Origin of the sequence: Hyphomicrobium sp. GJ21, from assembly GCF_001006785.1 — a bacterium.
Classification (GTDB): domain Bacteria; phylum Pseudomonadota; class Alphaproteobacteria; order Rhizobiales; family Hyphomicrobiaceae; genus Hyphomicrobium_B.
The window spans coordinates 279,288-500,000 of record NZ_CDHO01000001.1; the positions used below are offsets into that span (position 1 = coordinate 279,288).

Genomic DNA, 220,713 nt, shown 5'->3' on the forward strand with positions numbered 1-220,713 from the left:
AGACGCAGAGCCGGATTTTTCGCGAAGCCGACGATGGCGATGACCAACGCGATCGAGCCGAGCGCGGCGCTGATGGCGGCAAGGCCGGACATGAGAAAACTCGCATCCACCGCATAGGCATATTGAAACGCGGTCAAACCAGCCGCGAAGGGTAAGGCGTAGATCGCGAGGTTATAGGCGAGCACGCAAAACGCGATCGTCAGGGAGATGGCGAGCAGGATCAGCGTCATGAAAACCTCCGTGCAAACGGTTGAGGATCACGACAGGCTGCCGGGAGACACGCTCCGCCTGCGACTATGCTGCTTCGCCGGTTCTACAAGAATGCTAGTGTATTCTGAACGAGAGCATTTTTCTCGTAAAGACAATTATAGCTGCCGCGATGCGGCGGCGCGTTATGCGCCGCCGTCGAACTTCATGACAGGGATGCCGAGTTTCCGGGCCTTGTCGGCGAGGTTGTCCTGAATCCCGGTGCCGGGGAAATGGATAACGCCGATCGGCATGGTGTCCAGCATCGCGTCGTTGCGTTTGAAGGGCGCCGCCTTGGCGTGCTTGGTCCAGTCGGGCTTGAAGGGAACCTCCACGACCTTGCGATGGGCGGCCCATTTCGCGGCGATGAGTTCGGCGCCCTTTGGGCTTCCACCGTGCAGCAGCACCATGTCGGGGTGCTTGGCGAGAACCTGATCGAGCTTGGCCCAGATCAGGCGGTGATCGTTGAAATCGAGACCGCCGGTGAAGGCAACCTTCGGACCGGGAGGCAGGAGCACCTCGCTTTCAGCGCGACGCTTCGCGGCGAGGAAATCCCGGCTGTCGATCAGCGCGGCGGTGAGGTTGCGATGGTTGACCATCGAGCCCGTGCGCGGGCGCCAGATCGAGTGGGTGTTGCGCTCGAAGTGCTCGGCGGCCTGGTCGCGCATCAGTTCGAAGGCGTTGCGCCGTTCGAGAAGGGTTTGACCCTGTGCCGTCAGGCGTTCGAGTTCGACGGACTTCACCTCGGAGCCATCCTGTTCCCTCTGGAGGCGGCGCTGGGCGATCTCGTTGTCATCGAGTTCGCGTTCGATCCGGTCGGTGGCGCGATGGAAGAGGTTGACCGTGCCCCAGAGCAATTCTTCCAGATCGGGTTCGAGGCGGGTGTCGGAGAGCGCCACCACGAGGGCATCGAAGATGTCGGCGATGCTGCCGGCGATGACGCGGCCTTCCGGAAGCGGTCGCGGATCGGGGTCGTCTTCGAAGGGACGGTAGCCGTAGAGTTGAAGTTCCTGAAGCAGGTGATCGGTCGGAGAGGAGTCGTGGTGCGGCTCGTATGCGGGGTCGCGTTCTTCGGTCATGGCGGCTTTCCTTCGCGGTGTGGCCGCGCCCATCGCGGCCTTCATGGCGACGAAGGCGGCGGGCGGGCCGGACCTGCACCCGCAGCGAAGCGAAGGGCCGGAACACCGTGGAGGATGCTGGAGGCCGGCGATTTTGCCTCGCGATGCAAAGCGTCCGTAGGACGCGGCGGAAAATCGTCGGCCGCAGGCATTGCCTGTCCGGCCCGACTGACGCCCGATCGCCCTCTCAGAAGGCCGTGGGTGTGGCCCTCGACCCCGAAGATCTCGCGCCATGTTCGCAGCCTCTCACGCACCGCCCTGCCGCACCATTCCTTGCAGTCGATCAGGCCGCCAGGGACATGAAGCGGGCGATGTCGCTCGAGGCAACCTGAAGACGCAGATGGGCCGCAAGGACGTCGAAGCCGAGCAGCCGGAGATCCTCGTTGAAGTCCCCGAGCCGTGGCGTGAGCACGATCGTCTCGATCCCGACGGCGCTGGCGCGCTCGATCAGCACGGTCATCGCCTTGTCGCCAGCCGGATCGTTGTCGCGCGCGATGTAGAGTCGTCGCAGCATCCGCGGGAACAGGATGGCCGAGAGATGCGCGGCCGAGAGCGCCGCCATCGACGGCATCTGCGTCAGGACCGATCGGACCGACAATGTCGTCTCGATGCCTTCGCCGGCCGCCATCACCTCGCAGCCCACGCCGAAGCGCACGGCATGACCGAGGAGGTTGCCTATCGCACGCCGCGGCGTCTCGATCGGGGCACGGCCGAGATTGACCTCGCTGAAGCCATGGGGATCGAGCCAGGTGCGATGCGCGCCTGTCAACTTGCCGGATAGGTCGGTGACGGCTGCGATCATCGCGGGCCAGGTTTCGGTCGGGCTATGCTCGTCCGACCGATAGTAGCAGCGCGGATGGAAGCGGAGCGCGCCGGTTTCGTGCAAAGCCGTAATGCCGCGTCTGCGCAAAACCGCTTCGACGAGGGTTCCGCCGATCGGCTGCGACATGGCGAAGAGCCGCCGCGCCGCTTCGGGCGAACCGGCGCTGGTGGACGTTCTGTCGGCCGGCATCCTGGTCCTTTCCGGTTCGGGGTGCGGAAGCGCGAGGAATCGGCGCGCTTCCTCGGCCACATCCTTGAAGTCGACAAGGCCACAACTTTCGCGGATCACGTCGAGCAGATCGCCATGCTCGCCAGCTGCCGCGGCATCGGACCATTTGCCGGCCGGACCTTTCGGCGAATCCTTCAACCGCACGAACATCGAGCGGCCCGGCGTGTTGCGCACGTCACCGACCTGCCAGTAATTGCCTTGACGACGTCCGGCAGACAGATAGTGACGGCACACCGCCTCGGCCTGCCGGCCAAGACGGTGTGCAAGTTCTGCGGCATCGTGATGGGCCATCACGCCGCCTCCCGCTCGCCGACGCGCTCGACCGGCCAGCGGCCCAGCACGCGCTCGAGCACCGCCGGGCCGGCTGTGTCGGTCGGCACGAACATGCGCAGCTTCCAGGAGATGATCTCGTGGAAGAGGCCATAGGCCGAGAGCCGTTCGCGCATCGTGTCGGTGAAGCCGGACAGCTCGATGCGGTTGGCGCCCATGACACGGCAGCGGCGAAGCTGGAGGCCTCCGGCGAGATCGAGGATCGCGCGGCCATCCATCAGCGCCATGAACGCGGCATCCGGCGTCAGCGAAGATGCGCCGGTCGTTGTCGCGTTGGCCGCCCAGGCCGGCGAGACCTTGCGGCCGACGATCCGCTCGCCCTCGTCAGTCTGAAGCCGATAGACGCGGGTGGACTCGTTCGGCAGCCGCTTCCAGATCGGAAGCAGGAGGCCGGTGACGACGTGGATGGTGCTGTCGGAAAATTCCGGCACCTCGCTGATCTCGGCGTTCCAGGCTGTGGAGAAGGCATTCCGATCGGCGTCGACCCAATGGGTCTCGCCCATCATCCTCACCGCGACGTTGTGCGCCTCCATCGGCCGGATCAGCCTGACGCGCCGCTCGATCTCGCCATCGTCGAGCATGATGCTCGTCGTCGGGATCTGCACAGCGGCGCGACCCGACCGCTCGTTAAGCAGCAGCTTGGCGCGCGGATCGTCGAGATGACCGAGCGCATCATCGAGCGTGACCGGACGATTGCGCTCGCGCTTCGTGATCGTCAGCAGCCGGGTTTCCGCGCCGGTGCCCGGATGGGTGTAGATGGTCTGCCGGTTGATGACGGTGAAGCGTTCCGCCGTCAGCGTCTCCAGCCCGACATCATAGGCGCCGCTGGCGATGGCGCCCTCGATCTTCGCGTTCAGCAATTGCTCGAACGCGGTGAACAGAACACCCTGAAGTTCGATGGTGAGCGCGAGCAGCCGGTTGAGAAACGTGGTGATTGGCGGCAGCTCGTCCTTGATGCCGGTCGAATCCATCAACCTCAGGCCGGTGGCCGACTCGAAACGATCGAGCGAGCAGCCCTCGACCTTGCCGCGCACCAGCAGAAGATAGAGCTGGCGCAGCGCATCGCGGGCATAGGCGCTTTCCAGATTATCCTCGGGCCGGAACAGGCCCTGGCCGCCAGTCTGGCGTTGCCCGCGCGTGATCGCGCCTAGCGTATCGAGGCGACGGGCGATGGTTGAAAGGAATCGCTTTTCGGCCTTCACGTCGGTCGCGATCGGTCGGAACAGCGGCGGCTGCGCCTGATTGGTGCGGTGGGTGCGTCCGAGGCCCTGGATGGCAGCGTCGGCCTTCCAGCCCGGTTCGAGCAGATAGTGGACGCGCAGCCGGGTATTCCGCGCTGACAACTCGGCGTGATAGCTGCGGCCGGTCCCGCCCGCGTCCGAGAAGATCAGGACGCGCTTCCCGTCGTCCATGAACGCCTGCGTCTCCGCGAGATTGGCCGAGGCAGCGCGATTTTCGACGGCGAGACGGTCGCCCCCCGGGCTCTGGCCTCCGGCCAGCCCCGAGGGCAGGCTCTTGCGGACGATGCGCCGCGAGCGGCCCGTCACCTCGGCCACCATGTCGGTCCCGAAGTGCTGGACGATCTGGTCGAGCGCACCGGGGACAGGCGGGAGGCTCGCGAGCTTGGCGATCAACTCGTCGCGACGTGCGACAGCTTCGCGGCTCTCCACGGGTTGGCCATCACGGGTGACGGGCCGTGATGACAGATTACCCTCGCTGTCCGTGAACGGCTCGTAGAGCTGCACCGGAAAGCTCGTCTCCAAATACGATAAAACATACTCGCGCGGCGTGATGTCCATGCGAACGTCGTTCCATTCCTCGGTAGGCAGGTCGGCCAGGCGGCGTTCCATCAGCGCCTCGCCGGTCGAGACGATCTGGATGACGGCGGAATGGCCTTCATCGAGATCGCGGCTGATCGAGCGGATCAGCGTCGGCGTTTTCATGCTCGTGAGCAGGTGGCCGAAGAAGCGTTGCTTGGCGCTCTCGAAGGCCGAACGCGCGGCGGATTTGGCCTGCCGGTTCAAGGTGCCGGACGCGCCGGTGATGTTGGCCGCCTCCATCGCCGCGTCGAGATTGTTATGGATGATGGCGAACGCGCCGGCATACGCGTCATAGATGCGCGTCTGCTCCGGCGTCAGCGCATGCTCGACCAGCTCATATTCCACACCGTCGAAGGAGAGCGAGCGGGCGGTGTAGAGACCGAGCGCGCGCAGGTCGCGGGCAAGCACCTCCATCGCCGCGACGCCGCCGGCTTCGATCGCCTCCACGAACTCGGCGCGGGTGCCGAATGGAAAATCCTCGCCGCCCCAGAGTCCGAGCCGCTGGGCGTAGGCGAGATTGTGGACCGTGGTGGCGCCGGTCGCGGACACATAGACGATGCGGGCGTTCGACAGGGCATGCTGGAGGCGCAGACCCGCGCGTCCCTGCTGCGAGGCAACGACATCGCCGCGTTCTCCCTTGCCGCCACCGGCATTCTGCATCGCGTGCGCCTCGTCGAAAATAATCGCTCCATCGAAGTCGGAGCCCAACCATTCGACGATTTGTTTGACGCGCGAAAGCTTCTCGCCGCGGTCGTCGGACCGTAGCGTGGCATAGGTTGTAAATAGGACGCCTTCCGGCAGCGTGATGGGACGCCCTTGCGGGAAACGCGAGAGCGGTGTGACCAGTAGACGCTCTATGCCCAGCGCCGACCAGTCGCGTTGCGCGTCCTCGATCAGCTTGTCCGACTTGCTGATCCACACCGCCTTGCGGCGGCCCTGCAGCCAGTTGTCGAGGATGATCGCGGCCGACTGGCGGCCCTTGCCGACGCCGGTGCCATCGCCGATCATGAAGCCGCGCCGGAAGCGCACGGCATTCGCCGTATCATCGCGCGCGGCGCTGACGACATCGAAGGTCGCATCCACCGTCCATGATCCGGCCAGGTAATCGGCGTGCGCCTCGCCGGCATAGATCACGGTCTCTAACTGTGCGTCGGAGAGCAGGTCGTAGACGTTGGCCGGGAGGTGCGGCCGATAGGCCGGCTTCGGCGGCGCGACGCTCGCCATCGCCGCCGACTGCACGAGTTTCGTGGGATGCGCCCGAGACTCGGAAATGCGGATCGCCTGCAATCTGTATTCTTCATAGATGGCGTCGGAGAGGCGGCCCGCTTCGCCGGCCTGCCAGTCGAGCGTCTCATAGACGAGCGGCAAGCCCTCCGGTTCGGCCATCGGCGCGGCCGGGGCGGTGCTGACTGCGCGATTGAGATAGCCGCGCACACTGCGGGGCGCGGGCGTGACGATCACAGGAACGGCGATGGAGGGATCGACGGGGAACCGCGCGGGCATATGCTCGCCGAGCCACCCCATCAGCGTGGCGACGTCCGGCGCGACGCCCAGAGGATGCGGGAACACGGCCGGATCTTCGGCGGGCAGCTTGTCGATGACGGTCAGCCGCGTGTCGATGGTCGCGCCGTGCTTGGCATAGACCGCTCCGTCGATGGCGGCGGAGAAGACCACGCGGCCACGCTCCTGCAGGCGGGTGAACGCAGAAGCCCAGGCCGGATTGTCGGGCGCGAAGCTGGCGCCGGTGATTGCGACCAGGCGGCCGCCGGGCGCGAGGCGCGCGAGCGCCGAGGCGACATGGCGGAACGCAGCATCGGCGACGCGGCCCTCGACATGCGCCATGACCGAGAACGGCGGATTCATCAGCACGACGCTCGGCACGGTGGCGGGATCGAGATGATCGTCGATCTGGGCCGCGTCGAAGCGGGTGACGGGATCGGCCGAAAAGAGGGAGGAAAGCAGGTCGGCGCGCAGCTCCGCCAGCTCGTTCAGAACGAGCCTGCCGCCCGCGATCTCGGCGAGGATGGCGAGAAGTCCGGTGCCTGCCGAAGGCTCCAGCACGCGGTCAGCCGGCGTGATGGCGGCGGCATGGGCCGCGGCCAGGCCAAGCGGGATCGGGGTTGAGAATTGCTGGAAGGTCTGGCTTTCGGAAGAGCGCCGCGTATGAGTCGGCAGTAGGCTGGCGATCTTGGTCAGCGGGATGAGGCGTGCTGCCGGAGAACCAGCTTTGCGGAAAAGCGCCTTTCCGTATTTACGCAGGAACAGGACGGTCGCCGCCTCGCAGGCGTCATAGGCTGACTTCCAGTCCCAGGCGCCGCTCGCGTCGGACGCGCCGAACGCAGTTTCCATCGCCGCGCGCAGGGTCGCAGCGTCAACGCGCTCGCCTTGTTCAAGATGGGGCAGCAGCAGGCTCGCCGCCGCGAAGATCGCTGCGGACGACTCCCGATCAGAGCTGGGCGGAAGGAGTGCGGCAGCCGGTGCCGCCGATGTGGACGTCATGTTCACGGGAAAAGCCTCGGGAGAGCGGGACAGGATCGAGCCCGCGCAGCGCTCTCTCTCGACCGCACCGGCTCAAATCCGTCCCGGCCTCCCTCTGCCTCTCATTCGGCAGGCCATGGCCAACACGACAAAAGCGCCCCGGCCATATGGCGGGGCGCTTCAAGTGGTCAGATCCAGCCTCGATCAGCAATCAGGATGGATGAAGCCATCCGGATTGTCGGGATTGGGCGGCAGATAGGCATCGTAGGGATTGCCGTCGGCGAGATGGCCGAAGGGCGTGAAGACATAATCGCCGTTGTCGCGCCCCACGGCGCAGATGACATAGCGTGGCGTTCCCGTCTCGGCGTCGAGGCACTCCATGAGCGCGAAACTGCCGTCCGCTGCCGCGCGCAGCAGCGTCTGGAAATTGGTGCTGGCGTGTGCGGGAATGCTCATATCAGCTCTCCTTCGTCGGAGAGCGTCTCGGCGAGCCAGCCATCGGTGTAGGTCCAACCGATCGTCTCGCCGGTCGCGAGGTCGAGGACGTGCGCGCCGCCGCCGAACCCATCGAGCCGAGGGCGCGAGCAGGTGTTGGCGTATTGGAAACCCCATCGGCCCGTCAGCCCGAACTCGGCGGCGCAGATCTTCACGAACGGAATCAGCCGTTCGGGATCGCCGGTGACATCATCGCGCATCCAGAGCTGGGCGCCGCCATGTTCGGGCTGGATCGACAGAAGGAAGCCTTCCGAAGGCGGCTCCTCCGACGCGCCGTCCTCAGACAGCTTGTTGTAGAGGTCGAGCGCGCGGGCGGCGTTGTCGGGCGTGTCGACGTCGAGCAGGCACGAGAAATGAGTGAAATAGCCAGCCATGACGGCCTCCTGAAACGAAAACGCCCGGCGCGATGGCCGGGCTGAGGAACGGATTGGGAAGGACGGCGCGGGACGACTGAAGCCGCCCCGAGCCGGTGTGCTATTCGGCGGCGACGGCGTGCAGGACTTCGTCCTCTTCGTCGGAGGGTTCGTCATCGTCGGCGAGGAAGGCCGGCAGCGCCTCGTCGCCTTCGTCGCTCGTCGCGGGCTCGTCATGCTCGACCATGCGTAGCGGTTCGGGCAGCCAGCCGCTGTCGGCGAGCAGGCGTTCAGCCTCCTTCGCCATGTCGCCCTTCTTCAGATGATCGATGAGCTGGGCAGCGCGTTCGCCCGCGCCTTCGCGCACCGCGGCGAGGATGCGCGGCTTCGTCACGCGGCCGAGATAGTTTTCGACGGTCGGACGGAAGCCCACCTCCACCATGTCGAGGCCGGTCGCGCGCGCCAGCCGATCCGCCTCGGCCATGCGTCGGTCGAGGCCCGACTGCGAGACGCCGCTGCCACTGAACGGATTGGGTCGCTCGTAGAGGGCGTTGACGCCGTAGCTGACGCAATGGGCGAGGAGCGCCAGACGGCTGGCGTCGTCAAGCGCGGCGAGCCAGTCCCACAACGCATCCTCATCCGCAGGCAGGTCCGCCTTCCAGTCCTCATGCCGCTGGGTGATCGCCTTGGCATAGGACGTCTCGGCAAGATCCTTGCCCTGTTCGCGGAAGAAGACGTGATTGATCGACGCCTGCAGGCTTGCGCCGGCGGTGCCGGTGCGCTGGAAGGTGTCGCGCACCAGCTTGTGCAGCAGGGCCGTGAGCGCGATCTGCGGATTGGCCCCGACCGCATCCCGCAGCGCGAGCGTGCGGTGCGCGGTCAGCTCTGTGACGAGCCGTTCGGGCAGTGGCTTGATGACGTCTTCTTCGTCATCCTCTTCCGGCTCGGCCGACTGGCCGCCGATGGTGATGACGGCGCGCTGAACACTGCTCGCGATCCCTGCGTCGGTCCCGGCCGGATCGGTTACGCCATCGGTCTCATGGCCCTTCGCGTCGATCGGCGCCTCGTCCTCCGGACGGACATAGCCGCGATGGACGATGAGCGCGCCATCGCGATCGACGCTGACGAACACGCCGCCGCGCGCGATCTCTGTGGGATCGTAGATGACCGGCCGCTGCTCGAACGCCTCGAGCGCCGCTTCGATCTCGCCGAGGCGCTGGTCGATCTCGTCGGGCAGTTCGTCGGCTTCCGCATATTCCGCTTCGAGCCGGTCATACTCCTCGCGCAGCGCCGCGCGAGCGGCGCGCTCGTCGTCGGTGAGATCGATGGGAGTGCCGGCCAGAATGCGAAGACCCTGATCGTGGCTATAGGGCAGATCGGTGTCGACGCTGATCCACTTCCAGCCTTCGGCCGCGATCTCGTCGGCGATCGCCTTCAGCTTGTCGGAGACCAGGTGGTCGAGCAGCGCCGGTTCCTGAAGCCAGCCACCATCGTCGGTCTCGAACAGGTCGCGAAGGATTTCGCCGCCCGCCGCCTGATAGGCGTCGACGCCGACGAACTGCGCCCGCTTGTCGGAAGCGGGGACGGAGGTTTCGGTGAGAAGCTGGCGGATATGCCAGGGCTGGCGATTATAGGAATGCTGGACCGCCTCCCAGACCTGTTCCTGCCGGGCATGGTCGGGGTTGACGGTGAACGCCATCAGCATCTCCAGCGTCATGCCGTCCTCGGCGTAGATGCCGCAAAGCGTCGGCGAGACGGCCGCCAGGCGTAGGCGCTGCTTCACGATCTGGACCGTGGTGAAGAAGGCGGTGGCGATTTCCTCCTCGGTCATGCCCTTGGTCCGCATGTCGAGGAAGGCGCGGAACTGGTCGAGCGGATGGAGCGCGACGCGCTGCGTGTTCTCGGCCAGGCTGTCATCCTCCGCGAGAATGGGCGTCGAGGGATCGCGCACGACGCAGGGCACCGGGGAGGTCTTGGTCAGGCGCTTCTGCTTCACCAGCAGCGCGAGCGCCTGGTAGCGCCGGCCACCGGCGGGCACCTCGAACATGCCGGTTTCGCCGCCATCGGTATTAAGGACCGGGCGGACATTGAGGCTCTGGAGGAGCGTGCCGCGGCGGGCGATGTCCTCGGCCAGTTCCTCGACCGAAACGCCGGACTTCACGCGCCGGACGTTGGACTGGCTGAGGACCAGCTTGTTGAAGGGAATGTCGCGCGAGGGCGAGAGGGTGAGTTTCTGAACGGCAGTAGCCATCGTGGTAGTCTCCGCGACGGGCGCCGAGAGCCTCTCTCTCGATCCTAAACCCGTCACGAAGCGAAGCGCCGCCCTCTTCCTCTAAAGAGAGCAGCGCCACGGATACGGAACAGAGGAAAGCCGGAAACCCGTATCTCCGCATTTCTGGATTTCAGGGGATCACGCCGCCTGCCGTTCGTCATCGGCCGTGCCGAAATCGGTGTCGGAGGCGAAGCTGAGCAGCCAGTCGGCCGCCTTGCTTGCCTGGGAGGCGGCGCGGACGATGGCGCGATTGTCCTCGCGCAGCACCTCCAGCCAGGAGCCGATGTAGTCGGCGTGGCGGACGGTGGGCACGATGCCGAGCGAGGCGCAGCAGAAGGCGGCGTTGATCTCGGCCACCAGCTCCTCGAATGCGTACTTCTTGGTGCCAAAGGCGCCGGAGAGGTCGCGGTTCAAGCGATGAGCTGCACCGCTGGCGTGCCCCAGCTCGTGCAGGGCCGTCCGGTGCCAGTTGATCGGCTCGAAGTACGCTTGGGGTGGCGGAACCTGCACATAGTCTGGACCTGGCGCATAGAAGGCGCGATCGCCGCCGATGCGGAAGTCGATGCCCGTCGCCCGGATCAGCGCTTCGACCTTCGGCTCGATCAGGCCGGGTGGAGGCGGTGGAACGATCGCGGCGATATCGTCCGGAAGGCCATCGCATTGCGCGGTGTTGAACACCGTGAATCGCTTGAGGAACGGGATCGCGGCAGCTTCCTCACCGGCCTCGCGGGCGCGGCGCTTTTCGTCCTCCGGGGTGAAGCGATCGGCATAGACGACGGTCGTGCCACGCTCGCCTTTGCGGACGTTGCCTCCAAGCGAGAGCGCCTGGCGGAACGTGAGCCAACTCTGACCGGGAAAGCCGTGCTGGATGACGGCGCCCCATAGAATCAGAACATTGATACCCGAGTAATGCCGGCCGGTTGCGCCATTGCTCGGCATGGCGAGCGGCGCTCTGGTCGAGGCCGATCCCCAAGGCTGGACCCAGGGCACGCGCCCGGTTTCCAGTTCTGCGATGATCTTGCCGGTGATTTCGTCATAGAGGCTCGTCCGGTCCTGGCCGGCGCGCGCTTTACCATCTTTCCTGAACATCGCGATTCTCCGCGACGGGCGCCGGAGACCTCTTCCCCAGCCCTTAACCCGTCACGGAAAACCCGTCCGAACTCTCACTCTCAGGGGGCGTTGCGGGGCAGGCTGTGCAGAAACTCAGCGAGGACTCGATGCGGCCGCGATGACGCAAACCGAATAGAGCGGGGTTCTCAGCCCCGCGACATCAGCGCTCCGGTTCCGAAGGCGTTCGAAGCGCGGATAATGTTGAATGCCAGGACCGAGAGGGCAGCTTCGGCTTTCACCCGCCGCAAACCGCGGGTCAGGAAGCGACCTCCGCCAGACATTCGCTTGATGGTGCCGAAGGGATGCTCGACCGTGCAGCGCCGGATCGTCATAAGATCAGGTTTCTCCTGAACCCGACGTTCCATCCGATCGAGCGCGCCCTGATCCACGAGCCTGTGAATGGTGCGCTGATATCCCGGCGTACACTGCTGTTTGATCTGGCAAGTCTGGCAGGCGGGCGTTCTGTAACGGATCGCCCGATTTCGGGTATGCTTGCCCTTGGGATACATGGTTTCACCAGCAGGGCAGCGGATCGTGTCGGTCTGCTCGTCATGGACGAATTGCACGGGGCGGAAGTATTGCGCGCTCATGGCCCCGCGCTTGATCGGCGCTGCCACGCGGACGCCGTCCTGTTCGCAACGCGCGACTTCCTGCGCGTTCGAGTAGCCTCCGTCCGCCAGCACTTCGAGCTGGTCGACGTCGAGCACTTCTTTTGCCGCTATCGCCATTGGATGCAGCAACTGGCTGTCGTTGGCTTCGTTGGCGACATCGTTGTGAATGATCAGCCCGCTTTCGATATCGACGACACTCTGGAGATTATAGGCCGGGAACTTCGGCGCCCGGCCATATCCCATTGGTCGTGCATCCGGCTCTCCGAAGACCACGACGTTGGTATCATGCTCAGCAAGTTCGGCCTGCCGCTTTTCCAAGCGCTGCTTACGGCGTTCGAGTGACGCGATCGCGCTGGCAAACGCCGCGCGATTGACCGTCTGATCGCGCGCGCGCTCCGAGTGTTGATCTGCTATGTTGAGGCGGTCGAGATAGTAGGCGATTTCTGTTTCGGTATGAGCGATGTCGCGTGCCAGACGATCCGCTCCTGCAATATTCTTCGCGCTGGCAACCGCCCGCATCTTTGTTCCGTCCAGCGCCACCTTGCCAGGAGTGACCAAGCCGTTCTCGCGACAGAAGCTGATGAATGCGGCTCCCGTGCGGATGATCGCTTCGGGGTTGTCGTGCCGGAACGCCGCAATGGTCCGATAGTCCGGGGTCATGCGCCGCATCAGCCAGATGGCCTCCAGATCGCGCTGGCAGGCGCGCTCCAATTGTCGCGATGAACGCAACTGGTTCAGGTAGCCCCAGATGTAGAGCCGCAGCATGTCGCCGGGGTGATAGCCAGGTCGTCCTGTCGGGGCAGAGACGGTGCGCTCGAAGCCGAGCGCCGTGAGATCGAGGGTTTCGACGAAGGCATCAATGACGCGGACGAGAGAGTCCTGCGACACGTAATCTTCAACACAGGCGGGCAGCAGTAACGGCTGGCTCCGGTCATATCCCTCAATAAAGCGTCCCATCGTGCCCCCGTCCCGCAAATAATTAAGTGTACCATCCGCAGGTGAATAACCCCAGTAAATGCTTGGCAATACGAGCAATATCTACTGAGCGCGCTTGGGCTTCCCGTCCTCACTGTTCGGCGGCGCTGTCCAGCTACCCGACCAGGTGGAAACTTCGGATCGTCCCTGTCTAGACTCTCGCCAATATGTCGATTATTCTCGACATATGGAATCAGATAATGCCATCCTCGCTTTCGCCGCGCTCGCGCAACCGACCCGACTCGACGTGTTCCGTCTACTGATGGAGCATGAGCCGGACGGGTTGCCCGCAGGCGAGATCGCCCGCAGGTTAGATGTCCCCCACAATACGATGTCCACACATCTGGCGACGCTGACGCGCGCCAGCCTGATAGAGGCGGAGCGGCATAGCCGGTCGATCATTTATCGGGCAAGGCTCGACGCCGTTCGCGCGCTTGCCAGCTTTCTCGTCAAGGATTGCTGCGGCGGCCGACCCGAGATCTGCGCGCCGCTGATCGCCGATTTTTCCCCTTGCTGCTCACCGCAAACCCTCACCGCAAAGGAGGCCACTCATGACTGACCGCATCTTCAACGTCCTGTTCCTCTGCACCGGCAATTCGGCGCGCTCAATCCTCGCGGAAAGCATCCTGGACAAGGATGGCGAAGGCCGATTTCGTGCATTCTCTGCCGGGTCGCAACCCAAGGGCGCGGTCAATCCCTTCGCGCTGAAGGTGCTGAAGAGCTTCGACTACCCCTCTGAAGGCTTCCGCTCGAAGGGTTGGGAAGAGTTTGCTGGGCCTGATGCGCCTGTTATGGATTTCGTGTTCACCGTCTGCGACAACGCCGCCGGCGAAACCTGCCCTGTCTGGCCTGGCCAGCCGATGACAGCTCATTGGGGCATCGAAGACCCTGCCGCCGTCGATGGGCCGGATATCCAGAAGGAAGTCTCCTTCGCTGCGGCCTTCCGCTACATGAAGAACCGCATCTCGGCGTTCACGTCCCTGCCGGTTGCTAGTCTCGACAAGGCGTCGCTGCGCACGAAGCTGACCGAGATCGGCCAATCAGATGGCGCGTCGTCTCCCAGAAACAGCGCGGCGTGAGGCAAGCCATGGATGTCATCATCTATCACAACCCGGATTGCGGGACTTCGCGCAATACCTTGGCGATGATCCGCAATGCGGGCGTCGAGCCGCATGTCATCGAATATCTGAAGACGCCGCCATCTCGGGACATGCTGACTCGGCTTATCGCGCGCATGGGTATATCTGCGCGAGAGCTGCTCCGTGAGAAAGGCACGCCTTATGCCGAACGTGGCCTTGGCGACCCGGCTCTGAGCGAGGCGCAATTGCTCGATGCCATGATGGCGCATCCTATCCTGATCAACCGACCCATCGTCGTCAGCCCTAAGGGCGTCCGGCTCTGCCGACCGTCCGAGGACGTGCTCGACCTGCTGCCGCCGCAACGCGGCGCGTTCGTCAAGGAAGACGGCGAGCGCGTGGTGGACGAACACGGCCGTCGCGTCGCAAGGGCCTGAGAGAATTGCATGTCCACCTTTGAACGCTACCTGACCCTCTGGGTCGCGCTGTGCATTGTCGTCGGCATCGCGCTCGGCCATTTTCTGCCGGGCGCATTTCATGCCATCGGCACGATGGAAATTGCCAAGGTCAACCTGCCGGTGGCGGTACTGATCTGGCTGATGGTCATCCCTATGCTGCTCAAGATCGACTTCGCTGCGCTTGGTGAGGTCGGCCGCCACTGGCGCGGCATCGGCGTAACGCTGTTCATCAACTGGGCGGTAAAACCGTTCTCGATGGCGCTACTGGGCTGGTTGTTCATCGGCTGGCTGTTCCGGCCCTATCTACCTGCCGACCAGATCGACAGTTACATTGCCGGCCTCATCATCCTTGCAGCCGCGCCATGCACGGCCATGGTGTTTGTCTGGTCGAACCTGACCAAGGGTGAACCGCATTTCACATTGAGCCAGGTCGCCCTCAACGACGCGATCATGGTCGTCGCCTTTGCGCCGATTGTCGGCCTGCTGCTGGGCCTGTCAGCCATCACCGTGCCGTGGGGCACGCTGGTCCTGTCGGTCATCCTTTATATCGTCATTCCCGTCATCATCGCGCAGATCATCCGTCGCCGGATGCTGACAAGTGGCGGGCAGGCAGCGCTTGACCGGCTGCTTTCAAAGCTCGGCCCGGCTTCTCTCGTCGCTTTGCTGGCGACGCTTGTTTTGCTGTTCGGATTTCAGGGCGAGCAGATCATCGCGCAGCCGGCCATCATCGGCCTGCTGGCAGTGCCGATCCTGATTCAGGTCTATTTCAACTCCGGCCTTGCCTATCTGCTCAACCGGCTTGCCGGCGAACAACATTGCGTTGCCGGTCCCTCGGCGCTGATCGGCGCGTCAAATTTCTTCGAACTGGCGGTTGCCGCCGCCATCAGCCTGTTCGGTTTTCACTCGGGTGCGGCGCTCGCCACCGTTGTCGGGGTGCTGATCGAAGTGCCGGTGATGCTCTCGGTCGTCTGGATCGTGAACCGCTCCAAAGGCTGGTATGAGCGTGGCGGCAAGGTGTCCGAACTCGCGAAAGAGCAGCGTTGATGCCGGACGATCTTCCCAATCTTGATGCCGGCTGCGTTGATACTCCCAGCCTTGATCGGCTGCGCGTAACCGACCCTTCTACCCATCCGCCGCGTATCCTGCTGCTTTATGGCTCGCTCCGCGAGCGATCCTACAGCCGTTTCCTGACATTCGAGGCCGAGCGTCTGCTGAAACACTTTGGCGCGGAAACACGCATCTTCGATCCGCATGGCCTGCCATTGCCGGACGGCGCCGAGGTCAGGCATCCGAAAGTGCAGGAACTGCGAGAGCTCTCGCTCTGGTCGGAAGGCCAGGTCTGGACCAGCCCGGAGCGGCACGGCGCAATGAGCGCGGTGATGAAGGCGCAGATCGACTGGATTCCCCTTTCGGTCGGCGCGGTAAGGCCAACGCAGGGCCGGACACTCGCGGTGATGCAGGTCTCCGGCGGCTCGCAGAGCTTCAACGCCGTCAACCAGATGCGTGTGCTCGGCCGCTGGATGCGCATGGTGACGATCCCCAACCAGTCCTCCGTCGCCAAGGCCTTTCAGGAGTTCGACGATGCGGGCCGGATGAAACCGTCCTCCTATTATGATCGAGTGGTCGACGTAATGGAGGAACTGATGAAGTTTACGCTTCTGACGCGCGACGTCTCACCCTACCTGACCGACCGCTATTCCGAGCGCAAGGAGAGCGGCGAGGCCCTGATGCAGCGGGTCAATCTGACGGCTGCAACCTGAGATTCTATTCCGCGCCGATCGCACGTCATCGCTCGCAAGAATGCCCCAACCAACGAGGTCCCTTGAATGGATCATAGCCCGCAACAGTCGCAAGGAAGCGTCTCCGAGGTATTCCGCGCATTCCTGAAGCTAGGGCTCACCTCCTTCGGTGGACCGATCGCACATCTGGGCTATTTCCGGGACGAGCTGGTGACGCGGCGAAAATGGATGAGCGAAAGCGCATATGCCGATTTGGTGGCACTGTGCCAGTTCCTGCCCGGTCCGGCTTCCAGCCAGGTCGGCTTTGCTCTTGGTCTGACGCGGGCGGGATGGCTCGGCGCGTTCGCAGCTTTCCTCGCCTTCACCCTGCCATCGGCCATGATCCTTCTTGCGCTTGCCATGACGGCTACGCGGCTGGAAAGCCCGTTAGCGCTTGGCGTCCTACATGGTCTCAAGATCGTCGCCGTCGCCATCGTGGCGCAAGCCGTGTGGGGCATGGCAAAAAACCTGTGCCCCGATAAGGAGCGCGCCACGATCGCGGTCGTGGCCGTGCTTCTGCTTGCCTGGGCGCCGGGAGCGATCGGGATGATGGCGGCCATACTGCTGGGCGCACTTGCCGGGCTGGCTCTTGGCAAAGGACAGGTCACGATTGGCGAGCATCCGCCTGTGCCGGTTTCACGCAAAGCCGGACTGATGGCCTTCGCGCTGTTCGTCGCCCTACTGATTGGCCTGCCGGTCCTAGCGGGGCAAGCGCAAGGATGGGCGCTGGCGGACAGCTTCTTTCGTGCCGGCTCGCTTGTCTTTGGTGGCGGACATGTCGTGTTGCCGCTGTTACAGGCTGAAACTGTCACGCCAGGATGGGTGTCCGATGATGCCTTCCTTGCGGGTTATGGCGCAGCGCAGGCGGTCCCCGGACCGCTCTTTACCTTTGCCGCCTGGCTCGGAGCGGTCATGGGACCGGCGCCGAACGGCGTGGCCGGCGCGACGATCGCTCTTGTCGCACTTTTCCTGCCGGGCTTCCTGATCCTGATCGGGGCGTTGCCCTTCTGGGATCAACTGCGCCGTAAGACGTGGGCGCAGTCGGCCATGCAGGGCGCCAATGCCGCAGTCGTCGGAATCCTCGGCGCTGCGCTTTATTCGCCTGTCTTCACCAGCGCGATCGGAGGCATGCCGGATTTCGCACTGGCCTTGATTTGTTTCGTGGCGCTGATGGCCTGGAAAGCTCCGCCATGGGTCGTCGTGTTGCTGGCGGCCGTGGGTGGAGCTGCGCTTAGCCTGTTGATGTAAGGCGGTTTCGAAAGCTATCGGGCTCACTCTGTCAAACCCGAGGTAGCACGATGCTGAATTGTGTCGCGCCACGCCAACGCTAGCCGGCGAGATCCAAGCCCAGCGACATCAGGGAGAGTTTCTGCACAGCCTGGGGGTGTCCCCGCAGAAGGGGTCGGCCGAGACCGTGGGCTCGGCCGCAGGGGAAGGCTTTCCCCTCCCGGGCTCCCAGATTGCGGCCACATTTCCCATTAGCGGGCCATTCACTTCCAAACGGCGGGGATTCGGAGCTGGAGGCAGTTCGGCGACGCCGGTCTTCGAGTCTTGTCGTCAGCCACGGAACCGGAGGGTCTCGACGAACAGCGTGAACGCAGCGGACGCGAAGGGCTTCATCATTCGCCCTCCTACACATTCCAAAGGTCATCCGGGCCGAGATAGACGAGATCGAGTTGTCCACCTTGTGCCGCGACTGTGGCCCGTAGAAGCCCACGGCGACCTGCGTTCAATGTGTAAGGGAGGACGCCATGTGACAATCCTTCGGGGGACAGGACGAGAGGCTGGCCATTCCAGTGATACAGGGAAACCGGTGATCCTGGAGGCGGCGGCAACGTGGTCCAGTCTACATTCGCCAAGTAGGTTCGCTCCGACCAAGTCTGGCTGGCGCCTGGAGCGAACTCCTGCTCGAAATCGAGCCAAAGGCTTCGTGTTTCGGGCGTTGGCCAGTCCGGCTGGTCGACAAAAGCGGCCACTTCAGGCGAGCGGAGCCAAATTCTCAAGTCGTGCCCGGTCTCGAATGTCGCCCCGGTGTCATTTACGGCTTTGATAGCGGCGAGGCGCGAGTTGAATCCAGCTTGTATCAGGATCGAGGCCGACCGGTTCATGGTGCCGGTTTCGACCGCCGAAAGTGCTAGACCAAGCTCATGATCTTCTAACGTGGCAACCGCGCCGAGACCGCCAACGACATCGCCATTTGCGGCCGCTCGAACGCGTAGCGCCTCCATGGCCCACGGCAGCCGGTAAACAAGGCCATCTTCGATGAACCGCAAGCCGTCACCATCGCCATTGGCGACCAAGGCAGCCAGAGGCTCTCCGCGAAGCCAAAAGCGCAGAATGTCCCGCCAATTGCCGGGTAGCGGATCCGGCGAGAAGGGATGGAAAGGGAATACACGCTCGGCAATGCCGGTGATCGCAGCGATCGCCACATCGCTATCCCCAATGAGCAAAGCGCCGTTCGCCTCAACAAGCAACTGATTGGCCTCCGGTGCCACGGCATCCAGAGCTTGGCCTGCTGCCAAGCCAAGGCCCGCAAGGAAGTAGCCCTTGCGCTTCGCTGGGGTGGAGTTGGCCCAGATATACCGACTTCGGGTCAGCAGCGTGGACTTAAAAGCGGTGCGAGCTTCGTTCGATGTTCGCAGAAGCCGTCGCTGCCATAAAGATGATTGTAGGATCGCGTCGAGCGTCGCCTCGATGTCGGCATCCGGCACATCTTCTTCGCCAATGAGGCTGAGGATTGCGGTGTCGAGCGTCGCGAGGTGCGTTTCCCATTGCTTCCGCGCGTCATCCCGGTCTTTAGGCTTTTCCCCCGGCACCTCTGGAAAGTTCCAAGCAGCCGCGTTGTTGACGACGTACTCCGTCAGATGATTGAGGTCGCCGCCGACGATTTTGTGCATGCGCAGGAGAAGGGCCGCGAGCAATTGGATCAGGCCGCTTTCCATCTCTCGCGCGCCCGGGTCTCCAATTAGCTGGACCCATTCGTTATGTTTTTTGCTCCGTCGATCCTCGAAGATCGGGAAAAGGACAAGGCCTTCGACGTCGATATAGGCTCGGCCGGCGCGCCCAACGACATTCTTGAACTCCGAGACCTTGATCATCTCGCCGTTGCGATAAAGCGAGTGCATGACGACAGCGGTGGCCGACAGGTTCAGCCCTTGGGCAAGGGTCGGCGACGAGATCGTGACTTTGAGGATGCCGTCGCGAAGGAGACGCTCGACTTCCTTCCGGTAGGCGGTGGGCAGAGCGCCGTGATGGAGCGCAACGCCGAGCCGGAGGCATTTCAAAATATCGCTATTTGGGCCTAGCCATTCCTCTCCCAAAGCGATGGCCGTCTGGAGCACCGCAGGGTCCACTTCTAGGAGCGACGGCAGCGCGCCGCGTTCGTGCAAATCGACGATGACCTCGGCGTATGGCTCCACGCTCCGGCGTTGCGGGCAATAGATGAGAACCGTTTGCCGGTCTTCGACCAGGCGCCAAGCCGTGGCGAGGCAAAGCTCTCGTTGGTCGCAGGGGAATATCTTCGTTCGCTTCCTTTTTGGTTTGACGAAAAGCTGCGGAATGAAGCCAGTAAAGAACCGAGGCACGAACGGGCGTTCGCCGTCGACACGGAGGTTCAGGCGTGCATTCGGGCTATTCCAACTGACTTCTCCGAAACGGAGACGCGTTGGGCGCCAATCGTTTTTGACAGGCCCGCCAGCCTGATCGCGGCGCAGCCATGCGGAGAAATCCTCCAGCTGATCTCCATCTGGGAGGATTGCCGAGAGGCACACGATCCGACGCTGATCGGCGTCAGGTCGGCGAAGCAAGCGCTGAATTTGGACTTCGTAACGAACTTCACGTTCGCCTGGGCCGATCATATGGCCCTCGTCGAAAATCAGAAGACCGACATCGTCGAGCAGTGAAGGATCATTGCGAAGCGCGAAATCGATCTTCTCCGGTGTGGCGACCACGATGTCGCGTTCCCGAATAGCGTCTTCATCGAAGCCGGAGACGCCGATGCTCCCATAAAGGGCCGAAATTGTCTTACCGAGTGGCTCAAAGGTACGTTGGAGGTTCGCTTCCGTCTGGGCTGAGAGAGCCCTTAGCGGTGTCACAAACATGACCCTCCGGCCCCCTGCAAGGCACCGAAGAATGCATAGCTCCGCGACACGTGTTTTGCCGGCGCTGGTCGGCAGTGAGACGACGAGATTATCGGACTGATTGACGGCGCGAGCCGCCGCCTCGATCTGCGATGGCCAGAGGTCGATTTCAGCCTTTGGCCGGGCGCCAAGAGAGGCGATGAAAAGTGATCGCAAGCCGAGCCAGTCGGCAGCGGCACCGCCTGTGGGAATCAAGGGGATCTTTTCATGAAACGTATTGGACCAGAGATCGGACAGAAGATGGATCGCGATGCGATGAGCCCACCATTGCGGAAGCAGGTTGAGCTCTGCACAGATGGCGAGGCTTTCCCGTAGGCGTCCGATCGCCTGATCGACCAAGGCACGTTCGCCCCGGTCGAGCGCCAAAAGGAAGATCGAGATAGCGCCGAAGAAGTTGTCGGTGAGGGCGATGTCTAGGCCTTCCCAAAGGAAGTCATGACCATTGCGTTCAGGAGCTTCTTGGTCAGCCGGTTCATTGTTTTCTTCAGCGATCCGCGCCTGAAACAAGCCGGTGATCCGTGCGTCAGATCCTTCGCCGTTCAGACGATAATCATGCACAAGTGTACGCAAGGTGGTGATGTTCCTGCGCATCAGCAGCGCCAGAGTCCTTTCAAGCGGCGAGAAGTTCTCCTCGTTTACGACGATTGCGAGGAGCGAATAGGCCCGCGCCGAAAGCTGAGCGAGATGGTAGCTGGCGGCTGCCATCACGAAATGGAAGTCCCGATCCGACTCGCCGCGATTACCTTTGGCCATGACGGACTCTAGGGCGGTTGCCGCCTGTACAAAGGCGACCCGGGCCTGGGCGGGATCGCCATTCATCTCCAGCATTCGCAGGCCAAGGCCAAGTAGTCCGTAGGCGTAGCTGTGAAGATCGTAGCTGAGTTGCGGCGAGAATTGCGGCGCGTCGGGTGGAAGGACGCCGCCTCGCCAAATCATGGCGCGGGCTTGGCCTTGCGCGATGAGCCTGCCTCGAAAACCGGCTGCGGCCGCCTCGGTAATGGCCGCTGAAATGGCGTCAGGGTTGGTTGGCATTCGCGATCACACGATCATAGACAGCGCCGACGAAGGCCGCATGGCCGTCGACGTGGAGACCAACGCCCCACTGGTTGATCTGCCCGGGATAGGCTTGAAGCGACTGCGTCAGCAACGCCTGCGGCGAGTTGCCCGAGAACGTGAACAATAGATGCTGGACACTCGCCAACGGGATGCCGTGACGCACCAGTGCGTCGTCGATTGCGTCTGCCAGGGGCTCGTTCGCGAGTTCAAGCAGGCGCGCTGATATGAATGACAGCGCGTGCGATGAAGGCCGTCCATTGTCTTTGTCCAGACCAGCGCGCGCCTCCGTAAGGGTCTGCGCGCGGAGACAGGCACGGCTCTTGGCCTCAGTCTTGAGAAAACGGAGCCGTTGAGTGGCCTGGTCAAGGATCATGCCGATGACATCGTCTCCTCGCATTGCCATGTTGCGATGATCTTTCCACCGCAGACGTTTGATCGGCACGCGATAGCCGCTATGTGCGTCGATCCATTCGGTCGCGTAGATTTCACCGAGATCGCCGGAACGGATCTGCTTTGTCTGAGGCAACAACCCTGTGACTAGGTCGGCAGCCCCCGGCCTGCCGAGGCGACGTAATGCGCGGGCGACTCGCTCTTCGGCCGCATAGTGACCAGGCACCGCTGTGGCGGTCAGCTGGACGCCTGTCGGGCGATCGACGGCGCGGCCGGTCTTGATGTGGAGGTGGTGGTTGCCGAGTGGAGTATCGGCTCCGTCACACCAGTCGTTGAATTGCACCATGCGCTCATACCTTCTCGATTAAGCGCGGCGCAGCATTCGCGGGATGTGGACGCGGTGAAAACCGTGGGTCTGCACTTGTCGGCGAAGCTTGGGGGTATCATTGACGCCGAACGCGATAGCCGCCTTCAGGGGGCTCGCAAAGGTAGCGTAGAAGGTCCAGCGAGCGTCCTTCGGCAGTGGCGCGTTCTGGCGTCGGTCGGTGATGACAACATCGCGGTGGTCCTTCCTATTGCGAAAGGCATGGAAGGTGATCCAGTCGGGCCGCCTGTACCGTGCCGCCTTGCTGAAGGGCACCGACTGAACCTTCACGTCGCTTTGGTCGAGAACCCAATCGCGCTGCTCTAATATCTGCCTGACCATGTGGCCGACCATCTGCTTAACGCGGTCAATCAGGACGTCTTCGCGGAACTCCTCCAGAAGTTGTTCTTCAATGCCTTCGACGGCGGGCTTTCCGAGCTCTGAGGCTGTCTCAAGGCGAGCGATAATGGCAGGCCGCGTGAGAAACGACCAAATGCGCTGACCGATGTCGGACTCCGACAGCGAAGCGAATTTCTCCGGATTGTAGCGAAGCATGATAGGCCTCCTTGACCGGGCATAAATGGCCGGTCATAAATGCCTAGTCAAGGGCACCGCACGTTGAATCGCTTAGTCTGCCGGTTCGCCGCTCGTGTGCCGCTCCGATTCCGGTCGGCTGCCTCACGCTGCGTGGCGTCTCCGTGTAGATTTGGATCATCGAAAACGCGGAATGAGGCTGAGATGAAGAAGGTCGTGCCGAACGGGAAGGTTGTGAAAGCCTTGAGGGAGCAACTTGAGAGACTGTCGACCCAAAAGGAAATGGCGAATGAAATCGGGGTCAGCGTTCGAATGCTTCGCATGATCGAAAATGAGAATGCGCCGATTGCAGTAACAACGGCCGATCGGCTGGCAAAAGCGCTGCAAGTTCACCGCGAGCGGGTCATCCTCGTCTCGGAGCCTTTGGAGACGGCGCCGACGGGAAGTGCGCCGGATGTCTTCTCCGCGCTGATGGAGGATGAAGACCGGCTCATAGCCCGCAACGACTATGATATCGCCCGAGCGACCACGGATGAAGGCGCGCTCTATACCGAGGCAGCTCGCTCACACGACGTGGCCTGCATCATCGAGACGACGCTTGATGAGGAAACGGGTGCCTATGCGCAGGAACTGTTCGATATCCTCGTCGGCTTGTCCTGGTCGCAACGCGATATTCTCGTGGACATTCCCCCAGCTACGGAGATCGCGGTTCGCCGGCGTATCCGACAGCTCATCGTTCTTCTCAAGGGCAACGACATCTGGATCTATCAGACCTCTGTCTTGAGGAGATTGCCGGAGCGCTACACGGTCGCGCCGGCAGACGAGCCTTGCTCGTATCAAAGCCGTCAGGTCGTGGCGCTGGGTCCGCCGGGTGAGTATGGCGAGACCACCATGCGTGTGCCGATCGATCACGGCCAGCCGTTCATCCTTCCGGCGTGGCGCAAGCTTCGCAAGGGCGACAATGAGGGGGTGGCGACGCCTCCATAATGGGAAGCAATCGTTTGATCATCAAGCTGTTGGGCGCGCGCTGAAATCGAATAAATGTGCATTTGGCGGAAGCCGGGGGGCATATGAAGTTTAAGCTGGAAAATACTTTCGAGGAAAATCTGGCCTTGTTTCAGGCTGAGGCCGAGCAAATCGATCCTGACTGCGCGAAGATCCTCTTAGACAATATGCATCTCCTGGATTCGGGAGGTGACACCGCGCCAAGCCGAGCAACGATCGGCGAGTTTCACAAGGCGGTACTGGCTGCACTTAATGGTCTGTCCAACCCAACAGGCGAGGACAAGGCATGACGCGGTATTTCCTAGGCAGCTTATCGATCGAGGGCTTTCGCGGGATCAACAATGACGGCGACCCGCTCGTCCTCAAATTCAAATCCGACGCCGTCAACTCGGTCCATGCGCCGAACGGGGTCGGTAAAAGTTCAATATTCGAAGCCGTCTGTTTCGCGATCCACGGCATCGTTCCGCGCCTGAAGGCGCTCCAGGAAGCCGAGCAGGGCGACAGCTATATCGTCAATCGCTTCCATCCCGGGCAGCAGGCGACGGTCGACCTGATATTCGCCAGCGATGACGGGTCGCCGGATGTGGCGATCAAGGTGGTGCGGTCCGCCAACGGCGCGCGCCTTGTGACTTCTCCCAGCGGTCATGCTGATCCGCAGCAATTTCTGGCAAGTCTGCAGGAGGATTTTGTCCTCGTTGACTATAATCGGTTCGCGAAGCTGATCGACATCTCCGCCTTGGAGCGCGGGCGATCTTTCGCATCGCTCGTGGGACTGAGCCGATATTCGCGCCTGCGCCAGGCCTTCGACGGCGCCAAGCGAACGCAAAACATCAACGGTGATCTGGGGCTCTCCGCGCTCGATGCTGAGGTGACCACAGGGGCGCGCGCGTTGAGCGCGATCGAGCGGCGTGTCATCGCCGCCCACGACGAGGTCGCCGGGGCGGGAGGCGCCGCCGTCGATAAACTTTCCGATTTGAAGGCGGCGGTGACAACCGCCTTGTCCGCCATCGCCTTGCTCAAGCCATTGATCGGCGAGGCCTCGGTCATGGACCTCGATTTCGACGCCGCGGAGCTGGCGATCGAGAAGGAGGAAGGCGGGGAAGCGCGCAAAACGCTGGATGCGCTGACCACCTCGGTCACGTCGTTATCGGGGCTAGAAGTCACGGTGGAGGAACTGGCTGACCTTGATCGGCTGCTTGAGCTGGCCGGAAGGAGAGACGAAGCGGTGCGCAGCGTCGGCGCGGAAGCATTGCATGCCCTTTTGCGCGATGCGCTGGCTGTGGTGTCCGGCGCCGATTGGCACGACCCGAATCAATGTCCAGTTTGCGAGGCGAAAGGCAGTGCCCCCCTAAAGCCGCGGCTGGAAGGCAAGATCGCTAAATACGATGCCGCCGCCCAGCTAGGCGCCGAACTTGTCAAGGATGTCGCCACGGCGCCTGGGATCGCGAAGCTCCGCCAGGTTGAAGAGGCGGCGGCCATGGCGATCGCAACGGGCGATCGACTGCACGTCGCGTTCGATTTGGCGGCCAAGAAGGGCGATGTGGCGACCTCCGACCTGGAGGGCATCAAGGCGCGTCTCGGGGTTCTTGAAACGCAGCGCGGCGAGACTCTTGCTCGGGTGCAGGGAGAGGCTGACGCATTGCAGGCGCGGTTGCCGCCGTCATTGGTGCAGGTGACCCGCATCCTCAGTTTCGCAAAGCAGTTCCGCGATGCCGTGCTGGAATACGAGAGCGGTGCCCCAGCGCTCAAGGCGAAACAGGACAAGCTCAAAGTTCTGAATCGTTGGAAGACGTTCATCACGCGTGCCGGGCGGAGCTTCGCCGACGCCGAGGCCGCGCTGGCTAACGAGCGGATTGCCGAGATTCAGACCGCTTGCCAGGATCTGTTTGGTCGGTTCGTGCGCGGCGGGCCTGATGTGAAGCCGACCCTGAGCCGGGCGCAGAACAGCGAGAACGTTGATCTGAAGCTCGCGGACTTCTTCGGCCTTCAGGACCTCAGCGCCCGGGCTCTCCTCTCGGAAAGCTATCGGAATGCCGTGGCAGCCGCGATTTTCCTGGCGGCTGCGACCAAGCACAGCGGCGTTCCGCGCTTCATGGTACTTGACGACGTGACGTCCAGCTTTGACGCGGGTCACCAGTTCGCGTTGATGGACGCGGTGCGGACGTTGCTACGCTATGGCGCAGTGCCGGACGGGCTGCAGTTCATTTTCTTGAGCCATGACACCAGCCTGGAGAAATACTTCGACAAGCTGAACGGCACCGCGGATTGGCATCACCAGAAGTTGCAGGGCATGCCTCCGAAGGGGCGGCTCATGGTATCGGCTCAAGAGGCTGATCGTCTCAAGGCGCAGGCGTTGCAGCATCTGAATGCTGGCCAGATCGATATTGGTGCGCCGTTTCTGCGGCAGTATCTCGAATACAAGCTGGGACAGATCATCGCCAAGCTGGAGGTCCCGGTTCCACCGGACTATGCCACCCGTGGCGACAAGCGGACGCTCTCGACCTACATCGACGCGATCGGCGAGGCAGTGAAGCTTTATCATGCGGCCAATCGGTGTGTGCTGACGCCTCAGCAGATCACCGATCTCCAAAACCATCATGTGCCATCGATCGTTGGCAATTTCGTCAGCCACTACGAGACCGGCGCAGGTACTCCCTTCAACGCTTATGCCTTGCTGGGTGTGCTGCAGAGCATCGATGCGCTGGCAGACTGCTTCACATATGTTGATCCAGCCAACAACCAGAAGCGCTTTTACCGCCGGTTGGAACGGCGCTAGTCTGCATTTCGCGGAGGGAGGGATCGACGAGTTCGAGCATTCCCTCCGCGACCATCAGATCAATAGCGAGGCCGAGGGCCTCGGTTTCGTTCTCGGTGAAGCGCGCGTTGTCATATCGGGTAGCGAGGTCGATGCTGAGCTCTTCGATCAGGCGCACGACCATGTAGATGTGCAGCGCGTAGGACCGTCGGGCGAGACCTTCATCGGTCTCCGGAAAGTAGCGCGTCAGGTTCGTTGGCCCGGGGAGGCCATCCATCTCGCCGTCCCATTCTGTCGCGCTCTGCACGACGTCATGTTGGGAAACGTGGGCGGCGGCCGACAGCCCGCCGTAGAGTCGGGCGAGTGATTGTTCCAGGGCGGCGATATTGGGGGCGCCATTGAGTTTTCGCCGGTTTGCACGAACTGCCTTGAGCTGAGCGAGTATCTCAAGTTCCTGGCGCAGCATCGCGTGCGCTTGCAGGTAGCGGGCCTCTGCGAGCGCTGTCTCACAAGGGGCCATCCCGATCACGAAGGCGGCGAACAGGGCGTCACGCTCGAAAGCGGTCCGGTCACCTTCGACAACGGTGCCGTTGATACGCAACAGGCCGCTGGCGAGGACGCCCGTCACGAGCAAATGGGCATCGATCAGCCGCCCGTAGACGGCCATCGATTTGGCCTTGGCTTGGTCGCCATAAACCTTCTGGACGGCATAGAGGGTCGCGGCTTGCTCGATCAGTTCCCGTTTGTGACGCTCAATCGCCTCCTCGTTCAGGGCATCAGTCATCAGTGTCTATTGCCCTGAGCTCGGCCAAGAAGACCGTGCCGATCTCCACCGCCCGCTTCGCTACGTCGGTGTCGACGTCCACGCCGTGTGAGGCTTCGTTCATCACGCGCAAGGAGCCAAGCATCTGCTCGGTGCTGGCCGGCGCCAGCCCCTGCCGCTCGAGGTCACGCAGCATGTTCATGATGCCGACTGGGCGATTGACGACGACACCTCTCGCTGCGGCGAGGTCGCGGAGGGCGCGCTCGATCTCGATGCGGAGCTTGACCACTGACATCAGCGGGAATTCGCGTGCGAATTCTTCGACGGTCGGCAATTCATGCTGGAGCTGAGGCGGTAGCGCGGGTGACAGACGGTACTGGGCCACGCCCATCGGCTTGCTGCCGTCGCGCAGGGCGTATTCGACGATCACTTCGTTGCGGCCTTTGCACAGAATGATGCCGATGGTCGGCTGATCGTCCCTATGCCGAAGCTGGTCGTCGACGGCAGAGAGGTAAAAGTTCATCTTGCCCGCGAATTCAGGCTTGAAGTCCTCGATCTTCAGCTCGATCACGACGAAGCACCGCAGCCGAAGGTGATAGAAAAGCAGGTCGAGATAGTAATCCTGCCCGCCGATCTCGAGATGGTATTGGCTGCCGACGAAGGCGAAGCCCTTGCCGAGTTCGAGGATGAGCGAGCGCAGATGCTCGATCAGCCCGCGTTCGAGGTCGCGTTCCAACATGTCGGGGCCGAGCGCGAGGAAGTCGAATGTGTAAGGGTCTTTGAGGAGCTGCTGGGCAAGCTCGGACTGTTGGGCAGGAAGGGTTCGCGAGAAGTTGGTGAGCGCGCTGCCTTGGCGGGCGAACAGATTGCTCTCGATCTGGTGGACGAGGACCGGACGGCTCCAGCCATGTTCAATGGCCTGTCGAGCGTACCATGCGCGTTCCTCGGTCGCCTTGACGCTATCGAGCAGGCTGATGTTATGGCCCCAGGGTAATTGTGCAATGACCCGTTGCACAAATTCGCTGTCCGGCCAGGCGTCGGCCAAAGCGCGCATATATTTCAGGTTTCGAGCCGAGAGGCCGGTCATTTCAGGGAAAGCCCGGCGGAGATCCTCAGCCAAGCGGTCGATGACCTTGGCGCCCCAACCCTCACGCTCCTGCCGGGCCAGGATATCACGGCCGATGCCCCAGTAGAGCAGAATCAGTTCACGATTGACCGATAGGCTGGCGCGATAGCGCGCCTCGGTGATCTTCTGCTTCAAGTCACCGACGAAGGCAGTATAGCTTTGCGCGTCGATCTCGGCGGCCGTTTTCGCGGCCTTGGCGCGGTGGGGCGTCGGTTTGGCTGGAGGGCGGCTCATGCGGCCGCCTTCAGACGCTTCTTCGCCAGCATGGCGCGAACGAATTTGTCCCATTTCGCCATGCCGGCGCGCTTCTCGACCATGTAGTGCCAGCGATCGTAGTGCTTGGAGCTGACGTCCTGTAGCGCATGGTTCTGGAGGCGATCGCGGATTTCCTTCGGCACGCCCGCCTTGCCGGCCAGCGTTTTGAAGGTGCGGCGGAGATCGCGGTTCGTCGCATAAGGGATCACGCCGCGGTCCCGCTGGCGCCAGACGAAGCTATAGAGCGTGCCGTGGCTGACGGGCTGCTTCGGGTCTTTGGCCGAGGGGAAGAACCAGCCGTATTCGTTCGGCTTGATCGACTCGATCAACTCGGCGGCGAGCAGAGGCACGGGGACGGCGTGAGGCTGCTCGTTCTTGGTCTTGGACCAGTCGATGATACGCTCTTTGGCGTCCCACTGATCGACATGGAGCCGCGCGATCTCCTCGACGCGCTGGCCGGTCAGCAAAATAAGCTGCACAGCGCGCGGATAGGAGGGGTGAACCGGCGTGTCGGGGCACTCTAGCCAGCGATAGAGCTGCACGAACTCGTCTTCGTCGAGCCAGCGAGTGCCTTTGACCTTGGGTTCAGTCGGGATGCCCGTCGCCGGATTGAAAGGAAGCCGGAAGCGACGAGAGGATTGCTGCCGATAGTCGTTGTCGGACTTCATGCCCCAACTAAAGGCCGCATGGAGGTATGAGCGCACATGGTCGGCCATCGACTTTGCGCCGCGCTCGTAGATCGGACGGATCAGCTCGATAATTTCCTCGGCCTCGATCTCGCGGGCGAGGCGGTTACGTCCGAGCGTGTCGGCGATCTTGTTGAGGCCTTTTTCCGTTTCCTTCCAGGATGGCTTGCCCGCATCCTTGAGCGCGGCGACATAGCCCTCGAGCAGATCGGCGACGGTGCCGGGGCGAGTGTCGGTGGCGATCTTGATGCTACGCCTCTTCTGGATGACGTCTGCGAAGTCGCGCTTGTAGATTTCGCGGGCTTGCGCGAGCGACATTGAGGGATAGGCGCCGATCTTCTTCTTGGTGCGTTTGCCGTCCCGCCATTGCTGAGCCATCCAGTCAGCGGTGACACGTTTCGGCATGGGCTTGAGAACAAGGACGAGACGGCCCGTACCGCGCCCTTCGCCATCGGCGAGGTTCTCCTGCTTGCGACTGATCTCGACGCGCTTCAGCGCATGTCGGATCGCGGTATCGGTTAGGGCGGGCATAGCGTTTTCCTCCTTTCCGGAACTGGGAGCGGTCGAGGAGAAGCAGGGATCGCTAGCTGGGAGCGGAAGGCCGTTTTCTACCCCTTTTACAGCCCCCAATTTGCCAAAACCGCCCCCACTACGCAATACCCAGAAATCGCTATTTCGTCAGTGTTTCAATGTGCTTGTGCGTGATCCAGCGTGATCAAAGAGGGGGTAGTGGGATGGTTGTGGACAAGGATGATCGCGGTCGCGGACAGTTCAAGCGCCCGCTTCACGACTTCGCGGACATAGACGGGCGTGTGGTCGACGGTTCCGCGCCCCTGGACTTCGTCGGCGATCAGCGCGTTCTTCTTGTCGAGGAAGAGAATGCGAAAATACTCGCGGTCTTCGAAGCCCTGCGCGAGGCGGAGATAATCGAGGACGCCGCTCCAGGATGACAGCGCCGGGCGCGATTTGATCTCGCCTCTGGTCAGGCGTTCCGCCGCCGTCTTGATCAGCTTCAGTTCCTGGACGGCGCGGTCGCCGACGCCTTCGATCTCTTTCAGGCGGTCCGGCGGGGCGGAGACGACCTCCGCAAACGACCCAAAGCGGGCGAGCAGGCGTTTCGCGATCGGCTTCGTGTCGATACGCGGGAACGCCCGAAACAAGATCATCTCGAGCAGCTCATAGTCGGGCACCGCATCGGCGCCGCCGTTCGTGAAACGCTCGCGCAAGCGCCCGCGATGTCCGGCCTTGTCGTCGACGGCTTTCTTCGGTTTGAGCGCGGCGGCGAACAGCGCGCCCTGCTCCGCGGCACTTGCCTTATCGTCGCCGGACCCGTTGGAGTGCGACATCGGCTCTGTCCGTCAGGCGGCGGCGGGCAACTTGTAAGGCGGCAGGTCGTAACCGGCGGGCGACGCGGTGAAGATTTCGCAGCCCGTTTCGGTGACGCCGACCGTGTGCTCGAACTGTGCGGACAACTCGCGATCCCGCGTGACCGCGGTCCAGCCGTCGGCGAGAATTTTGACGTGCGGCTTGCCGAGATTGATCATCGGCTCGATCGTGAACAGCATGCCCGGCTCCAGGATCACGCCTTCGCCCGGTTCGCCGTAGTGCAGGATATTCGGGCGATCGTGGAAGACGCGCCCAAGTCCGTGGCCGCAGAAGTCGCGAACGACGCTGCAGCGCTCGGCTTCGGCGAAGGTCTGGATGGCTGCGCCGATGTCGCCGGTCGTGTTGCCGGGCTTCACCGCCGCGATGCCGCGCACCAGAGATTCATACGTCACGTCCATCAAGCGTTGGGCACGGCGCGAGACTTCACCAACGGAATACATCCGGCTGGTGTCGCCGTGCCAGCCGTCGACGATCAACGTGACGTCGATGTTGATGATGTCGCCGATGCGCAGCGGCTTGTCGTTAGGCATGCCGTGGCAGACGACGTGATTGATCGAGGTGCAGGTCGCGTAGCGATATCCACGATAGTTGAGTGTCGCCGGCAGCGCGCCATGATCGAGGGCGAAGGCGAGCACCAGATCGTCGATCTCAGCCGTCGTGACGCCCGGCTGCACGACGGGGACGAGCATATCCAACGCTTCAGCGGCAAGGCGTCCGGCTTTGCGCATTGCAGCAAAAGCTTCCGCATCGTGCAGCGGGATTTTGCCGTCGCGCGTCGCGCTTCTGTTTACTTCAACGTTCGACATGTTGCTCCGGACTGGAACTTATATGGCTGTGACTGCAATTTAGTGCCAAACTATCCCGCTATAAAAGAGCGCCTTTGCCAAGGGCGCCGCAAGCACAGGAGGAAAACCCATGTTGCAATTCCGTGCGCCTCTCCTTGGAGGGGTCTCTTGCGTCGGGCTGATGTTTCAATTCGCGAGCGTAAATATAGGGCATGCGACGACGACGGTCGAGATGCTGAGCGCTCGTGACGCTACCCGCGTGCATTCCGCTCCGAGTTCATTGCCGCAGCTGATGCGGGACGGCGCTGTTCAGTTCAGTTCGGGCTCGACCCGCGCGACGATCACGCTTGCGCAGGACGACTCCGCGCCGCCGGCGACCGGTGGTCAGGCAACGACCGATTTCTACGGCGACAGCGCGGCGCCTGAAAACCCGGCGTGGGCGGCTGAAGCGACGTTCAATCCCGACTACTCGGCGAACGCATCGGAGGCGCCCGCCGCGTCGGATGACGCTGCTCAGTCAGCGCCATCGGAAAGCGAAGCATCCGGCGAACCGGCTGCAACGCAGACGGCCGAGGATACGTCTCCGCCGCCGACGGGCGGGACAGCGACAACGGATTATTACGGCGGCTCGCCATCACCGCAGGATCCGGCGTGGGCCGCTCCGGCCAAGATGAACCCGGACTATTCGAGCGAGCCAGCGGCGCCTGCGGAAGCGGCTCAGCCAGCGGCAACGGAAGCTCCTGCTGCTGCTGCATCTCCGGCCGAGGAAGACGCCGCACCGCCTCCGACCGGTGGCAAGGCCACGACAGACTATTACGGAGGCAGCGCAGCTCCGAGCAATCCGGCCTGGGCGGAACCTGCGAAAATGAATCCCGACTACAACGCCGCCGCTGCGCCGGCTGCATCTGAAGCAGCAGCACCCGCAGGGGAAGCATGCCGCGAAACGGTTGCAACGAATGCCAAGGCCGCGACGCTGCGCTTCAACGAGGACAGTGCTGCCATCGCTCCGGCGAGCCGCACCGCGTTGTCGGCCCTCGCCACGGCGCTGAAGGCTTGTGCCGGCGTCGTCGTCGAGGTTCGCGGATTTACGGACAGCGTCGGCTCATCGGAGGGCAATCAGATGCTGTCCGAGCTTCGCGCGAAGAAGATCGTCGATTTCCTGACGGACGCCGGTGTCGAAGCGTCGAAGCTGACGGCTGTCGGCAAGGGTGAGGACGATCCGGTCGCCAACAATGAAACGGCGGAAGGCCGCCGTCTCAACCGGCGTGTCGAGTTCGTGCTTTCGGGTCAGTAATGGCCGCTATGAAAGACTGAGACGCGGCGGCTTCATCGGCCGCCGCTTTTCTTTTGGCTATCGCAGTCCTGCGTTGCCCAAGCGCGCAAAAAGAAAACGCCGGATACGAGATCCGGCGCTTTATCCTTGGACGTCGATTTCAGATCCGTCGACTTATTCCTTGGCTTCCTCAGCCGGAACTTCAGCGGCCGTGAGTTCAGCGACGAGGCGCTGCGCCTGGCCGATCCAATCCTGCTTCTCGATGGCGCCCTTGAGGTTCAGCGTCTCATCGATGTTGGCGATGTCTTCGTCCGACAGGTTGGCGATCTGTTCGATCTTGTAGCAGTTGAGATGCTTCAGGCGGTTCTGCAGGTCGACGTCGATGCCGTTGATGCGGGTCAGATCATCGGCCTCGCCCTTCGGCTTCTTGAAGCCCTTCCAAGCCGCGTTGAGGCGGCGTGCGCGCGCGTCCGTGCGCTCGAAGATGCGGGCGGCTTTGCCGCGGCGGCCGCGGAGATAATAGAGCTTCGCGCGGCGGACCTTGCCGCGGCGGAGGACTTCGATCTCGGCGATGTAGGGCGAGTAGACCGGGAAAACGCGCTCGACGCCTTCGCCGTAAGAAATCTTGCGAACCGTGAAGTTCTCGTTGAGGCCGGCACCCGAGCGGGCGATCACGACGCCTTCATACGCCTGGAAGCGGACGGTCGGCTCTTTCTCGACCTTTTTCTTCTTGTCTTTCGGGTCGGTTTCGGCGGATTCGATGACCTTGACCAACACCTTAACGGTGTCGCCGGGGCCGAATTCAGGGATGCCACGCTTGGAAAGGACGGCGTCCATCTGCTCGCGTTCGAGCTGTTGGATAATATTCATCTTGTTGATTCCGTTTCGTTTTTTGATGACGCAGAGGATCGGCTGGCGGTATTTCGACCGAGCCGGTCATGCAAGCCCCTGATGGGCCACCCGTTTGAGGGGAAGTCTTGTTGGCCCGCTGATACTCGAAGAGTGCCCCGTTGTCGAGCGGAAAGGGGCGCTCCGATGGTTTGTCGCGCAAGACTTAACGCGACGTTTCCAGCCTCAGCCTCAGAGCCCGAAGGCGCTGCCGATGATGTCACCGAGTGTTGCGTTCGATTGCGCGGAACGCCGGGTGGCGCTGTCGCGGCCGCGAGACTTGGAGGCGACTGCTCCCGGATTGAAGCTCGGCTCGACCGGCGCGAGGTGATTGCGGCCCTTCTTGATTTTCGACCATTGTCCGTCGAGCGCCAGCGTCACGCGCTTTTCGTGGCCGTAGACGTCGTTGAAGGTTTTCAGTTTGCCGTCGTCCGTGACCCAGGCGGTGAAATAGACGAGGTGGATCGGGATTTCCTTCGAGATCGGAACCTCGTTGTTGAGGGGACCCGAGCGATCGAGCTCGGCGATCTTGGCGGCATCCCAGCCCTTGTCTTCCTTCAAGACCATTTCGGCGAGCTGCATAGGGTTTTGCACGCGCAGGCAACCGTGGCTCAGCGTGCGCTGGGCGGGACGGAACATCCATTTGTCGGGCGTGTCGTGCATGAAGATCGTGTGCTGGCTCGGGAACGAAAACTTCACGCGGCCGAGGACGCTTTTCGGGCCGGGCGGCTGGAGCACGATGAAATTGCGAATGTCGGTCGACGACCAATCGTACTGGCGCCAGTCGACGCGGCGTCCGTCCTTGGTCTGGAGCTGAAGGCCATACTGGCGCATGAGCCCGCCGCCGCGAATGAGGCTCGGCCACAGCTCGTTGACCATGATGCTTTCCGGCACGCGCCATGCCGGGCGCAGTACGACGTATTTCAAAGGCCGCGAGAAAATCGTCGACTTCTTGTCGACTTCGCCCGCAACGATTTTGGCGGAGCGAATGATTTCGCCGTCCTTGTAAACGTACTGCATGAACTCCGGGATGTTGTTCAGCACGTAGAAGTCGCCCATGTCGGGCCACATCCAGCGCCACATCTCCATGTTGGCGCGAAGACGCTTGGCGGCGGGGCTGAGCTTGGCGAGGTTGCCGTCGGCGGGCAGCATCGTCACGTAGAGCTGGCGCAGCTTTTCGAACTGCGGCTGTTGCGGATGCAGGCTGCGGAGGTAAGCATCGGGTTCGTGCGAGTCCGCCAGAGCCTTGATCACGGTTGCGGGGTCGATCCACTGCGGACGGCGGTCGAATTCGGTGGTCAGCATTTCGGCGGGGTCGGGAATGCGTCCGCCACGCGCGAAGCGTGCGTATTGCAGGGCTGCTGTCGAGTACTGGATTTCGGCATCGGCCAGCGTGTCGGTGTCGGTCGCGGTCAGCGCGCCGTTTTCGAGCATCGGAAGTTTGAAAGCGCTGGCGTCGAGACCGTAGGCGTTGGCGTTTTCGATTTCGGTGATGAGGGCTTTGGTTTCGGGCTTCAGGCCGGATGCGGTCACCCAAAGGCCGTCGCCGTGGCGCGCCGCGTAAAATTCGGTAAGCGCCGTCTGATCCATTTTCTCGCGCTCTTCGTCGGACGCCTTCGCAGCGGCGAGCTTCGAGCGCGCGACGCCGAGGACCGGATCGTCGGCGGCTGCCGCCGGCGCGACGGCATCGGGGGGTGAAGTGGCTTCGGGCGTCGCTTGCGTTTGGGGCGTTGCTTCGGACTGTGCAGATGCAGGCGCTGTCTGTGCCGGAGTTTCGCTCGGCGCTGGCTCCGCAAAAGCCGGCTGGATCATCACCAAAGCCGCAACCGTGCCGAACAGAATGCTCTTGAAGTTCCCCATTGCCCCGTCCCGATCGGTCACGCACGCACCGGCGTTTAGCTCTTTGTTTTGTCGTGCTTCTTATCGGAAAACCGGTTCCCACTTTTCCGGAAGCACTTTCGCGCGACCCGCCGCATATGCCGCGACGGGCGCCCCGAATCTTTCCCCTGGACGCATTTGTCCAGGAAAATCCTGACCATGCAAAGGCGAAGGTTTGATGGCGTGCTTTAGGAGCGCTTTTGGTGCGGTGGGTGTAGCAGATCGGGCCGCCGGTCGGCCGTCAATTTCTCGGATTGTTCCCGCCGCCACGCCTCGATTTTCTTGTGATCGCCGGAAAGCAGAATGTCCGGGATGGCACGGCCCTGCCAGTCGCGCGGCTTCGTGAACTGGGGATATTCGAGCAGGCCGGTCTCGAAGCTTTCGCTGGCGAGGCTTTCGCTGGCGCCGAGAACGCCCGGCAGCAGGCGGACGCAGGCTTCGATCAGGACCATGGCCGCGACCTCGCCGCCCGCGAGCACGTAGTCGCCGATCGAGACTTCCTTCAGCCCCTTGGCGGCGATGACGCGCTCGTCGATGCCTTCGAAGCGTCCAGCGAGCAGTGTCACGCCTGGACCGTCGGCCAGACTGCGGGCCAGGCTCTGTGTCAGTGGCGTGCCGCGCGGCGACAGATAAATCAGCGGCGCATCGGGCGAGAGCGTTGACGCGTGATCGAGCGCCGGGCCGAGAACGTCGGCGCGCAGCACCATTCCGGCCCCGCCGCCTGCGGGCGTATCGTCAACCTGACGATGCTTGCCGAGGCCGAAATCGCGGATCTGGAGTGTGTCGAGCGACCAGATGCCGGCGTCGCGCGCCTGGCCCGCGAGCGAAACTCCGAGCGGGCCCGGGAACGCGTCCGGGAACAGCGTCAGCACGAGCGCGCGCCACGGCGGACGGCCATCGCCCGAAGGAAAGTGCGGCATCGCAGGAGCCTCGCGTGAAGTGGTCATCCGATGCGATCGGCTTCGGATGACCGGAAAAGATCAGACGCCTTCGACGACGGTGATGTCGAGCGTGCCGGCGCCCTGGCGGAGCGCTTTGGCTTCGGCGTATTCCGGTGACGTCGCGTAGCCGTGGGCGTGCTCGTAGCTCGGGAATTCGAGGACGACGTTGCGTGCGGTGCCGTTGCCTTCGACGATCTCGTGGCGGCCGCCGCGCACGATCGGCTTGCCCTCGTACTTGTCGAGCGCGATTTTCGATTTCGCGACGTAAGCCGCCCACTTTTCAGGGTCGGTTACGGTGGCGTGGGCGATGACGTATCCCTTCGGCATTGCGGTCTTCCTGCTGTGATGTTCGAACGCCGTGGCATAGCCGGTGCGAGGCGGCTTCGGCAACCCGTGAGCAGAAAGACGGAAAACCGCAGCGGCTCAAGGATTGAGGAGCGGCTGCACGGCGCCGAGGCTGGCGTCGCTGCTCTGGCGGGGCGGGCGGCTGATGGTTGCCGTCGTCGAGCCCCAGCTCAAGCTCGTGAAAAAGCCGCCGATGCTCGATGAAGCCTCGGCCGATTTCATTTTCTTGCCCTGGGCTTCGAGGCTCGGATCGTTCTTGGCGAGGCGCTTGGACATGCGCGGCGACAACGGCGCGAGGCGCTTGCCGATCAAGGTCGGGCAGGCGGCGTTCGGGTCCATGCCGACCGGCGTCAGCGAATTGACGACATAGCGCTTGGAGCACATGCCTACCTTCGGCGGTTCCCGAGTCTCGGCAAAATCGTCGTAGGCCTGCTTCAGTGGAGCCCAGGTCGTGCGTGCGGGATTGTCGGCATGGCGCTTGATGTTCGAAGCGGTCATGCGGAACGGGAACACGTGGACTGGAACGGATGGTTCGCCAGCCGCCAACGCATCGCGCACGAACGCGTAGATTTCTTCGATCAGCTTGTCCGACATGGCGAAGCAGCCGACGCTGCGGCAGTCGCCGTGCACCATAATGTAAGCGCCGGTTCGTCCGAGCGCGCGGTCGAGCGCATTCGGATAGCCGATGTTGAAAGCGAGATGGTATTTGCTGTCGGGCTTCATGCCGCCGGGTGTTGCCGCGTAAAAACCTTCAGGCGACATGCGGTCGCCCTGCGTCTGCTTCGGGCCAAGCGTTCCGCCCCAGTTGCAGATCGGGAATGTTTTCACGAGCGCGTAGCGGCCGTTCGGACGCGCCTTCCAGACTTCAAGTTCCGACTCTTCCTTGAAGACGCGGATGTAGACCGGGGCTTCCGGCACGATGTCTTTCATCAGGAGCGCGGCTTCGGTCGTGGCGGGAAGCGGTTTGGCGGCGGCTTGTTCCTCGGCGCGCGCGGCGTGAAACGCAGGGAGCGCACCCAGCAAAAACAAAACTGCAGCGAGCCAGTTTGCCCGCTTCATCGTACGCCACAACATCTGCCGTGAACCCCGCGTGACCTGTTCCCCGGACTAGCGCTTAGCCTAGCCCCACAGACGGTTAATGCTTGGTAAATCGCGACTGTGCGCAGGGCGTGGTGAGAGCTTGGCGAGGATGTGGCGAGGTGCGTGCTATGCGCGCGCGATCAGGCGCTTGCGATGCGAGCCAGGAAGGCTTCAGCGGCAGCCTTGGGATCTTTCGCGGCGTTGATCGGGCGGCCGACGACGATGTGGTTGGCGCCGTCGCGGATCGCCTCGTCCGGCGTCGTGATGCGCGCCTGATCGCCAGTCTCGCCACCGGGGAGGCGAATGCCGGGCGTGACGATGAGGAAGCTCGGCGAGGTCTTGGCGCGGACGGCGGCGGCTTCCTGTCCGGACGCGATGACGCCATCGACGCCGGCGTTGTGGGCGATGCGGGCACGGCTCAGCACGAGGGCTCCTGGCGTTAGCGGAATGCCCTGTTCGTCGAGGTCGGTTTGATCGAGGCTCGTCAGCACAGTCACGGCGAGAATTTTCAGCTGAGAGTCGCCGCGTCCGCGCACGGCGGCTTTCAGCGTTTTCGTATCGGGACCGTGAACGGTGATGAAGTCGACGCCGAGTGCCGCGGCTGAAGAGACGGCGCGCTCGACGGTGTTGCCAATGTCGAGAAATTTCAGATCCAGGAAGACGCGCTTGCCTTCCTGCTTCAGCTCACTCGCGAGCGACAGGCCATCGGAAAACAGAAGCTCGAGCCCGATCTTGTAGAACGACACCGTGTCGCCAAGACGATTTACCAGCGCACGCGCCTCGTCGTAGGAGGGCAGGTCGAGGGCGACGATGAGTTTGTCTTTGGCGTCCGTCATCGGCTTATCCGTGCAAAACGCGGGCGGCGCGAGCGAGCTTCTGAATGACCGTCTTCAGTTGCTCCTGCTGGTCCTTGTTTTTCAAGTGTCCGTGCTCGTCATAGGCGTCGACGGCGCGCGGGAGCAAGAACTGATCGGGCAGCACCAGCGCACCGATGCCAGTTTCCAAAACCAGACGAAGCTGCGAGAGGCCGCGCAAGCCGCCCATGCCGCCGGGCGACGCCGAGCCGATCGCGAACACCCGCGTGCGATAGACTTCCATCGGGGCTTCGCCTTCGTCGCGAATGTGGCTGATCCAGTCGATGGCGTTTTTCAGCAGCGGCGTGAAGGAAGCGTTGTACTCGGGGCTGAGGATGAAGATGCCCGTGTGGGCTTTCATCAGATTTTTCAGCTTATGGGCGTTCTCGGGCTGACCCGAGGTCACTTCGAAATCGCCGTCGTAGAGCGGCATCGGATAATCGGCGAGGTCGGCGAACGTCGACGGAATGCTGTTTGCTTCAGCGATTTGAGCAGCGAGACGCGCCAGGCGTTTGTTGTGCGAATTCTTGCGAGCGCTGCCCGCGAAGAAGAGCAAGCGAGGGTCCGACTTCGTCGATGCTGTCATGGAGAAAGAACTGTCCGTGTGGGATTGGCGGCGGATTGCGCCGGACCGTACCGATGGATTGTGGATTAGGGAATAGGACCGGGCGCGCGGCTGAAGAGCGTGCCGCTAAGATCAACCGCTCTTGCCCTCGAAAAATTCCTTAACGCGGGAGAAGAAACCGGCGCTTTCGGGGCTCGTTTCCTTGTGGCTCGCGCGTTCGAATTCTTCGAGCAGCTCGCGCTGCCGGCGCGTCAGGTTTTTCGGCGTCTCGACATCGACCTCGATGTACATGTCGCCGGTAACCTTGGCGCGAAGCACCGGCATACCCTTGCCGCGCAGACGGAATTGCTTGCGGCTTTCGGTGCCTTCCGGAATTTTGACCCGCGTCGTCGTGCCTTCAAGCGTCGGGACTTCGATCTGTCCGCCGAGCGCCGCCGTCGTCATCGAGATCGGCACCTTGCAGAAGATGTCGGCGCCGTCGCGCTGGAAGAACTCGTGCGGCTTGATGGACAGGAAAATGTAGAGATCGCCGGGCGTGCCGCCGCGAAGTCCGGCTTCGCCTTCGCCCGCCAAACGGATGCGGGTGCCGTCCTCGACGCCCGCCGGAATGTTGACGGAAAGCGTGCGCTCTTTCTGTACGCGACCGGCGCCACCGCAATCCGCACACGGATCGTCGATCGTTTCACCGCGGCCCTGACAGGCCGGGCAGGTGCGCTCGATCGTGAAGAAGCCCTGGCTTGCGCGGACTTTTCCCATGCCGCCGCAGGTCGTGCACGTGCGCGGCTTGGTACCGGGTTTCGCGCCGCTGCCGGAGCAGGTCTCGCATTTGACGCTGGCCGGGACGCGGATCTGCGCGGTCTTGCCGCCAAAGGCTTCGCTGAGGGTGATTTCGAGATTGTAGCGGAGATCGGCGCCGGCTTCGCGGCCGGAGCGCCCGCCACGGCCTTGGCCGCCGCCACCGCGCCGTCCGCCCATGAACTCGCCGAAGAGGTCATCGAAAATGTCGGACATCGAGGAGGCGAAGTCGGGTCCAAATCCGCCCGGTCCGCCGCGACCGCCCATTCCGCCTTCAAACGCCGCATGGCCGAACTGGTCGTAGGCGGCGCGCTTTTGCGGATCCTTCAACGCCTCGTAGGCTTCGTTGACTTCCTTGAAACGGCGCTCGGCTTCCTTGTCGCCGGCGTTGCGGTCGGGATGGAATTCCTTCGCGAGACTACGATACGCGGATTTAACCTCTTGTTCCGTGGCGCCGCGTTTGACGCCCAGAACCTCATAGTAGTCCCGCTTGGCCATGGTTTTGTTGTTCTGTGACCTGTTTGCAAAAAGGGGCCGGCTGTACGCCCGTCAGAATATCCGCGTTATATTCTTTCGCCCTCGACCCATCAGCGGCACCCTATGCAGGGATTTCCGCAGCGTGTCGAGGGCGATGAGACGTCGATCGGCCGTTAAGCCGATTTCTTCTTATCGTCTTTGACTTCTTCGAAATCCGCGTCGACGACATCTTCGCCGCCGGCGGCCTTCTCAGCAGACGGCTCCTCGCCTTCGACGCCGGCCGCGCCGCCCTTGGCGGTGTAGACGGCTTCGCCGATCTTCATCGCAACCTGCGTCAGAGCCGTGGTTGCGGAGCGGATCGCCTCGGCGTCTTCGCCAGCAATCGCGGTCTTGGTGGCAGCGATGGCGCTTTCGACGTCACCCTTGATCGCAGCGACAGCCGGGATCGACTCGTTTTCGCTGAGCGACTTTTCGGTGCCGTGGACGAGCGCTTCGGCCTGGTTGCGAAGCTCGACGAGCTCGCGCCGCTGCTTGTCTTCGGCTGCGTGGGCTTCCGCGTCCTTGACCATCTTGTCGATGTCGGCGTCGGACAGACCGCCCGATGCCTGGATGCGGATCGACTGCTCTTTGCCGGTCGCCTTGTCCTTCGCAGACACATGGACGATGCCGTTGGCGTCGATGTCGAACGTCACTTCAATCTGCGGTACGCCGCGCGGAGCGGGCGGGATGCCGAGAAGATCGAACTGGCCGAGCATCTTGTTGTCGGCAGCCATCTCGCGTTCGCCCTGGAACACGCGGATCGTCACGGCGTTCTGGCCGTCTTCCGCCGTCGAGAACGTCTGACCCTTCTTGGTCGGGATCGTCGTGTTGCGGTCGATCAGGCGCGTGAACACGCCGCCAAGCGTCTCGATGCCGAGCGACAGCGGGGTCACGTCGAGCAGCAGCACGTCCTTGACTTCGCCCTTCAGGACGCCGCCCTGGATCGCGGCGCCGACGGCCACGACTTCATCGGGGTTGACGCCCTTGTGCGGCTCCTTGCCGAACAGCTGCTTCACGACTTCCTGGACCTTGGGCATGCGCGTCATGCCGCCGACGAGAACGACTTCGTCGATCTCGGCAGCCTTCAGGCCAGCGTCCTTCAGGGCCTTTTCGCAAGGACCTTTCGTACGATTGATCAGCGTTTCGACGAGGCTTTCGAGCTTGGCGCGCGTCAGCTTCATCGTCAGATGCTTCGGACCCGACGCGTCGGCCGTGATGAACGGCAGGTTGATCTCGGTCTGCGGAGCGCTCGACAGTTCGATCTTGGCCTTTTCAGCGGCTTCCTTCAGACGCTGCAGAGCCAGCTTGTCGGAGCGGAGATCGATGCCCTGCTCCTTCTTGAACTCGTCAGCGAGGTAGCTGACCAGAACCATGTCGAAGTCTTCGCCGCCGAGATGCGTGTCGCCGTTCGTCGACTTCACTTCGAAGACGCCGTCGCCGATTTCGAGGATCGACACGTCGAACGTGCCGCCGCCGAGGTCGTAGACCGCGATCGTCTTGGCTTCTTTCTTCTTGTCGAGACCGTAAGCGAGCGCGGCTGCCGTCGGCTCGTTGATGATGCGCAGCACTTCAAGACCGGCGATCTTGCCAGCGTCCTTGGTCGCCTGGCGCTGAGCGTCGTTGAAGTATGCCGGAACGGTGATGACGGCCTGCGTGACTTTCTCGCCGAGCTTGGCTTCGGCGGTTTCCTTCATCTTCTGAAGGATGAACGCAGAGATCTGCTGCGGGGAATACTGCTTGCCGTGGCTTTCGACCCAGGCGTCGCCGTTCGTGCCTTTAACGATATTGAACGGGACCAGCTTAACGTCCTTCTGGACCTCCGGGTCGTCGAAGCGGCGGCCGATCAAACGCTTGATGGCGAAGAAGGTGTTGGTGGGGTTCGTCACAGCCTGGCGCTTGGCCGGCAAGCCGACGAGACGTTCGTCGTCGGACGTAAATGCAACGATGGACGGCGTCGTGTTCGCGCCCTCGGAATTCTCCAGAACCTTCGGCTTTCCGCCCTCCATGACCGCGACGCACGAGTTGGTCGTGCCGAGGTCAATACCGATTACTTTAGACATTCTCGTCAATCCTTCTGAGTTGCGGCAGACCGGGTGGACCCTTGTTTGGCATCCAACGTGCCCGCCCACGAGGGGCTCAAAGCACCGGTCCCCAGGATTTCAATGGTGTGACCGACGGTTATATAAGGTGCTGTTTTTCGCGTGCAACGGTTCACCCGCGCAACCGCACATCAACTTTAAAGCCACCGGGTCGCGGATTACCAGCACAAACCTTTTTCCTCAAACACGTTCGATTTTGGGCCATTTCGTCAGGAATAATTTGATCCGAAACGGCGCTTCAAGAGTACGAATTCCCTCGAACTTCGTCTGACGGCGGCTCTGCGCAACGTCGTCACAGCAGCGGTCAAGCCGCAGGAGGTGGTTCGTTGACGTCCTGTTTTGCGACCTTCGGACCGCCCTTGGAGACGACGACCATCGCCGGGCGGAGGCAGCGGTCTTCGATCAGGTAGCCGACCTGGAAAACCTGCAGCACGGTGCCGCTCGGGACGTCAGGGTTCTCCTGCTCCATCACCGCCTGATGATGATGGGGATTGAACGGCTGGCCGACGGGATCGTCGACGACGATGCCGTGGCGTTCGAGGGCGCTGCGATAGTCGCGTTCGGCGAGAACGACGCCGTCGAGCAGCGCCGATAGCGCCGGATCGCCTTCGAGGGCGTCCTTCGGCACAGCGGCGATGGCGCGCTGGAAGTTGTCGCCGACCGTCAGAATATCTTTCGCGAACTTCGAGATCGCGTATTTCGCCGTTTCCTCTTTTTCCTTTTCGAGGCGGCGGCGCACGTTCTCGGTTTCGGCGACGGCGCGCAGATAGGCGTCCTGCTTGGCCGCGACTTCAGCAGTCTTGTTGTCGATCTCGCCCTGCAAAGCGGCGACCATCGCCTTGAGCTGTTCCGGCGTCACGTCGCCGTGCTCGGATGCTGCGTCCTCGATGGGCTCGTCACCCGGCTTGTTCTCGTCGCTCATGATACTCTTCGCTTGGGATTGATGGGAGCCCGATGCGCACACGAACGGGTCCCGGGATATCGGCTGCAATGGCCGAAAAATCAAGGCGGTCGTGAACCGCAGTAGACGTTGGCGCTCAACGAACCCTTAAGGAATGAGACGGCTGACCAGCTTCGCCGTGTAATCGACCATCGGAATAATGCGGGCGTAATTCAGCCGCGTCGGGCCGATCACGCCCAGGACGCCCACCACGTGACGTGTCTGATCGCGGAACGGTGCGACGATCAGAGACGATCCGGATAGTGAAAAGAGCTTGTTCTCGGAACCGATGAAAATGCGTACGCCTTCCGCCCTGTCGGAGGCGCCGAGCAGCTCGACGATGTCCTGCTTCGCCTCGAACGCGTCGAACAGCTGGCGGATGCGTTCGAGATCCTCGGCGGCGGTCACGTCTTTCAAGAGATTGCTCTGGCCGCGAACGATGAGGCTCTTGCGGTCGTCGGAAACTCCGGACCATTCGGCCAGGCCCGCGGTGATGACCTTTTGCGCGAGCTGATCGAGCTCGGCCTTGGCGACGTGCAGCGATTTCTCGAGCTCGACCTTGGCCTCGGCGAGCGTCATGCCGCGGACGTGCGTGTTGAGATAGTTGGAGGCTTCCTGCAACGCGGACGGCGGCAGCCCCTCGGGGAGCGCGATGATGCGGTTTTCGACATTCTGGTCTTCGTCGACGAGAACGGCGAGACCGCGCCCAGGTTCGAGCGGCACGAATTCGATGTGGCGCAGGCGCGCGACCTGCTTTTCGGCGAGCACGATGCCGGCGCAGTGCGAAAGACCCGAAATCAATTCGCCGGCTTCGCTCAGCAACTGATCGACGGATTTGTCGCGGCGGTAGGCGATCTGCGTCTCGATCTGGCGGCGTTCTTCCGGCGTCACGTCGCCGACCTCGAGCAGGCCGTCGACGAACAAACGCAATCCGAGCTGCGTCGGCAGACGTCCGGCGGAGGTGTGCGGCGAAACGATCAGGCCAAGCTGCTCGAGGTCCGACATCACGTTGCGGATGGACGCGGGGGAGAGGGCGATCGGCAAAGCGCGCGACAGGTTACGCGAGCCGACGGGTTCGCCTGTCGCCAGATAGCTCTCGACGATGCGCCGCAGGATCGTGCGCGAGCGCTCGTTAAGCTTCTGAAGCGGGCTTTTGCCGTCAAGCAAGGCTGCGGTCACGGCCTGTTCGTCGATTTTCATGACCTGAGAGTCTAGGAAGGCCAATGCCTTCCGTCAAATCGGCTTGCAGGGTTTCGGGCTTTAGGGTTGAAGGGCGGGGACGACTTCTTTAGCCTCCAGCGAAATATCAAGGTTTTCAGGAACAATATGCGACCCTCCAAACGCAAGCCCGATGAGCTGCGCCGCGTTTCGATTGAACGTGCCGTGTCCAAGCATGCCGAAGGCTCTTGCCTGATCAAATTCGGGGATACGCACGTCCTCTGCACGGCAAGCCTCGAAGAGCGCCTGCCGCAGTGGCTCAAGGGTCAAGGCCGGGGTTGGGTCACGGCCGAATATTCGATGCTGCCGCGCTCCACGCACGAGCGGACACGGCGCGAGGTGACGAGCGGGCATCCGTCGGGACGGACACAGGAAATCCAGCGGCTCATCGGTCGCGCGTTGCGTGCCGTCGTCGATCTGCCGAAGCTCGGCGAACGCCAGATCACGGTCGACTGCGACGTCATTCAGGCCGATGGCGGAACGCGGACGGCGTCGATCACCGGCGCCTGGGTGGCTCTGCACGATTGCATCCAGTGGATGAAAATGCGCGACATGGTGAAGGATGGCGTTTTGCGCGACCATGTCGCCGCCGTGTCATGCGGAATTTATAAAGGCGATCCGGTTCTCGATCTCGACTATGCCGAGGACAGCAACGCCGACGCGGATTCCAACTTCGTCATGACGGGCACGGGTGGGATCGTCGAAATCCAGGGAACGGCGGAAACGACGCCGTTTACCGAGGAGCGGTTCGGCGATCTGCTGACTCTGGCAAAAAAGGGTATCGGCGAACTCGTGCAACTGCAGAAGCTGACGGTCGCGTAAACAGACGCTCGGATGGAACGAGCATGTTCGGAAACTTCGCACTCGTCGCTGCGTGCCTGTTCGCCGGAGCGGCGCTTTACATCAGCGTTGCCGAGCATCCGGCCCGCATGGAGCTGGACGATGGTCCGGCTCTGGCGCACTGGCACGTCGCTTACCCGCGCGGCGCGATGATGCAGGCGACGCTGGCGTTGCTCGGGTCCGTGCTCGGTGTTCTCGAATGGCTCGTCACCGGCAATTGGCTTTGGTTGCTCGGAGCGCTCGTGCTGTTCGCCAACTGGCCCTATACGTTCATTTCGATCATGCCGACGAACCGGGTGCTCGAGGCGACCGTCGTCGATCAGGCCGGTCCAGCGTCGCGGGCGTTACTCGAGAAATGGGGACGACTGCATGCCGTGCGGACAGGGCTCGGCTTGGTAAGTGCTGGGATATTCTTATGGGTGCTGATCTGAGCGTTGCCTCCCCCTTACTCTCAATTCTCGAAACGGTGCTTTATGCACGCGATCTGGTCGCGACCGAGGAGTTTTACCGGCGCGTGCTCGGACTGCAGCCGATCGCGGTGGTTCCCGGCCGGCATGTCTTCTTTCGTTGTGGAGAGCAGATGCTTTTGATCTTCAATCCGGAGGCAACGCGCCATCCGCCGAAGCCGGGTGCGCTGCCGGTGCCGCCGCACGGCATGGAAGGCGAGGGGCATGTGTGCTTCCGCGTGACAGCCGACGATCTCGATGTCTGGCGGTCGAAGCTTCCCGAATTGGGCGTCGAAATCGAAGCCGACTTCGAATGGCCGAAGGGCGGGCATTCGATCTACTTCCGCGATCCGGCTGGCAACTGCCTTGAATTGGCCGAGGCGCGCATCTGGGGGATTTCCTGATGCGGCGCTTGACGCACGGATCGAAGCTTGTCGTCGCGAGCCACAACCCGGGCAAGGTCTGGGAGATCAATCAGCTTCTCGCGCCTTATGGCCTCAACGCCATTTCAGCGGGCGATCTCAATCTGTCGGAGCCCGAAGAAACGGAGACGACGTTCGCTGGCAATGCGCGGCTCAAAGCCTTGGCCGCAGCCGAAGGTTCGGGATTGCCGTCCCTCGCCGATGACTCCGGTCTCGAAGTCGATTGTCTCGATGGAGCACCGGGAATCTATTCGGCGCGCTGGGCGGGTCCGGGCAAAGACTTCGGCATCGCGATGGCGAAGGTCGCCGCCGAAATCATCGTGCGGAACGGCTGGGGTCCGCCTCTTCCGAAGGCGAATTTCATTTCCGTTCTGTGCCTCGCATGGCCCGACGGCGAGACGCAAATTTTCGAAGGCAAAGTCTTCGGTCATCTCGTCTGGCCGGCGCGCGGCGGCAACGGTTTCGGATACGATCCGATGTTCGTTGCGGACGGCGAGCGCAAGACGTTCGGAGAAATGGAGCCTGCCGAGAAGTACGCGATCTCGCACCGGACGCGCGCGTTTGCGGTTTTCCAGGCGGCGATGCTGGATCATTTAAAGCGCGACAATGCGGGTGATGGTTCGGGCGCCGGTCGTGATCTTGCAGCGTTCTCGGCGGCGGCTGCCAGTCTTTCGACGCGCGTTGAAGTGGCGTCGTTTGTCGAGCGTCTGAAGGCCGATCTCGAAGTCAACGAGAGCCAGTGGGTAAACACGACGCTCGCAGATTATCTCGATGCGCTTGCGGCGCGGCTCAAAGATGCACCGGCGACGGATGAACCGGCATGGCGGCAACTCGCAAAGGCGATGCTCGCGGCAAGTCAGAACGGTCGATGACGGACGCGCTGACATCTCCTGCCACAACCTCCACCCCCGACGCCTCCCCGCAGGAGAGAGGGGAGAAGTCGGAGCGGCGAGTGTCATCCTTTCTCACGCGGAGCAAGGGTGACGCGCAGTCGTCTGGGCTGCGAGATGATGCTCCGCCGTTCGGGGTTTATGTGCATTGGCCGTTCTGCGCGCAGAAATGTCCGTATTGCGATTTCAATAGCCACGTTCGTTTCGGCGGTTGGGACGAGGCGCGATTTCTCGCTGCCTATATTCGCGAGATCGACGCGACGGCGGATCTGATCGGCGCGCGGAAGGTTTCGAGCATTTTTTTCGGGGGCGGTACGCCGTCGCTCATGCAGCCCGCGACGACGGCCGCCATTCTCGATCATATCGGGAAGCGCTGGACTATTGCGCCCGATGCCGAGATCACGCTCGAAGCCAATCCGAACAGTGTCGAGGCGGCGCGGTTTCGCGGTTTTCGCGAAGCGGGCGTCAATCGCGTCTCAATCGGCGTGCAATCGCTGCGCGACGATGAGCTGCGCAAGCTCGGACGCATTCACAGCGTTGCGGAAGCGAAGGCGGCGCTCGATGTCGCGCGCTCGACGTTCGATCGATTTTCCTTCGACCTGATTTATGCGCGGCCCAATCAAACGCCTGACGCGTGGCGTGCGGAACTTTCGGAAGCGTTGGATCTGGCGGGCGACCACCTGTCGCTCTATCAGCTGACGATCGAGCCTGACACGGCGTACGCGGCGCTGCATGCGAAAGGCAAGCTCGTCATTCCCGACGACGACGCGGCGCGTGCGCTTTACGAAATCACGGACGAGCTGACGGCGGCGCGCGGACTCGCGGCGTATGAGGTTTCGAATTATGCGCGGCTTGGCTCCGAGAGCCGGCACAATCTGCTCTACTGGCGTTACGGCGAATATGCCGGGATCGGCGCCGGCGCGCACGGGCGCATCATCGTCACGGGTCGCCGGTCCGCTACGGTCACAGAACGCAATCCGGAAGCGTGGGCGGAGCGAGTAGAGGCCTCGGGAACCGGCGTCGTCGAGAGCACGGCGTTGACGCTCGAAGAACAGGCCGACGAAATGCTGCTGATGGGATTGCGGCTGAGCGAGGGCGTCGATCTCGATCAGCTCGCGGCGCTGGGCGGTGTTCGTCCTGCCGAACAGGTTGTTAGCGGTCTCATCGCGATGGGACTTCTGGAAGCCGTCGAGACATCCGGTGCGGCGCGGTCTGGCGTTGATTTCGCGCTAGACGACGACAGAGACATCATTCGCGGTTGCGCCGGACCGGGGCTTGCGCCGGAGACATTCGCTGCCCACGTGACTTCGCCGTCCCGCATTCGCGTCACACGCGCCGGACGGCTGGTTCTTAACGCGGTCGTGGCGGAGCTTTCCAAAGGCTTCGTCCCGGCTGCCGCATAGACAATTCACTGGACGCCATTTAAGCACGCGGCATGCTTCGGGGACTCTACGACTGGACAATGCGAAAGGCGGCGAGCGACAAGGCTCCGGCCGCGCTCGCTGGCGTATCGTTCGTCGAAAGCTCGTTTTTCCCGATCCCGCCCGACGTGATGCTGATCCCGATGATCCTCAGCCGGCGCGAGAAGGCCTGGTGGTACGCGACCATTGCGACCGTCGCCTCCGTGCTCGGCGGGCTTCTGGGCTATGCGATCGGTTACTTCCTGTATGACGCGGTCGGGCTGCCGATCCTGAAATTCTATGGGCGCGAGCATGCGCTCGACAGCTTCATGGCGTTCGTCCGCGACTACGGCGTGCCAGCTGTCATCATCAAGGGCATGACGCCCATCCCGTACAAGGTCGTGACGATTGCGGCAGGGGTCGGGCATATGGATCTGCTGGCGTTCATCGGCGCGAGCATCGTGGCTCGCGCGATGCGCTTTTTCATGGTGGCCGCACTGCTATACTACGCTGGCGAGCCGATCCGCGACTTCGTCGAGAAGCGTCTCAGTCTGGTGATGACGGTCTTTCTCGTTCTGCTGATCGGCGGGTTTGTCGCGGTCAAGTATATCTTCTAGAGCCTTCCGCAGAGGCTCGGAAACGCTCTAGTTTTCAGTCTGATCGTGCTTCTGACCGGAAAACGGTTTCCACTTTTCCGGAAGCACTAGCGGAGACCATCTTATGGCGCTTGCTGCACATGCCGAACGCGGAGCCGACTATCGCTACGGCGCCGTGGCCCTGTTCATGACCACGGGCGCCATTCTCGCGGCTCTCGGGTTCCAATACATCGGCGGCTACGTGCCGTGCATGCTCTGCCTGATCGAGCGCTACGCCTACTATGCCGCGGTGCCGGTTCTTTTCGTTGCACTCGCGCTGACCTCGGGCAGCTACCGCGGGCTCGCCGCGATCCTGTTCTTTCTCGTAGCGCTAACGTTTCTCGCCAATGCCGGTCTCGGCGTCTATCACGCTGGCGCGGAATGGAAATTTTGGCCCGGCCCGGAGACGTGCGGGGGCGGGGAGTCGCTCAGCACGACGGCGGGCGGCCTGCTCAACGACATCCAGGGCATCAAGGTGATGCGCTGCGATGAGGCGTCGTTCCGGTTTCTCGGAATTTCGTTCGCCGGCTGGAACGTGGTGTCGTCCCTGCTGATCATGGCGCTAGCGCTGCGCGCCGGGCTTGCCGCCTCTGCTGGACGCCGATAGCGCGCGTCCCGCCTTCCCGCGTCTCTTGGACTTTGTCCACAATTCTCGCAACGCGCGAAAACCTTGATTTCGTTGCGGGCTCGATACTGTCAATCGAATATCATCGCACTGACAGAATCGCGCCTTCGCGTTGCCTGAATGTGACGGCTATTCTCTCTTCGTTCGCGGAACACACAGCCGAGTTGGTGACGTTCCAAGCGTCGAGGGAGTTTCAAGTGGCGTTCGAGTTGCGTCTTTCGGGATCGGTTCCCGAGCTGCCTGCCCTCGGTGGTCCTTGCGAGCGTGTTCGCGTCCCGTCTTTGAGTGCGCGTTGCGTTGTTGCGTATCGTAAGCGTTTGTTGCGTAGCGTTGTGTCTGAGTGTGGACGGACGCCAAAAGAAGTTCTGTCCGGAACCTTCAAAAAACTAAGGCGAACCGCTTCGACAAACTCGTCGATGCGTATGTCCCGGCGGTTCGCCCGCACGCTGCCTCACGGACCTTTGTTGGGTGCTGGGCTTCATGCGGGATCTGATGACTGGGATTGGCGTCCGGTTGGAGATGTTGCGCGCGACGTTCTGATGGCGGCTCGAAAGCCATCGGGAGATCAGTCAGCGCGTTGAGTTTGGTAGTCGCGTTCCCGTGTCGGTATTGCGTGTCGCTGTTTGCGTTCGTCGAAACGAGATTTGGAAGGCAGCCGGCTTTCCCAATGAGCTGGCAGACACACGGAGCGTGATCGAGTTAGCCCTCAATCGAGACATCACGTGACAAGGTTTTGCGTAGTGGTGTCACAGCGCTCTGTGTGTCTGCCGCCTGCCGGGAACACGGAAGGCACCTTTCAAGTTCCCTTTAGCGTGAAGTTTTATGCGGAGCTGCAACATGACCCACTCGGTTCCTGATTATCTCAATCCCATCCAGTGGCATCAGGCCGTCGCCGTCAGCCGTCAGGAATGCGCGCGCATTTTCCGCGATGGCGGTGCGCCGCAGGATGCGCTCAAGGCGTTCGGATTGAATGCGGGCGATGTCGCAACGTGGGAGCGGGCCGTCGATCTCATCGCGACAGAAATCTGCGCTCATCCGATGCAGCGTGCGGCGTAGGGAGTTACGCCTACGGTTCGAGTTCGGTATCCCAGTAGAGATAATCGAGCCAGCTTTCATGCAAATAATTGGGCGGAAAAAGCCGCCCATTTCTATGCAGATCGAACACTGTCGGCCGCGTCGGCTCATGCGCCGGAAACATTCCGGCGACCTTCGGCATCATCCCGCCCTTCTTGAGATTGCATGGCGCACAGGCGGTGACGACGTTGTCCCAACGCGTCTGCCCGCCGCGCGAGCGGGGAATAAGATGATCAAACGTCAGATCGCTCTTGTCGCCACAATACTGGCAGGTGAAGCGATCGCGCAGGAACACGTTGAAGCGCGTGAACGCAGGATAGAGCGCCGGCTTTACATACGTTTTGAGTGAAACGACGCTCGGCAGCTTCAGCTCGAACGACGGACTTCTGACATAGCGTTCGTATTCGGAAACGATGTTGACCCGATCCAGGAATACGGCTTTGACCGCGTCCTGCCAGCTCCACAGCGACAACGGATAGTAGCTGAGCGGCCGGAAGTCGGCGTTCAGGACCAGAGCCGGACAATTATCCGGGATTGTCGCGTGAGCATTCACGGTAGCCATCAACCTCGCGGTTTTTGTTCCGTCGAATCGCGTCTGCCTCGTCAGGGCGCCGGGATACTAGCCGCGCATATCAATTCTGTGAAGCATCCGCTCTAATGTGGGCTCTCGCCGAGATTTTTGCCGTATTTGAGCGGCTTGCGCGGTCATATGACGCGCGGATTGGCGATTGTTCCCCAGCATCGATGGCGCCGATGCGCCTGCGCAATCCTCGAAACAGTTTTTAGCGGCTGCCGACGCCGAGGTCACCAAGTCGTCACTGTTGGGCGACACTTTTATCGCCGTCCGCGCGCGCGTAATTTGCGATTTCGAGCGGGCGGTAACTTGCGTAGAGGGATCTTGCGCGTGGATGTGTTTTGGAAGCTGGCGCCCGCGGCGCTGGCGATAGGCTTATTGTTTGCCTTTATGATCGTGCAACGGCGGCGCGAGATCGCGAAGGTCTCGCTCAATGCGTGCCGTTCCTCGGGCCGGACGGTTGGCCAATGAGTTCGATCACACGATTTGCACCCTCGCCGAACGGTCTGCTGCATGTCGGGCACGCGCTGTCCGCGATCATCGCGCACGATACGGCGCAGTTGAACGGCGGTCGTTTTCTGCTGCGGATCGAGGATATCGATCTCGAGCGCAGGCGGCCGGAATTCGTCGCTGCCATTTTCGAAGATCTGCGTTGGCTCGGCCTCGCATGGGAAGAGCCCGTGCTCGTCCAGTCGGAGCATTTCAACGAATATCTCGCGGCGGCGGACAAGCTGATCGGAATGGGGCTTCTCTATCCGTGTTTCGCGACGCGCAGCGAAATCGCAGCCGCCGCCGATCCGGAAAAGGCGGACCCTGATGGCGCACCGCGTTATCCGGGACTTTGGAAAGGCGCGTCGGCCGAACAGATCGGCGAGCGCATGGCAACTGGCGATACGCCGGCGCTGCGGCTCAACATGGATGCGGCGTTGGATGTGTTGCGCGCCAAGCTTGGCGACAAACCTCTGACGTTCACCGAGATCGGTGAAGACGGGACAGCGCAGACCATTACCGCCGAGCCGCATCGCTGGGGCGACGCCATCATCGTCCGCAAGGATGTTCCGGCGAGCTATCATCTTTCGGTGGTGGTGGACGATGCGCGCCAGGGCGTCACGCACGTCACGCGCGGCCGCGATCTTTTTGCAGCGACCGATTTGCAGCGGTTATTGCAAGAGCTTCTGGATTTGCCGGAGCCGCTCTATTCGCATCACCGCGTGATCTGTTGGGCGGATGGGCGAAAGCTTTCGAAATCAAATCAGGATATGGGATTGCGCGCATTGCGGGACGAGGGCGCGACGCCCGCCGATATCCGAAAGGTCATAGGATTGGCGTGACCGGAATTGATTCCGGCGCGCATATGCTCGATTTGACTCTTTAATTATTCTCCGCAGCTCTTCTGGCCGCCAGCGAACACGTAGACAAAGCCCTTAGCTTCTCCCTCGCGCACTGGAGTCGGATATTCCCAATCGGGTCCTATTTGCGATTCCGGGCATTGGTGTGATTCCAGAGATTCACGGCCATTAGAAATAAATTGAAATAATCGCGGCGCCTCTACTTGTGTATTTTGACAAATCACCTCAAATTTTAACGGCCCGCTTATATTTTCCCTACATCCTTGGGAATCATGCTCTATACATCGACAAATAGGCTTGTCGGGGATTCGGCCCTTTTATCGCGGATTTCGGCCTGGATTCGCCACGCGCGCCAGATATGGCCGGTCGCGAAACCGAAAAAGACCGAGATTGCCCGGTACGTCGAGCCGCGCCGTCTGACATTCGTCGAGCAATGGGCCCGTCTCTCAGACACGGTCAAAGGCGCGCTTTCGCGTGCCGAAGAGGCGACGCGCTGCCATACGTCGGCGGCTCTACAACTCGATCTGGCCCAATATGCCCTGACGTCGCTGGTCGATGAGCTTTCGGCGGTGATGGATATGGGCGGCCGCCGCCGGCCTGCCAGCGTTCACATGCTCGATCTGCAGCCGCCGCCGTTCGCACCGCGTCCGTTCGGCGACGCAATCGCGGCTTAAGGGCAGCCCGACGATTTTTGCCGCCAGTCGAATGCGGGTCACGCGAGAGCTTTCGCGCCTCAGACTATTTTTGCTATCGTTGCGCTCTTCGCGGCGGCAAAGGCATGCTTGTGTCCAGAGATCCAAAACCGGCAGACAGGCAGCAAAACCCGGCGCAGACGTCAAAGGTCGCGGATCGCGCGCGCGAGGCGCTTGAGGACCTCGCCGGGGCGCCGCTTGCATCGGGGATTTATCTCGTCGCAACGCCGATTGGGAATCTCGCCGACATCACGCTTAGAGCGCTGGCCGTTTTATCGCGCGCCGATATTGTCTACTGCGAGGACACGCGCCATTCGGCGAAGCTGCTTCAGCATTACAGCATCGCGGCGAAGACGCTGCCGCTGCACGAACACAACGAAGATCGTGAGATCGAACGCGTCTTAAGCGAGGCGGAGGCCGGCAAGCGCATCGCGATCATTTCCGATGCCGGAACGCCGTTGCTTTCTGACCCTGGCTTCCGGCTTGTCCGGACGGCCGCGTCGCGTGGAATTCCTGTTACCTCGATACCTGGCGCATCGGCCGTGCTCGCGGCGCTGACGACGAGCGGGTTGCCGACGGATGCGTTCTTCTTCGCAGGCTTTCTGCCGCCGAAGCAGGCGGCGCGGCGCACGCGGCTGGTTGAAATCGCAAATATTCCCGGTTCTCTCGTGATTTTCGAAGCTCCGCATCGCGTCCAGGAAGCGCTTGCCGACATGGCAGACGTGCTGGGCAATCGCGCCTCGGTCGTCGCCCGCGAACTGACGAAGCTGCACGAAACGATCGCGCGTGGGACGCTCAGCGCGCTTGCGGATGACTTCGCGGGCTCGGCCCTGAAGGGCGAGATCGTCATCGTCGTTGGACCGGCGGAACCGCAGGTTGTCAGCGACGATGCAATCAGCACGCGGCTCGATGAAGTTCTCGGCGCGATGAGTCTCAAGGATGCCGCGAAAACGATCGCCGGCGAACTTGGCGTGCCGAAGTCGCGTGTCTATGCATTGGGCGTCAAGGCGAAGGATGAAAGTCCGTGAGTTCGAATGCCAATGACGATCAAGCCCGGCAGCTCTCCGACGTCCGGCGGCGGCGCTATCGCAGCGGGCTCAATGCGGAGATGGTCGTCGCGGCCGTCTATATGGCGCTCGGGCATCGCATTCTCGGGCGCCGTTTCAAGACGCCGGTCGGAGAGATCGATCTCATTGCGATCAAAGGCCGGCGCGTGGCGTTTGTCGAGGTGAAGCGGCGGGCATCGTCCGAGGAGGCTGAGGACGCCATCACGCTCACCATGCGACGCCGGGTGCGGCGCGCCGCGGACCTATGGCTGGCGCGCAATCCGCAATACCAAAGTCATGACGTTGGATTTGACCTCGTCTTCGTCCTGCCGTGGCGGTTCCCGATCGTGATGCGGGATGCGCTCTGAGACGGGCAAGAAGAGACTGGGCAAAAAAATTGGGCCCGTTGAAGCGGGCCCAAGTCCAGAGAGGCGAGTGCAAAGACGTAAAATTGCAAACCGATCGGAAACGACCGATCGAATTTATGTTTAAACTCTAGCGGCTGAACGCGATTTGAACGGGCCTTGCAGCTAACGTTCATCTTTCGAGGCAGCGCCCTGGAGGGCGGGAATGCCAACGCCGGTTTTGCCGCGCCGATATTCACGCTTCGGCGTCCAGCGTTATGCGGCAACGCGCCCCTAAAACGGCCGGTTGAAGGTGGCCTGAGTGCATGTTAAGGGAACCGCGGCTTTCGAAGGGCGGCTGGTGGTTTCTAGCCCCTTGCGCCTTTATTTTATCGAAGGCTTTTCCTTGAAGCGGGCGTAGTCTCGGGCTTTTTGTGCCCAGCCCCTTATGCGCCCAGGCGCGACGGTGTGAGCGACGTGGCTACTGACGATACCATCGTTGAAGGCGTGGCCGGGCGCTATGCCTCGGCTCTTTTTGATCTCGCGAGCGAAAGCTCCAAGGTTGCCGATGTCGAAGGCGACCTTAGAAAGTTTCAAAGTCTCTTGGACGAAAGTCCAGATCTCGTTCGGCTCGTCCGGAGCCCCGTGATCGCAGCGGACGATCAGAGCCGCGCCATCTCCGCGCTTCTCGAGAAAGTCGGAATCAGCGGTCTTGCCGCGAACTTCCTGAAGCTCGTTGCTAGCAATCGCCGTCTGTTCGTCGTTCAGGACATCATCAAGGCCTATCGCGCGCTCGCCGCCAAGGCGCGTGGCGAAGTCTCGGCCGAGGTCACGAGCGCCGTTGCGCTCAATGACGAACAGATCGCAGCGCTTAAAGAAACGCTGAAAGCATCGGTCGGCAAGGACGTGACGCTGCAGTCGCGCGTCGATCCGAGCCTGCTTGGTGGTCTTATCGTGAAGCTCGGCAGCCGCATGATCGATTCGTCGCTCAAAACCAAGCTGCAGAACATCAAACTGGCTTTGACCGAAGCCAGCACCTGACGCATCAGAATTCAAAATGCCGTGCGGGCGAACCGGGCGGCATTTTCGTTGACATAGCCGAGAATTGAACAGGGAGCCGCTTCGAGGCTCCGCCAACGAAACGACCAGGGAAGAGGGTCTTACGTCTATGGAAATCCGGGCCGCAGAAATATCGTCGATCCTCAAGGATCAGATCAAGAACTTCGGTAAGGAAGCCGAGGTCTCCGAAATCGGCCAAGTGCTCTCGGTCGGTGACGGCATTGCCCGCGTCTACGGGCTCGACAACGTCCAGGCGGGCGAGATGGTCGAGTTTCCGGGCGGCATCCGTGGCATGGCGCTGAACCTCGAAGCCGACAACGTCGGCGTCGTTATTTTCGGCGACGACCGCACCATCAAGGAAGGCGACACCGTCAAGCGGACCGGCGCCATCGTGGAAGTCCCGGTCGGCAAGGGCCTGCTCGGCCGCGTCGTTGACGGCCTCGGCAACCCGATCGACGGCAAAGGCCCGATCAAGGCCGACAAGAAGATGCGCGTCGACGTCAAGGCGCCTGGCATTCTGCCCCGCAAGTCGGTGCATGAGCCGATGGCGACGGGCCTCAAGGCCATCGACTCGCTGATCCCGATCGGCCGCGGCCAGCGCGAGCTCGTCATCGGCGACCGTCAGACCGGCAAGACGGCGGTCATTCTCGACACCTTCCTCAACCAGAAATCGCTGAACGCCGGAAACGACGAGAGCGCCAAGCTCTATTGCGTGTACGTCGCGGTCGGTCAGAAGCGCTCGACGGTGGCGCAGTTCGTCAAGGTTCTCGAAGAGCGCGGCGCGCTTGAATATTCGATCGTCGTCGCGGCAACCGCGTCCGACCCGGCGCCGATGCAGTACCTCGCGCCGTTCACCGGCTGCACGATGGGCGAATACTTCCGCGACAACGGCATGCATGCCGTGATCGCGTATGACGATCTTTCCAAGCAGGCCGTTGCGTATCGTCAGATGTCGCTGCTGCTTCGCCGTCCGCCGGGCCGCGAAGCCTATCCGGGCGACGTGTTCTATCTCCACTCTCGCTTGCTCGAGCGCGCCGCGAAGCTCGGCGACGCATCCGGCAACGGTTCGCTGACGGCGCTGCCGGTCATCGAAACGCAGGCGAACGACGTTTCGGCCTACATTCCGACGAACGTGATTTCGATCACCGACGGCCAGATCTTCCTTGAATCGGATCTCTTCTATCAGGGCATCCGCCCGGCCGTGAACGTCGGTCTTTCGGTGTCGCGCGTCGGATCGTCGGCTCAGACGAAAGCCATGAAGCAGGTCGCCGGCAAGATCAAAGGCGAGCTGGCCCAGTATCGTGAAATGGCGGCCTTCGCTCAGTTCGGCTCGGACCTCGACGCTGCGACGCAGAAGCTGCTCGCACGCGGCGCGCGTCTGACGGAGCTTTTGAAGCAGCCGCAGTTCTCGCCGCTCAAGATGGAAGAGCAGGTTGCGGTCATCTTCGCGGGTACGCGCGGCTACCTCGACGCGATCCCGGTTGCGGCGGTCGGCAAGTTCGAGCAGGGCGTTCTTTCCGGACTGCGTTCGGAAAAGTCGATCTTCGAAGCGATCGCGAAAGAAAAGGCGCTGTCGGCCGATACCGAGAAGAAGCTCGTCGAATTCCTCGACAAGTTTTCGAAGAGCTTCACGGCTTAATCGGGACCTCTTGAGGAGAGCGCCCGATGGCGAGCTTAAAAGATATGCGCAACCGCATCGCCTCAGTTAAGGCGACGCGGAAAATTACCAAGGCGATGCAGATGGTGGCGGCGGCGAAACTGCGCCGCGCCCAGGAAGCCGCTCAGGCTGCGCGTCCCTATGCGGAACGCATGGCGACCGTGCTCGGAAGCCTCGCTTCCAAGGTCGCCGACAAGAACGGCGCTTCGCCGCTGCTCGTCGGCAATGGCAAAGACCAGGTTCACCTGCTGATCGTCATGACGGCGGAGCGCGGTCTCTGCGGCGGCTTCAACTCGAATATCTCGAAGCTTGCACGTGCCGATGCACAGCGGCTGATTGCCAGCGGCAAGACCGTCAAGATCATGACGGTTGGACGCAAGGGCGCCGACAACCTGCGCCGCGACCTCGGCAAGAACATCATTGAGCGCAAGGATTTCCAGGGCGTGCGTCAGCTCAACTTCGGTCATGCCGAAGGTGTCGCGAACCGCGTGCTCGAAATGTTCGAGGCTGGCGAATTCGACGTCGCGACGCTCTATTTCTCGGAATTCAAATCGGTCATCGCGCAGAAGCCGACGGCGCTGCAGCTCATCCCCGCCAAGGTGGACGAAGCAAGCAGTGAAGCTGCGAAGAGCAGCGCTGCAACCGCGATCCACGAATATGAGCCGGGCGAAGAGGAAGTTCTTGGCTTCCTGCTGTCGCGCAATATCTCGACGCAGATCTTCCGGGGTCTTCTCGAGAACGCGGCGTCCGAGCAGGGCGCGCGCATGTCGGCAATGGACAACGCAACGCGCAACGCCGGCGACATGATCAACAAGCTGACGATCAAGTACAACCGCCAGCGTCAGGCGAACATCACGAAGGAACTGATCGAGATCATTTCGGGCGCGGAAGCGCTCTGATCTGGAGGCTAGTCTCATGGCATATGTTACGCATGCGACGACAAAAGGCGGCCGTGACGGCCGTGCCGTTCTCGATGACGGAAAGCTGGCGCTTGCGATGGCGCTGCCGAAAGACTTGGGCGGCTCGGGCGAGGGACACAATCCCGAGCAGCTTTTTGCCCTCGGCTGGTCGTCCTGCTTCGGTCAGGCCGTCCTGCTTCTGGCAAAGAAGCACGGGCTCGACGGTCAGGCTGCACGAGTCGGCTGCAAGGTCGAACTCGACAAGGACGAAACGAGCTTTGCCCTGAAGGCCGAGCTCACTCTGTCAATTCCCGGCGCCGACAAGACCAAGCTTCAGGCGCTGATCGAAGAAGCCCATCAGATTTGTCCGTATTCCAAGGCGACGCGCAACAACATCCCCGTGACGCTGACCGTCGCCTGATCACATTCCGCTGGAGATTAAAATGGCTAAGAACGTAGGGAAGATTCAACAGGTCACGGGTGCCGTCATCGACGTGCATTTCGAGGGTCAGTTGCCGGAAATTCTGAACGCTCTCGAGACGAAGAACCACGGCAATCGCCTGGTGCTCGAAGTTGCGCAGCATCTCGGCGAGAACACGGTTCGCACGATTGCCATGGACTCGACGGAAGGTCTCGTTCGCGGGCAGGAAGTCGTCGACACGGGCGCACCGATTTCGGTGCCTGTCGGCGATGAAACGCTCGGCCGCATCATGAACGTCATCGGCGAGCCGGTCGATGAAGCCGGCCCGATCAAAACTCCCAGCGTCCGCGCCATCCATCAGCCGTCGCCGACGTTCGCCGATCAGGCCACGGAAGCGCAGATCCTCGTTACGGGCATCAAGGTCGTCGACCTGCTGGCGCCTTATGCGAAAGGCGGCAAGATCGGCCTGTTCGGCGGCGCAGGCGTCGGCAAGACCGTTCTGATCATGGAACTCATCAACAACGTCGCGAAGGCTCACGGCGGCTACTCGGTGTTCGCCGGCGTCGGCGAGCGTACGCGTGAGGGCAACGACCTCTATTACGAAATGATCGAGTCGAAGGTGAACCTCGACCCGAAGAAGAACAACGGTTCGGCGAAGGGCTCGAAGTGCGCCCTCGTGTACGGCCAGATGAACGAGCCGCCGGGCGCACGTGCGCGCGTCGCGCTTTCGGGTCTGACGGTCGCCGAGCACTTCCGCGACCAGGGTCAGGACGTGCTGTTCTTCGTCGACAACATCTTCCGCTTCACGCAGGCGGGTTCGGAAGTGTCGGCGCTTCTCGGCCGTATTCCTTCGGCGGTCGGTTATCAGCCGACGCTCGCGACCGACATGGGCGCGCTGCAGGAACGCATCACCACGACGCAGAAGGGTTCGATCACCTCGGTGCAGGCCATTTACGTGCCGGCCGACGACTTGACCGACCCTGCTCCCGCCGCTTCGTTCGCTCACTTGGACGCAACGACCGTTCTTTCGCGTTCGATCGCAGAAAAGGGCATCTACCCGGCCGTCGACCCGCTCGACTCCACGTCGCGCATGCTCGACCCGCGCATCGTTGGCGAAGAGCACTATCAGGTCGCTCGTAAGGTTCAGGCGATCCTCCAGAAGTACAAGTCGCTGCAGGACATCATCGCGATCCTTGGCATGGACGAGCTCAGCGAAGAAGATAAGCTGACGGTCGCCCGCGCACGTAAGATCGAGCGTTTCATGTCGCAGCCGTTCCACGTGGCCGAAGTCTTCACCGGTTCGCCGGGCAAGCTCGTCTCGCTGCCGGATACGATCAAGGCGTTCAAGGGTCTTTGCGACGGCGAATTCGATCACCTTCCGGAACCGGCCTTCTACATGGTTGGTACTATCGACGAGGCGATCGCGAAGGCCGAGAAGCTCGCAGAAGCCGCTTAAAACCGGCAAGCGCTGCGGGCGAACAGCCCGCATCGTCGCGGGCCCAGGAGATTGAATACATGGCGGATGCCGCGACATCGTTCGGAAGCTGCTGCGAGGAGCTGAAAGAAGCTCTCGAAGGCGGCGATTTCGAACCCCTGATTACGGTTGGTCCCGACAGCGTGATCTACATGACTGTCGGGCTGGTCGACCTCGAGGAAGAAGAGCCCGGTCTCGTCGACCATCCGCTTTTCTTCTGCCCGTTCTGCGGAACCAAGCTGCAGACGCCGGAAGAGGTTCGCGCCAAGGCCGGAGCGGAAGGCGACGACGACGAGGAGACGAAGAGCGCTTAAGCCGCTCCTCGTCTCGAGAAATGAATTAGGGTTCCGGGAACAACGGACACGACATGGCAGGTACATTCAAATTCGAACTCGTCTCGCCAGAGCGAGTGCTGCTTTCGATCGACGCCGATCAAGTCGTCGTGCCGGGCTCCGATGGGGAGTTTGCCGTTCTCGCCGGTCATGCGCCGGTGATCGCGACGCTCCGTCCGGGCGTTCTCGACGTGACGGCTGGCGGCACCAAGCGCCGGCTGTTCGTGAAGTCGGGCTTCGCGGAGGTCGATCCGTCTCGCCTGACGGTTCTGGCCGAAAAAGCTTATGACGTCGAAGAGCTTTCGGCTTCGGCCATCGCGGAAGAGCTGAAGTCGGCAGAAGCCGAATTGGCCGCTGCGAAAGACGACAATGCCAAGCGCATGGCGGATACGCTCGTCAACGAACTGAAGCGTTTGTCGGCGAAGGCCGCCTAAGCTTTCGCTCGGGAATTCTGGATTAAACAAAAGCCGGACGCAATGTCCGGCTTTTTTGTTTGGCTGCAGTGTGCTGCAGAGCGTCAGCCCGTGAGATGTCCGAATGCAGACGTGACGCGTTCGTAGACGTCGCGTTTGAACGGGATGATCAGTTTCGGCACGCTGTCGATCGGTGCCCATCGCCAGGCGTTGAACTCGGCTTTCGTCGCGCCTTTCGGTGCAATGTCGATCTCGCTGTCGTCGCCCAGAAAGCGCATCGCGAACCACTTCTGCCGTTGTCCGCGGTAGCGGCCTTTGAGGGCGATGCCGAGCAGGTTCTCGGGAAGCTCGTAGGTCAGCCAATCGGCGTGCTCGCCGATGACCTCGACGCTGGTGACGCCTGTTTCCTCGCGCAGCTCGCGGAGTGCTGCGATGCGCGGGGGTTCATATTTTTCGATCCCACCCTGCGGCATCTGCCAGATGTGGGCCATGTGATCGCTCGCCCATTTTGGACGGCGGCGCCCGACCCAGACCAGTCCATCTCGATTGAGCAGCATGATGCCGACGCACGACCGGAAGGGCAGTACGGCGCGCGATAGTTCCGACGGGTTGGGCAGCAACGTCATATGGACAATCCGTGCATAACCTGTGGATAGAGGGATGGCACGATTCGCCATTGTCCAGAAAAAGATAGCAGCCGTATGACATTACGCTGTCACATTTGGAACGGCGCAGACAATTCACAGGCGCCGTCGCGCGTTGCTGCACGCGAGCGTCCGGCACGATCCGGAATGTGAGTTTTGAGGAGCCCTATCGCGCCAGCGGCTGAGCCAGCGGCACGAACGCGGCGAGCACGTCGCGATAGACGTCGCGTTTGAAAGGCACAATCAGATCAAGGAGTTCGGTTGCTGGAGTCCAGCGCCATTCGATGAACTCAGCGTCGTGTCCTGGCGGCGGCGTGATGTTGATTTCGCTATCGTCGCCGAGGAAGCGATACGCGAACCAGCGCTGCTTCTGTCCGCGATAGCGGCCACCCCAGGCCTTGCCGATCAATTCGGGCGGGAGATCGTAGGTTAGCCAGCGTGGAAGCTCGGCGATCGGGTCCACCGAGCGGATCGCTGTTTCCTCGAAGAGTTCGCGTCGCGCGGCGGCGGCGGGCTCTTCGCCGGGATCGATGCCGCCCTGCGGCATCTGCCACCATGTGCCTTTGCCTTCCGAGTCGTTCTGCGAGCCGGCGCGGCGGCCGATCCAGACATGCCCGTTCCAGTTGATCACCATCTGCCCGACGCAGGGGCGATACGGCAGGCTATTGGGATCTACCGGTTTCTCAGAGTTCTCGGTCATCGGTTCGGGCCTTCCTGGCAAGTTCTGCGCAAACGAAGGGCGCCGCGAGGGCGCCCTTCAAAGCTTAGGTGTTCGACGGCGGGATGTCAGTTCGGCGTCGTCTTCTTCTCTTCGGGCGGCGTCGGCGTGGTGGTGCCGCTGCTGTTTGCCGCCGGAGGGGTCGCGGGCGTTGCCGGAGTGGTAGAGGCGTTGTTCGCCGCTTCCGGACCCTTGGCGGTGCCGTGCAGGAAGCTCAGTGCATACTGAAGCTGCGTATCCTTGTCGGCATCCTTGGCAACGTATGACGACGAGTCGGATTCTTCATCCTTGCCTTCCTTGGCGCTGCCGTCGGGGTTTTTCAGGTGGCCGCGAAGGCTCGCCTCGCCACGCGGCTTGTCGGCGCCGATCTTGTCCTTCAGATCGTCCGGGATCGCCTCGTCGACGACGATATCCGGCTCGATGCCCTTGGCTTGGATCGAACGGTTCGACGGCGTGTAGTAGCGCGCCGTGGTCAGGCGGATCGCGCCATTGGCGCCGAGCGGAATGATCGTCTGGACCGAGCCTTTGCCGAACGAACGCGTACCGATGATCGTTGCGCGTTTCTGGTCTTGAAGCGCGCCGGCGACGATCTCGGATGCCGAGGCCGAGCCGCCGTTGATCAGCACGACGATCTTCTTGCCATCCGAAATGTCGCCCGGACGGGCGTTGGCGCGCTGAGTTTCCTCGTTGTTGCGGCCTTTGGTCAGAACGATCGCGCCCTGCTCGAGGAAGTCGTCGGAAACGGCGATGGCCTGGTCGAGGAGACCGCCGGGGTTGTTGCGCAGATCGATCACCCAGCCTTTGAGGTTCGGGCCGATCTGCTTGTCGAGCGTTTCCACGGCCTTCACGAGATTGGCGTGTGTCTGCTCGTTGAAGGTCGAGACCTTGATGTAGCCGATATCGCCTTCGGCGCGCGACTTCACCGGATTGATGCGAATGACGTCGCGCACGACCTTGACGTCGAACGGATCGTCCTTGCCCTTGCGCACGACGGTCAACATGATCGGCGTGTTGACGGGGCCGCGCATTTTCTCAACGGCCTGCTCAAGCGTCAGGCCGGAAATCGCTTCGTTATCGAGATGCGTGATCAAGTCGTTCGCCATCAGGCCGGCTTTTGCAGCCGGTGTGTCGTCGATCGGAGAGACGACCTTGATGACGCCGTTCTCCATCGTGACTTCGATGCCGAGACCGCCGAACTCACCGCGCGTCTGCACCTGCATGTCGCGGAAGTTTTTCGGGCTCATGTACGACGAGTGCGGATCGAGCGACGACAGCATGCCGTTGATCGCCGACTCGATGAGCTGCGTGTCGTCGGGCTTCTCCACGTAATCGGAGCGCACGCGTTCAAGGACGTCGCCGAAGAGATCGAGCTGCTTATAGAGCTCGGAATTTTGCGATGACGTCGCGGAGTATGTCTGCGTGACGTTGAGGAGTGTCGTCGCCCCGGCCAAGCCTGTCATCAGCAGGAATGTCCAGAAAGCATAATCAGTCTTGCGCATTAGCCTTGTACCTTCTGCTGACCTGATGCCCACCAGGGACCGGGGTCGATGGGACGCCCGTCCTTACGAAATTCAACGTATAAAACGGGTCCGCTTATTTGCGCCGAAGACGGCGTATTCTTTTGACCGCCACTCATTGTACCGACAGGCTCTGCGGCCAATACGAACTGGCCTGACCGGACGTCGATCTGCGAGAGGCCGGCGAGCAGGACATGATAGCCGCCGCCCGCGTTGATGATCAAGAGTTGCCCGTAGCTGCGGAACTCACCTGCGTAAACGACCCAACCGTCACAGGGTGACGTAATCTGCGCCGCGTAACGCGTTTCGATAACAGTGCCTTTCGACTGGCCGCCGTATTGCGTGCGATCGCCGAACGACAAAGCGCGGCGGCCTTGCGCCGGCAGTGGCAGCTTGCCTTGCGCCGATGCGAAGGGGATCGCGGGTTTGATCCGGCCGGCATTGCCCGGAATGAGAGACGTGCCGGACGGCGCCAGCTCGACCATCGCCTGCTTGGGTGAAGGCGGTGGCGTCAATATGGCGACCTTGGCCGGAGGCGCGACCGCTTCCGCCGCTGCGCCGGATGCTGCTGCGACAGGGGCGGCTGCGGCAGGCGTCGCGGAGGGTGGCGTTTTCGCGGCAGCCGCATCAGCCGCAGCGCTCGCAATTTCGGGCGTTTCCGGCGGCGGCGTGATGATCTGCGGTCCGGACGATGCCGGTGTTTGTGGCGCGGCGGCGCGCTGCTCGTTTTTCAGCTGGCTGTTGTAGGCGCCGAGGCCGGTCTTTTCGGTGACGGTCTGATCGAGGCGCGTGATGAGTTCTGTCAGGTTGCCGACGTTTTTCGTGATTTCGCCCGCCGCGACGCGCACCTCGGCCAACTCGGTCTGGCGGTCGGCCAGCGACAGCTTTTTGGCTTCCATCAGGCTTGCGAGGCGCGTGCGTGTCTCGTTCAGGCGATCGGTTTCGGCGCGAAGGTGCGCGCCTTCGGTGCGGATGCTCGCCATTACGTTCTGCAGCTCGCTAAGTCTCGCCGAGAGGGTGACGGCCTGATCTTTCAATTCCGGAAAGGCCGAGGAGAGCAGCATCGCGCTGCGCACCATCTTGAGCGCGTCTTCGCGACGAGTGACGAGAACCGGCGGCGGATTACGTCCGATCCGCTGCAAGGCCGCCAGGAGCGATGCGATCTGGCCGTGCCGCTGCTCGAGCGAACCGCGAACCATTTTTTCCTGCTCGCCAAGTTCCGAGAGGCGGCCTTCGATTGACGTCATCTTCGCTTCGCCGCGCTGGATCAGGTGCGCCGTTTCGATGAGGCGCGAGTTCAGCCGTTCGCGCTCGGCATCGAGTTCGGCGACGTCGGAACGGATCGTAAGTTCCTTGGCGGCGTTTTCATTGAGTTGCTGGCGCTTCTGATCGAGGACCTTGCGGGCCGTGTCGGCATCGGTCGGAAGAGTGTCCTGTGCCGCGAGCGGTGCGGACGCGGCCATCGACAGCGCTGCAGCTGCAAGAATCCGGAGGCTAGGGCCAGCGCCGGGGCGCCGCCGCCAAGTGTTCCGACATGCCGACAACTGGTTGTTCACTGGGCCTCAGGTCGAAAAGCGCATGGGGCCGGGGTGTGAGGAGATATCCGCCTCGGGGCCGGAGCCAAATATGATGCGTCGCAAGGATTAAGACATTTGCCGAAGAGCGCAAATTTCAAATGCGTAATGCGAGCCCTTTCCGGGGCGAATCCACCGGCGAACGTCGCGTGCCGCGTCGTTTCCGCGTAGTCTTGGCAATTGCCGCCGCGGGTCCATAGGCTTAAGCCAATCTGGAATACTGGAGGCGGATAAGCCGGATGCAAACGTTTCTCTACCATGCCACGACCGTCGCGACGCTCGCTGTACTCGCCGTACTGCTCTACGGCCTGCGCACGTTGATGAAAGGCGGAAATTCGAACCTCAGCCAAAAGCTGATGCGCTGGCGTATCGCGCTGCAGTTCCTCGCCATTCTGATCATTCTTGCCTATGCATTTGTGTCCCGCTAAAGGCCGCGGCGGCTCAAAGCGGCGCGCGGCCCGAAACTTCGTCCCGAATATCAATGCCAGGAGCCTTTGACCGATGGTGGTCCTCAACAAGATCTATACGAAAACCGGAGACGCGGGGACGACTGCGCTCGGCTCAGGCGAACGGGTGCCGAAAACATCGCCGCGCATCGCCGCTTACGGCACCGTCGATGAAACGAACGCCCACATCGGCGTGGCGCGCGTTCACTTGGCAAACGCCGATCCAGACGTCGATGCGATGCTGCTGCGCGTTCAGAACGATCTCTTCGATCTCGGCGCCGATCTCTGCGTGCCGGATCGCGGCGAAAAGCTGCCCTATGAGCCGCTGCGGGTCGCGGACGCGCAGGTCAAGCGGCTCGAGGAGGAAATCGACCTGATGAATGGGTCGCTGACGCCGCTGCGCTCGTTCATTCTGCCGGGCGGCAGCGCAACGGCGGCAGCCCTGCATGTGGCGCGGACCGTTTCGCGGCGTGCCGAACGCATGATCGTCGAACTGGCGGCCATTCCGGGAGAACCGGTCAGCGCGCCGGTGCTCAAGTACATCAACCGTCTCTCGGATTTCCTGTTCGTCGCCAGCCGCTACGTCAACGAGCGGGGCAAGGGCGACATCCTGTGGGTGCCGGGCAAGAACCGGTAGGCAGACCACGCCTTCCGGGTCCCATTTACCCTGGGCCCGGCAGGGTGTGCGCCGCGACGAGGCGGCGATTGACTTGCACGGAAGCGGCCCCTAATTTTCGGTCTTCGCAGTTGCGAGAACCGATGCTGCCGAGAGGCTTTAGGTCTGTCGGGCAGGTAAAGTTCAGCAGTCCGAACATCTGTTCGCGGCGTGTGGCGCCGCAAAAGCCGGCGGCAGTCCAAACGCCGGTAACAACAATATTGGGAGCGCCAGTGAGCTGGCGGATGGCATGAAAATCGTTGTGCCGGTCAAGCGCGTCGTCGATTACAACGTCAAAATTCGCGTCAAACCGGATGGTTCTGGGATCGACTTGGCGAACGTCAAGATGTCGATGAACCCCTTTGACGAAATCGCCGTCGAAGAAGCGGTTCGGTTGAAAGAGAAAAGCGGCGCTCAGGAAGTCGTCGTTGTTTCCATCGGCCCGGCGAAGGCGCAGGAAACGCTGCGCACGGCCCTCGCGATCGGCGCCGATCGCGCCATCCTCATCGAAACGGCGGACGGCACGAACGTCGAGCCGCTGGCGGTCGCCAAACTTCTGAAGGCCGTGGTTGAAGCCGAAAAGCCCGATCTCGTCATTCTCGGCAAGCAGGCGATCGACGACGACAGCAACCAGACGGGCCAGATGCTCGCGAGCCTCCTCGACTGGCCGCAGGGCACGTTCGCGTCGAAGGTCGTCACGGACGCGGGAAGCGTCACGGTCACGCGCGAAGTCGACGGCGGTCTCGAGACGATCAAGCTCAAGCTGCCCGCAGTCGTCACGACGGACCTGCGCTTGAACGAACCGCGCTATCCTTCGCTGCCCAACATCATGAAGGCGAAGAAAAAGCCGCTCGACGTCAAGAAGCCGGAAGATTTCGGCGTCGATATCAGTCCACGCCTCAAAGTTCTCAAGACAACTGAACCCCCGACGCGCAAGGCCGGCGTCAAGGTCGGCAGCGTTGCCGAGCTTGTTCAGAAGCTCAAAACCGAAGCGGGGATTCTGTAATGTCGACACTTCTTCTTGCCGAAGTCGCAAACGGCGCGCTGGCGCCTGCCACGGCGAAAGCCCTGACTGCCGCCAAGCAACTCGGCGGCGACGTTCATGTTCTCGTTGCGGGAGCGGACGCCAAAGCCGCGGCCGAGTCGGCTGCCAAGCTCGATGGCGTCGCCAAGGTTCTGCTCGCGGATGCGCCGCAGCTTGCAAACGGCCTCGCCGAGGAAGTCGCGGCGCTGATCGTATCGATCGCTGGAAATTATTCCGCGATCGTCGCGGCGGCGACGGCTTATGGCAAAAACATTCTGCCGCGCGTCGCAGCCAAGCTCGACGTGATGCAGATTTCCGACATCATCAAGGTCGTGTCGCCCGATACGTTTGAGCGGCCGATCTATGCGGGTAACGCCATCCAGACTGTGCAGTCGTCGGAGAAGACGAAAATCATCACGGTTCGCACGGCTGCCTTCCAGGCTGTCGGCGAGGGCGGCTCGGCTGCGATCGAAACCGTCGCGGCACCGTCGGCTGTCGGTGTCTCGACGTTCGAGCACGCGGAACTCACGAAGTCGGACCGGCCCGAACTCACGTCGGCGCGGATCATTATTTCCGGCGGCCGCGGTATGGCAAACGGCGAAAACTTCACCAAATATATCGAGCCTGTCGCGGATCGGCTCGGTGCTGCGATGGGTGCCTCGCGCGCGGCGGTCGATGCGGGCTTCGTCCCGAACGACTGGCAGGTGGGTCAGACCGGCAAGGTCGTCGCCCCTGATCTTTACGTTGCGGTGGGCATCTCCGGCGCGATCCAGCATCTCGCGGGCATGAAAGATTCGAAGGTGATCGTCGCGATCAACAAGGATCCGGAAGCGCCTATTTTCCAGGTTGCGGATTACGGCCTGGTCGCGGATCTCTTTCAAGCTTTGCCCGAACTCGATGCGGAGCTGCAGAAAGCCGGCCGTTGAACGCAGCGCCTTGGGACCTCTAGAGGATATCCATTCATGGTGCAGACCCAGAAGCTGATGGAAAAAAGCAAAGCCGGCATCCGGCCTGCGCGGGTCATCAGCAAGGTCGGGATCATCGGCGCGGGCCAGATGGGCAGCGGTATCGCTCACGTCGTGGCGCTATCGGGCTACAACGTGGCGATCAACGACCTCAAGAAAGAGGCGTTCGACAAAGGTCTCGAAGCGGTCAGCAAGAACCTCGCGCGGCAGATCGCCAAAGGTTCTATCCAGGAGAGCGAGCGCGATCAGGCGCTAGAGCGCATCAGCTACGCGCCGAACCTCGAAGCGTTCGGCGATTGCGATCTCGTCATCGAAGCGGCGACCGAAGACGAGGCACTGAAGCACAAGATCTTCGCCGCGCTCTGTCCGCATCTCAAACCGACGGCGATGCTCGCGTCCAATACGTCGTCGATTTCGATCACGCGGCTGGCGGCGACGACCGACCGGCCGGAAGACTTCATCGGCATGCACTTCATGAATCCTGTGCCGCTGATGGAGCTCGTCGAACTCATTCGCGGGATCGCGACCGAAGACGAGACGTTCTCGACGGCGAAGGCATTTGTCGAAAGCCTCGGAAAGAAAACGGCGGTCGCGGAAGATTTTCCGGCTTTCATCGTCAATCGCATTCTGCTGCCGATGATCAACGAGGCCGTCTATACACTTTATGAGGGCGTTGGCACGGTTGAAGCCATCGACAAGGCGATGCGGCTCGGCGCTCACCATCCGATGGGACCGCTGGAGCTTGCCGATTTCATCGGGCTCGATACCTGCCTCAGCGTCATGCAGGTGCTTTACGAAGGGCTGTCGGATTCGAAATACCGGCCGTGCCCGCTTCTGGTTAAATACGTTGAAGCCGGTTGGCTCGGCCGCAAGACGAAGCGCGGTTTCTACGACTATCGTGGCGAGAAGCCCGTTCCGACGCGCTAGACGGGTTCAACTCGTCAGGCTCGTCAGCGTTTTTCCGATATTTGCTTTTTCCAGCAGCGACGTCAGTCCGGGGTAAACGACCACCCACGACATGATGGCGATCGCAATCGTCACGCCCGTCGCGCGCACCCACGACAGCCCCCAGAACCGGCGGTGCGTGAGCGTTACGAACACCAGGATCGCAGCCATGTTGGCGACGGTCAGCGCCTGCCAGACTTCGCCGAGATCGAGAACCGAGCCGGCTTTGGCGTCGGCCAAGACAATCCCGAAGTAGGTGAAAGCCGTGATGATGCCGAGCAGCGTGCAATAGCTGACGCTCAGCACGCAAAGCTTGATGTAGGACATTGGCGATCGAGGGATCGATCCAAGCGCGCGGCACAGGTAGTACTGGATTGGCGTCATGATCGCCATGCCGACGTATTGCACGATCTCATTCGTAATGACCGCGGAGCTGTCGGCGGCGTTGGGCGCATTGAACAGCGCGGAATAAACGCGCGGAAGAATGACGTAGACGAGCGTCAGCTGGGCGCCGACGCAGGCGGTCAGAAAGCTCCAGTGCGAACGGTACGTGGGATCGTCGGTCAGGCGCAGGATGGTGCGGACCGGATGCGCGAGGAACGATAACGCGACCGCGTGCATTCCGACCTGTTTCGGGCCGTTCATGAATTCGCTGGTGAGCGCGCTCCAGCCTTCGGGTCGTGGCTTAGCGGATGACGTCGACGGCTTTCCGCAGCCGCCGCAGAACGGTCCGACCAGGGCGGTTCCGCAGTTCGTACAGAACCCTGCTTGAGCTTCTTCCGCGTTCCCCACGTTCGCGAGCCTCCCTCGTGAAGCGGTTCGGCATAGCATGGCGGCGTGGCCGCAGAAACTGGCGCGCGCCGATGTTCCGCGTTATCCCAATCGTTGTGGTGAGATTGCAAGGGATAGGTCATGAGCGGACAGCGGCGCGTCGCGTTGATCACGGGTGCGGGATCGGGGATCGGGCGCGCGGTCGCGTTGAAGCTTCAGGGTGCCGGTTACGACGTCGTGCTCGTCGGCCGTCGCGAGGCGGAGCTTGAGAAGACGGCGGCTGAAGGCAGCTCTGGCGGCGGCAGCTTTCTCGTGCTTCCGGCGGACGTGACCGACGAAGCTGCGGTGAAAGCCGTGTTTGACCAGACGCTTGCGCGCTTCGGGCGGCTCGATCTCCTGTTCAATAATGCCGGGACGTTCGCCAAGGGTGTTCCGCTCGATGAGCTTTCGCTCGAAGAATGGCAGCGGGTTGTTGGTGTCAATCTCACCGGGCCGTTTCTGTGCGCGCGTGAAGCCATTCGCATCATGAAAACGCAAACGCCGAAGGGCGGCCGGATCATCAACAACGGGTCGATCTCGGCGCAGGCGCCGCGTCCGTTTTCAGCGCCCTATACGGCGACGAAACATGCGCTGACGGGGCTGACGAAAAGCATCTCGCTCGACGGACGCGCGCATAACATCGCGTGCTCGCAGATCGATATCGGGAATGCGGCGACCGACTTCACGAAGAAGATGGCGGTTGGTGTTCCGCAAGCTGACGGAAGCGTCCGGAGCGAGCCGCGCATCGATGTCGCGCACGTCGCCGATGCGGTGCTTTATATCGCCAATCTGCCGCTCGAAGCCAACGTGCAGTTCATGAATGTGATGGCGACGGCAATGCCGTTTATCGGACGCGGGTGATCGGCAGGTCTTTCGGAGCGGCGTCGGTTTTGAGAAAGCCGGTCAGGTCGCGCGTCAGATAATGGATGTGGCCGGGCAACTCGCGCCAGTCGCGGATTTTCAGTTGCGCCGGATGGTCGATGTAATCGGAATGGACGAGTACGGTCGTCATGCCGATGTCGGAGGCGACTTCGAGGTTGTGCGGCATGTCTTCGAACATTGCCGATTGCGATGGCGCGACGCCGTGCAGCTTCAGCATCTGGTCGAATGCGGCGCGCTCCGGTTTCGGCACGTATTCGAGCGCGGCAATGTCGCAAATGTCCTCGAAGAGATGTAGCACGCCGAGGCGGCTCGCGACGTTCTCCGCGTGGCGGCGTGAGCCGTTCGTAAAGATGAGGCGGCGGCCGGGAAGGGCGGCGATGGCTGCGGCAAGCTCCGGCAACTCGGGCACGACGGAAACGTCGATATCGTGCACGTAGTCGAGGAACGGTCCCGGCTGCAGTTTGTGCACCTGCATCAGGCCTGCGAGTGTCGTTCCGAACTGGCGATAATAGGCTTTCTGCAAATGCCGGGCGTGCTCGCGCGGAACGCCAATGGCCTTGGCGATATATTCGCTCATGCGCCGGTCGACCTGCGCGAAGAGATTGCAGGAGGCCGGATAGAGCGTGTTATCGAGATCGAAGATCCAGGTATCGACGTGGTCGAAACCACGTCGCGTCGTGGTTGCGGCGGCCGTGGCGGAGATTGAGGCCGTCGCTGCCATCAGCCTTTGCTCTTCTTGCGTTCGGCGCGACGCACGAGCGTGCCGACGCCGTGCTCGGTAAAGAGTTCGAGCAGGACGCAGTGCGGCACGCGGCCATCGATGATGACGACGCCTTCGACGCCGGCCTCGACGACTTCGATGCAGCCTTCGATCTTGGGGATCATGCCGCCGGAGATTGCGCCGCTCTTGATCATGGCGTGTGCGTCATCGATCGTCAGCTCGGGCACGAGCTTCTTGTCGTTGTCGAGCACGCCCGCGACGTCGGTCAGGAGCAGCAGGCGTTTTGCCTGCATGCGCGCCGCCAGCGCGGAGGCGAAGGTGTCGGCGTTGATGTTCAGCGTCTCGCCGTCGCGGCTGATGCCGACCGGCGCGATGACGGGGATCAGATCCGACTTGGAAATGACTTCGACGATATGCGGATTGACCTCGAGAGGATCGCCGACGAAGCCGATGTCGACGGCCTTCATCAGGTTCGACTGCGGGTCGGCCATCTCCGTGATTTTCTTGGCGATCATCAGATTGGCATCTTTGCCCGAGATGCCGACCGCCTTGCCGCCCTGACGGTTGATCGCCGAGACGATCTCCTTGTTGATCTTGCCGGCGAGCACCATCTCGACGACTTCGACCGTCGGCTTGTCGGTGACCCGTAGCCCGTTGACGAAGTCGGATTTGATCTCGAGCTTTTTCAGCATGCTCGCGATCTGCGGGCCGCCGCCGTGAACCACGATCGGATTGATGCCGGACTGCTTGAGATAGACGATGTCCTGCGCGAAGGCGTTCGAGAGCTGCTCGTCGCCCATGGCGTGGCCGCCGAACTTCACGACGACGGTCTGTTCGTCGTAGCGGATGAGATGCGGGATGGCCTCGGCCAGAATGCGCGCTTGCAGATGGGCGCTTGGCCGGTCTTCCACGACGCCGGCGCTTTTTTCGTGAGGTTTGTTCGTTGACGTCACGGGATTCCCCAAAATGCCATAGGACAGTGGGATAATTGCGCTTTAGGTGCTTCGGGCGCTCTCGTGGCGGTCTTATAGCGCGGCGGCCCGCAGCCTCAACGGATTTCCGGCATCGACAGGGGCTTGGGGCGGTCCTGACGCACCGCGGACACGGGTTGGGGACGAAAACCATTCCCGTCTGCCAACCGTCGCGGCAATGCTGTAGCGTTGCCACGCGAGCTTGTTTAGACGCTGTTTTTGACTTCTGGCCTGGAGATCTCGTGGGCGTAACTGCCGCTGACCTTGCTCAAATCCCGATGTCGCCGGATCTTGGCGCGACGCTGTCGCGCGGGGCCGAATTCGCGGCTGGCTCGGGTGCGCCCGAGGTCGCGCTTGAGCATTTGCTGGCGGCGCTGTGCGACGATTCGGACGCCTGCGCGGTGCTCGACGCGAGCAACGTTAATATCGCGGCGCTCAAATCCGATGTGGTGGGACAGTTTACTCAGCCGGGCTTCGATCCGGAGCAGGCGCCGACGAGCCTTGGCGTGTCAGCGGACGTGCGGCGCATCCTTGAAGCGGCTGCCGCGGCGGCGCGTGGCAGTCGAAGGCGCGATATTAACGGGGCCATCGTTCTCGCTGCGATCGTCGGCGATGGGCGCAGTCTCGCCGCGGATATTTTGCAGGCGCATGGACTGACGTTCGACAGCGCGATTCGCGCGCTCCAGCAGGCGCTGGCGTCTGCACCTGCGCCACAGCGCGCGCCCGCCGCTCAGCCTCCGGTCGCCGATGACGTTCTGGCGCGGGCGCGGGAACGCGTACAGTCGCGATCGACGCCATCGTTGCGCGATCTCATGAAGGATATGCCGCAACCGGCGCCGCCGCCTCCTGCGCCACCGGGCGCAAACGTTCAGGCACATCCTAAGCCGGAAGCGCCCGCGGCATCCGTGGCGCCCGCCACTCCGGAACCGACACTTGAACCGAGTCCGACGCCGGCACCGCGTTTCGAACCGCAGCCGACGGATGCAAACTCGGCAGTTCCGCAGCGGCCCGCTCCTGCGCAGGAGGGCAGGCCGAGCCCGCAATTCGGAGCGCAGACTCAGCGCGGCCGCGATGCTGACAACGCTGCGCAGGGTGCGCCCGGCGGAGGCCCGCAGGATCGGGCATACCCGGCGCCGCCACCGCCGTTCGAGCCGTCGTTGGATCTTCCAGAGCGAACAGTCGCTCAGCCATCGGTGCGGGCGACGTTGCCGGGGCAGCCTCATGTCCCGGCTCCGCCGATGCGCGGGCCGCAGCCGCCGCAGTCGCCGCCGGGGCAGGGTTATCCCGGCGAACTTCCGCGTCCGCGCCCGACGGGTGGACCGCCGCCGCCCATTCCCGAGCCGATCGCGCCGGGATCACCGGGGATGCGTATTCCTTTCCCTGGGCCAATCTTGCCGGCTCCCGCGCCGGGCGCGCCGCCGAGCCCTATGCCGACCGATTCCGGTCTCAGAGCCGAGGTGCGTGGAGACCAGCTTCCGGTCGGGCCGCCTGCCTCTGCGCAATCCGTCCCATCGAAAGAGAAAAGCGCGGGCCGCAAACGCGGCAGAAACGCGAAAGCGGAGACCGGCCAGCTTGCCGAGAATATTCCCCGCACCATGCGCGTCGGCAAAACCGAGCGTGTGGAAGTGCGCATCGCCAAGGCGTCGATCAAGTCGCTGGCGGAGAACCTCGATGGCGGCGGAGCCGCCTGGCAGCATCAGATTACGGTGACGAAGGCGATGGCGGTGCGCATGCGTGCGCCGGACGGCGGCTTTTTCATCGAGACGGCGTCGCCGGAAACGCAATGGGTCGAGAACAATCTCGGATATGGCGCGGAAGACTTCGCGAGCTGGCGGTTTCTGATCACGCCGCAGTCGCGAGGCTGGTCGCAATTGCAGATCGTTGTTTCAGCGCGGACGATCGGCGCCGATGGCGTCGCCGCCGAGACGGCGCTTCCCGATCAGGTCATCGAGGTCAAGGTTCGTCGCAACCTCAAGCGCACGTTCGCGCGATTGTTCGGCTGGACGATTGCAGCGATCGTCGGCGGTGCGCTCTCGACGTTCGGTGAATCCGGGATGACGACCGCGAAGGCGCTGATCGAACGGCTGATCCACTAGCTTTTGCAAGAGCGGTGGATCGCTTCGTTTGTTATCCGCCGTGCGCGGCGATGAGCTTGGCGACGACGGCGCGCAAATCCTCAAAGCCCATGCCTGTTTCGGACGACGTCGCGATGACGCGCGGATAGGCGGCCGGATGCTTCGCGAGCGATTTCGTCGTGTTCGCGGTGACACGTTCGAGATCGGTGAGGCTGATCTTGTCGGCTTTCGTCAGCAGCACCTGGTAAGAGACTGCCGCGCCGTCGAGCAGCGCCATGATCTCGTCGTCGACCGGTTTCAATCCGTGTCGCGCATCGACGAGTACGAAGACGCGGAGCAGCGTGCGCCGGCCAGCGAGGAAGCTGCGCAAGGTTTTATTCCAGGCAGCGACTTTATCCTTCGGCGCTTCGGCAAAGCCGTAGCCGGGCATGTCGACGAGATAGAGGTCGGCGTTCGGATCGGTGAAGAAGTTGAGTTCCTGCGTCCGGCCCGGCGTGTTCGACGCGCGAGCCAATGTGCGCTGACCGACGAGCGCGTTGATCAGGCTCGACTTGCCGACGTTCGAGCGGCCCGCGAACGCGATTTCCGGGCGGTCGTCCGGCGGCAGATGATCGAGGCCGGGCGAGCCGCGCGAAAACGTCCAGGCGCGCGTGAACAGCAGGCGGCCCGCTTCGATGTCTTCCGCCGAGTGCTCATCCGCGTCGGGCATGGCGCTCATCCGGTGGGCCGCTCCTGCGCGTTCCTGCGATCCATTATTTTCCAGGTCCGCTGCCGGCGCCGAAGAGTCTCAGAAGTGGCCGGAACGTTCGCTTGATGTTGTCGAAGAGATGAACCTCGGCGCCGTTCTTCTTGTTGATGCGGACCTGCTGCAGGATCGAGAGCGTGTTGCTCCATGCCCAGTAGATCACGAGGCCAGCAGGGAAGCTCGCCAGCATGAACGTGAACACGACCGGCATCCACTGGAAGACCTGCTGCTGGATGGGGTCGGGCTGCGGCGGGTTGAGCTGCATTTGCATCCACATCGTGATGCCCATGATCAGCGGCCAGACGCCGATGTGCAGGAACGTCGGCGCGTCGAACGGCAGAAGCCCGAACAGGTTGAACAGCGATGTCGGGTCCGGCGCCGACAGGTCGTGAATCCAACCGAAGAACGGTGCGTGCCGCATGTCGATGGTCACGAACAGCACTTTATAGAGCGCGAAGAAGACCGGGATCTGCAGCAGAATGGGCCAACAGCCCGCAAGTGGATTGATCTTCTGCGTGCGATAAAGCTCGAAGATTTCCTTTTGCTGGCGCTGGGTGTCGTCCTTGTACTGCTCCTTGATGCGCTGCATCTCGGGCTGCAGCTTCTTCATCCGCGCCATGCTCTCGTATTGCTTGTTGGCGAGCGGATAGAACGCCGCCTTCACGAGCACGGTCAGGATCAGAATGGTGATGCCGAAGTTGTGCACGAGGCCGTTGATGAATTCCATCAAGCGGAACAGCGGGCGGGTGATGAAGTAGAACCAGCCCCAGTCGATCATGCGGTCGAAGCGCAGAATTCCGAGCGCGTTTTCGTAGCCGTCGATCAGCGACGCCTGCTTGGCGCCCGCGAAGAGATGGCCTTCGACGCCTTTGCGCAGGCCCGCCGGAACGCTCAGCGCGCCGCGCAGATAGTCGGTCTGGAAGGCGTCCTTGCCTGCCGGATCGCGTGCCTTCAGCGCCGAATACATCGCACGATAAGGTTCGCTCTGCTCGGGAACGAGCGCGGTCGCCCAATACTTGTCGGTGATGCCCAGCCAGCCGCCCGTGACGTTGTCGAACGTCGTCGGCACGCCGCTCTTCAAAGCGTCGGCGAAAGTGAACTCCTGAAGCCCATGATCGCCTGAGACGCCGACGAGGCCCTCATGCAGAACGTAGAAAGCCTGCGACGGCGGGTGGCCGCTGCGATGAACGCGTGCGTACGGAAGAAGCGTTACCTCGGCTTGGGTTTTGTTCTCGATCTCATCCTTGATCTTGAACATGTAGTCGTTGTCGACGGAGACCGTGCGGTGGAAGACGAGGCCGCCGCCGTTGTCCCACATCAGCGTGACAGGCGTTTCGGGCGTCAGCCGCGTGCCGCTTTCAACGGTCCAGAGCGTGTCGCGGGTCGGAACCTTGATGGCGCTGCCGCTTTGCGGAACCCAGCCGTATTCGGCGAAATAAGGTTCGGGCGATCCCGAAGGCGAAAGCAGAATGACGCGCGCGCTATTCGGATCGACGGTCTCGCGATACTTCATCAGCACGAGATCGTCGAGGCGGCCGCCTTTCAGATCGATGGAGCCTTCAAGAGACGGTGTTTCGATTTTGAGGCGCGGCGAACCCTGGAGAGCGACTTCGCGGGAGACGGGAGCGGCCGTTGGCGCCTGGGCACCAGTTGGCGCGTCGGTCGACGGTGGCGCGACGGGCGTGCTCGCGACGTTCGGCGGCGTCTCGGACGAGCCATCCTTATTCTGCGCATCGATCTTTTTATTGAACTCCTGGCGCGCCTGCTCCTTCTGGAGCTCCGGGCGCGCGAAGAAGTACTGCCAGCCCATGAGGACAAGAATGGACAGCGCAACCGCGAACATCAGGTTGTTTTGATCTTTAGGTTCTCTCGGGGAAGTCATTAAGTCCTCGGGTCAGCGCCGGCATTGGCGAGACTGTCTCAGCCGGAAATAGGAATGTTGCGAACTGCTCATAAACGGAAGGGGGCACCCCGTCACGTCGAACCTTTCCTGGCCACGGTTTTTCCGGGTCTCGGACGGGCTTCGCCGGAACGGCTTCGCTTAGCATTGTCATGCAATGCTGCGAAAGCGCGTGCGACGTCTTCGAGCAGCGCCGCAAACGGGCGGTCGAGCGCGGCGCGGCGGGCGACGATGACGTAATCGCAGGATGGGCGCGCATGGCCTTCAGCCGTTGCCGCGAACGCGGCCTTCAACCGGCGGCGAATCCTGTTGCGGGTGACGGCGTTGCCGATCTTCTTCGTAATTGTGAAGCCAAAGCGCGCCGTGCCGCCGTTTTCGGTTGGCGGGCGCTCGCGCACTTCGATCAGAAACGCGGGCGTCGAGGAGCGGCGGCCTCCGCGGACAGCGAGGAATTCCGGGCGCGATTTGAGAGTTTGCAGGGTCGGAATTCGAGCCTCCAGAACTGACGGCTGCGCAAAGGCCGCCGGGAGCCGCGACAAAATGCGCGAACAGCGCCGACTATATCATGGACGCTTTCGGCGCGCGGCAAGCGGCTTCGTCGGTATGCAGGACGTTGCGATTGCGCATGCAAATGTACGCGCCGGGAACAGTCTCCAGCGCGTACATAATGATCAATGTCTGCAAGTTCGCGCCGAAACTAGGCGGACAGGCGCTTGCGGCCCTTCGCGCGACGGCGGGCGAGAACTTTCTGGCCACCAGCCGTCAGCATGCGCTTACGGAAGCCGTGGCGCCGCTTGCGAACGATGCGGCTCGGTTGATACGTGCGCTTCACGGAACTCTCCGTCCAAATAGGTTTCGCTTCCGCCGCGGGTAACGCGCGAAGCGAATAATGTTGCTTTTTCCGATGTTTAGAAAGTCCGCATCGCCTGGCAAAAAGCCAGGACGGGACGCGATTTCTCCGGAATTCGGGCTCTTATAAGTTGGGCACGTGAGCAAGTCAACGCGTTGAAGGGCCTGTCTTGCCAGGTCCGGAGCGCGTGGCGAGGCGGTCAAGCCCAGCTTCGCGCACAACTTCCCCGGGACCTGCTCTCGATTGTTTCGGCGATCGGCTTTAGCGTCAACCCTATTGATGCCGCGCCGCGTTGCGCAACTTTTACTTGCAACCTTGGAAACCGTTGATGCCGAAGGACAACCCGGAAAGCGGAGCCGAAGCCCAGACCATCGAAACCGATTTCTGCATCATCGGCGCGGGATCGGGCGGCTTAGCCCTCGCGGCGGCGGCGGCGGCCTTTGGCCAGCGCGTCGTCCTGATCGAAAAACACAAAATGGGCGGCGACACGCTGAACTACGGAAGCGTGCCGTCGAAGGCTTTGCTGGCTTCGGCAAAGCGCGCCAACGCCATGCGCACGGCCTCGCCATTCGGCATTCGCGGTGTCGAGCCGCTGATCGATTTTGCGGGCGTGCGCGAACACATCAAACGCACGATCGCGAATGCATCGCCCAATACATCGCCCGAGCGTTTCGCCGGGCTCGGTGTTCGCGTCATCGCAGCGGCGGGCAAGTTCGTCGACAAGTCGACGGTCGTTGCGGGTGACTTTCGCATCACGGCGCGCAGGTTCGTTATTGCGACGGGTTCGGCGCCGGTTATTCCGGCGATATCGGGACTCCAGGATGTCCCGTATTTCACCAACGAAACGATTTTCGAGAATGCGAAGCCGTTACCGCATCTGATCGTGATCGGCGCTGGCGCGACCGGACTTGAACTTGCTCAGGCCTATCGCGGGCTCGGATCGCAGGTGACGGTGCTCGATGCGGCGCAGGCGCTTGGCGACGAAGATCCCGAGCTTGCCGCCGTTCTGCTGACCAAGCTCTCCGGCGAAGGAATCGCAATTCGCGAAGGCGTGCGCATCACGCGCGTATCCGGCGAGCCAGGGCGCGTCATCGTGGAATTCGAGACGGCTCGCGGTGCGGAGCGCGTGGAGGGCAGCGACCTGCTGGTCATCGCCGGGCGAACGGCCAACGTCGCTGCGCTCGGCCTCGAGGCTGCGGGCATCAGGACGAGTGACGACGGCATCAAAGTGAATGCCGGGCTTCGAACGCGTAACCACCGCGTTTATGCGATCGGCGATGTGATCGGCGGTCCGCTGTCTTCGCACACGGCTGCGGAGCATGCCGAGGTCGTTCTTTGGCGAACGCTCTTTCGTTCGCATGCAAAAGCTGCGGGCCGGGCAGCTCCGCGCGTCGTGTTTACCGAACCGGAATTCGCTCATGTCGGACTGTCGGAATCGGAAGCGCGCGCGAAGCACGGAAAAATTCACGTTTTGCGCTGGCCCTATCATGAAAATCACCGGGCGCAGGCCGAGGGCACCACGGATGGGCACATCAAGGTCGTGACATCGAAGCGCGGCGAAATTCTCGGTGCCGGAATCGTCGGCGCAGAGGCAGGCGAGCTTATTCAGATGTGGTCGCTCGCCATTTCCCAGGGCTTGAAAATCAAAGCCATGACGCAATGGATTTCGCCCTATCCGACGTTGTCCGAAATTAACAAACGCGCCGCTTTCCGTTACTTTGCAACATCTCCCAGCAACCCTTATGTACGTAAAGTCATCGCTTTGCTGGCGAAGCTCGGCTAATCAACTCGGGTGATGGCAGTTCTCAAATCGGTGCAGCGCGCGATTTCCAACGGTGACGGACCACACGGGAGCGACGAGGCGGGACCGTCGTCGGCTTCCGCAGGACCGTGGCGCGCTTTGAAGCGATTTTGGGAGAGCCGCGGCCTGCCTTCGAAGCTGATCGCGCTGACCGCGGTTTTCGTGCTCGCCGCCGAAGCGCTGATCTTTTTGCCGTCGATTGCGAACTATCGCGTGACGTGGCTGCAGGAGCGCCTGACCGCGGCGCAGCTCGCGGCGCTCGCCTCCGATGCGTTTCCGGGCGGACAGATTCCCTCAGCCTTGCGCGCCGATCTTCTTCGAACCGCCGAAGTGCGCGCGATTGCATCGCGCCGGCAGGGCGAGCGGCGCCTGGTGCTCGCTCCGCAAGCCGATATGACGATCGACTACGTTTACTATCTGCAGCGCGAACCCGCCTCGTTCTGGGAAGGGGTCGGACTCAAATTCCAGCAGATGAAGGATGCGATCACCACCATGTTCGGCGATGGCGGGCGGACCATTCGCGTCGTCGGACACGCCGGACCGGATAACGCCGATCTGATCGAGATCGTCATTCCGGAAGCGCCGCTGCGCGCGGCGATGATGCGCTATGGCCTCAACATTCTTTGGCTGTCGATCATCCTGTCGGTGATGACGGCGGCCGTCGTCTATTTCGCTCTCAGCCGTCTGTTCGTGAAGCCGTTGACGCGCCTGACGAGGAATATGCTGCACTTCGCCGAAAATCCCGATGATGCGAGTCGCATCATGCCGGAGACCGGACGCCTCGACGAGATCGGCGTCGCCGAACGCGAGCTTGCAAGCATGCAGCGTCAGCTTTCGGGATTGCTGGCGCAGAAGAACAGGCTGGCGCAGTTGGGCCTCGCGGTTTCCAAAATCAATCACGACCTGCGCAACATGCTCGCCAATGCGCAGCTCATTTCGGACCGTCTGGTGGATATTCCCGATCCCACCGTGCAACGCTTTGTGCCGAAGCTCATCGCATCGCTCGATCGCGCCATTCATTTCTGCAATTCGTCGCTGCAATTCGGCGGCGTTTCGGAAGCCGCGCCGCGCCGCGAGCTGATGCCCTTGAAGCCGCTCGTCGAAGAAGTGGCGGACAGTCAGGGTCTGCCGCGCGAGGGTGCCATTGCCTTCGTCGATGACATCGATGCTTCGCTGTTGATCGATGCCGATCACGAGCACCTGTTCCGCGTGCTGAGCAATCTCGTGCGCAACGCGATGCAGGCGATCGAGAGCGTCGAGGGTAAAACAGACGGCGAGATCCGCGTCGTCGCGCGGCGCGAGGGGCGCAAGGTGATCGTCGACGTGACCGACAATGGCGCCGGCGTGCCGCAGAAGGCGCGCGAAAATCTGTTCAAGGCTTTCCAGGGATCGACAAAAAAGGGGGGCACGGGCCTGGGGCTGGTGATCGCAGCCGAGCTCGTGCAGGCTCACGGCGGCACGCTGACGCTTGTCGACAGCGCCAAAGGAGCGCGCTTTCGCATCGAGCTGCCGGACCGAACCGGCGATTGACGCAGCCACCGGTGATGCCGGGATTCGCGTTAGGGTAAGGGCCGCGAGAATTTGACCGATCCGGACATGGCGGAGAGGTCTTGCGCTCTCGTTCGCGACCCACTAGAGAGGGGGCTTCGCCGCCCGGTTTTGCCGGGAGCGGGCCGATCGGCCCCGATGCAGCGAAATGCGCCCGTAGCTCAGCTGGATAGAGCACCAGACTACGAATCTGGGGGTCAGAGGTTCGAATCCTTTCGGGCGCGCCATTCTTGAACAAAAGATAGAACTCCGAGCGTGCCAACCTGCCTGCTGGCGGTTGCGCCGGATACCGGCTAGGCAAGCTGGATAACGACATTCTTGACGACGTGCACCGCCACCCGGCTAGAGCCTGGCGGGCTTCCTCCATTCGAAAAGTCTTTACAACCATGACCTTTCCGTCGGCTCATCCCGCGCTCGGGCGCGCTCTTTCGGCGCGCGGTTACTCGGCGCCAACCGCCGTGCAACTCGCGGTTCTCGAAGCCAACACGGCCGGGCGCGATTTGCTGGTCTCGGCGCAGACCGGCTCCGGGAAAACGGTCGCCTTCGGACTTGCAATAGCGCCGACGCTGCTTGGAGAAGCGGAACGTCTGCCGCAAGCCGCCGAGCCGCTGGCGCTGATCATCGCCCCGACGCGCGAACTGGCCATGCAGGTGCAGCGCGAACTCGACTGGCTTTACGCTGACACCGGCGCTCGTGTTGTCACCTGCGTTGGCGGCATGGACGCGCGCGCGGAAGCCCGCCAACTCGGCTTCGGCGCCCATATCGTGGTCGGAACGCCCGGACGTCTGCGCGATCATCTGGAACGACGGCGGCTCGACCTGACAAAACTCGCAGCCGTTGTGCTCGACGAAGCCGATGAGATGCTCGATCTCGGATTCCGCGAGGATCTGGAATTCATTCTCGACGCAACCCCTGAAGGCCGCCAGACGCTCCTGTTCTCGGCCACCATGCCGCGCGAGATCGAAGCACTGGCGCGCCGCTATCAGCGCGACGCTGTTCGCATCGAAACGCTCAAGCGCAACGAGCAGCACGCCGACATCGACTATCGCGCCATTCGCGTCGTTCCGAGCGATACTGAAAATGCCATCGTCAACGTGCTGCGGTTTCACGAGGCCGACGCCGCGCTGGTGTTCTGCTCGACGCGGGAAGCCGTGAAGCGGACGCACGCGCGCCTGTTGGAACGCGGTTTTTCTGCCGTGGCGCTATCCGGAGAGTTGACGCAGAACGAGCGTACCCATGCGCTGCAAGCGCTCCGTGATGGACGCGCGCGGGTTCTCGTCGCAACGGACGTAGCGGCGCGCGGGCTCGATCTGCCTGCGCTCGCTCTCGTCATTCACGCCGATCTTCCGAACAATGCCGAAACGCTCCTTCACCGTTCGGGTCGCACGGGCCGGGCCGGCAACAAGGGCCTGTCGGTTCTGATTGTGCCGTTCAACCGGCGGCGCAAGGCCGATGCGCTACTGGCCGCCGCCAAACTCAAGGTCACGTGGGGTTCGGCGCCGACCTCCGAGGAAATCCGCGCCCGCGATCAGGAACGGTTTCTGGCCAGTTCCATCTTCACCGGTCCCGCTATCAACGACGATTTGAGTCTTGCTCAATCCCTCCAGGCCAATCGTAGCGCAGACGAGATTGCTCTGGCGCTGGTTCGCATGCACCGCGCGCAGCTTCCAGCGCCCGAAGACCTGAGCGATGATCCCGGCCCTCCGCAGCGGCGCGACGACCGTGCACGAGCGCCGCGCGAGCGGGATGAACGCGCAGGCCTGCGCCCGAAAGATCATCGCTCAATGCGTCCCGTGCGGGATCATGGCCGCGAGATGGTGTGGTTCCGGGTCGACATCGGCCGCGAGCGCAATGCGGAGCCGCGCTGGTTGCTGCCGCTTCTCTGCCGTGCCGGCAACGTGACGAAAGCTGAGATCGGTTCCATCAAGATCTTCGATCGCGACACGCGGTTTCAGGTCGCCGCCGAATTCGCTGACACGTTCGCGGATGCCGCGCGCGCGATGAAACCGAACGAAGGGCGGATCTCGCGCATCGGCGCCTCCATGGGTGACGACGCTGGAGCGCCCGGCAATCCGGCGTTCGCTGCCCGGCAGCAGAAAGGCGACGAAGACAAAGCCGCAACCTTGTCTGATCCTCAAACGGATCGGCACGCGAAGACGCCATGGCGGGATCGAAACAAAGAGAAAGCTGGCGCGCATTTTCATCGAAAGCGTGACGCGCAGAAAACTCATGCCAAGGGCACCGGGCCTCACCCAGGTTCATCAAAATCAAACGGCGAATATAAGCCTGTGTCGAAATACGCTCACAAGAAGAAGCACCAGAAGAAGCATCGCCCAGCCTCGTAGCCTTAGAAAAGGCGAGCGACTTCCGCGTTTGGTATGGCGGCGCATTGGGCCAGCGGGCGCTTAGAGGTCGAGTTGATCCGATAGCCTCCGTCGGCTGACGGGCGCTACGGGCCGGAAGTGTCGGCTGTCGCTCCGAGGCCGCGTTAGAATAGTTTGTGCTCGGGGTCATCGAGTGATTGTTGGTAGCGACGCGCGAATGCGGTCGGAGAAATCTGGCGCGCCATCGGCCGCTTGAGCGGCCGCGTTGATCAGAGATCGTCGCCGCAATTCGTCAAACGGCAGCGTCGTGTCGATTCTGCCCGAGTGGTAGAGATAGCTATCGATCAGTCCATTTAAGAGATGGCGGATGTCGAAGCGTCCTTTCCGGCCCGCAGCATTCGCGTATCGTATGATGTTAATCGTGCAACTATTGCTCAACAGGTGATAGAACTCCGGCCGATCGGCCAGCTCGTTGATACGCTTCAAGTATATTTTCAGCAGCCGCCGCGCATCGTCAGCGCTGGTGTTAAGGCGGTAGAGATAGACCGTCTCCTGACGGTGATTGGCGCGCAGGCCAACGAGATCATGCTCGTCGGCGACCACATAAATCAATTCGAATTGCTTGAAGAGAGAGGCAATCGGGTCAAAGCCCTCGCCCACCTCCGGACGCGTTTCAATGGAGATGCTCAGCGGTGGCGCGTTGTCGAAGATGAAGCTCAGGAAGGTGTGTCCGACCCACCCTTCGGCCCAATAGGATACGTAGAAATCGATGCCAGTGAGGTGCGATAGAAGCACCTCGCGCTCCTCATAGCGCACTGTGAATTCGTCCCGGCTGCGGTAGTCGAAGTTTCGCACTCCAGTGATACGCACGCGATCGCCGTCGATGGTTGCTCGCGGCATCACCCCGACTTCCGGTCGCCAATTGCGATCGTGCGACGGAGAAATAGAAACCCACCACGCAACCACGCCGAGGAACAGCACTGCGAAAAGGATCGTGCGCCTCGGACGCGACAGCCAGAGAGCCCAAATCGCAAACGCCGCGAAGGCTATCGCCAGCGCCGTGCGCAGCCACGCCGTGGGCAGATTGGAAAAGTGGATGGCCAGCGTGCCCCACACGCACAGCAGGGCTAGGCACAAGTGCTGGAGGCCGGCGATCAGGCGTCCGAGGCCTGAGGACATCACTCCGAGAAGGGCGCGCAATTGTTCCTCACTGGCTCAACGTGGCCCTGTAAATGCGGCCGTTTTTGATGATGATTTTGAAGTTGTCGGCGGGATCAGTTAACTAGGTCGATATTGTCCAGCGGATTGCGTTTTCACAAGCAATAAGTCCGCGAGTGTGCCGCGTTCTACGACTGCGAGAACTACATTTCTCGTCTTCCAGGCGCTACAAAACGGATTAAACTCAAATTCTAATGCGGAATTCTCCCAACAAGGGAGAGCCGTTCGCTGACTTGCCGGAAGGCAGCCGAGAAGGCGCGGCAACGTTTTCGATTGCGCTTCAGAACCGCGGCATAGCCAAAAGCGTCTGGAAGCTAAGCTGCGTTAGACGCGAGCGGCTTTGGAAATGTGATTACGACGATCAAACCTGGATTGTTGTCGGCGAGCAGAATTTTAGCTCCGTGCAAATCCGCAATGGATGCCACGAGGCTGAGGCCAAGGCCGTTTCCTTTTGTCGAACGACTTTTCTCCAAACGATAGAGGCGCCTGAAAACTTTTTCGCGCTCTGCAGCCGGGATTCCAGGCCCGGTGTCTTTGATCGTCACTTTCGGTCGTCCGTCTTCCTCGCTCAGCTCGACGCCAATTCCCGATCCCGACGGGCAATGAACGATCGCGTTTTCGATCAGATTGATAAAGAGTTGATTGAGAAGTTTCCGATCGCCGTGGACGAACATGCGCGGTGAATCGCCGATCAATCCGGAAAGTTCGTGGCTCCGTTCCTCGGCGACGGCTTCCAGCGCATCGAGGATGTTGGCAAGCAAAGCGTTGAGTTCGACGTCAACGAAACTTGTCTTTCGCGCTCCGGATTCGATTTCCGAAATCCTCAACAGGGCGTCAAACGTTTCCGAAATCTCGTCGATTTCCTGAACCGCTGCACCCACGACTTCTTGATATCCCGCAAGATCGTGTGGGCTCCATTGTGCGATTTCGAGCTTTTGGCGCATGCGCGCGATGGGCGTGCGCAGGTCATGGGCGATATCCATCGACACTTGTTTCAGATTATCGATGAGAGCCTGCAATCTGTTCAGTGTCGCGTTGACCAACGCTGAAACTTGGTCGAGATCGTCTCCGGCGCGACTCAGAGGGATGCGTTCTTTCAGGTGGCCCGAGGCGACGGCGTTCAGCACGGCATCCATCTTTGCAATACGCCGTTGAGCGCTCATGCCAGAGACGTAGCCGCCGATCATGGCTGAGAAGACCGACAGCCCAATACCCCACAAGAGGCCTGTCAAAAGTACCCGTTGCGCGTCCTTGATGTCTCCATTTCCATCGCCGACGAACAACGCGCCATTTTTCACCGGCGTCCATCGCCCGAGAACTGCCGTGCTCGTACGCGGCGTCGTCCATGCTCCGACCAACGGTAGCTCATCCCAGGGAATCGTCTTCCAACCAGAGAAGCGAGGAATGACCCGGATGTTGCCAGCAACGTACTCGCCCTTGCTATCGACGAGGAGGTAAATGTCTTCATTTGACTGGGCGACCGCGGCATGACGACTGACCATTGCGGCGACACCATCGAAACCGCCGTTGACCTGCAGGTCAGATAACGTTCTTTGCACCTCGTCGACGTGAGCTTTGAGATTATCGACAAGCTGCGCGCTGATCACAAAGTACAGAACCGAAAAGATCGCGAGATTTGTCAGCGAAACGATTGCCGCGACCAATGCCGCCAAGCGAATAGCCGCGCGTTGGGTCAGTCTAGTCTTTGTCATCGATGCGATAGCCAAGACCTCTTACGGTGCGGATCAATGGAATGTCGCCGGGCCGATCGATTTTTAATCGCAAGCGGCTGACATTCGTTTGCACGATAGAAGTTTTGGGATCGAGTTCCAAATCCCAAACTTGTTCGAGCAGCATTGAGCGTGTGACGACGCGCCCGCGGTTGCGCACTAGAATTTCCAGCATGCGGAACTCACGGGGCTGCAGACGGATGATCTCTCCACCGCGCTTGATCTCGCGCTTGATCAAATCGACTTCGAGATCGGCAATCCTATAATAGAAATCTTCATGTGCTATCGGAGGCCGCCGGCCGAGAGCCGCGACCCTCGCGACGAGTTCGCCGAGCGCAAATGGTTTCACAAGGTAGTCGTCGGCTCCGCTTTCAAAGCCTTCAATTCGGTCTTCGATGCCGCCAACGGCGGTCAAAAACAGGATGGGCGAACTCACGCGGGCCGCGCGAAGACGTTGAACGATGGATAGTCCATCCAATCCGGGCAGCATCCGGTCGATGACCAAGACGTCGAACCCGCCCACAATGGCGTGCTTAAAGCCGGTCTGGCCGTCGTTCGAGACGTCAACATCGTAGCCATTTTTGACGAGACTTTGTTTGACGAGTTTTGCCGTTTGGTCGTCGTCTTCGATAAGAAGAATTCGCATCAGAGATCATCGGTTGAGAACATATTGTCGGGATCGCCGTTCGATCGTCGGGTTGGGGAACAAGGAGTTCCAGGCGTTATTCATTTTAAGATCATATGGAGTGAAGTTGCTCAATTGTTGTGAGGTGGAAGGCTCCGAACCGGCCATCATGACCTGCGAAACGCAACGTGATCGGATTGAGGCGGAAACCTTAGAAATTTGTATGGTTCCCGGACGCCGACGCGGCCTGAAGGCAGGCAATCATACAAGTCGGCGATGCTGCCGCCTCAATGACGGCGGACATCGCTTAGAATTTCGAAGCCGGATGGGGGGATGCCTAGATGTTTCATCCGGCAGGACATGTTTGCCGCAACCGCAGAATTGCGCTCGTTGCGGGCGCGCTGCTTGTGAATTCGCAAGCGGGCGCGGGAACGGCCTGCATAACCTGCGCTCAGCCAAGTTTGAATGTTCGCTGTGAGATTCGAAAGTCGGAAGCGGTCGAAGGATTGCCGTTCGGAGAGGAACTTCTGAATAAGGCGTGCGCGAAGGTCGTTAAGTGGTCCTATAGCGCCCACCGATGTCATGCGGTGAGAGACACGACGTGTCTCGATTGGCCGGAAAAAAGCTTTTCGCTCAAGGAAGCCAAGCGTGCGCTTCTTGGGGAAGCTCCGCCCTTGCCGGCATCGGAGCCGCAAAATCCGGCATCGCAATTGCCGCCGGATGGTTCCGTCCAGGCGCCGCAAAATGCCTTCACGACCGCGTGGCACAAGTTCATCGCCTTTTTTACGTGGCACTAGCTGAATGACGCCCCGTGCGATCCGAAACACGCTTCGAATTAGACGCCTGACTTTGCTGATCGTCATCGGCATTCTTTGCGGTGTGGCAGGTTGCGACAAGCCGGATTCCTCCGGCAATGAGGGAATAGATCGGCAGACTTGCCTGGGGTCGGAGCTTGGGCCGGTCGAGGCTCTTGCGGCGTGTTCGCGTTTCATTGCGGCAGCGAACAACCGAACGCTTAGCCGCTCGGATGCTTATTACAATCGTGGCGTTGCGTTTGCGGATTTGGGTGAATGGCATCATGCCAAGCTTGATCTTGAAGATGCGCTTAAGCTCGATCCGAAAAACCGCTGGGCCAGCCAGCGGCTCGAAAATGTGATTCAAGCTTTGTCGAAAGCGGGAGGCTGAATGTGAATCGCCTCATCTGGGATTTCTTACCGCCATGCCACGAGGACGGCTCCGGAAGCCATCATTGTTATGCCAATCCAGTTGATGAGCGAAAGCGACTCTCCGAGAATCGTTACGCCAAATATCGCGACCAGAACGACGCCAAGCTTATCAATCGGTGCAACGAGGGCCGCGTCGCCGATCTGCAAAGCCCGGAAGTAGCAGAGCCAAGAGGCTCCCGTGGCTAAGCCTGAAAGCGTGAGAAACAGATACGTATGAGCCGAGATGTCGTTCACTTGTTGGAAAAGGCCGCGCGCAAGAAGAATGGCGCCCAGTGCCACCATAACCACCACCGTGCGAATGAACGTCGCGAGATCCGAGTTGATGTTGGCTACGCCGATTTTTGCGAAGATTGCTGTCAACGCCGCGAAGGTCGCCGATAGAAGAGCCCATGCGAGCCAGCCGAATTTTAATTCCACTGTATCAGCTCCTGTGTGTGCGGACTTTTGAGCATCAGATTTTTACGACATCTCCACGGCAGCTCATACTGCCAACGGCGAAGGACATGCAATCATGACTGAGGAAGAGGGCGTGCATCCGGCGACGGCGTCGAAGGTGGCTGAAATTACGCTTGCATTCTGGATCCTGAAAATCCTTGCGACGACGCTCGGAGAGACCGCCGGCGATTATCTCTCGATGTCGCTGGATCTTGGATACTACGCAGGACTTGCGATTACGCTTGCCGTTCTTGTTGTCGTTCTCGCGGCCCAGATAAAGTCGCGTGCCTTGCATCCGCTGCTGTTCTGGCTCGCGATTATCGCCACGACGACGGCTGGAACCGAAGTTTCGGATTTTATGGATCGCTCCCTTGGTTTGGGCTATGCGCTCGGTTCCGCGCTTTTGGTTGCCGGTCTGCTTCTGACGCTTGCATGCTGGTACATGCGCGCTGGCGATCTGACCGTGTATCCGCTGTACCGTAAGGACAGCGAAATCTACTTTTGGCTCGCGGTGCTATTCTCAAATAGTCTCGGCACAGCCTTTGGCGATTTCCTCACTGACAATATCGGTCTCACGTTCCTGCAGGGCGCGGCAGTGACGGCAACGATCATTCTGATCGTCGGCGTTCTGCACTATTCAAAGTCTCTGCCCGATGTTCTGCTGTTTTGGATCGCCTTCGTATTTACACGTCCTTTTGGTGCGACGTTCGGCGACTTCCTCACCAAGCCGGTGGAGGCCGGCGGTTTGAATTTGCCCCGCGATTATGCGTCTTTGACGACGTTGGTTCTGCTTCTCGCAATTCTCTTTATTTCCACTCGTAGGACAGACAAGAGATACGAAAAGCGATGAGCTGGAAGCAAATGATCCCTGCGTAGCACGCGCGAGTTCGGGCGCTCGTCTGCTCACGCAGGGCTTGTGACTCCGATCTGCGTATGTAGCTGCGTCTTGGAGGGAAGGCGCCAGCCTTTCACCAGGCCATAGATGGCCGGGATCACGATGAGTGTCAGCAGTGTGGACGAAACCATGCCGCCGATCATCGGCACGGCTATGCGCTGCATCACCTCAGAGCCGGTCCCGGTGCTCCAGAGAATAGGCAACAGCCCGGCCATGATCGCTACCACCGTCATCATCTTCGGCCGTACGCGCTCGACGGCGCCGACCATGATCGAATCGTAGAGGTCTTCGCGGGTGAAGGGCCGTTTATGCAGCAGGCACTCGGCCTGAACCTCGCGCATGGCGTTGTCGAGATAGATGAGCATGATGACGCCGGTTTCGGCGGCAACGCCGGCCAGCGCGATGAAACCGACGGCCACGGCGACGGAGAGGTTGAAGCCCAGCCACCACATCAGCCAGAAACCGCCGACGAGAGCAAACGGCAACGACAGCATCACGATCATGGTCTCGGTCAGTCGCTGGAAGTTGAGGTAGAGCAGCAGGAAGATGATCATCAGCGTTACCGGCACAACCATTTGCAGACGGGCTTCGGCGCGTTCCATGTATTCGAACTGGCCACTCCAAACGAGATAGACGCCTGGAGGCATCTTCACCTGCGCCTCCACCGCCGTCTTGGCATCGGCGATGTAGCCGCCGAGGTCGCGGTCGCGGATGTCGACGTAAACGTAGGTCGCGAGCTTGGCGTTCTCGGTGCGGATGGCGGTCGGCCCTTGGGTCAGTTTGATGTCCGCCACTTCGCCCAGCGGCACAGTGCCGATGCCGCCCGGAAGCGATACCACGACGTCCTTGGCGATGGCCTGCGGGTCGGAACGAAGGTCGCGCGGGTAGCGCACCGTGACCGTATAGCGTTCCCGCCCTTCGACCGTGGTCGTGATCGGCTCGGCGCCGAGCGCCATCGAGATCACCTCCTGCACGTCCGCGACCGCCAGGCCGTAGCGAGCCAATCGCTCGCGGTTCGGGACGATCTCAAGATAGTAGCCGCCGAGCACGCGCTCGGCGTAGGCGCTGGAGGTTCCGGGCACACCCTTGAGCACGGATTCCACCTGGCGCGCGACGCCATCGATCTCGGTGAGCTCGTTACCGATGATCTTGATTCCGACCGGCGTGCGGATGCCGGTCGAGAGCATGTCGATGCGCGCCTTGATCGGCATGGTCCAGGCGTTGGAGACGCCGGGAAACTGCAACGCCTTGTCCATCTCCGCCACCAGGCTGTCGGTGGTGACGCCGGGACGCCATTCCTCCTTCGGCTTGAGATTGATGATGGTCTCGAACATTTCGGTCGGCGCGGGGTCGGTGGCTGTCTGCGCCCGCCCCGATTTGCCGTAGACCGAATCCACCTCAGGAAACGACTTGATGATGCGGTCCTGCGTTTGCAGCAGCTCCGCCGACTTGGTGATGGAAAGCCCCGGCAAGGTCGTGGGCATGTAGAGCAGCGTGCCTTCGTTGAGGTTCGGCATGAACTCGCTGCCGAGCTTGGTCACCGGCCATATGGAAACGGCGAGGATGATGACGGCGATTCCAATGGTCAGCGTCTTCGCCTTGAGCACGGTTTTGATCACCGGGCGGTAGATCGCGATCAGTGCGCGGTTGATGGGATTCCTCTCCTCGGGGATGATGTGTCCGCGCACAAAAATCACCATCAACGCCGGCACCAGCGTCACTGAGAGCAGCGCGGCTGCGGCCATGGCGAAAGTCTTGGTGAAGGCCAGCGGCCCGAACAGCCGCCCTTCCTGCGATTCCAGCGTGAAGATCGGCAAGAACGACACGGTGATAATCAGCAGCGACAGGAACAGCGCGGGGCCGACCTCCGCCGCTGCGCCGATGAGAATCTGGATGCGCGGTTTGTCCTTCGGCGCCCGCTCCAGATGCTTGTGGGCGTTCTCGATCATCACGATGGCTGCGTCGATCATCGCGCCGATGGCGATGGCGATACCGCCGAGGCTCATGATGTTGGAGCCTATGCCGAGCGCGCGCATGGCGGTGAAGGCGATCAGGATGCCGACCGGCAGCATCAGGATGGCGACCAGCGCGCTCCTGAAGTGCAGTAGGAAGATGATGCACACCGCTGCCACGACGAGGCTTTCCTCGATCAGCGTGTGCTTCAAGGTTTCGATGGCACGGTGGATGAGCTGCGAGCGGTCGTAGACCGGCACGACGTCAACTCCGGGCGGCAAAGAGGGCGCAATCTCCTTGAGGCGCTGCTTGACGTTGTCGATGACGGTCAGCGCGTTGGCGCCGAAGCGTTGCAGGACGATGCCGCTCGCGACTTCGCCTTCGCCGTTCAACTCGGCGATGCCGCGGCGCTCGTCGCCAGCGATCTCCACATTGGCCACGTCCTTCAAGAGAACAGGCGTTCCGGCGTTGGCCTTGAGCACGATCGCCTTGAGGTCGCTCTCCCCTTTGAGATAGCCGCGCCCGCGCACCATGAACTCGTGCTCCGCCAGCTCCAGCGTGCGGCCGCCGACGTCCATGTTATTGTTGCGGATCGCCTCTCTGACCGTGTTGAGGGAGATGTTGAAGCTACGGAGGCGGCTCGGGTCGACCACCACGCTGTACTGCTTGACGAAGCCGCCGACGCTGGCCACTTCCGCAACGCCGCCTGCCTTGGAGAGTCCGAAGCGCAGGTTCCAATCCTGTATCGAACGCAAGTCGGCAAGCGACTTGTCCTTGGATTGCAGAGCATATTGATAGACCCAGCCGACGCCGCTGGCGTCAGGACCCAGCGTTGGGGTGACGCCGGCGGGCAAGCGCTTGGCGGCGGCGTTGAGGTATTCGAGTACGCGCGAGCGCGCCCAATAGATGTCGGTTGCGTCCTCGAAGATGACGTAGAGAAACGAAACGCCGAAGAACGAGAAGCCGCGCACGACCTTCGAGCGCGGCACGGTCAGCATCGCGGTGGCGAGCGGATAGGTGACCTGATCCTCCACCACTTGCGGCGCTTGCCCCGGGAATTCCGTGTAGACGATGACCTGCGTGTCCGACAGGTCGGGGATGGCATCAAGCGGCAGAGTTTTCACGGCCCATACGCCCGCCGCCAATGCGAAGGCGGTGGCGATAAACACCAGCGTCAGGTTCCTCGCTGACCAGGAGATCAGACGCGCAATCATCGGCTGGCCCCCGTGGTCGAGGTCGCCTGGAAGGTCTTTAAGGCGGATTGCAGGTTGCTTTCAGCGTCGATGAGGAAGTTGCCGTTGGAAACGACCTTGTCGCCTTCCGCAACGCCGCCAGCCACTTCGACGTATCCGTCGCCGCGGCGGCCGAGCTTGACCTTGCGCGGCTCGTAGCGACCGTTGCCGAGGTCGACCAGCACCACCTGCCGGTTACCGCTGTCGATCACCGCGCTGGACGGCACGGTGAGTGCCGTGGCATTGCCGGTTGCGATCTCCACATCACCGTACATATCGGGCAGCAGCGCCATGTCCGGATTTGGCATCTCGATGCGGACCGGGATGGTGCGCGTCTCCTTCGTCAAGTGCGGGTAGATGACCGTGACCTTGCCCATAAATGTGCGGCCGGGATGCGCGCGCGTCGTGACCTTCACGGATTCTCCCGGCTTCACCGCGTCGATGTCGCCCTCGGCGACGTTGGCCATCATCCACACCACGGAATGGTCAGCGATGCGGAAGCCGACGTCGCCGGCCTTGAAGCCTTGGCCGTCGCTCCAATTCCTTTCGATGATGTCGCCGTCGATGGGTGCGCGGTAGACGAAGGTGTCGGGCACCTGCCGGTCCTGCTTCACCTGCTCCATGAATTCATGCGGCACGCCGAGGTTTTCGAGCCGCCGCGTGGCGCCGATGACGCCAGCGGGTCCCTTGAGGCTTGAAGGTGAGGCGGCTCCGTCGCTGCGGGTCGAGCCGGAGTTCTGCTCGATCAGCAGACGCGCGGCTTCGTTGAGCACCTCCTGGCCGAACACGCGGGCCAGCATTTCACCCTTCATCACGTGGGTGCCGGTGGTGACCGGCCCGATCGATTGGACGTAGCCGTCGAAGCGCGGCGCCACGACCACGATGCGACTTTCATCGAGTTGCACCACGCCCGGAGCCTGGATCGTCCGCACCAGCGGCCGCTTGCTGACGGCGATGGTCTCGACGCCGGTGTGCTGGATCTTCCCCCGCGAAACCTTGATGGAACTGTCGTCGCTGTCCTCGCCCTCGTAAACGGGAATGTAGTCCATCCCCATCGAGTCCTTCTTCGGCACCGGCGAGGTGTCGGGCAGGCCCATCGGGTTGCGGTAAAATTTGATTTTCTTCGCGCTACTGTTGCTGGACGTATCCGCCGTCCGCGTCTCCGCCGCCTTGGGCTTCGGCTCGAGTGATATGTCCTCGCTCGCGTGGACGGTTATGTAGGCCTTGCCGTTATCAGCCGTCTTGGGCTCGAGCGAATAGAACGGTTTGCCGTCTGGATCGCGGTAGTAGATCACCGGTCCAGTCGCTTCGGGTTTGTTTTCGGTGATCCCCGTGGCAGGGGTGAGCGGCAGCTTGAGCAAACCTGTCTGGCCCGCCCACAGCCCGGCACCCACCGCAGCCATGATGGCTGCAGCGGCGACCGTTCCCTTGATCAAGGGGCTCATTGGACGGCCTTGAGCACGAGCTTGTTCTCGACCGTGCCGGTCTCGCCCTGGACCTTGGCGCCAAGAGACAAGGCCCATTCCCCGGCCATGCCGAGGTAGGTCTTGAACTGGTAGACACCAGGTTCCGTCGATGAGGCCGCCTCGATGGGCGCGGTCATCATCTCCATCCCGGCAGGCCCCATGTCCATGCGCGTGGCGAAGATCACGGCATCCGAGATGGCGCGGCCAGACGGCTTGTGGACCAGTTTCACTGATAAGACCGCAGCGCCCTGCTTCACTTCCTTGTCGAGAAGCTGGAACTCGTAGTCCTTGCTGTCGGCCCGGACCGAACCGGCCATGGCTACGAGAAGCGCGACGCCGGCGGCGGCCGCGCGCAATGAATGACGTTGCATGTTGAATGTCTCCGATTGTGCTTGAATCCGCGCAGGCCACGATGGTCATGCGCACAGCGGCCACGACACGGGGTCGCGACCGAAGTCACGCCATTTGGCGCGGGCTCAGGCGCTCGGAGGTCGGAGTAAGGGCGGGATCAGTGACCCGGCGGTCACAAGCGCGGGCGTTGGTGCAACCCGGTCAACCACCGCATCACGATAAAGCACCGTTCCAACGATCGGCGCCGACATCGGCTGGAAGCATTTGACCAGGCAGTTGCCCATATCCGGACAGGATTTCTGCGGGCAATCCGGGTGCGATTTGTCGGTCTTGTGGCAGGGCATTTCGTCGGCTGTGCCGGACATCGCCATCGTGGCAAAAGCGCCGGCGTGGCCTGACATGGGGGAGGCGTAGGCGGCGGTCAACGGCATGACCATGACCGCGCTCAGCATGGCGACCATGCCAAGAACTGCAAGCCAGCGCTGGAACAACCGCTTCGTCATGGACGCAAAGTGGCACACCTCATCATGCATCGCAATATGGGCGGGCGTCGCCTGGGTCGCCAGTGAATTGCTTGTAACATGTCCTTAGTCGCCCCTGCCAACAGCGCGAGTGAGGTTGACGCGGTGGATTGGCGGTATTTGGTATACCAGCTTGTCGCGAAGGCTTGGCGCTTTCGGGTTGTCGGGGTCGATCAGTGTCAATAACCTTGGCCGTCGATCGAGCGCGAACGCAGAGATCGATGTCAGAAGGAGCCGCCTGTGAAACGCCTAGCCTTAGCCATTCTCGTGTTGACGTCGATGTCGGGGCTGGCGGCTGCGGACGGCAAAATCGCTGCGACGCTGTATAAGCAGCCGGGCTGCACGTGCTGTGATGCATACGCGGATTATCTTCGTGAAAACGGTTTCGATGTCACGGTGCATGAACGTGCTGAGATGCGGGATGCTCCGCCGCGATCATCCGTGCGTAAAGAGCTTCAGGGGTGTCACTCGACGTCGATCGACAAGTATGTGATCGAGGGGCATGTTCCCGTTGGTCCGATTAAGCGCCTGCTCGCCGAAAAGCCCGACATCAAGGGCCTGTCGCTTCCGAACATGCCGCAAGGCTCTCCCGGCATGCCGGGGGCTAAACAAGCGCCTTTCGAAATTCTTTCGATCACTGATGGCGCCGGTCCGGCGCCGGTCTACATGAAGGAATGATCGGACGCTTGCGCGCACACGCTCGCGTTTCCGCCGCTTCGAGCTAACCGCATAAAATCGACCATTGCGTCTCGATAGCGCATGTGCGTCTCTCATTATATCGCATTACGATGTATAAAATTGAATTGCGGGCTGCGAACCGCCGATGTTTCCGAAAACCTAAAGCACTGGTTTGCTGATCTGAGCGAAAAGCCGAGAAATTTTTTCAAGCTGCGATCGGCGGGTGGCAAGGATCTGCAATCCATAGACCGAGCTCAGAATATCTTCGTCGGACATGCGGTCATATCGGGACGATTTGCAAATCCGCACTTTAAAACGAAAGGGAGATTTCCGATGGTAGAGGCAGGCGCAAGTCCTCTCGTTACGGCTGATTGGGTCAAAGATAATCTGAACAATCCGACCGTCAGGATATTCGAGGTCAGCGTCGATCCCGACGTTTATAAGCGCGCTCATATTCCAGGTGCGGTCAATCTCGATTGGCATGTCGATCTAGTCGATACCGTGAACCGGGATATCGCGTCGCGGGACAAACTTCAGACGTGTCTGCGTAAAGCCGGCGTCACGCCAGATACGACGATCGTGATCTACGGCGACCATAACAACTGGTTCGCGGCGTGGGGTGCGTGGATTCTGGAGATCTATGGTCTCGGCGAGAATGTGCGGCTGCTCGATGGCGGCCGAAAGCTCTGGGAGGCGCGTGCGCTTCCGGTTACCGCGGACGTGCCGAGCTTTTCCGAAACGGCGATTGCCCTGCCGGGACGCGATGACCGCTTGCGGGCGCGCCTCGTCGATGTTCTTGCGATCGCGGAGGGGCGGACCGCCGGGCAGCTCATCGATATCAGATCGCCTGACGAATATAGCGGAAAGATTTTCGCGCCGGAGGGCGTGAAGGAGCTTTCGATTCGAGCTGGACATATTCCTGGCGCCGAGAATGTGCCCTGGGGGACGATCGTGAACGACGACGGCACGTTTAAGCCGGTCGATGAAATCCGCGCCATCTATGCCGCGAAAGGCGTCGACGGATCACAACCGGTCGTCACCTATTGCCGGATCGGAGAACGCTCGAGCCATTCGTGGTTCGCGTTGAAGCGTATCCTCGGATACGACGTTCGCAACTACGATGGATCTTGGACGGAATATGGAAATGCCGTCGGTGTTCCTGTGACAAACAAAAGCGGGACGATCTGGCTCGGCAAGTAAACGGGTGAGCGTTCCGACCGTAATTCACCCAGATTGACGCCGAGGTTGCCGGCGGCATAGTCATCTCCTGTTCTTATCTCTGATAGGTAAAAGGGGCGCGCTTCGTGGCTTATGCCGACACTCTCATTCATGCCGTCGGCAATACGCCGTTGATCAAGCTTCGTCGCGCCTCCGAAGAAACGGGGTGCACGATCCTCGGCAAAGCCGAGTTCATGAATCCCGCGCAGTCGGTGAAAGATAGAGCGGCGCTGTTCCTGATCGAGGATGCGTTGTCACGTGGTGCGATCAAGCGCGGCGGGGTGATCGTCGAAGGCACGGCCGGAAACACCGGGATCGGTTTGGCGGCACTCGGTTCGGCGTTCGGATTGCGCACGGTCATCGTGATGCCGGAAACGCAATCGATCGAGAAGAAGGATGCTGTTCGCGCGCTCGGCGCGAAGCTCGTCGAAGTGCCGGCGGTGCCTTACGCAAATCCCAACAACTACGTGCATTATTCGCGACGTCTTGCCGAGGCGCTTGCGAAAACGGAACCAGAAGGCGCGGTCTGGGCGAACCAGTTCGATAACGTCGCCAATCGCGACGGACACGCGCGGACGACGGCGGAAGAAATCTGGCGGCAGACCGACGGCGAGGTCGATGGCTTCGTCGCGGCCGTCGGGACAGGGGGAACGCTGGCGGGAATTGCGCTCGGACTCAGGGCGCGGAGCAAATCCGTGAAGATCGCTCTTGCGGATCCGCCCGGTGCATCGCTCTATTCCTTCTATACGCGCGGCGTTCTCGAAGCGCACGGCGGGTCGGTGACGGAAGGCATCGGCCAGGGTCGCATTACGAAAAACCTCGAAGGTTTTGCGCCGGACTTTTCATTCGAGATTCCCGATACGCGGTCGATTCCCCTCGTGCATCAGCTGGTGGTGGAGGAGGGGCTCTGCGTCGGCGGGTCCAGCGGCGTGAACATTGCGGGCGCCGTAGCGCTCGCGCGTGAGCTTGGGCCGGGCCATGTCATCGTGACCATGCTCTGCGATTCTGGGACGCGCTATCAATCGAAGCTGTTCAACCCGGCGTTTCTGGCGTCCAAGAACCTGCCGGTACCTGCCTGGCTGGCGCCTGAAAACGCGATCGCACCGCCGCCGGTGTTCGTATAGGCCGCATGTCGCGTCGATGACGGTCCGCTCGGCTGGCGCGAGGGTGGATCGTTCCGCTATGGGGCGAAAATTTCGCGATCGGAAACCTCAGCTTGGAATTGGGCCACCCGTATACCAGACCGCAATCATTTACGCTGACGCTCGCTCGGGAGAAATTTTCCGGTATCGCCAGCGGAGAGAGCGGCCATGAAAGTCTTCGGGTATGTCGTCATCGCAGCGGTGGCAATGACCGGCTCGGCCATCGCGGGTGAAGGTCCCGGACGCGGGCATGGTCCTGGCGGTCCTGGCTGGGGATGGAATCCCGGACTCAACGTATTCGTCGATGTGCCGATGACAGGCGCTGCGGCGGCGGGCGCTCAGGACAACCCGCAGCAGGATCGTTGCCGCGAAGCCCGGCACAGCTGCTTCGGGCAGTGGGGAGTCGAAGAGCCGGGCTACGGGCGCTGCATGCAAAGCCGCGGATGCTGATCTTATCCCATCGTTCTGATGATCATGCGTTGAAGGCCGGAAGCTGAACACTTCCGGCCTTCGTTTTTGTTCGGCGGATAAGACGGCTCAGATCACTGATCGGCCTTCTTGCCCGTGATCTCGTTCCATTTCGTGCCAAGCTGCTTCTTCAAATCCTCGACCTTTTTGGAAGCCTCATCGGTCTTCGCCGTGAAGGCCGAGCGCGCCGAGGTATAATCTGCGTCGGACAGCTCGAACTCGGTCATGAACGGACAGCCGCCATGGCTGAGCTGAGGCGCGAGATAACGAACGCGGACGGTGTTTGCTGTCGCACCCGGCCCGACCTTCATGATGACGGAGTCTTTATCCATCCGGCATTTTTCGCCTTTGGCGATTTTCTTCATGTCGACGGTGACGAACTTGCCGTTTTCGTTCAGCAGCGTGACGTCCATCGTGCTCGGAACAAACGCCATCTCGACGTTGCCGCTCGGCTCGGCGTGTGCCGCGAGGGGAACGGCGAACAAGGCGAGTGCGATCAGCGTGTTTGTGGATTTCATCTCAGTGGTCCTGGTGGCTGCGTTGAAAACAAAGGAGTGCTTAGTTAGTCGCTCGGCGAATTTCTGCAATCGGGTCGTGGGCGCCAAGAAGCGAAATATTGGGATAATCTCGTGACGGCTTCATGCCGTCCGCTCGGGGACGACGGCGTTGGCGTGTCAAATTCACAAGGCGGGCGTTCGGTTGCCCCGATGCTGCCCAGATTTGCGAAGTATTACGTGCGCCGCATGCGGTTTTTTCCTAGGTTTCGGCTGCCGCGGCTGGGTGGGCGCGACATGTGCGGCGCTGGGGATACTTCACGAGACGTTCGTGTCGTGATTTCGAAAACCATCAAATTCGTTATAAATTGATTGCGGGCACATCTACGGGGACATTCGCAATGATCGAATGGGCAAACAGAGAGCTGTCGACACTCGAAGGCCAACTTGCATTCTGGAAGTCGGGCGTGGCGCGGCTGGTGAACGGGCCGTACGAAGACGACACCATTACCCGGTCTGTTATCGATACGCTCGAAAAGCACGTTGCCGACTGGCGCGATTTGATGGCCCGGCACGACATTCCCGTGCAGCAGAATTTGTCGTCGGATAAAGAGCACTGAGCAGCGCACCGCGCTTCGGTGTTTGAGTGCGCGTGTTCGCCTACGACATAAGAAGAGGCCCAGCGGGGGAAGCTGGACCTCTATCGAAGTGGCGCGCTTGGGGGTGAAGGGCGCGCGTCTTCGAGGACTGGTTCTCGGGGACGAGATGGCGCGAGTGAGAGCTTTAGGGCTTCAATCGCGCTAACTCAGACAAGCGTGTGCTGTTCAGGATTTCGATCTGGAACGCGCCGCGCAGCCGGATGACCTTCTGGCGTATCAACTCACTGAAGCATTGTTCGAGAGCCGTCATCGAGATGCCGAGATGGAAGGCGATCTCTGCATCTGAGCGTCTGACTTCTATGATGTTGGCTTCGGCTCGCGCGTGGCTGTTCAGGTGCTCATGATGTTGGAGGAATGCGGCGAGCCTGCCGATATGCGGCGCGAACTTGAGCTGCTGCGGGGGCTCTTTGCTTTTCAGGGGTATCAGCTTGGCGACATTCTGGGGGGTTTGCATCGGTAACTCCTGCTAAGCTTGCGCACGAGGTGCCTGGCATCAAGTTCAAGCATGCGCGCACCAGCTAACTGCGCCCGATACGTTTCAGAAACCATTCAGCGGTGCGGTCTAAGACAAGCAATTTGCCAATTAGGCCGGACGGTCTACCCGGCCCGCGCTTTCGGCGTCTCTGCGACGAGGCGGTCAGAGCATCGAGCGGCCAGCATACCGAGATTTAATGCAAACCGGCTTGATATCGGACCCGATTGGGTTTCAGGCTGCCGCCGGTCCTGTGGAAGACGGACACCTGATGCGACGCGTTTCCTTGAAAGTGCTGATCGCGGCCGCGATTTCGGTCGTCTCGCTTCTGCTGACCGCAGCGGTTTCCTACGTCATTGCGCACGATGCCGTGAAGCGTCTGGAACTGCAGATCGGCCGATCTCTGGCGCTGCTCGCGGATGAAATGCAGGACAAGCTCGACCGTGCGATGTTCGAGCGTCTGCAATCTCTCGAAGACATGACGGAGATTGCGAAGATACCTTCTAAAACCGAAACACCGGCTTCCTTGCGCGCGGCACTGGAACGCTTCCAGACGGCATATGCCGACTATTCCTGGATCGGGTTCGTGAACAGCGACGGCCGGATCGAAAGCTCGACCGGCGGCGTGCGCGAAGGCCAGAACGTCAGAGATCAGGAGTGGTATAAAAAGGGTATCGATGAACCCTACGTCGGAGATGTGAAAGTTGGTGAAAGCGGTCCTGAGAAATCGCCCTCTGGTCGCGTGACCGATTTCATCGACCTCGCTGTTCCCGTGTTCAACGACGATGAGACGCTCGGCGTGCTCGGCGCGACACTCAGTGCGGACTGGGCCGAAGAGGTGAAGGACACGCTGCTTGGAAGCATGAAGAATTCGATCCATGCGGACGTGATCGTTTTGAACGACAAGAAGCAGATTCTATTCGGTCCAGACGATATCCCCGGCCAAAAGCTGGATCTTCCGAGCATCAATGATGCGCGCGCGGGGGTCGCGAGTTTCACGGTCGAACAATGGCCAGACGGGCAATCGTACGTCACCGGATTTTCCAAGAGCGACGGCTACCGGTCGTATCCGGGCCTGCATTGGATCGTGCTGATCCGGGAAAGCCAGACGCTGGCGTTCGAACCGGTCAGAAGCCTGCAGCGGAACATTGTTCTCTGGGGTATCGCGTTTTCCGCGCTGGCCGCCATTCTCGCATGGATGCTCGCGGGAAAGCTCTCGCGGCCTTTGCTCCAACTCGCGGATGCGGCGGAGGGCTTGCGCCGTGGACGCCAGGTCGATTTTCCGGCCGTCGATGGCTACGACGAGGCGCGCGTGCTGGCGCAATCGCTTCGCTCGATGGTCGCGGAACTCGGAGCGCAACGGGCTTCTCTCGCAGCGGCAAATCAGACGCTCGAAAGCCAGGTGCGGGAACGCACGCAACGTCTCGCCGAGCAGAATATCGGGCTCGAGCGCGCTAAAGCCGAGGCCGAGCAGGCGACCGAAGCCAAGTCTCGCTTCCTCGCGGCGGCAAGCCACGATCTCAGGCAACCTCTGCACGCGCTCACGCTGTTCGCGAGAGCGCTGTCGCGGCGTGTGCAGAGCGGCGAAGCGACCACTCTGGTCGCACAGATGGAAGAAGGGTTGCACGGCCTCAAAGGCATGTTCGACGCATTGCTCAATGTCTCGCGCCTCGATGCGAAGCTGATTGAGCCGACAAAAGTTGCTGTGTCGGTGGCGGATGTCATCGAACGCGTGTCGGTCGGCTTCAAGGTCGAGGCCGAACAGAACGGGCTGAAATTCTTGAGCCGCTCTCAGAATTGGACGCTGGAGACTGATCCGGCGCTGCTCGAGACGATCATTCGAAATCTGGTTTCGAACGCGCTGAAGTTCACGCATGAGGGCGGCGTAATTCTGGCTGCGCGGCGCAGGAATGGTCAGCGCATGATCGACGTCTACGACAGTGGTCCAGGCCTGTCGGCGGAGCAACACGAGAAGATCTTCGAAGAGTTTTCTCGTACCGACCAACGTGCACGCGGCGCCAACGATGGGCTTGGTCTCGGGTTGTCGATCGCGCGGCGCTATGCCGACTTATTGGGCATGCGGATTGTCGTGTGCTCGCGGTGGCAGAAGGGTTCGCGCTTTACCATCGTTCTGCCGCCGCAGCGCGTGATCGAGGCCATGCCGCTAGCTGTCGGTGCCGCCAAGGACGAAGCCGACATTCACGGCTTCCGTATTCTCGTTCTGGATGACGAAGAACTGATTGTGGCGGCGCTGAGCCGCGATCTTAGAGACCGCGGCAACGTCGTGTATGGTTATCAGCGGGCCGCAGACGCGGAGGCGGCTTTCGCGGATGGCCTCACAATCGACGTTGCGATACTCGATTTCGATTTACGCGATCGAGAAACGGGTCTTGAATTCATCAGCCGGATGTCTCACGAAACCGGCCGTTTTATTCCGGCGCTCGTGCTGTCGGGCGGAACGGATTCGGTGACGCTGGCGACACTTGCCAAATCTGGGAGGCCGTGGTTGACGAAGCCTGCCGATCCAGAGCTGATTGTTGCAACGCTTCATGCGGTCATAAAGGCGGGCAGAGCTGCAGCGCGCCAACGCGCTGCCGAAGAGCATGTTGGTTCCGATTGAAAACGCAGAGTCGCCCCATGATGAATGCTAAACGAGATGCGGTGCTTGTGGCCGACGATCACAGTCTTTATCGCACGGGCCTGAGCTATCTGTTGAAAGACCGGCTTGGATTCAACACCGTCGTCGAGGTGGCGACCTTCGATGCGGCGCTGGATCGTTTGTCGGAGCTTGATGGGATCGGGCTTGCGCTGTTCGATTTGGCGATGCCCGGCGTTTCCGGTCCTGAAAGTCTTGGTGTCATCAAAGAGACGTACCCGGACGTTCGCGTGGCGATCGTCTCAGGCTCGGAAGAGCGCAGCGATGTCCTAAAAGCTGTCGCGACCGGGCTTGGCGGCTATGTACCGAAGTCGTTGCAGGATGATGAAATCGTTGCGGCGCTGCGGGACATCCTCGATGGGCGTATCTATGTCCCGAGATTCATGACGTCTCACGGCTCGACGGTGGCGGCTCGATCACCGCTACCGGAGTTGACCGAGAAGGCAAGCGCCAGCAGCGCAACGGCCTCGAAGCCGATTTCGCCGCGCCAGCGCGATGTCCTCGAATGCGTTCGGCGCGGTCTTTCGAATAAGGAAATCGCGCGCGAACTCGAGATCGCGGAAGGCACGGTGAAGATTCACCTTGCGGCGCTCTTTTCGCATTTCGGCGCCCGAAACCGCACCGAACTAGCGACGCGGCGCTGACTGCAGATCCGTTCGTGCAAGCGCGACCGGAGATCGGGCTCAGCGATATCCGAGCTTCTGAGCAAGCCAAGCGTGCAGGATATCGGGATCGAACGGTTTGCGAATGACGGGAAACGGTTTGCAATCCGCGACGTAATCTCCGTGGCCCGTGGTCACGATCGTTGGAATGGAACGGCCTAAAGTGGATGCAATGGCGAGCGCGTCGACGACGCCGCGCATCTGACCGTCGATCTCGATATCCGTGACGATCGCCGCGATCTGATCCATACGTACGCCGAGCGTGCGAATGGCTTCCCGAGAGCTTCGGGCGGCAATGCAGGCATAGCCCCAGTCGTCGATGAGCATCGTGAGTGCGAGTGACGACCTGTAATCGTCTTCGATGACGGCAACCAGTGGCCGTGTCTCCGCGGACAAAGGCAATCGTTTGGTATCGGATGCGAGCGCAGGTCCCATGGTAAGTGGCTCCTGACCTTTCGGGGTGCGTCGTGCTGAGGAGACATCTTTATCGACGTGGTTCGCTATTCAGCGGGAGGCCATAGGCCACAAGACCTATCCTCACAGAACTGACGTTTATTGCCCGAATCGCTCGAATGAATTTGGTTCTGTTAAAGGGGGCGACCGCCGAACTTGTGGCTTGCAGACGCGTTTGGGCGTGTGTCTATTCAGAGTTCTCCACCGGCAGGATACGTGTAACCCCATGGACAGCTCAGCGACGGTTCGCAAGCGTGCGGCGTGGTACAGTCCGCATTCGGTCTGGCGTTCACTCGCCCTGCGGCCGCGCGCCTTCGCTGCCGCGATTGCCGGCTTAGCCGTACTCATGCTGCTGCCGAACTCTTTTCGCGGCCCGGTTCGCGAAGCGATGGCGTGGTGCGCCGGCGGCGGGGTTTATCTCATCATGGCTTTTCGCGTGATGTCGAGTTGCTCGGGACAAGCGCTGAAGCGGCGAGCGGCACGCCAGGACGACAGCGCCATCGTCATTCTCGTGGTGGTGCTACTCGCAATTTTCTCAAGCTTTGCCGCGATTTTTGGCATCATCGGCGAAGCCAAGGGCGCCACGACCGACGGCAAGCTCTTTTTCGTCGGGCTTGCCGCAGCGACGATCGTCATATCGTGGCTCGTGACGCAGGTGGTGTTCACGCTGCACTATGCTCACGAGTTCTATGCGCCGCGCCGGACGGCCGACAAAGATGCGCCGCAAGCTCTTAATTTTCCTGAAGATAAAGAGCCCGACTATTGGGACTTCTTCTATTTTTCGACCTCGTTCGGAGCCGCGTCGCAGACGTCTGACGTGATGATTAATTCAAAGTCGATGCGAAGGCTGACGACCTTGCACGCCATTGTTTCATTTTTTTTCAACACCATGGTCTTGGCGCTGACGATCAACCTCGCAGCCAGCCTTGCGTGATCTCGGTTGAAATGGAACCAATTCCAGGCGTTGAATGTTTCATTGAGCTTGGATGGGCCGTCTGTCTGTCGGACAGGTTCAGCGCGCAGGGGCAGTTATAAGTGCTATGAAGGACGACCCCGTTTCAGAGGGAATTTCTCATCCCGATCAAAGTTCTGACGCGATAGAGGGATGCCGTTTCGAGAACGATCGGCAGTTGCTCGAGGCTATTTTTGAGGCCAGTCCGGAGTGCATCAAGATCGTGGCGCCTGACGGACGTCTCGTTCGGATGAACCCGTCCGGCTTGGGAATGGTCGAAGCCGAGCCGGGCGCCGAGGTCGAAGGGACGATGGTTCTTTCCCTTATTGCGCCGGAGTTCCGCGACGCTTGGCAGGCCAATCACGAGCGTGTCTGCAAGGGCGAGCGGCTGATGTGGACGTTCGACATTATCGGGCTCCGCGGAACGCGCCGGCGGATGGAAACGCATGCCGTCCCTATCCGCTTGCTCGATGGGCAAACCGGTCAGCTCTCAATCACCCGCGATATCACCGTCCCGCGCGAGAACGAACTGAAGGCCGCGCGGCTTGCGGCAATCATTGCGTCATCCGACGACGCGATCGTCAGCAAGACACTCGACGGCATCGTCACAACCTGGAACGCGGGTGCTGAAAAGATCTTCGGATATACGGCCGACGAAATCATAGGCCAGCCGATCACGCGCATCATTCCATCGGAACTGCATTACGAAGAAGAAGAGATCCTCGCGCGCATCCGCCGAGGTCTGCACATCGATCATTTCGAGACCGTACGTCTCGCAAAAGACGGCCGGCGCATCGACGTTTCCGTGACCATATCGCCCATGCGCGATAAGTCCGGTAATCTGATCGGCGCCTCCAAAGTCGGCAGAGACATCACGGAACGCAAGCACGCCGAGGGCTTGCAGCAGTTACTCATCGGCGAACTCAATCATCGCGTAAAGAATACGCTGGCGACGGTTCAGTCGATTGCCAATCAAACGGTTCATCGGGCGAAAAGCCCTAGTGATTTCGCAGCGAGCTTCGGCGGCAGGCTGCAATCGCTGGCGAAGACGCACAGTCTTCTCACTCAGTCGACGTGGCAGGGCGCAGAGCTTTCCGAGCTCATCCGCGATCAGCTGCCGTTCGGCGATAGCGAAGACGAGCGGATCACGTGTTCCGGTCCGCTGGTGATGCTCAATGCACAAGCTGCGCTGCATTTGAGCCTTGTCCTGCATGAGCTTGCGACGAACGCCATCAAGCACGGCGCGCTCTCCGATCGACGCGGACGGCTTTCCATCCGCTGGATGGTTCGCACCGAAACCGAGCGTAAGCTCGTTCTGCAATGGCAGGAACGCGGGGGCCCGACCGTCACGGTTCCGCAGTCACGCGGCTTTGGGACGACTCTCATCGAAAAAAGCCTCGAAGCGCACGGCGGCGTGACGTCGATCCGTTACGAGGCCGAAGGTGTTACCTGCGAGGTCATCCTGCCGCTTCCGGAGACGGAAACAAGCATCGGCGGTTCGTATCACAGGCCGCCGACCGAGGGACCCCAGGGCGTGAAAGGACTGAAGTCGTCGCAGCAACCGAATACCGTTGCGGGCAAGCGCATCCTCGTCGTCGACGACGAGCCGTTGATTGCGATGGATATGGTCGCAAGCCTGGAGGACGAAGGTTGCGAGATCGTCGGTCCGGCGACCACGCTGCGTAGGGCGTTGACGCTGGTCGAAACCGAGGACATCGACGCCGCGTTGCTGGACGCCAATCTCGCCGGTGATCCCGTCGACGAGCTGGCCGCCGTTCTTGTCCGGCGAGGAATTCCGTTCGCGTTCGTCAGCGGCTACGGGCGGGAGGGACTTCCGCAAGCTTATCAGCAGATGCCGCTGATCAGGAAACCGTTCCCGCGGCAACGGCTGATCGACGTCGTTCGTGAGATGGTCATCCAAGATAGTATCGTCGTACCGTTCCGGAAAACGACGTAGCCGCGTTCGCGGCGGTCAAATCTTTTCGACAAATACGGTGCCTGCGGAATAACCCGCGCCGAAACTGCAGATGAGGCCCCGCTCTCCGGCGGAAAAATCCTCATTCGCGGTATGGAATGCGATGATCGAACCGGCTGATGACGTGTTCGCAAACGTATCGAGAATGATGACGTTCTCGTCAGCGCGCGGCTCGCGCCCGAGTACCTTGCGGCCGATCATTTCATTCATATTGATGTTGGCCTGATGCAGCCAGAGGCGCTTCAAGCTGCGCGGATCGACGCCGATGTCGCGCGCGTGCGACAGGATCATTTCCGACACCATCGGCACGACTTCCTTGAAGACCTTGCGTCCTTCCTGAACGAACAGCTTGTCGGGTTTTCCGATACCTTCAGGTGCCGCGCGGTTGAGAAATCCGAAGTTGTTGCGGATGTTGTTCGAGAATTGCGTCTTGAGACGGGTGCCGAGAATGCGCCACGCACCGGCCGTTTCAGATCCGGATACGACGACGGCAGTTGCAACGTCTCCGAAGATGAAGTGGCTGTCGCGATCTCTAAAGTTCAGGTGCCCGGAGCAGATTTCCGGATTGACCATCAGCACGGCTTTCGTCGAGCCGCTGGCGATGAAATCGGCAGCCGTTTTCAAGCCGAATGTCGCTGACGAGCAGGCGACGTTCATATCGAACGCGAATCCGCTCAGCCCGAGTGCATCTTGGACTTCGACGGCCATCGCGGGGTAGGGGCGCTGCATGTTGGATGCCGCGCAGATGACGGCGCCGATGTTGCTTTTGTCTCCTCCCCAACGGCCCAACGCATCGTTGGCGGCTGCGACGGCCATTTCGGCGAGGACCGAAATCTGGTCGTTCGGGCGTTCTGGCAGGATTGGCCGCATGACGGCGGGGTCGAGAATGCCCGTCTTGTCCATCACGTGGCGCGATTTGATGCCGGATGCTTTCTCGATGAACTCGGCGGACGAGGGCTGCAGCGGCGCGACCGTTCCGTCGGCGATGGCGGCCGCATTCTCGATGTTGAACGATGCGACGAACGCGTTGAAGGCGTCGACCAGTTCCTGATTGCTGATGCTATGAGGCGGAACGTAAAGCCCGGTTGCGGCAATTACGGGTTGTGGCACGGCGGGTGTTTCCAGGATCCGGCGAGGCCGGTTCGAGCGACCCCTTGTTTTGTCGAGCGGCTACATAGCACGCCGGCGGCGCACTGTCCCGAGGGCAAAGGTTCTGACGCGGTCGCTGGCTGACCCGATCAGGGCAGCGGCTGGGCGAGATATTGTTTGAGATGCTGGAGAAATGGGGCGCGGCCACGCTGCATTTACCGAGCCCTTAAGAGCCCGCAGAGCGTGGCCGCGAGGAGTACCCGGATACGCGATACCTCACTCCAGGTTTCCTGCTACATAAACCGAAATTGGTTGCGATAAAGCAAACGGGAACCCAACGGATGCTTAACGCTGGAAGAAATCCCGTTTCAGCAGCATGCGCATGATCGGCACCGTTACGATGTGTGGAAGAACCTTTAACGCGCCGACGAATGCGAGGTTGGATACGCCCGGCGCGATGACGCGCTGACCGAACATGAAGCCGCGATACGCACTCTTCGCGACGCGGTCGGCAGTCATGGACGGAACGATCATGCGATAGAGGGAATTTTCCGCGCCCATGTCGTGATGAAATCCGGTTTCGACCGGACCCGGCGCCAATGCCGAGACGCGAACACCGTGGCCGGCGACTTCGCTGGCGATCGCTTCGGTCAGCGAGAGAACGTAAGCTTTGCTGGCGTAGTAGGCCGCCTGATTGGGACCGGGCACGTAGGCGCCGACAGACGTGACATTCAATACACCTCCCTGACGGCGCGCAATCATGTCGGGTAGCGCTGCACGTGTGAGCCGCGTCACGCTTTCGACATTCAGTGCAACGAGGCGTGATATTTCCTGCGGCGTCTGTTCAAGGAACGGTCCGGCGAGGCCCATCGCGGCATTGTTGACCAGCACGTCGAGATACAAATTCGCGCCAGCCAGCGCGGATGAAATGACGTCCGCGGCGTTGGGCTCGGTGACGTCGCATAGGATCGAAATCGGCTCGACGCCGGTTGCAGCCTTCAATGCGGCGACGGCCTCGGTGAGGTTCAGCGAATTGCGCGCAACGATGACGGTCGGGTGGCCCGCTTCGATGAAGCGCTTCGCAAGCGCCAGTCCTATGCCGCGCGATCCGCCCGTGACGACAACCGCCGGCTTCAGGTGCGCCACCGCAGCCCGTGCGGACTGAACGGCATTTTCGTCGATCGGCGCTCGCCACGGCATCAATCGGGAGGTCCAGTGGGCAGATTGGGACGGCATGCGGTCTCCAAAGGGGCAGGCGAGCCGGACGAAACGTAGGCGGAGGCCCTAGCGCCAGCAAGAGTGGCGCGCCTTAAGGCCGAAAGGATCGCGATGCCGGGCCGGATATTCATTTCCGGCGGGCCGCGCGTGCGCGGTTTTTGGCGGGGCCCAGGCAGAAACCTAATTTCTCCATTCTTTAAAGGCACGGCTTTGCTAAAAGGAGCGCGGCGGGCCGAGGGGTAGGCCGGCTCTCGGCTTTTTCGGGCACGGAAGCAATCGTCGGGTGGGATCAGGTGGATCGTGAGTTGTTCAAGGACCGCATGCGCGGCACGGCGTCCATTTTGCTGCGGCGGGCGACCGCGATTCTGATCGCCATATTCACGGTCATCGTCAGTGCCAGCATGCCGGTCAGCGTCGACTCCGTCGATGACGTCGAAGCAGCGCAACGGCCGCCGCTGAGCGTTCCCATCTTCATATCGTCGCGCGACGACCTTTGTTACGACAACGGGCAGGTGGCCGCCATCAGGCGACTTGCCGTGCAAGAGCAGCGCCGCATCAATCGCCATGGCGGCGTTGCGGGTCGCCGATTGCAACTGACGTTCCTCGACGATCAGCGCGATGAAAAGAAAGCGGCGGCCAATATGGGCCTCGCGCTGTCCGATCCCCAAACGCTGGCGATGATCGGCATGTCGAATGCGACGCGCGCGAAGGCTGCGTTCGACGCGTCGGGCAAGGATATCAAAAAGACGGGCATTCCATTCGTTTCCGATATTTCGGTAGCCGCGCTCATCGCCGATTATCCGAATGTCTTCACGACCCGGCCTTCCGAAGACGAAGAGCGCATGCCGGTCATCGCGGAATTCGTGAAGCAGATGAAGATTGCGCGGCCCGCGTTCATTGGTCTCGACGGGCAGCTGGCGAGCAGCAATTTCGGCGATGCGCTGACGAAGCTGTTCGGGCCGGGCGTCATGGCCGCCGATCACCGTTTGCATATGGTCGGCGACGATCTCCTCGATCCGGGTGAACTCGCTTCGGCGATTGCCGATCTCAAGAGCAAAAATATCGATTTCGTGTTTCTCAGCGTCGGCGGGAGCCGTACGGCCGACGTCCTGAAAAAGTTCAAGACCGAAGGTCTGACCCCACCGGCATTCGTCACCGGCCGGATAACTTCGCTCGGACTCGATGGCGATGCCGCTTATCCCAACGACATCTTTCAGCTCGCGTGGGATGGATTTCCTGACGTCTACAACGATCGGCTGCGCAAGCTTGTCTCGGAATCCCCCGACCCGGACGCCTGGATTTTCCAGGGTGCGAAGAACAACGCCGCGCCGGGATGGAAAAGTGGCAAATGCAAAGCGCGCGACGAGGATGTTCCTCTGAGCGTCGTAGATGACGACAACATGCGGGCGTTGTCGGTTGGGACGCAATATGCCGACATGGTCGGGCTTATCGCGGAAGCGGCGCGAGGAAAGGACGCGACGACCAGCCTGCCGGATCTTCGCAGCCTGATCGTTCAACGGCTGCAATCTGCTTATGTGCAAGGGCGGGGGACGTTCCAGGGTCGGTTCGATAACTGGTCGTTCCAACAAGCGTCGCGCGCTGCGGCGCGAACGCCGATGATCCTCATGCTGCCGCGCGGTCTCGGACATGCTCAGCTTGCACCGTTGCAATTCGTGCATCTGCGCAACAACAGCATGCAGCGGATCGATACGCTCTACGCCGATATCGATCTCATTCGGGCCGAGCACATCGACGACAACGAGAAGACGTTTCTCGCCGACTTCTATCTGTCGATGAACGATCGTGGCGGTGCGTCGATCGAGCAGATCGAATTCTCGAACGCGTACCTGGAGCCGGGGTCAAACGACCGGCAGATCACCGTCCGGCAGATTCATGACGGCGGCAAAAGCGAAGCATTCCCGGACCACATGAAGATCTATCGTGTGTCCGGCAAGTTCCTGTTCGAGCCGCAGCTGCTCGACTATCCCTTCGATACGCAGAGATTTTCGATCGATATCCAGCCCAAGAGCAACAACGCGCCGTTCATCGTGCAGCCGCCGCCGGACACTTTGCGCGACAGGCTCGTCAACGTCGATGGCTGGCTGCCGAAGGATCAGTATGTCGGATACGACGAAGACTTCGTGCGGACTGTCGATGCGCAGACGCTCCAGCCGAGCGTCGTGCCGTTCTACAAAGCGAATTTCGTCTGGCTGATGAAGCGGCAGACGACAGATTATTTCCTGCGCGTTGTCGTGCCGCTCGGCTTCATTCTGATGATCGCCTATCTGTCGATATTCATTTCGACCCATCACTTCGAGGCGATCGTCACGATCCAGGTGACGGCGCTGCTTTCGGCGGTGGCGCTCTATCTGGCGCTGCCGAAGCTCGATGCCAACGTCGAGACGCTGTCGGACCGGATGTTCCTATTCAGCTATCTGATGCTGAGCATCATCATCGCCATTACGATCGCGCGCGTGAACAAGTGGATCGAGCCGGTCGGCTGGCTGCGGAAATCCCTGAGCGTCCTGCACATTGCCGGGGTGCCGCTCGCAACGGCGGCGCTCGCGTTCTACGTCTATGAGCTGAGCCTGCTCTAGTCTTCGGAGGCCGCTTGTCCGGCGAAGCGCGCATGACATCCATGATGCCAGCGCGGAGTTAACTCAATTTAACGACTGCTCTTCGTCATCGTAATTGGTTATGCAGCATGGCGATGCGAGCGGCTCCCGTAGGAGCGCGCTCCCCGCCGGCGATTTTGTCGCTGGCAAATTGCGGCTGGACTGAGACGGATCGAGGCTTGCCTGCCGTTAAGCGGCGAGGGCTCCGTGGTTGAACGACCTTCGAGCGGGCGGAGAAATTTTTACTCATGGCTGCACTTGTACGCATCGCGCTCCGGTTGCCGTACACGTTCATCGTTCTCGCGCTTCTGATTTTGATCGCTGGTGGGCTAGCCGCGATCAGGACACCGATCGATATTTTCCCGGAAATTCGTATTCCCGTCATTGCCACGGTTTGGCAATACAAGGGCCTGCCGCCGGATGACATGGCGGGCCGGATGGTGACGCCGTTCCAACGCGCGCTGACGACGACCGTCAACGACATCGAACATATCGAAGCCAATTCCTACAGCGGCATCGGCGTCGTCAAAATTTTCTTCCATCCGAAGGTCAACATCAGTGTTGCGAATGCGCAGGTGACCGCCATCGCGCAAACGATGTTGAAGCAGCTTCCGCCGGGATCGACGGCGCCACTAATTCTTAATTACAGTGCATCGACCGTACCCATTCTGCAGTTGGCGCTCGCCGGCGAAGGTTTGAACGAGCAAAACCTGGCTGACCTCGGAATGAACCAGGTCCGCATCCGGCTGGTCACCGTTCCCGGCGCTGCCATTCCCTATCCGTACGGCGGCAAGCAGAGACAGATCCAAATCGATCTCGACACGGCCGCGCTGCACGCGAAAGGCCTTTCGGCGCAGGACGTGGCGAGCGCCTTCGACGCGCAAAATCTGATCAATCCGGTCGGCACGCAAAAGATCGGCGCGACCGAGTACACGATGGAATTAAACAGCGCTCCGTCGGATCTCGCGGCGCTGGGAGATCTGCCGATCAAGGCGGTCAACGGCGGCATGGTCTACGTCAAAGACGTGGGCCGCGTGCGCGACGGTAGTCCGCCACAGCAGAACGTCGTGCATGTCAACGGTGCGCGCTCGGTGCTTCTTTCGGTGCTGAAGAGCGGCGCAATCTCGACGCCTGAAATCATTCAAGGCATCAAGGACAAGGTCCAGGAAATCAAGCCGGGTCTGCCGGATGCTTTGACGATTTCGTACCTCGGCGATCAGTCGTTGTTCGTGCGCGGTGCGGTGAATAACGTCATCCATGAAGGCGTTCTTGCGGCGGCCCTGACGAGCTTGATGATCCTGTTATTCCTTGGAAGCGTCAGGTCTACGATCATCATTGCGACGTCGATCCCGCTTGCGGTGCTGGCATCGATTGCGACGCTTTCGGCGCTGGGTGAGACGCTCAACATCATGACGCTGGGCGGGTTGGCGCTTGCCGTCGGTATTCTCGTCGACGAAGCCACGGTGACGATCGAGAACATCAATTATCATCTGGAGCAGGGCAAGGACGTCGAAACGGCGATCCTTGACGGCGCCGATCAGATTGCGACGCCTGCGTTTGTATCGATGCTCTGCATCTGCATCGTTTTCGTGCCGATGTTTTTTCTGGAAGGCGTTGCGAGGTTTCTGTTCGTGCCGATGGCGGAGGCCGTCGTATTCGCGATGGTCGCGTCATTCATCTTGTCGCGAACGCTCGTGCCGACAATGGCGAAGTTTCTGTTGAAGCCGCATGATCCGAATGCGCACGACACGCCGACCCGCAACCCGTTCATGCGTTTCCAGCGAAAGTTCGAGCATGGCTTTGAAGCTCTGCGTTTGAGCTATCGCGGGCTTCTGGATCGTGCGCTGTCGCGGCGCGCGCTGTTTCTTTTGTTCTCGTTCGGCTTCATCGGATTGTCGTTCTATCTGGTCCCGTATCTGGGGCGGAATTTCTTCCCGGCCGTCGATTCAGGGCAGATCCTGATGCATGCGCGGCTCGAAGTCGGAACGCGCGTCGAGGAGAGTTCACGCAAGTTCGCCGAAATCCAGGACGTCATTCGCGCAATCATTCCGCCGGAAGAAATCGATGCGATTGTCGACAACATCGGCATGCCGATCAGCGGCATCAACGTCTCCTACAACAACACCGGCATGATCGGCCCGCAGGACGGAGATATCCAGATCGCTCTCAAGGAGGGGCATCGGCCGACGGCGGAGTATGTCAGACTTTTGCGCGATGAACTTCCGCAGCGCTTTCCGGGAACGACCTTTTCGTTCCTGCCCGCGGATATCGTCAGCCAAATCCTGAACTTCGGTGCTCCGACGCCGATCGATCTGCAAATCCGTGGTGCAAACCTCACCGAAAACTTCAACTACGCGAATAAACTTCTCCGAAAGATCCGGATGGTTCCCGGCGTCGCCGATGCGCGTATCCAGCAATCGCGCGATAATCCGGGGTTCAAAATAGATGTCGACCGGTCGCGTGCAAAATACGTTGGTGTCACGGCGCGCGACGTCACGAGCAGTCTTGGAACGAGCCTTTCCGGTTCGGGGCAAGTTTCGCCCGTCTTCTGGCTGAACCCGAAAAACGGCGTGTCGTATCCGATCGTCATGCAGACGCCGCAGTATTCGCTGGACAGTCTGGCATCGCTCCAGAATTTGCCGATCACAGCCGCGGATGCGACGGCGCCACAGGTTCTCGGCAGCGTCATCAATCTCGGCCGCAAGACGTCTAATGCGGTCGTTTCGCAATATGACATCCAATCGATGGTGCAAATTCTGACGACCACCGAGGGACGCGATCTCGGCGCCGTCGCGGCCGATATTCAAAAGATCGTCGACGAAGCCAAAGGCGATCTGCCGAAGGGAGCGACGGCGGTTCTGCTGGGGCAGGTCCGAACGATGAACAGCGCATACTCGGGGATGCTGTTCGGACTTCTCGGCGCAATCGTGCTTATATACCTGCTGATCGTCGTCAACTTCCAATCGTGGACGGATCCGCTGGTCATCATCATGGCTCTTCCGGCTGCTCTCGCGGGCATCATCTGGATGCTGTTCACGACGGGTACGACGCTGTCGGTTCCGGCGTTGACCGGTGCGATCATGTGCATGGGCGTCGCGACGGCGAACGCCGTTCTGGTCGTCAGCTTCGCACGCGAGCGGCTTGCTGAGCATGGTGATCCGATCATGGCGGCGCTCGAGTCCGGCTATGTGCGTATCCGGCCGGTTCTGATGACGGCGCTGGCGATGATCATTGGCATGGCGCCGATGGCCCTTGGTCTCGGCGAAGGCGGCGAGCAGAACGCGCCGCTCGGCCGGGCCGTCATCGGCGGCCTCATTTTTGCGACCGCTGCGACACTGTTTATTGTTCCCGTTGTTTTCAGTTTGATGCACCGGCGCAAGGCAACGGCCGCGCCGACCGATTTTATTCCGGGAGAATTCAATGCCGCCTGAGTTGCCCAAGGAAACAGGGGCGCGCTCGCGCTGGAAGATGCCGATGGCTGCGCTGGTGTTCATCGGCGCGACGTCGTTCATCGGCTTTACCGGCATTCAATGCAGAGAGCAGACGCTGGCCGGCCTCCGGGTCAAATCGGCCGAGCGATCGGTGCCGACGGTCGCCGTGTCGACGCCCAGCGTGCAGAAGAGTGTCGGAGTTATCGAACTTCCTGGACGGCTTGACGCCTATTCGCAGGCTGCGATTTTCGCACGCGTGAGCGGCTACGTGGCAAACCGGAAGGCGGACATCGGCACACACGTAAAGGCCGGCGACCTGCTTGCCGAGATCGACGCGCCCGACCTCGATCAACAGCTGTTTCAAGCGCAGTCCGAACTCAACAACGCCAAAGCGACTGCAGCTTTGGCGAAGGTCACGAACGAACGCTATCAGGCGCTGCTGCCGAAGGATTACGTGACGCGGCAGGGCGCAGACGAGAAGGCCGCAGATTTCGAAGCGAAGACGGCGCTCGTGACGTCGGCGCAGGCTAACGTCGATCGTCTGAAGGCGCTGTCGGAATACAAGCGCATCGTGGCGCCGTTCGAGGGCATCGTGACGGTGCGCAACACCGACGTCGGCAATCTCATCAATACGGGAAGCGCTACCGGCTCGGAGATGTTTGTCGTCGCTGACATTCACAAGCTCCGGCTTTATGTGAACGTGCCTCAGTCATATGTGCCGATGGTCACGAACGGAACGACGGCGGTTCTGACAGTGCCTGAGCGTCCCGGCAAATCGTACGAAGCCAAGGTCGAAGCGTCCGCCGGTGCCGTCGATGTCGCTTCGGGCACGACGCGGATGCAGCTCGTCGTCGACAACGCCGCCGGGGAGCTGATGCCGGGCGCATATGCGAACGTGCGGTTGAAGGTCGGCGATCAGAAGGATGTTCTGGTCGTTCCGGCGAGCGCCGTCATTTTCGACAAGGATGGCTTGCGCGTCGCGATCCTCAATTCCGAGGATCGGGTCGTCATGAAGCCGATCACGATCGGGCGTGATCTTGGCAGCAAAGTCGAGATCGCATCCGGTCTGGCGCCGGAGGATCGTGTGATCGAAAGCGCGCCTGACGACATCGTCGACGGCGACAAGGTCAATGTCAAAGAGCAGCCGACGCCTGCGACGGCACCGTCGTCATCGACGAATGCGGTGCATCCAAACAACAAAGGCTGACATCTTTTCTTTGCTCGGAACGCCGGAAGCTATGCCCGCGTTCTCTCTTCGCAACTGAAGAGGAGCGTGCATCGAATGCGTGGCGTTCTGCTAGCTGGCGCCGGTGCTTGGCTGATCATAGCACCGATGTCCATTGCGTTTGCCGAGCCGTCCGGCAACGAACCCGCGCAGCAACATCGGCAAACTCCCGATCAGACTATTCCCACGAAGGATGCCGACCACGTCGAGCCGGGAAAGGTTGGACCCGGAAGCGAAAAGAATTCGCAAGTCTCTCCGACGTCACCGGATATTCCCGCGCACAAGCAGCCGCCGCCGGAGATCAATTTACCTGCTGACACTGAGCAGCCGAAGAGTGGCGCACGCGAGTCCCATGACTCGCAAGGTTCGCCCGGCGCAACCACTCAGCCACCTGCGCCACCTGCGACTTCGCAATAACGGCGCTCTGTTTTCAAAGCGTCGCGAAACAAATTTTCCAACGGTCGGAAGCGTGCGAAAATTCTGAGAACAATCAGTGTGCCTTGCTTCACTTCATCTTTGTTGCGTTCAGTTACATCCATTGTGACTTGTTCATGACGATCGCATTGGTTACGCCTCGCGATATCGGGAGCGCGCCGCTGCTTGTCAGGTCGGACGAGCGGGATCGAAACCGGCAAGCGTGAGGGTGGTGCGAGCCTGTGAGCCCTGCCGATCAAACGGCAGGGCTTCTTGTTATCGCGCGCGATCGATGCGACCACGTCACGGCTCGCCATGCGCGCAAGACGCCGACGCCGATATGACGCTGGCTCCAGACTCATCTCGTATGCTGATTTCGAAGAGGATGTGGTGGTGCCGCTTGCGTGACTCGAACACGCGACCCCGTCATTACGAATGACGTGCTCTACCGGCTGAGCTAAAGCGGCAAACCGCCCGCTGGATTGGACCAAGCGGGAAGGCGCGAGGGATACCCTCACCGGTTCAGAATTGCAAGCCTCCAGCGTGCGTCCGTTTCGAACGAGTTTTCGAACCAATCGGGTCCGGAAGCCTGCATGTGCGACTTATCGCAACGGGCCTTAGCTGACCGCCCTGAAACTGCGCCGGGCAATCGGCTGTTCGGGCTCGGGTGCGGGCGGTTCCGTTCCCGGATCGTCGGGTGCGCGCGGCGCGACATAGAGCTTCGAGGTGTCCTTGTGCACGGGCTGAGCGGGACGGACTTCGCGTGCCGCAGCCGTCGCGGGCACATCGGCCGTAGCGGTTAGCTCGGGCGTGGCGGCAGGTTTCGGCGCAACAGCCGGCGCGGCCTGCTCGGCCGGCTTCTCGGGGGCGGTTGCGGTTGGCGCCGCCGGTTTCTTTTCGGGGAGAGGGGCTGGTTTGGCGGTTGCCGTCACGGGCTCGGCGTCGATGACGTCAGCACCCGCTTCAGTGGCGGCCTCGCGGCTCGGGGCTTCGGGGGCCACGGTCGGGGCTTCGATGGCGATCAGTTCTTCGATGCGGCGCGCCAGGATTTCATTTCGCGTCGCGTCGCGCGTCTCGACGGGAACGCGCCACTGGAACGCATCAAGTCTGCCGTCGACCGGCGATGTTGGCTCCCAGTGATCCGAGATGACGCCGTCGGCGATCCATGCCGGATCGCGCGCAGCGTTCATCGCACGCGCCAGCCATTCACGGACGCGGCCCTTATCGCCGTTATCGCCAGCTTCGATGCGGGCCATCAACGTTGCGACGCGCTGCGTCAGACGCTCAGGAAGCAACGGCTCGAGCACGCGGCGGGCTTCGTCGTACATGCGTGCTTCGATCGCGGCGGTCGCCACGGCGATCGGGCTTTCGATGGAATGCGGATTGAGCGCTGCAAGCTGGCGTTCGCGATCGAAGCGGTCGCGCGTGCTGTCGCCAACGCGGGCGTAAGCATAGGCGGACGCGAGATCTGGATGCGGAGATTTTGTCCAGGTCTTCTGCAGGACTTTCGCGGCTTTGGCGGTATTTCCGCGCGACGCCAGGATGCGTCCGGCAATCGCGGCCGCGGGCACGAGATCGGGTGCCAGGGCGTGCGCTTCCATCGCCAGCGTCAGCGCCCGGTCGGGAGAATCCTCTTCGACGTTCTGCGCCTTGGCGGTGAGAAGGACGGCGCGCTTGCGGTCGGCATCGGCTTTGGCGATGTGTCCGTTTTTGCGCGCGTGCTGAAGCGTTTCGAGAGCGCCGGTCCAATCCTTCTGCTTGCACTGCTGTTCGAAGAGCGCCGTCGCCGACCAGCCGAGCTTCGGATTGGCTTTCAGCGCACGGTCGGCGAACTGACGGGCGGCTTCATCGGCACCCTGGTGTTGGGCTTCGAGGAAGAGGCCGCGCAAACCCAGCAGCTCGGTTTCCGGCGACGCCAGCATCGCTTCGTAGATGCGCCGCGCGGTGGCGCGATCGCCGGAGAGTTCCGCCGATTGTGCGCGTAGAAGATGCGTGAGCGGTTCATGTGGCAGCGATTTGCGGGCCTGCAATGCGTAGCGCGATGCGAGGGTGCTGTCGCCGGCGCCGATCGCGATCAGGCCGCTCGAAACGGCATCGAGACCTTTGCGCTGACGCCGCTGTACCAGCCGGCCGCCGATGGCAGCCGGGCTGTTCCAGAGCGCACGAAACACCGACCAGAGAAAGACGATCGAGGCGACGGCCGCCGCGAGAAGCACGACGGCGCGGAACACCGACGTTTCGATGTCGTATCCCTGCCAGGCGATCTGCAGCGTTCCAGGGCGATCGGCGAGCCAGGCCAAGCCTGACGCAATCAATGCGATTGTGACGAGATAGACGACGAGGCGCACCATGACGCAAACCCTTCGCTGGACTAAGGCGCTGACTTGGCTGCGGGCGCGGAGCCCGGAGCAATCGACGATTTGAGCTGTGCTTCGAGCTGGGCGAGCGTGCTGTCAACGCCGACACGCGCGTTCAACCGATCGAGGAAGGGACGGGCTGCGTCCTGCGCCGGTTGCGGCAGGTCTTTCGACAGCTCGAGAACGTCGCCGATACGGCCGTCGTTCAGAGCCACCTGCATGCGGCCAAGCACGGCTTCCGTGCTCTTGTCGTCCGGCTTCAGATCGATACGGCGGACGCGAACCACGGATTTGGCTTCAGCCCACAGGCGGTCGACAACGCCGGAATTCTGAGTGCCGGATTCGGCATCCATCGCAGCATTGGCTGCGGGACGGAATTCAGTCTTGAGCTCGGCGAGCGTCGGTGCGCCGGTGTTCTGCAAGTCTTTCAACGCGCCGAGGTCGAGCGAGTCTCCGGCGGCGCTTTCGATCTCGTTCAGCGGCGCAGCATATTTCTGGCCGCTCTCGATTACGCGTTTCAGGTTCTGCAGTTGAAGCGCGAGAACGACCTGTTCGGCGGTCTTTTTGCGAGCGCTTTCGCTTTGCACGACCTGCTGGATGCTGCTTTCGAGCGATGCGGTGCGCTCGGCGACCGGTGCAACGGCGGCGGCGACGTCGGCGGGTTTGGCGACGTTCGCTTTCAGCGTCTCAAGGGCTGTTGCGACCTGGGTTGCCTGATCCTGAACGGTTCTGAGATCGGCGGCGACGCGGGCGGTCGCGTTCTTGTTGGCATCGACGTTGGCCTCGATGCGCGCGGCATCCGTCTTGAGGTTCGCGACGTCCTTGTCGAGCCGCTGCGTGCCAGCTTGAGCGGTTTCGCCTGCGGCGGTCGCAGCCTGCACCCGGCTGTCAACGTCCTTCGTCACGTTGGCGCGCAAGGCGGCGAGTTGCGTCGGCAGACTGGTTTCGAGATCGACGATTTTCGCGGTCAGACCGGCGAGCTGCTCGATGCGCGTCGGGTTTGGATCGTTGACGCCGGCATCGGCCAGTGCCTTGAGCTTGTCTTCGATTTTACCGACGCGCTCGATAACCTGGGTCGAGCCGCTGTCGGAGGCGGCAGAGGCGAGCGCGGCTTTGGTTTCGGCGACGAGCTGTTTCTGGCTGTCAGTGAGCGCCGGAATCGTTTGCGCGGTTTTCTCGAGATCGGCGACGCGGTTGGTGACGACGGCGAGATCGGACGCCGGAGCATTCTTCGAGACTTTTCGTTCGAGCGCGCCGAGACGTTCGGTCAAAGATGCTGTGTCGTTGGCAAAGCGCGACGACGTCGTTTCGAGGCCGAGTTCCGGGACAACCCATTGCAGGGCCAGGAACGAGAGCACGCCGCCAACGACGCCGGCGACGAGATGGCTGAAGAAGCCGCCGCGCCGTTCGACGACGACTTTCGCGTTGGCCGATTTATCGGTTGTCGAAGGTGCCGGCTTCGCTTGCTCGGACTTTTGGGGTTCGGCTTGCATCCTGGCCTCAGAGTTCGATTGGGGGCGTGCGTTTTCCGACGTCGCGTATGCCGACGCTGCAGCGGGGAAGGGAACTTGCTTATCTGGCGCGGCGCGTGATGCGCTCTTCGACGCCGCGGGCTCAGGGCCTTTCGCAACCGGCGTGATCTTGATCTCGGTCGCTTTCAGGTCGAGCGTTGCATGGGGGCGTTTGGCGGGGGCGCCGGGAGGCGCGCTCGAGCCCTTACTCGATTTGTCGTCTGCCATCAGTACTCACGACTCCGTACGAAACTCGTAACGAATTCCAGGACTTCCAAATCCCTGAAGAGATTTGTCGAGCTTGCTGAACTTTCTGCCGGACCCGGAAATCGCTCCTGCTTGCGCTTTCTTACTCTGCTTCCAGACGCGCTGCGAGACGTTTCAGCACGATAAGTATTTCTTCGTGGTTAGGACGGCTGGCAACTATGGTGGCTTGCGGACCGAGCTTCGATTTCACGACAGTGGCGACGGCTTCAGAAATGCAGACGTAGCTTATGTCTGAAAGATCGTTCGGTTTTGCGGCGACGGGAGCAATTTTCGCCCAGGTTTCCGCCGTTCTGGGCGACATCAAAACGACGACATTGATCGCGCCGTCGCGAAGCGCATCGGCAACCTGTGGCGACAACGTTTCCGCTGCAACAGATCGATAGGCGACGACGCGCCGGATCGCTATGCCGCGTTCGGCAAGAGCAGACGGGACATCGAAGGCCATGCGATCGGCCGAAAGGTAAACGAACGGTCCGCCGCCGGCTTCCGATCGCCGGGTAATTTCTGGAACGAGCTCGGCGCCGGTTCCAGGTCCTTCGAAGATCTCGGTGAACCCCATTTCGCGCGCGAGAGCGGCCGTGCCGGGACCGACGGCAAGCAACGGCCGGGGCAGCGCGCGCGTAAGAGCCGGTGACTTCGCCAGCGCTCTTAAGGCGTTGCGGCTCGTTATGATGAGCGTCGACGTTTCGTCGATGGCTGTCGCGGGAATGTCGTTCGAAACGATGCGGATCAGCGGCTCAAGCGTCACCTTGCAGCCGAGCCGCTCAAGCTCCGCTTTCAGCGTCTCGCCGTCGTCTTTGGGACGCGTGACAAGAACGTGCATCAGGCGCTCGAGCGAACAAGGAGAGCCGGGTCGGCTTTGCTCAGGACTTCGTCGGCTGCAGCGAGGCCGATATCGCGGCTTGTGTTCGCGGCGCCCGAGCGCGAGACGTCATATTTCTGCTGACCGTCGAGGGAAAGAACCTGCCCGCGAAACGACAGCCGTTCGCCGTCGATCGTCGCATGAGCCGCGATCGGCGTCCGGCACGAGCCTTCAAGGCGCGCGAGAAATGCGCGCTCCGCCGTTACTGCGCGTTGCGAGTTCACGTCATTCAACGGTGCGACGAAGGCTTCGGCCTCCTTGTCGCCGGTGCGAATTTCAAGTCCGATCGCTCCCTGTGCGGCGGCGGGCAGCATATCGGCGGACGGAACGATCGCGGTGATCCGGTCGGAAAGTCCAAGGCGGTTTAATCCGGCGACGGCGAGGAACGTCGCCTCGGCAACGCCGTCCTTGAGCTTGCGCAAGCGCGTTTCGACGTTGCCGCGAAAATCGATGACGCTGAGATCGGGGCGGATGCTCAACACTTGCGATTTGCGCCGTAGTGACGAAGTTCCGACGATCGCTCCGATGGGCAGGGCGGAGATGTTGGCGTGCTTCAAAGAGATGAAGGCATCGCGCGGGTCTTCTCGCGGCAGGACCGCGCCAAGGGCGAGCCCGTCCGGCAATTCCGTCTGCATGTCCTTCATGGAATGCACGGCGATGTCGATCTCGCGGGCGAAGAGCGCGTCTTCAATTTCCTTGGTGAACAGACCTTTTCCGCCGATATCGGAGAGCGGGCGGTCGGTCACGCGATCGCCGGTCGTCTTGATGATCGTGATGGATATGGCGTCCTCGGACAGTCCGTGAGCCTTGGCGAGCCGATCGCGGACTTCATGGGCCTGGGCCAGCGCCAACGGCGAGCCACGGGTCCCGATACGAATGCGGGCAGCTTGCAAAGAGGTTTCTCCGGATGCTAGGCGGGGCACTCGGCCCGCAGGCCAATTCGGGCGCCATTAATGCTCCAAAGGAACGCGAATTCCAACCTCGCCCAACAAGAACTTAACGAGATGATGCCGCACGCCGATTCCGCTCAAGGTTCTTCACTCGTACTCGGCATCGAGACGAGCTGCGACGAAACGGCCGTGGCCGTCGTCGAGCGGCGTGCGGACGGGCAGGGGCGCATTCTTTCCAACGTCGTCTTATCGCAATTCGACAAGCACGCGATCTACGGCGGCGTGGTTCCGGAAATTGCGGCGCGCGCCCATACCGATTGCCTGGACCGGCTGGTGCAGGTCGCCTTGGCGGAAGCTAAAATCGGGTTCTCCGATCTTTCCGGCATTGCCGCCGCATCGGGGCCGGGACTTATCGGTGGCCTCATCGTCGGGGCGACGACGGGCAAGGCGCTGGCGCTTGCGACGGGGAAACCGTTTCTCGCGATCAACCATCTCGAGGCGCACGCGCTGACCGTCGGTTTGACCGACGGCGTTCGGCCACCCTACCTGATGCTTCTCGTCTCAGGCGGGCATACGCAACTGCTGCTGGTCGAGGATGTCGGCCGCTATCGCAGGCTTGCGACGACGATCGACGATGCGCTGGGTGAAGCCTACGACAAGACGGCTAAGCTTTTGGGACTGCCGATGCCGGGCGGTCCGTCCGTCGAAAAGGCGGCGCTCAGCGGCAATCCCAAGCGGTTCGATCTGCCGCGTCCGATGGCCGGGCGCGAGGACCCTCATTTTTCATTCGCTGGATTGAAAACGGCGGTCCGGCATGCGGCGGCGAAGATCGCGCCGCTGTCGGCAACGGATGTCGCCGATCTTTGTGCGTCGTTCCAGGCGGCGGTTTGCGAAAGCGTTGCGGATCGCGTGCGGCGTGCGATGCGGGTTGCTCTGTCGTCGCTTCCCGAAGATCGGCGAAAACCGTTTGTCGTTGCCGGCGGCGTGGCGGCGAACAAGGTTCTGCGTGCGGCGCTTGTCGGCGTGTCGGAGGATTTCGGCTTCACGTTTCATGCGCCGCCATTGGGACTATGTACCGACAATGGTGCGATGATCGCCTGGGCCGGGGCGGAACGCCTGGCGCTCGGTCTTGCCGACGGATTGCAGGCGCCGGTTCGGCCGCGCTGGCCGCTCGATCCCGACGCCGTCAAAGCAACAGGTGCGGGAGTCAAAGCATAAGTCTGACGCACGCGTCATCGTAGCGTGCTAAGCTTTGGCGGCATCGGAGTGGGGGACGCGTTTTTGCAATTGCGATCGATCAGCATCATCGGCGGAGGCGCGTGGGGAACAGCGCTCGCACAGACGCTTTCGTACAACGATGCGAACGTGACGCTCTGGGCGCGCGAGCCTGAAATCGTCGAAGATATCAATGCCCGTCACGTCAATCGCGTGTTTCTGCCGGGCGTGGATCTCAACGTATCCATCCGCGCGACGGGCGATCTCGCGAAGGTTGCGGCGGCGGATGCGATCCTCGCCGTTGCTCCGGCGCAGCATTTGCGTGCCGTGCTCTCCGATCTGGCGCGGCACCTGCCGAATGGCGTGCCGATCGTCATCTGTTCGAAGGGGATCGAACAGGCGACTGGCAAGTTCATGGGCGACGTGCTCGAAGAGGTCGTGCCGCAGGCGACGCGCGCCGTGCTGTCCGGCCCGAGCTTCGCCGCCGACGTCGCGCGAGGATTGCCGTCCGCGTTGACGCTTGCCTGCCGCAACGAAGCGGTCGGACGTGCGCTGACAGCGTCGCTGTCGTCCCGGCAGATGCGGCTCTACTGGTCGAGCGATGTGCTCGGTGCCGAACTCGGCGGCTCCGTCAAGAACGTGTTGGCGATTGCAGCCGGGATCGTCGAAGGGCGCGGACTGGGGACCAGCGCGCATGCGGCGATCGTCACCCGCGGTTTCGCCGAACTGCGCCGCTTCGGAGACGTGATGGGCGCGCGGCCCGAAACGCTGCTTGGCTTGTCGGGCCTTGGCGATCTCATTCTGACGTGCGGCAGCGCGCAGTCACGCAATATGTCGCTCGGACGAGGTTTGGGCGAGGGGCGCACGCTTTCGGAAATCCTCGGGGGGCGTTCGGCCGTCACGGAAGGCGTATACACGGCGGCAGCGCTCGTCGGCCTGGCGCGCAGCAAGGCTGTCGAGATGCCGATCGCGGAGGCCGTGCATGAAATCATCGAGGGGCGGCTTGGCGTCGACGAGGCCATCGCCGGACTGATGCAGCGTCCACTCAAGGCCGAGGACTGAGGACGTCGCAGCGGCGCTGTAACGGGTGGCGACGCCTTTACCGAATCTCAAGACAGTTTCGACAATGTGGCCTCAACGGCGGCCGCGACCCCTGAGGTCCAGGCCCCACGCTGAAGAAGCGTCTCCTGTCGTGTCGCGTCCAAGGACCCCATGCTCGTCGAGCGTGGGGTCTTTGATTTTTGGGCACGGGTTGAGCGGCCTCCCGTTTCACGCTACGCAACGCGTCGATGCTTTGCAAAGGCCCCCTAGCATGCCCGCTTACTGGCTATTGAAATCGGAGCCCGACGCGTTTTCGTGGGACGAGCTCGTATCGCGCGGTGCGAAGGGCGAATCCTGGGATGGCGTGCGCAACTATCAGGCGCGCAACAACATGCGCGCGATGAAGGTCGGCGATCTCGGTTTTTTCTATCATTCGAATGAGGGGAAGAACGTCGTCGGTATTTGCCGCATCATCGCGCTGGCGCATCCGGAGGCGAAAGACGAAACCGGAAAATGGGAGTGTGTCGACGTTGCCGCCGTCGCACCGGTGCCGAACCCGGTGACGCTCGAAGCGATAAAAGCCAATCCGAAGCTCGGCGGCATGGTGCTGGTCAACAATTCGCGCCTCTCGGTGCAGCCCGTTTCCGCCGATGAGTGGAAAGAAGTCTGCCGCATGGGCGGGGTCGAGCAACGGAAGCTCAAGGTGTGAGCAGCGAACGTCTCGATCGCGCTGACCCACAATCGCTCGCGAATTTCATCAAAGCGAACACCGAATTGCTGGCGCCGCCTCTGGTGCCGGAAATCCTGCTGCATCTGGCCGCGGAGTCGCTGCCGATCTGGCAAAAGACGGAAGAACAGCTCGGCGAAATGAACGTGCCGCCGCCTTATTGGGCTTTCGCCTGGGCCGGCGGGCAGGCCGTGGCGCGCTATCTGCTCGACACCCCGGATATCTGCCGGGGCCTTCCCGTGCTCGACCTTGGATCAGGTTCCGGCATCTCCGCGATAGCGGCCGCCAAAACCGGAGCCCAGCACGTTCTCGCCGCCGACATCGACGCCCTGGCGCTTGCTGCGTGCGGCCTCAACGGTAAGGCTAATAACGTTCATTTCGACGTCACGGAGGCCGATCTTCTGGCGCGGCCTGGACCTAAGGAAGGCGTCGTCATCGTCGGCGATCTCTTCTATGAACGCGAGCTTGCCGATCGGGTGCTGGGCTTCATAGATTCCGCAAAATTGGCGGGATGCACGGTCCTCATCGGCGACCCGCAACGGAGCTATTTCCCGCGCGGACGCTTCGAAAAACTTATTGAATACCAGGTGCCCGTAACGCGCGAACTCGAAGATGCGGAAATCAAGCGGTCGGCCGTCTGGCGTGCCTGACGGTTGCGTTGCGGTCCTACCTTCGAGCATGTTGTGGCGGGCGGATTGTCGCATCATAATGACCAAACTAATGGCCGCATCCCAGACGGCTAGCCGGAGGAACGTTCGAAATGTCCGACAAAGTTTATCCCGTTCCCGCCGAGTGGGCGGAACGCGCGTACATCAACGCCGATCAGTACCGGGAATTGTATGAGCGGTCCGTCTCCGATCCCGAGGGGTTCTGGTCGGACGCCGGCAAGAGGCTCGAGTGGATCAAGCCTTACAGCCGCGCCAAGAACACCTCGTTCCAACCCGGCAACGTCGACATCCGCTGGTTCGAGGACGGTACGCTCAACGTCTCCGCGAACTGCATCGACCGGCATCTGGCAACACGCGGCGATCAGGTGGCGATCATTTGGGAAGGCGACAACCCGAACGAAAGCGAGACGATCACCTACCGGCAACTCTCCGAGCGCGTGCAGCGGTTCGCGAACGTGCTCAAGAAGCACGGCGTCAAGAAGGGTGACCGCGTCACGATCTATCTGCCGATGATTCCGGAAGCGGCTTATGCCATGCTCGCCTGCACGCGCATCGGCGCGGTGCATTCGATTGTTTTCGGCGGCTTCTCGCCGGACAGCTTGCAGAACCGCGTCGAAGATGCGGAATCGACGGTCATCATCACCGCGGATGAAGGTCTGCGCGGCGGCAAACCCGTTCCTCTGAAAAAGAATGCCGATGCCGCTCTCGCCAAATGTACAGGCGACAAAAAAATGCTCGTCGTGCGCCGCACCGGCAATCCGGTGGCATGGACTCCGGGCCGGGATCTTTGGCTGCACGAGGAACTCGAATCCGTTTCGCCCGAATGCCCGCCGGAAGAAATGGGGGCGGAAGATCCGCTGTTCGTTCTTTATACGTCAGGATCGACGGGCAAGCCGAAGGGCGTGGTGCATACGACCGGCGGCTATCTGCTTTATGCGTCGATGACGCACCAGTACGTTTTCGACTACCACGATGGCGACATCTACTGGTGCACCGCCGATGTCGGCTGGGTGACGGGTCATACCTACATCGTGTACGGGCCGCTTGCGAACGGCGCGACGTCGCTGATGTTCGAAGGCGTTCCGACATATCCGAGCGCATCGCGCTTCTGGGACGTTGTCGACAAGTGGAAGGTGTCGATTTTCTACACGGCGCCGACGGCGATCCGCTCGCTGATGGGCGCGGGCGATGATCTCGTCAAACGCTCGAGCCGTTCCTCGCTTCGCCTTCTCGGGTCGGTCGGCGAGCCGATCAATCCTGAGGCGTGGGAGTGGTATTACAATGTCGTTGGTGAAGGCCGTTGCCCGATCGTCGATACGTGGTGGCAGACGGAAACCGGCGGCATCATGATTTCGCCGTTGCCCGGCGCGACCGACTTGAAGCCGGGGTCCGGGACGAAACCGTTCTTCGGCGTGCAGCCGGCGCTGGTCGACGACAAGGGGCAATTGCTCGAGGGCGAAGCGCAGGGCAACCTCGTTATTCTCGATAGCTGGCCCGGCCAGTCGCGCACGATCTACAAAGATCACGATCGTTTCGAAAAGACGTACTTCTCGGCCTATCCCGGAATGTACTTCAGCGGCGACGGCTGCCGGCGCGATGCCGACGGCTATTACTGGATCACCGGCCGCGTCGACGACGTCATCAACGTTTCCGGTCATCGCATGGGAACGGCGGAAGTCGAAAGCGCGCTGGTCTCGCATCCCAAGGTGGCGGAAGCCGCGGTCGTCGGGTATCCGCACGATCTCAAGGGACAGGGCATTTACTGCTACATCACGCTCATCATTGGCGAGAACGGCGACGACGGCCTGAAGAAAGATCTTGTCGCGCACGTGCGCCGTGAAATCGGGCCGATCGCGTCTCCGGATCTCATCCAGTTTTCGCCGGGTCTGCCGAAAACGCGATCGGGCAAGATCATGCGCCGCATTCTGCGCAAGATCGCCGAGGATGATTTTGGAAATCTCGGAGATACCTCGACGCTTGCCGATCCGGCGGTCGTCGACGAACTGATCACGAACCGGCAGAACAAGCGCGGTGCAGCCTAGAAGTCCGACGCGATGCCGCCCGTTTCCCAATCGCCGAAACGGGTCGGCTCGGGTCCTGAACGGCCACCGACTTCGGTCGGTCGTGTTTGATTGGCGGCCTGCTGGCGGCGTGCTTCGGCCTCCGCCAGCGCCCGTTGCGCCTCCGGAGTGAGCGGCCGGGCTTCGCCATTCGGCTCTGAAGCTTCAGCGTTCTTTTCTCGATCGGGATCGGTGTTCACGACAGCGGCACCTTGATTTATGGCCGGAGGGCGGCTCCTTCAGGCCTTTATACGATCTTGACGGGACCATATATATGCTGCGGTCGGCCGCATGATGGCCGGTGGTCGCTTATGGGATCCGTCACGAATGCCGATGAACTATGCCAGGACAGCGCTTCTTCTCGCTGTGCTCACCGCGATTTTCGTGGCGCTCGGCGCTGCCGTCGGCGGTAAGTCCGGTCTGGTCTTCGCCTTCTTCGCGGCGATGGTCATGAACGCGTTCAGCCTGTGGAAGTCCGACACGGCCGTGTTGCGCATGTTCAATGCGCAGGAGGTCGACGACCGGTCGGCGCCCGAATACGTTCAGCTCGTTCGTGATCTCGCGAAACGGGCCGGGCTGCCGATGCCGCGCGTCTATGTGATGAACAATCCGCAGCCCAATGCATTCGCGACCGGACGCAACCCATCGAACGCAGCGGTCTGCGCATCGACGGGGCTGCTCGAAACTTTGAACCGCGACGAGCTTGCGGGTGTCATGGCGCACGAGCTTTCGCACATCAAAAATCGCGATACGCTGACGATGGCTGTCGCGGCGACGATCGGCGGCGCGGTGTCGATGTTCGCGCAGTACCTGCAATTCGGAATGCTGTTCGGCGGCGGACGCAGCGATGAGCGCGGCGGACTTGGTGTCATCGGTACGCTGGCGGCGGTGATCATCGCGCCGATGGCGGCCGGCCTCGTGCAGATGGCCATCAGCCGCTCGCGCGAATATCAGGCCGATCGCATGGGCGCGATGATTTGCGGAAATCCGCTTTGGCTTGCCTCGGCGCTCAGAAAGATCGACCGCTCGGCGCGGCGCGTTGAAAATCCGGAAGCGGAAGCCGTTCCGGCGGCGGCGCACATGTTCATCATCAATCCGCTCAACGGGCATGGCGTCGACAATCTTTTCTCGACGCATCCGAACGTGGAGAACCGGATCGCAGCGCTTGAGGCGATGGCCCGCGAGATGGGCGTGACGTCGGCTGCGGCTCGTGGCGAAGCCGAGCCGACAGACTGGGACGCGATGCCCAATGCGTCGGACGACAGCCGCGGCGAAGTCTGGATCGGCGGACAGAAGTACACGAAACCTCCGAGCCCGTGGGGTTGACGTGTCGAAGGCCGTGACGAACGACCGTGGCGCCCGGTATGGCAAGCGCCCTCCAGCGCGTCAGCGAAGCGCGCCGAATCCGTCTGCACCGCCGTCCAGCGCGGATGGCTTGCTAGCGCGCGACGTCGCCGTTTCGGCGCTGTTCTCGGTGCTGATCGAGAAGCGGCCGTTCGACGATGTATTTGCGAAAGCCGCGGCGGCGCGAAATCTGGTGGCACGTGACCGCGCGTTTGCGCGGCTGATTGCGACGACGGTCCTGCGCAATCGCGGTTCGCTGCAAGCCGTGCTTCGGACGTATCTTGAAAAGCCATTGCCCGAGCATCTTGGGCGGCTGGAGCAAATCCTGCTCGCAGCGGCTGCGCAGCTTTTGCTGATCAAAACGCCGCCGCACGCGGCCATTTCGCTCGCGGTCGATCAGTGTCGCGCGGATCGCATCGGTAAGCGGTTCGGTAATCTCGCCAACGCCGTGTTGCGGCGGCTGAGCGAAAGCGGCAGCGGACGTCTGGCATCGCTCGACAACGTCATGCTGACGTTTCCGGACTGGCTGATTGACCGGTGGAGCCGCACGTATGGCGTCGCCGAGGCCCGGCAAATCGCGCGCGCTTCGCTCTCGGAGCCGCCGCTCGACATTACCGTCAAATCCGACGCCGACACGTGGGCATCGTGCCTCAATGGCGTTGCGTTGCCGACAGGATCTATCCGCTGCTCGCATGTCGGACGCATCGAAGAGCTTGACGGCTACAATGACGGCGCATGGTGGGTTCAGGACGCCGCCGCCGCGCTGCCGGTGAAGCTTCTTGGTGACGTGAGTGGGCTCTCGGTTCTCGATCTTTGCGCTGCGCCCGGCGGCAAGACGGCGCAACTTGCGGCGGGCGGCGCGCGCGTCCTCGCCGTCGATAAATCAGCGGGTCGATTGGCGCGTCTGCAGGAAAATTTGCAGCGCCTCGGTCTCTCGGCGGAGATTTCGGTTGCGGACGCGCAAAGCTTCAGCAGCGAGACGGCGTTCGATGTCGTGCTGCTCGATGCTCCGTGTACCGCAACGGGCACGATCCGGCGCCATCCGGATATTCTTTATCTGAAGCGGCCCGAGGATGTCGCGGCGCTTGCGGCCTTGCAAGCCAAGCTGTTGCGGCAGGCGGCGAGTCTCGTGAAGTCCGGCGGCACGCTGCTGTACTGCACATGCTCGCTCGAACCGGAAGAAGGCGAGGAACAGATCGCGGCGTTTCTGTCCGAGCATCGCGATTTTCGGCGGCGGCCGATCGCCCTCGACGAGACGGTCATCCCGCTGCTGTGGCGGACGGCCGACGGCGATCTCCGGACGCTGCCCTCGTATTTTTCAGAATTTCCCGACGGACTTCGCGGCCTCGACGGCTTCTATGCGGCGATGCTGGTCAAGGCCGATTGTTAACGGATACCTGAGCGCTGCGCCTTGTTTTCGCGCCGGTGCAAGGCTAGTTCGGAAGACATCACGCGTCAGTCAGGGAACCGCATGGCGAGTCTCAACGTCACGGAGCGTTTGAAAATACGCTCGCTGTCGGTCGAGCGGCTGCGGCGGCGGGCTTTGACGCGGACGCTATCGTCACCGATTTTTCGCTGGCGCTATGCGGGAGCCGGCGCGGATCAGATCCTCATTGTGCCGCAGGAATTGCGTGCGGCCGATCCGAGTTTCTGGAGCGAAGTTGCGCACGGTCACTTCGGCCTCGCTTCGCAAATCGCGGACCTTAAGGGTGCGTCGCCGTTTCGCGTCAAGCCTCCGAGCCCGGCCTGGGCACGCGAGCTGCACGGTTTCGGCTGGCTTCGCCATCTCGCGGCAACGGAAGAAGAGGAAGCAGCGGCAGCAGCGCGCGACCTCGTGCTCGATTGGATTTCGCTACGCAATGCGGCGAGCGGGATCGCTTATGAACCGGAGATCGTCGGACGCCGGCTGATTTCCTGGATCGCGCAAGCGGGCATGCTGCTCGAAGATCTCGATGCGCGGTCTTATTCGGCGGTAATGTCGAACATCGGTCAGCAGATCGTTACGCTCAAAGCGACATGGCGGAGCGCGCCGGATGGAATTCCGCGCCTGACCTGCCTCATCGCGCTGGTGCTTTCCGATCTCGCGGTTTCCGGTCACGACCGGCAGCTCAAGGACGCGCAAGAGTCTCTCATCGAGGAACTGCAGCGGCAAATCCTGGAGGACGGCGGGCACGTGAGCCGCAGTGCCAGCGTGCTCGCGGATCTGATCCTCGATTTGCTGCCGCTTGGTCAGTGCTTCCATTCGCGAGGACGGCAACCGCCTGAAGAAATCAGCGCGTCGGTCAAGAAATCCCTGGGCTTCCTGCGCTTCATGCGTCTTGGCGACGGCATGCTGGCGCGCTTCAATGGCGTCAGCACGGGCTCGCCTGCGACGGTCGCAACTGTGCTCGGATATTCGGGAGCGGATCTCGAATTGCCGTCTGCGGCGCAGGCGTCCGGTTACGCCCGTCTCGAGCGTGGAGATACGACGATCGTTGTCGATGTCGGCTCGCCGCCGCCGCTCGAAATGGCGACGGAAGCGCAAGCCGGCGCACTCTCGTTCGAAATGTCGTCGCGGCAATATCTGGTGCTGGCGAATGGCGGGTTTCCGGGTCCTGCCGATCAAAGCTGGGTGTCTGCCGCGCGCGCGACGGCGAGCCACAACACGCTCGCGCTTGCGGAAACATCGTCGTCGCGCCTTGTGCGTCATCCGCAGCTCGAGGCGATGATCGGGGGAATGCCGATCAAAGGTCCGGACAATGTGTTTTCGGCGTCCGGCGAAAAGGACGGACAGATCTTTATCGATACCAGCCACGATGGCTATCTGAAGCGCTTCGGGCTGATCCATTCGCGCCGTCTGTCGCTATCTGCCGACGGCAATACGCTCGAGGGCGTCGATGCGCTGAGGCCGCCGAAAGGGCAGCTTCGGCTCAAGACCGATTTACCTTACGCGATCCATTTTCATCTGCATCCCGATTGCCGCTGCACGCTCGACGAGCCGAGCCTCTGCCGCGTGAAGCTCCCGGATGGACGCATCTGGATGTTCAGCGCCAAGGGCTCGACGCTGACGATCGAGGAAAGCATTTTCTATGTCGATAGCGCGGGCCCGAGGCCGTCGCTGCAGATCGTGCTGCGCGGAACGACGTTCGGCGAAACCGACGTTCACTGGTCGATGCGTTGCGAGCCTGACATGCTCGGCTGATCGGTCGAATTTGCCGGTATACGCGGCACAATCGCGCGTTTCACTTTGAGTAGGATGGCCTTGCGGGTGAGAGCGTGATAACCGCGTCTCACAACCATGCGGGGTGACTATGGCCGATCCGAAAATACGACGCGCGCTGCTCTCGGTTTCCGACAAGACGGGGCTTCTGGCCTTCGCCAAGTCATTGGCCGAGCGGGGTATTGAGATCGTATCGACCGGCGGGACGGCGTCAGCTTTGAAAGCGGCGGGACTGAACGTCATCGACGTTTCGGAGCTGACCGGCTTCCCGGAAATGATGGACGGCCGAGTGAAGACGCTGCATCCGCGCGTGCATGGCGGTCTTCTCGGCATGCGCGGCAACGCCGAGCACGAAAAATCCGCGCGCGATCATGGCATCCTTCCGATCGATCTTCTGGTCGTCAATCTCTATCCGTTCGAGGCGACGGTAGCGAAGGGCGCGTCGTATGAAGATTGCGTCGAGAACATCGATGTCGGCGGTCCGGCGATGATCCGTGCGGCCGCAAAAAATCATGACAGCGTGGCGGTCATCGTCGAGACTGAAGATTACGCGCGACTGTTGACCGAGCTTTCCGAAAACGATGGCGCGACGAGCCTTTCTTTCCGCAAGGCGCTTGCAGCGAAGGCTTTCGCGCGTTCGGCGGCCTACGATGCTGCGATCAGCAATTGGTTTGCGGGTGTGCTTGAAACGCCTGCGCCGGAGTGGCGCGCGTTCGGCGGCAAGCTCGCGCAGTCGCTCCGCTATGGCGAGAACGCTCATCAGTCGGCGGTGCTGTACATTTCGGATCGTGGCCGCGCTGGTGTCGCAACGTCGCGACAGCTGCAGGGCAAGGAACTCTCGTACAACAACATCAACGATACGGATGCGGCGTTCGAACTAGTATCGGAGTTCGATGCCAACGTCCCGGCGGTTGCGATCATCAAGCATTCCAATCCGTGCGGCGTGGCGATCGGCGGATCGATTGTGGATGCGTATCTGAAAGCGCTGGCGTCGGATTCCGTCAGCGCATTCGGTGGCATCGTGGCGCTCAATCAGGCGATCGATAAAAGCGCGGCTGAGGAAATCACCAAAATCTTCACCGAGGTCGTCATTGCTCCTGATGCAACCGACGAGGCGAAGACAATTTTCGCGGCGAAGAAAAATCTGCGGCTGCTGCTGACAGGCGGGTTGGCGGAGAGCCGCGCGGCTGGTTTGCTCGTTAAGTCGGTCGCGGGCGGCTTCCTCGTGCAGACGCGCGACAACAAGAATTCCGATGATCTCGATTTGCGGGTCGTCACCAAGCGCGCGCCGTCACCCAGCGAGCTTTCCGATTTGAAATTCGCGTTCAAGGTGGCGAAGCACGTCAAGTCGAACGCCATCGTCTATGCCAAGGGCGGCGCGACGGTCGGTGTCGGTGCCGGCCAGATGAGCCGCGTCGACTCGGCGCGCATCGCCGCTTGGAAGGCGGCGGAAGCTGCCAAGGCGCAAGGCCTTGATGCGCCGCTGACGATCGGGTCGGTCGTGGCGTCGGATGCCTTCTTCCCGTTCGCCGATGGATTGATCACGGCGGCGGATGCGGGCGTCACGGCGGTCATTCAGCCGGGCGGCTCGATGCGCGACGACGAGGTGATCAAGGCGGCCGACGAGCGTGGCCTCGCGATGGTATTCACCGGGGTTCGCCACTTCCGGCATTGAGGCTGGCTCGTACCCCCACCCCTAACCCCTCCCCGCAAGGGGGAGGGGAATAGTGGGGGGTTGCGCGTTGGCGGTGCTGAAGGCTGGCGCTCGCGCTTATGGCTGCCCCTCACCCTAGCCCTCTCCCCGTGAAAACGGGGAGAGGGAATGGTCCTGCGATTGCTCACTTGCCCTGCCCGCAAGGGGGAGGGGAATTTGTGGTGTCTCTGAGAGAGCGGTGGCCGCATCGGCGGTGCTGAAGGCTGGCGCTTGCGCATATGCCTGCCCCTCACCCTAACTTTCTCCCCGTGAAGAACGGGGAGAGGGAATGGCCCTGCGATTGCTCATTAGTTTGTGAGAGGCTGGGTTAGTTCGTATGCGGTTTTGTGCGGACGAACAGCATCAGCACGACGCCGATCAGCAGAAACGCGAGGATCGCGGACATGCCGATGCGCTGGCTGCCGGTTTGCTGCGTTAGGAACGCAACGGCGAACGGCGCGAGGAACGCCGTCACCTTTCCGGAGAAGGCGAACAGGCCGAAGTACTGTGTGATCTTTTCCGCTGGCGCCAAGCGGGCGAGCAGCGAGCGGCTGGCGGCCTGCACGGGTGCCGCGACGAGGCCGACGAGAATGGCGAAGGCGAGGAACACCTGCTCGCCCGTCGCCGAGAACGGTTTTGATCCCGTCACCTTTTCCGCAACCTCGGTCGTGAACAGGATGTGCGTTTTGTCGACCGAGAGAATTCCGACCGCTCCGGCGACGAGCGCCAGAAGCGCGACGATGATGACGGTCTTCGGTCCGAAGCGATCGTCGAGGCGGCCGCCGATCAGGGCGCCGAATGCGCCGACGAGCGTCAGAACGATCCCGAACATGCCGAGTTCGAGCGGTCCCCAGCCGAAGATCGATGCTCCGTAGATGCCGCCGAAGGCGAAGATCGCGGTCAAGCCATCGGTGAAAATCATGCGTGCGATCAGGAAGACCATGAGGCTCGGCATCGACGGCAGGGACTTGATCGTGTGCCAAAGTTCGGTCGCCGCGGAATGCTGCGGCTCGTTCGGGCTGCGCGGCGTTCGCCTGTCGGGGACGAACAGGAAAAACGGGATGATGAAAATCGCGAACCATACGGCGGCGAACGGGCCGGTGATGCGGTCGCTTTGATGTGAGGTTGCGTCGAGGTTCAGTAGCGGATCGAGGCCCAGAAGCGTTGTCGTTGCTCCTGGCATGGGAACCAGGAAGCCTGCGACGAGCGCCAAGCTGACGAGGCCACCGAAATATCCGACGGCCCAGCCTGTTCCTGACAAACGGCCGAGTTCGCTTCGCGGCACGAGGCCGGTCATGATCGCGTTCGAGAAGACGCTCATCAGTTCGGCGGCCAAGGTTGCCGCGACGAAGCCCGCGAGCACGAGCAGGATTGTCGTCAACGGTGCGCCGGGCGTTCCGAGCCAGAGAGCGCTCAGGCCGGAGAGAAAGACGAGTGAGAGCGCGGCCATCCAGGGTTTGCGTGCGCCGCGTCCGTCGGCCGCAGCGCCGAGAAACGGGCTCAGCACGGCGATCAGCAAACCGGCGACGGCGGCCGCGTAACCCCAGAGCGCTTGTCCGCAGGCAGCATTCTCGCTGCCCTCCGCGATAAGCGTGCCGCAGACCGGGTTCTGGACAATGGCGTTAGCGAAGTAGGGCGCGAACAGGAATGTCTGCACGAGCGTGTAGTGCGGCTGCGTCGCCCAATCGAACAGCATCCACGACACCAAGGCTCGCGATGGGGCGCGTTCGGGTTCAGGAGGTGCCGTCGAGGCTCGGTTCGCGGCTTCGCTTGCAGCGCCTGTCGCCATGAAGTCCCCCTTCGTCGACGCTTGAGTGCGCGTGCCCGGCGCATCTCAGCCAATTTCGGCTGTCAGTCGCGCAGCACGATCAGATGGTCGGGAAGCTCGTTCGGATCGATCGATCCCGGCGGAAAATGTTCCGAGAGATGCGAGCCGATACGCTCGATGGCGTGGACGAAACCGTCCGTCGCTTTGCCGGCGCCGATCTCTCTCGTGAATTCATCGACGATCGACTGCCATGTTCCTTTCGGCACGCGCTGATCGATGCCGCTGTCGGCGATGATGTCGACGCGCTGCTCGGCGAGCGAGACGAAAATCAGGACGCCCGTCCGTCCGGTTGTCGTATGGAGGTTCTGCGCGAGGAATTGCTCGGCGGCGCGCCGCCGGGTGTTGGCGCGCAGGATCGAGCGCGGCACGAGCGCCATGCGGACTTTCGGATGCCACGCGAGGAAGAACAGCGCGAGAAATACGACCAGCTGGATGAGGAAGATGATCTGGACCTTCATCCAGGTGAAGTAGATGAGCGGCCAGGGAACGATCAGCGCCAGCAGCGCCGCCCACATCAGCGGGATGTGGTCGTAACGGCTGCTTTGATCGGCGATGACGGCGACGATTTCGCCCGACGTCGTGCGCTCGGCGTTGGTGATCGCATCGGAAATCCGCTCGGCGTCTGTGCTGCTGATGAAGCCCATCGATCGCAATCGTTCCGTTGTTTTCGCCGTCATTGCTACCAGCTTCCCGATGCTCCGCCGCCGCCGAAGCTTCCGCCGCCACCGGACCAGCCGCCTCCTCCGCCACCGCTCGACCAGCCACCTCCGCTGCCCCATCCGCCGGAGCCGCCAGGTATGATGACGATGCCGCCGCGGCGGCGCCGTCCATCGGGTGTGCCGGTCTGCATCGATCGCGCGCTGTTGTAGTTGATCCAAAGGATGAAGGCGACGAATGCCAAGAAGATCAGCAATTGAAACATGTCTGCCGAGTCCTCGGGCGAAGCGTGGCCGCCCTGCGCGCGGCGCTTCACCTCTTCGGGGTCGCCGAGAACAACGGTTCGAATGTCGCGAACGCCGTCCTTGATGCCGCCGGCGTAGTCGCCGCGCCGGAACTTCGGCAGGATCGCATTTTGAATGATGAGCGCCGACATCGTGTCGGTCATATACGGTTCGAGGCGGCGGCCGACCTCGATGCGCACCTTGCGGTCGTTGGGCGCGACGATCAGCAGAATGCCGTTGTCCTTGCCCTTCTGGCCGATCCCCCACTTGCGCGCGAGGCCGATGCCGTAGTCCTCGATCGCGTAGCCATCGAGCGACTTCACCGTGACGACGGCGATCTGGTCGGTCGAGGTCTGCTCGAGATCGGCGAGTGTGCGTTCGAGGTCCGCCTTGTCCTGTGGCGTGAGCAGACCGGCCTGATCGGTGATGCGGCCGGCAAGCTCCGGGTAGTTCGGCGCGGCAAACGCCGGCGCGATCAAAATAGTGCACGCCGCAAGCAGGACCAGCAGTGCGTTGCGCACGCTGCCCCAAGGCTCGCGACGTGTCATCATGGACCGGGCGGCGATTGCTGCGACCGTCATCGGGCGGACTCCGCCAAGGAGTTCAAACCGCTGCCGTTACGATTTGCCGAAATCGACTTTGGGCGCCTTCTGCTCTTCGGCCGGGATGTCGAATGTCGCCATCTCCTTGGCCGAAGGATAGAGCGCCGTTTTCCAGAGGCGTCCGGGGAACGTCGTGATTTCGGTATTGTAGGCGCGGACGGCGTCGATGTAATCGCGCCGCGCGATGGCAATGCGGTTCTCGGTGCCGGCCAACTCGCTCTGCAGCGCCAGGAAGTTCTGTCCCGACTTAATGTCCGGGTAGCGTTCGACGACGGCCATCAACCGGCCGAGCGCGCCGCCGAGCGTCGACTGCGCATCCTGGAATTTCTTCATGGCATCCGGATTGGTAAGGATGTCCGGCGGGATCTGAATGTTCGTCGCCTGCTTGCGAGCTTCCGTGACTTCGGTCAGCACCGTCTTTTCCTGATCTGCGAAACCTTTCACGGATTCGACGAGATTCGGGATGAGGTCGCTGCGGCGCTTATATTGGTTCAGGACCTCGCTCCAATTGGCTTTCGCCTGCTGCTCATATGTAGGAATCGTATTGATTCCGCAGCCCGCCATTGCGAGCGCAGTTCCGATGATCGCGAAGAGTGCGAGCGGCCGGATAACGAACATTCTGGTGATGGCGGTCATGACGCGGGTCGTCCCTGTTCTGGCGCCTCGCGGGCGCGCACGCAGTGAGCTTCGCAAGGCCTTACGGCCCGCTCTTTCCTATGAGTTTCCTAGACGGCGTTCAAGTGAGGCAAGCGGAGAAGACACCGTCTTCGCAACGAATGATGCGGTTTTCTGATGCCGATCGCGTTTCTGAATGCTCTCCAGCAGAAACTTGAGACAGCGCGCCCGCCGACGGCTGCTGTCGGTGCACGGCGCGGCCTCAGACGACAAAGGCCGCACTCCAAATGCGGCCTTTTCAATTCGCTTAGAATTCGCGCTAAGTCGGAAGCCGGTTATTTGCGGGGGGATGAATTGGGAGTAACTGCTTCCAGCGCGATAACGACATGTCCACGCGTATTGGGAAGGCCGAAGCGAATACGGGAATACTGAAAACTACGGCCACCATAATCATACATGCCAATGCAGCCTGCATGACCTGAATGATGTGCTTCAATCGAATGCACCCTTCTGTGACATTGCGAGTGCATTTTGCTTGTCGAGTGTGGCTTGAGGTTGGCGCATCTGCGGCGCAGAGAAGAATGTGCGGCGCACGAATTGCGTCGCCGCACACGTTCGAATGTTACCACCAGCGGCAATAGCGGCGGCCATGTCTCCACCAGCAATGGCGGTGGCGATGATGCCAGCGGCGGCGCCAGTAGACGTTCTGCGTCTGCGATGCCTGCTTGGAAATGTGATTCAGAGCCTGAACGTTTGCGTTGACGGTAGCGCTCGCATACCCCGCACCGAGCACCATCGTGACAGCAAGAATTGCTATCCCCAGTATCGTCCTCATTACGTCGTCTCCTCAATTGGCGGCGCCGCCTTGACGCCGGGAGCAACTATAACGATCGCGATTTCGTGCTTCTCCATACGGATTTGTGAGGTAGCGCGTTTTCGCAGATCTTGTGCAATCGCGCTACGCTTACATTTTTGTATGCCGGCTTATGCATTCGCCGACATAAAGGGAGTTATTTCCAGCGGAGCCATTCGAGCGATTTCGGACCGCGGCAGAAATCCTGGCGGTGCAGATAGTAACAGCGGCGGCCGTCGAAATAATCGTCTTTATAGAACGGGTCGCCGGCATACGTCGAAAAGCCGAAACCGTATCCGTAAAGCGGGCCGCGGCGCGAATAGCCTTTGCGCTTTTGTGCAACAGGTTTGTGATGGTGCGCGACATGCGCCTTGTGTGAATGGTGTTTGTAGGAATGATGCGCGTGCTGGTGATGGGCCGCGCTGGCGTTGGCGCTACTCGCAAGCCATGCCAAGGCGGCGGCCATGGTAGCAAACGCGATTGTGCTCGTTTTCATGTGCTGCCTTTCGATGGAGTTGGCGCGCGGACGCGACTGCGAAGATAAATAGCTTCGACCGGCAAAGCGCAAGAATGGCTCCGGACGGTTAAATCCGAAGCCATTCTGCCATGCTATTCGAATTGCGGATTAGTAGCTGCAGTAGCGCCGTCCGTAGCGCCAATAGCAGTCCGAATAGTCGTAATAATCGTCATCGTAATATGGGTCGCCGAGGTAGATGCCTGGGCCCCAGCCGTACCAGCCGCCGCCATGCCAATGGCCATGACCGTGGCCTCGGCCGCCCCATCCGCCGTGATGGCCGCCGAAGTTGCGAGCCATGCGAGCGCCGCCGAAATTGCCGCCTCTGAAGGCGCCGCCATGTCCGCCGGAAAATCCGCCGCCATGACCACCGGAGAAGCCGCCTCCTCCGCCGTGACCGCCGCCAAACTGCGCGGCTTCAGCCGCTGGAGCGAACGCCGCCAAAGACAACGCTGCGCCAAGTGCAGCCAACGCGCTTACATATTTTTTCATCTTGAACCTCTGTGCTTCCGAGCCGAGTTCGAATTTTCAAATTCGCAAGGTGTCGTCCGTCGGCTCTTCGTGCATGAGCAACGCAGCGCTCTGTCGAAGGTTGCGGAGCTATCGAAGCAGCGGGCAGAGGCTCGCCGAAACGAGATCGGTTTCAATCGGAGCACCCAGGATTGGCGGGGATTTCGGCCTGTTCATTGAGAAATGGGGCACGCCGACGCACGGCGCCTCGAGCGACGGTTTCGAAACGCGAGTTTTGTCGATTGCGATACCGGCAACAGGGTGGGGCGTCCCTGTAAAATATGGAGCGGGCGAAGGGATTCGAACCCTCGACCCCGACCTTGGCAAGGTCGTGCTCTACCCCTGAGCTACACCCGCAAATCCATGTCCTCGACGCCTTGCGGCGGCGAGAGACACGCCTTATGGCGCAAGTGCCAACCCATTGCAAGGGGCGGAAAGCGACTGACCACCACGCCGCAGGACAGACCTCCGGAGAGGCTGGTAACGGCTTTGCAGCGAAAGAAGAATGCCGATATGCCCCTCACCCGCGACGAGCTGCTGCTCCGCCTCAACGATCTGGATATTAAGACGACCACGATCGACCACCCGGCCGTCTTCACGGTGGCGGAAAGCGCGACCGTCGAGATCGCGTTGCCTGGGGCGCACACGAAGAACCTGTTCCTCAAGGACGATCGGAGCCGTCTTGTCCTCGTCATCGCGAAAAGCGCGACGGTGGTTGATCTCAAGGGGCTCGCCAAGCGTTTAGGGATGGGGCGCTTTTCGTTCGGAAAGCCCGAGCTGCTGATGAGTACGCTCGGCGTTACGCCGGGGTCGGTCACGGCGTTCGCCGTCGCAAACGATGTCGAGGGGCGTGTCGCCGTGGTCGTGGATGAGGCGCTGATGGCGCATGACAGCGTGAACTGTCACCCCCTGGAAAATACGGCGACGACCAACATTGCTTGTGAAGACCTTTTGCGGTTCATTCGATCCACTGGCCATGAGCCCCGCGTCATGGCGCTGACCGCCGCAGACGCTGTGGCGAGGAGTTGAGACTTATGGAATTCGGCACGAAAAAGTCTGGCCCGGGAGCTGCCGCTGCCGGGGACGTCATCAAGGATACGACGACGGCATCGTTCAAGGCGGATGTGATCGACGCGTCCAAGTCGATACCGGTGATCGTCGATTTCTGGGCGTCGTGGTGCGGCCCATGCAAGCAGTTGACGCCGCTGATCGAGAAGGTCGTGCGCAGCTACAGCGGCAAGGTTCGGCTGGCGAAAGTCAATGTCGACGAAAACCAGGCGGTTGCGGCGCAGCTTCGCGTTCAGTCGCTGCCGACGGTCTTGGCGTTTCGCGACGGCCAGCCGATCGACGGGTTCGTCGGCGCGCAGCCGGAGAGCGCCATCAAGGCGTTCGTCGATCGCCTGATCGCGGACGATGCGGACCTCGGTCTCGGTGAACTCCTGAAGTCCGCTGAAGACCTTATGGAGCAAGGCGATCTGCAGGCGGCAGCGGAAATCTTCGCCACCGTTCTGCAGGAGGACCGGACCAATGCCGAAGCGCTGGCAGGGCTCGCGTCCTGTTATCTGCGCAGCGGCGATGCCACTCGCGCGAAGCAGACGCTGGCTCTGGTGCCGCCCGACAAGCGTGAGGTCGCATCCGTCCGTAGCGTCGAAGCCGCGGTGCTGCTCGCCGAGAAAGGTTCGTCAGCCGGCGATCTTTCGGCGCTCAAGCAACGGCTTGCAGAAAATCCCGAGGATCATCAAGTACGTTATGACCTCGCCGTCGGGCTCGCGGCAAATGGCGAACGCGGCGAAGCCCTTGATCTTCTGCTTGATCTCGTCAGGATGAACAGCCAGTGGAACGAGGAGGCGGCGCGCAAGCAACTTTTGCAATTCTTCGATGCCTGGGGTCCGAAAGAGCCGCTTGTGAATGACGGACGCCGCAGATTGTCGTCCATCCTGTTTCGTTGAGAAGAACACGCGTGCCTGCGGAGATGAATTTGACGCTTACTGAACGTTATGCGCGGCCGGCGGATTTGCCGGCGAGGATTCCCATCTTTCCGCTTCGCGGCGCAATCCTGCTGCCACGCGCAACCTTGCCGCTCAACATCTTCGAGCCGCGCTATCTCGAAATGATCGATGATGCGATGTCGAGCGCGCGTGTCATCGGCATTCTGCAGCCGATGCTCGCGGATGATGAAGATCAGGAAAGCCCGCTCGACAAGGCTGCGAAGCTGCGCGCCGTCGGCTGTGCAGGGCGGGTGACGTCGTATCAGGAACTCGACGACGGCCGACTGATCATCACGTTGACCGGCATCACGCGGTTCGAATGCGTCGGGGAAGCCGAAACGGAAAAGCCGTATCGCATCATGAGCGTCAGCTACGACCGCTTTGCCAGTGATTTGACGGAAGGGCTCGGAGAAGAGCTTGTCGACCGGAAGAACCTGCTGCGCGTGCTGAAGACTTATCTCGAGGTCAACCGCTTGAAGACGGATTGGGCGACGATCCAGCGTGCGTCGAACGAGTTTCTCATCAATGCGCTGTCGGTGATGTGCCCCTATGGGCCGGAAGAAAAACAAGCGCTGCTGGAAGCGAAAGATCTGAAATCTCGCGCCGAGGTGCTGGTTGCGCTCGCTGAAATCGATCTCGCTTCGAACGGCAGCAGCGGATCGACGCTGCAATAAGACGACGGAACCGCGCGAGGTTGTCTGACGTGGCCTTGGATACAGAGAACGACGACGAGCAGGCGAGCGCAGTCGATCCGAAGCTCCTCGAGCTTCTTGTCTGTCCTCTGACGAAGACGCGGCTGATCTATGACGCTTCGGCGCGAGAGCTGATCAGCAAGGCGGCCGGTCTCGCATTTCCCGTTCGCAATGGCGTTCCGTTGATGATCGAGGACGCGGCGCGTCCGTTGACGGATCGTGATCTGCAAAAACGCTAGTCGCGTTGGCTTCACATCGCCCGCGTGCTGATTGCTGCGACGAATTCAAAGAAATTGGTCATAAAGTTTGATCATTTTCACCGCTTAACCAAATCTCTTTAGACTCCATAAAACATGATCATCGACTGTCCCGCACTGCATCCCAGGGGCAGCGGTTTTGTTTCAAAAGCTTTTGCATACGCGCTTTGCCAATTGGCGGCCGCTCAGCCGTGCGATCGCGTTCGCACACGGCGCGCTTGCTTCTCGCCGCGTCGCTCTTGCTTTTGCGGTGACGGGAATCGTCGCTGCGATTTTAGGGATTGCCCGCGAATGGGTGGCGCTCGATGAAGGGATGCCGCTGATCATCGGCGGCGTCATTCTCCTCTCGCTCAGCTCGATGTGCGGCTTTGCTCGAGCCGCTGAGATGGATCGCGGCGCCATAGGCCGCGCGGACGACCTGAGTGGAAAGGAAGCGGACGTTCTCGAAGATGCGCAGGATGCGCATTGGGAATTCGCGGATCGCGCTTCGCAATATCGCGAGCTCCTCGACGTGCAACGCGACTTCGTCGTTCGGCGTTCGGCCGACGGGCGTTTGGTGTTTGCAAATCGGGCCTTTTGCGAAGCATTCGGTGTTCGCAGCGAGGCTCTCCTCGGCTCCAAGTTCGAGCCGCCCGTGCTGGCGGAGGACGATTACTCCGAGGCTGTCGCTTACGATTGCCGTGGCGCGCAGCTCGTCCATACGCAGAAGGGCAAGCGCTGGATCGCGTGGGACTTTCAGGAAATCAAAGGCGAAGAAGGCCGTGTCGAGTTTCAAGGCGTCGGGCGGGACATCACGGTCGAGCGCGGCATCGAACGCGAGTTGAAGGAAGCGCGCAGCCAAGCCGAAATGGCGAGCCGCGCCAAATCGCGATTTCTTGCGACGATGAGCCATGAAATCCGCACGCCGATGAACGGCATCCTCGGAATGATCAGCCTCATGCGCGATACGCAACTCGATGCCGAGCAACGGACGTGCGCGCGCATCGTCGAAGATTCGACGCGGGCGTTGCTCAATCTCGTCGACGACATTCTGGATTTTTCCAAGATCGAAGCCGGCAAGCTCGAGCTTGGAAGCAAGCCGTTTTCGCTCAAGGCGTGCGTGGCGCAAGCGATGCAGCTTCTGGCACCGAGTGCCGCAGCAAAACGTCTATCGTTCACATCGACACTCACGAACGACGTGCCGGAATGGGTGGTCGGCGATGAAATGCGCGTCCGTCAGATCGTGCTCAACTTGCTGTCGAACGCGATCAAGTTCACCGAAACGGGCGGCATTGGCGTCTGTGTTTCGCTGGCGCCAGAGACCGGAAAATCCGGCGGCGACTGCGAGATCGCGATCAAAGTCACCGACACCGGCGTCGGACTACCGTCCGAATTCATTTCGCAGCTATTCCAGGAATTTGAGCAAAGCTCCGTCACGATGGCGCGCCATCCCGGTGGTACCGGGCTCGGGCTTGCGATCTCGAAACGCCTTGCGCAGGCAATGGGAGGCGACATTCTCGCTGAGTCCTGCGCCGATCGAGGTGCGTCTTTCACGGCTGTGCTTCGGTTTGAGGTTGCCGAGCAGCCGGAATTTCAAAGTCCCGTAGCGCTCGTCCCTCGACTGCCTGTCGGAGCGGAAAGCAGGAGCGTCGCCACGGATGTTGCGCCGATGCTCAATGTTGGCGGCAGTTTCAACGTGCTCATTGCCGAGGACAATCCGATCAACGCGCTGCTCGCGCGGAAGATCGTTGCGCGTGCGGGCGGGACGTCGACGATCGTTGCCGACGGCCGTCTCGCGATTAGCGCCATGCGCGAGACGCTTCTCAACCGGCAGCCTGCGTTCGACCTCGTTCTGATGGACGTTTTGATGCCCGTCGTCGATGGTCTGACGGCGGCGCGGACGATCAAGGATTTCTTTCACGAGCGGAGGCATTCGGGACCCGTTTGTCCGCCGATCGTGGCACTCACGGCCAACGCTTTCGCGGAAGATCGCGAGCGCTGCTTTGCCGCCGGAATGGACGACTATCTCGCCAAGCCCTTCGAGGCTTGCCAGTTGCACGACGTGCTGCTGCGCTGGATGCCGCAGCGGGCCGAGAATGCGTCGCCTGCAGCCTAGGCGGCTCGTTAAAAATCTCAAAACTGTCACGGAATCATGCTAGCTCCGACGCCGGGTATCAGGGTGAGGAAGGTGCGGCGATGTGGCAGCCTATTGCGGCTCGCGAGAAGCGGCGCGCAGGATTGCCGGTAAAGTTTCTGGCGGGATTTGGAGCCCTCGAGGCGCTTAAAAGCTCTTCTCGAGGCATCAAGGCTTTTTCCCGCAACATCGAGCCCAAGGTTTACGGCCGCGTTGGAAATCTCGAAGTTCGGCTGGCGCGGACGTGGTCCGAGATCAAGCTGGCTCAGCGGCTCCGCTATCAGGTGTTTTACGAAGAGATGTCGGCGACGCCGTCGCGGCTGGCGCAGTTCCGCCGTCGTGACGAGGACGCCTACGACGCCATCTGCGATCATCTGCTGGTCGTCGATCTCGATCAGACGAAGCCGGCGCGAGGTGGATTGCCGGAGCGCCCGAAGGTCGTCGGTACGTATCGCATCCTTCGCCAGGAGGTCGCGGAGCGCGGACCTGGATTCTATTCGGCGAGCGAGTACGACATATCCAAGCTGCTCAACGCCAAATCGCGCACGCACCGCTTCATGGAACTCGGCAGGTCATGCGTGCTTGCGCCGTATCGCAGCAAGCGCTCGGTCGAGCTGCTCTGGCACGGCCTTTGGACCTATGTGCGCGAAAACGGTATCGATGTGATGATCGGTTGCGCCAGCTTCGAGGGCATCGATCTCAAGGAGCACGATCTCGCGCTCAGCTATCTGCATCATCATGCTCTGGCGCCGGAGGAATGGCGCTGCCGAGCGCGCGACGAACTCTATGTCCCCATGAACCGCGTGCCGATCGGTTCCGTCGATATGAAGTCGGCGCTGAAGGCGATGCCGCCGCTGATCAAGGCCTATCTCCGGCTTGGCGCATACGTCGGCGACGGTGCGGTAATCGACCGGCAATTCGGCACGACAGACGTCATGATCATCATGCCGGTCGCGAAAATCGATCCTCGTTATTTCGAGCATTACGGAGCGCCGGCGGAGACCAAGAGCCGGATTGCGGCCGACGCCTGAGCGTCTGCGGCGAAAGTTCGCCGGGCGGCCGCGCAAATCTGCAACACGCGTCGGCAGCGTGAATTGGGCGTTTGCCGGTTCCCGAGGCGCCTGCACAGCCCAAACGCGCGCGAGAGCGCTCTGGATAGCCGGGGTCAGGCTTGTTGCCGTTCGACCGGCCGCAACCTATGCATAGCGCTGGGTCATTCCGGATCATGGGGATATTCGTCCGGGTGGCCTTCAGGGGCTAATCGGAACGTTTTTCAGAATGTCGAAACCCGACGTGCAACGCCGTAACCGGCACGTTGAACCTGACGCGCCGACAGCGCCGCCGGATGATGGCGCGAGCGCGGAAGCGGTGCGCGCTGCCGTTGTTGCCGACGCGACGCCGTCGATGGCTCAGTACCTCGAGATCAAGGCCGCCAATCCGAACAGCCTGCTCTGGTATCGCATGGGCGATTTCTACGAGCTGTTTTTCGAGGACGCGGTCGCCGCATCGGAAGCGCTGTCCATCGTGCTGACGAAGCGCGGCAAGCATCAAGGCCAGGATATTCCGATGTGCGGCGTGCCCGTGCATCGGGCGGACGAATATCTGCAGCGGCTGATCAAGAAGGGCTATCGGGTCGCCGTTTGCGAGCAGCTTGAAGATCCGGCGGAAGCGCGCAAGCGCGGCGCCAAGGCCGTCGTCAAGCGCGATGTCGTTCGTCTCGTCACGCCGGGCACGGTGACGGAAGAAGCGCTGCTCGATGCCAAGGCGCGCAATTATCTGACGGCGGTCTATTGCGAAACGCCGCACGAGATCGGAACGACTGATGCAGACGCGCGACTGGCGCTGGCGTCGCTCGACATTTCGACGGGCGAGTTCGAGGTCGGCGACGTCGTGGGCTCAGACCTCGTCGGGGAGTTGATCCGTCTTGCACCGAGCGAGGTGATCGCCGCCGACGGCTTGCTCGGCGATCAGAATTTCGTGCGCGCGGTCGAGTATGCAGGGGGTAAAGTAACGTCCATTCCTGCGGCCTATTTCAATTCCGGCGCGGGGGGCCGCGATCTCAAAGCGTGCCTCGGTGTCGCCGACCTTTCTGCCTTCGGAGCATTTTCGGGTTCCGAGCTTGCGGCGATCGCGGCGGTTCTGAAATACGTCGATCTCACGCAGATGGGGCGGAAGCCGCTCATCAATCCGCCGCGAAAAACGGCCGGAGCGCGCCTCTTCATCGACGCGGCGAGCCGGGCGAGTCTCGAACTCGTCAGGGCGGCATCTGGGGAGAAATCCTCGACTCTGCTTTCCGCGATGGACCGCACGGTGACGGGGTCCGGATCGCGTGAGCTTCAAGCGCGATTGTCCAGCCCGTTGACTGATCCAGCGGCGATCGAGGCGCGGCTCGATGCCGTTGCGTATCTCTTGAATGATCGCCGGCTTTTGGACGAGCTTCGCGCGACGCTTCGTTCCGCGCCCGATCTTGCGCGCGCGTTGCCGCGCCTTGGATTTGGACGCGGCGGACCTCGCGATCTTGCAGCCGTGCGGGATGCGATCGGAATCGCGCGGCGCGCCACGACGCTTCTCGAGCAGTCGGCGCAGCCGCTCGGTCTGCCAGCGGACCTCAAGTCTGTTTGTGCGCGTCTGGTACAGGTTCCTGCCGATCTCGCCACGGCTCTGGAATCGGCGCTCGTCGAGGAGCCGCCGTTGCTTCGCCGCGATGGCGCATTCGTGCGCGCGGGATTTAGCGGCGATCTCGATGCGGCGCGCGCTTTGCGCGATGATAGCCGCAAGGTGATGGCCGAGCATGAAGCGCGTTACATCGAGGAAACCGGCGTTAAGACGCTCCGTGTCCGCCATAACAACATTCTCGGCTTTTTCATCGAGGTGACGCAGCTCAACGCCAAGCCGCTTCTCTCGCCGCCGCTGAGCGAACGCTTTCGGCATCGGCAAACGATGGCCAATGCGGTGCGCTTCGCGACCGCAGAGCTTCTCGAAACGGAAGGACTGATTGCGTCAGCGAGTGAGCGGGCGCTCAATCTCGAACAGGAGATTTTTACAGATCTATCGGCGCGCATCGGTGCGGCGGCTTCGGATCTGGGAGCGGCTGCGGCGGCGCTTGCCGAGCTCGATGTCTTCGCGGCGCTGGCGCAGCTTTCGCTCGAACAGGATTACGCGCGGCCGCAAATCGACGCGAGCATGGCTTTCGAGATCAGGGGCGGGCGGCATCCTGTCGTACAGCAGGCGCTGGCGAAAAGCGGTGCGCCGGCATTCATCGAGAACGACTGCGTTCTCGGCAGCGCGGCGCTCGAAACTCCGTCCGATGCCGCACGTGCCGCCGATGCGCGCATATGGCTGGTCACCGGGCCGAACATGGCGGGCAAGTCGACGTTTCTTCGGCAGAACGCGCTGATTACCGTCATGGCGCAGATGGGGTCTTACGTTCCGGCGCGATCGGCGCACATCGGCGTCGTCGACAGGCTGTTTTCGCGCGTTGGCGCGTCCGATGATCTGGCGCGCGGCCGCTCGACCTTCATGGTGGAGATGGTCGAAACGGCTGCGATCCTCAATCAGGCGAGCGAGCGCTCGCTCGTCATTCTCGACGAGATCGGACGTGGAACCGCGACGTTCGATGGGTTGTCTATTGCGTGGGCGACGGTCGAATATCTGCATGGCGTCACGAAAGCGCGCGCATTGTTTGCAACTCATTATCATGAGCTGACGGCGCTCGCGCGTAAGCTCGACGGGATCGCCAACGTGACGATGGACGTTACCGAATGGCGCGATACGATCGTCTTTCTGCATAAGGTTAAGGCAGGCGCGGCCGATCGCTCCTATGGCATCCAGGTCGCTAAACTCGCAGGCCTTCCGAGCGCCGTCGTCGTCCGGGCGCGGGAAGTGCTCGATCGTCTCGAAAAGGCGGACCGCCGCCCGCGCGCTGGCGACGATGGGCTCGAAGATTTGCCGCTTTTCTCGGCGGTGCGACCCAAAAGCGGCCTTAACGAGCGCGCGCCATCTGCCGTTGAAAAGATGCTGCGAGCCATGCATCCTGACGAACTGTCGCCCAAAGCGGCGCTCGAGAAAATTTACGAACTGAAGGCGCTGGCCGAAACCGAGAAGAAGGCGCAGTCTTGAACGAAGAGACGCTGACCAGGCTTACGCCTCCGCCCTATTTCGACGGGGTCGCGGCGCGTCACGAGCTGACGAAACATTTCAACAGCAGCACGTCGGCGGTCGAAGCGCGGCCGAAGGTCATCGAAACGCTCAAGCGTCTGGTCAAGATCGCGCGAGAGTCGGCGCGCACGGCACTTGAAGTCGACGGCAACGGACGACGTTGTGCGGCGGGGCTCAGCGAGTTTCAGGACGAGTTGATCCGGCTGATCTACGATTACACCGTCGTGCACGTTTATCGCGCGACCAACCCGTCTGACGCGGAACGCATGGCGATCGTCGCGACCGGCGGTTATGGACGCGGATTGCTCGCGCCGGGATCGGACATCGATCTCTTGTTTCTGTTGCCGTACAAGCAGACGCCCTGGGGCGAGAGCGTCGCCGAATATATGCTCTATCTGCTCTGGGATCTGGGCTTCAAAGTCGGACACGCGACGCGCACGGTCGAACAGTGTCTCAAGCTCGGTTATTCCGACATCACCATTCGCACCTCGCTCCTCGACTCGCGGCTGATCCTTGGCGACAAGCAGCTTTTCTCGGAGTTCGAGACCAGGTTTCGTGCCGAGGTCGTTCGCGGGACGGCGCGGCAATTCATCGACGCCAAGATGGCGGAGCGCGATCAGCGCATGCGCCGCTCATGGGAGAGCCGCTACAAGGTCGAGCCGAACATCAAGGACGGCAAAGGCGGGCTGCGCGACCTTCACACGCTGCAATGGCTGTCGAAATACATCTTCGGGCAGGATGTCGGATCGGCCGCCGTCGAAGCGGGTATCTTCACGCCGGAAGAAGTTCAGACGTTCCGGAGATGCGAGGACTTTCTCTGGCGCGTCCGGTGTTTTCTGCATTTCATGACGGGGCGGCCGGAAGAGGTTCTGTCGTTTTCGGTGCAGCCTGCGATGGCGCAAAGCCTCGGCTACACCGATCGCGGCGGAATGCGCGCCGTCGAGCGTTTCATGAAGCACTACTTCCTCGTTGCCAAGGACGTTGGCGACTTGACGACGATCCTGTGCGGCGCGCTCGAAATGCAGCAGTTGAAATCGGCGCCGACGTACAAAAAACTCCTCAGCCCGCTCAACTGGAAGACGCGGCGCGAGATTCGTCAGCGAACGGATTTCAGGGTCGATAATGACCGGTTGAATGTTGCGGACCCGGATGTCTTTGCACGCGATCCGGTCAATCTCATTCGGTTTTTCGCGCAAGCGGCGAGCATGGGGATCTATCTTCATCCGAGCGCCATTCGTTTGCTGCGAAACTCGCTTCGTCTCATCGACGACAAGCTGCGCGCCGATCCGGAAGCGAACCAGATTTTCCTGTCGTTGCTCACGGCGAAGGGTAACCCGGAAGCGTCGCTCAGGCATATGAACGAAGCCGGCGTGCTGGCGCGGTTTCTTCCCGAGTTCGGCCGGATCGTGGCGATGATGCAGTTCAACATGTATCATCATTATACGGTCGACGAGCATCTGCTGCGCACGCTCGGCAACGTCACGGCGATCGAGCGCGGCGATCTCGCCGCGGAATTGCCGCTGTCGACGTCGGTATTCCGGTCGATCAAGAACCGCCGGGCTTTGCTCGTCGCCGCGTTTCTGCACGACATCGGCAAGGGTCGAAAAGAATCGCATTCGATCGTCGGTGCGCGCATCGCACGCAAGGTCTGCCCGCGCCTCGGAATGACGGCAGCCGAAACGGAACTCGTGGCGTGGCTCATCGAAGAACATCTGACGATGAGCAATTTTGCGCATTCGCGCGACGTTTCCGATCCGGACACCATCCGCGCGTTCGCGAACATCGTGCAGAGTCCGGAGCGACTGAAGCTGCTGCTGGTGCTGACGAGCGCCGACATCATGGCGGTCGGACCGGGCGTGTGGAACGGCTGGAAGGGGCAGTTGCTGCGCACGCTCTATCACGAGACGGAGCCGCTGGTTGCTGGCGGGCATACGCAAATTCCGCGTGATCAGCGTATCGATGCGGCGTTGGGCGCGCTGCGCGAGGCTCTTGCGGATTGGCCGAAAAGCGATGTCGATGATTTCATCGCACGGAACTATCCGAACTATTGGCTACGCACCGATACGGCGACACAAGTCGCGCACGCGCATGTGGTTCGCGATGCGATCAAATCGCGAACCAAGCTGACGACGTCGGTCAAGACGGATGCGGTCACCGCCATCACGGAGTTGACGGTTTTTGCGCCGAACCATGCGCGATTGCTGTCGCTGTTCGCGGGCGCCTGTGCGGCATCGGGTGCCAACATTGCGGGCGCGCACATTACGACCACGCGAGACGGGTATGCGCTCGATACGTTTCTGCTCAATCGCGAGTTCGAGGACGACGCGGACGAGCTTCGCCGGGCGAAACGCATTTCCGATACGATCGAGCGGCTGCTCGAAGGCAGAGAGAGATTGCCGGTGCTTCTCGAGCGGCGAAGAGCGAATGCGCGCGGCGTCGAAGCGTTCGCGGTGGAACCGGAGATCGTTATCAACAATGAGCTTTCAGAGCGGTTGACCGTCATCGAAGTGTCGGGGCGCGACCGCCCGGGTCTGCTTTACGAATTGACGTCGGCGTTGTCGGATCTGTCGCTCGATATCGCGTCGGCGCACGTTACGACGTTCGGGGAAAAAGCCGTCGACGTGTTCTATGTCACCGATCTAACGGGCAAGCAGATCGTCAGCGAGGTCCGGCAGCGGACGATACGAGATAGGCTCCAGACGATCCTGCTCGATAATGACGCTTCTGTCGCGCCGGAACGGATCGCTCAGAGCTGACACGGGGGCGCGGCCGCTGTAGAGAGGCCGGGCCGAGCTTCGGCCGAGGGGGAGGGGGCTAGCGCTTGCATACGGGATCGAACCTCTATACGCGGCTTCGCCCATGAAGCTTTACCGGTCGTTCGCAACCGTCGGGGGATGGACGCTGCTCAGCCGCGTGTTTGGCTTCGTGCGCGACATTCTCATTGCCGCCACGCTCGGCTCCGGCTGGGTGGCCGATGCGTTCGTCGTTGCGTTTCGCTTCCCGAACCTTTTCCGGCGTCTGTTTGGCGAAGGCGCATTCAACTCCGCGTTCGTTCCGATCTTTGCGAAAAAGCTCGAAGGCGAAGGGCCGGAGGCTGCGCGGACCTTTGCCGAAGAAGCGATGGCAGGACTGCTTTTCGTTCTGCTGATCGTCACGATCTTCGCTGAACTGACGATGCCGTTCTTGATGTATGGCCTGGCGCCGGGATTCGATGCGACGCCGGACAAGTTCGAGCTGTCCGTGCTGCTCACGCGCATCACGATGCCGTATCTGCTCTGCATGTCGCTCGTGGCGCTGATGTCGGGGGCGTTGAATTCGGTTGGGCGATTCTTCGAGAGCGCGTCGGTTTCGGTCGTGCTCAATCTCGTCATGGCGGTCGCGACGCTGATCTCGCTTTGGCTCGGCTATAAGCGTGAGCCGGAAGCGGGTATCATCCAGGCTTGGGCGGTTTTCGTTGCCGGTTTTCTGCAACTCGCGCTGCTGATGTGGGGCATGCACAAGGCCGGGATGCGCCTCGGCTTTCGCTGGCCGCGCATGACGGACGATATGCGCAGGCTGGTAAAGCTCGGCATTCCCGGTGTTATTTCCGGCGGCGTCACGCAGATCAACATTGCGATCGGAACCGTCATCGCGTCGCTGCAGCCGGGCGCCGTATCGCAGCTTTATTATGCCGATCGCGTTTACGAACTGCCGCTGTCGATCGTCGGCATCGCTGTCGGCGTCGTGTTGCTGCCGGACGTTGCGCGGCAGTTGCGTGCCGGTGATACGGCCGGCGTCATGGACAGCCAGAACCGCTCGCTTGAATTTGCGATGCTGCTGACGGTGCCGGCGACGCTGGCGCTCGCGGTCATCCCGCACGATATCGTCCGCGTGCTCTTCGAGCGTGGCGCGTTTCATCCTGAGGACACCGCAAACACGGCGTCCTTGCTTGCAATGTTCGCGCTCGGTTTGCCGTCGTTCGTGATGATCAAAGTTTTTTCGCCGATTTATTTCGCGCGAGAGGATACGAAGACGCCGATGCGTTACGCGGTCATCAGTCTGACCGCCAACACGATCGGATCGATCGTGCTGTTTTTCGTGCTGCGCGAACTCGGCATGATGCCCCAGCTCGGCATCGCGATTGCGACGACGCTCGGCGGCTGGCTCAACGCTTATCTGCTGTGGGCAAAACTTCGCAAACACGATGATTTCATCGCCGATGCGAGACTGCGACGGAACGTGCCGCTGATCATCGTCGCCAGCGTAGCGATGGTTGGCGCGTTGCTGGCGACGAGCTATGTGCTTGCGCCGTATCTCGGGGCAGAAGCCAGATTCGTCGAAAAGACGGCGGCGCTGGCGGTCGAGATCGGCGTTGGAGTTTCGGTTTTTGGCCTGTTTATCCTGGCTTTCGGCGTCATGTCGCTCCGGCAGCTCGGGACGTTCGTCCGACGGCGCGGCAAAGCCTGAGAGCGGGCTTGCCTCCGGACGCCCGGCACGCGATAAGGCGGCCCAATCCTCGCAACACGGTACTTTCCCATGAAAATCGCGCCGCTCGTTTTTTCCGGCATGCAGCCGACCGGAAGCCTGCATCTCGGCAACTATCTCGGTGCGATGGTCAACTGGATCGAGATGCAGAAGACGCACAGCTGCATTTATTGCGTTGTCGATCTGCACGCGATCACGGTCTGGCAGGAACCGGCCGAGCTTCGGCATGCGATCCGGCAGGTGACGGCAACGTATATCGCCGCCGGTCTCGATCCGAAAAAAAGCATTCTGTTCAATCAATCGCAGGTCAGCGCACACGCGGAGCTTGCCTGGATCTTCAATTGCGTGGCGCGGCTTGGCTGGTTGAACCGCATGACGCAGTTCAAGGAGAAGGCCGGCAAGGATCGCGAGCAGGCGTCCGTTGGGCTTTATGCGTATCCGAACCTGATGGCGGCGGACATTCTGGCTTATCGCGCGACGCATGTTCCGGTCGGTGAAGACCAGAAGCAGCATCTCGAATTGGCGCGCGACATCGCGCAAAAGTTCAACAACGACTTCAACAAGGAGATCGTTGCGGCTGGCTTCGAGGACGGCATTTTCTTCCCGCTGCCGGAGCCTGTCATCACGGGACCTGCGACGCGCGTCATGAGCCTGCGCGACGGTACGAAGAAGATGTCGAAATCCGATCCGTCCGACCTTTCGCGCATCAACATGACGGACGACGCGGATACGATCGCGAAAAAGATTCAGAAGGCGAAGACGGACCCGGAACCGCTGCCGAGCGATGAGGAGGGTTTCGAGGGCCGTCCCGAGGCTGAAAATCTGGTCGGTATCTACGCGGCGCTGAGCGGTCAGCCGGTGGCGAATGTGCTCAAGGATTACGGCGGGCAGCAATTCTCGTCGTTCAAGAAGGCGCTTGCCGAAGTCGCGACCGAGAAAGTCGGCCGTATCGGCGCAGAGGCCGCGAAGCTGATGGGTGATCCGGCCGAGATCGACCGCATCCTGGCCGATGGTTCGGCGCGAGCGCGGGCCGTGACGGAGCCCGTGATGGCCAAGGTCAAGGATATCGTCGGCTTCATCCGGAGCTGATGCGTGGCGAAAGTGCGCTGAGAGCGAGCGTTGCGGCGAAGCGCAATGAGTGGCAGCATCGCGACATGAAACCGCGCCGCTCTTTCGAAGAAGGCCATCGCCGCAAGTTCCTGATCGTCGTTGACGAAAGCCAGGAAGTTGAAAGCGCGCTTTATTACGCAGCGAGCCGGATGCAGCGATCGCTCGGATCGATCGTCATGCTTTATGTGATCGAGCCGGGAGAACTGCAGCACTGGTCCGGCGTGCGGCAGGTGCAACTCGAAGAAGAGACGACGAAGGCCAAGGCGCTGTTTCGTCTATTTCGCAGGAAGCTGTCGCTGGCCGGTTTCGAAACTGTCGAAACCGAGGACGTCATTCGCGAGGGCCGACTGGCGGAAGAAGTGGTCAACGCGATCGCCGAGGACGAGGACATCGCCGTCCTGGTTCTGGCCGCATCGGTCGATGCGAAGGGGCCGGGGCCGCTCGTCGCGTCTCTGGCAGCGGGCCGGGCCGCAGGCGGGTTTCCGGTGCCCGTCACCGTGGTTCCGGGACAGCTCTCACTCGCCGAGATCAAGGCGTTGGCTTAAAATCGTGTTGAGATATAGTGCTGGTATAGGTGAATCAGCCGCGCTCGACAGAGCTTCGGGCGTTCCTATATTAGAGGAATTCTAACAGACGATTGGCCGGATGCTGCTATTCTGCCGTCGTGAGCTGAACCGAAGCGAGATGCCATGTTCATTCAGACCGAAGCTACGCCTAATCCGGCGACCTTGAAGTTCATTCCGGGCAGGGATGTGCTTGCCGGAGGCACCGCCGACTTCCGCACGCGCAACGAGGCCGTCGCCTCGCCGCTCGCGACGCGGCTGTTTGCGATCGATGGCGTGGATGGCGTGTTCTTGGGCTCCGATTTCATTTCAGTGACCAAAGGCAACGTCGAGTGGCAGCACCTGAAGCCGATGGTGCTGGGCGCGATCATGGAACACTACATGTCTGGCGCGCCGGTGAGCGACGAGGAAGATTCCAACGACGACGGCGCCGAAAGCTACGATCCGGAAGACGAGGCGACCGTCACGACCATCAAAGAATTGCTCGAGACTCGCGTTCGCCCGGCAGTGGCGCAGGACGGCGGCGACATCACGTTCTCGGGGTTCCGCGATGGCGTCGTTTATCTGCACATGCGGGGCGCGTGCTCGGGCTGTCCGAGTTCGACGGCAACGCTTCGTAACGGGATCGAAAATCTGCTCAAGCACTTCTGTCCCGAGGTCACCTCGGTGGAGGCGGTTTAGAGCCGAACGACTTTCAAACCCCGCTCCGGCGGGGTTCTTTATGTCTGCTTTGCGATGGAGACGGCTTGATGGCGGAGCCACTGGATAGCGCGGCGCTCGATCAATTGTTCGACAAGGCGCGCACGAACAATAAATGGCTACCGCGCGAGGTGCCCGATGAACTCCTGGCGCAAATTGTCGACCATATGAAATGGGCGCCGACGAGTGCCAATTGCTCGCCGGTTCGAATTGTTTTCGTCAAATCGAAAGAGGCGAAAGACCGCCTCAAGCCGCATCTCAGCGCAGGCAACGTCGCGAAAACGATGGCGGCGCCGGCGACCGCTATTCTCGCCTACGATCTCAAGTTCTATGAGTATTTGCCTAGGCTATATCCGCCCGCAGATGCCAAAAGCTGGTTTGTCGGAAAGAAAGAGCATGCCGATACGACGGCATTTCGCAACGGCACGTTGCAAGGCGGCTATTTCATTCTGGCGGCGCGTGCATTGGGGCTCGATTGCGGCCCAATGTCGGGATTTAGTAATGCTGGGGTCGATGCCGAGTTTTTTGCCGGAACGGACATAAGGTCGAATTTTCTTTGTAATCTTGGTTACGGTGATCCGGCCGGTGTCTATCCGCGCTCTCCAAGATTTAATTTCGACGAAATCGCCAGGATCCTATAGTCTGCCTAAGGATGAATATTCTTTCGATCGATACCTGTTTTGATGCGTGCTCGGTGGCTGCCGGGAGGGGGCTGCGGACGCTCACTCCGGCGATCTCGTTTGCATTCGAGGCGATGCAAAAGGGGCATGCGGAACATCTGTTTCCTATGGTGCAGACCGTCATGGGCGAGGCGAACCTGGAGTTCCCTGCGCTCGACCGTATCGCCGTGACCTGTGGGCCTGGGACATTCACGGGGACGCGTATTTGTGTTTCAGCGGCGCGCGCCTTTGCGCTTGCGACAGGAGCCGAGTTCGTCGCCGTGTCCAGCCTGCGACTGATGGCGATGAGTTCGTTCATTCCAGCGGCGCCCACGCGGCATGTTGCGATCGCCACCGATGCGCGGCGCGGCGAGGTCTATTTCGAGGTCTTCGACCGGCACTCGCTGAAGAGCGTCGGCGGACCGCAGTGCGCAGCCATCGAGGATGCCGCGCGCGGGCTTGGATCGTCACCGATCGTCATCGCGGGGTCGGGAGCTGAAGCGCTCGCCGCGGCAGCGCGGCAGTTGGGCGTCGAGGCGACCGCCATCCTGCCGGGGCTTTTGCCAGACGCGTTTGATCTGCTGTTCATGGCTGCCGAACTGCCGACATCGGCGTCGGTCAGCCCGCTTTACCTGCGTCCGCCCGACGCAAAGCCTCCGGCCCCCAGTCCGTTCGTCGGAGCGGGGGTATGAGTTCCAACGTCACGCCGTTTCGCAACGTCAAACACGCCAGCATGCTTTGGGCCGCGCCGGAGCGGGCCGAAGAAATCGCGGCGCTGCACGCGAAACTCTTCGATCCTCCGTGGGATGCGGCGGCGATCAAGGGGCTGCTCGAGCATCCAGCCGCGACGTCGCTGATCGCCGTTGCGGGGTCGCCGAAAGCGGTCATCGGATTCGTTATCGGACAGCTCGCAGCGGATGAAGCAGAAATACTTTCGATCGGCGTGGCGCCGAACTGGCAGCGCGCGGGTGTTGCGGCCGGATTGCTCGAAGGGCTCGCGCGTGCGGCGCGCCGGGGCGACGCGAAGCGCATTTTTCTCGATGTTGCGGAAGATAACGACGCGGCGCGGGCGCTCTACCAGAAGCTCGGATTTGCCGAGGTCGGACGGCGCAAACGGTATTATCATCGGGCTGGCGCGGAGCCTGTCGATGCCTTGACGCTCGCCTGGACGCTTTAGCGAAGACCGGCCGGCAAGCCCCGTATAGACGCGGCGCCCTGCGGCTGCCTATAACGCGATGAAGTCCCAGCGATTCACAGACTGAGAGCCGCCTCATTTTGATGCCGGATGCCATGTCCGCGAGACGCGCGAAAAGCCTTACGCCTATTGAATCCCGCTGCGCCGAGTATGGCCTGCGCATGACGGGACAACGCCGCGTGATCGCGCAGGTGCTTTCCGCGGCGACCGATCATCCCGACGTCGAGGAAGTGCATCGGCGCGCGCATTCCGTCGATCCGCGCATTTCGCTTTCAACCGTCTATCGGACGCTGAAACTTTTTGCCGCGAAAGGAATCCTCGAGCGGCACGACTTCGGCCACGGACGCGGTCGCTACGAGACGACGATGGGCAATCATCACGATCATCTTCTCAATGTCGAGACCGGGCAGGTGATCGAGTTCTCCAACGCCGAAATCGAAGCCTTGCAGGAGCGCGTCGCACGCGAACTCGGGTTCGAACTCGTCGGGCATCGTCTCGAGCTTTACGGCGTGCCGATCGCGAAGAAGAAAACGGCGGGTCGCAAGGGCGAGTGACGCCGATGGCAACGGGATCGCTGCGTGCTTCCGCCGTGCTAGCCGCGTTTTTCGGGCTGACGGTGCCATTGATGCCGGTGCAGGCGATATTGCTTCGGGTTTCCGACAGAGCCGCACGCCGCTTTCCGCACTGGTATCACAGGCAGGTGTGCCGTCTTCTCGGCGTGAAGCTCAACATCGAGGGCAGCGTCGCGAAAGGCGCGCCGGTTCTGCTCGTTTGCAATCACACATCCTGGCTCGATATTCCCGTGCTCTCGGCGTTGGCGCCGGTGTCATTCGTCGCGAAGCTCGAAGTCGGAAGCTGGCCGTTCGTCTCCGCGTTGGCGCGGCTGCAGCGTTCGGTGTTCGTCGACCGGACGCGGCGGCTCGCGGCGGGGAATGCGGCGAACGCGATCACGATGCGGTTGCAGCAGGGCGATACGATCGTTCTGTTCCCGGAGGGAACGTCGAGCGACGGCAATCGTGTGCTGCCGTTCAAGACGTCTTTGTTCGGCGCGGTTGCGGGCGCGACGGTGCCGGCGGCCGAGCCGGTCGTCGTGCAGACGGCGGCGGTCGTTTACACGCACATGCATGGCGTCCCCGTCACGCGCGCGGAGCGGCCGCGGATCGGGTGGTATGGCGACATGGAAATGACGTCGCACGCCTGGGGAGTTTTGAAGTCGGGGGCGATCACGGTCACGATCAAGGTTGGGCCGCCGGTGCCGCTCACGGATTTCAAGGATCGCAAGGATCTGGCTCTGAAGAGCGAACGCGCCATTCGCCGGGATGTCCTGGCCATTTTGCGCGGGCGGCCGGATGGTGACTTGGTGCCGGTCGAACCTTCGCAGGAAGCCCGGCGCACCAAGGTCGCGGCACCGGTGCGAAAAAGCGACAAATGGACATGAATGGCCGCTTTTGTGCTATGCGCGTCGTTCGAACGTTCCTGTTGCAACCTTTTGTCGGCTGATCTCAAGACGTGAACCGTCCCGAACGCAAAACCTATTTTCTGAAGACCTTCGGCTGTCAGATGAATGTCTACGACAGCGAGCGCATGGCGGAAGCGCTGGCGCGCGATGGGTATTCCGAAACGTCCGACGTCGATGGCGCCGATCTCGTTATTCTCAACACCTGCCATATCCGCGAGAAGGCGGCGGAGAAGGTCTATTCGGAACTCGGCCGCATCCGCGACGTGAAAAACGAGCGCGCCAAGGACGGCAAGAACACGGTGATCGCGGTTGCGGGTTGTGTTGCGCAAGCCGAAGGACCGGAGATCACGGCGCGGCAGCCGGCCGTCGATCTGGTGATCGGGCCGCAGAGCTATCATCGGTTGCCGGAACTCATTGCGCGCACGACGGTCGATCGCAAGCACATCGTCGAAACGGAATTTCCGGGAGACGAGAAGTTCGCGCGCATGAAGGCGCCGCGCCGCATCTCGTCGCCGTCGGCGTTTCTGACGATCCAGGAAGGCTGCGATAAGTTCTGCACGTTCTGCGTCGTGCCGTACACGCGCGGTTCGGAATACTCGCGATCGGTTGCGAAAATCGAAGCGGAAGCGCGCGAGCTTGCCCGTGCAGGCGCGAAAGAGCTCGTTCTCCTCGGCCAAAACGTCAACGCCTATCATGGCGAAGGCGCGGATGGACGAACGGCGAGCCTCGCCGATCTGATCCGGACGCTCGCTGCCATCGAAGGCGTCGAACGCATCCGCTACATGACCAGCCATCCGCGCGACATGAGCGATGATCTGATCGCCGCGCACGCGGACGTGCCGCAGCTGATGCCGTTCCTGCATCTGCCGGTGCAATCGGGGTCCGATCGCATACTCGCGAAGATGAACCGAAAACATACGGCGGCGGAGTACGTCGATCTTATTGCGCGCATCCGAAAGGCGCGTCCCGACATCGCGCTGTCGAGCGATTTTATCGTCGGCTTTCCCGGCGAGACGGAGCAGGATGCCGAGGATACGATCGCGCTGATCGAGGCGGTGGGCTTCGCGCAGGCGTTCTCGTTCAAATACAGCGCGCGCCCCGGAACGCCAGCCGCTGGACATGGTGACCAGCTCGACGAGGCGGTGAAGTCCGAGCGGCTGCTGCGGCTGCAGGCCGTTCTCGATGCGCAGCAGGTTTCGTTCAACGCCCAGAGCCTCGGCGGGGTTGTTCCGGTCCTGTTCGAGCGCAAGGGGCGCGAGGCCGGGGAATTTGTCGGCCGGACGCCCTATCTCCAGCTCGTTCATGCCGCAGGGGATGGCGATCTGATCGGAAAAACGGCCAATGTCGCCGTCAACGAAACCCGCCGGTCGAGCCTTTCGGGTGTCATTTCGGCGGCATAATATGACTCCCGTTCGGCCTCCTGATATGGTGGGTTAACCACAGGGAGCCGGTGCCGGGCGCGCTGGGCGCATGGTAACGTCGGTGGGCTTGGTCGATTCGATTGACGTCAAAAGGAGTGTCGGGATTGGCAGCATTTCGCGGGGCGTCCGCGCCAGCGTCGAGACGGCCCAACAAGCCGGAACAGGAAACCGCTCGCGTCGTCGTGCCCTTTGAAGACAATCGCCTGCTCACGCAATTGCTGGGCGAATACGATAGCCATCTCGCACTGATCGAAGACCGCCTGGGTATCAACGCGCACGCTCACGGGAATGTTGTTATTCTGACTGGCCCGGCGAACTCCTGCGAGATTGCGCGCGGCGTTCTGGAAAAGCTTTATGCCCGTATTGCTAAGGGCGAAACGATCGGAGCCGGCGACATCGACGGGTTGATCCGCCATTCGCGCTCCGAGGACACTGCAAGCGACGGGCAGGCGCAGGTCGCGACGCGACGCAAGGTCGTCAAGGCGCGCACTCCGACGCAAAGCACCTATATCCGGGCGATCGACAAAAAGGACTTGGTTTTCGGTCTTGGCCCGGCAGGTACCGGCAAGACGTACATCGCCGTTGCGTTCGCCGCACATTGCCTTGAGCGCGGACTGGTCGAGCGCATCATCCTGTCGCGACCGGCGGTCGAAGCGGGCGAGCGGCTGGGCTTTCTGCCGGGTGACATGCGCGACAAGGTCGATCCCTATCTTAGGCCGCTTTACGACGCGCTTTATGACGTTCTGCCGCCGGAAAAGGTCGAGCGCGACATTGAGACGGGCGTCGTCGAAATCGCCCCGCTGGCGTTCATGCGCGGGCGCACGCTCTCGAATGCCTTCGTGATCCTCGACGAAGCGCAGAACACGACCAGCATGCAGATGAAAATGTTCCTGACGCGTATCGGCGAAGGCTCGAAGATGGTCGTGACGGGGGACCCGTCGCAGATCGATTTGCCGTTCGGGACGAAATCGGGGCTCGTGGAAGCCGTCGACCTCCTCTCGAATGTCGACGATATCTCCATCGTGCGGTTCGAGGCTCAGGACATCGTGCGCCGCGATCTCGTCGCGAAGATCGTCGACGCCTACGAAAAGCCGAAGACCGGCTGATGTCGGAACCTCCACAACCGGGCATACCTCGCGTTATCGAGGTTGATGTCGTCGAAGACGATGGCGACTGGTCGTCGTTACCTGATGCGCCAGACCTGATCGCGCGCGCCGCTGCTGCCGTCGCTCAGGAACTGGGCGACAGCGATGGTTCCGGCCTCGTCGCCGTCGCATTGTCGTCCGACGCCAGCGTCGAAGTCTTGAACGGGCAATTCCGTGGCAAGCCGAAGCCGACGAACGTCCTGTCGTTCCCGGCGGGAGAGGGCGCGCCCGACGATTTCATCGGCGACGTCATCCTGGCGGCGGAGACGGTCCGGCGCGAGGCTGACGAGCAAGGCGTTCCGCCCGAGCACCATCTGCAACATCTCGTCGTCCATGGGATTCTGCACCTTTTTGGCTTCGATCACATGTCAGCGGATGAAGCCGAGCAGATGGAAGCCATTGAAATTTCTATTCTTTCAAGGCTTGGCGTCGCAAATCCCTACACGGGCGCACTGGAAACCGGTACAAGTGGCTGACCATCCCCCCGATACATGGCTATGACTGACCGAACACACGACAAATCGACATCCGACATCCTTTCCGAAGGAGGTCGCCAGTCCAGCGTTTCCACCTGGCTGAACATTCTCCGCGCGAAGCTCGGTTTCGCCGTTCCGCAGAGCGTCCGTGATGCGCTCGAAGGGGCGCTCAAAACCGATGCGTCGACGAGTTTCACCGACACCGAACGCAAGATGCTGGAACGCCTGCTGCGTTTCGGGTCGAGCCGCGTCGTCGAGCTGATGGTGCCGCGGGCCGAGATCACGGCGCTCGATGAAAACGAGTCGATCGCCGAACTCCTCGAAACGTTCGAGGAAGCGGGCGTCTCGCGCATTCCGCTATTCCGCGAAACGCTCGATGATCCGCGCGGCATGATCCACATTAAGGATCTGTTCCGGTGGTTCATGGCGGAAGCCTCGGGCCGTCCGGTGCGGTCGGGCAAGATCGAGGGCGGGGAGGATGCTCCGGTTGCGGGCAAAATTGTACTGCAGAACATCGATCTCAACCGGCCGATCACCACTGTGAAAATCCGCCGTCAGATCCTCTATGTGCCGCCGTCCATGCCCGCCGTAGACCTGCTGATCCGCATGCAGTCGACGCGCATTCACATGGCGCTGGTCGTCGACGAGTACGGCGGGACGGACGGACTAGTCACGATCGAAGACCTCGTCGAGCAGGTCGTCGGAAACATCGAGGACGAACACGACGACGATGAGGAAATCAACATCGTGTCCGATCCGAAGCTCGGCGTCGTGGCCGCGGGACGCACGGAGATCGAGGAACTCGAAAAGCATCTCAAGCTGAAGCTGACGCCGGAAGATGAGGAAAGCGACGTCGATACGCTCGGCGGCCTGATCTTCTCGATGCTCGGCCGTGTTCCGGCGCGCGGCGAGCTGATCCATCATCCGTCGGGCATCGAGTTCGAGATTCTCGATGCCGATCCGCGGCGCGTGAAGAAAGTCAAAATTCATCCGGCGCGCGCGCTGCCGCAAAGCACGAAGGCATCAGCCGAAGCGCCGAAGGCGTGATGGAGGCGCCGAGCCAGACAATGCGTGCAGCGTCGCCGATGCCGGCGCTGGCAGCTGTACGCGCGCGCGTGATGGGGCTCAGCGGCTGGAAGCGCGCGGCGGTGGCGATCGCGGCGGGCGGGCTTTCTGCATTGGCGTTCGCGCCGATCTTCGCCTTTCCGGTGCTATTCCTGACGCTCCCGGTATTCGTCTGGCTGATCGACGCAAGCCCCGGATGGCGGCGCGCCGCAAGCGCCGGATGGCTGTTCGGCTTCGGCTATTTCTTCTGCAATCTGTTTTGGGTCGGGGAAGCGTTTCTCGTCGAAGCGGATAAGTTCGCGTGGCTGCTGCCGTTCGCGGTGACGCTGCTGCCCGCTGGCCTCGCGCTATTCTGGGCCGCGGCGGCGGCGCTGGCGCGTAGGTTCTGGCTGCCGGGTCTGGCGCGGGTTTTCGTGTTCGCAGTTGCGCTCGGCGTCGTCGAATGGCTGCGCGGACATGTTCTGACGGGGTTTCCGTGGAACGTGCTCGGTTATTCGCTGACGTATCCGCTGCCGCTGATGCAAAGCGCGGCGCTGTTCGGAGCCTATGGTCTGACCGCGATCGCGGCTTTCGTTTTTCCGGCGCCTTTGGTGATGATGGCGGACAGGGACGAGCGATTGCGTTTCGGGGACGTTGCACGCGCGATCGCCGTGGGTGTTGCTCCGATCGCGGCCCTTTGCCTGTATGGCGCCTGGCGGCTTTCAGCGCCGGAAGCCTTCGTGCCCGACGTCAAGCTGCGCATCGTTCAACCGAGCGTGCCACAGCGCGAGAAATGGATGGCGGAGTACCAGCGCCGGATCTTCAACGATCACATCGCGCTGTCGCTCGCCAACCCGAAGGGCGAAACGGATTCGCTCGCCGGGATCACGCATCTCGTATGGCCGGAAGCGGCGATGCCGTTCTTTCCGCTGGAGACGCCGACCGCGCTCGACATGCTTGCGGCGATGCTACCGCAGGGCACGACGCTGATCACGGGCGGGATCCGGCACGATCCGCCGCTTGGGCCCGACCGGCGGCTGCTTCCCGGCACGCGCGTTCTGAACAGCATTCTCGTATTCAACGACGCGGCGAAGGTCGATGCCATCTACGACAAGATCAAGCTCGTGCCGTTCGGCGAATATGTGCCACTGGAATCGGCGCTGTCGCATATCGGCATCGAGAAGCTGACGCATGGGCGCGGTGCGTTTGGCGAGGGCGTTACGCCGCGGCCGCTGATGACCATTCCCGGGCTGCCGCCGGCGCTGGGGCTCGTCTGCTATGAAGCATTGTTCGGCGGCGAAGTCGTACAGGGTGCGGCACGTCCGGGAGTGCTCCTCAACGTCACGAATGACGGCTGGTTCGGGCAGTCGACCGGGCCTTACCAGCACTTCCACCAATCCCGCATCCGCGCGGTGGAAGAAGGCGTTCCGCTCATCCGCGCCGCCAATAACGGGATTTCGGCTGTCGTCGATCCCTACGGCCGGGCGCTGCAAACGCTCGGTCTCGACGTCCGTGGCGTCATCGATAGCGGCCTTCCTCAGGCGTTGACGCCGCCGGTCTACGCCAGGGCGGGAGACTGGATGCTGGCGCTTGTTCTTGCGGCATTTTCGATGATGGCGGCCATTTCCGCGAAATTACGCCGTTAATCAAGGATTTGCGGGCAACTTGTCACGGCATCGCTCGGCGATTGACCTTGGTCATGCGTACACCTAGGAAGTGTGCAAGCTATCTTGGGTTTTACTGTTGGCTGTAGAGCGATGGCGGACGACATTTTGATCGTAGAAGAATCGAGCGAGGAAGTTGCACGCGGATCGCGCCGTGCTAACCCTATGGACGTCCACGTTGGCTCGCGCGTCCGGCTGCGCCGCATGTTGCTTGGCATGAGCCAGGAAAAGCTCGGCGAGCACCTGGGTCTCACATTCCAGCAGGTTCAGAAATACGAGAAGGGCGTGAATCGCATCGGCGCCAGCCGTCTTTTCGACCTGGCGAAGGTGCTCGGCGTGCCCGTGCAATTTTTCTATGACGAAGCGCCGTCGGGTGTGCAGACGACGGGCAATGTGATTGCGGGTTTCGCGGAGCAGCCCGGCGAAAGCTACGTCGTCGATTTCCTCGGGACGCGCGAAGGCCTGGAACTGAACAAAGCTTTTGCGCGGATTTCCGATCCGAAGGTTCGCCGCTCGATCGTCGATCTCGTGCGCTCGCTCGCGGGCGAGGAGAGCTGAGCAAGCTGCGCCTCCGCTATTCTGACGCGGCTTGCGAATTTCGCGAATAACATTCGGTCGTGGATCGGGCGAACGGCTTCGTGTCCGTGAACTTGACCGCGAAAGCCGGGACTGCGACAAACCGGCGCTTTTCCGAAGGTCGGCACCTGCTACATCGGCTCTGCCTTCCGTTAGGCACATCGGAAGCAAGTTCCTTCAACATGGGGGCCAAAGTGGCGCGAAAGTCTTTCCTCTTCACAAGCGAGTCCGTTTCCGAGGGCCACCCGGACAAAGTCTGCGACCGTATCTCGGATGAAGTCGTCGACGCGTTCTATCGCGAAGGCCAGAAAGAAGGCCTCGATCCGTGGAGCATCCGCGCCGCCTGCGAGACGCTGGCGACGACCAATCGCGTCATCATCGCTGGTGAATCGCGCGGCCCGCGCGACGTGACGGTTGCGGCGATCGAAGCGATCACGCGCAATGCCATCAAGGACATCGGCTACGAGCAGGACGGCTTCCATTGGGCGAACTGCAATATTGAAGTCCTGCTGCATTCGCAGTCGTCCGACATTGCACAGGGCGTCGATGCCAAGCAGCCGACGAACCAGGAAGAAGGCGCGGGCGATCAGGGCATCATGTTCGGCTATGCCTGCAACGAGACGCCGGAGCTGATGCCGGCGCCGATCTATTACGCGCACAAAATTCTTTTCGATCTCGCGGCCGCGCGGAAGGGCAAAGTCGGCGATGCCGCGAAGCTCGGTCCGGATTCGAAGAGCCAGGTGACGGTGCGTTACGAAGACGGCAAGCCGGTCGGCGTGACGCAGATCGTCGTCTCGCACCAGCATATCGACGAAGAGCTCAGCTCGCGTCAGGTGCGCGAGATTGTCGAGCCCTACGTTCACAAGGCGCTGCCTGAGGGCTGGATCGGCAAGGATACGATCTGGCACATCAACCCGACGGGCAAGTTTTTCATTGGTGGTCCGGACGGCGACACCGGTCTCACGGGGCGCAAGATCATCGTCGATACGTACGGCGGTGCGGCTCCGCACGGCGGCGGCGCGTTCTCCGGCAAGGACCCGACGAAGGTCGACCGTTCGGCGGCATACGCTGCGCGCTATCTCGCGAAGAACGTCGTTGCGTCGGGTATCGCGGATCGCTGCACGATCCAGCTCGCCTACGCGATCGGCGTTGCGAAGCCGCTGTCGATCTACGTCGATACGCACGGCACCGGCAAAGTCGACGAAGCTGCGATCGAAGCGGCTCTCGGCACCGTCATGGATCTGACGCCGCGGGGAATTCGCGCGCATCTCGATCTCAACAAGCCGATTTATGCGCGGACGTCGGCCTACGGTCACTTCGGACGTCCGGCTGACAAGGACGGCGGCTTCTCGTGGGAGCGCACCGACCTCGCGCCGAAGATCGCCAAGGCCGTCGGCTAAGGACATCGGTAAGTTCGTTTAACGGAAACGGCTGCGAAAGCGGCCGTTTTTCTTGGCTCTTAGACGATCTACGGACCTCGCTCCATGGCCGGGCTTGACCTAGAGCCAAGGCGATAACGTTCATAACTTAGCCCTGGATGGCCGCCTCATGGGCGGCCATGACGTGGGTGGAATGGTGACGCAGGTCGTGACTGGCGACGTTGACGAAAACGACGATCACGAGCGTGAGCTTCGATCCTACGGGCGGCGCCGGGGGCGGAAGCCGAGCGCGCGTCAGGCCGCGCTGTTGCGTGACGTGCTTCCCCGCGTCGCCGTCGATCCGCAGTCATTGCCCGAGGCGGTTCAGACTTGGCTCGAGATCGGCTTCGGCGGCGGCGAGCATTTGCTGGAGCAGGCACGGCGCAATCCGCAGGCCCTGCTCATCGGCTGCGAGCCGTATGAGGATGGCGTCATCAAGGTGCTGACGGCCATCGAGGACGACGGCCGCAAGAACATCCGCGTTCACATGGGCGATGTGCGCGACGTGCTGCGTCAACTGGCGCCAAGCTCTCTCGATCGTGCGTTCGTTCTGTTTCCGGACCCCTGGCCGAAGCGGAAGCACCGAAAGCGGCGCCTGGTTAATTCTTCGTTGCTCGACCTGCTGGCGCGGGTGCTGAAGCCCAATGCCGAGCTTCGGATCGCGACGGATATCGGCGACTACGCGCGGACGATGCTCGAGGCTTTCCAGCTTGAACCGCGCTTTATTTGGCAGGCTGAAGGGCCGGACGATTGGCGCGTGCAACCCGCCGACTGGGTCGAAACCAAATATGAATCCAAGGCCGCCGAAGCCGGGCGGCGACGCTATTATTTCCGCTTTTTGAGGGCCTGAGGGCGTTCGAGCCTTGCGTGTTGGCTCGACTTCGCCTATCTAGCAGTCATTCCAATAACTCGATGATCAAATTGAGAGTGGACCTCCGGGCCCGCTCCAAACGGACTTTAGCTCAGGACCGCCATTGCAAGACCCGATCGCCAGCAACGCACCGCTTGAAGACAGCGGCCCCGACACGCGCCGTTTTCTGCGCGAAACGGGCGTTGCAGCCGAGGTCGCCGCGATCGTCGAACCTGTGCTCGAAGATCTGGGCTTCCGCCTGGTGCGCGTGAAAGTGCAAGGCGGCGGCGCGACGGCCGACAGAATCGTGCAGCTGATGGCGGAGCGCCCCGACGGTTCGATTACCATCGACGACTGTGAGATGATCTCGAAGCAGGTTTCGCCGGTACTCGATGTCGCCGATCCCGTCTCGGGTGCCTATCGCCTGGAAGTCTCGTCGCCCGGTATCGACCGTCCGCTCGTTCGGCCAAGCGATTTCGAAGACTGGTCCGGTCACGAAGCCAAGATCGAATTGACCGAGGCTGTTGGCGGACGCAGGAAATTCAAAGGTATGCTCGAAGGCTTCGAGGATGGCGAAGTTCGCATCGAAGCCGATACGGGCGAGCACGGCATCCAGCATCTCGGGCTGCCGGTGCATTTGATCTCGGATGCGCGGCTGGTGCTGACGGATGAACTCATCCGCGAAGCTCTCGCCCGCGCCAAGAAACGACACTCTGACCGGCCCGGCGACGGCGCCGAACTCGACGAAGACGATCTGGAGGATTGATCCCATGGCCATGGCAGGCATCAGCGCCAACCGGCTTGAGCTTTTGCAAATTGCCGACGCTGTCGCGCGCGAGAAGACGATCGACAAGAAGATCGTCATCGAGGCGATGGAAGATGCCATCCAGAAAGCCGCCAAGTCGCGCTATGGCGCGGAGAACGACATCCGCTGCGAGATTGATCCGAAGACGGGCGAAGCGAAGCTGACGCGCGTGCTCGCCGTTGTCGAAGCCGTCGAGAACGATGCGACGCAGATCACGGTCGAAGACGCGAAGAAGCGCAACCCGGAAGCCAAAGCCGGCGACATGATCGCCGAGACGCTGCCACCGCTGGAGTTCGGCCGCGTCGCCGCGCAGAACGCCAAGCAGGTCATCGTGCAGAAGGTGCGCGAGGCCGAGCGTGACCGGCAGTTCGCCGAGTACAAGGATCGCGTCGGCGACACGACGAACGGCACTGTCAAACGCGTCGAATACGGCAACGTCATCGTCGATCTTGGTCGCGCCGAAGGCATCATCCGCCGCGATGAAATGATCCCGCGCGAGAACGTTCGCCTCGGCGATCGCATCCGTGCTTTCATCTATGACGTGCGTCGCGAGCAGCGCGGCCCGCAGATTTTTCTGACGCGTGCGCGTCCGGAGTTCATGTCGTCGCTGTTCCGCGCTGAAGTGCCGGAAATTTACGACGGTGTCGTCGAGATCAAGTCGGTCGCACGCGATCCGGGCAGCCGCGCGAAAATCGCGGTGATCTCGAAGGATTCATCGATCGATCCGGTCGGCGCCTGCGTCGGTATGCGCGGTGCGCGCGTGCAGGCGGTCGTCAACGAGCTGCAGGGCGAGAAGGTCGACATCATCCAGTGGAACCCGGATGCGGCGAGCTTCATCGTCAACGCGCTGGCGCCTGCTGAAGTCACCAAGGTCGTCCTCGACGAAGATTCCAACCGCATCGAGGTCGTCGTTCCGGAAGCGCAGCTGTCGCTTGCGATCGGCCGTCGTGGTCAGAACGTGCGGCTCGCGTCGCAGCTCACGGGCTGGGACATCGACATCCTGACGGAACAGGAAGAGAGCGAGCGGCGTCAGAAGGAATTCGCGGAACGCACGCAGCTCCTTATGGATGCGCTCGACGTCGACGAAGTCATCGCGCAGCTTCTGGTAACGGAAGGCTTCGCGAGCGTCGAAGAAGTTGCTTATGTCGATATTTCGGAGATCGCCCACATCGAAGGTTTTGACGAAGGTACGGCGGAGCAGATCCAGATCCGCGCGCGTGAATTCATCGAGCAGCAGGAAGCGGAGCGCGATGCGAAGCGTCGTGAACTCGGCGTTGCAGACGAGCTTGCGGAAATCCCCGGCATCAACACCGCGATGATGGTGGCACTCGGCGAGAACGGCATCAAGACCGTCGAAGATTTCGCGGACTGCGCAACCGACGAACTCGTCGGCTGGACGGATCGCAAAAAGGACAAGGACACCGAGCCCGTCAAGCACAAGGGCTTCCTCGATGGCTTCGAGCTGTCGCGAACCGATGTCGAGAACATGATCATGGCGGCGCGCGTTCATGCCGGCTGGATCAAGGCGGAAGACCTGCAGAAGCCTGCGGAAGGCGAACCTGAAGCCGCGTCGGAAGACGCCGGCTCTCAGGGCTAAGGGAATGTTCGGAGGAGCAGACAGCGCGCGTGATGGTAGAGCGGCAAGACCAGCCAGCGTCGGACCGGGGCGACAACGCCTCCGGGTCCGAGCGCATGTGCGCCGTCTCGCGGCAAAGCCTTGATCCGCGCCTTCTGATCCGGTTCGTGCTGTCGCCTGACAGCACCGTCGTCCCCGATCTCGAACGCCGCCTGCCCGGGCGCGGCGTCTGGGTCGGCTGCGACCGTCGGCTTGTTGAAAAAGCCGTCAAAGCCAATACGTTCGCGAAGAGCCTGAAGACGCGTGCCGAGGCTTCATCTGACCTCGCCGAGCGTGTCGATGGCCTGATGGTTAAGCGCCTCATGGGCACGCTTTCGCTCGCAAATAAGGCGGGTTTGGCGGTGTCGGGCTTCGAGAAAGTCTCGGCGGCTTTGGACAAGGGACCTGTGGCTGTGGTGCTGCACGGGGCAGAGGCGTCGCCAGACGGGCGGTCCAAGATCGACCGGAAATTTAAGGCTATTCAGGCATCTCGGGGACTTACTGCCGCGATTGTCGATGTTCTGACGATCGATCAAATGAGCTTGGCTATTGGCCGCGGAAGTGTGGTACATGCTGCCCTCACACCCGGAGGCCTGTCGGATCGGTTTCTCGAGGAAGCGGAACGCCTGACGCGTTACCGGTCCTCGGCGACAGAGGCCGGCAATGGATTTTCTGAAACGCAAAGCGAAGGCTGAACGGACAACGCATGACGGATTCGAACGACCAGACCGATAAGACCATTCGCGTTGGAGCGCGCAAGCCGCTGTCGCTGCAGCGAACGGTCGAGTCTGGGCATGTGCGGCAGAACTTCAGCCACGGGCGATCGAAGTCTGTCGTCGTCGAGAAGAAGAAGACGCGGCGCTTCGGATCCGGGCCTGAAGGCGAAGCTGCGCCGGGTCCGGCGCCGGCTGAAGCGCCTCCGCCGCCGGTAAGAGCGCCGTCCGCTCCGGCGCCGCGACAGCAAGCATCGAATCCAGCGCAGGCACGCACGCTTTCGAACGAAGAGCGCGCGGCACGCGAGCGCGCACTCGCTGCTGCGCGTGCGGAAAGCACGACGCGTGTCGAAGCGGAGCCTGTTCGTTTCGAACCGGTGCGTCCGCCTGAGCCCGAGCCGCGCGTCGAAGAAGCGCCGGTACAAAGCGCTCCGCCCGCTGCTGCGCCGCCTGCCGCAACGAAGCCGGCTGAAGCTGCGCCCGCGCCTGTCGCTCGCGAGACGGCATCTCCCGCGCCGCGTGAGCCGCGTCGTGACAACAATTCGCCGCCGTCGCGCGATGGTGGCCGTCCGCCTTATCAAAGACAGGGCGCTCGCCCGACCGGCAACACGGCCTACATGCCGCGTGAAGCTGGACGCCCGCGCGAGATCGAACTGCCGGTGCCGCCGCGCCGCGGTGCGGCTCCCGCCGATGCAACGACGATCGAGAAGCCGGTTCGTCCGGCGCGGCCCGTGGTTGCCGCCCGCGAACAGGTGGAGGAAGACGATAGCCGCAAGCGCGGTCCCGGCGGCGCCAAGGTGCCGCGTCCCGCCGTCAAGACGAATGACGACGGCCGCCAGCGTCAGAAGCTGACGATCACGAACTTCGATCGTGAAGCTCAGGTTCGCTCGCTCGCGTCGCTGAAGCGCAAGCGCGAGAAGGAAAAGCTGAAAGCCATGGGCATTCAGCAGCCGCGCGAAAAAATCGCTCGCGAGGTCGTCATTCCGGAAGCGATCACGATCCAGGAACTCTCGAACCGCATGGCGGAGCGCGCCGTCGATCTCATCAAATATTTGATGCAGCAAGGCGCGATGCATAAAATTACCGACGTGCTCGATGCCGACACGGCGGAACTCATCGTGCAGGAATTCGGCCATACGTCGAAGCGCGTCTCGGAAGCCGACGTCGAAATCGGTTTCGTCGGCGATGTCGATGCCGACGATGCGGCGCTCGAGTCGCGCGCTCCCGTCGTCACGATCATGGGGCACGTCGACCACGGCAAGACGTCGCTGCTCGATGCGATCCGGTCCGCGAATGTCGTCGCGGGCGAAGCCGGCGGCATCACGCAGCACATCGGCGCGTATCAGGTCAAAGCCTCGAACGGCGATAAGATCACGTTCATCGATACGCCGGGCCACGAAGCGTTCACCGCCATGCGTGCGCGCGGTGCCAAGGTGACGGACATCGTCGTTCTGGTCGTTGCGGCCGACGACGGCGTCATGCCGCAGACGGTCGAGGCGATCAATCACGCCAAGGCCGCGAAGGTTCCGATCATCGTTGCGATCAACAAGATCGATAAGCCGCAGGCCGATCCCAATCGCGTTCGCACCGATCTTCTGTCGCAGGAAATCGTTGTCGAAAGCATGGGTGGCGAAACGCTCGAAGTGCCCGTGTCGGCGCTGAAGCGGACGAACCTCGACAAGCTGCTTGAAGCGATCCATCTGCAGGCCGAAATTCTCGACCTCAAGGCGAACCCGACGCGTACCGCCGAAGGCATCGTCATCGAAGCGAAACTCGAGCGCGGACGTGGTCCCGTTGGTACGGTTCTCGTTCAGCGCGGCACGCTCCACGTCGGCGATATCATCGTCGCCGGTACGGCTTGGGGCCGTGTCAGAGCGCTGCTCGACGATCATGGCGCGAACATCGATACAGCCGGGCCGTCGGTGCCGGTCGAGGTGCTGGGCTTCGACTCGGCTCCGGAAGCAGGCGATCAATTCGCCGTCGTCGAGAACGAAGCGCGTGCGCGCGAGCTGACGGATTATCGCGTCCGCAAGCGCCGCGAGACGCTGGGTTCGGCAGGCTCGAAGAGCACGCTCGAGCAGATGATGCAGCAGCTCAAGGACGCCGAGCGCAAGGAATTCCCGCTTGTCGTCAAGGGCGACGTGCAGGGTTCGGTCGAGGCGATCGCGGGCGCGCTGCGCAAGGTCGGCAACGACGAAGTCGAAGCGCGCCTCGTGCATTCGGGCGTCGGCGGCATCACCGAGTCGGACATCGCGCTTGCGGCGGCTTCGAAGGCCGTCGTCATCGGCTTCAACGTCCGCGCCAATGCGCAGGCGAAGCAGGCGGCCGATAACCAGGGCATCGAAATCCGCTACTACAACATCATCTACGATCTCGTCGATGAAGTGAAAGCGGCGATGTCGGGTCTTCTCGCTCCGACGAAGCGCGAGGTGTTCCTCGGCTACGCGTCCATCAAGCAGGTCTTCAATATCTCGAAGGTCGGCAAGGTCGCGGGCTGCCAGGTCACCGAGGGCAAGGTCGAACGCGGCGCCAAAGTTCGTCTGCTGCGCGACAACGTCGTCATTCACGAGGGCACGCTTGCGATCCTGAAGCGCTTCAAGGACGACGTGAAGGAAGTCGTTGCGGGGCAGGAATGCGGCATGTCGTTCGCGAACTATCAGGACATTCGCGAAGGCGATCAGATCGAGTGCTTCCAGGTCGAGACGATCGCGAGAAGTTTGTAGTCGCTCACGCGGGCTTCCGTGCGTTGTGAAACGCACGGACCTGCTCCGCGAGGGCGTGGCTTCCCACAGCGGCCGGTCGGCTTTTTCGGGCCGAATTTTGTATGATCTGAGATAAGAGGCCGTTCGTGGTTCAAGTCCGCGGCGGTCGGAAGATGACAGAAGCGATCGAGTTACCCCTCAAATTATCGTTCCGACTGACGCGCGCTGATATCGCGGCGTACGAACGTTTGCCGCGTGAATTTTCGCGAGGGGGCGTGCTCGCGTTTTTCGGCGTGTTTTTCGTCTTGGGCGCCGGGCTTGGAGCGTTCGAGGATGAACTCGGTGCGCTCGTTCCGCAATCATTGGCGGACTACCGCCATATCGTGCTGGCCGTTGCGGCAGCCGCCGTCGCCTATGCTTTTATCACGCTGGTGTTGACGCTGCGCACGAACTGGCGCATCGCGCGCGCAAAGCTGCCGTCCGACGAGACCGGAATCGATGTGTCAGAATCTGGACTTCGGGTCACGAACGACGCCTCGGTCCGTGATTTCGGCTGGGCTCTCATCGCGAAAGTGATCGAGACGGCGGATCACGTTTTTTTATGTCTGACGCCGCGATCGGCGCTCATCGTGCCGCTCAGGGCGTTCGCATCGCGCGACGACAAGACTGCCTTCGCCGATTTATCCGAGCGATTGTCTAGCAGCGCCGAGGCTTGAAGAAGGATCTGGCCATGCGATCAAAACACAAAACCCTTCCGTCGAAAGCGCCGTCGCAGCGAATGCTCCGCGTTGGCGAACTCATCCGGCATAAGATCGCTGAGATGCTGTCGCGCGGCGAAATTCACGATGACGTGCTCGCCTCGCACGTCATCACGATTCCGGAAGTGCGGCTGTCACCTGATCTGAAACTCGCAACCGTGTACGTGATGCCGCTCGGCGGCAATGACGTGAAGCCGGTGATTGAGGCGCTGACGCGCAACAAGAAATACATTCGCGCCGAGGTCGCGCATACGCTCAATCTTCGCTACGCGCCGGATCTCAGATTCCGCGAGGACGAGACATTTGAAGAAGCGACGCGCATCGACCGGTTGCTCGATAGCGAAAAAGTACGACGGGATACGGGGAAATAAGATCGATGGGACGCCGCAAAAAGGGTTCACCGGTTCATGGCTGGCTGGTGCTCGATAAGCCTCAGAACATGACGTCGACGCAGGCCGTCGGCATCGTCCGGCGCGTTTTCAATGCACAGAAGGCGGGGCATTCGGGAACGCTCGATCCGCTGGCGACGGGCATTCTGCCGATCGCGCTCGGGGAGGCGACGAAGACCGTTTCGTTCGCGGTCGACGGCGAGAAGGCGTATCGCTTCACGGTGCGCTGGGGCGCGGAAACCGAAACGGACGATACCGAAGGCGCGATTTCGAACACCAGCGATCAGCGTCCGGATCGGGCAAGCATCGAAGCGTTGCTGCCGCAGTTTCACGGCGAGATCATGCAGGTGCCGCCCGCCTATTCGGCGATCAAGGTCGACGGGGCGCGGGCTTACGATCTCGCGCGTGACGGAGAAACGGTCGTGCTCAATGCGCGTCCGGTTTTCATCGACAGTCTGCAGCTGGTCGACATGCCGGATGCGGCGACGAGCGTGTTCGAGGCGCGTTGCGGCAAGGGAACGTATGTGCGTGCGCTGGCGCGCGACATGGGCCGTCTGCTCGGCTGCTACGGGCACGTCATCGCGTTGCGGCGGACGCAGGTCGGTCCGTTCGACGAAGCGATCGCTGTTGCGATGGATGATTTGAAGGCGGCATCGGAGGCGAACGATGCCGAGCAGTTGTTGCGCTTTCTGCAACCCGTCGAAGCGGCGCTCGCCGATTTGCCGGAACTGCTCGTGTCGCAAAGCGACGCCGCAAGTCTCGCACGGGGCCAGACGGTGTTGATCCGGGGACGTGATGCCCCGATCCTTTCGGGGCCGGCTTATGCAACCTCCAAAGGTCGTCTGATCGCGCTCGGTGAACTTGCGAAGGGCGCGCTGCATCCGACGCGCGTGTTCAATCTCGGCTGAATCGTCCTCGTCCCAAAGGAGATTGCCTGGTTTGTGCGGAGACGCGGACTTCCAGCATTATCTCCGTGAATGGGACCTCGTGCCAGACGGCGCCGAGATTTTGACGCGTACCGCGAAGCTGCTTTCGGTTCGTCACCGTGACCGCCCAGCGATGCTGCGCGTCGCGTTGACGGCGGAAGCGGCCGAAGGCGCGGCGGTGATGGTCTGGTGGCAAGGTCAGGGTGCGGCGCGCGTTTTTGCAGTCGATGACAAGGCTCTCCTGCTCGAACGTGCGACGGGTGCTCGAAGCCTTCTCGCGATGTCGCAAGGCGAGCAAGACGTCGAAGCTACGCGTGTTCTCTGTGACGTGATTGCCGAACTCCATGCGTCGCGCCGTGAGCCTGCGCCGCAGCTGACGTCGTTGCTGGAATGGTTCGAGCCGCTTCTTGCGTCGGCACACCTCACCGATCAGCTCGCACGTTCGGCGGCAATGGCGCGAAAGCTACTGGCCGAGCCGCAAGACGTCGTGGCGCTACATGGCGACGTCCACCACGAGAATGTTCTCGACTTCGGTCCGCGCGGCTGGCTCGCCATCGATCCCAAAGGACTCTGGGGCGAGCGCGGGTTCGATTACGCGAATATTTTCTGCAATCCCGACATCGAGCAGCCGGAGCCCGCTGTTGCCGTCAGGACGGACATTTTTCATCAGAGGGTTGCGAGCGTTAGCGCGGCCGCGGGCCTCGATCGCCGTCGGCTGCTCGACTGGATCGTGGCCTGGGCTGGGCTTTCGGCAAGCTGGATCATCGCGGATGGCGACGACCCTGGCGTCGACATGGCGGTGCTATCGCTGGCGCTCGCTTGCTCAGATGCGACCTAAATTATTGAAATATAACAAAAATTAAAAGTGTCTGGGCATCTCGCAACTGGGCGGGTTTCGTGTATAAGTAGCGCCGACCGCGCGGGGTGCTCGCACTTTCGCGCGGCTTTCATTTGCGACCCCGCTGGACGACATCCCGGCCGTGGCCGCTTTTTTCCCACTCCAATTCGAAAGGAGCTACCGATGTCGCAGATCGCACCTCACCGCCGTGAGGCGAAAACGGCTGTCATCAAGGGCAACGCGACGAAGTCCAACGACACCGGCTCGCCGGAAGTCCAGATTGCAGTGCTGACGCATCGCATCAACGAGCTGACCGAGCATTTCAAGCTGCACAAGAAAGACAATCACTCGCGTCGCGGGCTGCTGAAGATGGTCAGCCAGCGCCGTCAGCTGCTCGACTACGTGAAGAGCAAGGACAACGCGCGTTATCAGAAGATCATCGAAAAGCACGGTATTCGCCGCTAAGCCGCGAAGTCGCTTCGCGCTCAAGACGGGGCCGTACATGGCCAAACGCGCAACGATCTAGAGAAGAGAGCCCGTCGGCGCCCTTGGGGTGCCGGCGCGATAGGTGTTCGCCTGGCATGAGGCCGGCGAGCAAGTCCGACCGAACAGAAAAAGCGAAAACGAAAGATCCAACATGTTTGATATCCATCGAGTCGAAATCGATTGGGGTGGCCGCAAGCTCAAGCTCGAAACCGGCCACTATGCACGCCAGGCCGACGCGGCCGTGATGGCGCAATATGGCGACACGACGGTTCTGGCGACTGTCGTCGGCGCACGCTCCGTGAAGCCCGGCATCGACTTCTTCCCGCTCACCGTGAACTATCAGGAGCGTACGTACGCGGCGGGCAAGATCCCCGGCGGCTATTTCAAGCGCGAAGGCCGTCCGAGTGAAAAAGAAACGCTGACGTCGCGGCTCATCGATCGTCCGATCCGCCCGTTGTTCGTCGAAGGCTTCAAGAACGAAACGCAGGTCGTCGTGACGGTGATGTCGCACGATCTCGAAAACGATCCCGACATTCTCGGCATGGTCGCGGCTTCGGCGGCGCTGACGCTTTCAGGCCTGCCGTTCCTCGGTCCGATCGGCGCCGCACGCGTTGGTCTCGTCAATGGTGAGCTGGTGCTCAATCCGATGATCGACGAGATGAAGGACAGCGCGCTCGACCTCGTCGTCGCCGGTACGGCCGACGCAGTGATGATGGTCGAATCGGAAGCCAAGGAGCTTCCCGAGGCGCAGATGCTCGAAGCCGTCGTGTTCGGCCACAAGCACATGCAGCCGGTGATTCAGGCAATCATCAAGCTCGCCGAAAAGGCAGCGAAAGAGCCGTGGGACATCAAGATCCCCGACAAGACGAAGTATGCGGGCGACGTGAAGAAGCTCGCAGAAAAGACGCTGAAGCAGGCGTTCTCGACGAAGGAAAAGGGCAAGCGCCAGGACCTCGTCGCGGAGGCCAAGAAGGCGATCACCGAAGGCATCACGCTCCCGGCTGACGATCCGAACGAGAAGGTCCTGCTTTCGGACGCCTTCAAGGCGCTCGAAATGGACATCATGCGCGGCGACGTTCTGAAGACGAAGACGCGCATCGACGGTCGCGACCTGAAGACGGTGCGTCCGATCCTGTCGGAAGTTCACGTTCTGCCGCGTACGCACGGTTCGGCGCTGTTCACGCGCGGCGAGACGCAGGCGCTGGTCGTCGCGACGCTCGGCACGGGCGAGGACGAGCAGTTCATCGACAGCCTCGAAGGCACGAAGAAAGAGCGCTTCCTGCTGCATTACAACTTCCCGCCCTATTCGGTCGGCGAAGTCGGACGCATGGGTTCGCCGGGCCGCCGCGAAATCGGCCACGGCAAACTCGCGTGGCGCGCCATCCATCCGATGCTGCCGTCGCAGGAAGAGTTCCCCTACACGCTGCGCGTCGTTTCAGAGATCACCGAGTCCAACGGCTCGTCGTCGATGGCGACGGTCTGCGGTTCGTCGCTGGCTCTGATGGATGCGGGCGTGCCGCTGAAGTCGCCGGTTGCGGGCATCGCGATGGGTCTGATCAAGGAAGGCGATGAATTCGTCGTTCTGTCGGATATTCTCGGCGATGAAGATCATCTCGGCGATATGGACTTCAAGGTTGCGGGCACGGCCAATGGCGTGACGTCGCTGCAGATGGACATCAAGATCACCGGCATCACCGAAGAGATCATGCGCATCGCGCTCGATCAGGCGCACGATGGCCGCATCCACATCCTCGGCGAAATGGCAAAGTCGTTGACGGGCGCGCGCGAAGAACTCGGCGAGTTCGCGCCGCGTATCGAGACGATCAAGATCCCTGTCGACAAGATCCGCGAAGTCATCGGTTCGGGCGGTTCGGTCATCCGCGAGATCGTCGCGGAGTCGGGCGCCAAGATCGACATCGAGGACGACGGCACGGTGAAGATCGCGTCGGCCAATCGCGAGTCGATCGAGAAGGCGCTGGCGCGCATTCGCGGCATCACGTCGGAGCCCGAGGTCGGACAGATCTACAAGGGCAAGGTCGTGAAGGTGATGGAGTTCGGCGCGTTCGTGAACTTCTTCGGCGCGAAGGACGGACTGGTTCACATTTCGCAGCTTGCACCGGGACGTCCGGAGTCGGTCGGCGCGGTCGTCAAGGAAGGCCAGGAAGTTTACGTGAAGCTTCTGGGCTTCGATGATCGCGGCAAGACGCGTCTGTCGATGAAGATCGTCGATCAGGCGACGGGCCAGGAAATTCCGCGCGCCGAGGGCGAACCGGAGGAAGTCTTCGAGAGCCGTCCGCCGCGTCGTGAAGGTGGCCGTGGCGGTCCTCGCGGTCCGCGTCGCGATCGCAACTGATCGTCACGTTCGCATTACTGAAATAACCGAGGCCGCCGGACTAATATTCGGCGGCCTTTTCTTTTCTTTTCCAACTCTCTCACCTGATGGCCGGGCGTGACCCGGCAATCCAGAGCTGAACGGGTGGGGTTCGTATGTGGCTCTGGATGGCCGCCTCAAGGGCGGCCATGGCGTGTCGGGGTGCAGTGTGTGCAGGTTCGCATGTTGTTGAGCGGTCTCCGCGCCGCGATTGCCGGTCGATTTCGAGAGCTAAAAGAAAAGGGCCACCCGCGAGGATGGCCCTTTTTTAGTCCGCAATTTTTAGCGGCTCAGTACCAGTAGCACTTGCCGTGTCTGCAAACGTGATTGGTGCACTGGACGCGGCCGATGCCCTTCACGTGCTTGTGCCAGCCGTTCAGGCCGCGACGGCACTTGCGATGCCAGAAGTGGGCCTGCGTGACGTTCGACGACTGCACGCTGACGTCCTTGAGCAGGCTCAGCGGCGCGGGCGACGCCGCGTTGGCTGATGCGCTGGAAAATGCAATGGCAGCGGCGAGCGATGCTGCCGCGAGCAAAATATTCTTTTTCATTGGTGGTACTCCTCTCTCCCAAACGCCGGAGGTTTTCGGGTTATGCGCGGTGACGCTAGCTGCGAGCCGCCGGGCCGCCAACAGATCAATTGCCGGGGCGCGAGAACAGTCTGCCGCTGTTGCAACTTAGCGTCTGGGCTCAGGCTCAAGCCTCGGGCCTCAGGCGCGCGCGAAGGCCGGTACGTTCGGCCAGAAGACGCGGGCTTTCTCGCTGACTTCGACGGGATCGCCGGTGGTCAGGAGCGTGAGACTTCCGGATTCGTCGCCATTCAAATAATGCGACCGCCGCGCGAGATAATCTTCGAAGCTGTCGGACACGACTTCGGGCTGCGAGAGGATGCGCGTGAACGGCGGCAAATGCTTGCGAAACAGATGCTCGACGAGCGGGAAGTGTGTGCAGCCGAGGATCGCACGATGCGGAGGCACGCCGTCCGTCTGATCTAAAAGCCCGGTGATGCCCGCGCGGACGAGTTCCTCGAGATGCGCCTCGGGCTGCTTTTCCTCGATCGCGCCCGCGAGCTCGGAGCAGATCTGCTGGACGACGGTGACCTTCGGACAGCGCTTGCCGATTTCCTCCGGATAGACGCCCGCCGTCACCGTGCGCGTCGTTCCGAACACGCCGATGGTATCGGTGTTGTATTTCTGCGGATATTGCGGCGACGTCACCGCCCAGGGCGTTTGCGTGGCGGCCTCGACGGTTGGTGCGACGATGCCGAGGACGTTATGCGTGCCGGCCCAGGGGCTGCGCGGCAGCCATTCCTGCTGCAGACGTCTCAGCGCAACGGCGGTTGCCGTGTTGCATCCCAGAAGCACGAGCTTGGCCCCGCGTGCGAACAGATCCTCGACGCAATCGCGCGTGTAGCCGACGATCGCGTCCGATGGCCTGTTGCCGTAAGGAACGTGCGCGTGATCGGCCAGATACACGAAATCGGCGGCTTTGAACCGCTGAGTGAGGACGCGCAGAACGGTGAGGCCGCCAAGACCTGAATCAAAGACGCCGATCATGGCCCGAGTGTTTGCGATGCCGGACGGTGAACGTCAACGGCTTCGATTACTCAGCCGCAGCGGAAGGCGAGGCGCTCGGTCCTTTGGCTTCGCTGTCGTGCTCTTTGAGGCTCTGCAGCGACGGCATCGACACGGTGTTATAGCCGCAGTCGACGAAGTGGACTTCGCCCGTCACCGCGCCGGACAGCGGCGAGAGCAGGTACAGCGCCGAGCCCGCGACTTCGTCGAGCGTCGGGGTGCGCTGCAAGGGTGAGTTGTCGCGCTGGAAATTGAAGATGACGCGTGCGTCGGAAACACCGGCGCCGGACAGCGTGCGCATCGGGCCGGCCGACAGCGCGTTGACGCGGATGCCCTGCGGTCCGAGATCGGCCGCAAGATAACGCACGGAGGCTTCGAGCGCGGCTTTGGCGACGCCCATGACGTTGTAGGACGGGACCCAACGGGTCGCGCCGCCGTAGGAAAGCGTGATCAGCGAACCGCCGTTATGCATCAGCGCCGAGGCGCGCTTTGCGATCTCGGTGAACGAGAAGCACGAGATGACCATCGAGTTGATGAAGTTCTCGCGGGTCGTGTCGGCGTAGCGGCCCGAGAGTTCCTTGGGATCGGAGAACGCGAGAGCGTGGACGACGAAGTCGATGCCGCCCCATTCTTCCTTGATGCGATCGAAAACGCGGTCGACGCTGTTGAGATCGAGAACGTTGCATTCCTCGATGATCTTTGCACCGAGCGACTGCGCGAGCGGCGCGGCGCGGCGACCGAAGGCACCGCCCTGATAGGTGAAGGCGAGTTCCGCGCCTTGGCCCGCGAGCACGCGAGCAATGCCCCACGCGATCGAGCGATCGTTGGCGACGCCCATGACGAGGCCGCGTTTGCCCGCCATGATCGGACCCGGCTTGGCAATATCGATGTCGGTCATTGAATGCCTCGTTCTGTCACCAAATGTGCGCCCGCGGACGTCGAACCAACCGCTGCCGCGCTTATAAACTCTCATTATCTCTCGCCAGCCTGCCGGACGACGCAAACTGGCAAGGCGCAGGATCGCGCGTTACTCAGGCATCGTGGCGGCCGAAAATCAGAGTGGCATTGGTGCCGCCGAAACCGAAGCTGTTCGACATCACACAGTTAAGTTCGGCGTTGTCGATGCGACTCAACGCGATCGGAACGTCGGCGAATGCCGGGTCCAGCTCTTCGATGTTCGCGCTTTCGCAGATGAAGCCGTTGTTCATCATAAGGAGCGAGAAAATCGCCTCCTGGACGCCGATCGCGCCGAGGGAATGACCGGTGAGCGATTTGGTCGCAGAGATCGGCGGAATGGCGTTTCCGAAGACGGCGCGGATGGCGTCAATTTCCTTGGCATCGCCGACCGGCGTGCTGGTGCCGTGCGGGTTGATGTAGTCGATCTTGGAGACGGCTTTGCCGTCGAAGCCTTTGAGCGCGAGGCGCATACAACGCTCGGCGCCCTCGCCGGACGGGGCCACCATGTCGTGGCCGTCTGACGTTGCGCCGTAGCCTTTGACCTCGCCGTAGATCTTGGCGCCCCGGGCTTTCGCGTGCTCCAACTCTTCGAGAACGACGACGCCTGCGCCGCCGGCGATCACGAAGCCGTCGCGGTCCTTATCGTAAGCGCGGCTCGCCTTTTCGGGCGTCGCGTTGAAGTGGGACGACATCGCGCCCATCGCGTCGAACAGGTTCGACAGCGTCCAGTCGAGTTCTTCACAGCCGCCGGCGAACATGACGTCCTGCTTGCCCCACTGGATCAACTCGGTCGCGTTCCCGATGCAGTGCGTGCTCGTCGCGCAGGCCGATGCGATCGAATAGTTCACGCCCTTGATCTGGAAGGCGGTCGCGAGTGCCGCTGAAGGACCGGAGCACATGGCTTTCGGAACTTCGAACGGACCGATCTTTTTCGGGCCGCCCGTTTCGAGCGTTGTTTCGGCGGCCTCGACAATCGCGCGAGTCGACGGACCGCCGGAGCCGACGATGATGCCGGTGCGTTCGTTGACGACATCGGATGGTTCGAGACCTGAATCGCGGATCGCCTGATCCATTGCGATCCAGTTCCAGCCGACGCCGGGGTTCATGAAGCGGCGCGGCTTGCGCGGCACAACGCTTTCCCATTCAAGATTGGGTGCGCCGTGAACCTGACATTTGAAGCCGAGATCAGCGTATTTCTCAGCGCGCGAAATGCCTGACTTCGCCTCTCTCAGGGAAGCAAGCACTTCCTGAGTATTGTTTCCGATCGAGGAAACAATGCCCATTCCAGTGATAACAACGCGCCGCATGCGCTCCAAATCTCCTGCGGTTTTTGCAAAGCCCGCGAGGCTAATCGGGGCAGTGCGAAACGCTTAAGTGCCTTCGCTCGATTTGAGTAGGACCCTCAGATCCTTGGCTGTGTATATCACTTCGCCGTCGGCTTTAAGGACACCGTCGGCTTCCGCGAGCTTCAATTTACGGGCGATCACCCGCTTGATGTCGATGACATATTCGAGAAGCTTGACGTCCGGCGTCACTTCGCGCGTGAATTTGACTTCGCCGACGCCCGAGGCGCGGCCCTGGCCGCTGAGGCCGAGCCAGCCGAGAAAGAAGCCCGTAAGCTGCCAGAGGGCGTCGAGGCCGAGACAGCCAGGCATCACCGGATCGCCTTTGAAATGGCAGGCGAACAGCCAATCCAGGCGCTCGTTTCCTGCGACCTTAAGCTCGGCGACAATCTGACCTTTGCCATGCGCACCGCCAGTCTCGGAGATTGCTGCAATGCGGTCGACCATCAGCATCGGCGGCAGCGGCAGCTGAGCGTTTCCGGGACCGAAAAGCTCACCGCGTCCGCACGCCAACAGGTCTTCAAATTCGTAGCTCGAACGGCGCTCGGCCATGCAATCCCCTCGTCTCGTCCCCTGCCAGCTGAGATTTATTCTAAACAGTCTCAGGCCGGTCGTGCGGGTGCGGCTCGTATCACAACCCCGTCATAACGCCTAGCACACCCCGGTGTGGCGTTGTAACGACGAGTTTCCGCACCAAATAACGTATTGTTGTCGCAAGTTGCGGGTTTTCTAACGTCATATTATACTTCACCGCAAAAGCGCGTCGCACCGCGATGGGTGCAACGTGGGAACTTCAGAGCGATTGTTCAAACAGAAATGTCCGAGAAATTACCGGCTGAGTCCGAGATCCGACCGACAGTCACGATACCGAGCATGCTTCGGCAGGCGGGGCTGCGTCCGACGCGGCAGCGGTTGGCGCTCGGCCGCCTCCTGTTTGGCAGCGGCGACCGCCACGTAACGGCCGAGCAGCTGCACGCCGAGGTTTCGTCGCTGGGTGAACACGTGTCGCTCGCGACGGTGTACAACACGCTGCACCAGTTCAAAAAAGCGGGCTTGGTCCGGGAACTCGCGATCGAGGGTTCGAAGGCCTACTTCGACACCAACACCTCGAACCACAATCATTTCCTGCTCGAGAGCAACGGCGAGCTGATGGACATTCCCGGAGACGCGATCCGCGTCGATGGTTTGCCGCAGCCGCCTGAAGGCATGAAGATCACGCACGTCGACGTGGTCGTTCGGCTCGCGAGGGAAGAAGGCCGCTAAGCGGCTAAAGGGCGGACCGGTCGATCATTTGATCGTTTCGCCTTCGTATGCGCCCCAGAGTTTTTTCTGCTCGATGTAGCCGGTGTAGGCGTCGACCGTGACGCGGCACCAGCGTCCGTCGCACGTGCGCAGGTCAGCGATCACGCCCGCCTCAACGTTGACGACGATGTGCGAGCGTTCGCTGTCGCTGGCGTGGATCGGCACCAGTGGCGGCTTCGTGCTCGCCTTGCGCTCCCACGGAAGCACTAGCGCCGTCCTGCGGCCCGACAGAAACGACTGAAGCACCCATCCCGTCGCGCCCTCGGAATCGCGGACCTTGCGCCAGCTCTCGAACTCCTGGACGATTTCCAGCGGCAGACCGGCGCGGCGATAGACCCAGCCGGTCGGATAATCCGTCCCAGGGCCGTTCCTTAGATTAACGCGATCCGATTTCAGGCTGACGAACCGGGGCACGGGAAGGCCGCTGCCGGACGGCCCGGAAGACTCGGCCGGCTGGGCGCGCAGAGCCGTCGGCGCGGCGGCCGCAGCGATTACCGCGGCACAGACAAGGGCTGGCGCGAATGTCCGTTTTTTACGGTCCATGGACGCGTGTTTTGATCGAGATCGTAGTGATGCGGTCATCTGAAGCGTTTCACGTGCTTCTAATTGATGATGGGTTCAGGGATAAAATGCCGTCGCACTTAATGAATCAGCACTTTGTCTTCGCGAAGGCCATCTGATAGACACGGGGCCGCACTTTCTCAAGCGGGCGCGCCATTGGGCCCAATCGGTCGGCCTTTGTGCAACGGAAAGCGAATGCCAACTCCCACAAAAAAACCTGTCGTCATCGTAACGCGCAAGCTTCCCGACGTGGTCGAGACGCGCATGTGCGAGTTGTTCGATACGAAGCTGAACGTCGAAGACAAGCCGATGACGCAAGCGCAGCTTGTCGAGGCGGTGAAAACGGCGGACGTTCTTGTGCCGACCGTGACGGATCGCATCGATCGCGCGGTGCTGACGCAAGCGGGGCCGCGACTGCGGCTGATCGCGAACTTCGGTACGGGTGTCGACAACGTCGATCTCGATACGGCGCGCAATCGCAGCATTCTGGTCACGAACACGCCCGGCGTTCTGACCGAAGACACCGCCGACATGACGATGGCGCTGATCCTCGCCGTTCCGCGTAGGCTTGCCGAAGGCGCGGCCTATATGCGCGATCCGGCAACGAAATGGTCGGGCTGGTCGCCGACGTGGATGCTCGGGCATCGCATCTACGGCAAGCGTCTCGGCATCATCGGCATGGGACGCATCGGTCGCGCGGTGGCGCGGCGGGCGCAGGCGTTCGGGCTGCAGATCCACTATCACAATCGGCGCCGTCTGCCGGAAGACATCGAGTCGGAGTTCGAGGCGACGTTCTGGGAAAGCCTCGACCAGATGCTGACGCGTGTCGACATCGTGTCGATCAACTGTCCGCACACGCCTGCGACGTATCACCTGCTGTCGGCGCGGCGGCTGCGGCTGCTCAAGCCTTCGGCCTACGTCGTCAACACGGCGCGCGGTGAGGTGATCGACGAGAACGAGCTGGCGCGGCTTCTCGAAACCGGCGCGATCGCCGGCGCAGGCCTCGACGTGTTCGAGAACGAACCGGTCGTCAATCCGCGCCTGCTGGCCTCGGAACGTGTCGTGGCCTTGCCGCATATGAGCTCGGCGACGATCGAAGGCCGTATCGACATGGGCGAGAAGGTCATCATCAACATCAAGGCGTTCGCCGACGGTCATGCGCCGCCGGACCGCGTCCACGTCGCGATGCTCTGACGGGCGAACTGCTTCGAAATTGAGCGATGGCTGGCGCCGCTATTCGGCGGCGCAGGCGCTGCCGTCCGCCGATCCGTGGATCGAGAGATCGGTGATCGTCGGCGTCTGCCCGGATAGCGGATTGTCTGGATCCCACGAGATCGACACGACCTCGAAGCGGCTCGCGAGCACGTCGCAGATCAGGAGCCGGCCTGCGAGGCTTTCGCCGATACCGATGATCTCTTTGACGATCTCGGCTGCCTGCAGCGTGCCGATCACGCCTGCGACGGGCCCGAGCACGCCGGCTTCGGCGCAATTGGCGACCAAACCAGCAGGCGGGGCTTCCGGAAACAGGCAGCGCAGTGTCGGGTAGGGCGTGCCGTCAGCGGTTTTTTCGTATGGCTTGAAGAGGGAGACGTAGCCGTCGAAGGCACCGAGCGTCGCATAGGCGAGCGGGCGTTTCGCCAGGTAGCAGGCATCCGACACCAGGTAGCGGGTCGCGAAATTATCGGAGCCGTCGGCAACGATGTCGTAGCGCGCGATGATCTCGAGTGCGTTGCGCGCGTTCAGGCGTTCGGCGTGAACTTCGACATTCACCAGAGGATTGAGCCGGCGAATGGTTTCGCGGGCGCTCTCGACCTTGAGGCGTCCCGTGTCGTCCGTATCGTGAGCAATCTGTCGTTGGAGATTATCGAGCGAAACGCGATCGTCGTCGACGATGCCGATCGTTCCGACGCCTGCCGCCGCGAGATACATGAGAACGGGTGAGCCGAGCCCTCCCGCTCCGACGACGAGAACGCGCGCCGCCTTGAGTTTCTGTTGGCCGGGCGCGCCGACGTCGCGCAGCACGAGGTGGCGCTTGTAGCGTTGCACCTCCTCGGCCGTCAGCGTCGTCATTCGTCGTGCCTTCTTGGATATCAGCTGCGCGGCTGCGGTTCGACGAACAGCTCGCTCGAGAAGTAACGCTCGGCCGACGACGGCGCGAACGTCACGATCGTCTTACCGGCGTATTCAGGCCTCTGCGCGACCGAAATCGCGGCTGCGACGTTGGCCCCGGTCGAAATGCCGCCCGGAATGCCTTCGACCTTCGCGACCGTGCGCGAAACCTCGAACGCGGTGTCGCTCGCGACGGTGACGACTTCGTCGATGAGGCCGGTATCGAGGTTGTCGGGAATGAAGCCTGCGCCGATGCCCTGAATCTTGTGCGGGCCCTTGGGCTGGCCGGAGATGACGGCGCTCGTCGTCGGTTCGACGGCGATGATCTTGAGGCCAGGAATGCGTTTCTTGAGGACGCGGCCCGTGCCGGTCAACGTGCCGCCGGTGCCGACGCCGACCACCAACGCGTCGAACTTGCCGTTCGTGTCGTTGTAGATTTCTTCGGCGGTCGTCTTCTCGTGCACGAGCGGATTCGCGGGATTGCTGAACTGACCGGGAATGACAGCGTCCGGTATCGACTTCGCGAGTTCGTCGGCTTTTGCCAATGCGGCCGGCATGCCGCCCGGTCCAGGCGTCAGTTCGAGTTCCGCACCGAGATGCGAGAGAATTTTGCGACGCTCGAGCGACATCGTTTCCGGCATCACGAGGATGAGGCGATAGCCGCGTGCAGCTGCGACGAACGCCAGACCGATGCCGGTGTTGCCCGAGGTCGGCTCGATCAGAGTTGTTTTGCCGGGCTTGATGCGTCCTTCAGCCTCGAGAACATCGATCATCGCGACGCCGATTCGATCCTTCACCGACGAAAGCGGATTGAAGAACTCGAGCTTCAGGAGAATGTCGGCTTTGAGATTTGCCGATGCTTTGATTTTCGAAAGCCGAACGAGCGGCGTGTTACCGATCGTCTGGTCGATGCTGTCATAGACGCGTCCGCGGCCCCATGTGCCCGTGGCCGCGATTGTTTTGATATCAAGCGTCTGTGTCATGTGGTTCTCTTGGTCAGCGTTGGGTGCGGAAGCGCGATGTCGAATGCCGCGCTTTTCTCGCAGTTTCAGAGATTATCCTCAAGTCCTTCGCGACGCTAATAAGCATTTAATAAGCATAGCTTTTTTTCGTATTTAGCGGCTTCGTACGCTCTTTTTCAATTGGGATTTTGATTTCTGGTTGTTTCTCGTTTTTGCAACCGGTTTTTGTTTTTTCTTCTGTGCAGAGGATGCACTTGTTGCCGAGCCCGTCGAGCCGAAACCGCCGACACCGCGCTTCGTTCCGGAAAGGACCGCGACTTCAACAAGCGCGGCACGGATAATCGGCGCAACGATCATCTGCGCGATCCGCTCGCCACGATTGATCGTGAACGGCTTTTTGCCGTGGTTGATCAAGATGACCGAGACTTCGCCCCGATAGTCGGAATCGATCGTGCCGGGGCTGTTCAGAACCGTTACGCCGAACTTCGCTGCGAGTCCGGAACGCGGCCGGACCTGCGCTTCGGTTCCTGGCGGCAGCTCGACAATCAATCCGGTTGGGATCAGCGCGCTGTCACCGGGAGAAAGCGTGACCGGATTCCCGGCGGGAACGGCGGCGACGAGATCGAAACCCGCGGCTTCCGCCGTTTGATAGGCGGGCAACGGAAGATCCGTGGCGTGATCGAGCCGCCGGACGTTGACCTTTATGTTGTTTTGCTCGGGACGCCGGATCATTCTGCGGCGTCTCGCTTCAACGTCGCGAGATGTGCGGCCGCGCGAGTCACAATTCTGGTTGCGACCTCGGCCTTGCTCATTTCGGGCCAGCTTTCCACGCCCGCGCTCGTCAAAAGATGGATGGCGTTGCGTTCGCCACCCATGACGCCAATTGGCGACGAGACATCGTTTGCGACGATCCAATCGGCGCCTTTCGATTTCAACTTCTTTTTCGCGTGCGCGACGACATCGTTGGTCTCGGCGGCGAATCCCACGACCAGTGGCGGGCGTCCCTTTCGCAATTGAGCGATCGTTTTCAGAATGTCGGGATTTTCGGTGAGCGTCAGTTCCGGCGGCGCGTCGGACGTGGACTTTTTGATTTTCGATTTATTCGGTGTGGCAACGCGCCAGTCGGCAACGGCGGCGGCGAATATTGCGATGTCGGCCGGTAGCGCGTGCTTCACCGCGGCGAGCATTTCTTCTGCCGTCGATACGCGCACGATGCGGACGCCTGCCGGTTCGGCGATTGAGACCGGACCCGAGACAAGCGTCACGTCGGCGCCGAGCCGTGCGGCTGCGGCGGCAAGCTCGTGACCCTGCTTTCCCGAGGAGCGATTGGCGATGTAGCGCACCGGGTCGATCGGCTCATGCGTCGGGCCGCTCGTGACAATTACACGACATCCGGCGAGAGGCTTATCGTCAGACGCGGACGAAAACCGGTTTTCAATCGCAGCGAGTAAATCCGGAACTTCGACGAGGCGGCCTGGCCCGGCTTCGCCGCGCTCGGCCATCTCTCCGATTGCCGGTCCGACGAAATCAATCCCGTCGCGTTTGAGCTGTTCGACGTTGCGGCGCGTCGCCGGGTTCAGCCACATGCGCGGATTCATCGCCGGGGCGACAAGCACGGGCTTGTCGGTCGCGAGTAGAATAGCGGTGGCGAGATCGTCGGCGTGTCCGACTGCCATCCTCGCAATCAGGTCCGCCGTAGCGGGCGCAACGACGATCAGGTCCGTGTCGCGCGACAGGCGGATGTGCCCGATCTCGCGTTCATCATCGAGATCGAAAAGATCGGTGAAGACACGCTCGTTGGTGAGGGCTGCGACCGACAACGGCGTGACGAATTGCTGGGCAGCTTTCGTCATCACGACGCGAACGTGATGGCCGCGCTCGCGCAAACGCCGGATGAGATCCAGGCATTTGTAGGCTGCGATGCCGCCGCCAATGATGAGAAGAATGCGCTTCGCCGATGACAAATCCGTAAGATCCGATCTCGCTTCAAGAAGCCTCGACGTTATCATATTCCCCGTCGCCGGAAGTTAAGCCAGTTGAGGCCGCAACCGAAAAATGCGGGTAGTGCGCATGGCCGATCGGCTGCGCCTGGCCTATATCCCTCGCAGGTATTCGTTTTGGAGGCGTCGTCATGCGCATGAAATTTCTGCTTTTGAGCTTAATGGCGTTGTTGCCGGCGACGGCTTTCGCCCAGGACGCCACCAGCAAAGGCGTCACCGTCGCGAACGCCTGGGCGCGTGCGACGCCGGGCGGCGCAACGGTTGGAGCAGTTTTTCTCGAGATACGGACGGACAAAGCGACCTCGGACCGGCTAACCGGCATCGCGTCTCCTGCGGCCGGCAGGACCGAAATTCATTCAAGCTCGATGGAAGGCGGCGTCATGAAAATGCGTCGCCTCGATACGATCGATCTGAAGCCAGGGACGACGCTCGTTTTGAAGCCGATGGGCGATCACATCATGCTTTTCGATCTGAAGCAGCCGTTGAAGGACGGCGATAAGGTCGATTTGACTCTGAACTTTGAAAAAGCGGGCGCTATTGCCGTCAAAGCCGGCGTCGCGGGTATTGCTGCAATGGGTCCAAAGGGGGCTCAGACCAATTCCCAAGGCAAAAAGGACTCTATGTCGCACGATGGGACGATGTCCCATGATCAAATGCATGGCGAAATGCACCATTAGAGGCATTTTCCGTGATCTGACGTTCTGCGGCTGAGGCGAATTTTTTATGTCGCGCGGTCACTTGACGCAGAGAGGATGATGGTACATGGTGCGCCCACCTTCGACGGCCGGACCGGTCGAAGGCTCCAATAAAAAAGAATAAAGGTCCAAGTCTAGGGACGAAACTATTGGGGTGGTGCGCTTAGCGCTCCGCCCCAATTCAATTTTGCAGCTATGCAATTCGGTCCAATTCAATTTCGCCTGCTGCGATGACGAAAATAATGACTCGCGCGGCAGGGTGGCTGCGAGGTCACCGGATCGAGCAACGGGCGCGATCTGTAAGACAAAGCTGCGTCACTCATCACTCCTCGCCATATTTCCGTGTCCCAATTCGGCCTGATCTGCCTTGATCGGGGCGTCTTTCTCGCGGCAATACGCGGATCATTGGGTTACGATCGGGGCAGAGGGGAGCAAATGCGCCGACAAGGGGACATCACGGATGCCAGCCGGCCGTCGCGCAGCCTCATCATTGCAGGCGTCGCGATCTGGCTGGTCGTGACGCTGGCGTTGCCGCTTTCGGCGTTGACGCTCAACTTCTTCCGTCTTGGCGGCTCGCCGCTCGGCTTTTGGATTGCCGCGCAGGGCTCGTTGATCGCGCTCGTCCTTCTTGCGTTCTTTTACGCGTGGCGCGCCGGAGGCGTTGCGCCTGCGGAACGTCTTTGGCCGAGTTTCGCGTTCGCAGGCGAGGCGACCGGCGCTGCGGCGATCATCGGCTTCACAGGTTTCATTGCGGCGATCGGATACGACGCGCTGGCGCTGCCGCTTGGTCTCGTATCCGGATTGACGTTGCTCGCCATCCTCGTCGCTCCGCGATTTGTCCTCTACCCGGTGCGATCGATCGGCGGATTTTTCGCCATTCGCTACGGCGGGAATTTCGCGCGCCGTCTAGCGTTGCTGATCACCGCGGCGGCGACAGTCGTTCTGCTGGCTGCGGATTTGAAAGCCGGCGCCTACGCGATGCAAAGCCTGGCGCGGATTGAATCGGCTGAGGCCGTGACGATCCTGGTCGTCAGCGTAGCGGCCGTCTGGCTGGTCGGTAGCGTGCTGAATGTCCGGACGCTTGCCGGCATCAGTTTCGCGGCGATGGTCATCGGCGTGCTCGTTACGCTTGCCGCGATCGCAGCGCGCGCGCGAGGTTGGACCATCCCGCATCTGACGCTCGGCGCCGCGCTCGAGAACCACCTCAGCCTCAACATGACGCTGGTCGTCAACCGCCTCGCCGATGTCGACGCGCTGACGGCGCTGGCTTCGCCGTTCCTGCAGCTTTCGATGCGCAATTTCGCGGGGCTTCTGCTTGCTGTTGCGTTCGGCGTGGTCGCCGCTCCGCATCTGCTCGGACGGCACATTTCGCAAGCCGCCGTGGCACCGGGCGGGGCTGTGCGCCGGACCGCTTGGGCGCTGGTCGGCGTTACCGTCGTCGTCGTCAGCTTGCCGCCGCTTGCGGTTTACAGCCGCGTCGCATTCGAGACCGTGCTTTCCAAAGGCATCGAAGACGCCGTCATCCCGAAGAAATTCGCCGAGGCGAGCGATCTCGGGTGGGTGAAAATCTGCGATAAGAATTCGCGCAACGTCGCAGAGCTTGCGACAGCGTGCGCCAACGCGCCGGAGCAGCGCGGGTTTTTGAGATTGCAGGATCTCGTGTTTTCGACGGACGGATTTGTCGTTGCCGCGCCGTACATGGCGGCGGTTGAACGCGCGTTGCAGTATCCCTTGCTGATCGCCGTGGTGATCGCGACCTTGCTGATGGGGAACGCGCTTCTCGCGAGCCTCGTCGATGCCGATGCGGAAGTGCGGAAAGGCGGTGCGCCGGGGCAAGGGGAATTGGATTTTCGTTCAGCAACGCTCGGGGCAAGCGTGCTCGCCGGTGGATCGATCATCGCCAGCGTTTCGACGCTTGGCAGCGGCCTGCTGTTCGCGGAAGGGTTCGCGCTCATCGCCGCAGGTCTGTTCGTGCCGATCGTGCTCGGCCTTTATTGGCGGCATATGAATTCCGCAGGCGCCATCGCGGCGATGGCGGTGGGCACGTTGATCGCGCTCGGTTACATGCTCGGCGTGCACGTCTGGCCGGTTGAGTTCTATCGAATATCGGGTTTGTTTTCGGATGCCGGTGAGGAAGCGGCGCAGCAGTTCAGCGATCTGGATGCGGCTTTCAGCGCCGCGGTCAATCCGCAGGCGCGCGCTGCCGCGTGGAGCGCGCTTCGCGATTACGCGGCGACGGTCGCCAACTGGGGCGGGTTGAAGCCTGCCGCGATCGTGCTGATCACGGTGCCGGTCAGCCTGCTCGTGTCGATTGCGGTCAGTCTTCTGTTTCGCAATCGAAAGTCTGTGCAGCCTGCAGGCTGACCTTTCGGGTCGTGCGGCGAGTCATCTAAGCTCATGTTTGGACGGACGATGCGGAGCGGCGGCAACGGATGTCGAACGAGATCTTCGATCTTGTCGTGATCGGCGGCGGTATCAATGGCGCGGGCATTGCAGCCGACGGTGCGATGCGCGGACTGCGCGTGATGCTGGCAGAAGCCGACGATCTTGCCGGTGCGACATCGTCGGCGAGTTCGAAGCTCATTCATGGCGGCCTTCGGTATCTCGAACACTACGAGTTCCGTCTTGTTCGTGAAGCGCTGGCGGAGCGCGAGGTTTTGCTTGCGAAGGCTCCGCATATCATCCGGCCGATGCGTTTCGTTCTGCCCCATGTTGATGGAATGCGGTCGCGCGCGCTCATTCGAGCCGGGCTGTTTCTTTACGATCATCTTGCGGCGCGCCGAACCTTGGGCGGCTCGCACGCGATCGATCTCGGCACCGACCCGGCGGGCGTGCCGCTGGCATCACATTTGAAGCACGCGTTCAGCTATTGGGATTGCGCCGTCGATGATGCGCGGCTCGTCGTTCTCAATGCCATCGCCGCGCGCGAGGCGGGTGCGCGGATCGTGACGCGGACGCCGGTTCGCGCGCTTCGCGTCGAAAACGGACTTTGGATCGTGTCGCTCGGGGACGGGTCTCGCGCCGTTGCGGCGCGCGCAGTCGTCAATGCGGCGGGTCCGTGGGTCGCCGATGTCGCGCGTCTCGGGACATCATCCGGTGCGCGATCCGCTGACGTGCGGCTGGTTAGAGGTAGTCACATCGTCGTTCCGCGCATTGCCGGAGCGAACGATGCATACACGCTGCAAAACTCCGATGGCCGCGTCGTGTTCGTGCTGCCGTTCGAATCCGACTTCACGCTGATCGGTACGACGGAGCAGCCGCAGGGCCGTGATCCACGTTCCGTGAGCGTGTCCAGCGACGAGGAGAGCTATCTTCTCACGGCTGTAAACCGGTATCTCCGCGTTCCAATAAAACCTGAGCAGATTGTGTGGACGTTTGCCGGGGTTCGCCCGCTCGATGACGACGGAAGCGACAATGTTTCTGCAATCACGCGAGATTACCGCCTCGATCTTCAATCAGAGGGAACACCGCCGATCCTGAATGTGATCGGCGGCAAGATCACGACCTATCGCAGGCTCGCGGAGGCGGCGCTCGATCTTCTCGCCCAACACTTTCCGGCGGCACGGCCCGGCTCGACCAGAAATGCGCCGCTGCCCGGCGGCGATTTCGAGGGGCGCACGTTCGATGCGTGGTTCGACGATTTCGCGCGCCGCCATGCCGGTTTCGAGAGGCGCACGCTGATGCGGCTAGCGCGCCGCTATGGCGCCCGAACGGAGCGCGTCATCGACGGCGCAACGTCGGAACGCGATCTTGGTCAGGATTTCGGTGCAGGTCTCTGTGCGCGCGAGATTATCTATCTCAAATCCGAGGAGTGGGCGGACGCGGCTGAGGATATTCTCTGGCGGCGGACCAAGACGGGTCTGCACATTGCTCCGGAGGCGCGTGCGAGCGCCGCCGATGCCATTCAAGGTTACGTCGATAAGCTGTAAGCGTCGTGCGCTTCGACTACATCAAGCGGCGGCGCTGGGCGCGGAGAGCGCATGTCGCCGGGCAGACGGATTCGGGGCACAGCAGCTGGTTGGCTTTGCTCAGCGCTGCAGCGAGGGCCTGAGCGCCGTTGAGCGTGTCGCCGATGTCGTCCGAGCCGATCAACGCCGCTGCCGACGCCGTCAACGCCTGGCGCTCATCGTGCTGGCACGCCGCGATGATCGAAATGGCCAGGCATTCGTCACGGCAGAAGCCGCGGCAGCCGGACGGCGAGATCTCGATATCGCGCTGGGCGTTGGCTTTGACGGCGCGGACGAACTTGGAGAGATCGAGCAGCAGAGCTTTCGCGTGCTCAGGGCCAAGGATGCCGGAGAAGGAATTCCAAGCGTCTTCCCAGCATTTGATGTCGCCGGTCGAAAGGCCCGCGAGCCAGCATCGAAATCCGACGCCGACGAGACGCTCAGGCGCTTTTGCCGGAAGCGGAACGACTTTCGCGGAAGGGGTGGAGGTGGTTCTGGCGTTCGCTGAAGGACTAGCCACGGGCGGAGACCTCCGTCGGCTGAACCAATCTCGAAGGACGATGATTTGCGCGAGAGACCGCGCAGGAATCTGGGCTCATTTTCCGCTCCAATATGCGGGGTTCAAGGCCCCGGTATCGGTTGGCGCCAACGCTGGCGCGCGATGCCGCTACGGCACCGTAAACTTGTGCTAACCTGATCATATCGGGCAGGTCAACCGTTAGCGAACGACGCGCATAACATTAGAATTTTTATAATTTTCAAGTAGGTACGATCGGGAAGATCTGGCCAATCCGGCAAGCGTTTTTCAGCCCGGCCACTGGGCAAATCCGGCGAACGTGAGCCGCGCCAGCGTGCCCCGGTCGGAGCCGTCCTCGATTTCGAATTCGGCACTCATTTCGCTTGCGAGGCGATGGACGAGAGGCAGGCCGATGCCGCTGCCGCTCAGCCAAGGTTGTTTGTTCGCGTCCTGATCCGATGCGCTGGCCGCGACCGCGCTGCCGCCGATCCCGCAGCCGGTATCGCGCACCGCGAGGAACATGCGGCCGTCGTCACGGCAGCCGGTTTCGACCTGGACGGCGCCGCCGGGTGGCGTGAACTTGATGGCGTTGGTCAGCAGGTTGAGCAGGATCTGACGCAGCGACGTCGGATTGGCGACAACGTGCGGACGGCTTTTTTCAGCGCGAAAGGTCAGAGCCAGGTTGCGCGATTGCGCGAGAGCTTGAACGCTGGAGACGGTACGCTCGACAATCGCATTGAGGTCGAGCGCGATGAGGCGCGGCGGCGCGGTTCCCTGGCGGCGGCTTTCCGAGAGCAGCGACGTGATGACGTCGAGGGCGTGCGTCGCGTTTTCGTGGATGTCGGCGGCGTAGTTCAGGTAGCGGGCGTTGCCCATCGCGCCCAATCGCTCGTCGCGCATCACTTCGGCTGCGGCGGCGATGGCCGTCAGGGGCGTTTTCAGCTCGTGCGCGAGCTTCGCGAGTTGGTCGGGATCGAGCAGCGACGCCGTGGCGGCTGCCCGGGCCGCGAGCGAGTCGGGAGGGGCCATCGACGCCGTTTCGGCGTCTGCCTCATCGAGCACGTGGAGGACGAACAATCCCGACCGGTCGGCAGTCTGGCGTGTCACCGTGCAGCGGAGCGCCTTCAGCCGGCCGTTGCTCCAGAAGGTCAACGTTTCGACCGATTTGCTATTGGCCTTGCCGAGTGCCGCGATCTCGCGCAGCCGCGCAAGGGCTGGCGTCGAGGCATCGAGCGCGATGGGAAATGCGGCGTAGGCGAACAACCCAATGGCGCGCGTGCCGGCGGTATCCGCGGTCACGATTTCGGCGCGTTCGGGGTCGACAACGATGACGCCGGAATCGTTTGCGACGGCGAGCGAAGGCTCGCTGTCGCGCAGATGCTGGACTGAGGGCGTAAGCGCAGCCGTCATAGCGGAAATCTTCAGACCCCGAGTGCTACTCAAGCACTTTACCCAATGCATGTAAGCGATTTGCCGGCCGCAGTTATATGGAATTCGCGTATTTTCCACCATTGTCCTACGCGCCGATACCCCCCACTGACGAAGCTACCGCCGAGTGCGCGACATTTGCTCCGTTCGAGGGTGGGGCCAGCGGACGACCGCGTCCGCGCCGCTCGCAATCGCGCGGGGAGACGGGTCCGCAGCCTGCGTCGAGGTGTTCGGTGCGCGCGCAAATTTTATCAACCTGAAGCGGCTGCTTTTTCACTCTGGGAGTAGTAGTAGGGCGAGCTTTGCCGCGAGGGGCGCAAGGCTCGCGGGTTCGGGAGTCCAGGTTGCAGACGGCGCGCCAGAAACATGATGAGGAAAAGATCGGCGGCCACCGTGGGATCTGGGATCGCGTCGACTGGTCATTCGTTGGGGCGATCGTCGCGCTTGCGGCGTTCTCGTATGCCGCGTCCGTTCTCTACAAGACGCTCGAAAGCATCTCGTGGGACCAGGTTCGTCACACGATCGTTACGTTTCCGCTGTCGCGTCTGGCTCTCGCAGGGCTTGCGACGGCTGCGTCTTATCTCGCTCTCGTTGGATATGATCTCATCGCATTGCGATTGGTCGGAGCGCGCCGCGTTCCGCTGCGAACAACCGCCATCACCTCGTTCATCAGCCATGCCGTGACGTTCACGTTCGGCTTTGGGGTTCTGACCGGCGGCGCCGTCCGCATGCGCCTTTATCGGCCGTGGAAGGTTTCGACCGATCAGGTTCTGGCCGTTGTCCTGCTTTGCGCGTTGAGCTTCTGGGCGGGGCTTGCCGCCATCGCCGGCATCTGCCTTGCCGTCGATCCGGAACTGGTCGCGGCGCTGGTTGGACTGGATGCAGCGGCGTGTCGAATTCTCGGGTTTGCCATTCTGACGGCGCTGGCGCTGTGGCTGGCTATTTCGGCGCGCAAAAGAACCGTCATCGCCGTCCGCGACTGGCAGCTGCCATTGCCGGGAGCAGGCACGACGCTTGCCGCGATCTTCGTCGGGATGGCGGATGTCGCGGCCGCGGCCGTCGCGCTGTGGGTGCTGTTGCCGCACGACGTCGCCGTTACGCTGCCGGGGTTTCTGGTCGTGTTTTCGCTCGCGATCGTTGTCGGGGTGCTCAGCCATGTGCCGGGCGGTTTCGGCGTCTTCGATGCAATCGTGCTGCTCGGCATCGCCAAGGGTGCGCCGTCGCCGGAACTCGTCAGCTCCCTGGTGCTGTTCCGCCTCATCTATTACTTCGTGCCGGTGACGATCGCAGCGATGATGCTCGTTGCCTACGAAGTGCGCGCCCGCTTGCGCGTCGCGCATGAGGACAGCAGCCAGACTGCGGCGCTGTTCGATCCGATCATTCCACCGCTTGCGGCGGTCGCGACGTTTTTCGGCGGACTGGTTCTGCTTGTCGCGGGTACGCTGCCGGCGGAGCGTATCGCGGTCGTTCGAAATTTCATTCCGCTACCGTTCGTCGAAGCGTCGCATTTCATCGCTAGTCTCGTCGGGACGATCCTGCTCGTCGTGGCGAACGGCCTGGCGCACAGGTTGCGCTCGGCCTGGCAACTGGCGCTGCTCCTGCTCGGCGGCGGCGCGATCTTCTCGGTGACGAAAGGATTGAATTTCGGCGAAGCCTTAATTTGTCTCGCAGCGGCCGGATTGCTTATCGTCGGACGGCGGGAATTCTATCGCCAGGGCGGCGTGTTCGCGGGACGCCCGTCGGCGTCGTCGCTGCTTGCCGTCGCGGTTGCCGTCAGTGCGTCGGCTTTCATCGGCCTCGCGATCTATCGCGGCATTCCCTACGACAACTCGCTGTGGTGGGAATTCGCGTATCATCAGGACGCGTCGCGGTTCCTGCGCGCCACGCTCGGTGCGGCGACCATCGTCATCGTTATCGCCGCCTATCAGCTGATGCACAGGGTTGCGCCCGAGCGACGCCACGTTTCACCGTCCGAGATGCAGGAGGTCGAGGCGATCGTCGGCGCGTCGACGCAGATCACGTCGGAGCTGGCGCTCATCGGCGACAAGCGATTTCTGTTTTCTCAAAGCGGCGACGGCTTCGTGATGTACGACGTGCGCGGCTCGACGTGGGTCGCGATGGGCGATCCGATCGCGAACGGAAGCGCGGATCTCACCGACCTCGTTTGGCGGTTCAAGGAGAATGCGGACGAGCGCCGCGGTTCGCCGGTTTTCTATCAGGTCGCGGCCGACAATCTGCCGGTCTATCTCGACGCGGGTTTCTCGCTGATCAAGCTCGGTGAGGATGCCTGGGTCGATCTCGAAGCCTTCACGCTCGACGGTAAAGTCGGGCGGCGGCTCAGGCAGACGAAGTCACGCGTAGAGCGCAGCAACGTGTCGTTCGAAATCGTTAAAGCCGAGAATGTCGCGAAATATTTTCCGGCTTTGAAGCGCGTGTCGGACGCGTGGCTGCAGGTGCATGGGCGTCGCGAGAAGGGGTTTTCGCTCGGCTTCTGGAACGAAGATTATCTCAGCCGGCACGATATCGCGGTCGTTCGACACGAGGATCGCATCGTCGCGTTCGCGAATATTTTGCGCAAGCCCGCTTCGGCGACGGCGTCGCTCGATCTGATGCGGCATGTGCCGGATGCGCCCGAGAGCGTCATGGATTATCTGGTCGTGATGCTGCTCGAGCAAATGAAGTCCGAGGGCTACAAATGGTTCAACCTCGGCATGGCGCCGTTGTCTGGTCTCCCCGAGCATCGACTTGCGTCGCGCTGGGCGAGGCTCGCCGGGCTGTTCTTCCGTTACGGCGATCGGCTCTACAACTTCGAGGGCGTGCGCATTTTCAAGAGCAAGTTCAAACCGGAATGGCGGCCGAAATATCTCGCCTACGAGCACGGTCTGCGTCTGCCGCAAACCTTGCTCGATATCGCGGGATTGATCAGCTCAAGTCCGCAGCGTGTGGTCGCGGAGCGCCAGCGACATGACGCCTAGCGTTCGGCTCAAGGGCATTCTCGGCATGTCCGCATTTGCTGCGATCTTGGGTGCACTGGCGGTGCTGACTGCGAACGTCGCCATGGCGGCGACGACTGTGACGCAGCCGCGCTTCGGAAGCGTCGAAGTCGTCACGCCGAAGGCGCCCGGCTCCGCGTTCGTGATTTTGCTCAGCGATCCGAATGATTCTTCGTCCGCTGCTCGCGAGATCGCGACGGAGATTGCCGATCGCGGCGCTGCCGTGGCGGTCATCGATGCGGCTGCGATGCGGTCCATTCTGCAAGCCTCCGACAGCGCCAAAGCGTGCATCGACCTGTTCGGCGATCTGGAAAGTCTGGCGCGCATGGCCGAGCGACAGATCGGCATGGCGACCTGGCAACAGCCGGTTCTGCTTGGCATCGGCGATGGCGGTGCGGTGGCCTATCTCGGACTGGCGCAGGCGCCGTCGAACACGCTTGCGGGTGCGGTGAGCTTCGGGTTCTCACCAACGCTCGCTTCGGCGAAACCCTTTTGCGATGTGACGTCGTCGGCGGGCGAAGGTGCCCAGACGTTCACCTATCAGCCTGCGCAATTGGCGGGGCGTTGGATCGCCATCACCGCAAACGCCGGTGAGCCAAGCCTCAAGCCGTTTCTCGATGCGCACCCAGGCTCGCAGGCGATTGCTGCGCCTGCCGGCGACAAAGCGGGACGCGATGCCGCGATCAAGGCCGTCTTCGAAGTTGCGGCGACGACGGGGGCGGCGCTCAGCGATCTGCCGCTCGTGGAGCTTCCCGCGAAGCATCCAAGGGTTCTCGTGGTCTTTTTCTCAGGGGACGGCGGCTGGCGCGACATCGACAAGCAACTCGGCGAACTGCTGTCCAAGGATGGTGTCGCGGTGATCGGCGTTGATGCGCTGCGCTACTTCTGGAGCAAGAAAGATCCGCAGACGATTGCTGCCGACATCCACCGCATCATCGCTCACTACGGACCCGCTTGGGGTGTGAAATCCTTCGCCCTCGCGGGATATTCCTTCGGGGCGGGCATCATTCCGCTGACGTGGCCGAAGCTTGCGCCGGCGACGCAAGACCAGATCAAGCTGATCGCGATGCTCGGGCTGGAGCCTGTCGCGCGGCTGCAGATGTCGATGGCGGGTTGGCTGGGTTTGAGTTCTTCCGCCGACATTCCGCTTGGGGCTTATCTGGCGCAACTGCCGAAGGCGCGCGTCATGTGCGTCTATAGCGTCGAGGAGCAGAAGGACAACAATACCGGGTGCACGCTGGCGGAGCTCGACGGGGCGACGCGCATCAGCCGGACGGGCGGTCACCACTTCGGCGGCGATTACGATGATATCGCGCGGATCATTCTCGAGCGGCTCAACGCGGCGGGCGAGAAGTGACGGCGGGCTTGCAAAGGTGGATGGTACCGCCTCCCAGAGTTGAACCGGGGACCTCTAGATCCACAATCTAGCGCTCTAACCAACTGAGCTAAGGCGGCACAGGCTTTGTTTACAAAGCAATAAATCGAGGATGGCGCCGCCGTCCATGATTTTCGGACCGGCGCTCCCCGATTTCAGAGCCCTGCTATCACCACAGCTGCCCCAAAGGGTCAAGGGCCGAATGGGCTTGTCAGATGGTTCGCGACGGGCCGCCGCGCCCGCCGAGTAGGAACGCCAACACAAGCCCTGCGACGAAGCCGCCGACGTGCGCCATGTAGGCGACGCCACCGACGTCGGCGGTCTCGTCGGTTGTGGCGATGGTGCCGACGCTGCTGAAAAGCTGCAGCACGATCCAGAAGCCGATGACGGCGATCGCCGGAAGCGAAACGATCTGGCGAATGACGAAAACGTCGACGCGCGCGTGCGGGAACAGCAGAATATAGGCGCCGAGGACGCCTGCTATGGCGCCTGAAGCTCCGACGTTCGGAATGCTCGAGCCGCTGTTGACGTAATACTGGGCGAACGTCGCAGCGATGCCGCAGGCGAGATAAAACGCGAGGAAGCGGACGTGGCCGAAGCGATCCTCAATGTTGTCGCCGAAGATGTAGAGGTACAGCATGTTGCCGATGAGATGCATCCAGCCGCCGTGCATGAACATGGCGGTCAGGAGCGTCGGCAGGTTGCCGGCGGGATCGTCGTTGAAGCGGCTTGGGATGAACGACCAGTCCTGAATGAACTGATCTCCGGCATTCAGCTCCAGGAGAAAGACGAGCACGTTGATCGCGATCAGGCCGTAGGTGACGACCGGCGTGGTCCTCAGCGCACTGTCGTCGTCGCCGATCGGAAACATGCGCCTCCCCCTTCGATTTGCGCCGCCGTTCAGGCGGCCAACGGCTTTTTCACGGACATCAAATAATTCACATCCGTGTCGGGATTACGAGCCCAGACATCCCGTAGCGGCGTGTAGGTGATGCCTTCAAACTGGGGATCGGTAAGACCGGCCGTCTCGGCGTAGCGCCGCAGCTCGTCGGTGGTCACGAACCGGTCCCACTGATGTGTGCCGCGCGGCAGCCAGCCCAGAACGTACTCGGCGCCGACGATCGCCAACGCCCATGCCTTCAACGTGCGGTTCAACGTCGAGAAAACGGCGAGCCCGCCGGGACGGACGAGGGTCGCGCATTCGGAAATGAACTTCTCAGGATCGGGAACGTGCTCGACGACCTCGAGACAGGCGACGATGTCGAAGGTGCGGCCTTCGGCGACGAGGTCTTCGACGCGGACGGGACGATAGTCGATCGCGAGGCCCTGCGCGTCGGCGTGGCTTTTGGCGATGGCGATGTTGCGCTCCGAGGGATCGATCGCGGTGACCGTCGCGCCCATTCGCGTCAGCGGCTCGGCGACGAGGCCGCCGCCGCAGCCGATGTCGAGCGCCGTCAGACCGGAGAGCGGTTTCAGAATTTTCGCATCGCGACCGAAATGGGCGACGGCCTGGTCGCGAATGAATGAGAGCCGCGGCGGTCCGATCTGATGCAGGGGGCGGAATTTTCCGTTCGGGTCCCACCATTCGGAAGCGATCTCGGAAAAGCGCCGCACTTCCTCGGGATCGAGGTTCGCGCTTCCAGGGGTCGGATCGTCGTGCTGGCGGGATGCGGCGGTCATTTTGGGCTCCGGTTTGCGGCTAGTCGCCAGCGGCGCGGCGAACTTGTCAAGCGCGGCACGATCCCGCTCGTCTTTGGGATGGCCGCTGAGCAGTTGCCCGGGGGCTCGCGAGCCGCTAAGAAGCCGGGACTCAATCCAGAAATTAAGGCTTCACAGGTCCTATCTGGGCCCGTCCGAGCCTATAGCAAGTGCAGGACAGACACTCAGGATGGCGACCGTTGTGATGAAATTCGGCGGCACCTCGGTCGCCAACATCGAGCGCATCCAGAACGTGGCGCGGCACGTCAAGCGCGAGGTCGATGCCGGCAACAAGGTCGCCGTGGTCGTCTCGGCGATGTCGGGCGTCACGAACCAGCTTGTCGCCTGGGTCAAGGAAGTTTCGCCGCTCTACGACGCGCGCGAATATGACTCCGTCGTCGCGACCGGCGAGCAGGTGACGGCAGGCCTTCTGGCCTTGGCGCTGCAAGCCATGGGTCTCAAGGCGCGCTCCTGGACCGGATGGCAGGTGCCGATCAAAACCGACACGGCTCATGGTGCAGCGCGCATCATCGATATTCCGGGCGCCGATCTCAAACGGCAGATCGACAGCGGAGAGGTTGCGGTCATCACCGGCTTCCAGGGCATCGAAGCGGATGCCAATCGCGTGGCGACGCTCGGCCGCGGCGGCTCGGATACGAGTGCGGTTGCGATCGCGGTCGCGCTCGAAGCGGACGTCTGCGATATCTATACCGACGTCGACGGCGTCTATACGACCGATCCGCGGATTGTGCCGAAGGCGCGGCGGCTCGCCAAGGTTTCCTATGAAGAGATGCTGGAAATGGCATCGCTCGGCTCGAAGGTGCTGCAAACGCGCTCCGTCGAGCTGGCTATGGTCTACAAGGTGAAGACGCGCGTTCTGTCGAGCTTCGTCGCGCCGGACGCGATGCAGCCCTACAGACCCGACAACGTCGAGAATATCGGAACTATCGTTTGCGACGAGGATGAGATCGTGGAACAGCAGGTCGTGAGCGGCATCGCCTATGCCAAAGACGAGGCCAAGGTGACGCTTCTGAAGGTCGACGATAAGCCGGGCGTCGCGGCGCGCATCTTCGGGCCGTTGTCGGATGCGAGCATCAACGTCGACATGATCGTTCAGAATGTCACGCCGGACGGCAAGCACACCGACATGACGTTCACCGTGCAGGCTTCGGAGTTGCCGCGCACGCTCGATGTTCTGAAAAAGGCTAAAGCCGACATCGGCCACTTCGACGTCAAAAGCTCGGCGGACGTCGTGAAAATCTCGGTGATCGGTGTCGGCATGCGCAGTCACGCGGGCGTTGCGGCGCAGATGTTCAAAACTCTTGCCGAAAAAGGCATCAACATCCACGCCATCTCGACATCCGAGATAAAAATCAGTGTATTGATCGATGCTGTCTATGCCGAGCTTGCCGTGCGCACGCTGCACACGGTCTACGGTCTCGACAGCGACTGAGCGCGGATTCTTTCGGCCGCGCTGTTCTTAGCCCCTGATGGACCGTCCGGGCGGGCGGTACGAAGAGCATGATCGCGCGGCCCAACGATCCAAGACCGCTTCCGAGCGAAACCTCGCTCCGGGTGATTATGCGCGGCTTGCGCGAGATCATGTCCGAAGGCGGCGAGGGCCAGGACAAGCTCGACCGCATCGTGCGCCAGATCGCGGGCGTCATGGTCGCCGATGTGTGCTCCATCTATCTCAAGCGTCAGGATGGCTCGCTGGAGTTGTTCGCGACCGAGGGGCTTAACCCGTCGGCCGTTCACAAGACGCGGATGAAGCGCGGGGAAGGACTCGTCGGTCGCTGCTCCGAGCTTGGCGTGACGGTCAACGAACCCGAGGCTTCGAGCCATCCGGCGTTTTCCTACCGTCCCGAGACGAGCGAAGAAATCTATCACTCGCTGCTAGCGGTTCCGATCTCGCGTTCGGGCCAGGTGCTCGGCGTGCTCGTCATCCAGAACCGGATGTCGAAGGAATATTCCGACGAGGACGTCGAGGTGCTGCAGGCGACGGCGATGGTCGTCGCCGAAAACCTCGTCTCAGGCGCGGTCGCAGGTACGGGCGCGGCGCTCGAAGGCTCGCTGTCGCAGCCGATGGCGATCGAGGGCGAACCGCTGTCGGAGGGGATCGCGCTCGGGCACGTGGTGCTGCACGAGCCGCGCATCGTCGTCACGCATTTGCTGTCTGACAATCCGGTCGCCGAAATGGACCGGCTCGACACGGCGCTCACCAAGCTGCAGGTGAACATCGACGAGATGTTCGAGCATGACCACCTCTCGGCGGTCGGTGAGCATCGCGATGTGCTCGAAGCCTATCGCATGTTCGCGCACGACAAGGGCTGGCACCGTCGCTTGCGCGAAGCGGTCGAGGGCGGGTTGACGGCGGAAGCAGCCGTCGAGCGCGTGCAGAACGCCATGCGCACGCGCATGCTGAAGCAGCACGACAGCTACTGGAAGGAGCGGCAACGCGATCTCGATGATCTTTCCGATCGCCTGCTGCGCGTGCTCGCGGGGCGGCTCAAGAGTTCGGAAGATGGCAGCGGCCTGCCGTCTGAGGTCATCCTTGTCGCCCGCACGATGGGCCCCGCCGAACTGCTCGATTACGATCGCAGCCGCCTTCGCGGCCTGATCGTCGAGGATGGATCGAGCCAAAGCCATGTCGCAGTCGTCGCCAAGGCGCTGGGCATCGCCGCGATCGGACAAGCAGCCGGGATCGTCGATCGCGTTGCTGCCGGCGACGCTGCGATCATCGACGCGGTCGCGGGCGAAGTGCATCTGCGGCCGACGAACGAGGTGATTGCCGCCTATTCCGACAAGGTGCGGTTCCGGGCGCGCAAGCAGAAGCGGTACCAGTCGCTGCGCGGTCGTCCGGCAGTGACGAAGGACGGCATTCGCATTTCGCTGCTCATGAACGCCGGGCTGCTCGTCGACATGTCGCATCTGACGGAGTCGGGCGCCGACGGCGTCGGGCTCTACCGGACCGAATTGCAGTTCATGCTGTCGGACTCCTTTCCGAGGCTCGACCGGCAGACGCAGCTTTATCGCTCGGTGATCGAGGAAGCGCAGGGCAAGACGGTCGTGTTCCGGTCGCTCGATATTGGCGGCGACAAGGTGCTGCCGTATCTCCGCCAGCCGAAGGAAGAGAACCCGGCTCTAGGATGGCGCGCGATCCGCATGTCGCTCGACCGGCCGGAGCTTTTCCGCCTGCAGATGCGTGCGCTTCTGAAGGCTGCCGCCGGACGCGAACTCAGGGTCATGATCCCGATGGTGTCGGCGTCCTATGAGCTTGGCGCGATCCGGGCCTTGATCGAAAAAGAAAAGACGTTCCTGACGACGCATGGGCATCAGCTTCCGAGCAACATCCTTGTCGGCGCGATGTTCGAAGTGCCGGCGCTGCTGTTCGATCTCGACGCGTTTCTGTCGCGGGTCGATTTCGTGTCGATCGGCTCGAACGACCTGATGCAGTTCATGTTCGCTGCGGACCGCACCAATGCGCGCGTCGCAAGCCGGTTCGACGTGCTGACGGCTGCGCCTCTTCGTGCGCTGCGGATGCTGATCAAGGCTGCGAAGAAGCACAAGGTGCCGCTGACACTTTGCGGCGAGATGGCGGGCAGTCCGCTCGAAGCCATGTCGCTCATCGCGCTCGGGCTGCGCTCGCTGTCGATGGCGCCTGCTTCGATCGGTCCGATCAAGACGATGATCCTGTCGCTCGATGCGGAAAAAGCGACGACTTACGTCGAAGAACTTCTCAAAGGGGATGCCAAAGACATCCGCATGTCCTTGCAGCAGTTTGCCGAAAACGAAGGCGTCGCCATCGACGGCTGATGTGCTTCAAAAGCCTTTGACAAAAATACTTTTTTAACCAACATTGGGGTGAGGGTTGAGGGACCGGTGCGTAGTGCCGGATTGTGTATGCGTCGAGGCGTTGGGCGGAACGTTTCGGTCGGCGGCCGTGTGCGGGTGGAGCGCACGGCGCGCGATCGCAGCGAGTTCTCAAATCAAGTACAAGTTTCGCATGACCGTGAGCTGATCGCACGGTTCTTCATGGATTTGCGCCGCGCTTTGCGGCTGACGCTGCCGCAGGCCGCGCATTATCTCAAAGTGCACACCGGCGTTCTCGAAGCGCTGGAAACCGGACAGGTCGAATACCTGCCGCCGTGGCCGCAAACGGTTCAGATCGTCATGGGCTACACGTCGATGGCGGGCGTCGATGGGCGCCCCGTTTTGAACGCCATCGGCAATCTCATCATGACGCTTCAGCCGTCGCCGGACGAGCCCGAAGAGCACGTGGACGACGAGCACGAGCCGCAGGCGCGGCATTTCTTCCGGGCCGGATCGGCGATCGCGAGCGGTGCCCGCAGGCTGCCCAAGGACGCCATTCACCAAATCCGCGAACGGCCGCAGCGCGCGCTTTATGCCCTGTCGCTGCCGCTGTTCATCCTGCTGTTTTTCAACGCCTCGATCCTGCAGGTCGTTGCGCAGCCGTTCAGCTCGGCCGTCGGTCATGTCAGCGTTTATTTTCAAGAGCATTTTGCGCCGGTTCAGGACGGTTTGCGCTGGATCGACGTGAATGATCCCCGGTTGCGCCGGACCGACAAATTGCGGATCGCAGGCGGTTCGTATTAGATGCGCCCGAGAGCGCCGCGGTCGTCTGATCGCGGCCCACACGGACTGCATCATCGGACATCATGACTTCATTGCCGCGCGATAAACTCGACCGCCTTTTCGAGCGCTGGATGGCGATCCAGGACGAGCTCAATCATGGCGTGTCGCAAGCTCAGTACGTCAAGCTGACGAAGGAATTCGCGGAGCTGTCACCGGCTGCCGCGCAAATCGAGGCGTTGCGCAAGGCCGAAGCCGAAAGCGCCGATCTCGAGCAGCTGCTTCGCGATCCTTCGGCCGACAAGGACATGGCCGATCTCGCCTATGCGGAGCGCGCAGCTCTCGCAGAGCGCATCGGCGGCCTCGAGCAGCAATTGCGCATCGCGCTTCTGCCGAAGGACGCTGCGGACGAGAAAAGCGCAATTCTCGAAGTGCGAGCCGGAACGGGCGGCGACGAAGCGGCACTGTTCGCGGCGGATCTCTTTCGCATGTATTCGCGCTATGCCGACCTCAGAGGCTGGAAGGTCGAGGTCATCTCGGCATCGGAAAACGATCTCGGCGGCTACAAGGAGATCGTGGCTTCGATTACGGGCGAGGGCGTGTTCGCGCGGCTCAAGTTTGAATCGGGCGTGCACCGCGTGCAGCGCGTTCCGGCGACGGAAGCGAGTGGGCGCATTCATACCTCCGCCGCGACGGTCGCGGTTCTACCCGAGGCCGAGGACGTCGAGATCGACATCAAGCCGGACGATATCCGTATCGATACGATGCGGGCGGGCGGCGCCGGTGGCCAGCATGTCAACAAGACGGAAAGCGCGGTGCGCATCACGCATCTGCCGACGGGAATCGTCGTCGTATCAGCGGAAAAATCGCAGCATCAGAACCGCCGCCTGGCGATGAACGTGCTCAAGGCGCGCGTGTATGAGCTTGAACGCGAGAAGGCGGCGACGGAGCGTTCGGATGCCCGCAAGTCGCAGGTCGGCTCCGGCGATCGCTCGCAGCGGATCAGGACGTATAACTTTCCGCAAGGGCGCGTCACCGATCATCGCATCAACCTCACGCTCTACAATCTCGATGAGGTCATGACCGGTAACGGGCTCGATGCGCTGGTCGATGCGCTCATCACCGATCATCAGGCGACGATGCTGGCTGAACTCAACGCCGCATGACGGGCCGACGATCGTGACCGCGCAAACGCATCAGGGCTTCGGACGCGATCAGACGATCGGCGATGCGTTGGCTGAAATGGTGCGCGCGTTCGCAGCCGGAGGTATCGAGTCCGCGCCGCGAGATGCGCGCTTATTGCTGCAGGGTTTGCTCGGTATCGACGGCACGGCGCTGCTGACCCGGCCGGAACAGCCGCTTGGCGACAAGGCTGCGTTGATCGGCGATGCCGTGCGTCGAAGGCTGGCGCATGAACCTGTGACGCGCATCCTCGGCGTGCGCGAATTCTATGGCCGCGAATTCGTCGTCACGCCGGACGTGCTCGATCCCCGGCCAGATACGGAGACGGTCGTCGAGCTTGCGTTGGAAATCGTTCGCGCGAACGGGCTCACGTCGGCCCCGCTTCAGATCGCGGACATCGGGACGGGTTCCGGCATCCTGATCGCGACGCTGCTTCTCGAATTGCCGAATGCACGCGGCGTCGCAACGGACGTCAGCACGGCGGCGCTTGCCGTTGCGGAACGGAATGCAAAGCGTTTCGGGCTTGCCGATCGAACCACCTTCGTTGCGACACACGGTCTCGATGGCTGCGCTGGGCCTTTCGATCTGATCGTCTCGAACCCACCCTACATTCCAGAGGGCGACATTCCGGGTTTGGAGCCCGAAGTCCGAGACTACGATCCCCAGCTTGCTTTGGATGGCGGAGCGGACGGCATGGACGTGTATCGCGAGATCGCGAAAGTTGCCCGCAATCCGCTTCGGCCCATGCGCCTCGTGCTGGAGGTCGGAGCCGGTCAAGCCTCTGACGTAACTGATATTTTTAGCGCGGCTGGGTGGAGGCCATTGGGACGGCAAAAGGATCTCGGGGGCCACGATCGCGCTGTGGCCATGGAGATACATCCTTAAGGGCTTCAATGATTTCTATTTGCGGAATTGCGTTTCCGGAGTAAGATCACTACCGACGAGTTTGATCGGATGTGCCTGGATCAGGCGACTGCCGCGAATGCGGTACAAGAAGCCGGCCGTCCTATCTCAGATCATCAGCGCAAATTTCGCGGACGTAAGTGTCCGCTGAATGGCGGGCGTCGAGTTTCTTTTCTCGATACCGCGAGTGCTGCACAGACGCTCCTTGCAGATGCTTTGGACGCGCGTTGCAGTCCGTCGTGGCGAGGACACGGTAGTTTGCCCGGGTGGCGGGCATGAGAGCCAAGGGGCTACAGCCTGTAGGGCACAGGCGACTTAGGACCGTCTTTTGAAATGGAATTGGATCGTAGGATCCATGACGCGGCCCATCGCTGGTGTGCACGCGTGGACGTTAGAATATCAACGAGTGTGAACGGGAGCCCATGAGGCAAGGACAGCAGAACCGTCGTGGCCGCGGTCGAAACAACAATAATAACAACCGCAAATCGCAAAATCCGTTGATGCGCAGCTTCGAGAGTTCGGGGCCGGACGTCAAAATCCGCGGCACGCCCTCGCATATTGCCGAGAAGTACGTCTCGCTCGCGCGCGATGCGCTTTCGTCCGGCGATCCCGTCCTCGCGGAGAATTATCTCCAGCACGCCGAGCACTATAACCGCATCATCCTGAGCTACCGCGAGCAGATGGCGCAGCAGGGCGGCGTCGACCCGCTCGGCAACGGCGCTGCCCGCACGCACACGCTGGCCGGTCCCGAGGGGAGCGACGGCGACGAGTTCGGCGAGGATGAGGGCGACGAGTTCGGCGTCCAGGCGCAGCAACAGCAGCAGCCGGCCGGCGACGGCTCGCAGCAGCCGCAGCAGAATTACGCTCAGCAGCCGCGCAATTTCGATCATCAGAACCGGTACGATAACCGGGATAATCGCGATAACCGCCAGCCGCGGAACGATCGCGATCAGCGCTACAACAACAACCGGCATGATCGCGGCGACCGCCAGGATTTCAGAGGCGATCGTGGGGACCGGAACGACCGCCATGACCGCAACGGCAACGGCGAGAACCGCTACCGTGACGATCGCCGCCAGTACGGCAACGGCGGCGAGGGGCGCTCCGAAGGCGGCTTCCGCCGTCGGGAGCGCTATCAGGACTCGAACGGCAACGGCGCGGACCGGGAATTCAACAACGGCGGATTCCGCCAGGATGCTGGTCCGGCTCCGCAGCCCCAGGCGCAACCGGCTGCGACGGAGCGCGCCGCGCCTCCGCCGCCACCCGCCGTGACGCCGGAGCAGGAGCAGCCTGCGTTCCTGAGACGTCCGGTGCGCCGTCCGCGTCGCGAGGAGCCGACCGAGGTCATCGCAACGCCGCCGGCGGCGAACGAAGACCAGGACTGAGACGCGCACCGCATCTGCAGACGACCATTCGCCCTGCCTCGTGGCCTATTGCATCGACGACGATGCGATCTGTCCCGGCAGGGCGTTTTCGTGCGCGCCTTGCGACAGCGCGGGTGGCAGCGGCCGCCGACGTTTCGGTTAACGCCGCGCTTTCTATCGGTTCCGTCGTCGAACCTTTAACGACATTGCATTAGGCATCTGGAGGTCGCTGCCCTCCCCCGGGTTCGTCCGACATGCCGCGGATGTTATTCGGCCTTTCACTTGCCTCGACCTCTTTTTCGCGCCGCGCCGGATTCCTATATCGCCAAAAGACAAGCCCGGAGGGACGCCTACGATTGGGTCTTTGGCCGCGCTTGAGGTGGGAATAAATTGGCATGTCTTCCGCGCCTGATGGGCGGGGGCATGCGCTGGAGGTCAGTCATGAATTTCGAACGCTACACGGATCGCGCGAAAGGCTTCATCCAATCGGCCCAATCGCTGGCGCTGCGTGAAAATCACCAACAAGTCACCCCCGATCATCTCCTCAAAGTTTTGCTCGACGATCCGGAAGGCCTCGCAAGCGGTCTGATCCAGCGCGCGGGCGGCGACTCGCGCGTCGCGCTGCGTAACGTCGAAGCGGCGCTCGCGAAGAAGCCGAAAGTCACTGGCGGATCGGGCGGCGTTTATGTGTCGCCGGAGTCGGCACGGCTCTTCGATGCCGTCGAGAAGCTTGCGGACAAAGCCAGCGACAAGTTCGTCACCGCCGAGCGGCTTCTGCTCGCCTTGGCGCTCGACACGTCGACGGATGCCGGTAAGGCGCTGCGCGACGCGGGCGTGACGGCGGACAAGATCAACGCGGCGATCAACGAGCTGCGCAAGGGCCGTACCGCCGACAGCGCCAACGCCGAGCAGGCGTATGACGCGCTGAAGCGATACGCGCGTGACCTCACCGAGGCCGCGGCAACGGGCAAGCTCGATCCGGTCATCGGGCGCGACGAAGAAATCCGCCGCACGATCCAGGTGCTGTCAAGGCGCACGAAGAATAACCCCGTGCTGATCGGCGAGCCTGGCGTCGGCAAGACGGCGATCGCCGAAGGCCTGGCGTTGCGCATCATCAAGGGCGACGTGCCGGAAAGCCTGAAGCACAAAAAGCTGCTGTCGCTCGACATGGGCGCGCTCATTGCTGGCGCGAAATATCGCGGCGAGTTCGAGGAACGCTTGAAAGCCGTTCTCTCGGAAGTCGAAGCCGAGGGCGGCAACATCATTCTGTTCATCGACGAACTTCACACCATCGTCGGCGCGGGCAAGACCGAAGGCTCGATGGATGCGGGCAATCTGTTGAAGCCGGCGCTTGCGCGCGGCGAGCTGCACTGCGTCGGCGCGACGACGCTCGATGAGTATCGCAAGAACATCGAGAAGGACGCGGCGCTGGCTCGCCGCTTCCAGCCGATCTTCGTATCCGAGCCGACGGTCGAGGATACGATCTCGATCCTGCGCGGCCTGAAAGAGAAGTACGAGCTGCATCACGGCGTGCGCATCACCGACAGCGCGCTGGTCGCGGCGGCCACGCTCTCGAACCGATACATCACCGATCGCTTCCTGCCCGACAAGGCTATCGACCTTGTCGACGAGGCGGCGTCGCGTCTCCGGATGCAGGTCGATTCAAAGCCCGAAGAGCTCGACGCGATCGATCGCGATCTCATGCAGATGATGATCGAGCGGGAAGCGTTGAAAAAGGAAACGGACGCGGCGTCGAAGGACCGGCTCGCGCGCCTCGAAAAGTCCATCGCCGACCTTGAGGAAAAGTCGAAGGCGATGACGGCGCGCTGGGAAAGCGAGAAGCAAAAGCTCGGTTCGGCGCAGAAGATCAAGGAGGAACTCGATAACCTGCGCAATTCGCTCGAGCAGGCGCAGCGCCGGGGTGACCTCGCGCGTGCGGGCGAGCTTCGCTACGGCAAAATTCCGGAGCTTGAGAAGCAGCTCTCGACGATTGAATCGCAGGAAGGCAAAGGCGCGATGGTCGAAGAGGCCGTCACGCCGGATCAGATCGCGGCCGTCGTGTCGCGCTGGACGGGTGTGCCGGTCGACAAGATGCTCGAAGGCGAGCGCGACAAGCTTCTGAAGATGGAGGATGCGCTGTCGAAGCGCGTCATCGGCCAGAAGGAAGCGGTCGTCGCGGTATCGACGGCGGTTCGGCGTGCGCGCGCGGGACTGCAGGACCCGAACCGGCCGATCGGCTCGTTCATGTTCTTAGGCCCGACCGGCGTCGGCAAGACGGAACTCACGAAAGCGCTCGCCGGCTATCTCTTCGACGACGACACGGCGCTCATCCGCATCGACATGTCGGAGTACATGGAGAAGCATTCGGTTGCGCGTTTGATCGGCGCACCTCCGGGTTATGTCGGCTACGAGGAAGGCGGCGCGCTGACCGAAGCGGTGCGTCGGCGTCCGTATCAGATCGTGCTTTTCGACGAGATCGAGAAGGCGCACCCGGATGTGTTCAACGTGCTTTTGCAGGTGCTCGACGACGGACGGCTGACCGACGGTCAGGGCCGCACGGTCGACTTCAGGAACACGCTGATCGTGCTGACGTCGAACATCGGCGCGGAATATCTCGTCAACCAGAAGGAAGGCGAGGACACCGAAGCCGTGCGCGAGGAAGTGATGGCGGAGGTCCGGACGAAGTTCCGGCCCGAATTCCTGAACCGTCTCGACGACATCATCCTGTTCCACCGTCTGCAGCGGAACGAGATGACGAAGATCGTCGATATCCAGATCGCGCGCCTGCAGAAGCTGCTTGTCGATCGCAAGATCAAGATCGAAGTCGACGAGCAGGCCAAGACGTGGCTCGCGAACCGGGGTTACGATCCGGCGTATGGCGCGCGGCCGCTGAAGCGCGTGATCCAGCGTCACGTGCAGGATCCGCTCGCCGAGCAGATCCTGGCGGGCGGCGTCAAGGACGGCGATACGGTTCACGTGTCCGTTCGCGACGGCGACCTGACGATCAACGGCTGGCCAGTGAAAGCCGCGGCTTGATTGATGGCGCGGGCGACTCCCCTAACGGGGAGCCGGCCGCCCGCGCGGACTTTCGGAGTCTTTCTTTGCTTAGGTCGTGTCCCGGCGACTGCGCTCCGCGCAGCCGGCCGCCGGGGACGCCTTTATTGTTTCATTCTTTGTTAGGAAGCCAGGCGGGCGACTTCTCTATCGAGGAGCCGGTATCGAGGAGCCGGTCGCCCGCGCGAGCGCATGTGACGCTCACTTGCCACACCGTGCGCACAAGAGATCGCAAGCCACGCTGGCAACTCAGATTACGGGTTGTGCCGGTACCCCTTAGATGCAGTATCAACCCGACCTGCCGCGGAAACGGGGCAATGCGGACGGCAGGCACTGTCTAGAAGGGGTATTTCGTATGAGAAAATTGCTTTCGCTGGTCGCGCTCTGTTGCGCGATGGCGCTCGCATTTGGGGGCTTCGCTCCGCGCGCGAGCGCCGCGCAGCTTCCGACCGGTCTTCTCGCGCTGAAGACAGATCGGGTCGGCGCGGTTCAGGACGTTCGCTATCGCTGCTGGTGGCGCGACGGCTATCGCCGCTGCGGTTACGTCGGTCATCGCGGCTGGCGTCAACATCATCGCTGGAATCGCGGAAACTGGCGGCACCGTCATTGGCGCCATCGCCACTGGCGTCACCATCGCGCCTGGCGTAGTGGCTACTACGGCCGCCGCCACTATTACTATCGGTCGTATGCGCGTCCGTCTTACGGCTACGCCTACCGCCGGCCGTATGCGTACTGCATCGGCTTGTGCTGGTGGTGAACTGAGCGGCGCTTTGAGCGCGACTGAAACGCAAAACGCCAGGGTCGAGCCCTGGCGTTTTTTTATTGTCTTCGTTCGAAAGGCAGCTCGGTCTAGCGACGGTAGCGGCGCGCGTGCGAACGGCGGTAGCAGCGTTTCGCGCCGATTTTGCAGGCGATTTTCGGGCCTGCGGTGTAGCCGATCACGCCGCCCGCCACCAAGCCGACCGGTCCGAAGACGACAGCGCCCGCGAGGCCGCCCAAGGCTGCGTCGGTGACGCGTTCGCCGGCGTTGGCGGCCACCGGCGCGAGGCCGATGCCCGCGGCGACGATCGCAACTCGTGCAAAAGCTTTCATTGGCTGGATCCCCTCCATCTTGCTCGCTGGTGTCGAGCGAATCTTTCGTAACGATACCATCCCCGCCGATACGAGTTTGTTAATGCATCGATGCGGCGATAATTTGCGGTGCGCGTTGCCGTGCTGTTGTGCTCAGCAAGTTCGAAATAAGCGCACATTGAGGCTGCGCATGTCGCGGCAATTTTTGATGGAGCGATGCGGCGCGCGAAATCTCGTGCTGATGAAGCTCGGTCGCGCTAAACTCGCCGCAAGCTGCCTCGAGGGACTTTCGTGAGTCTGCTGATCGCCGTTGGCGCGCTCGCCTTTCTGATGTTTGCCGCCTATCGCGGCTACAGCGTCATCCTGTTTGCGCCGGTTGCTGCGATGGGCGCAGTCTTGCTGACCGATCCGCACGCGGTCGGGCCCGTGTTTTCCGGCCTTTTCATGGAGAAAATGGCCGGATTTCTGAAGCTCTACTTTCCGGTTTTTTTACTCGGCGCGATCTTCGGCAAGCTGATCGAGATCTCAGGATTCGCGCGCGCCATCGTTGCGAGTTCGATTGCGTTGCTTGGCGCCGAACGCGCGATGCTGGCGATCGTGCTCGTCGCGGCGCTCCTGACGTACGGCGGCGTGTCGCTGTTCGTCGTCGTGTTCGCGGTCTATCCGTTCGCTGCCGAAATCTTTCGCAGCTCGAACATTCCGAAGCGGCTCATCCCGGCGACGATTGCGCTCGGTGCGTTCACGTTCACGATGGATGCGCTGCCGGGAACACCGCAAATTCAGAATATCATTCCGACGACGTTCTTCCGGACGACGGCGTGGGCGGCGCCCGTGCTCGGCACGCTCGGATCGGTTTTCATTCTGGCGTTCGGAATGGCGTATCTCGACTGGCGTCGTCGCAAAACGTTCGCAAGCGGCGAAGGCTATGGCGAACACCATCTGAACGAGCCGGTTGCTTCCGCTGACGCCGATGTGAAATCCGTAAACCCGTTGATCGCGGTTTTGCCGCTCGTGGTCGTTGGCGTTGCGAGCAAGCTGCTGACGCTGCTGATCCCTGCTGTTTACGGGGAAAAATTCGAGGCCGTGCTTACGCCGGGCGGCAAAGCCGTCACTGCTGATGTCGGCGCGATGACTGCGATCTGGGCGGTCGAAGGCGCGCTTCTTCTCGGCATTCTGGTGGTTGTCATATTCGCGTGGCGGGCCATTCGCGCGAAGTTTGCGGAAGGATCGAAGGATGCGGTCGCAGGCGCTTTGCTCGCCGGAACGAATACGGCGTCGGAGTATGGCTTCGGCGCGGTGATCGCCGCGCTGCCGGGTTTCCTCGTGATATCCCATGCGCTGAAGGGCATTCCTAATCCGCTGATCAATGAAGCCGTGACGGTGACGACGCTTGCGGGCGTCACGGGTTCGGCATCGGGCGGCATGAGCATCGCGCTCGGGGCGATGGCGGATCAGTTCATTGCGGCGGCGAATGCGGCGGGGATTCCGCTCGAGGTTTTGCATCGCGTCGCTGCGATGGCTTCGGGCGGTATGGATACGCTGCCGCACAACGGAGCGGTCATCACGCTTCTCGCGGTGACAGGGCTGACGCACGTGCAGGCATACAAGGATATTTTCGCGATCACGTGCATCAAGACGCTCGCGGTCGCGTTCGTGATCGGGCTCTACTACGCGACGGGATGGGTGTGAGAAGTCGAGCAGGTGCTACTTGTTCGTGGTCATGACCGGCGCGCGGTGCATCAGCTCTTCGATGCGGGCGCGCTCTTTCTCGAACTCGGCGAGATCCTTGCCTTCGAGCTTGCGTTCGCGCGGCACCTGAATGGACATGGGATCGACGAAACGGCTGTTGACCAGCACCTCGAAGTGAACGTGCGGGCCTGACGACAAGCCCGTCGATCCGACGAAACCGATCACCTGGCCTTGGCGAACCTTCATACCCGGGTGAACTTCGGCGAAACGGCTCATGTGGCCATAGGCCGTCTGGTAGCCGTTGGCATGGCGAATGCGGACGTAGTTGCCGTAGTAGCCTTTGCGCCCGACCTCTTCGATGGTGCCGTTGCCGGCGGCGATGATCGGCGTGCCGGTCGAGCAGGCCCAGTCGACACCGGTGTGCATCTTCCGCGAGTTGAGCAGCGGGTGGAAGCGGACGCCGAAACCGGATGTCAGGCGCACGTCGTCGCCGCGAACCGGTTTGCGCATGAGAAACTTTTTCGAGTTGTTGCCGTCTGCGTCGTAGAAATCGATGACGCCGTCGGCAGAACGGAAGCGGTAGAATTTGTAGAGCGAGCCGCCGCTGCTGATCGCAGTGTAGAGAAGTTCTCCGGGATTTCCTTCCGTCGACTGATCGTCCTTCATGTCGAAGAACATCTCCAACGCGTCGCCCGGGTGAACGCGACGGCGGAAGTCGGTGTCGAAGGCGTTGATCCGCAAGATTTCGGTGATCGTGTCTTGCGGCAGACCCTGCGTCAGGCCCGCATTGTAGACGGCTGCGTAGAGGCTGGCATTCTGTGGGTCGCCGCCGTCGTTCTTCGCAAGCTGCGCAAGCTCAGCGTCGAATGGCGGCTGCGCAGATCCGATGAATTCGCCCGCGGCGCTTCGGCTGACGGTAACGAGATGATCGTGTCCATCCGAGAAGACTGAAAAGCGCGCGGGTTCTTTCTTGTTCGGATCGGAGAGCGACGGCACCAGCGTGATGCGCACTTCCTGGCCAGAAACGAGCGCATTTTCAGGGAAAATCGAGTGGCCGGCCTCGATCATGCTGTGCACGTCCCATTCGGGCGCACCGGCCTTCGCGAGAATTTTTGCGAGTGTATCCTTCGCTCCGACTTTCACGACGATGACTTCGCCGCCTTCGATGTCGTCGGAGGACTCGTCCGCCGCGTCAGGAGATTTGTAGATGTCTGTCGTGTTGAGGCTGTCGCTCGTCGAGGCTGCGGGCTGCCATGGGTTGGACGCCATCGATTGCGCAGCTGCGCTCGTCGATCCGGAAACTCCGTCGAGCGGTTCGCCATCGGCGCCCGCGTGCGACGTGCCATCGACGCTGCGTTCGACGATGTCCTGGACTTCCTGTGTGTCGAGTTCCTGGCCGTCCTCGCCGGGCAGGATGCCGCCGAGCAGTTCGACGACCTTCACTGAAACGTCTGCGCGGGACAATCCGCTGCCGGCTGACTCGTCGGCATCTTCGTCGGTGTCGGCGGGCTTGCCGCTGCCGTAGAGCTTGAACGGATTGAAGGCCGGAATGACCGTGTTCTCGTTGGTCGGGACCGGCGCCAAGCGCGCGACGATCCGAGCATACGGTTTTTGCCGGACGTATTCACGGCTGTCGCGACGGCTCTTCGTTGATTCATGGATGATGTAGCGGGTCGAGAGCGCGCCGGTGGTGAGCTGCAGACGATCAGCCTTCGGAATGATCCATTTGAGGCCGCCCGCATTCTTCGGCGTCAGTGCGAGCTGGGGCGCAAGCGCGCCTTCGCCGATGCTCCGCAATGCCGGCAACAAGCCATCGGATGACATATCGCTGTCGGAAGATCCGTAAACGACGACGAGAATGGCGATGGCGCCGATGGTGGCTGCGAGGCACGTGCTGAGAATCCAGCGGAAGCGGCCGCCGGCGCGGGGCTCGGGATTTTCCTGCTCGTAGATATGCTTGAAAAAGCTGCCGCCGCGCCCGGCGTAAGCGTTTGTCGGAAGCAGGCGCGTGTCGTCCTCGAACGCGAAAGCGCGCTCGGTTACGTCCAAGTCCTTCCTACGACGCTGAAGCACCCGCAGCAGTCCCCCACAGCCCTGCCAAGGCTCGATTTAATATTTTGCCGGGAGCAACGACTTCCGGCCGCCAAGCGTTAGCTTT

At 61.8% G+C, this 220,713-nt stretch carries 195 protein-coding genes, 4 tRNA genes and 1 pseudogene (1 of these 200 cut by a window edge); 116 read left to right on the forward strand and 84 right to left on the reverse strand.

Annotated features, from left to right (window positions below; genetic code table 11):
• From HYPGJ_RS01410 to HYPGJ_RS01450, 9 genes are all read right to left on the reverse strand, one after another.
• Positions 1 to 230, reverse strand: partial view of a hypothetical protein gene (locus tag HYPGJ_RS01410; RefSeq protein ID WP_046845528.1) — the 5' portion only. 187 nt of this gene lie to the left of the window's left edge; the window shows 230 of its 417 coding nt (coding positions 1-230); it begins with the start codon at positions 228 to 230; its stop codon lies off the left edge, out of view.
• A 162-nt stretch (positions 231 to 392) separates the two neighbouring features.
• The gene (locus HYPGJ_RS01415; protein WP_046845802.1) at positions 393 to 1,325 is read right to left on the reverse strand and encodes a DUF2493 domain-containing protein; all 933 of its coding nucleotides are present in this window, start codon (positions 1,323 to 1,325) and stop codon (positions 393 to 395) included.
• Between the two features lie 322 nt (positions 1,326 to 1,647).
• Positions 1,648 to 2,706: a toprim domain-containing protein gene (locus HYPGJ_RS01420; protein ID WP_046845529.1), complete on the reverse strand. Its 1,059-nt coding sequence runs from the start codon at positions 2,704 to 2,706 to the stop codon at positions 1,648 to 1,650.
• Entirely contained in the window at positions 2,706 to 7,070 is a 4,365-nt protein-coding gene (locus HYPGJ_RS01425; protein WP_046845530.1) for a strawberry notch family protein, read from the reverse strand. The genes HYPGJ_RS01420 and HYPGJ_RS01425 overlap by 1 nt, the downstream gene beginning before the upstream one ends.
• Before the next feature lie 177 nt (positions 7,071 to 7,247).
• Positions 7,248 to 7,499 (reverse strand): DUF6117 family protein, encoded by a 252-nt coding sequence (locus tag HYPGJ_RS01430; RefSeq protein ID WP_046845531.1) that lies wholly within the window; start codon positions 7,497 to 7,499, stop codon positions 7,248 to 7,250.
• Positions 7,496 to 7,912 (reverse strand): hypothetical protein, encoded by a 417-nt coding sequence (locus tag HYPGJ_RS01435; RefSeq protein WP_046845532.1) that lies wholly within the window; start codon positions 7,910 to 7,912, stop codon positions 7,496 to 7,498. Before HYPGJ_RS01435 ends, HYPGJ_RS01430 begins: the two co-directional genes overlap by 4 nt.
• 100 nt (positions 7,913 to 8,012) lie before the next feature.
• Positions 8,013 to 10,142, reverse strand: a complete 2,130-nt coding sequence (locus tag HYPGJ_RS01440; protein ID WP_046845533.1) for a ParB/RepB/Spo0J family partition protein — start codon at positions 10,140 to 10,142, stop codon at positions 8,013 to 8,015.
• A 159-nt stretch (positions 10,143 to 10,301) separates the two neighbouring features.
• Positions 10,302 to 11,252, reverse strand: coding sequence for a zincin-like metallopeptidase domain-containing protein (locus HYPGJ_RS01445; protein ID WP_046845534.1), 951 nt, complete (start codon positions 11,250 to 11,252; stop codon positions 10,302 to 10,304).
• A gap of 167 nt (positions 11,253 to 11,419) precedes the next feature.
• Positions 11,420 to 12,841 carry an IS1182 family transposase gene (locus HYPGJ_RS01450; RefSeq protein WP_046845535.1) on the reverse strand — a complete coding sequence of 474 codons (1,422 nt, stop codon included), beginning with the start codon at positions 12,839 to 12,841 and terminating at the stop codon, positions 11,420 to 11,422.
• A gap of 205 nt (positions 12,842 to 13,046) precedes the next feature.
• On the opposite strand from HYPGJ_RS01450, the gene HYPGJ_RS01455 reads away from it, so the two are divergent.
• From HYPGJ_RS01455 to chrA, 6 genes are all read left to right on the forward strand, one after another.
• Positions 13,047 to 13,418 carry a metalloregulator ArsR/SmtB family transcription factor gene (locus tag HYPGJ_RS01455; protein ID WP_046845536.1) on the forward strand — a complete coding sequence of 124 codons (372 nt, stop codon included), beginning with the start codon at positions 13,047 to 13,049 and terminating at the stop codon, positions 13,416 to 13,418.
• The gene (locus tag HYPGJ_RS01460) at positions 13,411 to 13,938 is read left to right on the forward strand and encodes an arsenate reductase ArsC (protein WP_046845537.1); all 528 of its coding nucleotides are present in this window, start codon (positions 13,411 to 13,413) and stop codon (positions 13,936 to 13,938) included. The genes HYPGJ_RS01455 and HYPGJ_RS01460 overlap by 8 nt, the downstream gene beginning before the upstream one ends.
• Before the next feature lie 8 nt (positions 13,939 to 13,946).
• A complete protein-coding gene (gene arsC, locus HYPGJ_RS01465; RefSeq protein ID WP_046845538.1) occupies positions 13,947 to 14,372 on the forward strand; it encodes an arsenate reductase (glutaredoxin) in 426 nt (141 codons plus the stop codon).
• Between the two features lie 9 nt (positions 14,373 to 14,381).
• Positions 14,382 to 15,437, forward strand: coding sequence for an ACR3 family arsenite efflux transporter (gene arsB, locus HYPGJ_RS01470; RefSeq protein ID WP_046845539.1), 1,056 nt, complete (start codon positions 14,382 to 14,384; stop codon positions 15,435 to 15,437).
• Positions 15,437 to 16,153 carry an arsenical resistance protein ArsH gene (gene arsH, locus HYPGJ_RS01475; RefSeq protein ID WP_046845540.1) on the forward strand — a complete coding sequence of 239 codons (717 nt, stop codon included), beginning with the start codon at positions 15,437 to 15,439 and terminating at the stop codon, positions 16,151 to 16,153. Before arsB ends, arsH begins: the two co-directional genes overlap by 1 nt.
• 66 nt (positions 16,154 to 16,219) lie before the next feature.
• Complete coding sequence (gene chrA, locus HYPGJ_RS01480) at positions 16,220 to 17,419, forward strand: chromate efflux transporter (RefSeq protein ID WP_046845541.1); 1,200 nt, start codon at positions 16,220 to 16,222, stop codon at positions 17,417 to 17,419.
• Between the two features lie 383 nt (positions 17,420 to 17,802).
• Here the strand turns inward: chrA and HYPGJ_RS01485 are convergent, their stop codons facing one another.
• Genes HYPGJ_RS01485 through HYPGJ_RS01495 form a run of 3 tightly spaced genes read right to left on the reverse strand, consistent with a single transcriptional unit; the run spans position 17,803 to position 22,675 of the window.
• Positions 17,803 to 21,342: a DEAD/DEAH box helicase gene (locus HYPGJ_RS01485; RefSeq protein WP_046845542.1), complete on the reverse strand. Its 3,540-nt coding sequence runs from the start codon at positions 21,340 to 21,342 to the stop codon at positions 17,803 to 17,805.
• Positions 21,326 to 22,102: a Hachiman antiphage defense system protein HamA gene (locus tag HYPGJ_RS01490; RefSeq protein ID WP_046845543.1), complete on the reverse strand. Its 777-nt coding sequence runs from the start codon at positions 22,100 to 22,102 to the stop codon at positions 21,326 to 21,328. The genes HYPGJ_RS01485 and HYPGJ_RS01490 overlap by 17 nt, the downstream gene beginning before the upstream one ends.
• An 18-nt stretch (positions 22,103 to 22,120) precedes the next feature.
• Positions 22,121 to 22,675 carry a hypothetical protein gene (locus HYPGJ_RS01495; protein ID WP_046845544.1) on the reverse strand — a complete coding sequence of 185 codons (555 nt, stop codon included), beginning with the start codon at positions 22,673 to 22,675 and terminating at the stop codon, positions 22,121 to 22,123.
• 183 nt (positions 22,676 to 22,858) lie between these two features.
• Between HYPGJ_RS01495 and HYPGJ_RS01500 the strand changes: the two genes are divergently transcribed.
• From HYPGJ_RS01500 to HYPGJ_RS01510, 3 genes are all read left to right on the forward strand, one after another.
• Positions 22,859 to 23,641 (forward strand): helix-turn-helix transcriptional regulator, encoded by a 783-nt coding sequence (locus HYPGJ_RS01500; protein ID WP_046845545.1) that lies wholly within the window; start codon positions 22,859 to 22,861, stop codon positions 23,639 to 23,641.
• Positions 23,642 to 23,724: 83 nt separating this feature from the next.
• A complete protein-coding gene (locus HYPGJ_RS01505) occupies positions 23,725 to 23,949 on the forward strand; it encodes a hypothetical protein (RefSeq protein ID WP_046845546.1) in 225 nt (74 codons plus the stop codon).
• Positions 23,946 to 26,435, forward strand: a complete 2,490-nt coding sequence (locus HYPGJ_RS01510; RefSeq protein WP_046845547.1) for an AAA family ATPase — start codon at positions 23,946 to 23,948, stop codon at positions 26,433 to 26,435. Before HYPGJ_RS01505 ends, HYPGJ_RS01510 begins: the two co-directional genes overlap by 4 nt.
• Here HYPGJ_RS01510 and HYPGJ_RS01515 read toward each other — a convergent pair.
• The 5 genes from HYPGJ_RS01515 to map form a co-directional block, all read right to left on the reverse strand.
• Positions 26,374 to 27,198, reverse strand: a complete 825-nt coding sequence (locus tag HYPGJ_RS01515; RefSeq protein ID WP_046845548.1) for a hypothetical protein — start codon at positions 27,196 to 27,198, stop codon at positions 26,374 to 26,376. The two genes, HYPGJ_RS01510 and HYPGJ_RS01515, sit on opposite strands and share 62 nt — an antisense overlap.
• On the reverse strand, positions 27,191 to 28,438 hold the full coding sequence (locus HYPGJ_RS01520) for a PDDEXK nuclease domain-containing protein (protein ID WP_244465970.1): 1,248 nt from the start codon (positions 28,436 to 28,438) through the stop codon (positions 27,191 to 27,193). The genes HYPGJ_RS01515 and HYPGJ_RS01520 overlap by 8 nt, the downstream gene beginning before the upstream one ends.
• Positions 28,439 to 28,533: 95 nt before the next feature.
• Complete coding sequence (locus HYPGJ_RS01525) at positions 28,534 to 29,775, reverse strand: site-specific integrase (protein WP_046845549.1); 1,242 nt, start codon at positions 29,773 to 29,775, stop codon at positions 28,534 to 28,536.
• Between the two features lie 155 nt (positions 29,776 to 29,930).
• Complete coding sequence (radC, locus tag HYPGJ_RS01530; RefSeq protein ID WP_052750750.1) at positions 29,931 to 30,590, reverse strand: DNA repair protein RadC; 660 nt, start codon at positions 30,588 to 30,590, stop codon at positions 29,931 to 29,933.
• A 12-nt stretch (positions 30,591 to 30,602) separates the two neighbouring features.
• Entirely contained in the window at positions 30,603 to 31,436 is an 834-nt protein-coding gene (gene map, locus HYPGJ_RS01535) for a type I methionyl aminopeptidase (protein ID WP_046845550.1), read from the reverse strand.
• A 109-nt stretch (positions 31,437 to 31,545) separates the two neighbouring features.
• On the opposite strand from map, the gene HYPGJ_RS01540 reads away from it, so the two are divergent.
• The gene (locus HYPGJ_RS01540) at positions 31,546 to 32,709 is read left to right on the forward strand and encodes an OmpA family protein (protein WP_046845551.1); all 1,164 of its coding nucleotides are present in this window, start codon (positions 31,546 to 31,548) and stop codon (positions 32,707 to 32,709) included.
• A gap of 153 nt (positions 32,710 to 32,862) precedes the next feature.
• Here HYPGJ_RS01540 and rplS read toward each other — a convergent pair whose 3' ends face one another.
• From rplS to hrcA, 11 genes are all read right to left on the reverse strand, one after another.
• Positions 32,863 to 33,558, reverse strand: coding sequence for a 50S ribosomal protein L19 (gene rplS, locus HYPGJ_RS01545; protein WP_046845552.1), 696 nt, complete (start codon positions 33,556 to 33,558; stop codon positions 32,863 to 32,865).
• Between the two features lie 210 nt (positions 33,559 to 33,768).
• Entirely contained in the window at positions 33,769 to 35,436 is a 1,668-nt protein-coding gene (locus HYPGJ_RS01550) for a L,D-transpeptidase family protein (RefSeq protein WP_046845553.1), read from the reverse strand.
• Positions 35,437 to 35,642: 206 nt separating this feature from the next.
• Entirely contained in the window at positions 35,643 to 36,374 is a 732-nt protein-coding gene (gene trmD / locus HYPGJ_RS01555; protein ID WP_046845554.1) for a tRNA (guanosine(37)-N1)-methyltransferase TrmD, read from the reverse strand.
• Positions 36,375 to 36,434: 60 nt separating this feature from the next.
• Positions 36,435 to 36,722: a DUF1330 domain-containing protein gene (locus tag HYPGJ_RS01560; protein ID WP_013217331.1), complete on the reverse strand. Its 288-nt coding sequence runs from the start codon at positions 36,720 to 36,722 to the stop codon at positions 36,435 to 36,437.
• A gap of 96 nt (positions 36,723 to 36,818) precedes the next feature.
• The gene (locus HYPGJ_RS01565; RefSeq protein ID WP_244465971.1) at positions 36,819 to 37,814 is read right to left on the reverse strand and encodes a murein L,D-transpeptidase family protein; all 996 of its coding nucleotides are present in this window, start codon (positions 37,812 to 37,814) and stop codon (positions 36,819 to 36,821) included.
• A 146-nt stretch (positions 37,815 to 37,960) separates the two neighbouring features.
• Positions 37,961 to 38,656, reverse strand: a complete 696-nt coding sequence (pyrF, locus tag HYPGJ_RS01570) for an orotidine-5'-phosphate decarboxylase (RefSeq protein ID WP_046845555.1) — start codon at positions 38,654 to 38,656, stop codon at positions 37,961 to 37,963.
• A 4-nt stretch (positions 38,657 to 38,660) separates the two neighbouring features.
• The gene (locus tag HYPGJ_RS01575; protein ID WP_046845556.1) at positions 38,661 to 39,260 is read right to left on the reverse strand and encodes an NAD(P)H-dependent oxidoreductase; all 600 of its coding nucleotides are present in this window, start codon (positions 39,258 to 39,260) and stop codon (positions 38,661 to 38,663) included.
• A gap of 111 nt (positions 39,261 to 39,371) precedes the next feature.
• Positions 39,372 to 40,532 carry a molecular chaperone DnaJ gene (gene dnaJ, locus HYPGJ_RS01580; protein ID WP_046845557.1) on the reverse strand — a complete coding sequence of 387 codons (1,161 nt, stop codon included), beginning with the start codon at positions 40,530 to 40,532 and terminating at the stop codon, positions 39,372 to 39,374.
• A gap of 152 nt (positions 40,533 to 40,684) precedes the next feature.
• On the reverse strand, positions 40,685 to 42,610 hold the full coding sequence (gene dnaK / locus HYPGJ_RS01585) for a molecular chaperone DnaK (protein ID WP_046845558.1): 1,926 nt from the start codon (positions 42,608 to 42,610) through the stop codon (positions 40,685 to 40,687).
• Positions 42,611 to 42,953: 343 nt separating this feature from the next.
• A complete protein-coding gene (grpE, locus tag HYPGJ_RS01590; protein ID WP_046845559.1) occupies positions 42,954 to 43,571 on the reverse strand; it encodes a nucleotide exchange factor GrpE in 618 nt (205 codons plus the stop codon).
• Between the two features lie 126 nt (positions 43,572 to 43,697).
• On the reverse strand, positions 43,698 to 44,789 hold the full coding sequence (gene hrcA, locus HYPGJ_RS01595) for a heat-inducible transcriptional repressor HrcA (protein ID WP_046845560.1): 1,092 nt from the start codon (positions 44,787 to 44,789) through the stop codon (positions 43,698 to 43,700).
• A 126-nt stretch (positions 44,790 to 44,915) separates the two neighbouring features.
• Here hrcA and rph point away from each other — a divergent pair, with 126 nt between their 5' ends.
• From rph to HYPGJ_RS01635, 8 genes are all read left to right on the forward strand, one after another.
• Positions 44,916 to 45,629 carry a ribonuclease PH gene (gene rph, locus HYPGJ_RS01600; protein ID WP_046845561.1) on the forward strand — a complete coding sequence of 238 codons (714 nt, stop codon included), beginning with the start codon at positions 44,916 to 44,918 and terminating at the stop codon, positions 45,627 to 45,629.
• A gap of 23 nt (positions 45,630 to 45,652) precedes the next feature.
• Positions 45,653 to 46,078, forward strand: coding sequence for a DUF1772 domain-containing protein (locus tag HYPGJ_RS01605; RefSeq protein WP_046845562.1), 426 nt, complete (start codon positions 45,653 to 45,655; stop codon positions 46,076 to 46,078).
• Complete coding sequence (locus HYPGJ_RS01610; protein WP_046845563.1) at positions 46,063 to 46,497, forward strand: VOC family protein; 435 nt, start codon at positions 46,063 to 46,065, stop codon at positions 46,495 to 46,497. Before HYPGJ_RS01605 ends, HYPGJ_RS01610 begins: the two co-directional genes overlap by 16 nt.
• Positions 46,497 to 47,387: an RdgB/HAM1 family non-canonical purine NTP pyrophosphatase gene (gene rdgB / locus HYPGJ_RS01615; RefSeq protein WP_046845564.1), complete on the forward strand. Its 891-nt coding sequence runs from the start codon at positions 46,497 to 46,499 to the stop codon at positions 47,385 to 47,387. Before HYPGJ_RS01610 ends, rdgB begins: the two co-directional genes overlap by 1 nt.
• Complete coding sequence (gene hemW / locus HYPGJ_RS01620; protein ID WP_070104050.1) at positions 47,384 to 48,808, forward strand: radical SAM family heme chaperone HemW; 1,425 nt, start codon at positions 47,384 to 47,386, stop codon at positions 48,806 to 48,808. Before rdgB ends, hemW begins: the two co-directional genes overlap by 4 nt.
• 32 nt (positions 48,809 to 48,840) lie before the next feature.
• Positions 48,841 to 49,422 (forward strand): YqaA family protein, encoded by a 582-nt coding sequence (locus HYPGJ_RS01625; RefSeq protein ID WP_046845565.1) that lies wholly within the window; start codon positions 48,841 to 48,843, stop codon positions 49,420 to 49,422.
• A 103-nt stretch (positions 49,423 to 49,525) separates the two neighbouring features.
• On the forward strand, positions 49,526 to 50,047 hold the full coding sequence (locus HYPGJ_RS01630) for a disulfide bond formation protein B (protein ID WP_046845566.1): 522 nt from the start codon (positions 49,526 to 49,528) through the stop codon (positions 50,045 to 50,047).
• Between the two features lie 855 nt (positions 50,048 to 50,902).
• Positions 50,903 to 51,121, forward strand: a complete 219-nt coding sequence (locus HYPGJ_RS01635; RefSeq protein WP_046845567.1) for a hypothetical protein — start codon at positions 50,903 to 50,905, stop codon at positions 51,119 to 51,121.
• Between the two features lie 10 nt (positions 51,122 to 51,131).
• On the opposite strand, the gene HYPGJ_RS01640 is transcribed toward HYPGJ_RS01635, so the two are convergent.
• The gene (locus tag HYPGJ_RS01640) at positions 51,132 to 51,701 is read right to left on the reverse strand and encodes an HNH endonuclease (RefSeq protein ID WP_046845568.1); all 570 of its coding nucleotides are present in this window, start codon (positions 51,699 to 51,701) and stop codon (positions 51,132 to 51,134) included.
• A gap of 479 nt (positions 51,702 to 52,180) precedes the next feature.
• Here HYPGJ_RS01640 and gluQRS point away from each other — a divergent pair, with 479 nt between their 5' ends.
• From gluQRS to HYPGJ_RS01695, 11 genes are all read left to right on the forward strand, one after another.
• Positions 52,181 to 53,044, forward strand: a complete 864-nt coding sequence (gluQRS, locus tag HYPGJ_RS01645; protein WP_046845569.1) for a tRNA glutamyl-Q(34) synthetase GluQRS — start codon at positions 52,181 to 52,183, stop codon at positions 53,042 to 53,044.
• Between the two features lie 290 nt (positions 53,045 to 53,334).
• Positions 53,335 to 53,736 carry a hypothetical protein gene (locus HYPGJ_RS01650; RefSeq protein ID WP_046845570.1) on the forward strand — a complete coding sequence of 134 codons (402 nt, stop codon included), beginning with the start codon at positions 53,335 to 53,337 and terminating at the stop codon, positions 53,734 to 53,736.
• A gap of 104 nt (positions 53,737 to 53,840) precedes the next feature.
• Positions 53,841 to 54,782: a 16S rRNA (cytidine(1402)-2'-O)-methyltransferase gene (rsmI, locus tag HYPGJ_RS01655; protein WP_046845571.1), complete on the forward strand. Its 942-nt coding sequence runs from the start codon at positions 53,841 to 53,843 to the stop codon at positions 54,780 to 54,782.
• Positions 54,779 to 55,168, forward strand: coding sequence for a YraN family protein (locus tag HYPGJ_RS01660; protein WP_046845572.1), 390 nt, complete (start codon positions 54,779 to 54,781; stop codon positions 55,166 to 55,168). The genes rsmI and HYPGJ_RS01660 overlap by 4 nt, the downstream gene beginning before the upstream one ends.
• Before the next feature lie 453 nt (positions 55,169 to 55,621).
• On the forward strand, positions 55,622 to 56,185 hold the full coding sequence (locus HYPGJ_RS01665; protein WP_041922118.1) for a F0F1 ATP synthase subunit delta: 564 nt from the start codon (positions 55,622 to 55,624) through the stop codon (positions 56,183 to 56,185).
• Positions 56,186 to 56,312: 127 nt separating this feature from the next.
• The gene (gene atpA / locus HYPGJ_RS01670; protein WP_046845573.1) at positions 56,313 to 57,842 is read left to right on the forward strand and encodes a F0F1 ATP synthase subunit alpha; all 1,530 of its coding nucleotides are present in this window, start codon (positions 56,313 to 56,315) and stop codon (positions 57,840 to 57,842) included.
• Between the two features lie 26 nt (positions 57,843 to 57,868).
• The gene (locus HYPGJ_RS01675; RefSeq protein ID WP_046845574.1) at positions 57,869 to 58,759 is read left to right on the forward strand and encodes a F0F1 ATP synthase subunit gamma; all 891 of its coding nucleotides are present in this window, start codon (positions 57,869 to 57,871) and stop codon (positions 58,757 to 58,759) included.
• Positions 58,760 to 58,775: 16 nt separating this feature from the next.
• Positions 58,776 to 59,180 carry an organic hydroperoxide resistance protein gene (locus HYPGJ_RS01680; RefSeq protein ID WP_013217355.1) on the forward strand — a complete coding sequence of 135 codons (405 nt, stop codon included), beginning with the start codon at positions 58,776 to 58,778 and terminating at the stop codon, positions 59,178 to 59,180.
• Between the two features lie 22 nt (positions 59,181 to 59,202).
• Positions 59,203 to 60,636 (forward strand): F0F1 ATP synthase subunit beta, encoded by a 1,434-nt coding sequence (gene atpD, locus HYPGJ_RS01685; protein ID WP_013217356.1) that lies wholly within the window; start codon positions 59,203 to 59,205, stop codon positions 60,634 to 60,636.
• A 59-nt stretch (positions 60,637 to 60,695) separates the two neighbouring features.
• Complete coding sequence (locus tag HYPGJ_RS01690; RefSeq protein ID WP_013217357.1) at positions 60,696 to 60,968, forward strand: hypothetical protein; 273 nt, start codon at positions 60,696 to 60,698, stop codon at positions 60,966 to 60,968.
• A 53-nt stretch (positions 60,969 to 61,021) separates the two neighbouring features.
• Positions 61,022 to 61,420 carry a F0F1 ATP synthase subunit epsilon gene (locus HYPGJ_RS01695; RefSeq protein ID WP_046845575.1) on the forward strand — a complete coding sequence of 133 codons (399 nt, stop codon included), beginning with the start codon at positions 61,022 to 61,024 and terminating at the stop codon, positions 61,418 to 61,420.
• Between the two features lie 83 nt (positions 61,421 to 61,503).
• Here HYPGJ_RS01695 and HYPGJ_RS01700 read toward each other — a convergent pair whose 3' ends face one another.
• From HYPGJ_RS01700 to HYPGJ_RS01715, 4 genes are all read right to left on the reverse strand, one after another.
• Complete coding sequence (locus HYPGJ_RS01700) at positions 61,504 to 62,025, reverse strand: RNA pyrophosphohydrolase (RefSeq protein ID WP_046845576.1); 522 nt, start codon at positions 62,023 to 62,025, stop codon at positions 61,504 to 61,506.
• Between the two features lie 184 nt (positions 62,026 to 62,209).
• Positions 62,210 to 62,743 carry an RNA pyrophosphohydrolase gene (locus HYPGJ_RS01705; protein WP_046845577.1) on the reverse strand — a complete coding sequence of 178 codons (534 nt, stop codon included), beginning with the start codon at positions 62,741 to 62,743 and terminating at the stop codon, positions 62,210 to 62,212.
• An 86-nt stretch (positions 62,744 to 62,829) separates the two neighbouring features.
• Entirely contained in the window at positions 62,830 to 64,260 is a 1,431-nt protein-coding gene (locus tag HYPGJ_RS01710) for a S41 family peptidase (RefSeq protein WP_046845578.1), read from the reverse strand.
• Positions 64,260 to 65,741, reverse strand: a complete 1,482-nt coding sequence (locus tag HYPGJ_RS01715) for a peptidoglycan DD-metalloendopeptidase family protein (RefSeq protein WP_244465972.1) — start codon at positions 65,739 to 65,741, stop codon at positions 64,260 to 64,262. Before HYPGJ_RS01715 ends, HYPGJ_RS01710 begins: the two co-directional genes overlap by 1 nt.
• Positions 65,742 to 66,091: 350 nt before the next feature.
• On the opposite strand from HYPGJ_RS01715, the gene HYPGJ_RS01720 reads away from it, so the two are divergent.
• The 5 genes from HYPGJ_RS01720 (at position 66,092) to HYPGJ_RS01740 (ending at position 69,869) form a co-directional block, all read left to right on the forward strand.
• Entirely contained in the window at positions 66,092 to 66,280 is a 189-nt protein-coding gene (locus HYPGJ_RS01720) for a twin transmembrane helix small protein (RefSeq protein ID WP_046845580.1), read from the forward strand.
• A gap of 73 nt (positions 66,281 to 66,353) precedes the next feature.
• Positions 66,354 to 66,935 (forward strand): cob(I)yrinic acid a,c-diamide adenosyltransferase, encoded by a 582-nt coding sequence (locus HYPGJ_RS01725; protein ID WP_013217364.1) that lies wholly within the window; start codon positions 66,354 to 66,356, stop codon positions 66,933 to 66,935.
• A gap of 268 nt (positions 66,936 to 67,203) precedes the next feature.
• Positions 67,204 to 67,959 carry an electron transfer flavoprotein subunit beta/FixA family protein gene (locus HYPGJ_RS01730; RefSeq protein WP_046845581.1) on the forward strand — a complete coding sequence of 252 codons (756 nt, stop codon included), beginning with the start codon at positions 67,204 to 67,206 and terminating at the stop codon, positions 67,957 to 67,959.
• Positions 67,959 to 68,903 (forward strand): FAD-binding protein, encoded by a 945-nt coding sequence (locus tag HYPGJ_RS01735; protein WP_046845582.1) that lies wholly within the window; start codon positions 67,959 to 67,961, stop codon positions 68,901 to 68,903. The genes HYPGJ_RS01730 and HYPGJ_RS01735 overlap by 1 nt, the downstream gene beginning before the upstream one ends.
• A gap of 36 nt (positions 68,904 to 68,939) precedes the next feature.
• Positions 68,940 to 69,869 carry a 3-hydroxybutyryl-CoA dehydrogenase gene (locus HYPGJ_RS01740; protein ID WP_013217367.1) on the forward strand — a complete coding sequence of 310 codons (930 nt, stop codon included), beginning with the start codon at positions 68,940 to 68,942 and terminating at the stop codon, positions 69,867 to 69,869.
• Between the two features lie 6 nt (positions 69,870 to 69,875).
• Here HYPGJ_RS01740 and HYPGJ_RS01745 read toward each other — a convergent pair whose 3' ends face one another.
• Positions 69,876 to 70,679, reverse strand: a complete 804-nt coding sequence (locus tag HYPGJ_RS01745; RefSeq protein ID WP_046845583.1) for a zinc ribbon domain-containing protein — start codon at positions 70,677 to 70,679, stop codon at positions 69,876 to 69,878.
• A 120-nt stretch (positions 70,680 to 70,799) separates the two neighbouring features.
• Between HYPGJ_RS01745 and HYPGJ_RS01750 the strand changes: the two genes are divergently transcribed.
• Entirely contained in the window at positions 70,800 to 71,558 is a 759-nt protein-coding gene (locus HYPGJ_RS01750; RefSeq protein ID WP_046845584.1) for an SDR family oxidoreductase, read from the forward strand.
• On the opposite strand, the gene HYPGJ_RS01755 is transcribed toward HYPGJ_RS01750, so the two are convergent.
• Complete coding sequence (locus tag HYPGJ_RS01755) at positions 71,542 to 72,300, reverse strand: pyrimidine 5'-nucleotidase (protein WP_046845585.1); 759 nt, start codon at positions 72,298 to 72,300, stop codon at positions 71,542 to 71,544. The genes HYPGJ_RS01750 and HYPGJ_RS01755 overlap by 17 nt on opposite strands.
• Complete coding sequence (gene argB / locus HYPGJ_RS01760; protein WP_046845808.1) at positions 72,300 to 73,211, reverse strand: acetylglutamate kinase; 912 nt, start codon at positions 73,209 to 73,211, stop codon at positions 72,300 to 72,302. The genes HYPGJ_RS01755 and argB overlap by 1 nt, the downstream gene beginning before the upstream one ends.
• Before the next feature lie 302 nt (positions 73,212 to 73,513).
• On the opposite strand from argB, the gene HYPGJ_RS01765 reads away from it, so the two are divergent.
• Positions 73,514 to 75,367 (forward strand): Clp protease N-terminal domain-containing protein, encoded by a 1,854-nt coding sequence (locus HYPGJ_RS01765; RefSeq protein ID WP_046845586.1) that lies wholly within the window; start codon positions 73,514 to 73,516, stop codon positions 75,365 to 75,367.
• 31 nt (positions 75,368 to 75,398) lie between these two features.
• On the opposite strand, the gene yihA is transcribed toward HYPGJ_RS01765, so the two are convergent.
• The 4 genes from yihA to rpmH all read right to left on the reverse strand — a co-directional run bounded on the left by yihA (position 75,399) and on the right by rpmH (position 78,823).
• On the reverse strand, positions 75,399 to 76,064 hold the full coding sequence (yihA, locus tag HYPGJ_RS01770) for a ribosome biogenesis GTP-binding protein YihA/YsxC (protein WP_083983990.1): 666 nt from the start codon (positions 76,062 to 76,064) through the stop codon (positions 75,399 to 75,401).
• 34 nt (positions 76,065 to 76,098) lie between these two features.
• On the reverse strand, positions 76,099 to 77,973 hold the full coding sequence (gene yidC, locus HYPGJ_RS01775; RefSeq protein ID WP_046845587.1) for a membrane protein insertase YidC: 1,875 nt from the start codon (positions 77,971 to 77,973) through the stop codon (positions 76,099 to 76,101).
• A gap of 92 nt (positions 77,974 to 78,065) precedes the next feature.
• Complete coding sequence (rnpA, locus tag HYPGJ_RS01780) at positions 78,066 to 78,530, reverse strand: ribonuclease P protein component (RefSeq protein WP_052750752.1); 465 nt, start codon at positions 78,528 to 78,530, stop codon at positions 78,066 to 78,068.
• Between the two features lie 158 nt (positions 78,531 to 78,688).
• The gene (gene rpmH, locus HYPGJ_RS18605; RefSeq protein ID WP_015599883.1) at positions 78,689 to 78,823 is read right to left on the reverse strand and encodes a 50S ribosomal protein L34; all 135 of its coding nucleotides are present in this window, start codon (positions 78,821 to 78,823) and stop codon (positions 78,689 to 78,691) included.
• Positions 78,824 to 79,169: 346 nt separating this feature from the next.
• Between rpmH and HYPGJ_RS01790 the strand changes: the two genes are divergently transcribed.
• From HYPGJ_RS01790 to HYPGJ_RS01805, 4 genes are all read left to right on the forward strand, one after another.
• Positions 79,170 to 80,624: an FAD-dependent oxidoreductase gene (locus HYPGJ_RS01790; RefSeq protein ID WP_046845589.1), complete on the forward strand. Its 1,455-nt coding sequence runs from the start codon at positions 79,170 to 79,172 to the stop codon at positions 80,622 to 80,624.
• 12 nt (positions 80,625 to 80,636) lie between these two features.
• A complete protein-coding gene (locus tag HYPGJ_RS01795; RefSeq protein ID WP_083983991.1) occupies positions 80,637 to 82,172 on the forward strand; it encodes a HAMP domain-containing sensor histidine kinase in 1,536 nt (511 codons plus the stop codon).
• 168 nt (positions 82,173 to 82,340) lie between these two features.
• Positions 82,341 to 82,417, forward strand: a tRNA-Arg gene (locus HYPGJ_RS01800).
• Between the two features lie 159 nt (positions 82,418 to 82,576).
• On the forward strand, positions 82,577 to 84,535 hold the full coding sequence (locus HYPGJ_RS01805) for a DEAD/DEAH box helicase (protein ID WP_046845590.1): 1,959 nt from the start codon (positions 82,577 to 82,579) through the stop codon (positions 84,533 to 84,535).
• Between the two features lie 165 nt (positions 84,536 to 84,700).
• Here HYPGJ_RS01805 and HYPGJ_RS01810 read toward each other — a convergent pair whose 3' ends face one another.
• The 3 genes from HYPGJ_RS01810 to HYPGJ_RS01820 form a co-directional block, all read right to left on the reverse strand.
• Positions 84,701 to 85,495, reverse strand: coding sequence for a DUF4105 domain-containing protein (locus HYPGJ_RS01810; protein WP_244465973.1), 795 nt, complete (start codon positions 85,493 to 85,495; stop codon positions 84,701 to 84,703).
• A 551-nt stretch (positions 85,496 to 86,046) separates the two neighbouring features.
• Positions 86,047 to 87,444, reverse strand: a complete 1,398-nt coding sequence (locus HYPGJ_RS01815; protein ID WP_046845592.1) for an ATP-binding protein — start codon at positions 87,442 to 87,444, stop codon at positions 86,047 to 86,049.
• On the reverse strand, positions 87,431 to 88,108 hold the full coding sequence (locus HYPGJ_RS01820) for a response regulator transcription factor (protein ID WP_046845593.1): 678 nt from the start codon (positions 88,106 to 88,108) through the stop codon (positions 87,431 to 87,433). The genes HYPGJ_RS01815 and HYPGJ_RS01820 overlap by 14 nt, the downstream gene beginning before the upstream one ends.
• Positions 88,109 to 88,674: 566 nt before the next feature.
• On the opposite strand from HYPGJ_RS01820, the gene HYPGJ_RS19405 reads away from it, so the two are divergent.
• Together HYPGJ_RS19405 and HYPGJ_RS01830 are read left to right on the forward strand one after the other, a co-directional pair.
• Positions 88,675 to 88,884: a hypothetical protein gene (locus HYPGJ_RS19405; RefSeq protein ID WP_244465974.1), complete on the forward strand. Its 210-nt coding sequence runs from the start codon at positions 88,675 to 88,677 to the stop codon at positions 88,882 to 88,884.
• 52 nt (positions 88,885 to 88,936) lie between these two features.
• Positions 88,937 to 89,272 (forward strand): tetratricopeptide repeat protein, encoded by a 336-nt coding sequence (locus HYPGJ_RS01830; protein ID WP_046845595.1) that lies wholly within the window; start codon positions 88,937 to 88,939, stop codon positions 89,270 to 89,272.
• Positions 89,273 to 89,298: 26 nt separating this feature from the next.
• Here HYPGJ_RS01830 and HYPGJ_RS01835 read toward each other — a convergent pair whose 3' ends face one another.
• On the reverse strand, positions 89,299 to 89,730 hold the full coding sequence (locus HYPGJ_RS01835) for an EamA family transporter (protein WP_046845596.1): 432 nt from the start codon (positions 89,728 to 89,730) through the stop codon (positions 89,299 to 89,301).
• 94 nt (positions 89,731 to 89,824) lie between these two features.
• Here HYPGJ_RS01835 and HYPGJ_RS01840 point away from each other — a divergent pair, with 94 nt between their 5' ends.
• Positions 89,825 to 90,598 carry a membrane protein gene (locus HYPGJ_RS01840; protein WP_046845597.1) on the forward strand — a complete coding sequence of 258 codons (774 nt, stop codon included), beginning with the start codon at positions 89,825 to 89,827 and terminating at the stop codon, positions 90,596 to 90,598.
• Positions 90,599 to 90,651: 53 nt separating this feature from the next.
• On the opposite strand, the gene HYPGJ_RS01845 is transcribed toward HYPGJ_RS01840, so the two are convergent.
• The 4 genes from HYPGJ_RS01845 to HYPGJ_RS01860 all read right to left on the reverse strand — a co-directional run bounded on the left by HYPGJ_RS01845 (position 90,652) and on the right by HYPGJ_RS01860 (position 96,148).
• Entirely contained in the window at positions 90,652 to 93,810 is a 3,159-nt protein-coding gene (locus HYPGJ_RS01845) for an efflux RND transporter permease subunit (RefSeq protein ID WP_046845598.1), read from the reverse strand.
• Entirely contained in the window at positions 93,807 to 95,273 is a 1,467-nt protein-coding gene (locus HYPGJ_RS01850) for an efflux RND transporter periplasmic adaptor subunit (protein ID WP_046845599.1), read from the reverse strand. The genes HYPGJ_RS01845 and HYPGJ_RS01850 overlap by 4 nt, the downstream gene beginning before the upstream one ends.
• Positions 95,270 to 95,665, reverse strand: coding sequence for a FixH family protein (locus tag HYPGJ_RS01855; protein WP_046845600.1), 396 nt, complete (start codon positions 95,663 to 95,665; stop codon positions 95,270 to 95,272). Before HYPGJ_RS01855 ends, HYPGJ_RS01850 begins: the two co-directional genes overlap by 4 nt.
• Before the next feature lie 105 nt (positions 95,666 to 95,770).
• Positions 95,771 to 96,148, reverse strand: coding sequence for a hypothetical protein (locus tag HYPGJ_RS01860; protein ID WP_046845601.1), 378 nt, complete (start codon positions 96,146 to 96,148; stop codon positions 95,771 to 95,773).
• A gap of 258 nt (positions 96,149 to 96,406) precedes the next feature.
• Between HYPGJ_RS01860 and HYPGJ_RS01865 the strand changes: the two genes are divergently transcribed.
• The 4 genes from HYPGJ_RS01865 (at position 96,407) to HYPGJ_RS01880 (ending at position 99,654) form a co-directional block, all read left to right on the forward strand.
• A complete protein-coding gene (locus HYPGJ_RS01865) occupies positions 96,407 to 96,844 on the forward strand; it encodes a DUF411 domain-containing protein (protein WP_046845602.1) in 438 nt (145 codons plus the stop codon).
• 333 nt (positions 96,845 to 97,177) lie between these two features.
• A complete protein-coding gene (locus tag HYPGJ_RS01870; RefSeq protein WP_046845603.1) occupies positions 97,178 to 98,044 on the forward strand; it encodes a sulfurtransferase in 867 nt (288 codons plus the stop codon).
• A 104-nt stretch (positions 98,045 to 98,148) separates the two neighbouring features.
• Complete coding sequence (locus tag HYPGJ_RS01875; protein WP_046845604.1) at positions 98,149 to 99,186, forward strand: cysteine synthase A; 1,038 nt, start codon at positions 98,149 to 98,151, stop codon at positions 99,184 to 99,186.
• Positions 99,187 to 99,372: 186 nt separating this feature from the next.
• A complete protein-coding gene (locus HYPGJ_RS01880; protein ID WP_046845605.1) occupies positions 99,373 to 99,654 on the forward strand; it encodes a hypothetical protein in 282 nt (93 codons plus the stop codon).
• Positions 99,655 to 99,746: 92 nt separating this feature from the next.
• Here HYPGJ_RS01880 and HYPGJ_RS01885 read toward each other — a convergent pair whose 3' ends face one another.
• On the reverse strand, positions 99,747 to 100,190 hold the full coding sequence (locus tag HYPGJ_RS01885; protein ID WP_046845606.1) for a hypothetical protein: 444 nt from the start codon (positions 100,188 to 100,190) through the stop codon (positions 99,747 to 99,749).
• A gap of 377 nt (positions 100,191 to 100,567) precedes the next feature.
• Between HYPGJ_RS01885 and HYPGJ_RS01890 the strand changes: the two genes are divergently transcribed.
• A complete protein-coding gene (locus tag HYPGJ_RS01890) occupies positions 100,568 to 100,786 on the forward strand; it encodes a hypothetical protein (protein WP_046845607.1) in 219 nt (72 codons plus the stop codon).
• Positions 100,787 to 100,949: 163 nt separating this feature from the next.
• Here HYPGJ_RS01890 and HYPGJ_RS01895 read toward each other — a convergent pair whose 3' ends face one another.
• The gene (locus HYPGJ_RS01895; RefSeq protein ID WP_046845608.1) at positions 100,950 to 101,279 is read right to left on the reverse strand and encodes a helix-turn-helix domain-containing protein; all 330 of its coding nucleotides are present in this window, start codon (positions 101,277 to 101,279) and stop codon (positions 100,950 to 100,952) included.
• Between the two features lie 289 nt (positions 101,280 to 101,568).
• Here HYPGJ_RS01895 and HYPGJ_RS01900 point away from each other — a divergent pair, with 289 nt between their 5' ends.
• Positions 101,569 to 103,917 (forward strand): ATP-binding protein, encoded by a 2,349-nt coding sequence (locus HYPGJ_RS01900; protein WP_046845812.1) that lies wholly within the window; start codon positions 101,569 to 101,571, stop codon positions 103,915 to 103,917.
• A 20-nt stretch (positions 103,918 to 103,937) separates the two neighbouring features.
• The gene (locus tag HYPGJ_RS01905; RefSeq protein WP_046845813.1) at positions 103,938 to 104,597 is read left to right on the forward strand and encodes a response regulator transcription factor; all 660 of its coding nucleotides are present in this window, start codon (positions 103,938 to 103,940) and stop codon (positions 104,595 to 104,597) included.
• A 39-nt stretch (positions 104,598 to 104,636) separates the two neighbouring features.
• On the opposite strand, the gene HYPGJ_RS01910 is transcribed toward HYPGJ_RS01905, so the two are convergent.
• The gene (locus HYPGJ_RS01910; protein ID WP_046845609.1) at positions 104,637 to 105,050 is read right to left on the reverse strand and encodes a response regulator; all 414 of its coding nucleotides are present in this window, start codon (positions 105,048 to 105,050) and stop codon (positions 104,637 to 104,639) included.
• 244 nt (positions 105,051 to 105,294) lie between these two features.
• Here HYPGJ_RS01910 and HYPGJ_RS01915 point away from each other — a divergent pair, with 244 nt between their 5' ends.
• Together HYPGJ_RS01915 and HYPGJ_RS01920 are read left to right on the forward strand one after the other, a co-directional pair.
• Positions 105,295 to 106,002, forward strand: coding sequence for a DUF1345 domain-containing protein (locus HYPGJ_RS01915; protein WP_046845610.1), 708 nt, complete (start codon positions 105,295 to 105,297; stop codon positions 106,000 to 106,002).
• A gap of 106 nt (positions 106,003 to 106,108) precedes the next feature.
• On the forward strand, positions 106,109 to 107,977 hold the full coding sequence (locus HYPGJ_RS01920) for a PAS domain S-box protein (protein ID WP_046845611.1): 1,869 nt from the start codon (positions 106,109 to 106,111) through the stop codon (positions 107,975 to 107,977).
• Positions 107,978 to 107,992: 15 nt separating this feature from the next.
• Here HYPGJ_RS01920 and HYPGJ_RS01925 read toward each other — a convergent pair whose 3' ends face one another.
• A complete protein-coding gene (locus tag HYPGJ_RS01925; RefSeq protein WP_046845612.1) occupies positions 107,993 to 109,105 on the reverse strand; it encodes a beta-ketoacyl-ACP synthase III in 1,113 nt (370 codons plus the stop codon).
• A gap of 324 nt (positions 109,106 to 109,429) precedes the next feature.
• The gene (locus tag HYPGJ_RS01930) at positions 109,430 to 110,320 is read right to left on the reverse strand and encodes an SDR family oxidoreductase (protein WP_046845613.1); all 891 of its coding nucleotides are present in this window, start codon (positions 110,318 to 110,320) and stop codon (positions 109,430 to 109,432) included.
• Between the two features lie 275 nt (positions 110,321 to 110,595).
• Between HYPGJ_RS01930 and HYPGJ_RS01935 the strand changes: the two genes are divergently transcribed.
• The 4 genes from HYPGJ_RS01935 to HYPGJ_RS01950 all read left to right on the forward strand — a co-directional run bounded on the left by HYPGJ_RS01935 (position 110,596) and on the right by HYPGJ_RS01950 (position 117,990).
• Positions 110,596 to 112,899, forward strand: a complete 2,304-nt coding sequence (locus HYPGJ_RS01935; protein WP_052750754.1) for an ABC transporter substrate-binding protein — start codon at positions 110,596 to 110,598, stop codon at positions 112,897 to 112,899.
• Positions 112,900 to 113,165: 266 nt separating this feature from the next.
• A complete protein-coding gene (locus HYPGJ_RS01940; RefSeq protein ID WP_046845614.1) occupies positions 113,166 to 116,348 on the forward strand; it encodes an efflux RND transporter permease subunit in 3,183 nt (1,060 codons plus the stop codon).
• Entirely contained in the window at positions 116,338 to 117,555 is a 1,218-nt protein-coding gene (locus HYPGJ_RS01945) for an efflux RND transporter periplasmic adaptor subunit (RefSeq protein ID WP_046845615.1), read from the forward strand. Before HYPGJ_RS01940 ends, HYPGJ_RS01945 begins: the two co-directional genes overlap by 11 nt.
• A gap of 75 nt (positions 117,556 to 117,630) precedes the next feature.
• Positions 117,631 to 117,990 carry a hypothetical protein gene (locus HYPGJ_RS01950; protein ID WP_046845616.1) on the forward strand — a complete coding sequence of 120 codons (360 nt, stop codon included), beginning with the start codon at positions 117,631 to 117,633 and terminating at the stop codon, positions 117,988 to 117,990.
• A 388-nt stretch (positions 117,991 to 118,378) separates the two neighbouring features.
• On the opposite strand, the gene HYPGJ_RS01955 is transcribed toward HYPGJ_RS01950, so the two are convergent.
• The 5 genes from HYPGJ_RS01955 to hemC form a co-directional block, all read right to left on the reverse strand.
• Positions 118,379 to 118,454 (reverse strand) — tRNA-Thr (locus tag HYPGJ_RS01955).
• A gap of 150 nt (positions 118,455 to 118,604) precedes the next feature.
• The gene (locus tag HYPGJ_RS01960) at positions 118,605 to 120,338 is read right to left on the reverse strand and encodes a heme biosynthesis HemY N-terminal domain-containing protein (protein ID WP_046845617.1); all 1,734 of its coding nucleotides are present in this window, start codon (positions 120,336 to 120,338) and stop codon (positions 118,605 to 118,607) included.
• Between the two features lie 20 nt (positions 120,339 to 120,358).
• On the reverse strand, positions 120,359 to 122,083 hold the full coding sequence (locus tag HYPGJ_RS01965; RefSeq protein WP_046845618.1) for a hypothetical protein: 1,725 nt from the start codon (positions 122,081 to 122,083) through the stop codon (positions 120,359 to 120,361).
• 121 nt (positions 122,084 to 122,204) lie between these two features.
• The gene (locus HYPGJ_RS01970) at positions 122,205 to 122,945 is read right to left on the reverse strand and encodes a uroporphyrinogen-III synthase (protein WP_046845619.1); all 741 of its coding nucleotides are present in this window, start codon (positions 122,943 to 122,945) and stop codon (positions 122,205 to 122,207) included.
• Positions 122,945 to 123,877 (reverse strand): hydroxymethylbilane synthase, encoded by a 933-nt coding sequence (gene hemC, locus HYPGJ_RS01975; protein ID WP_046845620.1) that lies wholly within the window; start codon positions 123,875 to 123,877, stop codon positions 122,945 to 122,947. Before hemC ends, HYPGJ_RS01970 begins: the two co-directional genes overlap by 1 nt.
• Positions 123,878 to 123,988: 111 nt before the next feature.
• On the opposite strand from hemC, the gene tsaD reads away from it, so the two are divergent.
• The 5 genes from tsaD (at position 123,989) to acs (ending at position 129,567) form a co-directional block, all read left to right on the forward strand.
• Complete coding sequence (tsaD, locus tag HYPGJ_RS01980) at positions 123,989 to 125,092, forward strand: tRNA (adenosine(37)-N6)-threonylcarbamoyltransferase complex transferase subunit TsaD (RefSeq protein WP_046845621.1); 1,104 nt, start codon at positions 123,989 to 123,991, stop codon at positions 125,090 to 125,092.
• Between the two features lie 48 nt (positions 125,093 to 125,140).
• A complete protein-coding gene (locus HYPGJ_RS01985) occupies positions 125,141 to 126,151 on the forward strand; it encodes an NAD(P)H-dependent glycerol-3-phosphate dehydrogenase (protein WP_046845622.1) in 1,011 nt (336 codons plus the stop codon).
• Between the two features lie 250 nt (positions 126,152 to 126,401).
• Positions 126,402 to 126,839 (forward strand): EVE domain-containing protein, encoded by a 438-nt coding sequence (locus HYPGJ_RS01990; RefSeq protein WP_046845623.1) that lies wholly within the window; start codon positions 126,402 to 126,404, stop codon positions 126,837 to 126,839.
• Complete coding sequence (locus HYPGJ_RS01995) at positions 126,836 to 127,507, forward strand: 50S ribosomal protein L11 methyltransferase (RefSeq protein WP_046845624.1); 672 nt, start codon at positions 126,836 to 126,838, stop codon at positions 127,505 to 127,507. The genes HYPGJ_RS01990 and HYPGJ_RS01995 overlap by 4 nt, the downstream gene beginning before the upstream one ends.
• Positions 127,508 to 127,617: 110 nt before the next feature.
• Positions 127,618 to 129,567, forward strand: coding sequence for an acetate--CoA ligase (gene acs / locus HYPGJ_RS02000; RefSeq protein WP_046845625.1), 1,950 nt, complete (start codon positions 127,618 to 127,620; stop codon positions 129,565 to 129,567).
• Here the strand turns inward: acs and HYPGJ_RS02005 are convergent.
• Positions 129,564 to 129,785 carry a DUF1674 domain-containing protein gene (locus tag HYPGJ_RS02005; RefSeq protein ID WP_046845626.1) on the reverse strand — a complete coding sequence of 74 codons (222 nt, stop codon included), beginning with the start codon at positions 129,783 to 129,785 and terminating at the stop codon, positions 129,564 to 129,566. The two genes, acs and HYPGJ_RS02005, sit on opposite strands and share 4 nt — an antisense overlap.
• Positions 129,786 to 129,918: 133 nt before the next feature.
• Between HYPGJ_RS02005 and htpX the strand changes: the two genes are divergently transcribed.
• The 4 genes from htpX to purH all read left to right on the forward strand — a co-directional run bounded on the left by htpX (position 129,919) and on the right by purH (position 135,803).
• A complete protein-coding gene (gene htpX, locus HYPGJ_RS02010; protein ID WP_046845627.1) occupies positions 129,919 to 130,911 on the forward strand; it encodes a zinc metalloprotease HtpX in 993 nt (330 codons plus the stop codon).
• Between the two features lies 1 nt (position 130,912).
• Positions 130,913 to 132,319, forward strand: coding sequence for an RsmB/NOP family class I SAM-dependent RNA methyltransferase (locus tag HYPGJ_RS02015; protein ID WP_052750756.1), 1,407 nt, complete (start codon positions 130,913 to 130,915; stop codon positions 132,317 to 132,319).
• A gap of 81 nt (positions 132,320 to 132,400) precedes the next feature.
• Entirely contained in the window at positions 132,401 to 134,110 is a 1,710-nt protein-coding gene (locus HYPGJ_RS02020; RefSeq protein WP_046845628.1) for a heparinase II/III family protein, read from the forward strand.
• Positions 134,111 to 134,219: 109 nt separating this feature from the next.
• Complete coding sequence (gene purH / locus HYPGJ_RS02025; protein ID WP_046845629.1) at positions 134,220 to 135,803, forward strand: bifunctional phosphoribosylaminoimidazolecarboxamide formyltransferase/IMP cyclohydrolase; 1,584 nt, start codon at positions 134,220 to 134,222, stop codon at positions 135,801 to 135,803.
• A gap of 346 nt (positions 135,804 to 136,149) precedes the next feature.
• Here the strand turns inward: purH and HYPGJ_RS02030 are convergent, their stop codons facing one another.
• The 8 genes from HYPGJ_RS02030 to HYPGJ_RS02065 all read right to left on the reverse strand — a co-directional run bounded on the left by HYPGJ_RS02030 (position 136,150) and on the right by HYPGJ_RS02065 (position 142,041).
• The gene (locus tag HYPGJ_RS02030; protein ID WP_046845630.1) at positions 136,150 to 137,610 is read right to left on the reverse strand and encodes an MFS transporter; all 1,461 of its coding nucleotides are present in this window, start codon (positions 137,608 to 137,610) and stop codon (positions 136,150 to 136,152) included.
• Between the two features lie 62 nt (positions 137,611 to 137,672).
• Entirely contained in the window at positions 137,673 to 138,326 is a 654-nt protein-coding gene (locus HYPGJ_RS02035; RefSeq protein ID WP_244465976.1) for a TPM domain-containing protein, read from the reverse strand.
• 2 nt (positions 138,327 to 138,328) lie between these two features.
• The gene (locus HYPGJ_RS02040; protein ID WP_052750757.1) at positions 138,329 to 139,171 is read right to left on the reverse strand and encodes a TPM domain-containing protein; all 843 of its coding nucleotides are present in this window, start codon (positions 139,169 to 139,171) and stop codon (positions 138,329 to 138,331) included.
• 36 nt (positions 139,172 to 139,207) lie between these two features.
• The gene (locus HYPGJ_RS02045; RefSeq protein WP_046845631.1) at positions 139,208 to 139,828 is read right to left on the reverse strand and encodes a LemA family protein; all 621 of its coding nucleotides are present in this window, start codon (positions 139,826 to 139,828) and stop codon (positions 139,208 to 139,210) included.
• Positions 139,829 to 140,429: 601 nt separating this feature from the next.
• Positions 140,430 to 140,642, reverse strand: a complete 213-nt coding sequence (locus HYPGJ_RS02050) for a hypothetical protein (RefSeq protein WP_046845632.1) — start codon at positions 140,640 to 140,642, stop codon at positions 140,430 to 140,432.
• A 175-nt stretch (positions 140,643 to 140,817) separates the two neighbouring features.
• Entirely contained in the window at positions 140,818 to 141,156 is a 339-nt protein-coding gene (locus tag HYPGJ_RS02055) for a hypothetical protein (RefSeq protein WP_046845818.1), read from the reverse strand.
• Between the two features lie 129 nt (positions 141,157 to 141,285).
• The gene (locus HYPGJ_RS02060; RefSeq protein ID WP_046845633.1) at positions 141,286 to 141,666 is read right to left on the reverse strand and encodes a hypothetical protein; all 381 of its coding nucleotides are present in this window, start codon (positions 141,664 to 141,666) and stop codon (positions 141,286 to 141,288) included.
• Between the two features lie 300 nt (positions 141,667 to 141,966).
• Positions 141,967 to 142,041 (reverse strand) — tRNA-Gly (locus HYPGJ_RS02065).
• Positions 142,042 to 142,047: 6 nt separating this feature from the next.
• On the opposite strand from HYPGJ_RS02065, the gene HYPGJ_RS02070 reads away from it, so the two are divergent.
• The 35 genes from HYPGJ_RS02070 (at position 142,048) to pnp (ending at position 181,220) form a co-directional block, all read left to right on the forward strand.
• Complete coding sequence (locus tag HYPGJ_RS02070; protein ID WP_083983994.1) at positions 142,048 to 142,713, forward strand: prolyl-tRNA synthetase associated domain-containing protein; 666 nt, start codon at positions 142,048 to 142,050, stop codon at positions 142,711 to 142,713.
• Between the two features lie 5 nt (positions 142,714 to 142,718).
• Entirely contained in the window at positions 142,719 to 143,633 is a 915-nt protein-coding gene (trxA, locus tag HYPGJ_RS02075) for a thioredoxin (RefSeq protein ID WP_046845635.1), read from the forward strand.
• Between the two features lie 29 nt (positions 143,634 to 143,662).
• Positions 143,663 to 144,346 carry an LON peptidase substrate-binding domain-containing protein gene (locus HYPGJ_RS02080; protein WP_046845819.1) on the forward strand — a complete coding sequence of 228 codons (684 nt, stop codon included), beginning with the start codon at positions 143,663 to 143,665 and terminating at the stop codon, positions 144,344 to 144,346.
• A gap of 29 nt (positions 144,347 to 144,375) precedes the next feature.
• Positions 144,376 to 144,603, forward strand: coding sequence for a Trm112 family protein (locus HYPGJ_RS02085; RefSeq protein ID WP_083984007.1), 228 nt, complete (start codon positions 144,376 to 144,378; stop codon positions 144,601 to 144,603).
• A 157-nt stretch (positions 144,604 to 144,760) separates the two neighbouring features.
• On the forward strand, positions 144,761 to 146,716 hold the full coding sequence (locus HYPGJ_RS02090; RefSeq protein ID WP_083983995.1) for a PAS domain-containing hybrid sensor histidine kinase/response regulator: 1,956 nt from the start codon (positions 144,761 to 144,763) through the stop codon (positions 146,714 to 146,716).
• Positions 146,717 to 146,796: 80 nt separating this feature from the next.
• Positions 146,797 to 147,765 (forward strand): GNAT family N-acyltransferase, encoded by a 969-nt coding sequence (locus tag HYPGJ_RS02095; RefSeq protein ID WP_046845637.1) that lies wholly within the window; start codon positions 146,797 to 146,799, stop codon positions 147,763 to 147,765.
• Positions 147,766 to 148,012: 247 nt separating this feature from the next.
• Positions 148,013 to 150,853 carry a DNA mismatch repair protein MutS gene (mutS, locus tag HYPGJ_RS02100; protein ID WP_052750758.1) on the forward strand — a complete coding sequence of 947 codons (2,841 nt, stop codon included), beginning with the start codon at positions 148,013 to 148,015 and terminating at the stop codon, positions 150,851 to 150,853.
• The gene (locus HYPGJ_RS02105; RefSeq protein ID WP_046845638.1) at positions 150,850 to 153,648 is read left to right on the forward strand and encodes a [protein-PII] uridylyltransferase; all 2,799 of its coding nucleotides are present in this window, start codon (positions 150,850 to 150,852) and stop codon (positions 153,646 to 153,648) included. Before mutS ends, HYPGJ_RS02105 begins: the two co-directional genes overlap by 4 nt.
• Before the next feature lie 103 nt (positions 153,649 to 153,751).
• Positions 153,752 to 155,338: a murein biosynthesis integral membrane protein MurJ gene (murJ, locus tag HYPGJ_RS02110; protein ID WP_046845639.1), complete on the forward strand. Its 1,587-nt coding sequence runs from the start codon at positions 153,752 to 153,754 to the stop codon at positions 155,336 to 155,338.
• Between the two features lie 69 nt (positions 155,339 to 155,407).
• Positions 155,408 to 156,445 carry a tryptophan--tRNA ligase gene (trpS, locus tag HYPGJ_RS02115; RefSeq protein ID WP_046845640.1) on the forward strand — a complete coding sequence of 346 codons (1,038 nt, stop codon included), beginning with the start codon at positions 155,408 to 155,410 and terminating at the stop codon, positions 156,443 to 156,445.
• Positions 156,446 to 156,510: 65 nt separating this feature from the next.
• Positions 156,511 to 157,011, forward strand: a complete 501-nt coding sequence (locus HYPGJ_RS02120; RefSeq protein ID WP_041922132.1) for a universal stress protein — start codon at positions 156,511 to 156,513, stop codon at positions 157,009 to 157,011.
• A gap of 144 nt (positions 157,012 to 157,155) precedes the next feature.
• Positions 157,156 to 157,710, forward strand: coding sequence for a NifU family protein (locus HYPGJ_RS02125; RefSeq protein WP_046845641.1), 555 nt, complete (start codon positions 157,156 to 157,158; stop codon positions 157,708 to 157,710).
• A 68-nt stretch (positions 157,711 to 157,778) separates the two neighbouring features.
• Positions 157,779 to 158,369 carry a malonic semialdehyde reductase gene (locus tag HYPGJ_RS02130; RefSeq protein ID WP_046845642.1) on the forward strand — a complete coding sequence of 197 codons (591 nt, stop codon included), beginning with the start codon at positions 157,779 to 157,781 and terminating at the stop codon, positions 158,367 to 158,369.
• A gap of 11 nt (positions 158,370 to 158,380) precedes the next feature.
• Positions 158,381 to 159,079 carry a tRNA (adenosine(37)-N6)-threonylcarbamoyltransferase complex dimerization subunit type 1 TsaB gene (tsaB, locus tag HYPGJ_RS02135; RefSeq protein WP_046845643.1) on the forward strand — a complete coding sequence of 233 codons (699 nt, stop codon included), beginning with the start codon at positions 158,381 to 158,383 and terminating at the stop codon, positions 159,077 to 159,079.
• The gene (rimI, locus tag HYPGJ_RS02140; protein ID WP_046845644.1) at positions 159,076 to 159,564 is read left to right on the forward strand and encodes a ribosomal protein S18-alanine N-acetyltransferase; all 489 of its coding nucleotides are present in this window, start codon (positions 159,076 to 159,078) and stop codon (positions 159,562 to 159,564) included. The genes tsaB and rimI overlap by 4 nt, the downstream gene beginning before the upstream one ends.
• A gap of 113 nt (positions 159,565 to 159,677) precedes the next feature.
• Complete coding sequence (locus tag HYPGJ_RS02145; RefSeq protein ID WP_046845822.1) at positions 159,678 to 160,136, forward strand: Fur family transcriptional regulator; 459 nt, start codon at positions 159,678 to 159,680, stop codon at positions 160,134 to 160,136.
• Between the two features lie 5 nt (positions 160,137 to 160,141).
• Positions 160,142 to 161,020, forward strand: a complete 879-nt coding sequence (locus HYPGJ_RS02150; protein ID WP_046845823.1) for a lysophospholipid acyltransferase family protein — start codon at positions 160,142 to 160,144, stop codon at positions 161,018 to 161,020.
• A gap of 71 nt (positions 161,021 to 161,091) precedes the next feature.
• Positions 161,092 to 162,441 carry a tRNA (N6-isopentenyl adenosine(37)-C2)-methylthiotransferase MiaB gene (gene miaB, locus HYPGJ_RS02155; protein WP_052750760.1) on the forward strand — a complete coding sequence of 450 codons (1,350 nt, stop codon included), beginning with the start codon at positions 161,092 to 161,094 and terminating at the stop codon, positions 162,439 to 162,441.
• A 125-nt stretch (positions 162,442 to 162,566) separates the two neighbouring features.
• Positions 162,567 to 163,568, forward strand: coding sequence for a PhoH family protein (locus HYPGJ_RS02160; RefSeq protein WP_013217436.1), 1,002 nt, complete (start codon positions 162,567 to 162,569; stop codon positions 163,566 to 163,568).
• Positions 163,568 to 164,083, forward strand: coding sequence for an rRNA maturation RNase YbeY (ybeY, locus tag HYPGJ_RS02165; protein ID WP_046845645.1), 516 nt, complete (start codon positions 163,568 to 163,570; stop codon positions 164,081 to 164,083). Before HYPGJ_RS02160 ends, ybeY begins: the two co-directional genes overlap by 1 nt.
• 21 nt (positions 164,084 to 164,104) lie before the next feature.
• Positions 164,105 to 165,130 carry a hemolysin family protein gene (locus HYPGJ_RS02170; protein ID WP_244465977.1) on the forward strand — a complete coding sequence of 342 codons (1,026 nt, stop codon included), beginning with the start codon at positions 164,105 to 164,107 and terminating at the stop codon, positions 165,128 to 165,130.
• 20 nt (positions 165,131 to 165,150) lie between these two features.
• Entirely contained in the window at positions 165,151 to 166,773 is a 1,623-nt protein-coding gene (gene lnt, locus HYPGJ_RS02175) for an apolipoprotein N-acyltransferase (protein WP_244465978.1), read from the forward strand.
• Positions 166,774 to 166,884: 111 nt separating this feature from the next.
• The gene (locus HYPGJ_RS02180) at positions 166,885 to 167,349 is read left to right on the forward strand and encodes a helix-turn-helix transcriptional regulator (RefSeq protein ID WP_013217440.1); all 465 of its coding nucleotides are present in this window, start codon (positions 166,885 to 166,887) and stop codon (positions 167,347 to 167,349) included.
• A 200-nt stretch (positions 167,350 to 167,549) separates the two neighbouring features.
• Positions 167,550 to 168,767 (forward strand): methionine adenosyltransferase, encoded by a 1,218-nt coding sequence (gene metK / locus HYPGJ_RS02185; protein ID WP_046845826.1) that lies wholly within the window; start codon positions 167,550 to 167,552, stop codon positions 168,765 to 168,767.
• Between the two features lie 148 nt (positions 168,768 to 168,915).
• Complete coding sequence (gene trmB / locus HYPGJ_RS02190; protein WP_244465979.1) at positions 168,916 to 169,635, forward strand: tRNA (guanosine(46)-N7)-methyltransferase TrmB; 720 nt, start codon at positions 168,916 to 168,918, stop codon at positions 169,633 to 169,635.
• Positions 169,636 to 169,759: 124 nt separating this feature from the next.
• A complete protein-coding gene (gene rimP / locus HYPGJ_RS02195; RefSeq protein ID WP_046845647.1) occupies positions 169,760 to 170,401 on the forward strand; it encodes a ribosome maturation factor RimP in 642 nt (213 codons plus the stop codon).
• A gap of 4 nt (positions 170,402 to 170,405) precedes the next feature.
• Positions 170,406 to 172,037, forward strand: coding sequence for a transcription termination factor NusA (gene nusA / locus HYPGJ_RS02200; protein ID WP_013217444.1), 1,632 nt, complete (start codon positions 170,406 to 170,408; stop codon positions 172,035 to 172,037).
• A 32-nt stretch (positions 172,038 to 172,069) separates the two neighbouring features.
• Positions 172,070 to 172,750 carry an RNA-binding protein gene (locus tag HYPGJ_RS02205; RefSeq protein ID WP_046845648.1) on the forward strand — a complete coding sequence of 227 codons (681 nt, stop codon included), beginning with the start codon at positions 172,070 to 172,072 and terminating at the stop codon, positions 172,748 to 172,750.
• A gap of 11 nt (positions 172,751 to 172,761) precedes the next feature.
• Positions 172,762 to 175,491: a translation initiation factor IF-2 gene (gene infB / locus HYPGJ_RS02210; RefSeq protein WP_046845649.1), complete on the forward strand. Its 2,730-nt coding sequence runs from the start codon at positions 172,762 to 172,764 to the stop codon at positions 175,489 to 175,491.
• A gap of 152 nt (positions 175,492 to 175,643) precedes the next feature.
• Entirely contained in the window at positions 175,644 to 176,186 is a 543-nt protein-coding gene (locus HYPGJ_RS02215; RefSeq protein ID WP_143440472.1) for a YcxB family protein, read from the forward strand.
• Positions 176,187 to 176,200: 14 nt separating this feature from the next.
• The gene (gene rbfA, locus HYPGJ_RS02220) at positions 176,201 to 176,599 is read left to right on the forward strand and encodes a 30S ribosome-binding factor RbfA (protein WP_013217448.1); all 399 of its coding nucleotides are present in this window, start codon (positions 176,201 to 176,203) and stop codon (positions 176,597 to 176,599) included.
• A gap of 5 nt (positions 176,600 to 176,604) precedes the next feature.
• Positions 176,605 to 177,525, forward strand: coding sequence for a tRNA pseudouridine(55) synthase TruB (truB, locus tag HYPGJ_RS02225; RefSeq protein WP_046845651.1), 921 nt, complete (start codon positions 176,605 to 176,607; stop codon positions 177,523 to 177,525).
• Positions 177,526 to 177,556: 31 nt separating this feature from the next.
• A complete protein-coding gene (locus HYPGJ_RS02230) occupies positions 177,557 to 178,381 on the forward strand; it encodes an aminoglycoside phosphotransferase family protein (protein ID WP_046845652.1) in 825 nt (274 codons plus the stop codon).
• A gap of 183 nt (positions 178,382 to 178,564) precedes the next feature.
• Entirely contained in the window at positions 178,565 to 178,846 is a 282-nt protein-coding gene (gene rpsO / locus HYPGJ_RS02235; RefSeq protein WP_013217451.1) for a 30S ribosomal protein S15, read from the forward strand.
• Between the two features lie 172 nt (positions 178,847 to 179,018).
• Complete coding sequence (pnp, locus tag HYPGJ_RS02240) at positions 179,019 to 181,220, forward strand: polyribonucleotide nucleotidyltransferase (RefSeq protein WP_046845827.1); 2,202 nt, start codon at positions 179,019 to 179,021, stop codon at positions 181,218 to 181,220.
• Positions 181,221 to 181,528: 308 nt separating this feature from the next.
• On the opposite strand, the gene HYPGJ_RS02245 is transcribed toward pnp, so the two are convergent.
• The 5 genes from HYPGJ_RS02245 to fabA all read right to left on the reverse strand — a co-directional run bounded on the left by HYPGJ_RS02245 (position 181,529) and on the right by fabA (position 185,664).
• Positions 181,529 to 181,789, reverse strand: coding sequence for a hypothetical protein (locus HYPGJ_RS02245; protein WP_046845653.1), 261 nt, complete (start codon positions 181,787 to 181,789; stop codon positions 181,529 to 181,531).
• 159 nt (positions 181,790 to 181,948) lie between these two features.
• Positions 181,949 to 182,794, reverse strand: coding sequence for an aspartate/glutamate racemase family protein (locus HYPGJ_RS02250; protein WP_013217454.1), 846 nt, complete (start codon positions 182,792 to 182,794; stop codon positions 181,949 to 181,951).
• Between the two features lie 46 nt (positions 182,795 to 182,840).
• The gene (gene fabI / locus HYPGJ_RS02255; protein WP_013217455.1) at positions 182,841 to 183,710 is read right to left on the reverse strand and encodes an enoyl-ACP reductase FabI; all 870 of its coding nucleotides are present in this window, start codon (positions 183,708 to 183,710) and stop codon (positions 182,841 to 182,843) included.
• Between the two features lie 133 nt (positions 183,711 to 183,843).
• On the reverse strand, positions 183,844 to 185,076 hold the full coding sequence (gene fabB, locus HYPGJ_RS02260) for a beta-ketoacyl-ACP synthase I (RefSeq protein ID WP_046845654.1): 1,233 nt from the start codon (positions 185,074 to 185,076) through the stop codon (positions 183,844 to 183,846).
• Between the two features lie 63 nt (positions 185,077 to 185,139).
• Positions 185,140 to 185,664: a 3-hydroxyacyl-[acyl-carrier-protein] dehydratase FabA gene (gene fabA / locus HYPGJ_RS02265; protein ID WP_013217457.1), complete on the reverse strand. Its 525-nt coding sequence runs from the start codon at positions 185,662 to 185,664 to the stop codon at positions 185,140 to 185,142.
• Positions 185,665 to 185,928: 264 nt separating this feature from the next.
• Between fabA and irrA the strand changes: the two genes are divergently transcribed.
• Positions 185,929 to 186,375, forward strand: a complete 447-nt coding sequence (gene irrA, locus HYPGJ_RS02270) for an iron response transcriptional regulator IrrA (protein ID WP_046845655.1) — start codon at positions 185,929 to 185,931, stop codon at positions 186,373 to 186,375.
• A 24-nt stretch (positions 186,376 to 186,399) separates the two neighbouring features.
• Here irrA and HYPGJ_RS02275 read toward each other — a convergent pair whose 3' ends face one another.
• Positions 186,400 to 186,957, reverse strand: a complete 558-nt coding sequence (locus HYPGJ_RS02275; RefSeq protein WP_046845656.1) for an SH3 domain-containing protein — start codon at positions 186,955 to 186,957, stop codon at positions 186,400 to 186,402.
• A 213-nt stretch (positions 186,958 to 187,170) separates the two neighbouring features.
• On the opposite strand from HYPGJ_RS02275, the gene HYPGJ_RS02280 reads away from it, so the two are divergent.
• Complete coding sequence (locus HYPGJ_RS02280; RefSeq protein ID WP_046845657.1) at positions 187,171 to 188,169, forward strand: D-glycerate dehydrogenase; 999 nt, start codon at positions 187,171 to 187,173, stop codon at positions 188,167 to 188,169.
• Positions 188,170 to 188,208: 39 nt separating this feature from the next.
• On the opposite strand, the gene HYPGJ_RS02285 is transcribed toward HYPGJ_RS02280, so the two are convergent.
• The 4 genes and pseudogenes from HYPGJ_RS02285 to coaBC all read right to left on the reverse strand — a co-directional run bounded on the left by HYPGJ_RS02285 (position 188,209) and on the right by coaBC (position 192,055).
• Positions 188,209 to 189,045, reverse strand: coding sequence for a HesA/MoeB/ThiF family protein (locus HYPGJ_RS02285; RefSeq protein WP_046845658.1), 837 nt, complete (start codon positions 189,043 to 189,045; stop codon positions 188,209 to 188,211).
• Between the two features lie 20 nt (positions 189,046 to 189,065).
• Positions 189,066 to 190,067, reverse strand: coding sequence for a cysteine synthase A (cysK, locus tag HYPGJ_RS02290; RefSeq protein ID WP_046845659.1), 1,002 nt, complete (start codon positions 190,065 to 190,067; stop codon positions 189,066 to 189,068).
• Between the two features lie 243 nt (positions 190,068 to 190,310).
• Positions 190,311 to 190,778: pseudogene (gene dut, locus HYPGJ_RS02295) on the reverse strand (dUTP diphosphatase); the annotation flags it as partial.
• A complete protein-coding gene (coaBC, locus tag HYPGJ_RS02300) occupies positions 190,775 to 192,055 on the reverse strand; it encodes a bifunctional phosphopantothenoylcysteine decarboxylase/phosphopantothenate--cysteine ligase CoaBC (protein ID WP_046845661.1) in 1,281 nt (426 codons plus the stop codon). The gene coaBC and the pseudogene dut, both read right to left, overlap by 4 nt.
• 122 nt (positions 192,056 to 192,177) lie before the next feature.
• Here coaBC and HYPGJ_RS02305 point away from each other — a divergent pair, with 122 nt between their 5' ends.
• The 3 genes from HYPGJ_RS02305 to glpD all read left to right on the forward strand — a co-directional run bounded on the left by HYPGJ_RS02305 (position 192,178) and on the right by glpD (position 196,670).
• Positions 192,178 to 192,723, forward strand: a complete 546-nt coding sequence (locus tag HYPGJ_RS02305; protein WP_046845662.1) for a copper chaperone PCu(A)C — start codon at positions 192,178 to 192,180, stop codon at positions 192,721 to 192,723.
• Positions 192,724 to 193,176: 453 nt separating this feature from the next.
• Positions 193,177 to 195,105, forward strand: a complete 1,929-nt coding sequence (locus HYPGJ_RS02310) for a sodium/substrate symporter small subunit (protein ID WP_046845663.1) — start codon at positions 193,177 to 193,179, stop codon at positions 195,103 to 195,105.
• A 68-nt stretch (positions 195,106 to 195,173) separates the two neighbouring features.
• Positions 195,174 to 196,670 (forward strand): glycerol-3-phosphate dehydrogenase, encoded by a 1,497-nt coding sequence (glpD, locus tag HYPGJ_RS02315; protein ID WP_046845664.1) that lies wholly within the window; start codon positions 195,174 to 195,176, stop codon positions 196,668 to 196,670.
• Positions 196,671 to 196,686: 16 nt separating this feature from the next.
• Here the strand turns inward: glpD and HYPGJ_RS02320 are convergent, their stop codons facing one another.
• Together HYPGJ_RS02320 and HYPGJ_RS02325 are read right to left on the reverse strand one after the other, a co-directional pair.
• Positions 196,687 to 197,208, reverse strand: a complete 522-nt coding sequence (locus HYPGJ_RS02320; RefSeq protein WP_046845665.1) for a hypothetical protein — start codon at positions 197,206 to 197,208, stop codon at positions 196,687 to 196,689.
• 285 nt (positions 197,209 to 197,493) lie between these two features.
• Positions 197,494 to 198,615 (reverse strand): HAMP domain-containing sensor histidine kinase, encoded by a 1,122-nt coding sequence (locus HYPGJ_RS02325; RefSeq protein WP_244465980.1) that lies wholly within the window; start codon positions 198,613 to 198,615, stop codon positions 197,494 to 197,496.
• Between the two features lie 362 nt (positions 198,616 to 198,977).
• On the opposite strand from HYPGJ_RS02325, the gene mprF reads away from it, so the two are divergent.
• Together mprF and HYPGJ_RS02335 are read left to right on the forward strand one after the other, a co-directional pair.
• Positions 198,978 to 201,608 carry a bifunctional lysylphosphatidylglycerol flippase/synthetase MprF gene (gene mprF, locus HYPGJ_RS02330; RefSeq protein ID WP_052750762.1) on the forward strand — a complete coding sequence of 877 codons (2,631 nt, stop codon included), beginning with the start codon at positions 198,978 to 198,980 and terminating at the stop codon, positions 201,606 to 201,608.
• A complete protein-coding gene (locus tag HYPGJ_RS02335) occupies positions 201,598 to 202,983 on the forward strand; it encodes an AcvB/VirJ family lysyl-phosphatidylglycerol hydrolase (protein ID WP_046845667.1) in 1,386 nt (461 codons plus the stop codon). The genes mprF and HYPGJ_RS02335 overlap by 11 nt, the downstream gene beginning before the upstream one ends.
• A 21-nt stretch (positions 202,984 to 203,004) precedes the next feature.
• Here HYPGJ_RS02335 and HYPGJ_RS02340 read toward each other — a convergent pair.
• From HYPGJ_RS02340 to ubiG, 3 genes are all read right to left on the reverse strand, one after another.
• Positions 203,005 to 203,081: transfer RNA gene (locus HYPGJ_RS02340), tRNA-His, on the reverse strand.
• A gap of 131 nt (positions 203,082 to 203,212) precedes the next feature.
• Positions 203,213 to 203,872: a rhomboid family intramembrane serine protease gene (locus HYPGJ_RS02345; protein WP_046845668.1), complete on the reverse strand. Its 660-nt coding sequence runs from the start codon at positions 203,870 to 203,872 to the stop codon at positions 203,213 to 203,215.
• A 29-nt stretch (positions 203,873 to 203,901) separates the two neighbouring features.
• The gene (gene ubiG / locus HYPGJ_RS02350) at positions 203,902 to 204,681 is read right to left on the reverse strand and encodes a bifunctional 2-polyprenyl-6-hydroxyphenol methylase/3-demethylubiquinol 3-O-methyltransferase UbiG (protein WP_046845669.1); all 780 of its coding nucleotides are present in this window, start codon (positions 204,679 to 204,681) and stop codon (positions 203,902 to 203,904) included.
• A 208-nt stretch (positions 204,682 to 204,889) separates the two neighbouring features.
• Between ubiG and HYPGJ_RS02355 the strand changes: the two genes are divergently transcribed.
• The 8 genes from HYPGJ_RS02355 to HYPGJ_RS02390 all read left to right on the forward strand — a co-directional run bounded on the left by HYPGJ_RS02355 (position 204,890) and on the right by HYPGJ_RS02390 (position 216,552).
• Positions 204,890 to 206,152 carry an aspartate kinase gene (locus HYPGJ_RS02355; RefSeq protein ID WP_046845670.1) on the forward strand — a complete coding sequence of 421 codons (1,263 nt, stop codon included), beginning with the start codon at positions 204,890 to 204,892 and terminating at the stop codon, positions 206,150 to 206,152.
• Positions 206,153 to 206,220: 68 nt separating this feature from the next.
• Positions 206,221 to 208,515, forward strand: a complete 2,295-nt coding sequence (gene ptsP, locus HYPGJ_RS02360; protein ID WP_046845671.1) for a phosphoenolpyruvate--protein phosphotransferase — start codon at positions 206,221 to 206,223, stop codon at positions 208,513 to 208,515.
• 87 nt (positions 208,516 to 208,602) lie between these two features.
• Positions 208,603 to 209,316 carry a helix-turn-helix domain-containing protein gene (locus tag HYPGJ_RS02365; protein WP_013217477.1) on the forward strand — a complete coding sequence of 238 codons (714 nt, stop codon included), beginning with the start codon at positions 208,603 to 208,605 and terminating at the stop codon, positions 209,314 to 209,316.
• A 62-nt stretch (positions 209,317 to 209,378) separates the two neighbouring features.
• Positions 209,379 to 210,458: a peptide chain release factor 1 gene (gene prfA / locus HYPGJ_RS02370; RefSeq protein WP_046845672.1), complete on the forward strand. Its 1,080-nt coding sequence runs from the start codon at positions 209,379 to 209,381 to the stop codon at positions 210,456 to 210,458.
• 13 nt (positions 210,459 to 210,471) lie between these two features.
• Positions 210,472 to 211,359, forward strand: a complete 888-nt coding sequence (gene prmC / locus HYPGJ_RS02375; RefSeq protein ID WP_052750779.1) for a peptide chain release factor N(5)-glutamine methyltransferase — start codon at positions 210,472 to 210,474, stop codon at positions 211,357 to 211,359.
• Positions 211,360 to 211,799: 440 nt separating this feature from the next.
• Positions 211,800 to 212,762 carry a DUF4167 domain-containing protein gene (locus HYPGJ_RS02380; protein WP_046845673.1) on the forward strand — a complete coding sequence of 321 codons (963 nt, stop codon included), beginning with the start codon at positions 211,800 to 211,802 and terminating at the stop codon, positions 212,760 to 212,762.
• Positions 212,763 to 213,182: 420 nt separating this feature from the next.
• The gene (gene clpB, locus HYPGJ_RS02385) at positions 213,183 to 215,777 is read left to right on the forward strand and encodes an ATP-dependent chaperone ClpB (RefSeq protein WP_046845674.1); all 2,595 of its coding nucleotides are present in this window, start codon (positions 213,183 to 213,185) and stop codon (positions 215,775 to 215,777) included.
• A 373-nt stretch (positions 215,778 to 216,150) separates the two neighbouring features.
• Complete coding sequence (locus tag HYPGJ_RS02390; RefSeq protein WP_046845675.1) at positions 216,151 to 216,552, forward strand: hypothetical protein; 402 nt, start codon at positions 216,151 to 216,153, stop codon at positions 216,550 to 216,552.
• Positions 216,553 to 216,644: 92 nt separating this feature from the next.
• Here the strand turns inward: HYPGJ_RS02390 and HYPGJ_RS02395 are convergent, their stop codons facing one another.
• Positions 216,645 to 216,887 carry a hypothetical protein gene (locus HYPGJ_RS02395; RefSeq protein WP_046845830.1) on the reverse strand — a complete coding sequence of 81 codons (243 nt, stop codon included), beginning with the start codon at positions 216,885 to 216,887 and terminating at the stop codon, positions 216,645 to 216,647.
• Positions 216,888 to 217,157: 270 nt separating this feature from the next.
• On the opposite strand from HYPGJ_RS02395, the gene HYPGJ_RS02400 reads away from it, so the two are divergent.
• Positions 217,158 to 218,555: a GntP family permease gene (locus HYPGJ_RS02400; RefSeq protein WP_046845676.1), complete on the forward strand. Its 1,398-nt coding sequence runs from the start codon at positions 217,158 to 217,160 to the stop codon at positions 218,553 to 218,555.
• A gap of 15 nt (positions 218,556 to 218,570) precedes the next feature.
• Here the strand turns inward: HYPGJ_RS02400 and HYPGJ_RS02405 are convergent, their stop codons facing one another.
• Entirely contained in the window at positions 218,571 to 220,604 is a 2,034-nt protein-coding gene (locus HYPGJ_RS02405) for a M23 family metallopeptidase (protein WP_046845677.1), read from the reverse strand.
• Positions 220,605 to 220,713: the final 109 nt, after the last annotated feature.

What these genes read in the sequence shown, in the direction of transcription:
- HYPGJ_RS02335 (WP_046845667.1), top strand. Translation starts at nt 201,598, where the DNA reads ATGACGCCTAGCGTTCGGCTCAAGGGCATTCTCGGCATGTCCGCATTT.
- HYPGJ_RS01895 (WP_046845608.1), bottom strand. Translation starts at nt 101,279, where the DNA reads ATGCAAACCCCCCAGAATGTCGCCAAGCTGATACCCCTGAAAAGCAAA.
- HYPGJ_RS01550 (WP_046845553.1), bottom strand. Translation starts at nt 35,436, where the DNA reads ATGGGGAACTTCAAGAGCATTCTGTTCGGCACGGTTGCGGCTTTGGTG.
- rbfA (WP_013217448.1), top strand. Translation starts at nt 176,201, where the DNA reads ATGCGATCAAAACACAAAACCCTTCCGTCGAAAGCGCCGTCGCAGCGA.
- HYPGJ_RS01485 (WP_046845542.1), bottom strand. Translation starts at nt 21,342, where the DNA reads ATGCCAACCAACCCTGACGCCATTTCAGCGGCCATTACCGAGGCGGCC.
- coaBC (WP_046845661.1), bottom strand. Translation starts at nt 192,055, where the DNA reads ATGATAACGTCGAGGCTTCTTGAAGCGAGATCGGATCTTACGGATTTG.
- HYPGJ_RS01635 (WP_046845567.1), top strand. Translation starts at nt 50,903, where the DNA reads ATGACCCACTCGGTTCCTGATTATCTCAATCCCATCCAGTGGCATCAG.
- HYPGJ_RS01725 (WP_013217364.1), top strand. Translation starts at nt 66,354, where the DNA reads ATGGTGGTCCTCAACAAGATCTATACGAAAACCGGAGACGCGGGGACG.
- arsC (WP_046845538.1), top strand. Translation starts at nt 13,947, where the DNA reads ATGGATGTCATCATCTATCACAACCCGGATTGCGGGACTTCGCGCAAT.
- ptsP (WP_046845671.1), top strand. Translation starts at nt 206,221, where the DNA reads ATGATCGCGCGGCCCAACGATCCAAGACCGCTTCCGAGCGAAACCTCG.
- HYPGJ_RS01850 (WP_046845599.1), bottom strand. Translation starts at nt 95,273, where the DNA reads ATGAGCCCCTTGATCAAGGGAACGGTCGCCGCTGCAGCCATCATGGCT.
- HYPGJ_RS01710 (WP_046845578.1), bottom strand. Translation starts at nt 64,260, where the DNA reads ATGCGCAAGACTGATTATGCTTTCTGGACATTCCTGCTGATGACAGGC.
- HYPGJ_RS01430 (WP_046845531.1), bottom strand. Translation starts at nt 7,499, where the DNA reads ATGAGCATTCCCGCACACGCCAGCACCAATTTCCAGACGCTGCTGCGC.
- rdgB (WP_046845564.1), top strand. Translation starts at nt 46,497, where the DNA reads ATGCGGCGCTTGACGCACGGATCGAAGCTTGTCGTCGCGAGCCACAAC.
- HYPGJ_RS02055 (WP_046845818.1), bottom strand. Translation starts at nt 141,156, where the DNA reads ATGAAAACGAGCACAATCGCGTTTGCTACCATGGCCGCCGCCTTGGCA.
- HYPGJ_RS01860 (WP_046845601.1), bottom strand. Translation starts at nt 96,148, where the DNA reads ATGACGAAGCGGTTGTTCCAGCGCTGGCTTGCAGTTCTTGGCATGGTC.
- HYPGJ_RS01445 (WP_046845534.1), bottom strand. Translation starts at nt 11,252, where the DNA reads ATGTTCAGGAAAGATGGTAAAGCGCGCGCCGGCCAGGACCGGACGAGC.
- HYPGJ_RS01915 (WP_046845610.1), top strand. Translation starts at nt 105,295, where the DNA reads ATGGACAGCTCAGCGACGGTTCGCAAGCGTGCGGCGTGGTACAGTCCG.
- HYPGJ_RS01905 (WP_046845813.1), top strand. Translation starts at nt 103,938, where the DNA reads ATGAATGCTAAACGAGATGCGGTGCTTGTGGCCGACGATCACAGTCTT.
- HYPGJ_RS01640 (WP_046845568.1), bottom strand. Translation starts at nt 51,701, where the DNA reads ATGGCTACCGTGAATGCTCACGCGACAATCCCGGATAATTGTCCGGCT.
- HYPGJ_RS01755 (WP_046845585.1), bottom strand. Translation starts at nt 72,300, where the DNA reads ATGGCAGCGACGGCCTCAATCTCCGCCACGGCCGCCGCAACCACGACG.
- gluQRS (WP_046845569.1), top strand. Translation starts at nt 52,181, where the DNA reads ATGAGTTCGATCACACGATTTGCACCCTCGCCGAACGGTCTGCTGCAT.
- HYPGJ_RS01790 (WP_046845589.1), top strand. Translation starts at nt 79,170, where the DNA reads ATGCCGAAGGACAACCCGGAAAGCGGAGCCGAAGCCCAGACCATCGAA.
- HYPGJ_RS01890 (WP_046845607.1), top strand. Translation starts at nt 100,568, where the DNA reads ATGATCGAATGGGCAAACAGAGAGCTGTCGACACTCGAAGGCCAACTT.
- rsmI (WP_046845571.1), top strand. Translation starts at nt 53,841, where the DNA reads ATGCTTGTGTCCAGAGATCCAAAACCGGCAGACAGGCAGCAAAACCCG.
- pyrF (WP_046845555.1), bottom strand. Translation starts at nt 38,656, where the DNA reads ATGACGGACGCCAAAGACAAACTCATCGTCGCCCTCGACCTGCCCTCC.
- HYPGJ_RS01495 (WP_046845544.1), bottom strand. Translation starts at nt 22,675, where the DNA reads ATGCTTCGCTACAATCCGGAGAAATTCGCTTCGCTGTCGGAGTCCGAC.
- HYPGJ_RS01450 (WP_046845535.1), bottom strand. Translation starts at nt 12,841, where the DNA reads ATGGGACGCTTTATTGAGGGATATGACCGGAGCCAGCCGTTACTGCTG.
- radC (WP_052750750.1), bottom strand. Translation starts at nt 30,590, where the DNA reads ATGTCGCACTCCAACGGGTCCGGCGACGATAAGGCAAGTGCCGCGGAG.
- HYPGJ_RS01715 (WP_244465972.1), bottom strand. Translation starts at nt 65,741, where the DNA reads ATGGCCGCGTCCGCACCGCTCGCGGCACAGGACACTCTTCCGACCGAT.
- HYPGJ_RS02035 (WP_244465976.1), bottom strand. Translation starts at nt 138,326, where the DNA reads ATGACGGCGAAAACAACGGAACGATTGCGATCGATGGGCTTCATCAGC.
- HYPGJ_RS01920 (WP_046845611.1), top strand. Translation starts at nt 106,109, where the DNA reads ATGAAGGACGACCCCGTTTCAGAGGGAATTTCTCATCCCGATCAAAGT.
- clpB (WP_046845674.1), top strand. Translation starts at nt 213,183, where the DNA reads ATGAATTTCGAACGCTACACGGATCGCGCGAAAGGCTTCATCCAATCG.
- arsB (WP_046845539.1), top strand. Translation starts at nt 14,382, where the DNA reads ATGTCCACCTTTGAACGCTACCTGACCCTCTGGGTCGCGCTGTGCATT.
- chrA (WP_046845541.1), top strand. Translation starts at nt 16,220, where the DNA reads ATGGATCATAGCCCGCAACAGTCGCAAGGAAGCGTCTCCGAGGTATTC.
- HYPGJ_RS01415 (WP_046845802.1), bottom strand. Translation starts at nt 1,325, where the DNA reads ATGACCGAAGAACGCGACCCCGCATACGAGCCGCACCACGACTCCTCT.
- HYPGJ_RS02345 (WP_046845668.1), bottom strand. Translation starts at nt 203,872, where the DNA reads ATGTTTCCGATCGGCGACGACGACAGTGCGCTGAGGACCACGCCGGTC.
- HYPGJ_RS02125 (WP_046845641.1), top strand. Translation starts at nt 157,156, where the DNA reads ATGTTCATTCAGACCGAAGCTACGCCTAATCCGGCGACCTTGAAGTTC.
- ybeY (WP_046845645.1), top strand. Translation starts at nt 163,568, where the DNA reads ATGTCGGAACCTCCACAACCGGGCATACCTCGCGTTATCGAGGTTGAT.
- cysK (WP_046845659.1), bottom strand. Translation starts at nt 190,067, where the DNA reads ATGACACAGACGCTTGATATCAAAACAATCGCGGCCACGGGCACATGG.
- hemW (WP_070104050.1), top strand. Translation starts at nt 47,384, where the DNA reads ATGACGGACGCGCTGACATCTCCTGCCACAACCTCCACCCCCGACGCC.
- trxA (WP_046845635.1), top strand. Translation starts at nt 142,719, where the DNA reads ATGGAATTCGGCACGAAAAAGTCTGGCCCGGGAGCTGCCGCTGCCGGG.
- infB (WP_046845649.1), top strand. Translation starts at nt 172,762, where the DNA reads ATGACGGATTCGAACGACCAGACCGATAAGACCATTCGCGTTGGAGCG.
- HYPGJ_RS02045 (WP_046845631.1), bottom strand. Translation starts at nt 139,828, where the DNA reads ATGACCGCCATCACCAGAATGTTCGTTATCCGGCCGCTCGCACTCTTC.
- nusA (WP_013217444.1), top strand. Translation starts at nt 170,406, where the DNA reads ATGGCCATGGCAGGCATCAGCGCCAACCGGCTTGAGCTTTTGCAAATT.
- fabA (WP_013217457.1), bottom strand. Translation starts at nt 185,664, where the DNA reads ATGGCCGAGCGCCGTTCGAGCTACGAATTTGAAGACCTGTTGGCGTGC.
- HYPGJ_RS02280 (WP_046845657.1), top strand. Translation starts at nt 187,171, where the DNA reads ATGCCAACTCCCACAAAAAAACCTGTCGTCATCGTAACGCGCAAGCTT.
- HYPGJ_RS02365 (WP_013217477.1), top strand. Translation starts at nt 208,603, where the DNA reads ATGCGTCGAGGCGTTGGGCGGAACGTTTCGGTCGGCGGCCGTGTGCGG.
- HYPGJ_RS01575 (WP_046845556.1), bottom strand. Translation starts at nt 39,260, where the DNA reads ATGACAGCATCGACGAAGTCGGACCCTCGCTTGCTCTTCTTCGCGGGC.
- HYPGJ_RS02130 (WP_046845642.1), top strand. Translation starts at nt 157,779, where the DNA reads ATGGCGGAGCCACTGGATAGCGCGGCGCTCGATCAATTGTTCGACAAG.
- HYPGJ_RS01880 (WP_046845605.1), top strand. Translation starts at nt 99,373, where the DNA reads ATGAAAGTCTTCGGGTATGTCGTCATCGCAGCGGTGGCAATGACCGGC.
- HYPGJ_RS01630 (WP_046845566.1), top strand. Translation starts at nt 49,526, where the DNA reads ATGGCGCTTGCTGCACATGCCGAACGCGGAGCCGACTATCGCTACGGC.
- mutS (WP_052750758.1), top strand. Translation starts at nt 148,013, where the DNA reads ATGTCGAAACCCGACGTGCAACGCCGTAACCGGCACGTTGAACCTGAC.
- HYPGJ_RS01605 (WP_046845562.1), top strand. Translation starts at nt 45,653, where the DNA reads ATGTTCGGAAACTTCGCACTCGTCGCTGCGTGCCTGTTCGCCGGAGCG.
- HYPGJ_RS01510 (WP_046845547.1), top strand. Translation starts at nt 23,946, where the DNA reads ATGACGCGGTATTTCCTAGGCAGCTTATCGATCGAGGGCTTTCGCGGG.
- HYPGJ_RS01560 (WP_013217331.1), bottom strand. Translation starts at nt 36,722, where the DNA reads ATGCCGAAGGGATACGTCATCGCCCACGCCACCGTAACCGACCCTGAA.
- tsaB (WP_046845643.1), top strand. Translation starts at nt 158,381, where the DNA reads ATGAATATTCTTTCGATCGATACCTGTTTTGATGCGTGCTCGGTGGCT.
- grpE (WP_046845559.1), bottom strand. Translation starts at nt 43,571, where the DNA reads ATGAGCGACGAGAACAAGCCGGGTGACGAGCCCATCGAGGACGCAGCA.
- acs (WP_046845625.1), top strand. Translation starts at nt 127,618, where the DNA reads ATGTCCGACAAAGTTTATCCCGTTCCCGCCGAGTGGGCGGAACGCGCG.
- HYPGJ_RS01565 (WP_244465971.1), bottom strand. Translation starts at nt 37,814, where the DNA reads ATGTTGTGGCGTACGATGAAGCGGGCAAACTGGCTCGCTGCAGTTTTG.
- HYPGJ_RS01695 (WP_046845575.1), top strand. Translation starts at nt 61,022, where the DNA reads ATGGCAGGTACATTCAAATTCGAACTCGTCTCGCCAGAGCGAGTGCTG.
- HYPGJ_RS01740 (WP_013217367.1), top strand. Translation starts at nt 68,940, where the DNA reads ATGGTGCAGACCCAGAAGCTGATGGAAAAAAGCAAAGCCGGCATCCGG.
- HYPGJ_RS01440 (WP_046845533.1), bottom strand. Translation starts at nt 10,142, where the DNA reads ATGGCTACTGCCGTTCAGAAACTCACCCTCTCGCCCTCGCGCGACATT.
- HYPGJ_RS02215 (WP_143440472.1), top strand. Translation starts at nt 175,644, where the DNA reads ATGACAGAAGCGATCGAGTTACCCCTCAAATTATCGTTCCGACTGACG.
- dnaK (WP_046845558.1), bottom strand. Translation starts at nt 42,610, where the DNA reads ATGTCTAAAGTAATCGGTATTGACCTCGGCACGACCAACTCGTGCGTC.
- purH (WP_046845629.1), top strand. Translation starts at nt 134,220, where the DNA reads ATGGCCGATCCGAAAATACGACGCGCGCTGCTCTCGGTTTCCGACAAG.
- HYPGJ_RS01845 (WP_046845598.1), bottom strand. Translation starts at nt 93,810, where the DNA reads ATGATTGCGCGTCTGATCTCCTGGTCAGCGAGGAACCTGACGCTGGTG.
- HYPGJ_RS02380 (WP_046845673.1), top strand. Translation starts at nt 211,800, where the DNA reads ATGAGGCAAGGACAGCAGAACCGTCGTGGCCGCGGTCGAAACAACAAT.
- HYPGJ_RS02060 (WP_046845633.1), bottom strand. Translation starts at nt 141,666, where the DNA reads ATGAAAAAATATGTAAGCGCGTTGGCTGCACTTGGCGCAGCGTTGTCT.
- HYPGJ_RS01970 (WP_046845619.1), bottom strand. Translation starts at nt 122,945, where the DNA reads ATGCACGTTCTTGTCACGCGTCCCAAAGACGACGGCGAGACGCTGAAA.
- lnt (WP_244465978.1), top strand. Translation starts at nt 165,151, where the DNA reads ATGCGTGCAGCGTCGCCGATGCCGGCGCTGGCAGCTGTACGCGCGCGC.
- HYPGJ_RS02030 (WP_046845630.1), bottom strand. Translation starts at nt 137,610, where the DNA reads ATGGCGACAGGCGCTGCAAGCGAAGCCGCGAACCGAGCCTCGACGGCA.
- HYPGJ_RS01730 (WP_046845581.1), top strand. Translation starts at nt 67,204, where the DNA reads ATGAAAATCGTTGTGCCGGTCAAGCGCGTCGTCGATTACAACGTCAAA.
- yihA (WP_083983990.1), bottom strand. Translation starts at nt 76,064, where the DNA reads ATGAGCGCCATGCCCGACGCGGATGAGCACTCGGCGGAAGACATCGAA.
- HYPGJ_RS01990 (WP_046845623.1), top strand. Translation starts at nt 126,402, where the DNA reads ATGCCCGCTTACTGGCTATTGAAATCGGAGCCCGACGCGTTTTCGTGG.
- HYPGJ_RS01540 (WP_046845551.1), top strand. Translation starts at nt 31,546, where the DNA reads ATGTTGCAATTCCGTGCGCCTCTCCTTGGAGGGGTCTCTTGCGTCGGG.
- pnp (WP_046845827.1), top strand. Translation starts at nt 179,019, where the DNA reads ATGTTTGATATCCATCGAGTCGAAATCGATTGGGGTGGCCGCAAGCTC.
- HYPGJ_RS02245 (WP_046845653.1), bottom strand. Translation starts at nt 181,789, where the DNA reads ATGAAAAAGAATATTTTGCTCGCGGCAGCATCGCTCGCCGCTGCCATT.
- HYPGJ_RS01515 (WP_046845548.1), bottom strand. Translation starts at nt 27,198, where the DNA reads ATGACTGATGCCCTGAACGAGGAGGCGATTGAGCGTCACAAACGGGAA.
- HYPGJ_RS01820 (WP_046845593.1), bottom strand. Translation starts at nt 88,108, where the DNA reads ATGCGAATTCTTCTTATCGAAGACGACGACCAAACGGCAAAACTCGTC.
- fabB (WP_046845654.1), bottom strand. Translation starts at nt 185,076, where the DNA reads ATGCGGCGCGTTGTTATCACTGGAATGGGCATTGTTTCCTCGATCGGA.
- dnaJ (WP_046845557.1), bottom strand. Translation starts at nt 40,532, where the DNA reads ATGGCCAAGCGGGACTACTATGAGGTTCTGGGCGTCAAACGCGGCGCC.
- HYPGJ_RS01950 (WP_046845616.1), top strand. Translation starts at nt 117,631, where the DNA reads ATGCGTGGCGTTCTGCTAGCTGGCGCCGGTGCTTGGCTGATCATAGCA.
- HYPGJ_RS01795 (WP_083983991.1), top strand. Translation starts at nt 80,637, where the DNA reads ATGGCAGTTCTCAAATCGGTGCAGCGCGCGATTTCCAACGGTGACGGA.
- ubiG (WP_046845669.1), bottom strand. Translation starts at nt 204,681, where the DNA reads ATGACCGCCGCATCCCGCCAGCACGACGATCCGACCCCTGGAAGCGCG.
- HYPGJ_RS01460 (WP_046845537.1), top strand. Translation starts at nt 13,411, where the DNA reads ATGACTGACCGCATCTTCAACGTCCTGTTCCTCTGCACCGGCAATTCG.
- murJ (WP_046845639.1), top strand. Translation starts at nt 153,752, where the DNA reads ATGAAGCTTTACCGGTCGTTCGCAACCGTCGGGGGATGGACGCTGCTC.
- rplS (WP_046845552.1), bottom strand. Translation starts at nt 33,558, where the DNA reads ATGAATATTATCCAACAGCTCGAACGCGAGCAGATGGACGCCGTCCTT.
- HYPGJ_RS02305 (WP_046845662.1), top strand. Translation starts at nt 192,178, where the DNA reads ATGCGCATGAAATTTCTGCTTTTGAGCTTAATGGCGTTGTTGCCGGCG.
- HYPGJ_RS02120 (WP_041922132.1), top strand. Translation starts at nt 156,511, where the DNA reads ATGAAACCGCGCCGCTCTTTCGAAGAAGGCCATCGCCGCAAGTTCCTG.
- glpD (WP_046845664.1), top strand. Translation starts at nt 195,174, where the DNA reads ATGTCGAACGAGATCTTCGATCTTGTCGTGATCGGCGGCGGTATCAAT.
- HYPGJ_RS01690 (WP_013217357.1), top strand. Translation starts at nt 60,696, where the DNA reads ATGGCGGATGCCGCGACATCGTTCGGAAGCTGCTGCGAGGAGCTGAAA.
- HYPGJ_RS01505 (WP_046845546.1), top strand. Translation starts at nt 23,725, where the DNA reads ATGAAGTTTAAGCTGGAAAATACTTTCGAGGAAAATCTGGCCTTGTTT.
- HYPGJ_RS01500 (WP_046845545.1), top strand. Translation starts at nt 22,859, where the DNA reads ATGAAGAAGGTCGTGCCGAACGGGAAGGTTGTGAAAGCCTTGAGGGAG.
- HYPGJ_RS02395 (WP_046845830.1), bottom strand. Translation starts at nt 216,887, where the DNA reads ATGAAAGCTTTTGCACGAGTTGCGATCGTCGCCGCGGGCATCGGCCTC.
- HYPGJ_RS02390 (WP_046845675.1), top strand. Translation starts at nt 216,151, where the DNA reads ATGAGAAAATTGCTTTCGCTGGTCGCGCTCTGTTGCGCGATGGCGCTC.
- HYPGJ_RS01420 (WP_046845529.1), bottom strand. Translation starts at nt 2,706, where the DNA reads ATGGCCCATCACGATGCCGCAGAACTTGCACACCGTCTTGGCCGGCAG.
- HYPGJ_RS02310 (WP_046845663.1), top strand. Translation starts at nt 193,177, where the DNA reads ATGCGCCGACAAGGGGACATCACGGATGCCAGCCGGCCGTCGCGCAGC.
- HYPGJ_RS01750 (WP_046845584.1), top strand. Translation starts at nt 70,800, where the DNA reads ATGAGCGGACAGCGGCGCGTCGCGTTGATCACGGGTGCGGGATCGGGG.
- rpsO (WP_013217451.1), top strand. Translation starts at nt 178,565, where the DNA reads ATGTCGCAGATCGCACCTCACCGCCGTGAGGCGAAAACGGCTGTCATC.
- HYPGJ_RS02250 (WP_013217454.1), bottom strand. Translation starts at nt 182,794, where the DNA reads ATGATCGGCGTCTTTGATTCAGGTCTTGGCGGCCTCACCGTTCTGCGC.
- HYPGJ_RS01815 (WP_046845592.1), bottom strand. Translation starts at nt 87,444, where the DNA reads ATGACAAAGACTAGACTGACCCAACGCGCGGCTATTCGCTTGGCGGCA.
- HYPGJ_RS01700 (WP_046845576.1), bottom strand. Translation starts at nt 62,025, where the DNA reads ATGACGTTGCTGCCCAACCCGTCGGAACTATCGCGCGCCGTACTGCCC.
- tsaD (WP_046845621.1), top strand. Translation starts at nt 123,989, where the DNA reads ATGATGCCGCACGCCGATTCCGCTCAAGGTTCTTCACTCGTACTCGGC.
- htpX (WP_046845627.1), top strand. Translation starts at nt 129,919, where the DNA reads ATGAACTATGCCAGGACAGCGCTTCTTCTCGCTGTGCTCACCGCGATT.
- metK (WP_046845826.1), top strand. Translation starts at nt 167,550, where the DNA reads ATGGGGGCCAAAGTGGCGCGAAAGTCTTTCCTCTTCACAAGCGAGTCC.
- HYPGJ_RS01735 (WP_046845582.1), top strand. Translation starts at nt 67,959, where the DNA reads ATGTCGACACTTCTTCTTGCCGAAGTCGCAAACGGCGCGCTGGCGCCT.
- HYPGJ_RS01900 (WP_046845812.1), top strand. Translation starts at nt 101,569, where the DNA reads ATGCGACGCGTTTCCTTGAAAGTGCTGATCGCGGCCGCGATTTCGGTC.
- HYPGJ_RS02095 (WP_046845637.1), top strand. Translation starts at nt 146,797, where the DNA reads ATGTGGCAGCCTATTGCGGCTCGCGAGAAGCGGCGCGCAGGATTGCCG.
- HYPGJ_RS01945 (WP_046845615.1), top strand. Translation starts at nt 116,338, where the DNA reads ATGCCGCCTGAGTTGCCCAAGGAAACAGGGGCGCGCTCGCGCTGGAAG.
- HYPGJ_RS02170 (WP_244465977.1), top strand. Translation starts at nt 164,105, where the DNA reads ATGACTGACCGAACACACGACAAATCGACATCCGACATCCTTTCCGAA.
- trpS (WP_046845640.1), top strand. Translation starts at nt 155,408, where the DNA reads ATGAAAATCGCGCCGCTCGTTTTTTCCGGCATGCAGCCGACCGGAAGC.
- hrcA (WP_046845560.1), bottom strand. Translation starts at nt 44,789, where the DNA reads ATGAAAATCGACGAACAGGCCGTGACCGCAGCCTTGCTTGACGGCAAA.
- HYPGJ_RS01625 (WP_046845565.1), top strand. Translation starts at nt 48,841, where the DNA reads ATGCTTCGGGGACTCTACGACTGGACAATGCGAAAGGCGGCGAGCGAC.
- irrA (WP_046845655.1), top strand. Translation starts at nt 185,929, where the DNA reads ATGTCCGAGAAATTACCGGCTGAGTCCGAGATCCGACCGACAGTCACG.
- HYPGJ_RS02040 (WP_052750757.1), bottom strand. Translation starts at nt 139,171, where the DNA reads ATGACGGTCGCAGCAATCGCCGCCCGGTCCATGATGACACGTCGCGAG.
- yidC (WP_046845587.1), bottom strand. Translation starts at nt 77,973, where the DNA reads ATGACTTCCCCGAGAGAACCTAAAGATCAAAACAACCTGATGTTCGCG.
- fabI (WP_013217455.1), bottom strand. Translation starts at nt 183,710, where the DNA reads ATGACCGACATCGATATTGCCAAGCCGGGTCCGATCATGGCGGGCAAA.
- HYPGJ_RS01870 (WP_046845603.1), top strand. Translation starts at nt 97,178, where the DNA reads ATGGTAGAGGCAGGCGCAAGTCCTCTCGTTACGGCTGATTGGGTCAAA.
- trmD (WP_046845554.1), bottom strand. Translation starts at nt 36,374, where the DNA reads ATGCCGCACTTTCCTTCGGGCGATGGCCGTCCGCCGTGGCGCGCGCTC.
- HYPGJ_RS01680 (WP_013217355.1), top strand. Translation starts at nt 58,776, where the DNA reads ATGGCATATGTTACGCATGCGACGACAAAAGGCGGCCGTGACGGCCGT.
- rimI (WP_046845644.1), top strand. Translation starts at nt 159,076, where the DNA reads ATGAGTTCCAACGTCACGCCGTTTCGCAACGTCAAACACGCCAGCATG.
- HYPGJ_RS01910 (WP_046845609.1), bottom strand. Translation starts at nt 105,050, where the DNA reads ATGGGACCTGCGCTCGCATCCGATACCAAACGATTGCCTTTGTCCGCG.
- HYPGJ_RS01930 (WP_046845613.1), bottom strand. Translation starts at nt 110,320, where the DNA reads ATGCCGTCCCAATCTGCCCACTGGACCTCCCGATTGATGCCGTGGCGA.
- truB (WP_046845651.1), top strand. Translation starts at nt 176,605, where the DNA reads ATGGGACGCCGCAAAAAGGGTTCACCGGTTCATGGCTGGCTGGTGCTC.
- rph (WP_046845561.1), top strand. Translation starts at nt 44,916, where the DNA reads ATGCGACCCTCCAAACGCAAGCCCGATGAGCTGCGCCGCGTTTCGATT.
- HYPGJ_RS02325 (WP_244465980.1), bottom strand. Translation starts at nt 198,615, where the DNA reads ATGACGGCTGCGCTTACGCCCTCAGTCCAGCATCTGCGCGACAGCGAG.
- atpD (WP_013217356.1), top strand. Translation starts at nt 59,203, where the DNA reads ATGGCTAAGAACGTAGGGAAGATTCAACAGGTCACGGGTGCCGTCATC.
- prfA (WP_046845672.1), top strand. Translation starts at nt 209,379, where the DNA reads ATGACTTCATTGCCGCGCGATAAACTCGACCGCCTTTTCGAGCGCTGG.
- HYPGJ_RS01940 (WP_046845614.1), top strand. Translation starts at nt 113,166, where the DNA reads ATGGCTGCACTTGTACGCATCGCGCTCCGGTTGCCGTACACGTTCATC.
- HYPGJ_RS02180 (WP_013217440.1), top strand. Translation starts at nt 166,885, where the DNA reads ATGGCGGACGACATTTTGATCGTAGAAGAATCGAGCGAGGAAGTTGCA.
- HYPGJ_RS01805 (WP_046845590.1), top strand. Translation starts at nt 82,577, where the DNA reads ATGACCTTTCCGTCGGCTCATCCCGCGCTCGGGCGCGCTCTTTCGGCG.
- HYPGJ_RS01965 (WP_046845618.1), bottom strand. Translation starts at nt 122,083, where the DNA reads ATGGCAGACGACAAATCGAGTAAGGGCTCGAGCGCGCCTCCCGGCGCC.
- HYPGJ_RS02145 (WP_046845822.1), top strand. Translation starts at nt 159,678, where the DNA reads ATGTCCGCGAGACGCGCGAAAAGCCTTACGCCTATTGAATCCCGCTGC.
- HYPGJ_RS01705 (WP_046845577.1), bottom strand. Translation starts at nt 62,743, where the DNA reads ATGACCGAGAACTCTGAGAAACCGGTAGATCCCAATAGCCTGCCGTAT.
- HYPGJ_RS01455 (WP_046845536.1), top strand. Translation starts at nt 13,047, where the DNA reads ATGGAATCAGATAATGCCATCCTCGCTTTCGCCGCGCTCGCGCAACCG.
- HYPGJ_RS02150 (WP_046845823.1), top strand. Translation starts at nt 160,142, where the DNA reads ATGGCAACGGGATCGCTGCGTGCTTCCGCCGTGCTAGCCGCGTTTTTC.
- HYPGJ_RS02020 (WP_046845628.1), top strand. Translation starts at nt 132,401, where the DNA reads ATGGCGAGTCTCAACGTCACGGAGCGTTTGAAAATACGCTCGCTGTCG.
- map (WP_046845550.1), bottom strand. Translation starts at nt 31,436, where the DNA reads ATGTCGAACGTTGAAGTAAACAGAAGCGCGACGCGCGACGGCAAAATC.
- HYPGJ_RS02070 (WP_083983994.1), top strand. Translation starts at nt 142,048, where the DNA reads ATGTCCTCGACGCCTTGCGGCGGCGAGAGACACGCCTTATGGCGCAAG.
- HYPGJ_RS01490 (WP_046845543.1), bottom strand. Translation starts at nt 22,102, where the DNA reads ATGGTGCAATTCAACGACTGGTGTGACGGAGCCGATACTCCACTCGGC.
- HYPGJ_RS01720 (WP_046845580.1), top strand. Translation starts at nt 66,092, where the DNA reads ATGCAAACGTTTCTCTACCATGCCACGACCGTCGCGACGCTCGCTGTA.
- HYPGJ_RS01650 (WP_046845570.1), top strand. Translation starts at nt 53,335, where the DNA reads ATGCTCTATACATCGACAAATAGGCTTGTCGGGGATTCGGCCCTTTTA.
- HYPGJ_RS02205 (WP_046845648.1), top strand. Translation starts at nt 172,070, where the DNA reads ATGGTAGAGCGGCAAGACCAGCCAGCGTCGGACCGGGGCGACAACGCC.
- HYPGJ_RS01960 (WP_046845617.1), bottom strand. Translation starts at nt 120,338, where the DNA reads ATGGTGCGCCTCGTCGTCTATCTCGTCACAATCGCATTGATTGCGTCA.
- HYPGJ_RS01885 (WP_046845606.1), bottom strand. Translation starts at nt 100,190, where the DNA reads ATGAAATCCACAAACACGCTGATCGCACTCGCCTTGTTCGCCGTTCCC.
- HYPGJ_RS02275 (WP_046845656.1), bottom strand. Translation starts at nt 186,957, where the DNA reads ATGGACCGTAAAAAACGGACATTCGCGCCAGCCCTTGTCTGTGCCGCG.
- atpA (WP_046845573.1), top strand. Translation starts at nt 56,313, where the DNA reads ATGGAAATCCGGGCCGCAGAAATATCGTCGATCCTCAAGGATCAGATC.
- HYPGJ_RS02285 (WP_046845658.1), bottom strand. Translation starts at nt 189,045, where the DNA reads ATGACGACGCTGACGGCCGAGGAGGTGCAACGCTACAAGCGCCACCTC.
- HYPGJ_RS01840 (WP_046845597.1), top strand. Translation starts at nt 89,825, where the DNA reads ATGACTGAGGAAGAGGGCGTGCATCCGGCGACGGCGTCGAAGGTGGCT.
- trmB (WP_244465979.1), top strand. Translation starts at nt 168,916, where the DNA reads ATGGGCGGCCATGACGTGGGTGGAATGGTGACGCAGGTCGTGACTGGC.
- HYPGJ_RS02355 (WP_046845670.1), top strand. Translation starts at nt 204,890, where the DNA reads ATGGCGACCGTTGTGATGAAATTCGGCGGCACCTCGGTCGCCAACATC.
- HYPGJ_RS01525 (WP_046845549.1), bottom strand. Translation starts at nt 29,775, where the DNA reads ATGCCCGCCCTAACCGATACCGCGATCCGACATGCGCTGAAGCGCGTC.
- HYPGJ_RS01675 (WP_046845574.1), top strand. Translation starts at nt 57,869, where the DNA reads ATGGCGAGCTTAAAAGATATGCGCAACCGCATCGCCTCAGTTAAGGCG.
- arsH (WP_046845540.1), top strand. Translation starts at nt 15,437, where the DNA reads ATGCCGGACGATCTTCCCAATCTTGATGCCGGCTGCGTTGATACTCCC.
- HYPGJ_RS01610 (WP_046845563.1), top strand. Translation starts at nt 46,063, where the DNA reads ATGGGTGCTGATCTGAGCGTTGCCTCCCCCTTACTCTCAATTCTCGAA.
- HYPGJ_RS01855 (WP_046845600.1), bottom strand. Translation starts at nt 95,665, where the DNA reads ATGCAACGTCATTCATTGCGCGCGGCCGCCGCCGGCGTCGCGCTTCTC.
- HYPGJ_RS01435 (WP_046845532.1), bottom strand. Translation starts at nt 7,912, where the DNA reads ATGGCTGGCTATTTCACTCATTTCTCGTGCCTGCTCGACGTCGACACG.
- HYPGJ_RS02050 (WP_046845632.1), bottom strand. Translation starts at nt 140,642, where the DNA reads ATGAGGACGATACTGGGGATAGCAATTCTTGCTGTCACGATGGTGCTC.